The organism is Polyangium sorediatum (assembly GCF_029946465.1).
Classification (GTDB): domain Bacteria; phylum Myxococcota_A; class Polyangia; order Polyangiales; family Polyangiaceae; genus Polyangium; species Polyangium fumosum.
In genome coordinates, this window is sequence record NZ_JARZHI010000023.1 from 1 (window position 1) to 161,634 (window position 161,634).

Annotated in this window: 140 protein-coding genes and 2 pseudogenes; 69 read left to right on the top strand and 73 right to left on the bottom strand. The window is 68.8% G+C overall.

The annotated features are described in order from the left end of the window. The 3 genes and pseudogenes from QHF89_RS24580 to QHF89_RS24590 form a co-directional block, all read right to left on the bottom strand. A pseudogene (locus QHF89_RS24580) lies at nucleotides 1–219 on the bottom strand (flagellar biosynthetic protein FliO); the annotation flags it as partial. Between the two features lie 29 nt (nucleotides 220–248). Further along, nucleotides 249–1,694, bottom strand: coding sequence for a hypothetical protein (locus QHF89_RS24585; protein WP_284720904.1), 1,446 nt, complete (start codon nucleotides 1,692–1,694; stop codon nucleotides 249–251). Next, nucleotides 1,691–3,982, bottom strand: coding sequence for a bifunctional metallophosphatase/5'-nucleotidase (locus tag QHF89_RS24590; protein ID WP_136967784.1), 2,292 nt, complete (start codon nucleotides 3,980–3,982; stop codon nucleotides 1,691–1,693). Before QHF89_RS24590 ends, QHF89_RS24585 begins: the two co-directional genes overlap by 4 nt. Nucleotides 3,983–4,565: 583 nt before the next feature. Between QHF89_RS24590 and QHF89_RS24595 the strand changes: the two genes are divergently transcribed. Together QHF89_RS24595 and QHF89_RS24600 are read left to right on the top strand one after the other, a co-directional pair. Further along, nucleotides 4,566–5,372 (top strand): hypothetical protein, encoded by an 807-nt coding sequence (locus QHF89_RS24595; RefSeq protein ID WP_136967785.1) that lies wholly within the window; start codon nucleotides 4,566–4,568, stop codon nucleotides 5,370–5,372. A 66-nt stretch (nucleotides 5,373–5,438) separates the two neighbouring features. Continuing rightward, on the top strand, nucleotides 5,439–6,233 hold the full coding sequence (locus tag QHF89_RS24600) for a hypothetical protein (protein WP_136967786.1): 795 nt from the start codon (nucleotides 5,439–5,441) through the stop codon (nucleotides 6,231–6,233). A 57-nt stretch (nucleotides 6,234–6,290) separates the two neighbouring features. Here QHF89_RS24600 and QHF89_RS24605 read toward each other — a convergent pair whose 3' ends face one another. Further along, entirely contained in the window at nucleotides 6,291–6,809 is a 519-nt protein-coding gene (locus QHF89_RS24605; protein ID WP_136967787.1) for a hypothetical protein, read from the bottom strand. 653 nt (nucleotides 6,810–7,462) lie between these two features. Here QHF89_RS24605 and QHF89_RS24610 point away from each other — a divergent pair. Further along, nucleotides 7,463–8,596 (top strand): NHL repeat-containing protein, encoded by a 1,134-nt coding sequence (locus QHF89_RS24610; protein ID WP_284720905.1) that lies wholly within the window; start codon nucleotides 7,463–7,465, stop codon nucleotides 8,594–8,596. A 77-nt stretch (nucleotides 8,597–8,673) separates the two neighbouring features. Here the strand turns inward: QHF89_RS24610 and QHF89_RS24615 are convergent, their stop codons facing one another. Further along, nucleotides 8,674–9,156 carry a tellurite resistance TerB family protein gene (locus tag QHF89_RS24615; RefSeq protein WP_136967790.1) on the bottom strand — a complete coding sequence of 161 codons (483 nt, stop codon included), beginning with the start codon at nucleotides 9,154–9,156 and terminating at the stop codon, nucleotides 8,674–8,676. Nucleotides 9,157–9,348: 192 nt separating this feature from the next. Between QHF89_RS24615 and QHF89_RS24620 the strand changes: the two genes are divergently transcribed. After that, nucleotides 9,349–10,095, top strand: coding sequence for a hypothetical protein (locus QHF89_RS24620; RefSeq protein ID WP_136967791.1), 747 nt, complete (start codon nucleotides 9,349–9,351; stop codon nucleotides 10,093–10,095). A 30-nt stretch (nucleotides 10,096–10,125) separates the two neighbouring features. On the opposite strand, the gene QHF89_RS24625 is transcribed toward QHF89_RS24620, so the two are convergent. From QHF89_RS24625 to QHF89_RS24640, 4 genes are read right to left on the bottom strand one after another with little or no spacing between them, the layout of a single operon-like run. Next, complete coding sequence (locus tag QHF89_RS24625) at nucleotides 10,126–10,710, bottom strand: hypothetical protein (RefSeq protein WP_136967792.1); 585 nt, start codon at nucleotides 10,708–10,710, stop codon at nucleotides 10,126–10,128. A gap of 21 nt (nucleotides 10,711–10,731) precedes the next feature. Then, nucleotides 10,732–11,280 (bottom strand): hypothetical protein, encoded by a 549-nt coding sequence (locus tag QHF89_RS24630; protein ID WP_136967793.1) that lies wholly within the window; start codon nucleotides 11,278–11,280, stop codon nucleotides 10,732–10,734. Between the two features lie 17 nt (nucleotides 11,281–11,297). Further along, complete coding sequence (locus QHF89_RS24635) at nucleotides 11,298–11,939, bottom strand: hypothetical protein (RefSeq protein ID WP_136967794.1); 642 nt, start codon at nucleotides 11,937–11,939, stop codon at nucleotides 11,298–11,300. Nucleotides 11,940–11,965: 26 nt separating this feature from the next. Beyond that, the gene (locus QHF89_RS24640; RefSeq protein WP_136967795.1) at nucleotides 11,966–12,409 is read right to left on the bottom strand and encodes a hypothetical protein; all 444 of its coding nucleotides are present in this window, start codon (nucleotides 12,407–12,409) and stop codon (nucleotides 11,966–11,968) included. A 61-nt stretch (nucleotides 12,410–12,470) separates the two neighbouring features. Here QHF89_RS24640 and QHF89_RS24645 point away from each other — a divergent pair, with 61 nt between their 5' ends. Next, on the top strand, nucleotides 12,471–13,868 hold the full coding sequence (locus QHF89_RS24645; RefSeq protein ID WP_136967796.1) for an aminopeptidase P family protein: 1,398 nt from the start codon (nucleotides 12,471–12,473) through the stop codon (nucleotides 13,866–13,868). A 12-nt stretch (nucleotides 13,869–13,880) separates the two neighbouring features. Here QHF89_RS24645 and QHF89_RS24650 read toward each other — a convergent pair whose 3' ends face one another. From QHF89_RS24650 to QHF89_RS24660, 3 genes are all read right to left on the bottom strand, one after another. Further along, nucleotides 13,881–15,341, bottom strand: a complete 1,461-nt coding sequence (locus QHF89_RS24650; RefSeq protein WP_136967797.1) for a vWA domain-containing protein — start codon at nucleotides 15,339–15,341, stop codon at nucleotides 13,881–13,883. Nucleotides 15,342–15,449: 108 nt separating this feature from the next. Continuing rightward, entirely contained in the window at nucleotides 15,450–16,013 is a 564-nt protein-coding gene (locus QHF89_RS24655) for a hypothetical protein (protein WP_136932413.1), read from the bottom strand. Nucleotides 16,014–16,242: 229 nt separating this feature from the next. Further along, nucleotides 16,243–16,839, bottom strand: a complete 597-nt coding sequence (locus QHF89_RS24660; protein WP_136932412.1) for a hypothetical protein — start codon at nucleotides 16,837–16,839, stop codon at nucleotides 16,243–16,245. Between the two features lie 356 nt (nucleotides 16,840–17,195). Between QHF89_RS24660 and QHF89_RS24665 the strand changes: the two genes are divergently transcribed. Beyond that, nucleotides 17,196–18,209, top strand: a complete 1,014-nt coding sequence (locus QHF89_RS24665) for a zinc-dependent alcohol dehydrogenase family protein (protein ID WP_136967798.1) — start codon at nucleotides 17,196–17,198, stop codon at nucleotides 18,207–18,209. A 21-nt stretch (nucleotides 18,210–18,230) separates the two neighbouring features. On the opposite strand, the gene QHF89_RS24670 is transcribed toward QHF89_RS24665, so the two are convergent. Further along, nucleotides 18,231–19,013, bottom strand: a complete 783-nt coding sequence (locus QHF89_RS24670; RefSeq protein ID WP_136932410.1) for a GNAT family N-acetyltransferase — start codon at nucleotides 19,011–19,013, stop codon at nucleotides 18,231–18,233. A gap of 13 nt (nucleotides 19,014–19,026) precedes the next feature. Beyond that, a complete protein-coding gene (locus QHF89_RS24675) occupies nucleotides 19,027–20,169 on the bottom strand; it encodes a THUMP domain-containing class I SAM-dependent RNA methyltransferase (RefSeq protein ID WP_284720906.1) in 1,143 nt (380 codons plus the stop codon). A gap of 103 nt (nucleotides 20,170–20,272) precedes the next feature. Here QHF89_RS24675 and QHF89_RS24680 point away from each other — a divergent pair, with 103 nt between their 5' ends. From QHF89_RS24680 to QHF89_RS24690, 3 genes are read left to right on the top strand one after another with little or no spacing between them, the layout of a single operon-like run. Then, nucleotides 20,273–20,791 (top strand): peptidylprolyl isomerase, encoded by a 519-nt coding sequence (locus tag QHF89_RS24680; RefSeq protein WP_136967912.1) that lies wholly within the window; start codon nucleotides 20,273–20,275, stop codon nucleotides 20,789–20,791. Further along, nucleotides 20,791–21,720 (top strand): hypothetical protein, encoded by a 930-nt coding sequence (locus QHF89_RS24685; RefSeq protein WP_136967799.1) that lies wholly within the window; start codon nucleotides 20,791–20,793, stop codon nucleotides 21,718–21,720. The genes QHF89_RS24680 and QHF89_RS24685 overlap by 1 nt, the downstream gene beginning before the upstream one ends. 25 nt (nucleotides 21,721–21,745) lie before the next feature. Next, nucleotides 21,746–22,747, top strand: coding sequence for a dipeptidase (locus QHF89_RS24690; protein ID WP_136967800.1), 1,002 nt, complete (start codon nucleotides 21,746–21,748; stop codon nucleotides 22,745–22,747). 48 nt (nucleotides 22,748–22,795) lie between these two features. Here QHF89_RS24690 and QHF89_RS24695 read toward each other — a convergent pair whose 3' ends face one another. The 3 genes from QHF89_RS24695 to nudC form a co-directional block, all read right to left on the bottom strand. After that, complete coding sequence (locus tag QHF89_RS24695; RefSeq protein WP_284720908.1) at nucleotides 22,796–24,118, bottom strand: DUF1552 domain-containing protein; 1,323 nt, start codon at nucleotides 24,116–24,118, stop codon at nucleotides 22,796–22,798. Next, nucleotides 24,115–26,172, bottom strand: a complete 2,058-nt coding sequence (locus QHF89_RS24700; RefSeq protein WP_136967801.1) for a DUF1592 domain-containing protein — start codon at nucleotides 26,170–26,172, stop codon at nucleotides 24,115–24,117. The genes QHF89_RS24695 and QHF89_RS24700 overlap by 4 nt, the downstream gene beginning before the upstream one ends. A gap of 221 nt (nucleotides 26,173–26,393) precedes the next feature. Continuing rightward, on the bottom strand, nucleotides 26,394–27,239 hold the full coding sequence (gene nudC / locus QHF89_RS24705; protein ID WP_136967802.1) for an NAD(+) diphosphatase: 846 nt from the start codon (nucleotides 27,237–27,239) through the stop codon (nucleotides 26,394–26,396). Between the two features lie 125 nt (nucleotides 27,240–27,364). On the opposite strand from nudC, the gene QHF89_RS24710 reads away from it, so the two are divergent. The 3 genes from QHF89_RS24710 (at nucleotide 27,365) to QHF89_RS24720 (ending at nucleotide 34,417) form a co-directional block, all read left to right on the top strand. Then, nucleotides 27,365–31,312, top strand: a complete 3,948-nt coding sequence (locus QHF89_RS24710) for a serine/threonine-protein kinase (RefSeq protein ID WP_136967803.1) — start codon at nucleotides 27,365–27,367, stop codon at nucleotides 31,310–31,312. 167 nt (nucleotides 31,313–31,479) lie between these two features. Next, nucleotides 31,480–32,772 (top strand): PAS domain-containing protein, encoded by a 1,293-nt coding sequence (locus tag QHF89_RS24715; protein WP_136967804.1) that lies wholly within the window; start codon nucleotides 31,480–31,482, stop codon nucleotides 32,770–32,772. Nucleotides 32,773–32,935: 163 nt separating this feature from the next. Next, nucleotides 32,936–34,417, top strand: a complete 1,482-nt coding sequence (locus QHF89_RS24720; protein ID WP_136967805.1) for a sensor histidine kinase — start codon at nucleotides 32,936–32,938, stop codon at nucleotides 34,415–34,417. Between the two features lie 18 nt (nucleotides 34,418–34,435). Here the strand turns inward: QHF89_RS24720 and QHF89_RS24725 are convergent, their stop codons facing one another. The 4 genes from QHF89_RS24725 to QHF89_RS24740 are packed head-to-tail and all read right to left on the bottom strand — an operon-like array spanning nucleotide 34,436 to nucleotide 38,684. Beyond that, nucleotides 34,436–35,152 carry an SDR family oxidoreductase gene (locus QHF89_RS24725; protein WP_136967806.1) on the bottom strand — a complete coding sequence of 239 codons (717 nt, stop codon included), beginning with the start codon at nucleotides 35,150–35,152 and terminating at the stop codon, nucleotides 34,436–34,438. Next, nucleotides 35,149–36,456, bottom strand: a complete 1,308-nt coding sequence (locus tag QHF89_RS24730) for an aspartate aminotransferase family protein (RefSeq protein ID WP_136933829.1) — start codon at nucleotides 36,454–36,456, stop codon at nucleotides 35,149–35,151. The genes QHF89_RS24725 and QHF89_RS24730 overlap by 4 nt, the downstream gene beginning before the upstream one ends. A 1-nt stretch (nucleotide 36,457) precedes the next feature. Then, complete coding sequence (locus QHF89_RS24735) at nucleotides 36,458–37,201, bottom strand: SDR family NAD(P)-dependent oxidoreductase (protein ID WP_284720909.1); 744 nt, start codon at nucleotides 37,199–37,201, stop codon at nucleotides 36,458–36,460. Nucleotide 37,202: 1 nt separating this feature from the next. Continuing rightward, complete coding sequence (locus tag QHF89_RS24740; RefSeq protein WP_136967808.1) at nucleotides 37,203–38,684, bottom strand: radical SAM protein; 1,482 nt, start codon at nucleotides 38,682–38,684, stop codon at nucleotides 37,203–37,205. 54 nt (nucleotides 38,685–38,738) lie between these two features. Here QHF89_RS24740 and QHF89_RS24745 point away from each other — a divergent pair, with 54 nt between their 5' ends. Continuing rightward, nucleotides 38,739–39,509 carry an ABC transporter ATP-binding protein gene (locus QHF89_RS24745; protein WP_284720910.1) on the top strand — a complete coding sequence of 257 codons (771 nt, stop codon included), beginning with the start codon at nucleotides 38,739–38,741 and terminating at the stop codon, nucleotides 39,507–39,509. Next, on the top strand, nucleotides 39,506–40,534 hold the full coding sequence (locus QHF89_RS24750) for an ABC transporter permease (RefSeq protein WP_136967810.1): 1,029 nt from the start codon (nucleotides 39,506–39,508) through the stop codon (nucleotides 40,532–40,534). Before QHF89_RS24745 ends, QHF89_RS24750 begins: the two co-directional genes overlap by 4 nt. A 175-nt stretch (nucleotides 40,535–40,709) precedes the next feature. Here the strand turns inward: QHF89_RS24750 and QHF89_RS24755 are convergent, their stop codons facing one another. The 3 genes from QHF89_RS24755 to QHF89_RS24765 all read right to left on the bottom strand — a co-directional run bounded on the left by QHF89_RS24755 (nucleotide 40,710) and on the right by QHF89_RS24765 (nucleotide 46,794). Continuing rightward, the gene (locus tag QHF89_RS24755) at nucleotides 40,710–43,094 is read right to left on the bottom strand and encodes a Kelch repeat-containing protein (RefSeq protein ID WP_136967811.1); all 2,385 of its coding nucleotides are present in this window, start codon (nucleotides 43,092–43,094) and stop codon (nucleotides 40,710–40,712) included. 170 nt (nucleotides 43,095–43,264) lie between these two features. Then, entirely contained in the window at nucleotides 43,265–45,151 is a 1,887-nt protein-coding gene (locus QHF89_RS24760) for a PEGA domain-containing protein (RefSeq protein ID WP_136967812.1), read from the bottom strand. After that, nucleotides 45,148–46,794 carry a serine/threonine-protein kinase gene (locus tag QHF89_RS24765; RefSeq protein WP_136967813.1) on the bottom strand — a complete coding sequence of 549 codons (1,647 nt, stop codon included), beginning with the start codon at nucleotides 46,792–46,794 and terminating at the stop codon, nucleotides 45,148–45,150. Before QHF89_RS24765 ends, QHF89_RS24760 begins: the two co-directional genes overlap by 4 nt. Nucleotides 46,795–46,898: 104 nt before the next feature. On the opposite strand from QHF89_RS24765, the gene QHF89_RS24770 reads away from it, so the two are divergent. Then, nucleotides 46,899–47,525, top strand: coding sequence for a hypothetical protein (locus tag QHF89_RS24770; protein ID WP_136967814.1), 627 nt, complete (start codon nucleotides 46,899–46,901; stop codon nucleotides 47,523–47,525). A gap of 327 nt (nucleotides 47,526–47,852) precedes the next feature. Here the strand turns inward: QHF89_RS24770 and QHF89_RS24775 are convergent, their stop codons facing one another. Beyond that, a complete protein-coding gene (locus QHF89_RS24775; protein ID WP_136967815.1) occupies nucleotides 47,853–49,202 on the bottom strand; it encodes a cellulose binding domain-containing protein in 1,350 nt (449 codons plus the stop codon). Between the two features lie 227 nt (nucleotides 49,203–49,429). After that, nucleotides 49,430–51,067, bottom strand: a complete 1,638-nt coding sequence (locus QHF89_RS24780; protein WP_136967816.1) for a CocE/NonD family hydrolase — start codon at nucleotides 51,065–51,067, stop codon at nucleotides 49,430–49,432. A 320-nt stretch (nucleotides 51,068–51,387) separates the two neighbouring features. On the opposite strand from QHF89_RS24780, the gene QHF89_RS24785 reads away from it, so the two are divergent. Beyond that, nucleotides 51,388–51,684, top strand: a complete 297-nt coding sequence (locus QHF89_RS24785) for a hypothetical protein (RefSeq protein WP_136967817.1) — start codon at nucleotides 51,388–51,390, stop codon at nucleotides 51,682–51,684. Nucleotides 51,685–51,727: 43 nt separating this feature from the next. Here QHF89_RS24785 and QHF89_RS24790 read toward each other — a convergent pair whose 3' ends face one another. From QHF89_RS24790 to QHF89_RS24835, 10 genes are all read right to left on the bottom strand, one after another. Then, nucleotides 51,728–52,861 (bottom strand): alpha-hydroxy acid oxidase, encoded by a 1,134-nt coding sequence (locus QHF89_RS24790; RefSeq protein WP_136967818.1) that lies wholly within the window; start codon nucleotides 52,859–52,861, stop codon nucleotides 51,728–51,730. A 12-nt stretch (nucleotides 52,862–52,873) separates the two neighbouring features. Then, nucleotides 52,874–53,377, bottom strand: coding sequence for a hypothetical protein (locus QHF89_RS24795; protein WP_136967819.1), 504 nt, complete (start codon nucleotides 53,375–53,377; stop codon nucleotides 52,874–52,876). 64 nt (nucleotides 53,378–53,441) lie between these two features. Further along, entirely contained in the window at nucleotides 53,442–55,127 is a 1,686-nt protein-coding gene (locus QHF89_RS24800) for a hypothetical protein (protein ID WP_136967820.1), read from the bottom strand. Next, nucleotides 55,124–56,431: a hypothetical protein gene (locus QHF89_RS24805; RefSeq protein ID WP_136967821.1), complete on the bottom strand. Its 1,308-nt coding sequence runs from the start codon at nucleotides 56,429–56,431 to the stop codon at nucleotides 55,124–55,126. Before QHF89_RS24805 ends, QHF89_RS24800 begins: the two co-directional genes overlap by 4 nt. Further along, a complete protein-coding gene (gene cysC, locus QHF89_RS24810) occupies nucleotides 56,428–58,143 on the bottom strand; it encodes an adenylyl-sulfate kinase (protein WP_136967822.1) in 1,716 nt (571 codons plus the stop codon). Before cysC ends, QHF89_RS24805 begins: the two co-directional genes overlap by 4 nt. A 6-nt stretch (nucleotides 58,144–58,149) precedes the next feature. Next, a complete protein-coding gene (locus tag QHF89_RS24815; RefSeq protein ID WP_136967823.1) occupies nucleotides 58,150–58,698 on the bottom strand; it encodes a M67 family metallopeptidase in 549 nt (182 codons plus the stop codon). Further along, a complete protein-coding gene (locus tag QHF89_RS24820) occupies nucleotides 58,692–59,642 on the bottom strand; it encodes a PLP-dependent cysteine synthase family protein (RefSeq protein WP_136933813.1) in 951 nt (316 codons plus the stop codon). The genes QHF89_RS24815 and QHF89_RS24820 overlap by 7 nt, the downstream gene beginning before the upstream one ends. A gap of 1 nt (nucleotide 59,643) precedes the next feature. Then, on the bottom strand, nucleotides 59,644–59,922 hold the full coding sequence (locus tag QHF89_RS24825; protein ID WP_136967824.1) for a MoaD/ThiS family protein: 279 nt from the start codon (nucleotides 59,920–59,922) through the stop codon (nucleotides 59,644–59,646). Nucleotides 59,923–59,956: 34 nt separating this feature from the next. Further along, entirely contained in the window at nucleotides 59,957–60,922 is a 966-nt protein-coding gene (cysK, locus tag QHF89_RS24830) for a cysteine synthase A (RefSeq protein ID WP_136967825.1), read from the bottom strand. Between the two features lie 7 nt (nucleotides 60,923–60,929). After that, entirely contained in the window at nucleotides 60,930–61,388 is a 459-nt protein-coding gene (locus tag QHF89_RS24835) for an RrF2 family transcriptional regulator (protein WP_136933810.1), read from the bottom strand. Between the two features lie 538 nt (nucleotides 61,389–61,926). Between QHF89_RS24835 and QHF89_RS24840 the strand changes: the two genes are divergently transcribed. Together QHF89_RS24840 and QHF89_RS24845 are read left to right on the top strand one after the other, a co-directional pair. Further along, nucleotides 61,927–62,436, top strand: a complete 510-nt coding sequence (locus tag QHF89_RS24840; protein ID WP_136967826.1) for a hypothetical protein — start codon at nucleotides 61,927–61,929, stop codon at nucleotides 62,434–62,436. 118 nt (nucleotides 62,437–62,554) lie between these two features. Then, nucleotides 62,555–63,025 (top strand): NUDIX domain-containing protein, encoded by a 471-nt coding sequence (locus QHF89_RS24845; protein WP_136933806.1) that lies wholly within the window; start codon nucleotides 62,555–62,557, stop codon nucleotides 63,023–63,025. Between the two features lie 10 nt (nucleotides 63,026–63,035). On the opposite strand, the gene QHF89_RS24850 is transcribed toward QHF89_RS24845, so the two are convergent. Beyond that, entirely contained in the window at nucleotides 63,036–64,187 is a 1,152-nt protein-coding gene (locus tag QHF89_RS24850; RefSeq protein WP_136967827.1) for a hypothetical protein, read from the bottom strand. Between the two features lie 63 nt (nucleotides 64,188–64,250). Between QHF89_RS24850 and QHF89_RS24855 the strand changes: the two genes are divergently transcribed. The 3 genes from QHF89_RS24855 to QHF89_RS24865 all read left to right on the top strand — a co-directional run bounded on the left by QHF89_RS24855 (nucleotide 64,251) and on the right by QHF89_RS24865 (nucleotide 68,348). Continuing rightward, nucleotides 64,251–65,945: an acyl-CoA dehydrogenase family protein gene (locus QHF89_RS24855; protein ID WP_136967828.1), complete on the top strand. Its 1,695-nt coding sequence runs from the start codon at nucleotides 64,251–64,253 to the stop codon at nucleotides 65,943–65,945. Between the two features lie 15 nt (nucleotides 65,946–65,960). Beyond that, nucleotides 65,961–67,787, top strand: coding sequence for a feruloyl-CoA synthase (locus QHF89_RS24860; RefSeq protein WP_136967829.1), 1,827 nt, complete (start codon nucleotides 65,961–65,963; stop codon nucleotides 67,785–67,787). Nucleotides 67,788–68,021: 234 nt separating this feature from the next. Beyond that, nucleotides 68,022–68,348 (top strand): hypothetical protein, encoded by a 327-nt coding sequence (locus QHF89_RS24865; RefSeq protein ID WP_136967830.1) that lies wholly within the window; start codon nucleotides 68,022–68,024, stop codon nucleotides 68,346–68,348. 6 nt (nucleotides 68,349–68,354) lie between these two features. Here QHF89_RS24865 and QHF89_RS24870 read toward each other — a convergent pair whose 3' ends face one another. The 10 genes from QHF89_RS24870 to QHF89_RS24915 all read right to left on the bottom strand — a co-directional run bounded on the left by QHF89_RS24870 (nucleotide 68,355) and on the right by QHF89_RS24915 (nucleotide 81,941). After that, the gene (locus QHF89_RS24870) at nucleotides 68,355–69,248 is read right to left on the bottom strand and encodes an RpnC/YadD family protein (protein WP_136967831.1); all 894 of its coding nucleotides are present in this window, start codon (nucleotides 69,246–69,248) and stop codon (nucleotides 68,355–68,357) included. 99 nt (nucleotides 69,249–69,347) lie between these two features. After that, nucleotides 69,348–70,901 (bottom strand): ATP-binding protein, encoded by a 1,554-nt coding sequence (locus QHF89_RS24875; RefSeq protein ID WP_136967832.1) that lies wholly within the window; start codon nucleotides 70,899–70,901, stop codon nucleotides 69,348–69,350. A 62-nt stretch (nucleotides 70,902–70,963) separates the two neighbouring features. Continuing rightward, the gene (locus tag QHF89_RS24880; RefSeq protein ID WP_136967833.1) at nucleotides 70,964–72,376 is read right to left on the bottom strand and encodes an inorganic phosphate transporter; all 1,413 of its coding nucleotides are present in this window, start codon (nucleotides 72,374–72,376) and stop codon (nucleotides 70,964–70,966) included. A gap of 259 nt (nucleotides 72,377–72,635) precedes the next feature. Beyond that, nucleotides 72,636–73,619, bottom strand: coding sequence for a tetratricopeptide repeat protein (locus QHF89_RS24885; protein ID WP_136967834.1), 984 nt, complete (start codon nucleotides 73,617–73,619; stop codon nucleotides 72,636–72,638). Between the two features lie 16 nt (nucleotides 73,620–73,635). Further along, on the bottom strand, nucleotides 73,636–75,483 hold the full coding sequence (locus QHF89_RS24890; protein WP_284720911.1) for a DUF885 domain-containing protein: 1,848 nt from the start codon (nucleotides 75,481–75,483) through the stop codon (nucleotides 73,636–73,638). A gap of 43 nt (nucleotides 75,484–75,526) precedes the next feature. Beyond that, entirely contained in the window at nucleotides 75,527–76,513 is a 987-nt protein-coding gene (locus tag QHF89_RS24895; RefSeq protein WP_136967835.1) for a trypsin-like peptidase domain-containing protein, read from the bottom strand. Between the two features lie 6 nt (nucleotides 76,514–76,519). Next, on the bottom strand, nucleotides 76,520–77,758 hold the full coding sequence (locus QHF89_RS24900; RefSeq protein ID WP_136967836.1) for a hypothetical protein: 1,239 nt from the start codon (nucleotides 77,756–77,758) through the stop codon (nucleotides 76,520–76,522). Further along, nucleotides 77,755–79,056 (bottom strand): ATP-binding cassette domain-containing protein, encoded by a 1,302-nt coding sequence (locus QHF89_RS24905; protein ID WP_136967837.1) that lies wholly within the window; start codon nucleotides 79,054–79,056, stop codon nucleotides 77,755–77,757. Before QHF89_RS24905 ends, QHF89_RS24900 begins: the two co-directional genes overlap by 4 nt. A gap of 62 nt (nucleotides 79,057–79,118) precedes the next feature. Beyond that, nucleotides 79,119–80,324, bottom strand: a complete 1,206-nt coding sequence (locus tag QHF89_RS24910) for a hypothetical protein (protein ID WP_136967838.1) — start codon at nucleotides 80,322–80,324, stop codon at nucleotides 79,119–79,121. 165 nt (nucleotides 80,325–80,489) lie between these two features. After that, nucleotides 80,490–81,941: a sigma-54-dependent transcriptional regulator gene (locus QHF89_RS24915; RefSeq protein WP_136967839.1), complete on the bottom strand. Its 1,452-nt coding sequence runs from the start codon at nucleotides 81,939–81,941 to the stop codon at nucleotides 80,490–80,492. A 224-nt stretch (nucleotides 81,942–82,165) separates the two neighbouring features. Between QHF89_RS24915 and frr the strand changes: the two genes are divergently transcribed. The 3 genes from frr to QHF89_RS24930 are packed head-to-tail and all read left to right on the top strand — an operon-like array spanning nucleotide 82,166 to nucleotide 83,778. After that, complete coding sequence (gene frr / locus QHF89_RS24920) at nucleotides 82,166–82,723, top strand: ribosome recycling factor (protein WP_136967840.1); 558 nt, start codon at nucleotides 82,166–82,168, stop codon at nucleotides 82,721–82,723. Between the two features lie 33 nt (nucleotides 82,724–82,756). Next, the gene (locus QHF89_RS24925) at nucleotides 82,757–82,915 is read left to right on the top strand and encodes a hypothetical protein (protein WP_170229649.1); all 159 of its coding nucleotides are present in this window, start codon (nucleotides 82,757–82,759) and stop codon (nucleotides 82,913–82,915) included. A gap of 14 nt (nucleotides 82,916–82,929) precedes the next feature. After that, the gene (locus tag QHF89_RS24930; RefSeq protein ID WP_136933793.1) at nucleotides 82,930–83,778 is read left to right on the top strand and encodes a Stp1/IreP family PP2C-type Ser/Thr phosphatase; all 849 of its coding nucleotides are present in this window, start codon (nucleotides 82,930–82,932) and stop codon (nucleotides 83,776–83,778) included. Between the two features lie 62 nt (nucleotides 83,779–83,840). Here the strand turns inward: QHF89_RS24930 and QHF89_RS24935 are convergent, their stop codons facing one another. The 5 genes from QHF89_RS24935 to QHF89_RS24955 form a co-directional block, all read right to left on the bottom strand. After that, nucleotides 83,841–84,383: a hypothetical protein gene (locus tag QHF89_RS24935; protein ID WP_136967841.1), complete on the bottom strand. Its 543-nt coding sequence runs from the start codon at nucleotides 84,381–84,383 to the stop codon at nucleotides 83,841–83,843. A gap of 106 nt (nucleotides 84,384–84,489) precedes the next feature. After that, complete coding sequence (locus QHF89_RS24940) at nucleotides 84,490–85,656, bottom strand: cystathionine gamma-synthase (RefSeq protein ID WP_136967842.1); 1,167 nt, start codon at nucleotides 85,654–85,656, stop codon at nucleotides 84,490–84,492. A gap of 14 nt (nucleotides 85,657–85,670) precedes the next feature. Next, a complete protein-coding gene (locus tag QHF89_RS24945) occupies nucleotides 85,671–86,528 on the bottom strand; it encodes a protein kinase domain-containing protein (RefSeq protein WP_136967843.1) in 858 nt (285 codons plus the stop codon). 11 nt (nucleotides 86,529–86,539) lie between these two features. Then, nucleotides 86,540–87,724: a hypothetical protein gene (locus QHF89_RS24950; protein ID WP_136967844.1), complete on the bottom strand. Its 1,185-nt coding sequence runs from the start codon at nucleotides 87,722–87,724 to the stop codon at nucleotides 86,540–86,542. 8 nt (nucleotides 87,725–87,732) lie between these two features. Further along, complete coding sequence (locus QHF89_RS24955; protein ID WP_136967845.1) at nucleotides 87,733–89,991, bottom strand: DVUA0089 family protein; 2,259 nt, start codon at nucleotides 89,989–89,991, stop codon at nucleotides 87,733–87,735. 186 nt (nucleotides 89,992–90,177) lie between these two features. Between QHF89_RS24955 and QHF89_RS24960 the strand changes: the two genes are divergently transcribed. Both QHF89_RS24960 and QHF89_RS24965 read left to right on the top strand, forming a co-directional pair. Then, the gene (locus QHF89_RS24960; protein ID WP_136933788.1) at nucleotides 90,178–90,522 is read left to right on the top strand and encodes a sigma-70 domain-containing protein; all 345 of its coding nucleotides are present in this window, start codon (nucleotides 90,178–90,180) and stop codon (nucleotides 90,520–90,522) included. Between the two features lie 17 nt (nucleotides 90,523–90,539). Beyond that, nucleotides 90,540–91,028, top strand: a complete 489-nt coding sequence (locus tag QHF89_RS24965) for an LptA/OstA family protein (RefSeq protein ID WP_136933787.1) — start codon at nucleotides 90,540–90,542, stop codon at nucleotides 91,026–91,028. Between the two features lie 6 nt (nucleotides 91,029–91,034). Here the strand turns inward: QHF89_RS24965 and QHF89_RS24970 are convergent, their stop codons facing one another. Both QHF89_RS24970 and QHF89_RS24975 read right to left on the bottom strand, forming a co-directional pair. Continuing rightward, a complete protein-coding gene (locus QHF89_RS24970; protein WP_136967846.1) occupies nucleotides 91,035–91,739 on the bottom strand; it encodes a hypothetical protein in 705 nt (234 codons plus the stop codon). Nucleotides 91,740–92,319: 580 nt separating this feature from the next. Further along, on the bottom strand, nucleotides 92,320–93,585 hold the full coding sequence (locus tag QHF89_RS24975; protein ID WP_136967847.1) for a PucR family transcriptional regulator: 1,266 nt from the start codon (nucleotides 93,583–93,585) through the stop codon (nucleotides 92,320–92,322). Nucleotides 93,586–93,736: 151 nt separating this feature from the next. Between QHF89_RS24975 and QHF89_RS24980 the strand changes: the two genes are divergently transcribed. Continuing rightward, nucleotides 93,737–94,198 carry a hypothetical protein gene (locus QHF89_RS24980; RefSeq protein WP_136967848.1) on the top strand — a complete coding sequence of 154 codons (462 nt, stop codon included), beginning with the start codon at nucleotides 93,737–93,739 and terminating at the stop codon, nucleotides 94,196–94,198. On the opposite strand, the gene QHF89_RS24985 is transcribed toward QHF89_RS24980, so the two are convergent. Then, complete coding sequence (locus QHF89_RS24985; protein WP_136967849.1) at nucleotides 94,190–94,783, bottom strand: GNAT family N-acetyltransferase; 594 nt, start codon at nucleotides 94,781–94,783, stop codon at nucleotides 94,190–94,192. The two genes, QHF89_RS24980 and QHF89_RS24985, sit on opposite strands and share 9 nt — an antisense overlap. Before the next feature lie 92 nt (nucleotides 94,784–94,875). On the opposite strand from QHF89_RS24985, the gene QHF89_RS24990 reads away from it, so the two are divergent. The 4 genes from QHF89_RS24990 to QHF89_RS25005 all read left to right on the top strand — a co-directional run bounded on the left by QHF89_RS24990 (nucleotide 94,876) and on the right by QHF89_RS25005 (nucleotide 99,456). Then, on the top strand, nucleotides 94,876–95,727 hold the full coding sequence (locus QHF89_RS24990; protein ID WP_136967850.1) for a hypothetical protein: 852 nt from the start codon (nucleotides 94,876–94,878) through the stop codon (nucleotides 95,725–95,727). 19 nt (nucleotides 95,728–95,746) lie between these two features. Continuing rightward, nucleotides 95,747–97,672, top strand: a complete 1,926-nt coding sequence (locus tag QHF89_RS24995; protein WP_136967851.1) for a redoxin domain-containing protein — start codon at nucleotides 95,747–95,749, stop codon at nucleotides 97,670–97,672. A gap of 84 nt (nucleotides 97,673–97,756) precedes the next feature. Continuing rightward, nucleotides 97,757–98,587, top strand: a complete 831-nt coding sequence (locus QHF89_RS25000) for a hypothetical protein (protein ID WP_136967852.1) — start codon at nucleotides 97,757–97,759, stop codon at nucleotides 98,585–98,587. Next, nucleotides 98,584–99,456 carry a hypothetical protein gene (locus tag QHF89_RS25005; RefSeq protein WP_136967853.1) on the top strand — a complete coding sequence of 291 codons (873 nt, stop codon included), beginning with the start codon at nucleotides 98,584–98,586 and terminating at the stop codon, nucleotides 99,454–99,456. Before QHF89_RS25000 ends, QHF89_RS25005 begins: the two co-directional genes overlap by 4 nt. Nucleotides 99,457–99,478: 22 nt before the next feature. Here the strand turns inward: QHF89_RS25005 and QHF89_RS25010 are convergent, their stop codons facing one another. The 5 genes from QHF89_RS25010 to QHF89_RS25030 form a co-directional block, all read right to left on the bottom strand. Continuing rightward, entirely contained in the window at nucleotides 99,479–100,963 is a 1,485-nt protein-coding gene (locus QHF89_RS25010; protein WP_136967854.1) for a sensor histidine kinase, read from the bottom strand. A 4-nt stretch (nucleotides 100,964–100,967) separates the two neighbouring features. Beyond that, nucleotides 100,968–101,420, bottom strand: a complete 453-nt coding sequence (locus QHF89_RS25015) for a response regulator (protein ID WP_136967855.1) — start codon at nucleotides 101,418–101,420, stop codon at nucleotides 100,968–100,970. Continuing rightward, entirely contained in the window at nucleotides 101,417–103,759 is a 2,343-nt protein-coding gene (locus QHF89_RS25020; protein WP_136967856.1) for a PAS domain S-box protein, read from the bottom strand. Before QHF89_RS25020 ends, QHF89_RS25015 begins: the two co-directional genes overlap by 4 nt. Nucleotides 103,760–103,810: 51 nt before the next feature. Beyond that, entirely contained in the window at nucleotides 103,811–104,557 is a 747-nt protein-coding gene (locus QHF89_RS25025; RefSeq protein ID WP_136967857.1) for a hypothetical protein, read from the bottom strand. A gap of 437 nt (nucleotides 104,558–104,994) precedes the next feature. Continuing rightward, entirely contained in the window at nucleotides 104,995–105,447 is a 453-nt protein-coding gene (locus tag QHF89_RS25030) for a hypothetical protein (RefSeq protein WP_136967858.1), read from the bottom strand. Nucleotides 105,448–105,969: 522 nt separating this feature from the next. Between QHF89_RS25030 and QHF89_RS25035 the strand changes: the two genes are divergently transcribed. Then, complete coding sequence (locus tag QHF89_RS25035; RefSeq protein ID WP_136967859.1) at nucleotides 105,970–108,258, top strand: FG-GAP repeat domain-containing protein; 2,289 nt, start codon at nucleotides 105,970–105,972, stop codon at nucleotides 108,256–108,258. A 222-nt stretch (nucleotides 108,259–108,480) separates the two neighbouring features. Here QHF89_RS25035 and QHF89_RS25040 read toward each other — a convergent pair whose 3' ends face one another. Both QHF89_RS25040 and QHF89_RS25045 read right to left on the bottom strand, forming a co-directional pair. Beyond that, nucleotides 108,481–109,014: an RNA polymerase sigma factor gene (locus QHF89_RS25040; RefSeq protein ID WP_136967860.1), complete on the bottom strand. Its 534-nt coding sequence runs from the start codon at nucleotides 109,012–109,014 to the stop codon at nucleotides 108,481–108,483. A gap of 248 nt (nucleotides 109,015–109,262) precedes the next feature. Beyond that, a complete protein-coding gene (locus tag QHF89_RS25045; RefSeq protein ID WP_136967861.1) occupies nucleotides 109,263–109,592 on the bottom strand; it encodes a four helix bundle protein in 330 nt (109 codons plus the stop codon). A 705-nt stretch (nucleotides 109,593–110,297) separates the two neighbouring features. Here QHF89_RS25045 and QHF89_RS25050 point away from each other — a divergent pair. After that, nucleotides 110,298–111,806 carry a S28 family serine protease gene (locus tag QHF89_RS25050; RefSeq protein WP_284720912.1) on the top strand — a complete coding sequence of 503 codons (1,509 nt, stop codon included), beginning with the start codon at nucleotides 110,298–110,300 and terminating at the stop codon, nucleotides 111,804–111,806. 214 nt (nucleotides 111,807–112,020) lie between these two features. Here QHF89_RS25050 and QHF89_RS25055 read toward each other — a convergent pair whose 3' ends face one another. Continuing rightward, on the bottom strand, nucleotides 112,021–113,565 hold the full coding sequence (locus QHF89_RS25055; RefSeq protein ID WP_136967915.1) for a CocE/NonD family hydrolase: 1,545 nt from the start codon (nucleotides 113,563–113,565) through the stop codon (nucleotides 112,021–112,023). A 210-nt stretch (nucleotides 113,566–113,775) separates the two neighbouring features. Between QHF89_RS25055 and QHF89_RS25060 the strand changes: the two genes are divergently transcribed. After that, nucleotides 113,776–115,098, top strand: a complete 1,323-nt coding sequence (locus QHF89_RS25060) for an arginine deiminase family protein (protein WP_136967863.1) — start codon at nucleotides 113,776–113,778, stop codon at nucleotides 115,096–115,098. Nucleotides 115,099–115,184: 86 nt separating this feature from the next. Here QHF89_RS25060 and QHF89_RS25065 read toward each other — a convergent pair whose 3' ends face one another. Continuing rightward, nucleotides 115,185–116,717 (bottom strand): cyclic nucleotide-binding domain-containing protein, encoded by a 1,533-nt coding sequence (locus tag QHF89_RS25065; protein WP_136967864.1) that lies wholly within the window; start codon nucleotides 116,715–116,717, stop codon nucleotides 115,185–115,187. Between the two features lie 44 nt (nucleotides 116,718–116,761). Between QHF89_RS25065 and QHF89_RS25070 the strand changes: the two genes are divergently transcribed. From QHF89_RS25070 to QHF89_RS25120, 11 genes are all read left to right on the top strand, one after another. Next, a complete protein-coding gene (locus QHF89_RS25070) occupies nucleotides 116,762–117,469 on the top strand; it encodes an ATP-binding cassette domain-containing protein (RefSeq protein ID WP_136967865.1) in 708 nt (235 codons plus the stop codon). Between the two features lie 275 nt (nucleotides 117,470–117,744). Beyond that, a complete protein-coding gene (hpf, locus tag QHF89_RS25075) occupies nucleotides 117,745–118,104 on the top strand; it encodes a ribosome hibernation-promoting factor, HPF/YfiA family (protein WP_136967866.1) in 360 nt (119 codons plus the stop codon). Nucleotides 118,105–118,300: 196 nt separating this feature from the next. Further along, nucleotides 118,301–118,780: a PTS sugar transporter subunit IIA gene (locus QHF89_RS25080; protein ID WP_136935019.1), complete on the top strand. Its 480-nt coding sequence runs from the start codon at nucleotides 118,301–118,303 to the stop codon at nucleotides 118,778–118,780. Beyond that, nucleotides 118,777–119,796 carry an HPr(Ser) kinase/phosphatase gene (gene hprK, locus QHF89_RS25085; protein WP_284720914.1) on the top strand — a complete coding sequence of 340 codons (1,020 nt, stop codon included), beginning with the start codon at nucleotides 118,777–118,779 and terminating at the stop codon, nucleotides 119,794–119,796. The genes QHF89_RS25080 and hprK overlap by 4 nt, the downstream gene beginning before the upstream one ends. Next, a complete protein-coding gene (gene rapZ, locus QHF89_RS25090; protein ID WP_136967867.1) occupies nucleotides 119,793–120,794 on the top strand; it encodes an RNase adapter RapZ in 1,002 nt (333 codons plus the stop codon). Before hprK ends, rapZ begins: the two co-directional genes overlap by 4 nt. Continuing rightward, nucleotides 120,791–121,075 (top strand): HPr family phosphocarrier protein, encoded by a 285-nt coding sequence (locus QHF89_RS25095; RefSeq protein WP_136967868.1) that lies wholly within the window; start codon nucleotides 120,791–120,793, stop codon nucleotides 121,073–121,075. The genes rapZ and QHF89_RS25095 overlap by 4 nt, the downstream gene beginning before the upstream one ends. After that, nucleotides 121,072–122,847, top strand: coding sequence for a phosphoenolpyruvate--protein phosphotransferase (ptsP, locus tag QHF89_RS25100; RefSeq protein ID WP_136967869.1), 1,776 nt, complete (start codon nucleotides 121,072–121,074; stop codon nucleotides 122,845–122,847). Before QHF89_RS25095 ends, ptsP begins: the two co-directional genes overlap by 4 nt. A 39-nt stretch (nucleotides 122,848–122,886) precedes the next feature. Further along, nucleotides 122,887–123,936, top strand: a complete 1,050-nt coding sequence (locus QHF89_RS25105; protein ID WP_136967870.1) for an alpha/beta fold hydrolase — start codon at nucleotides 122,887–122,889, stop codon at nucleotides 123,934–123,936. Nucleotides 123,937–124,111: 175 nt separating this feature from the next. After that, nucleotides 124,112–124,561, top strand: coding sequence for a helix-turn-helix domain-containing protein (locus QHF89_RS25110; RefSeq protein ID WP_136935024.1), 450 nt, complete (start codon nucleotides 124,112–124,114; stop codon nucleotides 124,559–124,561). A 486-nt stretch (nucleotides 124,562–125,047) separates the two neighbouring features. Further along, entirely contained in the window at nucleotides 125,048–125,356 is a 309-nt protein-coding gene (locus QHF89_RS25115; RefSeq protein WP_269749938.1) for a helix-turn-helix domain-containing protein, read from the top strand. A gap of 180 nt (nucleotides 125,357–125,536) precedes the next feature. Continuing rightward, nucleotides 125,537–126,046, top strand: coding sequence for a helix-turn-helix domain-containing protein (locus tag QHF89_RS25120; protein WP_136967872.1), 510 nt, complete (start codon nucleotides 125,537–125,539; stop codon nucleotides 126,044–126,046). 124 nt (nucleotides 126,047–126,170) lie between these two features. Here the strand turns inward: QHF89_RS25120 and QHF89_RS25125 are convergent, their stop codons facing one another. Next, a complete protein-coding gene (locus tag QHF89_RS25125; RefSeq protein ID WP_136967873.1) occupies nucleotides 126,171–127,802 on the bottom strand; it encodes a Ppx/GppA phosphatase family protein in 1,632 nt (543 codons plus the stop codon). A 41-nt stretch (nucleotides 127,803–127,843) separates the two neighbouring features. Between QHF89_RS25125 and QHF89_RS25130 the strand changes: the two genes are divergently transcribed. From QHF89_RS25130 to QHF89_RS25160, 7 genes are all read left to right on the top strand, one after another. After that, on the top strand, nucleotides 127,844–128,362 hold the full coding sequence (locus QHF89_RS25130; RefSeq protein WP_136967874.1) for a hypothetical protein: 519 nt from the start codon (nucleotides 127,844–127,846) through the stop codon (nucleotides 128,360–128,362). Beyond that, nucleotides 128,359–128,625, top strand: a complete 267-nt coding sequence (locus tag QHF89_RS25135) for a hypothetical protein (RefSeq protein WP_136967875.1) — start codon at nucleotides 128,359–128,361, stop codon at nucleotides 128,623–128,625. The genes QHF89_RS25130 and QHF89_RS25135 overlap by 4 nt, the downstream gene beginning before the upstream one ends. Nucleotides 128,626–128,673: 48 nt before the next feature. Then, on the top strand, nucleotides 128,674–128,826 hold the full coding sequence (locus tag QHF89_RS25140) for a hypothetical protein (protein WP_170229829.1): 153 nt from the start codon (nucleotides 128,674–128,676) through the stop codon (nucleotides 128,824–128,826). Nucleotides 128,827–128,923: 97 nt separating this feature from the next. Continuing rightward, complete coding sequence (locus QHF89_RS25145) at nucleotides 128,924–130,162, top strand: S41 family peptidase (RefSeq protein ID WP_136967876.1); 1,239 nt, start codon at nucleotides 128,924–128,926, stop codon at nucleotides 130,160–130,162. Nucleotides 130,163–130,237: 75 nt separating this feature from the next. Further along, the gene (locus QHF89_RS25150) at nucleotides 130,238–131,038 is read left to right on the top strand and encodes a hypothetical protein (protein WP_136967877.1); all 801 of its coding nucleotides are present in this window, start codon (nucleotides 130,238–130,240) and stop codon (nucleotides 131,036–131,038) included. Continuing rightward, complete coding sequence (locus QHF89_RS25155; protein ID WP_136967878.1) at nucleotides 131,035–131,745, top strand: hypothetical protein; 711 nt, start codon at nucleotides 131,035–131,037, stop codon at nucleotides 131,743–131,745. The genes QHF89_RS25150 and QHF89_RS25155 overlap by 4 nt, the downstream gene beginning before the upstream one ends. 32 nt (nucleotides 131,746–131,777) lie before the next feature. Beyond that, nucleotides 131,778–132,560: a hypothetical protein gene (locus QHF89_RS25160; protein ID WP_136967879.1), complete on the top strand. Its 783-nt coding sequence runs from the start codon at nucleotides 131,778–131,780 to the stop codon at nucleotides 132,558–132,560. A 13-nt stretch (nucleotides 132,561–132,573) separates the two neighbouring features. Here QHF89_RS25160 and QHF89_RS25165 read toward each other — a convergent pair whose 3' ends face one another. Next, complete coding sequence (locus QHF89_RS25165; RefSeq protein ID WP_136967880.1) at nucleotides 132,574–134,190, bottom strand: glucose-6-phosphate isomerase; 1,617 nt, start codon at nucleotides 134,188–134,190, stop codon at nucleotides 132,574–132,576. Nucleotides 134,191–134,396: 206 nt separating this feature from the next. Between QHF89_RS25165 and QHF89_RS25170 the strand changes: the two genes are divergently transcribed. Continuing rightward, nucleotides 134,397–137,348, top strand: coding sequence for a 2-oxoglutarate dehydrogenase E1 component (locus tag QHF89_RS25170; RefSeq protein WP_136967881.1), 2,952 nt, complete (start codon nucleotides 134,397–134,399; stop codon nucleotides 137,346–137,348). A gap of 67 nt (nucleotides 137,349–137,415) precedes the next feature. After that, nucleotides 137,416–137,916, top strand: coding sequence for a hypothetical protein (locus QHF89_RS25175; protein WP_136967882.1), 501 nt, complete (start codon nucleotides 137,416–137,418; stop codon nucleotides 137,914–137,916). A gap of 1 nt (nucleotide 137,917) precedes the next feature. On the opposite strand, the gene QHF89_RS25180 is transcribed toward QHF89_RS25175, so the two are convergent. Together QHF89_RS25180 and QHF89_RS25185 are read right to left on the bottom strand one after the other, a co-directional pair. Continuing rightward, on the bottom strand, nucleotides 137,918–139,036 hold the full coding sequence (locus QHF89_RS25180) for a WD40/YVTN/BNR-like repeat-containing protein (RefSeq protein ID WP_136967883.1): 1,119 nt from the start codon (nucleotides 139,034–139,036) through the stop codon (nucleotides 137,918–137,920). A 7-nt stretch (nucleotides 139,037–139,043) separates the two neighbouring features. Beyond that, a complete protein-coding gene (locus tag QHF89_RS25185; RefSeq protein ID WP_136967884.1) occupies nucleotides 139,044–139,313 on the bottom strand; it encodes a MoaD/ThiS family protein in 270 nt (89 codons plus the stop codon). A gap of 204 nt (nucleotides 139,314–139,517) precedes the next feature. On the opposite strand from QHF89_RS25185, the gene QHF89_RS25190 reads away from it, so the two are divergent. Then, entirely contained in the window at nucleotides 139,518–142,019 is a 2,502-nt protein-coding gene (locus QHF89_RS25190) for a PAS domain-containing protein (protein WP_136967885.1), read from the top strand. Here the strand turns inward: QHF89_RS25190 and QHF89_RS25195 are convergent. Beyond that, complete coding sequence (locus QHF89_RS25195) at nucleotides 141,952–142,413, bottom strand: PaaI family thioesterase (protein ID WP_136967886.1); 462 nt, start codon at nucleotides 142,411–142,413, stop codon at nucleotides 141,952–141,954. The two genes, QHF89_RS25190 and QHF89_RS25195, sit on opposite strands and share 68 nt — an antisense overlap. Before the next feature lie 10 nt (nucleotides 142,414–142,423). Then, complete coding sequence (locus tag QHF89_RS25200) at nucleotides 142,424–143,191, bottom strand: glucose 1-dehydrogenase (RefSeq protein WP_136967887.1); 768 nt, start codon at nucleotides 143,189–143,191, stop codon at nucleotides 142,424–142,426. A gap of 236 nt (nucleotides 143,192–143,427) precedes the next feature. Between QHF89_RS25200 and QHF89_RS25205 the strand changes: the two genes are divergently transcribed. From QHF89_RS25205 to QHF89_RS25225, 6 genes and pseudogenes are all read left to right on the top strand, one after another. After that, nucleotides 143,428–144,138, top strand: coding sequence for a hypothetical protein (locus tag QHF89_RS25205; RefSeq protein ID WP_136967888.1), 711 nt, complete (start codon nucleotides 143,428–143,430; stop codon nucleotides 144,136–144,138). Between the two features lie 109 nt (nucleotides 144,139–144,247). Then, complete coding sequence (locus QHF89_RS25210) at nucleotides 144,248–144,613, top strand: S-adenosylmethionine decarboxylase family protein (protein ID WP_136967889.1); 366 nt, start codon at nucleotides 144,248–144,250, stop codon at nucleotides 144,611–144,613. A 48-nt stretch (nucleotides 144,614–144,661) separates the two neighbouring features. Next, nucleotides 144,662–146,218 carry a peptide MFS transporter gene (locus QHF89_RS25215; RefSeq protein ID WP_136967890.1) on the top strand — a complete coding sequence of 519 codons (1,557 nt, stop codon included), beginning with the start codon at nucleotides 144,662–144,664 and terminating at the stop codon, nucleotides 146,216–146,218. Between the two features lie 631 nt (nucleotides 146,219–146,849). Further along, on the top strand, nucleotides 146,850–147,365 hold the full coding sequence (locus QHF89_RS25220) for a hypothetical protein (protein ID WP_284720915.1): 516 nt from the start codon (nucleotides 146,850–146,852) through the stop codon (nucleotides 147,363–147,365). Between the two features lie 28 nt (nucleotides 147,366–147,393). Continuing rightward, a pseudogene (locus QHF89_RS50215) lies at nucleotides 147,394–147,630 on the top strand (HNH/ENDO VII family nuclease); the annotation flags it as partial. Next, a complete protein-coding gene (locus tag QHF89_RS25225) occupies nucleotides 147,605–148,024 on the top strand; it encodes a hypothetical protein (RefSeq protein WP_136967892.1) in 420 nt (139 codons plus the stop codon). The pseudogene QHF89_RS50215 and the gene QHF89_RS25225, both read left to right, overlap by 26 nt. On the opposite strand, the gene QHF89_RS49995 is transcribed toward QHF89_RS25225, so the two are convergent. Beyond that, nucleotides 148,014–148,514: a DUF4262 domain-containing protein gene (locus QHF89_RS49995; RefSeq protein WP_136967893.1), complete on the bottom strand. Its 501-nt coding sequence runs from the start codon at nucleotides 148,512–148,514 to the stop codon at nucleotides 148,014–148,016. The two genes, QHF89_RS25225 and QHF89_RS49995, sit on opposite strands and share 11 nt — an antisense overlap. A 50-nt stretch (nucleotides 148,515–148,564) precedes the next feature. Between QHF89_RS49995 and QHF89_RS25230 the strand changes: the two genes are divergently transcribed. From QHF89_RS25230 to QHF89_RS25265, 8 genes are all read left to right on the top strand, one after another. Further along, nucleotides 148,565–149,527, top strand: coding sequence for an RNA polymerase sigma factor (locus tag QHF89_RS25230; protein WP_136967894.1), 963 nt, complete (start codon nucleotides 148,565–148,567; stop codon nucleotides 149,525–149,527). Between the two features lie 7 nt (nucleotides 149,528–149,534). After that, nucleotides 149,535–150,203, top strand: a complete 669-nt coding sequence (locus QHF89_RS25235) for a tetratricopeptide repeat protein (RefSeq protein WP_136967895.1) — start codon at nucleotides 149,535–149,537, stop codon at nucleotides 150,201–150,203. Nucleotides 150,204–150,256: 53 nt separating this feature from the next. Beyond that, the gene (locus QHF89_RS25240) at nucleotides 150,257–151,498 is read left to right on the top strand and encodes a peptidase associated/transthyretin-like domain-containing protein (RefSeq protein WP_136967896.1); all 1,242 of its coding nucleotides are present in this window, start codon (nucleotides 150,257–150,259) and stop codon (nucleotides 151,496–151,498) included. A gap of 296 nt (nucleotides 151,499–151,794) precedes the next feature. Next, the gene (locus QHF89_RS25245) at nucleotides 151,795–152,682 is read left to right on the top strand and encodes a hypothetical protein (protein ID WP_136967897.1); all 888 of its coding nucleotides are present in this window, start codon (nucleotides 151,795–151,797) and stop codon (nucleotides 152,680–152,682) included. Nucleotides 152,683–153,564: 882 nt separating this feature from the next. Beyond that, nucleotides 153,565–153,798 carry a hypothetical protein gene (locus QHF89_RS25250; RefSeq protein ID WP_136967898.1) on the top strand — a complete coding sequence of 78 codons (234 nt, stop codon included), beginning with the start codon at nucleotides 153,565–153,567 and terminating at the stop codon, nucleotides 153,796–153,798. Between the two features lie 315 nt (nucleotides 153,799–154,113). Beyond that, nucleotides 154,114–154,476, top strand: coding sequence for a phage holin family protein (locus QHF89_RS25255; protein WP_284720916.1), 363 nt, complete (start codon nucleotides 154,114–154,116; stop codon nucleotides 154,474–154,476). A 161-nt stretch (nucleotides 154,477–154,637) separates the two neighbouring features. Next, nucleotides 154,638–155,810: a glutathione-independent formaldehyde dehydrogenase gene (locus QHF89_RS25260; protein WP_136967899.1), complete on the top strand. Its 1,173-nt coding sequence runs from the start codon at nucleotides 154,638–154,640 to the stop codon at nucleotides 155,808–155,810. Nucleotides 155,811–155,822: 12 nt separating this feature from the next. Beyond that, complete coding sequence (locus QHF89_RS25265) at nucleotides 155,823–157,526, top strand: sensor histidine kinase (RefSeq protein ID WP_136967900.1); 1,704 nt, start codon at nucleotides 155,823–155,825, stop codon at nucleotides 157,524–157,526. An 81-nt stretch (nucleotides 157,527–157,607) separates the two neighbouring features. On the opposite strand, the gene QHF89_RS25270 is transcribed toward QHF89_RS25265, so the two are convergent. Both QHF89_RS25270 and QHF89_RS25275 read right to left on the bottom strand, forming a co-directional pair. Continuing rightward, complete coding sequence (locus QHF89_RS25270) at nucleotides 157,608–158,897, bottom strand: DUF1501 domain-containing protein (RefSeq protein ID WP_136967901.1); 1,290 nt, start codon at nucleotides 158,895–158,897, stop codon at nucleotides 157,608–157,610. A gap of 12 nt (nucleotides 158,898–158,909) precedes the next feature. Beyond that, the gene (locus QHF89_RS25275) at nucleotides 158,910–161,240 is read right to left on the bottom strand and encodes a DUF1588 domain-containing protein (protein WP_284720917.1); all 2,331 of its coding nucleotides are present in this window, start codon (nucleotides 161,238–161,240) and stop codon (nucleotides 158,910–158,912) included. Nucleotides 161,241–161,634 lie beyond the last annotated feature (394 nt).

A 161,634-nucleotide genomic window follows, 5' to 3' on the forward strand; every position in this document is an offset into this window, starting at 1 on the left:
GGGCGGCGGTGCCGGCGGCGGCGGCGGCGGTGCTTCGGTCGTCGGCGGGGCGGGGGCCTCGGTCGTCGGCGCGCCGGTCTCCGCGGGCGGCGGGGTCGGCCCTCCAGGCGGCGCGGCCGGATCCGTCGGCGGCACCGGCTGCGCAGATGCGCCGGCGGCCGCGAGCAGGAGAGCAGGGATCAGGGCCAGGGGGGCGCCGGCGGCCTTGCGGAGTCGCATGCGGGAATGCATGGGCAATCGAGGGTCCTTCAGTTCGAGCCTTGATCGTTGTCGTCGATGGTCCGGAGGCGAACGCAGGCTTTCGTGGACGGCACGGTCGCCTTCACGCAGCCCTGCGACTGGCATACGAGATCGTCGGGGCACCGCGTCTCGATCGTCCAGTTCAACGAGCCTCCGGAGAAATTGCGCAGCGTGCCGGTGACGGCGTCGAGCGTCTCACCCTTGTGCCCCGTCGGGTCGAAGCTCGCCGCGGTCCCGGTCTGAATCTGAATCTGCGTGTTGCCTTTGAAGACCTTGTAATTGCCGCGCGCCGAGTACGACGTCCACTCCGTGCACTCGGGATCCGCGGAGCAGGCGTCCGAACACGCGCCTTCGGCCTGGCTCGCGAAATCGACCTGCCCGTCGCCATTGAGATCACAGTTCGAGTGATCCGCGTCCGGTACGTTGTCGACGACGGGCTTCGGGCCGAACTTCGTGGCCACGCGGAACCCCTCGATCCGCACGAGGCCGGATTCGAGTTTTTCCATCGCGTCCGCGTTCGGGATCATGCCGTCGTCGAGCACGGGCGGCTCGGGCACCTCGCACGTGTCCTCGCCCTCGACCGGAAAACTCACGACGTACGAGGGGAACGAGAGCTCCGTGAAGCCGAAGAACTCGACCACGGTGCCCGTCAGGAACGTCACGCGATCGCAGACGCGCATGCCCGGCGGCGTGGAGAAGTTGAACGCGAAGATGTGGTTGTACCCCGTCGCCTGCTCCGACAGGTCCGTCACGTAAAAGCCGTCGTTCGACACGCGCGTCACGACGAGCGGCTTCGGCCGATGCGTGTTGATCTCGATGGCCTCGTACGGGAAGGGCGTGGCCGAGCCGAAGCCCTGGACGTCGCTGATGCGCGGCAGCTCGTAATGGACCGGCGGCGAGATGCCGGCCGCGAACGTGCCCGTCTCCTCGTTGTCGTCGTCCGCGAACGCGCACCCCGGATCGGCGGGGAAATCGATGAGCACGTCGCCGTCGTCGTCCTTGCCGTTCGAGCAGGCCGGTTTTTCCGAGAGCGGCACCGGCGTATACCCGAGATCCTCGACCCAGAGGCGCGCCGGGCCATACACGGCCGTCACCGTGGCGAGCCCTTGCGCTTTGCCGTCCACCACCTGGATGTTCCGGCCCGCCGCGCCGTCCCCCGTGACGCTGAGGACGACGCCCGGCTCGATGCTGATCCGCACCATGCCGTTGAAATCGACGTGCTCCCCATAAGGCGAGAGCGTCTCCAGCTCGAACGCCCACGTGTCCTCGCGATCCCCACGGTTCGCGGGCAGCGGCGTGTCGTCCGGCGGGGCGTCCGCGCCGTTCACCTGCGTGATCCGCACGCGGAACGTCGAGGCGCCGCTCGGCGGCGCGACCTGATCGGTGCAGGCCGCGAGGGCGAGGAGCGACACGAGGCCCAGAGATGCCCTGTGCGGAGCGGTGGAAAGCTTCATTGCCCGACCATCCGGATGCGACCATCGGAGAAGTTTCCGATGTAACGATCCACGCAAGCGAGGTACTTGCAGGTCTCGCCCGCGGTCCTGCAGGGCGCGAGCTCTTGCTCGCACTCCCGCTCGATCGCGGCGGTCGGCGCGTTCTCGCAGACCGCCCGCTGGAACGCGGCGACGTCGTCGCGGCAGGCCCGGAGCACGCAGGTGCCGGCGGCGCAGGGCCGGGCCGCGTCGGAGGAGCAGACATCCCCCTCGATGACGGACTCGGGGCAGGCGCAGACGAAGTCCTTGTCGAGCTTCGTGCAATCGGCGTCGACCTTGCAGCCGATGGGCTCGTCGTGGTCACACACGCCGTCGTTCGTGCACGTCGCCGGCAGGCCGAGGAGCTTGCCGCACTCGTCGGATTGGCTCCCGTTGTTGTTCGCGTCGGCGGGGCAGGGGGGCCGGATGGTACACGGCTCGCCTGCGCGGATGTAATCGACGAGCGCGTCGCGCTGCTGGATCTGCGTATCGAACTGCGTCGTGTTGCGCTGCAGGACGCGGAAGCCGCTGCCGCCGGCCGCGAGGTAGTTCGAGGTGGCGAGCTCGTAGCTCGCGAGCGAATCGAAGGGCTGCCAGCAGACGCCGGCCTCGACGTCGCAGCTCCCGAGGCCCTTGTCGGGGCATTGCGCGTCGCTCGTGCAGGCGACCTTGGGGTTTCGTGCGCCGATGTAGATGTTCGTCGCGACGCCGGGCGGGCTGTCGGGTGTCTTCTGCTGCGTGCAATTGATCACGACGCGGGCGCCCGCGATCTGCACCTGCGAGACGCAGCCGCGGCCGGCGGACCTGCGCGCCACGAAATCGAAGAGGTCCTGCACCTCGACGCCCGAGAGCTGCATCTTCGAGATCGAGTTGTCGAACGGGAAGATGTTGTACATCTGCTCGACGGTCACCGGCCCGGGGACGAGGTCGGCGCGGATGCCCGTGGTGTTCGTCAACGAGAAATCGGTCTGCACGCCGAGGCGCAGCCACATCGCGGTGGAGATCATGTTGCCGAGCGGCGAATCGCCGCCGCTCGTGGAGAAGCGCCGCGACCCGTCCCGCGCATACCCGACGAGCAGGTCGAGGTTCGCCAGCGCGTCGAGGCTCTGCGCATACGGCTCGAGCGTCGCGAGCACGATCGGATCCTCCGGCACGTCCTCCGTCACCGGGAAGAGGCGATAATCCTTCGAGACGACCTCGAATCCGTTCACCGGATCGTACTCCGATTCCCCGCCCGACGCGCCGGGGAAATCGGCCGGGTCGTTCGAGAGGACGAGGTCGAGCCGGCCCACGTACTTCGCGAACGCGCCGGAGTGGGAGAGGACGACGTCGCGCGGCCGGCAGTACCTCCGGATCTTGCCGGTCTCCGCGTTCGGGTCGTTCAGCTCGATGTAGTAGCTGTTCACCTCGGCGTCGAAATTGGCCGAGCAATCGCGCACGCGCTTCGGCGGCTGGAGCACGATGTGGTTGTGCCCGCCGAGCACGACGTCGATACCCGTCGTATTCTGGAGCATGCGCTCGTCGACATCGAGGCCGAGGTGCGTGACGAAGACGACGACGTCGACGATGGGCCGGAGGAGATCGGTGTAGAACTGCGCGACCTCGACGGTGTTCAGCGGCGTGATCCCGAGGCGGTTCGGCGCGTCGAAGATCGAGGTCATGCTCGACAGGTTGCCCATGCCGATGAGGCCGACGCGCAGCCCGTCGAGGTGGAAGACCGTGTAGGGCTGGAGGACGGCGCCGAGGGGCGAGGCGCCGGGCTGCGAGGGGTCTTCGAGCAGGTAATTCGCCGCGAGGACGGGGAAACTCGCCCAGTTCTGGAGCTGGATGCCGAGGTTCAGGGCGCCGCGATCGAACTCGTGGTTCGCCACGAGCATCGCGTCGGTGCCCATCGCGCTGAGGGCGCGAATCTCGGCCTCGCCGGAGAAGAAGTTGAAGACGGGCGCGCCCTGGAAGCAGTCGCCGCCGTCGACGTGCAGGACGCGCGAGGCGCGGGCCCGTTCCCGTCCGACGATATGCGAGATACGCGCGGCGCCGCCCACGTTGGCGATGCTGAGCGCCTCCCCGAGCCCGAGGCCGGCGTCGACCTGGCCGAGCTGGAGGTTGTACGGATAGAGCCGTGAGTGGATGTCGGACGTGTGGATCAGGGTCAGGTGGGTCTGACCCTTGAGGCGTGGGGTGGGCGCGGACGTCTCACAGCCCGAGCCCAGGGCCAAAGTCGCGACCAGAGGCGCGGCCAAGAGAGGAGCTAAGAAGCGTCGGAAGCGCATCGAGCGGGCGTAACCTAGGCAGGATGCCCCGTGTGGCTCAAGGGAAAAACGTGGTGGGTGAACACACCACAAGAGCCCAGGATCAAAGGTTCGCCCGAACGCCCCCGAAAAACGGCGGGGTTCTTGGGGGCCGCCTGTGGCCGTGCCGCCGTGCGTCGTGACGAGGAGGGGGTGTCACGGAATCGTCACCAGGGAGCGCTTGACAAACGGGCGGGTTGGATCGGGCGAACGGGCGAGGAGGCGGGGAGGGGAGCGGCAAGCGGGGGCGGGGGCCGCAAGCGAAATCTGATCGTGTACGGCTCCTGCCGCCCCGGTCACCGTCATGGGACGCTCGGTTCCCGGGCGTTTCGCGAGCCCCCCCAGGCTCATTCTCCCTTGTCGCCCAGTCGCTCAACGTGCGATTCGATACTCCATGCAAGCAATGACGAGACACCGCTCGGCAATGCTGGGCGTGCTGGGGTTGGGCTTCGGTGGGGCATGGATGACGGGCGCGTGCGGAGGGCCTCTCGATCCGGGGCCTGCCGATTCGTGCTCGACTCCAGCCGACACCCCGACCGAGACGTCGACCGAATGCGCGGAGCCGATGCCCAAGCCGTGCATGCTTTACCGCATCCCGCTCGTGGGAAACCCGAAGGAGGACGTCGCGCTGCGGAGCAAGTACATCGCCGCGTTCGGCGGCGCTTGTTACATGTCCGAGGCCGGTACGTTCGACTGCTTCTACAGGACGTGGGAGGCGGCGTGTGCCGATGCCGTGAAGATCGGCGAGGTGTCGGGAAATGCGCCGTACGACAAAGGCTACACGTGCCAGCCCGTTGCCGGCACGGAGGACTACTCGCTCCAGGTCGGCTCGGATCCCGCGAACAAGATCCCGATCACCTATGAGGACGCGCCGCTCCAGTCGTCGCTCATCGAGATCAAGACCGTCCCGACGGAGGTGAACGGTCCGTACCGGAACTTGGTCGAGGTCACGCCCATCAAACCGGACAAAGGCTTCTACTGCTCCAGCGGCCAAGTCGGCGCCGACGGCATGACCCTCGACCAGAGGGAGTGGATCCTCCAGGTCAACCGCAAGGCGCACGGCGGCAAGATCCACTCCGATCTCGCGGGCTTCACGTGGCCTTGCAAGGATGAGAACTGCAAGCCAACGATGTGCACCGAGGAGCTCATCCTCAAAGATCCGGCTGCTCAAGACACGCCTGAAAATGACCCTGATGCCGCGCAGGTGCACCACGTGGTGCCCAGGAGGGACCTGCGCAGTTGCCCGTGGGGCACGAACGCGTACAAAAACGCGGCCGTCATCTCGCGGAGGCTCAACCGCTTTCTATATTACAAGGTCCCGCCGGAAAAAGAGGTGGTGCAGATCAACAAGGTTCCGCCCTACACGCCGTGACGCGGCCGGTCGACGCAGGTGGCGGGCCCGTTGACGCCGAGACGGACGGGGCCTAGGCGAAACACCATGATCGAACGGGCCACCCCTTGCTTTGGACGCCTCGTCTTCGACCGAGACGCCATCGTGCGCGCCGCGCTGCGCGCGTACGTGGAAAGCAGGCTCTACAGGGTCGGGCGCTTTAGCTTCCCGGCCGCCGCCGTCGCGTTTTGGGAGGGCGACCTCCAGCGAGGGGCCTTCCTCAACGACGACGTATGCGGAAACTACGAGGTCGTGGCGTGGACCGAGGCAGGCGTCGTTGGCCTCGCGTACGAGCTCGGGTGGGGTCCGATCGAGCAGCTCGGCCTTTCGGTCGACGCCGTGACCGGCGGCCCGGACGACGTGCGTGGAGCCGTGCCAGGGCTCCCCGCCGAGCTCGAGCCCACGTTTGTGCTCGCCGTCAGCAGGCTCAACGTGGGGCCGGAGCATCAGGAGAGGGATGCGGGCGTGGGCTTCTGGCTTCACGGCGATCGCGTGGGAGGCTTGCTCTTCGACAAGCCGACGGCCATCGGCGCCGTCCGGCTGGCCGCGTGGGGCTTGCTCCACAAGGGGCGGCTCTTGCCGCTGTCGTGTGAGTCGTATCGTCCACGCCCCGGGTGGATCGTGACGTACCACGACCGCCCGCAAGACGCCCCCGCCCACGCGGTCATGGACGCGGTGGTCGACCGCGCGCAGAAGGGCCCCACGGAGTTCACGCCCGCCGAGCTCGAGACGCTCCTTGTCCCCACGCCCGACCCGAAGCGCGTGCTCGGCGTCCAGCGCAGGCTTCAAATGGTGGGCATCACCTGGCCCGGCTCGCCCGAGATCCCCGAGGAGCCGTCCTAACGGCGGAGGCGGGAACGCAAGCGGAGGCGGCAAGGCGTCAGCAGGCGGGGGGAGCGCTCAGGTGTGGGGCGGGGCCTTGGCTTCCGTGGCGGGCGCGGGAGTGGTTTCGGTGCGCGCTTGCTTGTTCTTGCGGCGCTGGTCGGCGGCCTTCTTCGCGTACCGGGAGCGGTACTCCAGGGTCTTTTGGAAGGCCGCCTGCACGGACGGGTCGCCGTGCAGGATGGTGGCGTCGACGAATCCGCCGATACGGCTGATGTCGGCCTCGCGCGCGTCCTCGTAGTAGACCTCGCTCTCCTGGAGGACCTCGGCGAGCTTGAGGACATCCTTTTTGAGCGCTCGGATCTCGTCGAGCGTGGCGGTCTTGTCGACGACCCTCTCCCACATGCTGGGGTGAATGCCGAGGGTTTCGCCGTACTGCGGGATGGCCTTCGAGAGTTCGTCAAAGACCTCCGGAAAACCATCCTTCTCGCGCTGCGCGCCCGCGAACTTGCCATTGGCAAGGTCCACGAGCTTCGGGCGAACATTCGAAACGTCGATGCTGCTGGGGCCCATATAGGGAGCGATCGTGTCGTTCATGAAAACCTCCATGCTCGCACCTTCATGGCAAGGAGCGGGCGTTGTGGGGTGGCCGCAAGGTGAGCAGGGGTTGGATGCTGTCATCGGCGGAACCTTTGCTCCGTCGACGGCCGCGTGGAGGGCCAGGTCGTGGTGGGGGAACCGCGCGGACGCGGCTCCGGAGGTCCAGGAGGAGAGGGGCAATCGCGCGGACGCGGTTGGCAAGGGTGAGGACGCGGTTGCCAAGGGTGAGGACGCGGTTGTCGAGGGCGAAGACGCGAGGGTCGAGGGCGAGAGCATCCGATGGGGATCGCTCGGACACCGTTGCCAAGGGCGAAGACGCGGTTGCCGAGGGTGCGGAGGCGGTTGCCGAGGGTGCGGAGGCGGTTGCCGAGGGTGCGGAGGCGGTTGCCGAGGGTGCGGAGGCGGTTGCCGAGGGGGAGGACGCGATGGGAGGAGGCTCGGGCTCGGTCGCCGAGGGCTCGGGCACGGAGAGGGGAGGGCGCGGACGCGGGGAGCGGGTCGCGCCCGCACGCCCAGGACGACACCAAAAGCGCGAGCACGGCGGACCCTTCTCCGGCAAGCTGCGCATTCCAGAACCCCGGAGCCGCGTCATTGCTGCGCTCCGGGACAAACGTCTCGATTCTTCACTGCGGAACAGAGGTCATCGTTTCATGAACAACGTTCATCGAGGAGCGTCCGGCGGGATCTTGATCGCCGCGCTGGCGACGCTTGTGGCATGCGGCGGCGGCTCCGGCGAGATCACCGGTGGCACGGGCGCAAGCGGCGGCGCTGGCGGGATGGGTGGGATGGGTGGCAGCGCCGGCGCGGGCGGCAGCGGGGGCGATACGGGCGGGGGCACGCCCGGCGGCACGGTCGAAGTGCTCGCGGGCGCGGTGGGCGAGGCGGGAGACGTCGATGGCCCCAAGGGGACCTCGCGGCTCCGCGATGTCGGAGGGATGGTCTATCTCGCGCCGACGCTTTATGTCGCCGACCGTCGTGATGCCATCCACAAGATCGACGTGAATACCGGCGTCATGACCACCGCCCCCGACGACAACGGCGTGGATGCCAAATTCTTTCAGCCCATCGCGCTGGCGACCGGCGGCGGCAACTCGGTCTACGTGCTCCAAGGGCTCCAGACCATGAACGGCATCGTGGGGCAGGTCTCGCGGTACAACGTGGCGAGCGGCGTCATCGAGGCGGAGATCACGCCCGATTCGAATCAAGATGTGCCTTATGATCTGATCAATCCGGTGCCCCTCGCGGTCGAGCCGTCCGGGGACATCCTCGTCGGGGAGCGGGCGCGTGTCTCGCCGACGACCCTGATGAGCTCCGACATCGGGATCTGGCAGGCCTGGGGCACGAGCGCGACGCTGACCGCGTGGGTGCCGGCGGATGGGACGATGTACACGGTGCATCGCTTGCCGTCGTTCGTGCTGGAGAGCGACCTCGCCGCCAAGACCTGGAAGTTCGTCGCCGGGAGCGACGCGAACTCGGTCGACCCGGCCGTCGACGGCCCCAAGGAAACGGCGCGATTCTCCAACCGCGCGGGCGGAGCGGCCCACGACGGCAAGGGGCACCTCTACGTCGCCGACACCAACGCGAACGCCGTGCGCAAGGTGGATCTGGCGACCGGAGCGGTCAGCACCGTCATCGGCGAGCTCTCGCCCGTCGGATCCATCGTGACCGGCGACCTGAAGACCGCGCGGTTGCACCATCCGCAGTGGGTGACGTGGCTCGGCGACGGCAAGCTCGCGATCGGCTGCCCCGAGGACTTCGTCGTATTGATCGCCAGCGGCCTCTGAAGCCCGCGCGGCCGCGAAGGGAGAACCTCGTGGACGCGGCTTGCGTCCACGAGGAGAGGTCTTCCGCCGCCGTCCGCCTACAGGGGCGGCCCCTCCGGATAGACCAGCGTCAGCCGCTTCGCCCGCATTCGTGTTTCTTCGAGAAAGAGCGCTTCAATCTCTCGGACCAGGTCTTCCGTGAGCCCGAGCTTCGTTGCCATGCGGATCACCATGGCCCTCTCCCGATCGCCGAACTCGCCATCGGCGCTGCAAGCTCGAATCGCATCGTACACGAGAAAGCGCCGGCAAGCATTCGCCTCCGGCGTCCCCGAGATGACCTGCTCGATGTCTTCGTCCGCCTTGTAGGATTTCATCGCGTCCAACAAGGTTTCCGGTGCGCCAAAAGCAGCAAAGTGATCGATGACCCAGTCCCTCTCCTCGGGCGCCAACGTACCGTCACCATTGGCACAGATGAGGACCGCCTTCATATAGGATACAAAGGTGTCGTCCGATGGAATCGCGCCGAAGCCGGCTTTGTCCTTGAACAGCCACAAAAGCCCGCGCTCTCGATTGGTCTTCATGAATTCACACCTCGGTGCCTCGGCGGTCGCCGTCTCGTGCAGGCCGCCAGGCTGGTACCTTTTCCCGTGTGTCGCCGTGGATGTCAACACGCGTGCGCCACGCGCGCCGGATGGAACCAGCTCCCCGCGCGGCCGCTCGTGACCTATACGACCGGGAGGAATGATGGCAGAGTACCTCCAGGATATCGCTTGATGCGCCGCCAATACTTGCTCATCGCATGGGTGCTCGGCTTCGGCTGCGCGTCCCCACCGGCACCTTCGTCGCCGCCACCCGCCCCCGCAGCCGCGCCCGACGTCCCCCTCACGCCGACGCCGCCGCCGACGTCGACGCCGTCGCCGACGCTGACGTCGCCGTCGCCGCCCACCCCATCCGCGATGAAGATCCGGAGCACGCTCGGATGGCGCCGGGTGACCCCATCCGGGATCGACTTGTTTCAGAAGCTCCAGAACGGCGAGATCCGGCTCGGTATGACGCGCGAAGAGATCGTCCGCGCCTTGGAGCACGATCCGTTGAGCGCCGAGACCGATAGCGACGGGGACTGGCACTTCCATGCGACGGTCAACGGGCTTGCAGGTGATTGGAAATTCGACCTCACGAGCGGCCGTCTCTCGCGCCTGTCCTTCGAGGAGCACCGCGCCGCCGACGAGAACACGCTGGGCGGAGCGTCGCCGGACGCGCACGAGCAAGCGATGCGTGACGTCGCCGCCATGGCGCATGCGACGATGAAGGATTTGACGCTCCTCTTCGGCGCGCCGAAGAGCGTTCGCAAGGGCGGACGCGTGCAGGAAGATGGCAAGAGCGAGCTCGCCTCGCGTTATCTGCTCGACGCGCGATGGTCCACGCCCTCCCTGAGGGTCGAGCTCTCTTCGATCACCGATGGGTGGGAAGGCGCGTTCGCGATCGACACGCGGATCCTGATCGCGCCGGCGAGCCAGTGACGACGACGGACCCGCGCGGGCCGCGACCTTTTACTCCGACACGCAGCGCAGGTCGTACCGGACGGGCTCGATCTTCTTGCTGTTCCACGACGGGAAAAACGCGAACGTGAGGTGCTCGAGATCCTCGCTCAGGCGGATCTCCGCGAGGTCGCCCGTCTCGACGCTGCCCGACGTGCTCGCGAAGGAAATGCGGATCTTGCCGACACCCGTGCCGTCGTCGAGGACGCCGGCGATCTCGTAGGTCTGGTCGGGGACGGGCGAGGGCGTCCCGTAATAGAAGGCCACGCATTCGTCGAACAGGCACTTGGCCTCGTATCGGCCGAGCGCGTCGAACGCGATTTCGACGGGATACTCGTCGTACGGAACCCAGCCGGGCGGGGTCGTCGCCATGCCCCGCCACTTGGAGGCGAACCCATACCGGAGGCGCCCCACGGCGTCGTCGGGCGGGGGCGCGGTGAGCGGGTCACGCCCGCACGGAGGCGGCGTGAGATCGGGCGGCGGCTCCTCGGCCGACGGCTCAGGGTCGATGACGACCTTGGCGCCGCAGCCGAGGGAGACCAACGCGGTCGAGAGGGCGATGCAAGCGAAGCGGGCAGAGAAGGAAAGCAATGCCATGACGAATCGTATTCTCGGGCTTCAGCACCCCTGCATGCAGGTGTCGAACGTGCCGCCCGGCGTGGGGCTCGCGATCTCCGCGCACGTCGCATTCACGATGCACGCCGATTCACACGCGTATCGACCCGTGCATTTGTCCGGGTCCGGGTCCGAGCAGACGAAGTTGCATTCGTTGCAGAGCTTCCGGGCCGCCGCGCTGCACTGGTTGCCGCCGCCGCACTCCGCGAGCGCGTCCTCTTCGATGTCGCAGCCGTCGAAGGCGAACGTGTCCCCCTCCCGGCACTCGGCCTCGCTCTCGACGCAGACGAGCCACGCGTCGTATTGCGACGTGCAGCCCTTGCTCTCGGCCAGCGTCACCGTGCTCTCGATGTCGGCGATGCAATCGTCGCGCTCCGCCTCGGTGCAACCCTGGCACGCGCACTTGAGCTCGCAGATCTCCGAGGCCCCGGGGCTGCAACCGCCCGCCGATCCGGCGAACGACGCAAACCCCACGCCGAGGGCGAGCCACGCGCCGATCCTCGCGAGCGGGGAGGGACGACCGCGAACCCCCTGCCGATTCTTCGTTTCCATCGGTTTTCTCCTCCCCTTCACGGACTTCCGCCGCCGTCGCCCGAGCCGCCGATGCCCGCGCCGCCGACGCCCGAGCCGCCGACGCCCGCGCCCGAGCCGCCGACGCCTGAGCTCGATCCCGATTCCGAGCAGGCGATCACGCAATTGACGTAAGGTGAATTCGGCTGCGGGTTCGAGAGATCGTCGCAGCTCGCCGAGAGCCCGCAATACGCCGCGCACTCGTCCCCGCCCGTGCACGTCGAGGAGCCACCGCCGCTGAGCCCGCAGGACTCGCGCTTCGCGCGCTCTTCCTGGCAGGGCGTCTTGATGAACGTCGACGACCGCTGCGAACAAGCCCGGAGCGCGTCGGCCGCGGCCGCGCAGCTCGACGTGATGAAGGCGCCGTTCTCGCAGCTCCCTTCGTCGACGTAACACGTGAGGTACACCGAATACATGCTCGCGCAGCCATCGTGCTCCGCGAGGCGCTCGGCGTCCTCCACGTCGTCGGTGCAATCTTCGGTCTCGCGCTGGCTGCATCCCTGACAATCGCAGCGCGTCTCGCAATACGACGCCGTTTCGCTCTGGCAGCCCCCGCCAAGCGAGGCGAGCGTCACGCCGAGCCCGGCGAGCGCCGCCGAGAGAACCCTTCGGAAGGAACCGAGTCCCCGTGTTTCACGCATGATGACCCCTCCGCTTCTGCCTGGGTTCAGGGCGCCGTGGGCTTGTTCATGTCCTCGCAGGACATGGGCCAGTAGCCGGTCACCTTCGGCTCGACGCACGCCATGCACGCGTTCGAGAACGTGCGCGGCGTGGTGGAGGGGCAGGGCGCCTTGATGCAGCGGATGCCGTTGTCCATCTCGCCGCAGACGGGCCGCATCTCCTTGGTACACCCCGCTTGCTTGCGCGACTCCTCCGAGCACGCCTGGAACGCGAGCCGGCCCGCGGGCCTCTCCTCGGGCGGAGGCGCCTCCGTGCCCGTCGGTTTGTCCGTCGGCGCGGGCTCGGCCGTGGGCGCCGGCTCCGGGGGGACCGTGGCGGTGGGGACCGTGGTGGTGGGGGCCGCTCCGTCGGTCGGGGGCTGCGTCGAGGCGCAGCCGAGGGCGAGGGTCGGCGCGATAAGCGTCAGGGTCAGGGAAGCCAGGATTTTCATGGGACGGCGCGTGTCTAGCCGTTTTCCCTGGCCGCTTCAAGGCGAGGCTATACTCGGATCCATGCTCTCCCCGCGCACCCCGTCCTCCGTCTTCGTCGCCCGTCGCCGCGCCCTCGCCGAGCGCTCGCCGAACCCGGCGCTGCTCGCGGCCGGCCTGCCCCCCGCGCGCCAGTACCGCGCGAACACCTACCCGTTCCGCGCCAAGAGCCACTTCCTGTACCTCGTCGGCGAGCACATCGCGGGCGCGGCCCTGCTCGTCACGCGGGACCGGCAGATCCTGTTCGCGGAGCCCGAAGCCGAAGGCGACGCGCTCTGGCACGGGCCACGGCCGTCGTTCGAGGAGATGCGCAGGGCGCTCGCCGTCGACGAGGTCCGCGCGCTCGCCGACCTGGATGCGGCGCTGCGGGATCTCGGCGCGCCCGTGGCGACGTTGCCGACCGAGGACGCGCGCAGCGCCGCGTGGCTCTCGGCCCGGCTCGGTCGCGTGATCACGGCCTCGGGCGGGGACAAACTCGACGCGGGCAGCCCCGACGAAGCGCTGGCCGAGGCGATGATCGCGCTGCGCCTGCGCCACGACGAGGCCGCGATCACGCAGCTCCGCGCCGCGGGTCAAGCGAGCGCGCGGGCGCACCTCGCGGGCATGCGCGCGACGCGCCCGGGCGGCACGGAGGCGGAGGTCGCAGGCGTGATGATCGGCTCGTTGCGGCGCGAGGGCTTCGAGGACGCTTATGGTCCGATCGTCACGGTCCACGGGGAGGTGCTGCACAACGAGCACCACCACGGCGCGCTCGCCGCGGGCGACCTCTTGCTCGCCGACGTGGGCGGCGAGACGCCCGAGGGGTTCGCCGGCGACATCACGCGGACCTGGCCCGTCTCGGGCACGTTTTCCCCCACGCAGCGCGCGATCTACGACGTCGTGCTCGCGGCCCAGCGCGCCGCCGTGGCCAAGGTTCGGCCCGGCGTCCGGTACCGCGAGGTGCACGAGACGGCCAAGCGCGTCGTCGTCGAGGGCCTCTGCCACCTCGGGATCTTCCGCGGCGATCCGAGCGGCCTGCTCGAGCGCGGCGCGGCCGCGATCTTCTTCCCGCACGGCATCGGCCACCTGCTCGGGCTCGACGTGCACGACATGGAAGACCTCGGCGATCGCGCGGGTTACGCGCCGGGCCGCGTGCGCTCGAAGGCGTTCGGCGATTGCTACCTGCGGCTCGATCGGGACCTCGCGCCCGGCATGGCCGTGACGATCGAGCCCGGGTTTTACCAGGTCCCGGCGATCCTCGGCGACGCGCGGTACGTCGGCGCGGTCGGCGACGATCTGCGCCGCGATGTGCTCGCGCGGTACGCCGACGTGCGCGGCATCCGCATCGAGGACGATGTTCTGTGCACGAACGGGGATCCCGAGGTGCTCACCGCGCTCGTCCCGAAGGACGCGTCCGAGGTCGAAGCCGCGATGCGCGGCTGATCCCGAGCGCTTTCAGTCGCGGTAAGGGTTCGCCGCTTCCACGTACTTCCGCTGCGCGCGGGCCTTGTCGATCCCCTTCGGCTTCGCCGCGACGTCCTTCTTCGCGCCCGCGATCGTGCTCGTCTGCTCCTCCAGATCCTGGGCGAGCACCTCGCCTTTGGTCCCTCCCCCCGCGCGCCTCGCCCGCTCGGTCACCTCGCGCAGCGACTTCTCCTGCGCCGCGAGCTTGGCCTCGGCCTCCTCGGTGCGACCTTGCTCCAGGAGATCGTTCACGGCGTCGAGCGTGTCGGCCGTTCGGGTCCGCTCGATGCGCGTCGCGATGATCGGATCGAGCTCCGAGCCCGCCTCCCCGTCCGCGCCGATACGCACGTCGAGCTTGCCGCTGCACGAGCCTTCCCCGCCCGTCTTCCGATCGTCGAACCGGAGGCGCACGTCGGCCACGGGCGTGATCCCTTCCGCGTCGGCGGGGACGCGAAGTTCGAGCAGCAACGTCTTCGTGTCGCCCGCGGAGAAGTTGCCGAGCGGGACCGTGAGGCGCTGCCCATTGCGGCTGAACGAGCGATCGAAGACGCGCGCCAGCGTGACGCCTTCGGCGAGATCGACGGTCACGGCGGCCGAGACGGCGACGGTCTTGCGCAGCTTGTCGGCCTCGGCGAGGAAGACGCGCTCGAGCGAGGCGGCGTCCTCGATGAAATGGTGGCGCCCGCCCGAGTGCAGCGCGATCGCGCCCATGATCTTCTGGTTGTAGGACGTGCCCACGCCGATCGTGCTCACGCCGATCCCGGCGTCGCGGGCCGACCGGGCGATGGACTCGAAGCCCGGGACGTCACGCACGCCGGCCGTCGCGTCGCCGTCGCTGAGCACGATCATTCGATCCGCCGCGCTTTCGCTCCGGCGCAGCTCGTCGACGCCGGCCTGGATCCCGCACGAGATGCAGGTGTCGCCGCCGAGGGCGATGTTCTGGATCGCGGACCGGATGGCCTGGCGGGTCGAGGTGTTCACGGTGGTCATGGAGACGTCGGTCGTGGGGCGCGTGTCGAACGAGATCACGCTGACCCGATCGCCGTCTTCGAGGCGATCGACGGCCGCGTTCGCCGCCGCGAGCGCCCGCGGGAGCCTGTCGCCTTTCATCGAGCCCGAGCGATCGATCACGATCGCCAGGTGGTTCTCGGCGACGCGTTTCCCGTCCTCCGCCCCGTCGGCGTGGACCTCGACCATCACGTACGTCGTCCGCGCCCCGCCTTGTTCGAGCCGCCCGTGCCCGAGCCGGCCCTCCATCCGCAGCGTCGTGCCCGTGCTGAAGGTCGCGGCGACGTCCTGGGCCGCCGTCGCGGGCGCCACGTCGCCGAGCTGCGCCTCCGGGGCTGCGCCGAGCGTCGTGGCGCCCGAGGTGGCGGGGGCGAGGAGGTACACGGACGAACCCGACACCAGCATGCCGAGGGCGCTCAGGAGGGCGACGCTTTGGACCTTCATCGGGGGACCTCGACCCGGCGCTGGGAGAAGGGCGCGCGCGGGGCCTCTACAGACGTACCACGGCCCGCAAAGATCCACCGAACGGCAGGCCGGGCGGCCGGCCCCGCGTCAGCGGCCTTCGTTCGAGGCGCGCAGGATGCCGAAGCGCTCTTCCGGCGTGCTCACGGCGTGCAGCTTGCCGTGGCGGACGTCGAGCACGGCGAAGACGTGCCCGGGGCAAATGCGCCCGAGGCGGCCTGCGAGAAGGCTGAGCATCACGCTCGTGCGGCGGGGCGTGAGCGGCTCGCCGCGGAAGTACATCTTGATCACGTGGGGCGTCTCGTCGATCGCGAGCCCGAGCTCCGGGGCCACATCGACGTTGTGGGCGCCCATGCGATAGCTGGTCCGGGGCGGATCGAACCATTTCATGGTCCCCGTGGCGAGGAAGCGCCGGTAGCCCTCGATGACGCGCGCGAACACGCGGCGCTTCTTCTCGCTCGGCTCGCGCGTGATCGCCGCGTCGAGCGTCGCGGGCAGCAGATCCTCGCGGTGCATCTGCACGATCGCGTCGCGAAGCGGATGATAATAATCGGGGGCCGAATCTCCCTTGCGCTCCTTCAGCGGATCCCCGTCGCCGCCCGCGCCAGCTTCGAGCACGAAGTCCACGAATCCCGTCAGCGAGATTCTATTCATGATCCCTCCGCCACATCTTCAAGACCAAGCTGCCGTATGGGTTACCGGCACAGGCTTCCATACCACGGATCCCCCCGCGCCGACGGGCCATGGCAGATTTCCTCTGACGAAAAATGTCCGTGCGGACCCCAACAACGGAGCCGATTCGTCCAAGTCAACACGATCCAGCGTGGAAATCGACGCGCCCAGGAAAGTGGAGCGACCACCCCTTACGGGCCGCCCTTTCGCGTCACAGGGCTTCGTACATCGTCGAGAACGCGGCTGCTTCGCCGCGCAGGAGCACGTCGAGGCGTGGATTCGGCACGTCCTTCGCGGTGTGGAGCTTCGCGCGCGGCACGTCGAGCATCGTGATCACGTGATTCGGATAGAAGCGTGAGAGCCCGCTCGTGAGGAGCGCGAGGGCCACGGCGCTGCGCTTCGCGGCGAGCGGCTCCTGGCGGAAATAGAGCTTGACGAGGTGGGGCCTCTTGTCGATCACGAAGCCGACCTCGGGGTTCAGGTTGATCTCCAGGTCGCCGAGCTTCATTGCGCCGCGCGGGGGCTCGAACCATCGCTTGTCGCCCGAGGCCAAGAACTTCCGGTATCCGCCGATGACGTGGGGATAGATACGCCGTCGCTTCTCGTCGGTCTGCGCCGCGAGGACCGTGTCGAGGACGGATTCGCACTCGCCGCGCCGGTGCATGGCCACGATGCCTTCCCGGATCGGGCGATAAAAATCCGTGCTCAGCTCGTCCTTGCGTTCTTTGTATTCGCGGACGCCGGTCAGCTTGGGTGTCCCAGATCTCAACACGAAGTCGACGAAGTACGTCAGCGAGACCTTCTCCATGGGGATCCTCCCGTGCGGCTCCGCCTCGGAATGTCGACCCCCCGAGGCCGACATCACGATTCCACATTTATCACGAACGTGATTCGAATGCTGCCCCCCGATGGGGGTGGATGCGACGAAGAATGTCCCACGTGAACATGGGATGTCCGGGATCGGGTGTGCCGCTTCCGCATCCAAGACGGCCTCTGTGGATCGTGCGCGGACGCAATCTGTCCCATGTGCCGGAAGCGTTGCATCAATGATATGCCACGGAATGTCCGATCTGGCGTCCGACGGCCCTGCGATCGGTCGTTTTCGTTCCGAGGGGTTGACGCCGCCCGGAGGCCGTGGGACGAGCGCGGGTCGAGGAGGTTTTCGTGAAGGCAATCGTCATTCAGGGCTCGTTCGGGCTCGGCTCCCTCGCCGAGGTCACGCTGCCCGATCCCACCCCGGGGCACGGCCAGGTCGTGATTCGGATGCGCGCGGCATCGCTCAACTATCGCGACCTCATGATGATCAGGGGCCAATACAACCCCCGCCAGCCCCTCCCGCTCGTGCCGTTCTCGGACGGCGTGGGCGAGGTGATCGAGGTGGGCCCCTCCGTGACGCGCCTGAAAAAAGGCGACCGCGTCTGCCCCATCTTCACGCAAGCGTGGCAAGACGGCGAGCTCGACGCCGAGAAGCTCAAGACGACGCTCGGCGGGCCTCTGCCCGGCGTGCTCTCCGAGCTCTTCGTGACCGGCGAATCCGGCGTCGTGAAGGTGCCGGCCCACCTCTCCGACGAGGAAGCGGCGACCCTCCCCTGCGCAGCCGTGACGGCGTACAATGCGCTCTTTTGCGCCGGAAGGGTTTCTCCGGGCGATACGGTGCTCGTGCAGGGGACGGGCGGGGTGTCGATCTTCGCGCTGCAATTCGCCCGCCTCGCCGGCGCGCGCATGATCGTGACGTCGAGCAGCGACGCGAAGCTCGAGCGCGCGAAGTCGCTCGGCGCGTGGGCGACGATCAACTACAAAACCACGCCGGACTGGGACAAGAAGGCCCTCGAGCTGACGGGCGGCGTGGGCGTCGACCACTTGGTCGAGGTCGGCGGCGCGGGAACACTCGCGCGTTCGATGCGCGCCACGCGCATCGCGGGCACGGTGAGCGTGATCGGCGTTCTTTCAGGCGGAGCGCAGGAGATGAGCGTGCTGCCGATCCTGATGAAGCACCTCCGGCTCCAGGGCATCATGGTCGGCTCGCGGGCGATGTTCGAGGCGATGAACCGAGCGATCGAGGCGGGCGGGCTCCGGCCGGCGATCGACGACAAGACGTTCTCCTTCGGCGAGGCGCGCGAGGCGCTTACCTACATGGAGAGCGGCGGGCATTTCGGGAAGATCGTGCTGCGATTCTGAGGCGCCTCGGGGGCGCGCGCCTCACGCCCGTTCGAGGTGCACGCGCGTGCAAACGACCCGGAAGCCCACCCGCTGCACGTTGCGCTCGGTGGGCTCGCCGGGCATCGATCCGATCGTCGCCACCGTCGCCCCGCGCGCCCGCGCCTCCGCGAGGCGCGCGCGGATGAGCGCCTGCTGAATGCCGCGTTTCCGCCACGCCGGCAGGACACTCGTCCCGAACAACGCAGCGACCTCGCCCCGCACCTCCGCGCTCCCCGCACCTACGGCCTCGTCTCCGGCCCAGGCCATCACGCTGATCGAGCGCGGCTCCTTCACCATGGCCAGGCTCACTTGCCGATCGGCCTCCGACATGGGCTCGCCCTCGGGCCGAAACCCGCTGCTGGACACGTCGACGAACCGATCCTCCTCGCCCGGCGCGACCTTCCGCACCACGATCCCCTCGGGCAATGCCGCGCCGGCGAGCGAATCCTCGTCCGCGGAGAGATCCCGCGCGAGCAGGTTCTCGAAGCGCGTCAGCACGAACCGCCGCGCGGTGAGCATCGCGAGCAGCCCCGCATCCACGTACGGCGAAAGCTCCATCCGGATCGGCACGCCGCGGCCCGCGTAAAACGCCTCGATTCGATCGAGCTCCTCGGCCGAGACCGGCCCTGCGAGCCCGATTCCGACGACGACGTTGCACCAGGATCCGGGCCCCGCGAAGCAGGCGATCCCGCCGGCGACGCGGATGGATTCGGGCGCGATGGAGGCGAAGCCTTGCACCTGGCGGGCTTCTTCGAGGCGGGCGATTTCCTCGGCGGTTCGCATGCCCGCTTCTTTATCACCGTATCGAATACGAAAACAACCGGCATTCGATCGGCCCATTCCAGACCGTGATCTCCTTGTCCGGCCGGATCCGCATCGCCCGCGAAATCTCCGGCGTCCCCGCGAGCAGCACCACTGTATGCCCCGACAACCGCCGAAGCGCCTCCGCCATCCCCCGGTAAAGCTCCTCTCCCCCGGCCAAGCGCTCCCCGTACGGCGGGTTCGTGACCACGAACCCCGCCGGCTCCAAAGCCTCCACGTCCCGCACATCCGCGCGCGAGAAATGCAGCCGCACCCCCGCGGCTTTTGCGTTCTGCTTCGCCGTCTCGATCGCCTGCGGCGAGACGTCGCTCCCCGCGATGAACGGCCCTTCGCTCTTCACCCGCGCCCGCGCGGCCTCGCGCATCTCCGCGATGCGCCGCTTGCGCGTCTCGTCGTGGCTCGGCCACCGCTCGAAGCCGTGCCGCGGCCGCAAGAGCCCCGGCGCCACGTCGCGCGCCCAGAGCGACGCTTCGATCGGGAGCGTCCCCGAGCCGCACATCGGGTCCACGAGCGGGCTTTGCCGATCCCAGCCCGAGAGACGCAGGATCGCCGCTGCCAGCGTCTCCTTGAGCGGCGCCTCCTCGATGCGCTTGCGGTAGCCGCGCCGGTGCAGCGATTCGCCCGCGAGGTCCACGTACAGGCTCGCCCGGTCGCGCACGACGTGCACGAACACCCCGAGATCCGGGTCTTCGAGGTCCACGTTCGACCGCGCGCCGTACTGCCTGCGTTGCTCATCGACGATCGCGTCCTTCGTCTTCTGCGCGATGTACTGCGTGTGCGTGAGGCGGCTGTCCTTGCACGCGGCGCGCACCGCGAGCGTGCGCTTCGGCTCCAGGTAGTAGCTGAGATCCACGCCCTTCACGCCCTCGTAGAGCGCGTCCTCGTTCGGCGCCTCGAACTCGGCGAGCAGCGCGAGCACGCGCACCGCGATCCGCGACTCCAGGCACGCGCGCATGCCCTCGTCGATCGGGCCCTCGAAGTTCACGCCGCCGCGGTCCGCGCGCACCTCGCGGAACCGCGCCTCGCGCAGCTCGTCACGCAACGCGCCCTCCGTGCCCGCCGCTGCGGTCGCGAAGAAACGCATCACCTCGCCCCGGTTCTTTCGCTCGGTTCGCATCTCGTCGGTCCGGGGCGTACGCTCGTGCAGCCCTCCGCGCAAGGGGTTGTTTGTGTCCGAGCCCCTTGCCGACCTCGCCCCCGAGGGCCTACGCTCCGCGCTCATGGCAAACCCGACTGCACTCCTCGAGACCTCCCTCGGCAACATCAAGGTCGAGCTCTTCGTCGACAAGATGCCGATCACGGCCAATAACTTCCTCAAGCTCGCCAAGAGCGGCTTTTACGACGGCCTGCATTTCCATCGCGTCATCAACAAGTTCATGCTCCAGTTCGGCTGTCCGCACAGCCGCGACCCGAAGAGCCCGCGCGCGGGCACGGGCGACGGGCCGGACGGGACGATCAAGGACGAGCATCCGGCTGACGCGAAGATCTCGAACGAGCCCGGCACGCTCTCCATGGCGAACACCGGTGAGCGCAACAGCGGTTCGTGCCAGTTCTTCATCAACACCGTGCACAACCATTACCTCGACTGGTTCACGCCCGGCGAATCGAAGCACCCCGTCTTCGGCCGCGTCATCGAGGGCATGGACGTCGTGCACCAGATCGAGAAGACCCAGACCGATCGCAACGATCGGCCCCTCACGCCCGTCCGCATGAACCGCGTCGTCGTCGAAGGCGCCTGATGCACGTGTCGGCGCGCCCGTTTGCCCTCCTCGCGGCGTTGATCGCCCTGGCCTCCGGTTGTGGCGGACATCGCCCGGCCGTGGCGCCTGCCGTTGATCTCGCCGCGGGACCTCGCGCTGCGCCTCCCGAGACGGAGGCCGACGGGGACGTCCTCGTCTGGGGCAAGCAGGGCGACGGGCGCCCGACGACGTATCGCGTGGCGGGCGACGGGCGTGTGCTCGGCGAGGAGCCGGGCATCGTGATTGCGACGAGCCGCGGCGAGCTCGCCTGGCGCGAGCGCGAGGCGGAGGTGAAGCTCGGCGGCTGCGAGGACGGCGCGCCTCCGGCAAACCTCGAGCCGGGGACCGTGACGCATGTCTGGCTCGCGCCGCGCGACGATCAGCCGCGGCAGGTGGTCGTGGATCCCGGCGACGACGGCGAGGGCGTGGGCGAGCTCTCGCATCGCGTCGAGCTCCTCGGCAGCGTCGGGCCGTACCTCTTCGTGCACGAGGACGTGTACGTGAACGCGTGCGGCGCGCACGGGAACACCTCGGCGACGTTCAAGTTGTGGGACGCGGAGGCGGGCAAGGAGATCGATCTCCTGCGCAATCTCCCGAACCGAGAGGCGCTCGCGCGGCGCGCCGAGCCCCTGCTCGACGAGGGCGACATGGATCCGGAAGAGGCGCGACAGCACGAGGATTTGCCCGATCTCGTGCAGATCCTGCCCGTGTATGGCGAGCGCGGCGGGCTCCGCGTCGACGCGCAGTTCGCCCGCGCCGATTGTTATGCGTGCAGCGACGGCCTCTGGAGCGGGTACACGCGGAGCGTCATCGTGCCGAGCGAATGGACGCCCGAGCGATTCGCGCCCTGGTCGACCCCGCCCGTCGCCGTCGTGAAGTTCTTGCAGTCGCGCCCTGGATTCGCGCTCGGCGGTTGGTCTCGCCGGTAGGGTTTTCTGCTATCCTCTGCGCGCCATGCACGGCTCCCCCGAAGCGCGCGCGCTCCACGACCTCTACCCCGCGATCGATTTGCATGCCGACAGCTTGATGTGGTCGCGCTGGGTGGGCTACGACCTGCATGCTCGCCACGATCCGCCGCTCCCGCGCGCCGCGCTCGGCGGGCACGTCGACGTCCCGCGCATGAAAGAAGGCGGGATGGGGGCGCAGTTTTTTGGCCTCGTCTCCTTGCCGATCGGGCAGCGGCATGGGCTCGCGCGGGTCATCGACGAGCAGATCGACGCGCTCGAATCGCAGATTTCGCGCGCGCCGCACCGCCTCGCCAAGGTGCGCACGGCGAACGAGATCGAGGCGGCGCGGGCGCGCGGGCAGGTCGGCGCGCTGCTCGGCATCGAGGGCGGGCACGCGCTCGAAGGTTCGCTTGACAAACTCGCACATTTCGCGCGGCGCGGCGTGCGGTACCTCGGCCTTTGCCATTTCAGCCGGAACGAGCTTTGTTATCCAGCGTATGGCCGTGGGCGCAAGGACGACGCGGGGCTCACGCCGTTCGGCCGCGAGGTCGTCGCGGCGTGCGAGGCGCTCGGCGTCGTCGTGGACCTCGCGCACATCAATCGCATGGGGTTCCTCGAAGCCTGCGCGATGGCCACGCGCCCGCCGATCGTCAGCCATACCGGCGTCATTGGCGCGTTCGAGCATTGGCGCAACGTGGACGACGACCAGCTCCGCGCCGTCGCGGACAAGGGCGGCGTCGTGGGGGTCATCTTTTGCCCGCAGTTCCTCGGCGGGGACGGGCTCGCGCCCGTCGTGAAGCACATGAAGCACATCCTCGACGTCTGCGGCGAGGATACGCCCGCGCTCGGATCGGATTGGGACGGCTTCATCGTGCCGACGCGTGATCTCTGCGACGCAGCGCGATTGCCGCTGCTCACGGACGCGCTGCTCGAAGCGGGGATCCGGCCCGAGACGATCGGAAAGATCCTGCGGGGCAATGCCATGCGCGTGCTGGCGGAAGTGCCCTGAACGAGGGGACGCGCGGGCGACGACGGGATCGCCGCCCGCGGGATCGATTCAGAGGTCCGACAGCGGGCCGGTGCCGTTGTCGCCGAACGTGTTCGTCGGGACGCCCGCGCCTTGCAGCATCGAAATGAACAGGTTCGCGAGCGGCGTCTCGTCCGGATATACCACGTGCCTCCCGGGCTTGAAGATCCCGCCGAGGCCGCCGCCGACGAGGACCGGCAGGTTCGTGTGCCTGTGCGCGTTGCCGTCCTCGATCTCGCTGGAGAAGAACACGGCCGAGGTATCGAGCGCGCTCACGCCATTGCCCTCGTCGATCGCCTGGAGCTTGCCGAGCAGGTAGGCGAATTGCTCTACCTCCCACCGGGCGATGGTCGTGAGCTTCTCGTAGTTCGTATCGAGGTTCTGGTGGTGCGAGATCTCGTGATGGCCCTCGTTCACCAGCAGGAACGGATAACTCCGGCCGCTGCCCGCGTTGCCCAGCATGAAGCTCACGACCCGCGTCGCGTCGCATTGCACCGCGAGCGCGATGAGGTCGAGCATCATCAGGACGTGCTCGGGGTAGGGCAGGTCGCCGGGCGGGCGGTTCATCGGCGTGCATTGCGGGCCCTCGCCCGTCTTCTGGATCTTCTTTTCGAGCTCGTTGATGCCCGTCATGTACTCGTCGAGCTTGCGCCGATCCGTGGTGCCGAGCTTGCCGTTCAGCGAGTTCGCCTCTTCGAGCACGTAATCGAGGACGCTCGTGCGGTAGATCTTCTGCCGCGCCTGCTCCTCGGCCGTGGCCTTGGGATCGAAGCCGCCGAAGAGGATGTCCCATACGACCTGCGGGTTCACCGCCTTCGGCAAAGGCTGCGTCTCCGAGGCCCAGGAGATGTTCCGCGCGTAGGCGCAGCTATACCCCGAGTCGCAATCGCCCGCGCTCGATCCGCCGTCGATGCCGAGCTGGAGCGAGGGGATCCGCGTGAACTGGCCGAGGTGCGCCGCGGCGACCTGGTCCATGGAGATGCCGTTTTTGATGTTCGCGCCCTCGGTCTTCACGACGTGGCGGCACGTCAAAAAGCCCGCCGTGCCCGCGGCGTGATCGCCGGGCCCGTCGGGTCGCGCGGGCGTGTTCGCCAGGCCCGAGAGGACAAGCAGTTTGTCCCGGACCGGGGCGAGTGGCTCGAGGATCGTGGGGAGTGCGTATTGGTCCCCCTCGGTCGTCGGCGTCCAGGCCGGCATGTGGATGCCGTTCGGCACGTAAAACGCGAGGATACGCTTGAGGTCGTTCGGCTCGGCCTTCGCGTTTTTCGGGGAGAACATCTCGAGCGCCGGCAGGGCGAGGAGCGCGCCCGCTCCGCCGAGGAAAGCGCGTCGCGACAGCTTGAAACGTTTCACTTTGCACCTCCCGGCGTCTCTCCGCGCCGCATCCGGAACGGCTCGCTCGTCGCGACGAGCTTGATCAAATCGACGAACCTCTTGCCGCGGTCGTCGAGCGCCTTCGTCAGGTGTTTGAGGTCGTCCGCGTCGGCCGGCTCGTGGCCACGCCCGAGCGCGTACGTGAGCATCTTCTCGGAGATGCAATGCAAGAAGCGCGGGTCTTCCGCGAGGATGCCGCTGAGCTCCGTGAGGCCGTTGAACGTCTTGCCGCCGGGCAGGACGCCGCTCGAATCGACGGGGAAGCCGAGGTCCTCCGTGCGGAACGTGCCGATGCCGTCGAAGTTCTCGAAGCCGAAGCCGAGGTTGTCCATTTCCTCGTGGCAGCCGGCGCAGATCGGATTCGCGCGGTGGATTTCGAGCCGCTGCCGGATCGAGCCCGTGGGCACCTCCTCGGTGACGAGCCCCTCGACCCCCGGCGGCGGCGCGTCGGGCTCGCTGCAGAGCATTTGCGTCATCACCCATTTGCCACGCTTCACCGGCGACGTGCGCGTCGGGTAGGACGTGACCGTGAGGATGCTGCCCTGCGCGAGCAGGCCTTTTCGATTCGGGTCCTCGATCGTGACCTTGGTGAATCCGTCCGGCCCGGGGGACGGCATGCCGTAATGCGTCGCGAGGCGCTCGTCGATGTACGTGAAATCGGCCGTGAGCATTCCGGGGATCGGGAGATCGTTCTTCAGGAACTCCTGGAAGAAGAGGCGCGTCTCCTGCCGCATCGACTCGCGCAGCGTCGCGTCCCAGGTCGGGAAGGCGTAATAGTCGGGCTGGTGATCGTCGAGCGCCCGGGTGAAGAGCCATTGCCCGGCGAAGTTGTCGACGAGCGCCGCGGCCTTCGGATCGGCGAGCATACGCTCGACCTGCGCCTCGATCTCGGCTGGATCTTGCAATTTGCTCTCCCGCGCGGCCGTGAAGAGCTCCTCGTCGGGCATGCTGCTCCAGAGGAAATAGGAGAGCCGTGAGGCGAGCTCGAAGTCGTCGAGCGGGTGCGCCGGCACGGCGGCGTTCGGGTTCGGATCGAGCTCCGGGCGGAACAGGAAATGGGGCGACGTGAGGATGGCGCGGAGCGCGATTTCGAGGCCCACGTCGACGGTTTGTCCCTGCTGCTCGGCGAGCGCGACCACGCCCGCGAGCCTGTCCAGCTCGGCCTCCGTGACGGGCCGGCGGAACGCGCGTTCGGCGAATTTCTGGAGGATCTCCCGGACGCACGCGGCGCCGCCCGTCGGATCGCAGACCACGATGCGCTCGCGGATGGGGTTTTCCCCGACCACCCCGAGCGGGCCCTCGATCTCGATCCAGTCGACGTGGAGATTTCGGTCGGCGCCCGCGGCCTCGTCGTAATAATCGTTCGTGAATTCGACGGAGACGACCTGCGTGCCCGCGTTCGCGTCGGCCTCGGCCTCGACGACCACGGGATTCGCGCTCGTCTCGCTGACATCGAAGCTGCCGGCGATGGTGCCGCCGACGAGCAGGTTCAGCTTCACGGGATCCGGGCCCGCCTGATTGCCCCATACACGCGCGGCGATCCGATACTTTCCGGTCGAGGGGAATTCGTGCGTGACCGGCAGCTCGCCGCTGCTCCACAGGTTCCAGTCCTCCGCTCCGGCTTGGCCGACCTGCCCGGTGAGCGTCTCCGCTTCTACGCGGAGCGTCGTGGAGGACGACGGGAGGTTCATCGCCTCGCGCGCGAGATCCTCGGCCGCGCGGGCATAAAGCTCGGCCTGGAGCGGCGAGATGGATAGGACGTCGGAAATGTTGTCGAAGCCGTAGCCGCGATCGTCAGCGGGGAAATCGTCCGCGGGTGTTCGCGTGGTGCCGAGCAGATCGCGGACCGTATTGTTGTACTCGGCGCGGTTGAGCCGATGCATGGTGACGCGCCCGGGATCCGTCGCAGGGGCCGCGGCGTCGTCGGAGCACCCGATCGCGGCCGGAGCGAGCGCCGCGGCGAGCAAGAGCGGGGGAATGAACCCTCCACGCCGTCTCGGGCGCGGACGATGGGAAGTTATCGAACGAGGCATCGTTTTCCTCCTCCGTCGGCGAGAGTACACCGATGCCCCGGGCGGCACGTGGACGAAATGGGCGATGGAAGGGCGAAATGACCCTCGAATTCGTGAAATGTTTCGTCGAGGGTCGACGTGATGCCCTGCGGGTGGGCATCGTTGGGGATGGTGAGTACAGGCTACGCCACGTGCGTGATGGAAGCCGGATGGATACGCCGAAGCGCGTCGTTATGCGCGCGTCACGCCCGTTGCGCGAGCCATTCGTCGATGAGCTTGCGCGCGATGCTCAGCGGAGGCGGGAGCTTGGGCAGGGCGTTTCGGTCGAACCACGCGGCTTCTTCGAGCTCGTCGTGATCGACGACGAGCTCGCCGCCCGCGCGGCGCGCGAAAAAGCCGACCATGATCTGGTGGGGGAAAGGCCACGGCTGGCTGCCGAAATAACGGATGTCGTCGATTTCGATGCCCGTCTCCTCGCGCGTCTCGCGCTGGGCGCAGGCCTCGAACGTCTCGCCCGGCTCGACGAACCCCGCGACGAGGCCGTACATGCCCGGGGGAAAACGAGGCTGCCGGGTCATCAGGATGCGCGGGCCGTCCTCGACGAGGACGATGATCGCCGGCGTGACGTGCGGAAAATGCTGGTGCGCGCAGCGGGTGCAGCGCTTCGAACGACGCCCGATTTCGAGGTCGAGCGGCGCGCCGCATATCCCGCAGAACTGATGCGTCCGGTCCCAGTACTGCACCTGATACGCCGTGCCCGCGGCCGCTTCGACGTCCGGATCGATGCGGCCGTGCAGACGGCGCAGCGATACATACGCGAAACCGGGCGGGACGGGCGCGTCGGGAGGGAGCTCGGCCGATCGACAAGGCACAGCGTCGAGCCAGCCGAGCGGCTGGACGCGGACAGGCGTGAGGCCGAGCGCTTCGAGGCTTTCGAGGAGGGGGACGTCGTGCGGGAACGGCGGCGCAAGTGTGTCGCCCTCCACGAGGCGAACGAGGAGATCGTCGCCGCGATACGCGAACCAAAGGCCGAGCGCAGGCGCGCCTTGGAGCGCAGGATCGACGCGGAAACGAGGTATTTTGATCATGGGGCGAGAGACCTCGCGCGCCATCGTAGCAAGGCCACGCTTTACCGCAGATCGATCCTCCGGTATTTTTCGTCGGGGGAAGCAACACGCCGACGGGCGGCGGGCAGACGAGGGGACGCGATTGCATGGGGGCGCTCGAGCGCGTGATCGGCGGACGGTTCGAGATCCTCGAGCGCGTCGGCAAAGGCTCGTTTGGGGAAGTGCTCCGCGCCCGGGACCATGCGACCGGCGGCCTCGTGGCGATCAAGCGGCTCTTCGACGAGGACGCGAGCCCCGAGCTGCGCGAGCGTTTCCACCGCGAGGCGCGATATCTCGCGTGCACCACGAGCCCCCATGTCGTCCGCTTCGTGGCCGAGGGGATGGACAGGCAGGGCAAACCGTGCATTGCCCTCGAATGGCTGGAAGGCACGGACCTCGCGCGGCTGCTCGGGCGCGGGCCCCTGCCGGTCGAGGTCGCCGTGGAGATCACGCGGCGCGCGGCGCTCGGCCTCCACGCGCTGCACGAGCAGGGCATCGTGCACCGGGACGTGAAGCCCGCGAATTTCTTCGTCGTGGGTGACGCCGCGCGATTCACGGACGTCGGGTCCCCGCCGGTGAAGCTCATCGACCTCGGCATCGCGCGCGCCTCGGGGGAACGGGCCCTGACGGAGCGGGGCAGCCGGCTCGGGACGCCCGTCTACATGTCGCCCGAGCAGGCCCGCGGCGAGGAGGACGTGACCGCGGCCTCGGACCTGTTTTCCCTGGGGATCGTGCTGTACGAGCTCGTCTCCGGGAAACGCCCATTCCGCGGGGACCGCACGCTCATCGTGCTGGCGAAGATCGTGCTGCACGAGCCTCCATCGCTCGACGTGGCGCGCCCGGACGTGCCCGCCGAGCTCTCGGCCCTCGTGGCGCGCGCGCTGGCGAAGAGCCCCGCCGGGCGGTTCGGATCGGCGCTCGAAATGGCCCGCGCGCTCGAACGTGTGTCGATCGAGTTCGCCCGGCGCGCGCGTGGGTCGTCGCCGCCGCCGTCGTGGGCCGAGGTGCAGGCCGATCCGTCGATGCCCGCCTCGGGGCTCACGCCCGTGCTCCACGTGAAGGTCCCGCCGAGGCCCGCGAGCGAGCTGCTCTCGGGGCGCGGCGAGCAACGCGTGATCACCGCGGTCTTCGCCGATCTCTCGGCCGCCGCGGACAGGACGGCCGGGCGGCTCGCGCTGGAGCTTTCCGCGGGGGAACTCGGCGGCGTTTGTCATGGTACGCTCGGCCATCAGGTGATCGTCGTGTTCGGCAGCGCCGCGTCGGCCGGGGACGAGGCGCTGCGGGGTGCGCGGCTCGCGCTCTCGGTGCGGGCGCGGGTGCCGGGCGCGCGGATCGCCGTGGCGACGTCCCGCGCGCGCGTGGGCGAGACGGGGCTGTCGGCGGACGTGATCGAGCGCGGATCGGGGCTGCGTCCGTCTGGGGCCGGGGAGGCGATCGTGCTCGACGCGCCGACGGCGCGGCTCGTGGGCGCGCTCCTCGCGGTCGAGGAGATTCATGGAGGGTTCCTCCTGCGCGGCGAGATCGGCGCGGAGGTGCCCGCGTATCCGCGTTTGCTCGGGCGAGCGACGCCGACGGTCGGGCGGGATCCGGAGCTCGCGATGCTCGAAACGATGTACACGTCGTGCGTCGCGGAGCGGGCCGCGCGGCTCGTGCTCGTGACGGGGCCCGCGGGCGTGGGCAAATCGCGATTGCGCTGGGAGATCTCGACGCGGGTCGCGGGGCGCGCGGAGGCGCCGACGATCCTGCTCGGCCGGGGCGAGTCGCTGCGCGCGGGTTCGCCCTACGCGATGATCGCCGACCTCGTGCGCAGGGCGGCGGGGATCGTCGAGGGAGAGGCGCCCGAGGCGCAACGCCGCAAGATCGAGGCGCGTATCGGGCCGCTCGTGAGCCCGGTCGACGTGGGCCGCCTGGTCGATTTCCTGGGCGAGCTCGGGCAAGTGCAGGCCGTGCCGGGCGCTGCGAGCGCCGCGCTGCGGGCCGCGCGCTCGGATCCAGCGCTGATGGGCGACGCGACGCGGATGGCCTTCGAGGACTGGATTGCGGCCGAATGCGCGCGCGCGCCGGTGCTGATCTTGCTCGAAGATCTGCATTGGGGGGATCTGCCGACGGTCAAGCTCGTGACCTCCGTCGTCGCGGCCGCGCGCGACATGCCGCTCTACGTGCTCGCGCTCGCGCGGCCCGAGGTGCATGTGCTTTTCCCGTCGCTCGCGAAGGAAGAGCGCACGACGGTGATGCGGGTCGATGCATTGCGCCCGGAGGCCTGCGAGCGGCTCGCGCGCGCGGTGCTCGGCGCGGACGCGGATCCGGCCGTGGTGCGGCTCGTGGCCGAGCGCGCGGGCGGCAACGCGTTTTACCTGGAGGAGATGATCCGCGCCGCGGCTGAGGGCAAAGAGGGGCTGCCCGACTCGGTGCTGGGGCTCGTGCAGGCGCGCCTCGACGCGCTCGGGTGGGCGTCGAAGCGAGTCCTTCGAGCTGCAAGTATCTTCGGCGAGCGGTTCTCCCCGGCCGGCGTGCGCGCGCTTTGCGGGGGCGACGCGGCGCTCGTCTCGGACGCGCTCGACGAGCTCGTGGAGCGTGAGGTGCTGATTCGCTGCCCGGATCCGGCGCGCGCGTCGCGCGACGACCTCGCGTTCCGGCATGCGCTCGTGCGCGAGGCCGCGTATGCGATGCTGTCGCCGGAGGACCTCACGCGCGGGCACAAGCTCGCGGCCGAGTGGCTGGGCGCGTCGGGCGAGACGGACGCGGCGCTCGTCGCGACGCACTTCGAGCGAGGCGGCGAGCCGGATCTCGCGATCGGATGGTGGCTGCGGGCGGCGGAGCAGGCGCTCGTGGGCAACGATTTCGACGCGGCGATCGAGCGGGCGGAGCTCGGGGCGAGGCGCGCGGAGGGCGAGGTGCTCGGCAGCCTGCGGCTCGTGCAGGCCGAGGCGAGCCGGTGGCGCGGGGACGCGGAGCGGGGTTCGTCGTGGGCGAGGGAGGCGGTCGCGCTCTTGCCGCGCGGCTCGTCGGCGTATTTCCGCGCCATCGGGGAGATTGTGTCGTCGGCGGGGCGGCGCGCGGCGTGGGACGAGGTGGAGCGCTGGCTCGACGAGGCGCTCGCGCTCGAAGCCTCCCGCGAGGCGCGGAGCGCGCAGATCGCGTGCGTTTGTCCAGGCGCTACATTGCTTTTGCAGGCGGGTCGGACCGAGCGCGCGGCGCGGGTCTCGGAGCGTGCGCTTTCGCTCGCGAGCGGGGTCCGGGACCTCGAACCTTATGCGGTGGGGCGCATCGGGCAGCTCCGGGCGTTCCGCGCGCTGCACGAGGGGGATCTTTCGGGGGCGCGGCGGGGCTACGTGCGCTCGATGGCCTTGTTCGAGAGCGCCGGGCACGTGCGGCAAGCGTGCGTCGAGCGGATCAACTTGGGGCACGTCTGCGCCGAGCTCGGCGATCTCGATCGGGCCGAGGAGGTGTTATCGACGTGCCTCTCGGCGGCGCAACGGATGCGGCTCGGGACGGTGGAGGCCGCGTGCCATTTGAATCTGGCGCGCGTGCTCTCGGAGCGAGGGCGGCTCGCGGACGCTTCGATCGCGGCGGCGCGCGCGGAGGAGCAAGGCCGGGCGCACGGCGGGCACCGCATCGTGGGCGCGGCGGAGGTGCATCGATCGGGGATCGCTTATCGCAGGGGTGATTTCGTGGAGGCCGAGGCGCTTTCGCGCAAAGCGGAGGCGACGCTGTCGAACGTGCCGCCGCTCCGCGCGGGGGCGATGGCGTCGCGGGCGCGCGCGCTCGTGGCGCTCGGGCGCGTGGAGGAGGCGCTCGTGGAGGCCCGGCGCGCGAATGCGATCGTGGAGAGCGGGAAACACGAGACGCTCGACAAACTCGTGCGATTGGTCCACGCGGAGGTGCTGTGGGCGGCGGGCGCGAAGGAGGAGGCGCGGGCGGCGATTGAAAAGGCCCGGGCGGAGATCCTGCGGAGCGCGGATCGGATCGGGGAGCCCGAGCTGCGCCGGAGCTTTTTGGAGAATGTCGAGGTCCACGCGCGGACGATTGCGCTCGCGGCTGCGTGGGCGGTCTGAGGGCGAACGGTGCGTTGCAAGCTGGATCGGATTGGATTCCGTTTCGAGCACAGAATTCGCACGAAAAATCGTCATGTTCTTGGCGGTTGGTGAGGAAGGCCTCGTGCCCGCCATGCGTGGACCCGGCTCCCGCTTCCAACGGCGTCCGATCGTGATAGGGTCATCGAATGGCCCACGAAACGACAGACAGCCATGCAGACGAGATGAGCGCGCTGCGCGAGCGGATCGCGTCGCTCGAGGCAAAGGTCGCCGAGCTCGAGCAGGAGCAGCACGAGCTTCGCATGAGCGCCGCGCAATCCCACGCGCTGGTCGCGGCCGTGGCGAAGATTTCGTGGTCGACGAACGCGGACGGCTCGACCGGCCTCGCGTCTCCGCAATGGTGCGCGCTCACAGGGCAAACCGTCGAGGAGCTCCAGGGCATCGGCTGGGCCGATGCATTGCATCCCGAGGATCGCGCCCAGGCGGCCATGGCCTGGCAAAACGCCGTCGCCGCCCGCGGCGTATACGACGTCGAGTTTCGCCTGCGGCACCACGACGGCGTGTATCACCAATACTGGTCGATCGGCGTCCCGCACGTGCTCGAAGACGGTAGCATTCGAAAGTGGATCGGTTGCTGCGTCGACATCACCGAGCAACGACAAATGGAGCGCGCCTTGCGCATGAGCGAGGAGCGCTCCCGCTCGATCACGCTGCGCCTGCCCGTCGCGGTCTTCGAGACCGATGCCGAGGGGCGCACGAGGTTCGTCAACGACTCCTGGTCGGCCGTCACCGGCGTCCCTGCCCGTCAGGCCTTGGGCGATGGATGGCTCAGGGCGCTCCATTCCGACGATGTGAAAGAAACCGTCGAGAAATGGTCCAAGCTCGTGCGAGCGGGGGAGCAGAAGCAAACCATCGACTTCCGGTTCTGCTTGCCCGATGGGAGCCTGCGCTGGGTCAGCGCGAGGGCCGTGCCGCTACGGGACGCGGAGGGTGAAATCGAGGGTTTCATCGGCACGCTGACCGATATCAGCGACCGCCTGCAAGCCGAGCAGCTCTTGCGCGAGACCATGACGCAAAACGAGGTCATCGAGGCGCAACGCCAGAGGCTCGCGGATCTCTCGACGCCCCTCATCCCCATCACCGATCGGATCCTCACGATGCCGCTCGTCGGCGCGCTCGATCCCGAACGAGCCGAGCAAGTCCTCACGACGTTGCTCGAAGGCGTGAGCCGCACGGGCGCAGCCGTGGCCATCCTCGACATCACCGGCGTCGCTGTGGTGGATACCCAGGTCGCGAGCGCCTTGCTCCGCGCCGCCCAAGCCGCGCGGCTCCTCGGCGCCGAGGTCATTCTCAGCGGCATTCGCGCGGAGGTCGCGCAGACCCTCGTCGGCCTGGGCGCAGAGTTCGGGAACATCATGACGACGAGCAGCCTCAAGGTCGGCATCGATCGCGCGATGAAGGCCGCCTCGCGCCGCGGGTGATCGGGGGCAGGCGGCGGGATTGGCTCCTGCCAGCGGAATTGCGGAAAAAGGCGCCGAAGCGATCGACCAGGGGCAAGCAAGGGCCTGCCCGGCCAAACGTTTCTCGACCAGGCCGGACGCGGGGACGTTGGCGGCCCCGGCCATGTCGAATCATGCTTGGCGTATGGAACGCGAGCGAAATACACGTTGGTATTGGGGGCGCCCCTTGCGGCTGAGCCGGCTCCTCTCCCTGGCGATCGCCGCCCTTTCGTTCCTGGTCATTCTTTCGGCGGTTTCGCTCTTTCTCTCGACCGCGGTCCTGCATCGAAATACGGCGCGGCTCGACAACGCCATGACGGGCGCCGGCCTCGCGCGCGACGTGGAGCTCGAGCTGCTGCATTACGGGCGCCTCGCCGAGCACGCCGCCGAGCGCGACGGGATGGAGCCGGACAACCAGCGAAAGGCGGTCCATCGAGCCGTTCAGGAGCGGCTGGTCGAGGCCGAGGCGCACGTCGGGAGCGCGATGGAACAGCAGGTCCTCGCCGAGCTGGCCAGCCGGACGGAGACGTATTTCACGGCGCGGGACCGGATGGAGCGGGCCGGGCTGCCGCTCGACCAGGCATTGCAGCAGACGCAGATCGATTTCGACGACGCGCTGTCGAAGGCCGCCGAGCTCGTCACGATCAACCTAGCGGACGCGGAGGACGCGCGGAAGAGCGCGTCGTTCTGGGACGACGCGCTCGATACGGTGAGCATCATCGTCATCAGCGGTCTGCTCCTGCTCGTCCTCGCGCTCGTGCAGGGCGCGCGTACGCAGATTTACGTCCCGCTCTCCGCGCTCCGAGGCGCCATCGAGCGGCTCGCGCGCGGCGACGAGCACACACGCGTGCCCGACGTCGGGCCCGTCGAGATCCGGGAGCTCGGGGCGGTATTCAATGAAATGGCCGCGTCGATCGCGCGAAAAGGCGAGGAGCAGATCGCCGTGTTGGCGGCCGTCGCGCACGATATCCGCAACCCGCTCGCGGCGATCAAGATGTCCACCACCGTCCTCGCGCGGAGCGCGCCTTCCACGGAGCCGCGCGTGCTCCGGACGCTGACCATCGTGGATCGACAGATCGATCGCCTTGCCCGAATGACGGACGATCTCCTGCAAGCCACGCGCATCCAGGCCGGCCAGCTCGAGCTCTCGAGGAAGCCGTGTGATCTCTGCCGGCTCCTCAACGACTGCGTCGAGCTGTATGCCTCGACGTCGCCGAACCACCGCATTTCGCTCGTGATCCCTGAAGGATCCTTGGTGTGCGACGTCGACGAGGCGCGGGTCGAACAGGTCCTCGACAACCTGATCGGCAATGCGATCAAGTATTCCCCGACGGGCGGCGAGATCCGGATCGTGGCGGATCGCGATGGCGAGGAGGCGACCGTGGCCGTGTCGGATCAGGGCGTCGGGATCGAGCCGGAGGAGATCGAGCGGATCTTCGAGCCCTTTCATCGCGCGGCCTCGACGCGCAAGGTGGCGCACGGGGTCGGGCTCGGGCTCTCGGTCGCGCGGAAAATCGTCGAGGCCCACGGCGGCCGCGTCGACGTGGAGAGCCGGCGCGGGGAGGGCACGACGTTCCGCATTCGCCTGCCCTTGCGGCGCCACGAGCTGGCACGGCGCTCGGCGTGAAGATGAGACCCCTTCGAATCAGATCCCGCCGTTCGCGCTGAGGACCTTTCCGTTCGCGTAGGTGTTGTGCAGCGCGAACCACGTGATCGTTTTGGCCGCCTCCTCGGGCGTCCCGAGGCGCCGGAGCGCGCTGAAGTTGCGGTATTCGTCGGCGAGCTTCGGATCGAGCTGCTTGCCGATTCCGGCGTCGAGCAGGCCGAGGGCCACGACGTTCGCGCGCACGCCGCGCGGGCCGAGATCCTTGGCGGCCGCCATCACGAGCGCGGACGAGGCGCCTTGCGACGCGGCGAAGATCGCGGGCACGGGGAGGGATTGCGTACGATCGAGCGCGGAGACGAAGATGAGGTCGCCGCCGCGGCCTTCGAGCCGCCGGCCGAATTCGCGACACACCTGGAAGACCGAGCGGGCATTGAGGGCCATCGTGGCCTCCCAGTCGTCGTCCGTCGCCTCGAACACCCGCGCGGTGCGGACGATGGCGGCGCAATGAATCACGACGTCGGGCAACACGCCCTCGGCTTCGAGCGAGGCCGCGAGGCGGCCGAGGGAGGTGGGATCGGCGAGGTCGAGCCGGAGGGCGCGCGCGGCGAGCTCGTTTTCGAGCGCGCGGGCGCGGGCTTCGGCATGGTGGTACGTGAATGCGGAAGGGATGCCGGCGCGCGTGAGCTCGGCGAGGACGGCGCTCCCGACCGCGCCCGTGCCGCCGAGCACGAGCGCGCTGCGTTTTGATTCGTTCATCCGAGCCCCTCGATGTAGTCGAGCTCCTCGGCCACGGCCACGACGAACGCGTCGAGTTTTTCCTCGGGGATGTCGAAGCGCGGCTGGAGGCGAAAGAGGCTCCAGTCGTGGCCGCAGGTGAAGCAGAAATAGCCGCGGCGGTAGAGCCTGTGGCAGACGAGCGGGGAGATGATCGATTTCTGGCCGAGGTCCTCGAAGCCAAAATGCTCGAACGAGAGCCACGGGTGATCGGGGCTGTTCAGCGCGACGCCCTGCATGAAGCCCGCGCCGCGCGCCTCGCGGAAGAGCGGCGAACGAGCGAGCGTGTCCGACAAACCTTTCTGGAGCTTCGCGCCGAGCCGCCCGACGCGCTCGATCCGCTCGTCGGTGAGGAGGTCCAGCGCGGCGAGCGCGGCGACGGAGGAGAGGGCGTTGAACCCCATCGTCGTGTTGTGGCTCTCGCCCGATGCGAAATGATCGCCGTACGCGCGGAGGAAGGTCTCCCGTTTCGTGAGCATGGCCGAGATCGGCGTGATGCCACCGCCGAGGTGTTTGGCGAGGAGAACCACGTCGGGTCGACGTGGCCAGCGCGCGGTGGCGAGGAAACCCCGGCCCGTGCGGCCGAGCGCGGTCTGGACCTCGTCGGCGACGAGCAAGGTGCCATGTTTTTCGGTGAGCTCGCAGAGCGCCTCGACGAACGGCGCCGGCAATTCGCGCACGCCGCCTTCGCCCTGGATCGGCTCGACGACGATGGCAGCGACGTCCCCGGGCGCGAGGGCCCTGGCGAGCGCATCGACGTCACCAAAAGGCACGTGCTCGGCGCCCTCGACGAACGGCGCGAAGGGATCACGGAGGTAACCCTTCGACATGAGCGAGACGCTGCCGAAGGTGCAGCCGTGGTAAGCGCCTTCGAGGCCGAGGAGGCGCGGGCGTTTCGTGCGCGCGCGGGCGAGCTTCAGGGCGGCCTCGACCGCGTCGCTGCCGGTGCAGGCGAAGAAGGCGTTGTCGTAATGCCCGGCGCGCTCGCAGAGCCTCCGCGCGAGGCGACCGGCGAAGGGATTGACGCGGGCGGGGTACCAGGAGGGCGCGTCGGAGTCGAGGTACCTTCGGATCGCGTCGGCGATGTACGGATTGCGATGGCCGAAGGCCTGCGTACCGTGGAAATCCTCGACGGCGTGGCCGTCGTCGTCGTACAGGACGCCGCCTTCGGCGCGGACGAGCTTGATGGGCTCGCCGGCGAGCGCGGCGCGCTGCGCGATGAGGGGGTTCACGAATTCGCGATACTCGTCGAACCCGCGCCGCAGGATGTCGTCGTACGAATCCATTTTAGAGCCCTCCGTCGAGCACCACCTTGGCGCCCGTCATGAAGGAGTTCGAATCGGAGACAAGGAACGCGGCCATCTCGGCGACCTCGTCGGCCCGAGCGAGGCGGCCGAGCGGGCACTTGTCGAGGTACTCCGTTTGCCGGTGCTGCGGGAGGCCCTGCGCCATGCCGACCTCGGCGAGCCCCGGCGCGAGCAGGTTCACCCGGATCGCATACCGGCCGACCTCGCGCGCGAGCGCCTCCGTGAGCCCGCGCAGCGCCGATTTCGAGGCGGCGTAATGGACCGGCGACTCGATGATGCGCTCGGAGGCAAAGTTGCCGATGTTGAGGATGTTGCCCCGCTTCGCCCGGATCATGTGGCGCAGGACGGCGCGGCTGTAGAGGTAGACGCCCTTCACGTTGACGTCCATCAATTCGTCCCAGTCCGCTTCTTCGAGGAGCGAAATGGGGAGCACCTGCGTGACGCCCGCGTTGTTCACGAGCACGTCGACGCCGCCGAACGCCGCGACGACGGCCGCGACCGTGGATTTTACGTGCGCGCTGTCCGCGACCGATCCTTTGAAGACGAGCGGCTCGGACCCCGTTGCGGCGACGGCGCGTTTCGCGTCCTCCGCGCTCGCGTCGTCCTTGTGGTAGGTGAGCGCCACGCGGGCCCCGTGGCGCGCGAACGCGACGCTCATTGCGAGGCCGAGGCCCCGCGTGCCGCCCGTGACGATGCAACGTTTTCCTTCGAGGAGGCGCGTCATGTCACGTTCCCCCTTGCACGAGCGGGAGCGAGCGTTTCCCCGCGCGTTCGCCCCAGGCGCGCGGCGTTTCCATGAAGCGCGCCTCCTTGTCGCGGTAGAGGATGTTGTAATTGCAGACGGGGATCGTCGAGCCGTCCGCATAACAGTTCGAATCGCAGCATTGGTACGTGCGCTCCACGTCGAACGTCTCCTCGTCCATGTGCGAGTGCACGTAGACGGCCTTCGCGGCGCGCTCCGAGATACGCAGCGCCTCGGCCGGCGAGAGGCGTTTGTCCTTCGGGAAGAGCTTGCGGACGAGCTGGTCGAGGAGCTTGAGGCCTCGCTCGTCGTCCGCGTCGCCGCGCGCCCAGAGCATGTCGATCGCGTCCTGCAGCGCGCGTTCGAGGCGCGTGCCTGGCTCCAGGTAGAGGTGGTCGGCGAGGCAATCGTACATCGTGTCGGGATCGAGGAAACGCAGGAACGGGAGCGCCGGGCCGCCCTCGTCGTCGAGCAGGAGATAGGCGATCTGGTAGCAGAGCGGGTGCGCGCTCGGCGAGGGGACGAAATCGGAGGCGCGGAGCAGGCCGCCCGTCGTCTCCTCGATGGATTCGAGAACCTCCAGCATGGAAATGCGGCCCGAGCGATCGAAGGCGACGCCGCCTTGCCCCGTGTACGTGATCGTGTGGATTTCGAGGTGACGCACGCAGGAGAGCTCGAGGCCCATGCGGATGATCCGGCCGACCTCCTTGTCATTGTAGCCGCGCGTCATCACGGGGATGAGCGTCGTGTCGACCTGGTGTTTGTCGAGGAGCTCCAAGACACGGGCCTTGAGGTCGACGAGCGTGGCGCCTTGCAAGGCGCGATCGACGTGTTTGTCGAAGGTGTCGAAGGAGAGCGCGATGCGCGCGCCGTGATCGGCGAGGCGCTTGACGAAGTCCTCGTCGCGCGCGAGGCGCACGCCGTTCGAGCACACGCTGACGCGGTGGATGCCACGCGCGCGGGCCATCGACACGAATTCGAGCAGGTGCGGGTGCAGGAGCGGCTCGCCGCCCGTGAGGTTGACGATGTCGAGGTCGCCGCCGTGATCCTCGACGAGGTGATCGAGGACCCGGGCAAACTCCTCCCGGCTCATGTGGAACGCGTCGTCGTTCTTGTTGTGGACGTAGCAGATGGGACAGTCGAGGTCGCACGCGCTCGTGATGGTGACGACGGGCAAGCGGACCTTCTGCGTGTGGCTCTCGCACGGGCCACAATCGAAGGGGCAGCCATGCTCGATCGGGCGCCGGATCTTCGCGGGGCGCGCCTCTTTCGGGACGATGGCGCGCGTGCGCTCGTACCAGGCGGCGCTCGTCGAGAGGCGTACCTCCTGCGGGCCGTGTTTCGGGCAGCGCTTCTGCATCCAGGCTTCGCCGCTCGGGGTCGCCACGACGCGGGCCGGGAGGGCGTCCTTGCACACCTTGCAAAGGCTCGTGGTTTCGTGGAGAAGTCGCCCTTCGGCCTGCATGATGGTTCGAGGATACTCGAAGTGCGGGGCGAATCGGATAGGCTTCGGAGAGGCATGACAGAGGGGCAGCCGAGGGAGATCGTCGCAGCCGTGGGGCTCACGAAGCGCTTCGGCGACACCGTGGCGCTCGACGACGTGAGCTTCGTGGTCGAGGGGCCGGGGCTCTGCGCCGTGCTCGGGCCGAACGGCGCGGGCAAGACGACGTTGCTCGACCTCCTGGAGGGGCTCGCGGAGCCGACGCGCGGGGCGTATCGGCTCTTCGGCAAGGAGCCGCGGCCGTATCCGCGAAGGCGCGTGGGCGTGGTGATGCAGAAGGAGGCGCAGATCGAGCGGGTGACGGCGCGCGAGTACGCGGAGCTGTTCTCGGCGATCTACGGCGTGCGCGGGGGGCCTTTGCGGATCCTCGCGCGGGCGCGGCTCGAACATCGCGCGGAGACGGCCGTGACGCGGCTCTCGGGCGGCGAGGCGGCGCGGCTCTTCATCGCGACGGCCGTGGTGCACGATCCGACGCTCGTGTTCCTGGACGAACCCACGGCGCACCTCGATCCGGAGAACAAACGGATCGTGGGGGAGATGCTGCGCGAGCTCGCCGCGGAGCGGACGCTCTTCATGACGACGCACGATCTCCGCGAGGCGGACGCGCTCGCGGATCGGCTGCTCTTCCTCGTGGGCGGGCGCGTGCGCGCGAGCGGGACGAAGGCCGAGCTCGTGCAAGCGGTGCCCGAGGCGGAGCGGCGTGGGCTCGGGGTCGAGGATGCGTTCTTCCATTTCTGCGCGATCGAGATCCGCGAGGGCCAGGCGATCGGGCGCGGGGAGGCGACGTGAGCGCATTCTTGGTGCTCGTACGAATGCGGCTCCTCGACACGCTCCGGAACCGGAGCTCGGTCGGGTTCACGCTGGTCTTCCCGGTCGTGCTCCTCGCGGTGCTCGGGCTCGTGTTCATGAACGGGCACCCGTTCGAGCGGCGGTACGTGGCGGTGGTCTCCGCGGGAGGCGAGAGCGCGGCGATCGAGCGGTGCGTGGCGGAGCTCGGGGCCTTCGAGGAGGTGCGCGTGGGGCGCGAGCAGACCGAGGCCGAGGCGCTCGGGAAGCTTCGCGCGCGTATGGCGAGCGCGGTGCTCTCGGCCGCGCCGGACGGCGGGAGCGTGGTCCTGCGGGTGGGGATGCGTGATCGGATCTTCGGCGGGGGGCTCGCGGCGGCGCTGCCGGTCCCGGCGCGCCTCGACGTCGTGCAAGGCCCTGCGTGGGGGTACGTGCATTACCTGTTCCCGGGCATCCTCGCGTTTTCGGTGCTCGCGTCGGGCCTCTTCGGGATGGGGTATCCGATGGCCCTGTTCCGGCAGAATCTGTTCCTGAAGAAGCTCGCCACGACGCCCTTGCCGAAGGGCATATTCATCGCGGCGAACGTGGCGGCGCGGTCGTCGATCGTGCTCGTGCAGGTCGTCTTGCTGGTCGGGGCGGCGCGGCTGTTTTTCGATTTGCCGCTGAGCTTCGTTTCGTTCGGCTGGCTGCTCGTGATCTCGATGCTCGGCGTGATCACGTTCCTCGGCGCGGGCTTCGCGCTCGCGGCCGCGATCGACAACGCGGAGCTGCTCGTCGACGTGATCAGCGCGATCAACATGCCGATCGTGTTCCTGTCGGAGATGTTTTTCCCGCTGGAATCGCTGCCGCGGGTCCTGTCCACGGTGGGCGCGTGGTTGCCGACGACGGAGATGGTGCGGCTCTCGCGCGCGGTCTTGCTCTACGGGGTCACCGACGTGGCGAGCCTCGCCGGAGGCCTCGGGATGATGGCGCTCTGGGCGGTCGCGACGTTCACGATCAGCCTGATGACGTTCAAGTGGCACGCGTGACCGAGGGCGCGTCGTCGAGCGCCGCGCCGCGCCCGCGACGTGTGGAGGGAACACGATGCGGGCGCGGCGACAGGCGCGAGGGAGAGCATGGCAGATGGAGCGCGTCCGGGAAAGCGGGCGAACGGACCGAATTTGTCCGATGGCCGAGATATGTCCTCCCAGAGGCCGCCCTGCATCACGCGCGCGGGCGAGGCCGGCGCGCGGCGAGCAGGGATGCGGCGGCGAGGGCGAGGAGCCAGGCGGCGCGGGGAGGAGCGGGCGCGCCGGGGGACGCCGTGGTGCAGCTCCCGGAGAAGGCGCCGGATTGCGCGTCCTCGAAGGCCGTCCACTTCATGCAGTTCGAGGTCTTCTCGTCGCAGATGACGTCGTCGCCGGAGCAATCGTCCACGGACGCGCACGTCGCGAGGCAGGCGCCATTGCGGCACGCATACGGGGCGCAGCTCTGCTTGGTGCTGTCCGGGAGCTCGAGGATCTCGTCGTCGAGGCATTTCGTCGGCAAGCTGACGCAGGCCTTCATCTCCGTGTTGCACGTCGAGCCGAGCGCGCACGAGGTGTTGCTCGTGCAGTCCGTCTCGCACGAGAGATCGACGGCGTTGCAGTTGTACGGCGCGCAGTTGTTGCTGAACGACTCCACGCAATCGCCGGTGCCGTCGCAGGCGTACACCGTGAGCGTGGACGTGTTGCATTTCTTGTCGCAGCCATTCCCCGAGGGGTACGAGCATTGCTGCGCGTTCACGCCGTCACACGTGGCGCACGCCTCGCTCGTGCCGTTGCAGGCCGGGCGCGCCCCGTGGGGTTTGCCTTCGACCGGCGAGCAGATGCCGAGGCGAGGGCCGTCGCACGCCTCGCATTGCCCGTCGCAGGGCGCGTTGCAGCAGACGCCGTCGACGCAGAAGGAATCGTCACACGGGGTCTTCAGGTCACACGGCGCGCCGAGCGGCGTGTAGATCTCCGCGTCGACGAGGACCCCCGCCGCGCCCGTGCCGCCCGCGACGAGGACACGGCCATTGAGGAGCGTCGTGGCGGTGTGGAGCGATCGAGGCTTCTCCATCGACGCGGCCGCGCTCCAGCTCTGCGTGGCGTGGTCGAAGATCTCGGTGGTGTACGGGACGTCCTCGAATCCGCCGCCCGTGACGAGGATACGACCACCGGCCATCACGCTCGCCGTGTGGTCTTTGCGCGGGCGTGTCATGTTGAGGCCGGCCGTCCATTCCTCCGACCCGGGATCAAAGACTTCCACGGACTGGGCCGCGATCTGGCTGCCGCCGGCGACGGCCACGCGCCCCGAGGGGAGCCGCATGGCCGTGTGGCCCGAGCGCAGGCGGTTCATGGGGGTCGTTTGCTTCCAGGTTTTGGTGGACGGCTCCCAGATCTCCGCGGTCTGCGTCGGGCCGACGCTCTCACCGCCCGCGACGAGAATCCGATCCTCGTCGAGCAACGTCGCCGTGTGGTTGTACCGCGCTTGATGCAGGTCCCCGCCGGGCTCCCACGTATTCGTTTTGGGATCATAAATCTCGGTCGTGTTGACCAGCATGGAGGTTTTTCCACCGGTCACGAGGACACGCCCATCACTCAAGAGCGTCGCGGTGTGCAGCGCGCGCGGGAAGTTCATGGCTTTCGCGGGCGACCACGCCCCCGCCATGTTGGGACCGTTCTGCGGGGTGAAGATCTCGGCGGAGTTCGTCACATTGAGGACCCCTTGCAGGGTCGCCTTGCCGCCCAGCACGAGCACGCGGCCGTCCTTCAGCGTCGTGGCCGTGTGCCCGAGCCGGTTTTGGGTCATGGGAACCGTCGCGATCCACATCTTCAGGGCCGGGTCGAAGACCTCGGCATATTCCAGCGGGACTTCCCCGCCCTTGTCGCCGCCCGCGACGAGGACACGGCCATCGGGCAAGAGGTTCGCCGTATGCCGGTAGCGCTTCTGGGCCATGGCATCCGTCAGGGTCCACGCGGGATCGACGAGTAGCGGCGCGCGCACGGCCGTGCCCTCCCAGGAGAGGGTGACCTCGCATTGCCGCGCGCCCGGATCGACGACCGGGCGGTCCATCGGCCATCGTGGATCTGTGCTGATCTTGCAGCCCTCGACGGCGACGTTCAGCCACACGGTCTTGCCGTCGGTGTCCTTGGCCCAGGGCGGCGCCATGCGGAGGCGCGGCGCGCCGCCCGCGTCGAGCAGCTCCAGCGTTTTGCCCACGAGGCGAAGGCCGGCCACGTTCTCGCCGAGCGTGATCGTGTAGCGCAGCTCCGGGACGTCCGGGAGGGCGTTCCGGAAAAACACGTAATCCTCGGCGCCGCCCTCGGTCGGGTGGTGCACGATGTCGGCGACGCCGCGATAGCCCGCCGGATACACGACGATCCCCGCGCCCGCTTCCCCCGCGACCTCCCGCGCGCCCGCGAGCGCGACCTCGACCACGAGCCCGCTCGCCGGGTCCGCGACGCGAAATGCGCCGCTCGCGTGCAGGGGCAAACGTACGTCGGCCCGGGGCCCGGGCGAGGTCCTTGCACCGAGCGTATACGCGTCGTGAGCGAGGTGGAGGCGGATCGCTTCGGCGATCTCCACCGCGACACGCGCGTCTGAAGACGGAGCGGCCGCTTGCGCGGAGCGAGTGTCTCCCGCGCTCGGGGCGTCACCGCCCGCCGAGCACCCTCCACACAAACCCGCTGCGAGACCGAATGTCCACGCCGTGCGCCATTTCGTCCCCATGGTGACCTCTCTTGAAGGTAGGAAAGTCAGAATCGGTACGTCGCCACGAGACCGGGAGACACCACGAGGATCGAGGTCCCGGTCAACGTGTCGGAGTCATATTTGCCCTGACCATCCGTGCTCGCCTGCACATACCCTTGCTCGGGCACCCAGCTCGGAGGCTCGGGGATGAGAAGAACGAGGGCCGAGACCGAGAGGGCGACGTCGAGTTTGTCCGAGATGCGCATGCCGGCGCGGATTTCGGGCGCGATGTAAACGCCGAGCGCCGCCTGGGTCTCGGTGACCCGATCGACGGTATACGGCGTGCTCGCCTTGAGGCGCGTCCCGGTGGCGCTGGTCGGGTCGGGGACGTCCCGCGCGGTCGTGTTGTAAGTGCCGGAGCGGTCGTCCTGCACCGAGCCGAAAAAGCCGCCCGCGCCGAGGCGGAACGTGACGGGGAAGCGCTCGCCCACGGTGCGCGCGACGGAGGCGCCGACGTGCGCGCCCCCGAGGGAAATGACGTCGTTGGTGAGGCCCTTGTTGGCGGCGATGTTGCCGAAGACGTGCACGTCTTCGTCGGGCCGTTCCGTGAAGCTGCGGCGCACGAAGAGGCCGCCGACCTCGACGCCGAAAAGCCATTTGCGCCGGATTTCGAGGCCAAACCGGAGCATGCCGCCGCCCCCGAGCCCGAGCGACGCCGCGCAGGGGCCCGTGCAGCTCCCGTCGAGGCTGCCGCCGAACGTGGGGGCAAGCGCGAACGTGGCGCCGAGCTCGCCAAACAACCGCTTGTCGGCCCAGAATCCCGAGGGCGGAGGGATGGGCTCCAGGGCGACCGCGACGGCCTCGCGTTTGCCCGCTTCGAGGTCGACACGTCGCTCTTCGCGAACAAACCCATTCGCGGTGATCTCGATGCGATGGGAGCCGGCCCGGACAGGGCCTTCCCAGGCGCCGCGGCCGAGGCGGACGCCGTCGACGGAGATGTCCGCGTCCTTCGTCTTGGCCTCGACGCGCAGGACCGAGGGGAGCTCCTCGGCGATGAGCAGGATCGGGGTGATGAGGCTCGGGCGCACTTCGACCCGCGCGGGCTGGGTGCCGAGGCGTTTGTCACCGCGCAGGCTGACGAGGTGGTCGCCGGACGCGACGAGGCCACGCCAGGGCGTCTTGCCCACGGCCGCGCCGTCGAGGAGGACGTCCATCGAATACCCGGACGCCTCGTCGACCTGGAGCCAGCCGGCGAGCTCGAGCCGCGCGAGGACGGCGGGGAGCTTGGCCGTTTTGCCTCCAACGACCTGCAGCCGCGCTTCGAGCGTCTCGAAGCCAGCCTTGAAGATACGCACGGTGCGCTCGCCGACGGGGACGTGCATCGCGCCGGGGAGCGGCGTCGTGCCGCGGGGCTTGCCGTCGATCGAAATGGTCGCGCCGTCCGGGACCCCTTCGATGACGAGGTCGCCGACGAGGGGCCTCAGTTCGGCGATTTCGCGGAGCGCGACCTGCTTCTCCTCCTCGGTCACGCCCGGGAACGCGAGGAGCGCCTCGTTCATGTCGAACGCCTCGTCGAAGCGATTGAGGCGACGAAGGCAAAGCGCGGCGTTTTTCTTGGCGGCGCGGGTGGGGTAAATCGAGAGCGAGGTGAGGAACTCGGGGAGGGCCGCCTCCATGGAGCCGGCGTCGAAGAGCGCGAGGCCCTGCTCGAAATGCTTGCGCGCGTCGGCCTTGGCCTGGGCCTCGGCCTCGGCGGCGGGGTCGGGCGGCGGCGGAGGCGGCGGGGGCGGCGGCGGGAGCGGGCCGCCCTTTTTCATCCACGAGGGCTGCGGCTTGGGGTTGGTGGGTCCGCCCGGCGCATTTTGAGCGATCGCGGCCGTGACGAAGGTGGAGGTGAGCGCGACGGCGAGCGCTTTGCAAATCGGGGAGGGGAGGGCCGCAGAGCGTTTCATTCGAAGGTTCGCGCGGGCTGGGGATCTTTGGAGGGCGTCGTGGCCGTGGCCGTGGGCTTCGTGGTCGGATGGGCCGCCGTCGTGACCGGCGTGGTCGTGGGCGCGGGGCCTGCGGCAGGGGCGGCGGACGAAGGCGGAGACGTGGCCTTGGCTTTTGCGCTCGACAGCGCAAGCGACGCGACGTCGCCGTCGAGCGTGAGTTTGTGCGGCAATGCGCCATTCGCGGTGATCGCGACCTCGACGCGTGTCTCGTGGCCGTCCTTGTGGATCCGCAAGGCGTGGGTGCTGCCGAGCGCGCCGGAAATCGTGACGTATCCGTCCTGATCCACGGGGGCGCTGCGGCCATTGACCTCGACCTGGGCGTCGGGCGGGGTCACGAGGAGGCGCGCGGTGCGGAGCGCCTCGACGGGCGCGACGGCGGGCCCTGCTTGCAAGGAGGTCCCCGCGGGAGGCGCGGAGGCGCCTCGCGCCTCGGGGGAGGCGTCTGCGCCGGTGTTCGTACGGTCGCGCGTCAGAATGATCCCGGCGCCGATGGCCAGCGCGACGGCGGCGCCGAGCACGACGGGGACGAACCTGCGCGACGAGGACGCGCGCGCGCCGCTCTCCGCGGGTGAAAGCGTGCTCCGCGGGTCGGGCGTGGACGCGCGAGGCAACGAGGGGCGCTCGCCGCTGTCGGCCGTGATCGTCGGGGCGGCGAGGGTGACGTCGGTGCCGATCTTGTTCGTGCGCGCGTCGGCGGTCCTGCCGCTCGACGGGACGAACTCGCCGCTCGGGCGTGATCGCAAGGACGCGCGGATGCCGACGAGGAGGCCAAAGGCCTCGACGAGCTCGGCCATGCTCTGGAAACGCGCGGCCTTGTCGCGCGCGAGCGCACGCTCGAAGAAACGATCGACGGCCGGGTCGAGCGAAGGGACGATCGACGAGGGCGGCGGGGCGGTATCCGTGCAGATGGTGACGAGCAACTTGCCGATGTTCTCGGCCTCGTCGAAGGGGAGGCGGCCCGTGATCGCCTCGTAGAGGATGACGCCGATCGACCAGAGATCGCTGCGATGATCGACCTGCTTGGTCTCGCGGATCTGCTCGGGGCTCATGTACGAGGGCGAGCCGAGCATCATGCCGGAGCTCGTGGACGTCGCCGGGCCCGTGATCGTGACGTCCTTGGCGATGCCAAAATCGAGGACTTTGACGATCTCGTCGTCGCCGCTCCGCGCGAGGAAGACGTTTCCGGGTTTGAGGTCGCGGTGGACGATGCCGAGGTCGTGGGCGCGGCGGAGCGCTTTGCCGAGCGGCTCGAGGATGCGGTAGGCCTCGACGAGGTCGATGCGGCCGCTGCGCGCGAGGCGCGCGCCGAGATCCTCGCCTTCGAGCAGCTCCATCACGATGTACGGGGCGCCGTCCTCGACGCCGTAGTCGAGGACCTGCACGACGTGGGGGCTCTTGATGAGGGCCGCGGCCTTGGCCTCGCGCTCGAATCGCTGCCGGAGCGACTCGTTCGACGCGATGCTGCCATCCATGAACTTCACCGCGACATTGGTGTCGAGGAGCTGGTGGCGCGCGACCCATACGGCGCCCATGCCGCCTTTGGCGAGAGGTCGTTCGAGCCGAAGCTTGCCGCCGATGATGGCGCCTTCTGCGATGGACACGCCCCGACACTCCTCCCGCGAGCCCGACCGTGATCGGGCAAAATGAAGCCACCTGTGAGCATATCACGATCGTTCCAGCGGGCTCCATGGCAAGCTTCGGCGTGATGCGCGCGAAACGTCCCCATGCGGCCGGACTTCCCCGTCTTTTCGCGCTCGGGGCGCTCGTCGCCTGGGCTCTCGTGTCAGGTGGTTGTCGGTCGAAGGAGTGCGTGCCGGGTCAGCAGGTCGCGTGCGCCTGTCCGGCCGGCGTGCAGGGGACGCAGGTCTGCGACGACGAGGGGGCGCGGTTTCTGCCGTGTGTTTGTGATGCGCCCGCCGCCGCGCAGACGGCCGCGCAGGGCAGCGAGCCGCGGAGGCCGCGGCCGATGCTCGCGAAGAAGCAGATTCGTTGCGGGACAAATCTTTGCGAGACGGCGTGTTGCGCGACGTTCGAGCCTCCGTCGTGCACGCAGGATGGGAGGTCGTGCCCGCGGACGGCGAACGGGGAGGGCGTGATCTTCGAGTGCGACGGGCCCGAGGATTGCGGGGCCGAGGCGTGTTGCCTGATCCCGGGCGACCGGACGATCGCGGCCGTGTGCGTGCCCAAAGGCGAGTGCGCGGGGACGTTCACGCACCCGCGGCTCGGGACGACGGTCGCGCCGCGGGTGGTTTGCCACGCGAACCAGGACTGCGCGCTGTCCGAGATCTGCTCGACCGCGGGCGCCGTGGCGGGCATTTCGGTGTGCAAGTAGCGTCGAGCGAGCTCGCTCGCGGTTGTTGGCAACGGTCGGGGGGGTTGTCGACATGCTCGCCGGGCTCGTCGACAACGGTCGGGGGGGTTGTCGACATGCGCGCGGCGGTTGCCGGCAACGGTCAGGGGCTTGTCGACATGCGCGCGGCGGTTGCCAGCAACGCTCGGGGGGCTTGTCGACATGCTCGCCGTGGTTGCCGGCAACCGCCGAGGTCCTTGTCGACATGCTCGCCGGGCTCGTCGGCAACGGCCGGGGGCTTCGTCGACACAGATCGGGGAGGTCTTCGGCGCGCGGGTCGGGCAAGCGGGAGCGGCGGCGGACGCGGACTCAGAGATTCACGCAGTAGCCGAAATCGGCGCTCTGTCCGACGGAGAGGGTGCTGTTCCAGGAGACGCCGTTGAACACGAATTCGCTCCCTTCGACCTTGTGCACCACGTTCCACGAATTGTAGAGGGTGCCCTCCTTGGGGATGCGGAGGGTCCACGTGATGCTCTTCGTGTCCGTGTTCTTCAACGACACGTTCTTGCAATAACCCCCGTTCCAGCTCGAGTTCGGCGTGATCGTCACCGTCGCGTTCCCCCCGATCACCGTCACACCACCCGCGGGCGGCGGGGGCGGCGGGGGCGGCGGGGGCGGCGGGGGCGGCGGGGGCGGCGGGGGCGGCGGGGGCGGCGGGGGCGTGGTTCCGCCCTTCACCGTTGCAATGAACTGGTCATAACCGGAGACGTTCCCCGTTTGCGACAGAATGATGCTATCCACGCCCCAGCCGACGGCGGTGGCGATGTTCGACGCATTGAGCCAGGTCGAATCGACGTCGATCGGGCCGCCGCCGAACGTGTATGCGTCCACGATGATGAGCGGCAGGGCGAGCTGCTGCGTGATCTCCGCGTAGGTGAAGTTGTCGATCTTGCCCGCGGTGAACGGGAAGGGCTTGCCGGTGAGGCCCACGTAACCCGCGACGGTCTTGTCCCAGCCGGAGTAGAAGTCCGCGGCCGAGGTGGCCCATTTCGTCTTGCTCGGCGAGAACCACGGGCTGAAGTCGATGACGACCTTGCAGGTGGGGCAACCCTGCTTGATCGCGCCGAGGATGTTGTTCATGAAGCCGTTGGACTCGGCCTTCGTGAAGGCGTTTTGCTGGGCGTTCTCCGAGAACTGGAACCAATCCGGCTCGATGTGGATGAGCGCATTGCCGCCGCCGAGCGCCGCGTTGATCTTCTGGGCCGCGTCGAGGTAGGCGGGCACGATGTTGTTGGCGATGTTCGCCCGGATCCACGTCGCGCCCTGCTGGCAGAGGGGCGCCGACGCGTTCCCGTCGCAATCGTTGTTCGAATTGAGGCCCTTCTTCGTCTTCGCTGTCGCGATGTAGCCGAAGAGGTAGGGGGTCTTCCCCTTGGCGCGGATCTGTTGGATCTTCGATTGATGGGTGCTCGTGAAGCCGTTCTCGAGGAGCCAATCACCGACGACGACAAGGTCGACGTTGGCCGGACCCTCGGAGGGCGGATTCCAATTTTGATACCATTGCGGGGCGACGCCAAAGCGCATGCTCTGGGCCGAGAGGGCTTGCTCCTGCGCAAACGTTTCCGCGTCGTCGACCTCGAAATCCTCCCCGCCGCAACCAATCAAGGCGGCAGGGACGCAGAGGGAGACAGCGCTGAGCAGGGAAGCGAATTTCGTCATGAGGACTCTCCATGCCGCAACTCGCAGCGGCGCGGTCGGGTTCACGGGACGGGGGGGCCCGTCGATGTCAGGGCGTACTTGCAGGTTATGGGCCAGCCCTGGTCGCTCAGGAAGACCGCGGAAATCGCAGCGCTCGACAGGCTCGACCGATGCGCGGGTGATCGGATCGATCATGAGGGGATGAACGAATCGATCACCCCCACAGGCACGAAGCGGATCCCGCTCGCTCAGTCGAGCACCGAGAGGAGGATGGCCGAGGGGTGCTCTGGGTCGTGATGAATCGTTTGGTCCGCGCCGACGAGGCGCGTCGCCGTGGCGAGCGGCTCGCCGGTGCCGGGGTTGCGGGCGAAGCGCGGGTGCGCGCCGCTCGAGATCTGCACGCGAATGTGGTGGCCGCGGCGAAAGCGGTGCGCGGTGGGGGAGAGCTCGACGGTGATGGCCAACGTGCCGTCGGGCCGCGGCGCAGGTCGGCCCGGTTCGAGGCGCAGAATGCCATCGCACAGGTTCACGGAGCGGCCGGAAGGATCGACGTCGCAGAGGCGGACGAAGAAATCGGTATGCGGGACGCTCGATTGCACGAAGAGCTCGGCGGACACGGGGCCGATGACCTCGACAAAGCGCTCGAGCGGGGGGCTCGTGTACGTCACGACGTCGCGACGCGCTTCGAGGGCGCGGTTGTCCTTGGGCCCGCTGTCGTCGTTGAGCAGCGCGCCGCCCACGGACGGGGTGGGATGGGCAGGATCGTAGCGGTAATGGTCGGGCGGCGAAGCGGCGGGGGGCGCAGGGGCGAGGCCGCGGTTCGGCTGGAGATGATGGCGCTCGGTGCGGACGCCGGGAGGGGGCCAGCTCGGGTACTCGCGCCATTCGTCGGCGCCCATCACGTAGATACGCACGGGCGCCTCGCGCAGGAGGCTGCGATCGCCGAGGAGATGCGCGCGAAACCAGGCGAGTGATTCGCGCACGCTGGTCGAGAACACGGGCCTCGAGGTATGGGACCAGGGGCCGATCGTGAGGTACGGGGTCCGGCCCGCCGCGACGAGCGCGGCATAATCTCGAAGTTGCCAGGGCAGGAAGAGATCATAGAAGCCGCCGATGAACAGCACGGGCGCCGTCACGTCGGCCACGGCGCCGCTATGGTCCGCCGGCGCCCACCACGGGTCGCCCGGGGCATTGTGTTCGAGCCAGTCCTGGAAGAACCCGACGCGGTGACCGGTGGCGACGCGATCCGCCTCGTTGAGCGGGAGGTGCGCGAGGCCTTTTTCGAGCGAGCGGCGCAAGGTGAAGCGCCCGAGCAATTGCTCGTGGAGTGGTTTTTTCTGCTCTTGCATCATCTGCGTCCAGCGCAGCATGGTGTCGAGCGAGAAGCTCTCGCCGGGGTACTTGAATTTGCGGAAATCGGAGAGCGTGATCTGGGCGGACATGGCTTTGAGTGCGGGGCCGGCGTCGCGCGCGAGGGCCCATTGCACGTAGCCGAGATAGCTCGGGCCGAAGGTGGCGAGCTCGCCCGAGAACCAGGGTTGTTGCTCCAGCCAGGCGAGCGTGGCGCGGCCGTCGTCTTGCTCGTCGCGAAAGGGATTGAGCTCGCCGCCGGAGCCGAAGGTGCCGCGGCAGCTCTGGATGAGGACCGAGAAGCCGCGCTCCGTGAACGGGCGGGTGAGAAACGAGAAGAGGGGATTGCGGCGGCCATACGGGGAGCGGAGGAGAATGAGCGGGCGCTTGCGGGCGTCGCGCGCCGTATGGAGATCCGCGAGGAGGACCGCGCCGTCGGACATGGGCACGCGAAGATCACGCTGGACGACGATGTCGCGCGTCTCGGCGGGCGGGAGGTCGAGGAGCCATTCGAGGAGGTGGCTTGGGAGGGTCATGAAGTCGTTCACAGGCTTCAGGAAGACGCAGATCCGAGGAAGACGCAAGGCGGAGGCGGGAGCGTCTTCTCCATGGCAGCTGCGAGGATCTCCTCGGTCGCCCGCGAGCGATGCCCCTCCTGACGGCTGTAACAGAGGTGTATCTTTTCCGGTTACAGGTACACCTCTGCCCCTCCTTCAACCGATGACGTCGGCGTTCAGCTCCCATGGATTCGTCCAGGAAATCGCCCCCGCATCGCAGGTCCGAGCCGTCGAGTGCCCACTGGCACGTGCCGTGCTCCCAGACGACAGCCGTAACGATAAGGAAAGGTGGTATCGTCATGGGACAAGCATTTGGATGTATCAACGCCGACGGCTCGATCGACAGCGGCTCGGGCAATTTCCGGGTCGTCAAAAAGGCCCCCGGTCAGTACTTCTTCACGGTGGACGGCGAATCATCGTCCGATCCCGTCGTGGTGGTCACTCCGGGGAGCGCCTATATGACGGCCAATGCCATTATCACGGCGACGAACGGTGGCAACGCACCGAACTTCACCATCTCGACCGGCTACACCGATCAGGGCAGCACCAAGACCATGGATGTCGACTGGTTCTGCTTCGTCGCATTCTGGAGCTGAGCGCTTCCCGCCAAGCGCATGAGGCCAGCGGCAGCAGCCGCGACTACCGCGGCCGTCGTTCGACGAGCGCGCGGTCGATCGACGCAAGCGAGGGGCACCCGGCGAGCGCCATGGCCGTCGCGAGCTCGTCGCGCAGGATGTCGAGCACCCGCAGAACACCCGCCTCCCCTGCCGCTGCGAGCCCCCACAGCACAGGCCGGCCGAGCAGAACCGCGTTCGCCCCGAGCGCGAGCGCCTTGAGCACGTCCGTCCCCCAGCGCACGCCGCCGTCGACGAGCACCGGGACGCGGCCCGCCGCCGCCTCAACCACACGCGGCAGCACGTCGAGCGTGGCCGGCGCCGAGTCGAGCTGACGCGCGCCGTGGTTCGAGACGATGATCCCGGCGGCGCCCGCGTCGACCGCGAGCATTGTATCGTCCGGACGAACGATTCCTTTGAGGAGCAAAGGCAACCGGGTGATGCCGCGCAGCCACGCGACGTCGCGCCAGGAGAGCGAAGCGTCGTGCCGCGACGCGATGTACCGGTGGAGGGCCGATCCCGAAGCACCGGCGGCGACCTTGGCGTCCACCAGGTTCGCCATGACGAGGCCGTTCGGCAGGCCGAACCCGTTGCGCACGTCGCGCAGGCGGCGGCCGAGGACGGGGGTGTCGACCGTGAGCACGATGGCGCGATACCCGGCCGCCTCGGCGCGCTCGACGAGCGAGCGGGTGAGCTCGCGGTCCTTGTGCACGTAGAGCTGGAACCAGAGCGGGCCCTTCGAGGCGCGCGCGATGTCTTCGAGGGAGGTCGTCGCGAGGGTGGAGACGGTGAAGATCGTGCCGGCGCGGGCCGCGGCGCGCGCGGTCGCGAGCTCGCCCTCGGGATGCGCGAGCTTGTGATAGGCCGTCGGCGCGACGAGGATCGGCATCGAGACGGGCGCGCCGAGGATCTCGGTTTCGAGCGTGAGGCGCGAGACGTCGACGAGGACACGCGAATGGATCTGCCAGCGGCGATACGCGCGCAGGTTCTCCCGGAGCGTGCGCTCGGCGTCGGCGCCGGAACGGTAATAATCGTAGGCCATGGCCGAGAGCGCCGCGCGCGCGGCCCTCTCGAAGTCACGCACGGTGAGGAGGCCGGAGGAGGCGTCCTTCTGCGGCGCGTGGAGCGTGGTTTTTCCGGTGTCGTCGCTCGAATGCATGCCGCGCGGTCTTTACCACTGAACGGTGATGATCGACGAGAAGCCCGAGGAGGGGCGCGAGGACGGGCTCGATTGCGAGATCGTGTCGGGGACGTCGAGCGTGGAGAGGGCTTCGAGCACGCAATGGCGCATCTTGTCGTCGGCCGTGGAGCCTGGGTCGACGGCGAAGGACGCGGAGGTGTGATTGCCCGCGACCCGGATGCGGACCGTGCCGCCGCCGCCGTTCCCGCGGCACTCGTTCATCGGCGCCTTGGAGGCAGAGACGATGGCGTCGGCGAGCGCCTGCTGGCCGTCAGGCACGCCCTCGACGCCGACGCGTGGCGCGAGCGCTTCCTTCCGCACGCCTTCCGCAGGGGCCGCGGGCTTGGGCGGCGTGGCTTCCGCGACCGTGGCGGTGGTGTCGGGCGAGGCGCTCCCGCGGGGATGCAAGGGCGGAGGCGCGGCCTCGATCTCCGCACAGGCGGCGAGCCCGAGGAGGGAAAGCAGGAGGAGACCGGAGCGGAACGAGGGGGACATCGGCCTCCAGCATAACGCCAGGGGGCGGCCCCGGAGGAGGGGTCGGGCGTTTTCGGAAACGCGTTCAGGGCGGCAGCGGTCGCACGAGCACGAGGGCGTCGGCCTTGCCCGCGAGGAGGCGGAGCTCGGCGTTGCCTTTGGCCCCCGCGTCACCGGCGCAGAGGCGATCGCTCAGCACGAACCGGCCGCGGGTGACGGTGTTCTCGCCGGTGGAGGCGTCGGCGAGGCGCAGATCGAGGCCGCTGCCGCCTCGATCGAGCGCAGCCGTGACCTCGACGCAGCCGCGCGCGGGGACGTCGAAGGGCAGGGTGGTGCGCGCGCCGGCGTCGAGGGCGACGACCTGGGTCGACGAGGCCGCCGCGGCCGAGATGCGCGCGCCGCCGGCGTCGAGCACGGCGAGCAGGCGCGCGGCTGCGAGAGGGTGGGCGACGAGCGCGGCGGGCGCGGCGTCGTCCTTGCGTAGCTCGACGGCAAAGGGGCCCGGCCGCGCGAGGGCCTCGACGTCGATCCGCGCCGGGCTCGTCGGGCCACACGAAAAGAGCGTGACGCCCGCGCCGCCGCGGCCCTCGGCGAGCAGCGCGCCGCGATCGTTCCAGAGCGAGGCCGCGGCGTCGGCGAGCGGCTTGCCCGCGACGACGTCGATGCGCGCGCAGCCGGCCGGCAGTTCGAGCGCGGCGGCCGCGCGGCTGCCGAGCTTGGCCGAGCCGACGAGGACGGTCTTCGGAGCGCCGAAGCCCTTGCCGGTGAGGTCCTTCGCGAGCGCCGCGCGCGCCGCGTCGAGCTCGCGTGTCTCGGTCACGTGCTCCGCGCGGGCAGACACGTCGAGGGCCGCGCCCGCGCCGGGGGCGGAGCGGCTCGCGACGACGGCGACGATCCCGGTGGAGGCGCGCGGCCGCATCGCCACCGTGACCTCGTTCGCCGTCGCCGAGCAGAGGACGATCGCGCGGTCGCGCCCGCGCTCCTTGCCACGCGCGAGGATGCGGCCCGCGGCATCCTCGGCGACGACTTCGAGGGAGCCGACCTCGTCGCTCGGGGAGACGAACACGTCGAGGCAACGGCCTGCCTCGACCGCGACCGTGAGGCGCGTGGGGGCGCGCGGCGCGACGGGCACGGCCGCGCGCCGCACGTCTTCCCAGCGGCCGCCGAGCCAGGCGCGGTGCGCGAGGAGCTTGGCTTCGAGCCCCGGCCACGCTTCGAGCCGGCCCGTCTCGCCGCCCGATCGACCCCGCGCGCCGGCCGCTTGCTCCACCGCGGCCATCGCCGACGTCGGCACGCTCTGCACGCCGAGGCTCACGAGGCCCGAGCCCGACACGACACGCGCCGCGAGCCAGAGCCGCTTCGGGTGCGGCGGGCAGACGAGGATCGCCGGCCGCGCGTCGGTCGACTCGTCCACGGCGAAGCTCGCGCCGTCGTCCTCGTACGCGAAGAGATCCACGTCGACGACCGAGGGCGATCCGCGCGCCATGACGAGCGCGCACGCGTCGAGCGGGACCTCGACGAACGCGCCGGCCTTGTCGCCCTCGGAGAGGTACTCCGCGGCGACGACCTCGAGCGCGCCCGCGCCCGCATCCTGCACGCGCGCGGCGTCCATGGCGAGCAGCGCGCGTCCATCCGCCTTCCCCGGGAGCACGCGGGGAGGCGCAGGGCGCGCCGCCGCGGGCTTCGTGGGGGAGGCGGGCGCGGCGCCGCCGCAGCCTGCGGCGAGCGCGGCGAGCACGAGCGAGGCGATCCGCACGGGCAAGCGCGTCAAGGTTCGCCCCCTCCGAGCGCGAAGAGCGCGAACGTCCACCACACGCCCGAGCCACGCGCCTCGACGTCGATCCGCGCCGATTCCTCGCTCTCGGCGCAGAACGCGAGCACGGCGCCCTCGGGCCGATCGACCACCTCGTCGCGCATGTACCTGTCGCCGACGGTCGCCGCGAGCCGGAGCCCCCGCGACTCGCCCCGCGCCACCGCGAGGGCCGCGAGGTAACAACGCCCCGGCTCCAGCGTGACCGGCACCATCGTCGGGCCCGCGACGCCGAGCGACTCGAAGACGGGCGCCGCCGTGGGCTCGGGCGCGTTGCGCCGCCGCAACGCGAAGGCGAAGCCGGCGCGCGTGCGCGCGCCCCAGTAGTTCGGGATCACGCGCGGGATGGGCCAGACCGAATCGATCACCATCATCGGCACCATGCCCGCCGCGCCCGCGAACGGCACGGTCACGCGTGTCGCCTCGCCGAGGCAGAAGTCGAGCCGCGCGTCTGCGGCCTCGCTGCGATCCCGCGCGAGCATGCGGCCCGCATCGTCGCGCGCCTCCGCGTCGACGTCGGTCGCGCGGTGCGGGAACGTCGACGGCACGGCGGCCATGACCTGCAACCGGTGGCAGCCTTCGCCGAGGCGGAGCTGGTACTCGCCCGCGCCCTCGACCGAGGCGACCATCGGCACGCGCGTGAACCGGTCCGCGCCCTCGGAGCGCGCCCGCTCCTCGGCGCGGACCGTGCGCTCGGCGAGCGGCCCCGGCTCGATGGGCCTTCCCGGATTGCCGCGCGGCGCGACGAGGCCAAAGGCGCGCTCGGGCAACGCGTCGCGCAGATCCCCGAGCGGCGCGGGCGAGCGCGCCACGAGGATCTCGATCGCGCCGCGGGGCGAGCGCATCGAGACGACGAGCGACGCGAGGTCCTTGCGGCGCGGCCCGCATCGCACGAGCGACACCACGCCGAGCGAGCTCTTCGTGCCGCGGTCCTCCGGGTCGAGCGCGGGATGGCCGTGCGGCAGCAGGCCCGCCGGCAGCGGGGGCAGGTCCGCCTCGGAGGCCGTGAGCACGGCGAAGTCCGCGCTCGGCGCGCCGAGGAGGACGACCGTCGTGCATCCGGGAAGCTCCTCGTCGGCGCTGTCTTGCGGCACCACGAAGCGCTTGTTCCGGCCGTGGTCGAGGAAGAGCGGCGCGAGGCGTGACGTCTCGGCGCCGCGGTCTTTCCAGGTGCCCGCGAGGCGATCGGCGTCCTCGGCGAGGTCGGCGTGCGCGTTCGTGGAGACGAGCGTCGCTGCCACGAGCGCCGCGAGGGCGCCGATCAACCGCCCTTCGCGCGCTCGTACATGCTGCGGATCTCGCGCGTGATCTCGGGGCGCACGACCTCCGGCGGGGGCGCCTCGCCGCGCTGGATCCTGTCGAGGATCTCCGCCTCGGTCGCGGTGATCCGGGTGGACGTGTCCCCCGGCGCGCTCCTCTCGGTGGCCATCGCGTGCAAGGTGGTGGAGTAGAACGGTTCCTCGATGCAAAGCGGCGTGACCCCGAGCTCTCCCGGAGCATAGACGCGGAACGCCCGCTCTGCACCGCTCGCGCCGCCCTCCTCCGCGGAAAGCGTGACGACGGCGTGAGAGGCCCCGTGGTTCTGGCTGAGGATCGCGTCGAGCACCGCCCTGCGCGCGCCGGAGCGCCGCACCTCGATGCCGTCCGAGACGAGGACACGCCTGGGCGGAAAGGACGAGGCGAGCACCTCGTAGAGGGATCGTCTCCCGCGGGCCCCGGGGTCGACGCGGGAGGCGTCGCCGCCCTCGACGTTCGCCAGCACCTGGATCCAGAGGGCCCCCGTGAGGTCGAGGGCGAGCCGCGCGAGGTGCTCCTCGGCGCGCCGGGGGATCGATCGGACCCGCAGCGCCGTGACCTTCGTTTCGCCCTCGTGCTGGAAGAGCTGCCGCGTCCTCCGGGGCGGATCCGTGGCCCCGGTGGCGGGGAGACCCTCGCCGAGCACCTGCACCTCGCCGCCGACGAGGAAAGGCCCGCGGCGGAGCTGCCTCGTGATCTCGGGGTCGTCCTTGCCGAGCGGCCCGAGGAGCTTGCGGCCTCGCACGAGGTCCTCCGGCCGGTAGACGTCGCTGACCTCGAGGATCGCGACGACCTCCCCCGCGGCCGTGCAGAGCGCCGCTTCCCCGCGCGCCTGCGCCGCGCGTGCCGCCTCTTCGCTCGCGGCGAGCGTGACGAACGTCGGCCACGGCAGGCCCTGTTCGAGCCGCATCTCGTCCGCGACCCGCAGCCAATCCTTCGAGCCCAGGAAGCCCTTGAGCGGCGAGAGTGAACCGTCGGCGAGCCGCGCGAGATCGACCTCCGCCTCCCTGTCGAGCGTGATCGTCGGCAGCGAGCGGGCCCGCTCGGCGAGCGCCTCGCGTCGCTCCTGCGCCTGCACCACGCGGATCACGAGCTCACCCCCGTGCGGCGCGACGAGCGAGAGGCTCGTCCCGGGCCCGAGGATCGCCGCCGCTCGCCGCGGGACGAACCCGAGCTCCTCGAGCTTGCCGACGATCTTCGCGAGGCTCTCCTCCTTGCTCTCGCGGTCCGTGGACAGCGTGACCTCGGGCGCGACGGGCGGCTCGTACGGGTCATCGACCCCCGTGAACCCTTTGATCTCCCCCGCCAGCGCCTTGCGGTAGAGCCCCTTGGGATCCCGCGCGGCGAGCGCGTCGATCGACGCGCTGCAATACACCTCCACGAACCGCTCGATCTGCGCGCGTTGCTCGTCGCGGATCGCACGGAACGGGCTGATCGCGCCGGTGATCGCGCACGCGCCGCTCCGCGCGACGAGCTTCGCCACGAAGCCGATACGCCGCACGTTCGTGTCGCGATCCTCCCGGGAGAACCCGAGGCCCTTCGACAGATGCGTCCGCACCTCGTCGCCGTCGAGCACCTCGACGTGCACCCCGCGCGCGCGCAGCTCCGCCGCGAGCATCGCGCCGAGCGTGCTCTTGCCCGCGCCGGAGAGGCCCGTGAACCAGACGACGAAGCCGCCCACGAGGCGTTACTCCTCGACGACCGTGATCGCTTGGCCCACGAACGATCGCCTCTCCGCGTCCCACACGAAGAGCCGGTGCTCGTCGATCACGCCGTCGCGCACGCTCGTCACGAGGAACGCGAGCGGCCAGGCCGGCCCCGGGCCCATGGTGATGGCGCCGCCTTCCTCGGCGGGCGGCTCGCCCATGCTCATCACGGCCGCGTCCGTGGGGCTGAAGTACGCGCCCGCGTCGAGGTGCGAGTGGTAGAGGATCTTCACGGGCCGGCCTTCACGCGCCGCGGCGCGGACCGCGTCGTCGAACTTCTTCTCGTTGAACGAGAAGAACGTGCGCGCCGTCCGGAAGTACAGCTCCGGATCGATCGCGTGCAGCTTGTTCGCGACGTTCTGCATCACCACGGCCTCGTCGCAGCGGAGCGGGCTCTCTGCGGGCCCACGCAAGTACCCGCACGCCTCCTCGTCGGCTGCGTAGCCCCGAAGCGCGTCCTTCTCCACGACGGCGAGCGCGCTGCGCGTGATCGTCAAGTCGCCGCGCGTCCACGGAGCATCCGTCACCATAGATATCGCTTCTCCCATTTCATCGGCGCGAAGTACCGATCGCCGCGGTCACACACGATCGCCACCACGCACCCGCCGCCGACCGTCTCGTGCAGCTTCTTCGCGATCTCGACGGCCGCGAACACGTTCGCCCCGCTCGAATGCCCGACGAGCAACGCCTCCTCGCGCGCGAGCCGGTCGGCCATGTCCCAGCCGTCCTCCGTGGTCACGCGGAACGTCTCGTCGTAGGCGCTGCTGTCGTGGATCGCCGGCACGAGCGAGCTCGGCAGGTGCTTCAGCCCTTCGAGCCCGTGCATGGCCTCCGTGGGCTCGACCGCGACGCAGCGGACCTTTCGCGTGTGCTCCTTCAGCCGCCGCGACGTGCCCACGATCGTCCCACTCGTGCCGATCCCGGCGACGAAGTGCGTCAAGCGATCACCGAGCGCGTCGAGGATCTCCGCGCCCGTGCCGTGGTAGTGCGCGAGCGGGTTGTGCGGGTTCGAGTACTGGTCCGGGTAGAAGTACGTCTCCGGATCCTTCGCCACGATCTCCCGCACGTAGCGGATCGCGCCGTCGGATCCCTCCATCGGGTCGCTGTAGATGATCTCCGTGCCGAAGGCGCGCGCGATGTCCTTGCGCGCCTTCGTCACGTTCGAGGGCATGACGAGGCGCACGGGCACGCCGAGCGCGGCGCCGAAGATCGAGTACGCGACGCCCGTGTTGCCGCTCGTCGAGTCGATGAGGATCTTGCCCGTGCCGAGCTTCCCCTCCTCGATCGCCTTCGTCATCATCCGGAGCGCGGCCCGGTCCTTCACCGAGCCGCCGGGGTTCGCGAACTCGAGCTTCGCGTACACCTCGACGCTCGGCGCCTCCCGGGCCACCCGATCGAGGCGGACGAGCGGCGTGTTGCCGACGGCCTCGGTCACCGAGCCGAGGCGGCGCGACCGCACGAGCGTGGCGCGCATCCTAGGCGTCGCTGCCGCCCGCGATGGCGGGCACGATCGAGATCTGATCCGTCGGCTTCACCTCGGTCTTGAGGCCGTCGAGGAAGCGGATGTCCTCCTCGCCGACGAAGACGTTCACGAAGCGGCGCACGCCCTTCGCGTCGAGCAGCCGATCACGGATGCCCGGGTGGCGCTTCTCGAGGTCCTCGATGATCTCGCCGACGGTCGCGCCCGTCGCCTCGACCTCGTCTTTGCTTCCGGTCAGCGTGCGCATGGGGGTGGGGATACGAACGACAGGCATGGGGATCTCTCCGTGGGTGCTTGGGGTCTCGCTGCTACTTGAAGTACTCGTCGAGGCTGAAATACCGCTCCCCCGTGTCACAGAGCACCGTGACCACGTGGGCGCCGGGGCCGAGCTCGCGCGCGACGTCGAGCGCGACCCGAACGGCCGCGCCCGCGCTGATGCCCACGAGCAGCCCCTCCTTGCGGGCGAGCGCGACCTTCGTGTCGTACGCCGCCTGCTCGCTCACCGTGCGCACCTCGTCGACGTGCTCGGGGCGATAGTTCGCGGGGACGAACCCCGGCGCGAGGCCCTGGATCTTCGTGGGGCCGCGCTCGCCGCGCGAGATCGTGGCGCAGGCCTCGGGCTCGACGGCGATGATCCGGGGGGCCGGGCTCTTGCGCCGCAGCACCGCGCCGACGCCGCTCACGGTGCCGCCCGTGCCGACGCCCGCGACGAACGCGTGGATCGGCTCGTTCGCCATCGCCTGCAGGATCTCGCGGGCCGTGCTCTCGGCGTGGATGCGCGGGTTCTCGGGGTTCTCGAACTGCCCCGGCATGAACGCGCCTTTCGTCGTCCGGACGATCTCGTGCGCCTTCGAGATGGCGCCTTCCATCTGCGCTTCGGCCTCGGTCAGGATCACCTCGGCGCCGTATGCTTCGAGGAGCTGCCTGCGTTCGAGGCTCATGCTCGCGGGCATCGTGAGCACGCATCGATAGCCCTTCGCCGCGCACACGAGCGCGAGGCCGATCCCCGTGTTGCCGCTCGTCGGCTCGACGACGACGCCGCCCGGCCCGAGCGCGCCGCTCGCCTCGGCGGCCTCGATCATCGCGAGGCAGATGCGGTCCTTCACGGAGCCACCCGGGTTCTGCTGCTCGGCCTTCGCGAAGACACGGCCGCGCGGATGTTCCGTGTCGAGCCGCTGGATCTCGAAGAGCGGCGTGTCGCCGACGAGGTCGAGCACCGAGCCGACCACGCGCGGATGCGAGGGCAATGCAGGCTTTTGTCCGGGCTCGTGCATCACGCTCCTAGATGATGAAGTCGACGCGCTCGCTCTCGCCGCGGCGGAGCCCGAGGGCCTCGCCGCGCCGCACGACGTCGGCGATGGAGATGTCGTCGAAGGCTTTTTCGATGGCGACCGCGAGGTCCTTGAAGGCGGCCGCGGTCGCGTCCGGGCCACAAGGCTCGGCGCCGCGCGGGCCTTCGTCTTCGGCGGGGCAGACGACGATCGGGCCTTCGAGCGCGCGGAAGACGTCGCCGATCGTGATCTCGGCGGCGGGCCGCGCGAGGTGGTAGCCGCCGCGGGGCCCACGCTTCGCGCCGAGGATGCCGGCCTTCTTCAGGTCCTGGAAGATCTGCTCCAGGAAGCGCGCGGGGATCATCTCGCGCCCGGCGATCTCGCGGATCTGCGTGGGGCGGCCGTCGTTGTGGAAGGCGATGTCGAACAACGCGCGCACCCCGTAGCGGCCTTTGTTGGACAGCTTCACGGGGCATGATTTAGGTTGTCGCATCGGAAAAGTAAAGAACCCGGGTGCTTGAACCGACGTGATGTGTTCTTTGGCACAAGGTTCCACCGCCTCGACCCGATCGCCGACCGCCTCGACCCGGTCGATCGACCCCCTCGACCCGATCGTCGATGGCCTCGACCCGGTCGGTCGACCCCTTCGACCCGGTCGGTCGACCCCTTCGACCCGGTCGGTCGACCCCTTCGACTTGAACGTCGACCAGCTCGACCCGGTGGATCGATCCCCTCGATCCGGTCGTCGACGGCCTCGACCCGGTCGATCGACCCCCTCGACTTGAACGTCGACCCCTTCGACCCGGTCGGTCGACCTCCTCGACCCGAACGGTGAGGTAGCAAATTTCTGTCTCCATGGATCCACGCGCGTGCGTGTTCTACCTACGCGCATCGATTCCGTAGCTCCATGAACCCCCCAAGCGCCCCTTCGAGGATCGCAATGGCCCCCGCGCGCGATGCGTTTTTCGCGGGTGTCACGGTCCTGGAGAGGGATCCCGGAGAATGCCATGCCCATCTTGCCCGTTCCCGTCGGAACACTCGTGCTCGATTGTTCGAAGCACGGCTCGTTTCTCGTCGATCTCCCGCAAGGCCGTATGCGCGGCCTGCTCGTCGAGCGCCCCGGATTCCCCGAGGCGCTCGCGGAGGTCGTCGCCAATCAGGCCACGGTCGGGCCCAGGGCCGGCGTCACGCAAGACGACATCGACGCGATCCTGGTCGACAATGAGCGCGTCGCCGATATCGACGCGGTCCTGCCCGCCGCCCGCAAGCTCGTCGAGCTGCTCGAAGAGAGCCGCGCGCATTACGACGACGACCGGCAACGCAGGGTCCACGCCATCGCGAACCTGATCGAAGGCCGCGCGCGCACCACGGGGATCGACGAGGTGCTCGCGAAATACGACAAGACCCGCGCGTACCGCTCGGCCACCGGCTTGAAGGGCATGAAGACACGCAAGGCCAACAAGAAGAAGGCGGAGAGCACGCCCGCGACGCCCCCGACGCCGGGCGATCGGCAATAACGTTCGCAGCCTGTTAGCTGCCCCGCCTCTCTCCCGCTTCATCCGGTCTTTCGGGCCGGCCGTTTGGCCGGCCCATCGAAGCCTTCCCCTCCTGACGAGCGCCGAGTATCCTGCACGGGTGTCCCGCAGGCCGATCCCTACTTGGTTCTTCGCGATGGTCGTCGTGCGGCGCGGTGACGAGTACTTGCTCGTGCACGAGCGCGGGCACGGGCAGACGTGGTACCTGCCCGGCGGGCGCGTCGAGCCGGGGGAGCGGATCGTCGACGCCGCCGTCCGCGAGACGCTCGAAGAGGCCGGCGTGCGCGCGGCGATTCAGGGCGTCCTGCGCGTCGAGCACTCGCCACACCCGAGCGGGACGGCGCGCTGCCGCGTGTTTTTCCTGGCGAGGCCCGACGGCGATTCGACGCCGAAGAGCGAGCCGGACGAGCACTCGCTCGGCGCCCGGTGGGTGAAGCTGGAGGAGCTCGCGGGGTTGTCCCTGCGTGGGGAGGAGGCGCGCGAGATCCTGAATGCGGTCGCAGCGGGCGCCCCCTCGTACCCGCTCTCCGTGCTCACGTACGAGGGCGCCGCGTGGGCGCCCCGGCGTTAAAAGCGATTGCTCATTTGGGGGTGGTGAGCGCGGTCGCTTGACCGGCGATGGTCTTGTCCTTGTCGTTCTTGAACTTGGCGACGTAGGCCGGGCCATCCTTGGGATCACAGCCGATGGCGGCCTCCATCGCGTACGAGCGCGTGTTCGCGTGGACGGTGGTGGCGTCCGTGAGGCGGCGGGCGGCCTTGCTCCCCTTCTTGCGCTGGGCGTGCGTGAGGTCGCTCCGCTTGCAGACCTTTTGCAGCGCCATTCCCATCTCGAAGCTGACGTTTTTCTTCACGTCGACGGTGGCGAGGTCGTCGAGGAGCTTGTCCGTGAAGGACGCGCACTTGCTGATCGAGGCGATCCGCTCCGACGCGCGGCTCTTGACGAAATCGTCCTTGTCGGCGCGAAGGGTGTTGATGACCTTGCAGGCTTCGTCGGGGAAATACGGGGCGAGGTCGCTGAGCGCATTCAGCGCGTAGGCGCGCCGCGTGGAGGACGCGTCTTTGCTGGCCTCGCTCGCGTAGGCCACGACCTTGGGGTCACGATTCGTGGAGCCAAAGCCCACGATGCGCAGGAACGCGTCCGTGTAATCCGATGCCGGGTGCGCCTTGGCGATCGCAATCGCCCGATCGATTTTGCCCACCTTGACGAGGGGGAGGCCGCCGACGAGCTGCCCGAACAGCGCGACGAGGTTCTCGTCTCGCTCCTTCTCGGCCATGTTGAGCACGGCGTCCACCTGCGCGGCGTTGGCGGTCTCTTCGGTCAGCGTCCGGTCGAGCTTCTCGGCCGCAACGCGTCGCTCCTTGGGGTCCTGGCTCCCGAGCATCTTCAGGAGCTCCGGGGTCGCCTTGCCATTCTCGAACGCTTGCTCCGCGTCGCTCCATTGCTGGTAGGCTTCGCAGTCGTCGAGCGAGCTATCCTCCCCGACAGAGCAGGCCATCACGGCCTTGCGCAGCTCCGCGAAGCTCGGCTCCGGGGGCTTGGCCTCGCCGTCGCCTTCTTCCTCGGAGGGAGGCGCCTCGGCCGCCGCTTCGCCTTCGGGCGCGGGCGCAGAGGCCTCGGATTTCGCGGGCGCCTTCGTGGCGTCGGAGGCGGGCGGAGGCGTGGAAGCGCCACAACCCGCGGCGAGGGAGGCGATCGAGAGAACGAGTGCGAGGGAAAACCGGCCGACGTGCATGGGGGCGTCCGTAGTCGATTCTGCGTCACGCGGGAAGGCGATTTTGCGTATACTCCCCGTGCGATGGCGTTCTACCAAGCTCCCCCCTCGATCGGTAACCAGTACGACGACGACCGCGTCCTGCGCTCGCTCCTCCGGCGTGTGCTTCCGCCGGACGTCCTCCGCGAAGCCGAGCCCGGGCTCCGCGAGATGGGCGAGCTCGCCGGCGGCGAGCTCTACCGGCTCCAGCTCGAAGACCGCCTGAACGAGCCGAAGCTGACGCAGTGGGACGCGTGGGGGCACCGCATCGATCAGATCGAGGTGACGCCGCTCTGGAAGCGGGCGGCGCGGATCGCGAGTGAACAAGGCGTCGTCGCGACGGCCTACGAAAAGCGGGGCGGCGCGGTGTCGCGTGTGCACCAGTTTGCCCTGGTCTACCTTTTTGATGCCTCGACCGACGTGTATACCTGTCCGCTCGCGATGACGGACGGCGCGGCGAAGACGCTGCTCTCGCACCGCGACGTGCGCGACGAGAACGATTTCGCGGCGAGGGCCTTCGCGCGCCTGACGAGCCGGGATCCGGCGAAGGCCTGGACGAGCGGGCAATGGATGACGGAGCGGACCGGCGGGAGCGACGTGGGGCTCTCCGAGACGGAGGCGCGCAAGGACGCGGAGGGGAACTACCGGCTCTACGGGACGAAATGGTTCACGTCGGCGACGACGTCGCAGATGGCGCTGACGCTGGGCCGGCCGGAGGGCAACCCGCCCGGGGGCCGCGGGCTCGCGCTGTTTTACGTGGAGGTGTTCGGGCCGGACGGGCGGATGAACGGGATCCAGGTCAATCGGCTGAAGGACAAATTCGGGACGCGGAAGGTGCCGACGGCGGAGCTGACGCTCGCGGGGGCCTTGGCCGTGCCGGTGAAGGGGCTCGGGGACGGGATCCGGAACATCGCGCCGATGCTGAACGTGACGCGGACGTGGAATGCGGTCTGCGCGGCGGCGGGGATGCGGCGCGGGATTGCGCTCGCCCGGGATTATGCGCGTCGCCGGGTGCAGTTCGGCGCGCCGCTTTCGGACAAACCGTTGCACGTCGATACGCTCGCGGACCTCGCGGCGGAGGCGGAGGGGGCGTTCCACCTCGCGTTCCGCGCGGTCGAGCTGCTCGGGCGCGAGGAGGCGGGCGTGATCACGGAGTCGGAGGCGCGCCTGTTGCGGCTCGTGACGCCGCTCGCGAAGCTGACGACGGGCAAGCAGGCGGTCACGGTGCTGAGCGAGGTGCTCGAATGCTTCGGCGGCGCCGGGTACGTCGAGGATACGGGGATTCCGCGGCTGTATCGGGATGCGCAGGTGCTGCCGATCTGGGAGGGGACGACGAACGTGCTTTCGCTCGACACGCTGCGCGCCTTGCAAAAGGAGGGGCCGCTCGAGGATTTGCTCGCGGATATGCGATCACTCGTGGCGGCGGCGCCGGACGACGCGCTCCGGAAGGCGGGCGAGGCAGCGGTGGCCGCGGCGATGCACGCGGCGCGGTGGCTCGCTTCGACGTTCCAGAAGGATCCGCTCGGGGTGGAGGCGGGCGCGCGGCGGTTCGCGTTGACGCTCGGCCGCGCCTACGAGCTCGCGCTGCTCGTGGGGCACGCGTCGCACGCGCTCGTGCACGAGAACGACGGCCGGCCGCGGGCCGCGGCGCTGCGATTCCTCACGCGGGGCGTGGACCTCGTGCGGGACGAGGAGGATCGCACGCTCGCCGTCGCGCTCGCCAACGACATCGCGTTCTGAAGAGGGGGTTTGGTCATGGAGAAGGCCGCCCGTCTCGAATTCGCGCCGCCGGAGGTCGTCGTGACAGACCTTCCGGGCGGAGGGATGATCCTGCGCTCGCCGAGGCCGCTCCCGGAGTATCCGCGGCACCTCGGCGAGTTGCTCTACGCCTGGGCGGATCACGCGCCGGATCGGGTGTTTCTGGCGGAGCGGGAGGCGAGCGGGGGCGTGCGTCGGGTGACGTACGCCGAGGCGGCGGCGGTCGTGGCTTCGATCGGCGAGGCGCTCGCGCGGCGGGATCTCTCGGCCGCGCGGCCGGTCGTGATCCTGAGCGAGAATGGCATCGACCACGCGCTGCTCGCGCTCGGGGCGATGGTGGTGGGGGTGCCGGTATGCCCGGTGTCGCCGGCCTATGCGCTGCTCTCGCGTGACTTCGAAAAACTCCGGTACATCCTCGGCCTCGTGAAGCCGGGCCTCGTGTATGCGCGGGACGAGGGGCGGTTTGGCAGGGCGTTCGGGGCGCTCGACCTCGGAGGCGCGGAGGTCGTGGTGAGCGAGGGCCGCTCGTCGGCGACACGGTTCGAGGAGCTGTGCCGCGAGCTGCCGGGCGAGCGCGCGGGCCGCGCGATGGAGACGGTCGGGCCCGACACGGTGGCGAAGATCCTGTTCACCTCGGGATCCACGGGCGAGCCGAAGGGCGTGATCAATACGCACCGCATGCTCTGCTCGAACCAGCAGGCGATCGTGGAGGTCTGGCCCTTCCTGCGCAGGCGGCCGCCGGTCGTCGTGGATTGGCTGCCCTGGAGCCACACGTTCGGGGGCAACCACAACTTCAACATGGTGCTGTTCCACGGCGGGACGCTCTTCATCGACGAGGGGCGCCCGATGCCCGAGCACGTCGAGAAGACGGTGCGCAACCTGCGCGAGGTCGGGCCGACGCTGTATTTCAACGTGCCGCGCGGGTTCGACGCGATCCTGCCGTACCTCGAGAACGACGCGGGTCTGCGGGACCATTTCTTCCGGGAGCTCGATCTGCTCTTTTATGCGGCCGCCGCGTTGCCGCAGAGCACGTGGAAGCGGCTCGAAGAGGTGAGCCAGAGGGCGCGCGGGGAGCGCGTCACGATGGTGTCCGCGTGGGGCTCGACGGAGACGGCGCCGATGGTGACGACGGTACATTTTCCGATCGACCGCGCGGGCGTGATTGGCCTGCCCGCGCCCGGTTGCGAGCTCAAGATGGTGCCGAACGGGAGCAAGCTGGAGATGCGCGTGCGCGGGCCGAACGTGACGCCCGGGTATTTCGGTCGTGACGACCTGACGCGCGCGGCCTTCGACGAGGACGGGTTTTACAAGATCGGCGACGCCGGCAAGCTCGCAGATCCGGCCGATCCGGCGAAAGGGGTCGTGTTTGATGGGCGGGTGGCCGAGGATTTCAAGCTGACGAGCGCGACGTGGGTGCACGTGGGGCAGGTGCGGATCACGGCCATCGCCGCGGCGGCGCCCGTGATCCAGGACGCGGTGGTGGCGGGGCACGATCGGGACGAGATCGGCCTGCTCGTCTTTCCGAGCCTCGTCGGGTGTCGTTCGCTCTGCCCGGGGGCCGAAGGCGAGGCGCTCGAAGCCCTCGTGTTGCGTCCGGAGGTCCTCTCCCACCTCACGGCGGGGCTCCGGGCGTACAACGAGGCGCACCCCGGGAGCAGCACGCGAATCACGCGTGTGCTGTTTCTGATCGAGCCGCCGAGCATCGACGCCGGCGAGATCACCGACAAGGGGTACATCAACCAGCGCGCGGTCCTCACGCGACGCGCGGACCAGGTCGCGGCGCTCTACCGCGAGGGCGAGCCGGGCGTGATCGCGATTCCGTGACGATTCGTGACGTTATGGGAGGCGTCGACGCGTTTCGACGCCGGCGGTAACGCGGCGTGTCACCTCGGGACCGGACGTTTTTGGATCCCGGAGCCTGCCGCGGGGATTATGATGCCGGGCTCACGGGGGTGCGCGAGGCCGGAGGGGCCCCGCGGCCCAGGCCTTCCCGCGCGCCGCGCGCATGCGGTTTGCCTGCGGGGGGGCGGACGCTTGCGCGAGAAGGGAGCCCGGATCATGTACGTTGCGCGTTGGCAGTTCACGGCCCGGTTCGGTCGCAGGGACGAGTGTCTCAGGGTGCTGCGGAAGTGGTACGTCGACGTGGCACAACGCGTCGGCTGGCGATCGCTCCGTGTGCTCTCCGGCAGCATTGGCGGGCCCGAGTCGCAGATCGAGCTCGAAGTGCAGATCGATAACGTGGAGGACCTCGAAGCGGCGTGGCGCGATATGGCCGCCGTGCCGTACCACGCGGAGTACCAGAAGCAGCTCGCCGAGGTGATCGTGGACGGCACCGAGCGCTGGACGATCCACCGCTTGGCCGACCTGACGCCGTCCGAGTCCTGAGCGGAGCTACGCCACGACCTCGTCCGGCGTCTTCGCCGCGAGGACCCGCGCCGTCCACTGATCGAGGGCGGCGGAATCCGCAGCCTCGATACGAGCAACGACCGCCTGCGGCAACTCGCCAAAGCGAAGGCGCAGGAGCTGGAGCATGGTGCGACGTTGCCCTTCCAGGTGTCCTTCCTGTCGGCCTTCCTGTCGGCCTTCCTGTCGGCCTTCCTGTCGGCCTTCCTCCTTGGCCTGGCGCTCCCACATGTCCATGATTTCCTGCGTGTTCATCAGCAACTCCTCGTCCATGGGGGTGACAGGGGCCGTCCCGGCTTCGATACGGTAGCGTATCAGGATCGGCAGCGCGATGCATCGCTCGAAGTCGTCCGCCCCGAGTGTCTTGAGCTCCCCGATGGCTCGCCGAAGGGTTCGTCCGCGTCCCATGAGCCGGAGAAGCAAGGTCGAGCGGTCTTCGGGGAGCTCGCTCGCGACGACGACCGAGGTATGGAGGCCGGGGGCGAACGCATAAACACCACGCGGCCAGGCCCGCTTGCTGCGCGCCGCGAGCGCGCGCAGGCCCTTCGTGGGGCGACCGGAGGAGAGGACCCATAGATGAGGCAAGGGCGGGGGCGACGCGCGTCCCAGGAGCACGTGCCTCAAATTGAGCTGCTTGCGGACACACGAGACGATCTCGGTGTCGTCGGGGGTATCCGAGAAGACCTCGAAGGTGCACGCCGAGCGGCTCATGCGGCCGAGGAGGCTCGCGCCCACGGGAGAGGCGCGTGCTGGGTCGGGGACGAACCAGCCATCGACGCGCTGAGGGTCCGGGCTCACCTCGACCTCGGGCGTAAAGGCCCCGAGGGGCGCGAGCGCCGCGCGGAGGAGCTGCTTGATGGCCTGGTCGTAACGCGTGTGCACCCCGGCCACGCTTCCACGCGGGCGTGCATTCGTCAAATGGGTGTGTCGAGGCCAGCGTTCGTCTCGGTAAATTTGCGTTTGGCCGAGCGAAACTTCCTGTTACGCCCGGAGCACCCGCGCCGGCCGTCCCTTCGCCGTCGTCGTCTCCTTGAGCTTCACGCGTTCGCCCGCGGCCCGCTTGCTCCGGCGATCGAAGAGCACGACCGTGCCACGCGTGAGCTCCTCCGCGTCGAGCACGTCCTCCAGGAAGCCCAGCGCGCGCGCCTTCACGCCCGGTTCTCCTTTGCGCCGTGACGAAAGGACGAACGCCTCCTGTTGCTCGTCCCCGTTCGCGAGCGGCACGCGCAGCGTCACGTCGATCCGGCCATGCGAGCCGCCCCAGTGGACGGAGACCCAGCCGCGATGCTCGATCGTTCGATAAAGATATCCCAGGAAGACGAGCTCCGGCGCGACCGCCGGGTATGCGGCGTCCGTGACGAGGTGGCGGGCGTGTGTCGTGTAAAACACGGCGAATGCGTGGAGGAGGGTCTCGACGTCGAGGGCGCCGTCGGTCTTGTAAAACCGCGCGGGGTCGTCTGCGACGGCGCGGCCGATGCCCGAGGCGAGCAGGCGCGGGACGAGCGCGTGGTGAATGCCGCCCTCGATACGCGCAGGGTCGTCCTCGGCGAGGAGGCCGAGGTCGCGCGCGTGGCGGATGTCGTCGTCGTGGGCCCGCGCCACGAGCGCCGTGCCCGCGAGGAGAGGCTCGACGACACGGCGGACGCGTGGCTCGGCGAGGCGCGCCGCGAGGGCGTCGATCGGGGTCGCGCGGCGATCGATGAGGTGATGGATCGCCGCGCGGACGTGCGCTTTGTGAATGGGTTCGGAGCGCGGGACGGTCGTCACGAGTTCGCGGCCGAGCGCTTGCACGAGGAAGGGGTGGCCCGCCGTCGCTTCAAGAGCAGCCCGGATCGCAGCCTTGTCGAAGGCCTGGCCCGTTTCGTGGGTGTGCTGCGCATACAGCGCGCGAATCTCGTCCTCCGTGAAGCTTCGAAGGGATTCGGGGGAGAGCGCGATCTCGAAAGGGCCGGTGAGGCCCGGACGAACGGGCGCGTCGTCCGCGGCGAAAGGTTCGAGGCGCAGGTCGTGCTGGCCGGCGAGGACGACGGACCAGGGAAAGGACGCGGGGCGGCGCGGAAAGCCGATCTCGAGCTGACGCAGGACCGTCCGGAGCGCGGCGCCGTGCAGCGTGTCCGCGCCGTCGAGAAAGAGGACGAGGGGGCGTGGACAAACGCGCGCCCAGGCCGAGAGCGCGGCCCAGATGCGCGTCCCTTCCGCCGACGCGGGGAAGGGTGGCGGGCGCAGCTCGGGCGGCAAATCGTGCTCCGCGGAGAGGCGCAGCGAGGCGAGGAGCGCTTCCTCCACGCGGGCGAGGTCGGCCCCGAGGGGCTCGGCGACCTCAGTGGAGGCCACGAGCGCGGCATGCCGACCCGACGAAAGGAGCGCGGCGGCGAGGGCGCGCAAGGTGGTCGTCTTGCCCGTGCGCCGCGGCGCTCGCACCAGGAAATACGCGCCTTCGTCGACGAGGCGGAGGGCCTCCGCGAGCCGCGGCGCCGCGGGCAGGTGGTAGTGGCGCGCGGGATCGCAGGGCCCCTCGATGCTGAAGGTGCGCATGGGCGAGGCGCAGGATATCGAAGGCCACCCCGGCCGAGAAGCCTCGGGGCCCGCGCGAGGCGTCAGTTGAAGATCGCGCGGAAGAGCAGGAAAAACAGCGCGGAGAGCGTCATCGACGCGGGCAGGGTGAGCACCCAGGCGAGGCCGATGTTGCGCACCGTCGAGCCCTGCAGGCCGGAGCGTTGCGCCACCATCGTGCCGGCGATGCCCGAGGAGAGGACGTGTGTCGTGCTCACCGGCAGCCCGAGCCAGGCCGAGACGCCGATCGTGCTCGCCGCGACGATCTCCGCCGAGGCGCCCTGCGCGTACGTGAGGTGGCTCTTGCCGATCTTCTCGCCGACCGTCACGACGATGCGCTTCCAGCCGAACATCGTGCCGATGCCGAGCGAGAGCGCGATCGCCACGAGCACCCAGGACGGCGCGTACTCGGTGAGCCCACGCAGGGCCTTGCGCTCGTCCGCGAGCTTCGCCTCCTCGGCGGACGTGAGGCCGAGGTGGCCACCCTTCAGCATGTCGCCGATGGACTTGTCCGCGAGCAGGAGGTCCTGCCGGAACTTGAAGCGATCCATCGCCGGGATCTCGGCCGCCGTCTTGCGGCCTTCGAGGAACTGGTGGAGCTCGCCGAGGCGCACGAGCGTCTTGTCGGCTTCCGCCTTCGAGTGCTGATCGTGGTGGTCGCGGACGAGCGCCGCGACGTTGTCCGCGGCGCGCAGCGTGCGCTCGAGCTGCGTGGGGGTCGCGTCCATGTTGATCGCGAACCCGGCCGGGACGAGGCCGATCAGGATGAGCATGACGAGGCCCACGCCCTTCTGGCCGTCGTTCGAGCCGTGCGCGAAGCTCACGGCGGCGCAGGTCGAGACGAGCAGGGCGCGGGTGCCGCGCGGCGGCGGCTGATCCTTCGGCGGCGGCTCGAGCAGCGTCTTGTTCGTCGTGTAACGCTTGATCAGGACGACGAGCAGCGCCGCCAGGCTGAAGCCGAAGAGCGGCGAGACGAGCAGCGCGATGCCGATGTCGGCGGCCTTGCTCCAGCTCACGCCGTCGCCGAACTTGTGGCCGGGCAGGAGCGAGTTGGCGATGCCGACGCCCAGGATCGCGCCGATGAGGGTGTGCGAGCTCGACGCGGGGAGGCCGAGGTACCAGGTGCCTAGGTTCCAGGAGATCGCGGCCAGGAGGAGCGCGAGCACCATTGCGAGGCCCGCGCCCACGCCGCTCGAGACGAGCAGCTCGACGGGCAGGAGCTTCATGATGCCCATGGCGACCGCGATGCCGCCCATGAAGACGCCGACGAAGTTGCAGATGCCCGAGAGGACGACGGCGACGTGGGGCTTCAAGGTGTTCGTGTAGATGACCGTCGCGACCGCGTTGGCGGTGTCGTGAAAGCCGTTCACGAATTCGAAGCCGAGGGCAATCAAGAGGCAGAGGACGAGGAGCGCGCGCACCCCGTTGCCAAGCGACGGATCGAGAAGAGCCTCCATGGACACGAGAGCCTTTCGGCGCCCCGACCGCCCATCCGCGTCATGACCCGAGGGCCATCACGCGCCGGAGACGCGGGGCGCCGTCTCCTTAGTGGAACGAGCGCTCGCATGCTAGGGACAGCTCCGTCACAAGGGCGTGACAGACCGATGTCTGAAGGGTGGACAATCGGTTAACGATTGCAATCAGGTGACCTGGGCCGCGTTCGTCGAGGGGGTTCGGTTCGGGCGGGAAGAGCAGCGCGAGCACCAAAATCCGCGGTCAACGGGGAGGCGGGGGTCTCTTCTGGGCAGCCTCACGGAACGCGCGGATGCCGAGCGTGACGGCGTGATCCGGCCCGAGGTCACGCGCTGCCAAGGACAACGCGCGGTCGTAGAGAGCGAGCGCCTCGTCCACGCGGCCCTTGGCTTCGAGGAGGTTGCCGAGCCGGACGAGCGTCGGTCGGATCTCCGGGGGATCGCCGTTCGGAGCGCCCGCGTGGGCGGCGAGCGCGCGCCGGTAGAGGTCCTCGGCCTCGTCGGCGCGGCCGTCCGCCTCGACGAGCGTCGCGAGGTTGTGCTGCGCGAGCGCGAGGATCCCCCCGTCGGTCCGCGTGTCGCCCTCCGTGAGGATGCCGATCGCGCGTCGCAAGGATCGCGCGGCGTCGTCACGCCGGCCCGCCGCCGCGAGGACCGTGCCGAGGTTGTAGAGGGCCTCGGCCGCGGGACGCGAGCGCGCGCCGAAGACACGTTCGGTGAGGGTGAGGGCGCGGGCGAGGAGGAGCTCGGCCTCCGCGGCTTGTTTTTGCTTGCCGAGGAGCAGGCCGAGCCGGCCCGCGACGTCGGCGATCGCGGCCTCGTCGGGGCTGCGCATGCGCTCGTACCCCGCGAGGAGCCGGCGGTAGAGGCGGGTCGTTTCCTCCAGGCGGCCGGCTCGTTCGTGGATCGCGGCCGCGAGCTCGTAGAGCTTCGGCAGGCGGGGCTCGGTGGGCGTGCCGGCGAGCGCCTCGGCGATACGGAGGGCCCGCGTGCAGGCGGCGAGCGCGTCCTCCGTGCGGCCCGCGGAGAGACGCGCCGCGGCGAGCACGTAGAGCGGCGTCGTGAGCTCGGCGGCTTCGTCGCCGAAGACCTCCTCGCCGATCCCGAGCGCGTCCGCTGCCGCGGCTTCGGCCTCGGCCACCCGCGCGCCTTCGAGCAGCGTGGGCAAGGCCGCGAGCTTTCGCTCGAACGCTCGTCTTCGCAGGGCGCGGCGGAGGCGACGGAGCATGCGCTCGCGCTCCTTTCTACGGCCGGACGAGGTCGCGCAGGTGGCGCATCGACGGCGAGCCGAAGCTCAGCACCTTGTCGTGGAAGGCTCGCTCCGTGAAGCCCGGAGCCCCCTCGTTCGCCGCGCGGAGTTTCATCATCTCGGTGAAGCCGTAATAGTAGGTCGTGAGCTGGGCGCTCGTGAGCAGCGCGCGTTTCCACTTGCCCACGGCCTCGCCCTCCTCCTGGAACGCCTCGTTCGTCATGAGCGCGAGCCCCTCGGCTTCGGTCATCGTGCCGGCGTGCACGCCGTGGTCGAGCAGCGCGTTCACCGCGAGCCGGAGGACCATCTTCTCGCGCTGGATGCGCACCTTGGGGCCGCCGAAGCCGTGCTTGGCCATGACCCACTCGCTGTAGACGGCCCAGCCCTCGACGAAGGGGCCACTCGAGAACACAGCGCGGAGCTTCGAGGGGAAGCGGTTGTTGTGCATGAGCTGGAGGAAATGCCCGGGCATCGCCTCGTGCACGGTGAGGTCGGCGAGCATGCTGCGGTTGTACTCGCGGTAGAACGAGAGGCGGCGCTTGTCGTCCCAGTCGTTCGGCGTGGGCGCGATCGCGTAGAAGGTCTCGGCGCGCTCTTCCAGCGGGCCCGAGGCGTCGCAATACGCGATGGAGACGCCGCGCCGGTACTCGGGCATCTCGATGACCTGACACACCTCGTCGGGCACCCGCACGATGTCGCGCTCGCGAACGAACGCCGTCGCCTTCTGCACGAGATCCCGCGCCTCCGAGACGATCGTCTCGTTCGTCGGGTGATCGTCGCCGAGCGCGGCGAGGACCTCGCGCACGAGCGCCTTGCGATCGACCTGCGTCGTCGTCGTGGGGAGCTTGCGCTTCGGGAAGAGCGTCGGCCAGAGCTGCTTCGAGGTCTCGACCATCTCGGCCTGCGTGCGTTCGAGCAGCGCGCGGGCACCCTTGGCGATCCCGTCGACGTCGACGTCGTCGTCGAGGTAGAACCGGAGCTTCTTCTCGAAGCGCGCGCGGCCGAGGCGGATCTCGCCGTCGCTGCGGGGAAGGAGATCCTTTTCGAGGAAGCTCTGGAAGTCCTCGAGCGCCTTGGCCGCCCGCTCGCTCGCGGCGGCGAGCTGGGAGACGAGCGCCGCGTCGGGGAGTTTTCCGTAAGGGGCGAGGACGTCGCCGCGGCAGAGCGAGATGAGGCCGCGGTTCTGCACGATGGCCGTCTCGGTGTGCAGGCGCGGGGGACGGCCGAGCCGCTTCTTCGCGACCGCGACGATCGCGGGGATGCCTTCGAGCCGGCCGACGAGGCTCTTCGCGCGGGAGGACGGCGTGCCGAAGCTCCGCGTGACGAGCGGATCGAGGCCGTCGCCGACGAGGCGCGTGGAGTAGAGCGGGCTCGCGGACGCCTCGCGGAGCTCGTCGATCGCGAAGAGCGCGTACCGGAGCTGGTTGCCCAGCATCGCGTGATCGACGCGGCCCTGCATGTCGAGGGCCGAGGCGGGGATGCGGTCGAGCTCTTCGAGCAGGCCGACGTAGAAGCGGCGGGCCTCGGCCTCGCCCTCGTCGCTGCGATCGGGCCAGCGCGCGTCATGCGCGTGCTCACCCGCCTCGGTGGCCGCGACCGGCTCACGCGCGAGGTAGCCCGAGAGGAAGCGCTCGGCGAGCGACGCGAACGCGCGATCGGGTGTGTCGGGCGGGGCCGGCGGAGCGACGGGGCCGGGCGCGGACGAGCTCTCCGTCGAGGCGAGGGCGCCTTCGGCTTGCACGGGCGGCGCTCCCCCGGCGGGAGAGCAAGAGAGCGTGATGGTCGATGCGGTGATCAACATGGTGGCGAGGGCCGCGGAGCGACGCGTGGGCGCACGGAGCACGACCCTGCTCTAGCCTTGCGGGACGGGCGAAGGAACCAGGATCTCAGGTGATCGTCAGGTCGAGCGCTTCGATGACGTGCTTCATCAGCACACCTACGTTGGCATAGACCCGTGAGCCATCCTCGTTCTTCAAGCTCTTGGATTCCCCGATGTGGAGGGCGACGACGCGCCAATCGTCGTTGAAGACAGGGGAGCCGCTCGAACCGGGTAGGGTGTCGGTCGTGTACCAGAGCCGATCTCCGGACACGGCGCGCACCTCGTTCGCCGTCATTGCGATCTGCTTGGGTCCGCCCTGGGGGTGCTGGATGATCGTCACGTGCTCGCCCTTGCGTGGGATCCTCGCGACCTCGGGCTCGAGCTTGCCCCACGCCTCGACGTCCGCCCTGTCGACGCGCACCACCGCGCAGTCCAAGCTCTTCTCGCTTCGCCAGGATCCGGCCACGGTCCCGTAGCGCGTCCCTCCCTTGACGCAGCCCGTACCGTCTTCCTCATATTCGAAGATGACCCGGGCCGCGTCGGCGTCGGCCAGGGTCGGGAGCACATGGTGATTCGTGAGGATCAGACCGCGGCCGATGTGGAAGGCGGTGCCGACGGTGATGCTCCCGTTGCTCAGAGGACGGCTGACGCGGCACACCGCACGGGCGAGCTCGAGGCCGCGGCGAAGCCAGCCAACGCTACGAAGCTGGGAGATCCCGAAGATGGCCTCGTGCGTGGGGACGTCCGAGGGCGCGAACGCGGCGGGCAGCTCGACGGAGGGTGTCGCGACTGGCGACGTGGCGCGTTCGATGTCGTCGACCAGCGCGAGAAGGCGCTTGCGTAGACCGCTTCGGTCCGCCTTCCACTGGTCCCGCGTGATCTCGCCGTCGGTGTACTCACGGCGGAGATCCTTGACCTGCGCCGAGAAGTTGCGGACGCGATCGAGCTGGTCCGCCCGGAGGAGGCCGTCGGCGTGGAGGGAGAGGGCCTGCGAGCGCAGGAGCTCGATGGCCTGCTCAAGTTCGTTTTCCTCGATGAGGTCGCGAAAGGGCATGGCGATTCAGATGGCTTTGGGGAGCTTGCGATACCAGGAGAGGAGAAACCCCGTGAGCAGGGTCCACCCGAGGACAGTGAATTTGAACGTTGGTGTGCCTAAGGGGCTATCGGAGGGGACGCTCAAGAAGCTGAAAGGACGGTTTGTCGAAGCGACAAGGTAGAGAGGTGCTCCGTGGACGAGCAGGACACCGAAGTCCAGGAGCGTCGAGCGCGCGCGACGCAAGGCTATTGTGACGCCGACGATGGGCAGGATCACGCCGAGGAGGACCCAAGGGAAGACGTGATACCCCGCTCCGAATGTCGTTGGAACGCCAGCGCGCCGCAACATGTCGTCGGCGAGGTCGATTCGTCCGACGCCCAGAAAGAACATGACCGTCGCAGTGCCCCACACGAGCCCTCGGGAGAGGATCCCTGCCAGGCTGGCCATGCAGCCGAACAACCCTGCGAAGAGCAGGGTGGCGTTAAATCCGATTGTGGGGCCGGAGTGATACATCCGGTCAGGTGCAATGCTGTGAGCTTTGAGTAATACGTCCAGGTTGTTGCGGTAGTTCCAAATAAATGGGCGTACCAGAGATGTCCACTCTTCAATGCAGGCAGACCTCTCGGTATCATTTGTTATGTTCGAACACTTCGAGAAGCTCGGTGGTGATGCGTTGGTGCCACCTTTGACTGTTGTGGGAGCGTATCCGTACCGTAATTGGTGTTGGAGTATCGCTAGCGCCTCGGCTTTGCTCGGTTGTATATTCGCGACCGGGTTTGGTTGTGGGGCGATGATACGTCCGGCGATGGAGAATGCGGGTCTATCTCTTTTAAAGAGTTCCACGTCGCTTTGCAGGATCTCGACCGGAACCAGCGTGCGCAGGTGCGACCGAGCTGCCGCTTCGGCCATCCACTGTACACTCAAGATCGCCATGACACACGCCGTGCTGCTCAGTGTGGACCATACGAGCCCGAGTGGCGCAGAGCGGGGGAGCGCCGGCCGATCGCGCCACTGGACATAGACCCAGCCGAGCGCCACCGGCATCGACATTGAGAGGACAAAGGTCTTGTAGTCCTCGGGGGACGCAAGCGCGCTTCCCAGGCTTCCGACGTACCACGGCGCCAGGATCCAAGAGAGGAAGCTGCCGATGAGTACCCATACGAGCAGCCAGGGCAGCCGCAGCGTCGTGAGCCGTGGGTATCGGAGATCGGCCTGGCGCCACGAATCGAGCAGGCGCCGCAATGCCCCGTCAGCATTTTTCATTCCGCGCGCTCCCTCCTCGCCACCGACAGATCCGCATACTGTTGCGCGAGGGACGAACCCGTGATGTCACGGATTCCCGTGACGCCGACATCGTTGAACCTTTCGAGGAGCTCCGACGGTCGCCGCGTCTCTACGAACCGGACCACCACCGAGCTCGCCCCCGTGACCCAGCCGGTCACCTTGCCGTCCCGTTGCAGCGTCGCCAGTTGCTGCACGACACGATCGATGTTCGCCGTATCGGACACGCCGAGGTCGAAGAGATGTCCACGCGCGACGCTCGTAGGGTCGATGCGCCGTGTGACGGCCTTCTCCTCTGACAGGGTGACCATTACATCGGCGATGCTCTCGATCTCGGGCACGTGCTGCGACGAGATCACGATGGCCGTCCGGGCCGTGCTCGCCCGCGTCGCGAGCCCTCGCAGGAGCTGCTGCTGGGCGCGCGGATCGAGCGGCGCGAGCGGCTCATCGAGCACCAGCAGGAGAGGGTTCGCGAGGAGCGCAGCGGCGATCGATGCCCGCATCTGGTTGCCGCCCGAGAGCGCACCGAACGTCTTCTCCATCTGCGCCGCGAGCCCGAGCAACGCTTCCACGCGCTCGACCTGCCTCCGGTTCTTGTCGAGCGTGTGATGCCCGAAGAACGCGGCCTGCTTTCGGAGGTGCTCCCGCAGGGTTCCGTTCCACGGCTCCACGGATTGCGGGACGTACGTCACCGGATGATCAATCGCGCGCTCCCGATCGTCCTCGTCGCCCAGCCAGCGTGTGCCTTCCGTTCGCGCGAGGTCTCCGGCGATCATTCGCAAGAGCGTCGTCTTCCCCGCGCCGTTGAAGCCCACGACGCCGGCGATCTCTCCGTGGTGCAGCTCCAGCGTCACCTCCGGGAGGCGGAATCCCTTCCCAAAGCGCTTCGTCAGCCGCTTGCAGTCGAAGATCACGCCCGGCACAGGTTCATGGGGCGGGGCGTCGCGTCGCTCGTCCTCCGCGCCTTCGGTCCGTCGTGCACGAGCTTCGTTCGTGTTCGGGGGCGCGGCGCGCGCGCGGACGCTGAGCTCTGCGAAGACCGCATTGCGGAGCGCGTTCCTCGCCGCCTTGGCCGTAGCGCGATCGGCGATTCCGTCACGCTCTTGCTGCTCCATCTCCGTGAGCTCTGCGAGCTTGTTGCTCGCGAAGTCGCGCAAGCGGTCGTCTTCGTTGTGGAACCCCGCCTCCCGCACCGCCAGGAGCGCCTCTCGCACTTCGTTCTGCTCGAGGAGCATGCGCGCGCGCTCAGCTTGCTGCGTCGTCAGCGGGAAACTCGGCATCGACGAGGACGTGCATCATCGCCGAGAGGATTCATAGCGCCAAGTCGATCCCGCTCGGGCGCTCAGACGCCGGACGCGTCCCTGGCGAACGTCGCGGCGATGGCCATGTCCTCCTCGACCGACGTGACGAGCGGCGCGAGCGCGGCCGCGAGCTGCGTTGCGTCGCCATGGCCGACGGTATCGACGAGATGCTGGCAGAGCGCGGGGACGAAGCTCTCCGCGGGGATCGAGACGTAACGCGCCATCTCCAGGACCGTGCCGCGCTCGCCGCCGAAGGCCGAAGGCGCAGCCTCCTGCAGGATCGGCAAGCCGACGCTGGGCGGCACGCCGAGGCGGCCGAGGGCCATGTGCGCGAGGTAGATGGCCGCGACCTGGCTCTCGCGGCGCACGCGCTGGAAGACGGCCTCGCCAAAGGCATTTTGCCAGCGCGCGAGCTCGGACGTGCGGCTCGCCTCGTAGCCGCCGAGCGGCGCGTCGGAGACCGGGACGAGCGCGGCGAGCATCTCGGCCGAGCCTTCTTCGAGCGCGAGGCCGCGCAGCGCGAGCAGGTCGTAGCCGCGGAGGAAGCCGACGAGGATGCGGCCCGCGCAGTCCCGCACAAAGGGCGCGAGCGCCTGGCCGATCGCCTCCGGCGGCGCGCCGGGCGCGAGCATCATGCCCGGCATGATCGCGCGCATCCGGCCGAGCGTGCCCCGCCGCGTGGGCGGCGAGGAGGACCGAGGTCCGTGCGTCGAGATGGGACCACTCGCCGGCCCTGCGCTCGAGATCGGCGCGCGGAAGGTGCCCGACGTCGAAGCTGCGAGCTGCGACACGCGGAAGCTGGCCGAGGGAGCATCGCCGCTCGGGGGCATCGACGAGGGTGAGCGTCCGCGGATCGTGTTCGGCGCGGGCGTGGAGACGGGCCCGGCCACGGCGCGCATCGTGGTGGTCGACGCGCGCCGGAGCGCCGCCGACGTGCTCGGATCACCGACGACGTGCAGGGCCGCGAGGTCGAGCGAGCGGATCGAGGGGAAGCGCGGCGGCAGGCGGAGGCGCAGCGCGGCGGCGAGCTCGGCCTCGGCGCCGATGAGCTGCTCGTGATCGTCGGCCTCGCCGAAGAGCTCCTCGGCGAGCGTCGCACAGCGATCGCCGGCGTCGTCGGCGTTCCCCTGCGTTTGCGCCTCGGCGAAGTGCAAGGTCAGCTTGCCCCGCACGCGGCGATCGTTCTTCGTCTTCGCCGTGACGACGCGCGAAACGAGCTCCACATCGGCCGTGCTCCAGAAAGCCATCGCCTCTCGTCGTCCTCTTCGCGGCGCCCAGGCGGCGCTCCGGAAATACCGGGAAACCACGGGATCATCGCGCAGGCGAGGAGGATCCGTCAACTTTTCGCAGGCGCGCACGCGCGCATATTTCCCCGCGTTCGCCCGCGACGCGGAGGATCCGTTCCCCACGAACTACACGTCGATCCCGAGGCGCTTCAGCCGGTAGTAGAGCGTGGTCCGCTGGACGCCGAGCAGGCGAGCCATCTCGGCCTTGTTGCCGCCGCAGCGATCGAGCGCGGCGAGCATCTCGCGGCGCTCGATCTCTTCGAGCTGCGAGTCGAGGTTCTGCCTTCTTGCGCCGCTCTCGGGCTCGGCCGGCGTCACGGGCTGCGAGGGGGGCGACGTCGCCGCCTTCTCCCACGCGGCGACGGGCGGAACGAAGGCGAGGTGCTCGGGCTGGATGATGTCGCCGCGCGCGAGGATGGCGGCGCGCTCGACGACGTTCTCGAGCTCGCGCACGTTGCCCGGGAAGCCGTAGGCTTCGAGCTTCGCGAACGCGTCGTTCGAGAGGGCGCGCGCGGCGCGCGTGTTGCGGCGTGTGTACTTGCGGAGGAAGTGCTCGGCGAGCGGGCGGATGTCCTCGCGGCGCTCGCTGAGCGGCGGCAGGCGGATGGGGAAGACGGTGAGCCGCGAGGCGAGCTCGGGCAGCACGTCGCGGCCCCACGCCTCGTCGAGGTCGGGCGTGACGGAGACGACGAGGCGCACGTCGAGCCTTCGTGACTCGGCGTCGCCGACGCGCTCGGCCTCGCTGCCCGCGAGCAGCCGCGCGAGCCGCGCCTGCAAGGCCGCGGTCGGCGGGCCGGGGTCTTCGAGGTAGAGCGTGCCGCCGTGCGCGAGCTCGACGCGGCCCGCGCGATCGGCGGTCGCGCCCTCGAACGCGCCGCGCCGGTAGCCGAAGATCTCCCGTTCGAGCGCCTCGCCGCGGAACGCCGCGCACGTGACCTTCACGAAGGGCCGCTCCTCGCGCGGCGAGCCGACGTGGATCGCGCGCGCCACGATCTCCTTCTCTGCGCCGACCCGGCCCTCGACGAGCACGTGTGTCGAGGTCGGAGCGACCTCGCCGATGCGCGTCGAGACCTCCTTCATCGCGGCGGAGTTGCAGATGAGCTCGCCGAAGTCGATGGGGTCGCGCTGCTCGCGTTCGAGGTAGCCCGCGTAGTGCGCGAGCTGATCGCGGAGGCGCTTGTTCTCGCGCATCGTGGCGAACACGCTGATCCCTTGGCGCAGGATGGCGGCGAGCTCGCTGCCGTCCCAGGGCTTCTGCACGTAGCGGTAGACCGTGCCCGAGTTCAGCGCGTCGACCAGCACGGGCAGATCCGCATACGCCGTCAGCAAGATCCCGAGCGCGTCGGGCCGCATCTGCTTGGCGCGCCGCAAGAGCTCGAGCCCGCTCATCCCCGGCATGCGCTGGTCGGTCACGATGAGGGCCGCGTCGAGCCGCGCGAGCTCCTCCAGCGCTTGCGTGCCGCCGAGGGCGTAGTGGAGCGAAAACGTCTTGCGGAAGGCGAAGCGGAAGGCGTCGAGGTTGTCCTGTTCGTCGTCCACGACCAGGACGTCGAAGCTCTTCCAGTCGAGGTCACGCATTGTGCCTCCCTTACACCTACTACGGGCGACCGCCCTGGGGCAGCGGGCAGGGGCGGGCTGCCTCGCGAACTTCGGGCGCTGGCTTGCCTGGCCTTGGCCGTCGGGGACCGTCGGGGCCGCCCTGCTTCCGCGGTTCCGTGCGCGGGGCCCCTCCGCAACTGCCCCCTCCTGCACAAAAGAGAGCTAAGCTCGCCCCCGCCGCACGAGACCGAGGAGAGACCGGCATGCTGGAAGACGTGTTGAATGATTTGCGGACAGGCATCGAGAAATCCATCGAGGCGCTCCGCCGCGATCTCATGCGCGTGCGCACGGGCCGCGCCCACGCCGGGATGCTCGACGGCGTCCGTGTCGACTACTACGGCGTTCCCACGCCGCTCCACCAGATGGCCACGGTGAGCGTGCCCGAGCCTCGCCTCATCACGATCAAGCCCTGGGAGAAGAACCAGGTGAAGGCCGTGGACAAGGCCATCCGCGAGAGCGACCTGAACCTGAACCCTCAGGTCGACGGCGACCTCATCCGCATCCCGATCCCGGCGCTCACCGAGGACCGGCGCAAGGAGATGGTCAAGCTGACCAAGAAGAACGGCGAGGAGGCGCGCGTCGCGATCCGCAAGCATCGCAGGGACGCGAACGAGCTCGTCGACACGCTCGACAAGGACGGCGAGGTCAGCGGCGACGACGCCGATCGGGCGAAGAAGAAGATCGAGGACGTGGTGGCCGAGGGCATCAAGCAGGTCGACGCCGTCATCGCCCACAAGGAAAAGGACATCCTGGAGGTGTAGGGGTCTCCGGAGGAGGCAAGGGAGGGGGAACGCATGGCCCAAGGCAGCCGAGATCCAAGCTTCACGCGCGGCGGGGCAAAGAGAGCCGAAGGCCTCGCGCGGCGCGTCTTCCTTGCCCCGAGCGAGGAAGACGGCTTGACAGCGGAAACGCTGCGTGAAACCGTGAAAATCGTCGGTTTTGACCCGGTCTAAGGTTGCCGAGGTTTATGCGCGCATTTGCTTCCGGGATGACCGATGTCGGTCTCCAGCGCGATCACAACGAGGACAGCTACGCTGTCCTGCAGGAGTTCGATCTGTTCATCGTCGCCGATGGCATGGGGGGCCATCGCGCCGGCGATGTGGCGAGCCGCCTCGCGACCGACTCCATCACCGAGTTCTTCCGCTCGACGGCGAACGACGACGCGACCTGGCCGATCCACTTCGACGCGAACCTGACCGAGGATGAAAACCGCCTGCTCAGCGGCATCATGGTCGCGAACCGGCGGATCTTCGAGCGCAGCATCCGCTCCCGCGAGTGTGCCGGCATGGGCACGACCGTGGTCAGCGCCGTCTTCTCGCGCAGGCGCAACCGCATCTACGTGGGCCACGTCGGCGACAGCCGCGCCTACCGCGTCCGCAGCGGCGCGATCCAGCAGCTCACGCGTGATCACTCGCTGATCAACGACTACCTCATGGCGATGCCCGAGCTCACGGAAGAGCAACGGGCGGAGCTGCCGCGCAACGTGATCACCCGCGCGCTCGGCATGCAGGACAGCGTCGCCGTCGACCTGATGAGCGACGAGCCGCACCTCGGCGACGTCTACATCCTCTGCTCCGACGGCCTCTCCGGCATGCTCACCGACGAGCAGATCCGCGACATCGTCGCGACCTCGCAGGACACGACCGAGATGTGCAGGCGCCTCATCGCCAAGGCGAACGAGCTCGGCGGCGAGGACAACATCACCGTGCTGGCGATCCGCTTCCTCCAGGACGACGTGGAGTACGGCGACGAGCCCACGCTCCAGGTCCCGGCGCACCGCATCGCCGTGACCGTCGGCGACGACAGCGACTCCTGACCCTCGGCCTCACGCCCCCTGTTCACCCCTCTCCCCGTGGGGAGAGGGGCTGGGGGTGAACGTCACAGATCGCAGTTCTCGAGGATCAGGTGGCTCTCGGAGATGCCACACGTGTTCGTCGACTCGACGACCTCGGGGCACTTGAACGAGACCCAGATCTTGCCCCCCGCGATGCCCTCGCCCGTGCCTTCCTTGAAGTAGAAGTTGCACTTCGACGAGCTGAACGCGTCGCCCGCCGTCCGGTCCGAGAAGAACGCGAGAGAACCCACGGCCGGGCTCGCCTCCGTCGCGCCCACGTTGATCGCGGGGATCGACAGGTTGATCCCGTCGCTGCCGAGGCGGAGCTGCGCGCTCACGTTGAACGGCCCCGCGCCCGAGACCGAGCAGGTCACCGTCGCGCCTTCCACGCCGTCGATCACGACGGCCGTCTTGTCCGAGGCGCTGATCGTGCCGACCTCGGACCGGTGCGAGGCGATCGGGCAGCCGCTCGTCTTCGTGAACTGCACGTTGAACGCGCCTTGCGGCGTGGGGGGCACGGGGTCGCTGCAACCGCCGAGCATGGCGAATGCGACGAGCGGGAAAGCAAGACAGGCAGCACGCAGCATGGAAAGTCTCCCTGGTTTCCGCGGCGCGCCGATGCGCCGTCGCCCCAGGTTCTACCGCATTTCGGGCTCGGGGGCGTAGCTCCGGCTACGCCCCGAGCTTCGTCTCTCAGCCGAGCGCGTGTTCGAGATCTTTCCAGAGATCGTCGACCGCTTCGAGCCCCACCGAGAGCCGCACGAGGCCGTCGGAGATGCCGAGCACCTTGCGCGTCTCCTCGGGGACCGACGCGTGCGTCATGATCGCCGGATGCTCGGCGAGCGACTCCACGCCGCCGAGGCTCTCCGCGCACGAGAACACGTGCAGCCGCTCCAGCACGGTGCGCGCCGCCATGAGCCCTCCCGCGACCTCGATCGAGATCATGCCTCCGAACCCGCCGCGCATCTGCCGCGCCGCCACGGCGTGATCCGGATGCGACGCGAGGCCCGGGTAGTGCACACGCTCGACGCGCGGATGACGCGCGAGCCGCTCGGCGAGCGCGAGCGCCGCCATGCTCTGGTGACGCACGCGCACGGGCAGCGTCTTCAGCCCGCGCAGCACGAGGTAGCAGTCGAAGGGGCTCGGCACGCCGCCCATCGCGTTCTGCAGGAAGCCGATCCGCTCCGCGATCTTCGGGCTCGACGTCACGATCGCCCCACCGACGACGTCCGAGTGCCCGTTCAGGTACTTCGTCACCGAGTGGACGACCACGTCCGCGCCGAGATCGAGCGGGCGCTGGAGCATGGGCGTGGCGAACGTGTTGTCGACGACGAAGGTGATCTTCGCCTCGCGCGCCACCGCAGCGAGCGCCGCGATGTCGAAGACCTTGAGCATCGGGTTCGTCGGCGTCTCGATCCAGAGCAGGCGCGTCGAGGGCCGGATCGCCGCGCGCACCGCCGCGGGATCCCGCATGTCGACGAAGCTCGACGAGATCCCCATCGGGCCCATGACCTTGTCCATCAGGCGGAACGTGCCGCCGTAGACGTCGTCGCCGCAGAGGATGTGCGCGCCGGGCTCGAGCGTGTGCAGGAGCGTGGTCGTCGCCGCGAGCCCGCTCCCGAAGCTGTAGCCGTGCGTGCCGCCTTCGAGGGCCGCGAGGCACGCTTCGAGCGCGCGGCGCGTGGGGTTGCCGCTGCGCGAGTACTCGAAGCCCTTGTGCACCCCCGGGCTCTCTTGCGCGAACGTGCTGGCGAGCACGATCGGCATCATCACCGCTCCGCTGATCGGATCGGGCTCCTGACCGGCGTGAATGGCGAGGGTGTCGAGGGAAACCGGGAAAGGCGCGTCCTTGGTCTTCATTTGGCTGCGCGACTCTAGCGCAGGTCCGGCGCACGTGGCACCGGCGCGAGCGCGTCGCACAGTTCTCGCGCCGACGCGCGCCGCCGCGACGGATCCGGATCGAGCGCCTCGAACAGCGCCGCGCGCTCCTTCGCCTCGAACGCCTCTGCGTGAAGCACGAGCTCGCGCCGAAGCCCGCGCGTCGCCACCTCGGCGAGCATCGCGGCCTCCGTGTCGGCCTCGCAGAGCCGCTCGCCCGTCGCCAGATGCAGCAGCGTCGCGGCCATCGCGTACACGTCGGCCGCCTGCGACGGCTTCGCCTCGCCCGATGCGATCTCCGGCGCCGCGTACGGCAGCGTGCCGTGATCCTCCGTCTCGAGCTCGGCTTCGAGCCCTCGGAACCGCGCGGCGCCGAGGTCCACGAGCCGCACCTCGCCGAGCGGGCCGAGGAGCACGTGCGCGGGGCCGAGATCGCCGTGCACCACGTCGAGCGGCCCGGCCTCGTCGCCGAGCGCGTGGATCTCGGCGAGCGCTTCGAGCGCGTGGATCGCCACGTGCCGCACGAGCGTCCGCGGCACCCGCGCGCCTCGCTCTTGCCATCCGCGCACGAGCGCCGCCACCGACGTCCCCGCGGCGAACGTCTCCAGGAAGAAGGGCCCGCGCGCGTCGTTGCCCACGCGTACGAGCGAGGGCAGCGCGGGGTGCGCGATCGTCGACAGGAGCCGCGCCTCGCGCACCATCGCCACGCGCCCTTCCCGCGCGGCGAGCGCGCGCGGCACGAGCCGCTTGCACACGAGCTCGTGGTCTCCCTCGCGCACGAGGGCCACCTCGAACACGCTCCCGCCGCCGAGCAGGCGAACGAACTCCGTCCCTTTGGGCGCGAGGAACGTCACGTCGTCGAAGCCTAACGCGGCACGTCGAGCCGCACCCGATAGATGAGCGTGGGCCCGCCTTGTCCTTCGATCCAGCGGGGCTCCGCGTCGCCGTCGAGCGGGCTCGTGTAGTTGTAGACGTCGTACGCGCCTTCCCCCGCGGGCACGATCGAGGCGAAGCAGGTGTCCCCGCGCGAAGGAAGGTCGAGCTCGAACGACACCGTCAGCGACTCCGGATCGACACGCCAGAGCGCGCAACGCTTCGGCTGGAACGAGTACTCGACCGCGTACACGCCTGCCTGATCCGCGAGCGAAAGGTCGTCCCGATCGAGATCGAAGTTGCCCGTCTCGGTGAGGTTGCGCCGTCCGATGAGCCAGACGTCGTCGCCGCTGCGGAAGAGCAGCGGCGAGTCGTATTTCTTCTTGTCGGGCTTGCAGGTCCAGGCCCCGAGATCGGCGGCCTTCGCGCGGCAGATCTTCGAGCCGAAGCCGAGCGCGTCGCCGGCCTCGTTGCGCTGCACGGCGAGGAGATCGCCTTGGGCGAGGAAGACAAAGTCCGTCTCGGATCCGCCGCCCTCTTGCACCACCGGCCGTCCGGGCACGAGCGGCTCGAACGTGCGCCCGTCCTCGGTGCGGAGCAGGTGGATCCGGATCGGCTCGCCGTCGAAGTCGTAGATGTTCTCGCCGCCCACGTACCCGACGAGGTACGCGGCGCCGTCGAGGACCTTCGCCCGCCATGGGATGAAGCCCGGCTCGTAGAGCGGCGCAGGCTCGCTCCACGCGCCGCCCTCGTAGGTCATGGCCATCATGCCTTGCGGCTCGAAGTCGAGCGGGTCCGAGCCGAGCACGGCGAAGTAGAGGACGAGCTTCCCTTCGAGCGAGAGCAGCCGCATCTCGCGAAGATCGGTCCCCATCGCCACGTGCGTCTCGTAGCGCCACGTCTCCTGGTCCTCGCTCGACACCACGTAGAGGACCGTCTTCGCGCTCGCGAAGTGGCTCGGCGCCGTGCGGAACGCGAGGTAGACGCGCCCCTCGTGCCGCACGACGTCGAGGTTGTTGTTGGCGTTCTGCGTCTCGACCCCGGCGGGCGGCGCGACGAACGGGACGACCTGTTGGTAGCCCTCGAACCTCGCGCCCGTGGGGTTCACCACCTCCTCGGGGCTGCAGCCCGCGAGGAGCGCGGCCGTCACGACGAAGGACGAAGCGCGCAGCATCACGGGCCGCGTCACTCGAACGTGAGGCTGAGCTCGTATCCCGTGATCTTGGCGTCGTTGTTGTATTCCTGGATCCACACGTAATACGTGCCGGCCGGCAGGCTCGCGAGCGTCGCGTCGTTCGCCTTCGACAGCATCGAGCAGTTGCCCGGGCCGTCGTCGTCGTCCTCCACGATCTGCACGCCGTTCGCGTCGAGCAGGTGGATCACCGTGTCGAAGTCGCAGGTGGCCGCGTTGCCGATCGCGTGCGACGTGATCACCGGGCTCTGGCCCGCCGGCAGATCGAACTTGAAGTAGTCGACGTCGGCGATCGGATCGATCTTCCCGTACCAGCTCGTCGTCATGGGCCAGACCGGGCTCGCCGTGGCCGTGCTCGCGTTCGGCTCGATCTCCCACGGCGTCTCGGCCATGCACGTCGGGCTGCAGCCGTCGCCGGCGACCGTGTTCCCGTCGTCGCATTGCTCGCCCGGGCTCGTGAGGATGCTGTCGCCGCAGCCCGGCGCCGCCACCTTTACTTTGAGCACGTATGAGCTCTGCGCGTCGTCGTTCAGGTACTCCTCCACCATGACCACGTACGTGCCGACGGGCAGGTTCGTGGCGGTGCTCGGATCGAGCAAGGGGTTGATGAGGGAGCACGACTCCACGCCGTCCTCGTCGTCCGACACGAGGAGCTGGTTCGAGGGCGAGTAGAGGTAGATCTTCGAGTCGAAGCCGCTCGGGCAGCCGCCGTACCCGTCCGTCACCTCGATCGTCACGCTCGATCCCGGCTCCGTGACCTGGAAGCTGAAGTAGTCCTGATCCCCTGCGGGCAAGATCGACCCGACGACGCCGTCGTAGCCGTCGACCGCGTTCGCCTGGTTGTTCGGCTGGTTCGGCTCCGTCTCGGTCAGGTAGTTCCCTTCGAGCTGGCACGTCGGCGAGCAGCCGTCGCCGGCGGTCGTGTTCCCGTCGTCGCACTGCTCGCCGAGCTGCACGAACGTGTCGCCGCAGCCGGGCTCGGTGAGCTGGAGCTGGAGCACGTACGAAGCCTGCGCCTCGTCGTTGCTGTACTCCTCGACCATCACCGTGTACTTGCCGGCGGCGAGGTTCGCGACGACGGCGTCGAGCGTGGGATCGAGCAGCGAGCACGTGCTCAGCCCGTCGTCGTCGTCCACCGCGATCTCCGTGCCGGCCGCGTTGTAGAGATAGATCTTCGAGTCGAAGCCGCTCGGGCAGTTGCCTTGTCCGTCCGTGACCTCGATGCGCGCGCGGGTGCCGGACACGCCCACCTGGAACGTGAAGAAGTCCTGATCGCCGATGGGCTGGATCGCCGCGACCACGCCATCCGTGCCCGCGATCGAGTTCGCCATGTTGATCGGCTGGTTCGGCTCCATCTCGGTCGGGTAGTTGCCTTCGAGCTTGCAGTCGGCCGCGCAGCCATCGCCGCTCGTGTTGTTGCCGTCGTCGCACTGCTCGCTGCCCTGCACGAGCCCGTCGCCGCAGCCGGGCGCTGTGACGGCGATGTCGACGACGTAGAACGGCAGCGGTGAGAACGTCGCGCTCTCGACCTGCACGGAGTACTTGCCCACGGCGAGGTTGCCCATCGCGGGGTTGGTCGCGGGCATGATCTGCGAGCAGGAGGCGGGCCCGCTGTCGGTGTCCGAGCCGAGGAAGCCGCTCGGCCCGAAGACACGCACGAGCGTCGCCGCGCCGGCCGGGCAGCCGCCCATGCCGTCGCCTGTCGACACCTTGAGGACCGAGCCGGCCACGGTGACGTCGACCGAGAACACGTCGACATCCCCCGTCGGGTAGATGGCCGCCGTGAACCCCTTCGTCCCTTCGGCGAGCGGATCCGCGGTCGCGGGCAGGTTGTTCTGCTCCGTCTCCGCCGGGTAGTCCGCCGTGCCCACGGGCGGCATGAACCCACCCCCACCCCCCGAGCCGCTCGACGAGGACGACGAAGAGGACGAGGACGACGAGGACGACGACGACGAAGAGGACGACGACGACGCGCCGCCCATGCCGCCCATGCCGCCGACGCCGCCCATGCCGCCGTCGCCGCCGACGCCGCCCATGCCGCCGACGCCGCCCATGCCACCGACGCCGCCCATGCCGCCTTCACCGCCGACGTTTCCTGTGCCCCCCGAGCCTCCGGCGTTTCCATCATCGCCGCCCCCGCCGCGCGTGTTCGTGCTCGTGGCGCAGCCTTGGAGCGCGGCGGCGGCGAGGAGGAGGCCTGTCGTCATGGAAGCGAGCGAGCTCGGGAAGAAGATACGGCGGCGTTGATTCATCGATCGTTCCTCGTGGACTGCGGAGGAGAAAGGTCCCTGCGGCGCGGCCGTTCGGCGCGCCAAGCAGACGTCATGCTTACGGCTTACGGTAGCCGACGGGCCGACGCAACGTCCGCGCACGGCGCGCGCCTTCGTCCTCCGGGTGCAGAGGACACGTCGACGTGCCAAGACCGACGCGTGCGCCCCGTGATCCAGAGCATCATCGACGAGCTGTACGCACGTCATCACGCGTCGGGTCGAGTCGACCTCAACGACATCGCAGAGATCATCGGCCCTCGTAGCGTCTCCTACGAGGAGGTCGACCACATCGTCGAGCGTCTGGAGGCGCGGGGCCTCGTGGTCGGCGAGCCGATCGACGCGATCGAGGTCTCCGTCATGAAGCGCGTGCTCGGCGCCGCGCGATCCCTGCGCTCGTCGCTCGGGCGGAATCCGACCATCGCGGAGATCGCCGCGTCGTCGGGCGATCCTGCGCACGTCGTGCGTCGCGCGCTCGAGCGAGGCGTCTCGCCGCGCGTGGTCAGGAGCTACTAGCCTGATAAGGTGAGGCCGTGCCCTTCGGCCCGCGCCTCTCCTTGGCTCTCGCGTTGCTCGCGACGACGATCGCGCCTCGATCGCTCGCGGAGCCGCCCAAAGCCGCGCCGCCGCCGAAGGAGCCGGTGGAGCTCTCCGCCGATCAGCTCGACATCGACATCGCGGCGAAGCGCGCCGTGCTCGAAGGCCACGTGCGCCTGACGAAGGGCGCCCTCGTGGTGCGCGCGCCGCGGGTGGAAGTTCGGTACGACGAGGTGCCGAACGTGACGTGGGCGAAGGGCGCGGGCGGGGTCGTCGCGGAGGTGAAGGGCGTGCGCGCCGAGGCGCCCGAGGTGGAGATCGACCTCGCCAAACAGACGCTCGCGTTGCGAGGCGGCGTGCGCCTTCAGCGAGGCGCGGGGTGGATCAGCGCGGAGAAGGCGACGATTGATCTCGTGAGCCTGAAGGTGTCGCTCTCGGACGTGAAAGGCGCGCTGCCGGTGCCGGAGGGCGCGGAGAAGAAGTAGGGGGGGTCAGCGCGGGACGGGCGCGACGCGTGTCGGTTCGAGCTCGCTCTCGTCGGTCGACGCATTTTCCCTCCGCCGGCTCGCCTCGACGATCGGGAAGAGGACGTCCTGCAGGTCGCGATCCCGCGGGAAGGCGGCGCGGACGATCCCGATCACCTTGTCGACCGCGTCGTGATGCGCGTCGCGGAGCGCGAGCTCGACCTGGAAGGCCTCGTCGTGCGCGGCGAGTGCTGTGACGTGTGCGTCGACGGTGGCTTCGAGGGTCGCGAGCGCGGCGTCGAGCTTCGGCGTCCAGACGGCGCGGTAAGCGTCGATTCCGGCGACGTGTGCATTCTGCAGCCGTTCGACGAGCTCCTTCAGGGGTTTGACCTGGCGTTTCCCCATGGGGAGGACGACCGGCCGGAGCCCTTTCGGAAACAAGCAGGCGCAGATACGACCCCGCCGTCCGCCGTCCGCGATCTCTGCGGCGCGGAGGGACGTGCGAATGACGCGCTCGGCGCTGAGCTTCGCGAATCGGAGCGCGGCGCGGGTCTCGATGACGGGGACGTGCAGGGCGTGGCGCTTGTCTTCTTGGGCGCCGAGGGCGTCGTTGATGGCCCGGATCTCGTTCGCGGCGGCGGTGGTCTCCGGGAATTGCGAGAGGCCGGCGGCGAGCTCGATGCCATATTCGAGACGAACGGCCGACGAGACGTTGGAGCGATACTTGCGCATGATGTTTCCCTGGGCCCTTGGGGCCCGGTAGGTGGATGTTTGTCAAACCCGCGCGGGGGGCGCGCGAGCGGGTGCTCGTGGAACGGAAGGCGGAAGGTTTCCTTGGGGAGGAGCAGGAAGGCGACATCGGCGCGGTCAGCGGGGGTTGATGCGCGTCGGGAGTCGTTGAGCGCGTTGGACAGCGAAGGTTGATGCGCGTCCGAGGGGCGCTGATCACGATGATCAGCGTGGGTTGATGCGCGTCCGAGGGGCGCTGGTCACGATGGACAGCGTGGGTTGACGCGCGTCAGGCGCCTCGGATCAGGATGGACAGCGTGGGTCGACGCGCGTCCTGGGGGCGCTGGTCATGAGAGGCAGCGAAGGTTGACGCGCGTCGGGGGGCGCTGGTCACGATGAACAGCGAAGATTGATGCGCGTCGAGGGGGCCGGGTCGTCATTTCGACGACGGCGCGACGAGGCTCGGGTGAAGCGGCCATGGATGGACGTGCACCTTCCCGTCCGCGGCCGCGTAGGCGATGCCCTTGCCGTCCGCGCGCAGGAACTCTCGTGCCTCGTCAGTGGTGGAGGACCTGGTTCGTCTCTACGCGGCGCCGCTCGGGGAACTCTGCCAGCGGAGCACCTGGAGCGCGACGGCGACTTCCACGCGGTTGTGCTCGAGCGGGCGCGGGAGCAGCTCTTCGGCGCGGGCGAGCCGGCGGAGCAGCGTATTGCGATGCGTGTGGAGCCGGGCCGCGGCGCGGGAGGCATTGCAGCCTTCGGCGAGGAACGTGAGCAATGCGCTCCGGAGTTCGGGGCTCGCCGATTCGAGATCCCCGAGCGTGTGCTTGACGAATTGGTCCGCGCCCTCGGAATTCTGCGTGACCAGGGAGACGAGCCGGACCATGTCGAAGCTGACGACGCGCGGATCGGAGCCCAGGCGGGCGATCATGCGCTGCGTGGTGAGGGCGTCGAGGTGGCTCCGACGAAATCCCTCGATCTTGCGGCTCTTGGATCCGATCGCGACACGGACGCCTGGCAGCGGTCCTATCGCCGCGCGCAATCGCTCGACGTCTGGCTCGGCTTCTCCGGGCACCCATACCCACAGGGTCGCCGCGCTCGCCACGACGACGAGAGGGCGCTCCGCGCCGGCGGCGCGGGCGAGGGCGTCGGCCGCGCTTTCGAGGGCGCCGAGGTCGGACGCGGGTTCGTCGCTCCAGAGGACGGCGGCTTGGTGCGTCTGGTCGAGATCGTACCCGAGGCGACGGGAAGCGATTTGGGGGCTGATCGGCGCGCCATTCAGGAGGAGCGCGACGACCTCGCGGCGCTCGGCGTGGGTGCCGCGGGTCAGCTCGTCGCGCTCCGCGTTCATCTGGGCGGAGAGGACCGCCATCGTCGCGTCGAGAAAGAATGAAATGGACCGGGCCGAGATGTCGAGCAACTCGCGTAGCTCGTCCGGATCCGAGGTCAACTCGAAGCCGATCGACATCCACCGGAGCCAGGCCGCGTTTTGCCCGGTGCGATAGGCGTGCACGGCGGATTCGGTCACCCCACGACGCACGAGGTCCCGTGCCATGCCGAGCGACTCGGCGCCGAGGTGGGGCGCGACCGGCGCGCCCGGGTCCTTTAGGTTTGCCTCGGCCCAGTGGAAGAAGTACGCGCGGCTCGTCCTGCGCGTGGCCGCCGCGAGCACAGGGTCCTCGGCGATGACCTTCATCCTCTCGATGGAGAGCGTCGCCCGGTCGAGCTCCTCGAGCCACTCGTGTGGCGTGTCCAGGGCCCTCTCGGCGCCGCGCCGGATCAACTCGCGCACGCGCTTCGATGGGCGCGGCCACGGCCACGCGCCCAGGTTGTCATCCCGCTGGTGCATATTGCCCAAGTCCTAACGAATTTTGGTGCAGCGTGCACCTTGCCGTCCCCGGCCTCATTCTCCACGTTTCGCGTCACCGGCATGCGCGAACCGCGTGGCAAGCCGGGATGAGCATTCTATCACTCCCTATCGCCAAGGGACGGAGCGAACCATGGCCCACCGCCTGCGCCTCGATGGCCGCACCGCAGCCGCCACCGGCGCCGCGAGCCGCATCGGCCGCGCGATCGTGATCGCGTTCTTCGTTTTCGGCTGCGCCTCCGAGGAGCCTCTGGACGGGCAAGGCTGGCGCAGAGAGCCGCCCACGCTCGATGAATCGTGGGACAAGGACTGCTCGGGCGAGCATGATTGGAATGGTTGCGACGACTGCAACCCGTGCACGTGGGACGCATGGTGTGATCCGGACGAGTGGGATGCCTGGATCCCCGAATGGTGCCGGGAGGTGGCCACGCTCGGACATGCTGTCTGCGTGCACTTCGATCGGACGACGCCGGAGGAGCAGATCAACGACTGCTTTCCGATCACGCCCGTGACCGACGTTCGGGCGGGGAAATGTTGCGCCGGGAGATGCGTGGACAACGTGTCGGAATGTGAAACGGACCCGGTTTCACCTTGAGGCAGGCTTCGTCGGCTCGCTGTCGAGGCGCGCGGCCTCCCAATCCGAGCGCAGCAAACCGTAGATGTAGAAGTCATGCGGTTGCCCACGAGCGATACGATACCTCCTCAAGCAACCCTCACGCACGAATCCACTGCGCTGGAGCAAGCGCTCCGACCGCCTGTTGTCGACCCTGACGTAGGCGTGGACGCGATCGATCTGGTCCTGTTGGTACGTCCACTGAAGGACTGCATCCACGGCTTGGCGCATCCGTCCCGTGCCCCAGTGAGCCTGCGCCAGGTCGTACGCCAGCTCCGCCCAGCGGTGCACCTTGGACCACTCGTTGAAGCCGCAGGTGCCGACAAGCTGATCCTCGTGCTGGAGGGCGATCCCCCATTTGGACAGCTCGCCCTCCGCCCAACGGCGCAGATACCGCTCGATCATGGCTTCGACCATCGGTAGCGATACGACAGGATAGCTGGTCAATTCTGTAACGGCAGGATCCCGCAGGTAGGCGTAGAACGCGGCAGCGTCGGACATCCGAAGCGGGCGCAGGCGTGCTCCCTGGAGGTCGATCGTCGGCGGATGTCGTGTCTCGTCTGCCATGGGTCTCCTGGCTCCGACACAAGGATACAAATCTCACGGCCTTTGTCGCCTACAAACCAACGAACCCCCGGATTTGCATCTCCATTCGGCCCATGCGACCCTCCGAAGGCCGCGCGGCGACGACCGAGCGGAGCTTTGGTGAAGAGATGCGCCACATTGCCCCTTTTGCTTTCCTTGTCCTCCTCGCCGGCTGCGGAACCCCGCCTCCCGGCACGAATCCCACCGAAAAAGACGCCGGCACGGACGGCTCGGCCCCCATGGGACCCGGGATCGCGGGCGTCCTGAAGGACCACGCGGATCAGCCGATCGGCGGCGGCAAGGTCCTCGCCTGCATGGCGACGATTTGCCTCTTCGGCGACGCCGAGCCGGATGGCAGGTTCTTCTTTCCGATCGAGCCCACGGCCGAGGTCGCAGTAAAGACCCTCCCGGACCCGACGGCCACGCCCCGGAAGTCCGCCGCGCTTTGCCCCGTGCGAATCGTCGACGATTCCCTGATCGACGTGGGCTCCCTCCACGTCCCGAGCCTCCCGGAGGGCGCGCTCCTCGGGCCCGCCGCCGCGGATCCGCAGACGTTGATGGCCGGCGACGGCATTGCGTTGACCCTGCGCGTCGCCGACCTCACGCCTTACCTCGGGGACACCCTCGTCGACGTCGCCGCGCGGCGCATTCCGCCGTCCCAAGCGTGCCCGTGGGTCGTGCCCGCGGGGGAGGAGCTCGTCGCCGTGTATACGTTGCACCCCTTTGCCGCCGTGAGCGCTTCCCCCATTGCGGTCCGCGCTCCGTCGGACTTGCCCGCCGGGACGAAGGTCCGGTTTCGCTCGATCAGCGAGATCGACGGCGCCTTCTCGGAGCCAGTCCCGGGCGAGGCCGATGGCACGAGCGTTGCGACGGCGCCGCAGACGGGCTTGACCGAGCTGACTTGGCTCGTGATATCAAAAGAGTGACCTGGCACAGAAAGGCACGATGATGACACTTCCTTCCTTGGTACGAACGATCTCTCGCACCGGCGCCGCGCTCCTCGGCGCGTCCTCGCTCCTGCTCGTCGCCGGTTGCTCCGACGACCCGCCGTCCCAGGCCCCGGGCCTCTCGTGCGGCGAGGGCACGCAGGCGGTCGGACGCGAGTGCTTGCCGACGGCGCTCGAACCCGGCCGTTACTTGAGCCCGCTCGTCCAGCTCCAGAACCTGGCCGAGGTCGGTAGCCATACCGACGAGGTGCGCATCCGCGAGGACAACCTGCTCCTCAATTGCAGCTACACGTTCAACGTGATCGACGCGACGCACGCGAACGACATGGAGACCCTGACGGGCGAGGGCCTCAAGCACACGATCCCCGGCGATACACGCACGCCCGGCTGCAAGCACCTCGCGTGGGACGAGAAGCTCGTCTTCACCACCCACCTCGGCAACATCCGGAACCCGGCCTTCCTCAGCGGCTGGGACATCACGGACCCCGAGGCGCCCGTGCAGCTCCCGGTCCTCCAGGAGCCCGGCATCAGCTACGAGGGCGTCGACGTCGCGAATCACCACATCTTCGTCGGCCTCCACGAAAATGGCCTCGGCGTGTACGATTACGACGCGGCCAAGGGCTTCACGCGCGTCGGGAGCCTCGGCGGGTTCACGAATGCGTGGGGCATCGCCGCGCGCGACAAGCACGTGTTCGTCGCCGACGGCATCGGAGGGTTTGCCACGGTCGACGCCACGGATCCGGCGAAGCCCGTGGAGCTTGGCCGCGTCGCGATCGGCGGCCAGGCCCGCGGCGTCGTCGTCGACGGCAACTTCGCCTATGTCGCGGCCGGCTCCGCGGGCGTCGCCGTGGTCGACATCGCAGACCTCGCGAGCCCGAAGGTGGTCGGCCGGGCGGAGATGCCCGGCACGGCGCTCCGTGTCGCGTTCTCCGAGGGTCGCATTTTCGTGGCCGCATGGAACGACGTGCGCGTTTACGACGTGACCAAGCCACAGACCCCGACCTACGTCGCCTCCGTCCGTATTCCGCGGCCCTTCGATTACGAGGATGCCGACCGCGAGCTGCCGACGATGCGCACGTTCGGCGTCGCCGCGCGCGGACAGGACGTCTTCATCGGCGCCTGGGAAAACCCGTATTCGTACCGCCTGGAGCCGGACCGCCTCGCCCCGAACATTCGCCTCCCCGAGACCGCGGCCCGCCTCGATTTCGGCAAGGTCGCGGCCGGCGCCGCGAAGACGATCCAGATTCCGGTCACGAACCAGGGCACGGCGCCGCTCACGCTCGTGGACAACTGGATCAGCGGAAACGCCTTCAGCGTCGAGCCGAAGCAGGCCCGGATCGAGCCGGGGGAGACGCTCTCGCTCGAAGTGACGTATGTCGCGTCGGCGGCCGAGGAGGAGGTCGGGTATCTGCACATCGTCTCGGACGACCCCGCGGCCCCGGTTCGCAAGGCCTACCTCGTCGGCAATGCGCCCGGCGTGACCCTCGGCAGCCCGCTGCCCGCCACGACGGCCACCTTGCTCGACGGCACGACGTGGACGTCGGAGGCCGCGGCCGGGAAGGTGCTCCTGCTCAGCTACTTCGCCACGTTCTGCCCGGTCTGCGCCAATCACCTCCCGGACGTGGAGGAGCGATTCTGGCAGTCGTACCGGGACAAGGGCCTCGAAATCGTCGCCCTGAACCCGCGCGAGACGACCGACAAGATCGGCGACGTGCAGGCCTATTGCGAGAACCTCGTCGTCTCGTTCCCGCTCGGCATCGAGGAGCCCGCGAGCACCTACGCGGCCGTGACGACGAACTTCGTCGGGCCCAATCCCTTCCCGGTCGACGTGATCGTCGGCAAGGACGGGACCGTTCGGTATGCGAGCCACGAATACGATCCGGACGCGATGGCCGCGGTGATCGAAGAGCTCCTCGCCGAGTGAACCTGTCGCCCCCGCGCCCCGTCAGGGCGTGAAGCCCAGCCGCGCATCCCCATCGTCGCCCGAGGGCGTGTTAGACTCGTCCCGATGCTCATCCTGTCGCGCGTCCTTGCGGTAGGCGTCCTGCTCGGCGCGTCTACGCTCTTTCTCGTGTCGTGCGACCGCGCCCCCGATGTTTCGTCGACGCCCCCGGCCACCCCTACGGCGGCCTCGACCGCGCCTTTGCCTTCCGCCTCCGCGCTCCCGCCGCTCGGCGGGGATGGGCTCGTGCGCCTCCCGCTCGAAGGGTTCTTGGATGCCGTGATCGCCGCGCCCATCGGGGCGACGTCGCCGCGGCCGATTCTGATTGGCGTGCATGGGTTGCGTGATCGCCCGGAATCGGCCTGCGGCGCGTTTCTCGGCGTGACGAAGGGACATCCGTTCCTCCTTTGCCCCCACGGCGTCCCCGAGCACGGAAACCCGGTGTACGGGTTCACGACGGCCGAGGCCCTGAAGCTCGAAATCGACGCGGGCCTGAAAGCGCTCCGCGCGCGCTTCGGGCCTCAGGTGGCCGAAGGGCCGATGATTTATGCAGGGGTTTCCATCGGCGCGATCCATGGCGTGTCCATCGTCGCGGACGATCCCGCGCGGTTTCCCGTCGCCCTCTTCGACGAGGGCGGGGGAAGCTACTGGACGGACGACCGCGCCTCTCGGTTCGCGCGCGGCGGAGGCAAGCGTGTCCTCTTCGTTTGCTCCACGGCGAACTGCGAAAGGGAGACGCAGTCCGCGCTCGAGAACCTGAAACGGGCGGGCGTCGAGGCGAAGATGATCTCTGCCGGGCACATCGGGCCTATCGTGGATGATCGCGTCGTCACCCTGATCCGCGGCTCCTGGCCTTGGCTCGTGCAAGATCGAACGGGGGCGCTCGGGCCCTGGTGAGCGAGCGGCGCGCCCCGATGCTCGTCCGGTCGCGCGTCCTCGCGATAAGCGTCCTGCTCGGCGCGCCTACGCTCCTGCTCGTGTCGTGCGACCGAGCCCCCGATGCTTCGTCGACGCCCACGGCCCCGCCTCCGACGGCGCCGCCCCCGCCGGCCTCGACCGCGCCTTTGCCTTCCGCCTCCACGCTCCCGCCGCTCGGCGGGGATTGGCTCGTGCGCCTCCCGCTCGAAGGGTTCCTGGATGCCGTGATCGCCGCGCCCATCGGGACGACGTCGCCGCGGCCGGTCCTGATTGGCGTGCATGGGTCGCGTGATCGCCCGGAATGGGCCTGCGGCGAGTTTCTCGGCGTGACGAAGGGACATCCGTTCCTCCTCTGCCCCCACGGCGTTCTCCACCACGCCGGGCCAGAGCCGCTCTATGGGTTCACGAACGCCGAGGCCCTGAAGCGCGAAATCGACGCGGGCCTGAAAGCGCTCCGCGCGCGCTTCGGGCCTTACGTGGTCGAAGCGCCGATGATTTATGGAGGGTTTTCCCGCGGCGCGTACCTCGGCGTGTCCATCGTCGCGGACGATCCCGCGCGTTTTCCCGTCGCCGTCTTCGGCGAGGGGGGGCAAAGCTCGTGGACCGACGACCGCGCCTCCCGGTTCGCGCGCGGCGGAGGCAAGCGTGTCCTCTTCGTTTGCTCCACGGCGAACTGCGAAAGGGAGACGCCGCCCGCGCTCGGGATCCTCAAACGAGCAGGGGTCGAGGCGAAGATGATCACCGCCGGGCACATCGGACATATCGTCGATGATCGCGTCGTCACCCTGATCCGCGGCTCCTGGCCTTGGCTCGTGCAGGATCGAACGGGGGCGCTCGGGCCCTGGTGAGCGAGCGGCGCGCGCAGCCCCTTCAACGGGCCTCCACCTTCGACGCCGGCAGCCGGACCGTGAATGCGCTGCCTTGACCCGCCCCCTCGCTCTCCGCCGTCACGGCCCCGCCGTGCATCTCGACGAGCTGCTTGACGAGCGTCAATCCCACCCCGAGCCCCCCTTGCGCACGGTCGATGGACACGTCGCCCTGCGTGAACAGATCGAAGATACGCGGCAGGAGCGCCGCGTTGATTCCCATTCCCGTATCCGTGATCCGCACGACCACGTCCTCTCCGCTTTGCGTGGCGGTGATGCCGATCTGCCCTCCCTGCGGGGTGAACTTCGCCGCGTTGTTGAGCAGGTTCGCGAAGACCTGCGTCAGCCGCGTGAGGTCCGCGCGCACGCGCGCCGGCGCCGGAGGCAATTGCACGACGAGCTTCTGCCGCCGCGCCTCCACAAGTGGACGCACCATTTCCACGGCCTGCGTCACGGCCACGCCGAGGTCGATGAGCTCGGGGTGGAGCATGATCTTCCCCTGGCTCACCCGTGACACATCGAGCAGGTCGTCGACCAGCCGCGACAACGTCATCACCTGACGCTCGATGATCATGCAGGCGTCCCGCACCCTCGTGTCCGAAAGCGAGGCCGTCTTGTATCGTACGATGGTCGCCGCGTTGAGGATCGGCGCCAGCGGATTGCGCAGCTCGTGGGCGAGCATGGCGAGGAATTCGTCCTTGCGCTGGTCCGCTTCCTGGAGTTCCAGTGTCCGCGTCCGGAGGCCCTCTTCCAGCGCTCTGCGTTCGCTGATGTCCTCCACGAGCCCGTCCACCACCGTCCGGCCATCCTCGACCCTCACGCGTTCGCTCACCCGCGCCCATACCCGCGAGCCGTCCGCCCGGCGCACCTCCAGATCCCGCTTCGCGGTAGCGCGCCCGCGCTCGGTCTCCCGGACCTTGTCCGCCTGTTCGGGCAGCGAAAGGAGGCATTCGATGCTCTCCGCCCGGGCCTCCTCCAGCGTGCTCCGGCCGAGGATCCGCAAAAACGCCGGATTGCACGAGAGAAGTTCGCCCTCGGGGGTGGCGCGAAACACCCCGACGTCGAGCGCGTCCGTGAGCTGCTGGAGGTCGGCCTCGACCTGGGTGAGCCGTCGCTTGGCCGTGGCTCGCTCGATCGCGTGCCGGACGGCGAGCGGCAGCCGGACCATTCGGTGGGGGCTCTTGGCCACGTAATCGTCGGCCCCGGCCTTCATGGCCTCGACCGCCACCTCCTCGTTCCCGCTGCCCGTGAACAGAACGACCGGGCAATCGGGCCACTGGCTCTTGACGAGCTGGAGGACCTGAATGCCGTCCGTCCATTGCATCATGTAATCGGTCACGACGGCGTCGTACCCGCCGCGGGCGAGCGCCCGTTCGAACCCGGCCCGATCGAAGACCTCGTCCGTCTCGAGCTCCGGAAACTCGTGCGAGAGGAGCCGGATGGCCATGAGGCGGTCGTCCGGGTTGTCGTCCAGGACGAGGAAACGCATGAGCTCAGGCGACCTCCGTGTCCGGCCGCCGATTGAGGATGAGCCAGTAGACCCCGAGCGCCTTCACCGCGTCGAGCAGCCCCTCGAAGCTGACGGGCTTGACCAGGTACGAATTGCACCCGAGGTCGTACGCTTTGCGGACGTCGGTGCTCTCCATCGACGACGTCAGCACGACGACCGGGATCCGCCGGAGCCCCGGCAGGCTCCGCAGCCATTCCAGGACCTCCAGCCCGGAGCGCCGCGGCAGCTTCAGGTCGAGCAGGATGAGCGCCGGCAGCGGGTGCTCCCTGCGATCGTCGTACGGCGGCCTCCCGGAGAGGTAATCGACGGCCGTGTCGCCGTTGTCCACGAAATGGAGCGGGTTCAAGAGCTGCGCTTTCTTGAAGGCGCGGCGAATCATGAGGACGTCGGTCGAGTCGTCCTCGACCACGAGCACGCCGAGGTCTTCGATGTTCATGCGTTCTCCTGCTTCGGCAGCTCGACCCAGAACCGGCTCCCTCCGCCCGGATTGGCCTCGACCCCGCACGATCCGCCCATTCGTTCGGCGCCCTTTCGAACGATGGCAAGGCCGATGCCGGTGCCCGGGTAGGCCTCCTGCGCGTGGAGACGCTCGAAGACCCGGAAGATGCGCTCTCGGTGCTCGGGCTCGACGCCGATGCCACGGTCTTCGACCCAGAGCCGGACGCGATCGCCGCGGTCCTCGGAGCGCACGTCCGCCACGGGCGTCTTGCCCGCTTCCGCGAATTTGATGGCATTGCCGAGCAGGTTCGTCACGACCTGTCCGAGCGTCGTCCGATGGGCGATCACCCGGCCGAGCGGCCACGCCACGCGCACCTCGGCCCCTCGCTCGCGGATCTCTGGGCGCATTTGCCCGAGAACGTCGGTCAGCACGGCATCCAAGTCGAGCGGATCGAGGCGAATCGCCTCCCGCGCCAGCCGGGCGTACGCGAGCAAATCCTTGATGAGGTCGTCCATCCGGACCGCGGCCGAAACGATGCGCTGCGTGTAGTCCCGGGCGTCGGGGGAGAGCTCGTCCGCATGATCCTCGACCAGCGCGTCGGCGAGGGAATGCATGTTGCGCACGGGGGCCCGGAGGTCGTGGGCGATCGTGTAGGAGAACGCCTCGAGCTCGGCATTCGCGTCGGAGAGCTCGCGGGTGCGTTCGTCCACCCGCTGTTCGAGCTCGGCATTGAGCCGGCGCACCTCCTCTTCCGCATGCTTTCGGTCCGTGACGTCGCGCGAGACCCCGACCAGGCCGACCACGGCCTCGCTTTCGTTCCGGAGCGGCGTCTTGATCGTCGAATAGGTCCGGACCGCGCCCGGCGGCCCGAACTCCTCCTCTTCCCGGATCTCCTGGCCGGTCGTGAAGACGCGCCGATCGAGCGCGGCGATATGGCGGCCCTGCGCGGGTTGCGGGGCAAAATCGGTGTCGCGGTGCCCGATCGCTTCTTCCTCGGTCCGCCCGAGGACGCGCAGCGTGGCCGGGTTCGCCAGCGTGAGCCGACCGGCGAGGTCTTTGGCGTAAATGAGGTCGCTCGTGGCGTCGGTGACGGCCCGCAAGAGCGCCTTTCGCTGCCGCAGCGCCTCCTCGGCCTCGGCCCGCTCCGTCACGTCCTGGAAGACGAACAGGGCGCGCAGCGGCTCCCCCTGCGCGTTGCGAACGATGGTCGCGGTCACCCGCACCTGGATTTCCCGACCGTCCTTGCGGACGTACCGTGTATCGCTCTCGAACATGGGGCATTCCCCCCGGACGGCCGCCTGGAATCGCCTCCAATCCGCGGCCCGGTTGTCCGGGTGCGTGAGCTCGGAGAACGTCATGTGCGCGAGCTCGTCCGCCGTGCACCCCGTGATTTCACTGAGCATGTGGTTCACGCGCAGGAATCGCCCGGTCGACAGCTCCACCTGGGCCTCGCCGACCCCGGCGCGCTCGAAGGCCTCCCGGAACTCCTCCTCGCTCGCCGCGAGCCGCCGCGCGGCCTCGTGCTCGGCCGTCCCGTCCTGGAACACGAGCACGACCCCGCGGATCCGGCCCGTATCGTCCAGGATGGGGGCCCCCGAATTCGAAATGGGGTATTCTTTCTCGTCGCGCGCGAGGAGCACCGTATGATTGGCGAGGCCCACCACGGAGCCGTCCCGCAAGACCCGCGTGACCGGGTCTTCCAGGGATTCTCGATCGGCCTCACCCACGACGCGGAACACGTCGCGGAGCGGCCGGTCGATGGCGTCTCCGGCGTTCCACCCCGTGAGCTTCTCCGCGGACGGGTTCATGAATGCGACACGCCCCGACTCGTCCGTGGCGATGACCCCGTCGCCGATGCTCCGGAGCGTGACCCGCAGCCATTCCTCGCTCGACTGCGCCTTTTGTTCTGCGACCTCGGCGCGGATGCGCGCGCGGTGGAGCGAATCCGTCAAGTAACTCAGACCCACGCCGGTGCATAGAAAGAGCACCAATTGCACCTGTCCCATGACGCTCGGGAGAACGAATTCGAACTTCGGGTGCAGGACGAAAAACGTGGACGAGAGGGCGGCCAAGACCACGGCGAAGAGCGCCGCCCGCAGCCCGCCGTACCAGGCCGCGGCCATGACGGCCAGGGTGAAGAGCAGGAAGGGAGACTGCTCCCCGAGCACGGGATCGAGCGCGAGCCGAATCGCCGTCACCACGGCGACGGCCGCGACGGCTACGCCATACCGTGCAAAGAGGCGTTTCCCCGTCCGCTCCGGGGGCGGCTTGGGGCTCGCGCTCGTCGTCGCGGGGGGCGACCAGACCGGCGCGCTCGTTCGGGCGTCGTACCACATTTCATAGCTGTACGTAGCCCTGCGTGAAGCGCTCGGTAGAGCATCGCGACGTCATTCACCGTCGATTCGGCTCGGCCGCCGGGCGTCGGGCGTGCCCATGACGCGGCGCTCGACGAAGACGAGGCCGATGCCCCAGACGAAGTAGAGCGCGACCGCGGTAAAGAACTGCCAGGCCGCGACGTGGAAGTCGCGCTGCACCAGCGTCACGAAGCCGATGACGGGCGGGGCGACGAGGAGCGGCAGGAAGAGGCCATAGTAGAAGCCGTAGACGCGGCGGTTGCGCGGGCGGTCGACGGGGAGGCGCTCGACGGTCTGGAGCGGGGTGGTCTGCCAGGTGACGACGAAGGGCAGGCCGCGCTGCTTCTCGGGGCCGAGGAAGCGCAGGCGCTCGCGACGGACCGGCGCGACCGGCAGGAAGGCGATGGTCAGCCAAAGGGTCATCATCAGGACGCCGCCGTGGCCGTGGTGGTGCGGGTCGAGGTAGCGCAGGCCGAAGCCATTGAAGCTGAAGGCGCTCTCGAAGAGGCCGGGGTTGGCGAGGGCATAACGCTCGAGGAAGCCGCGGGTCTCGGTGGTCTCGCTGCGCTGCGGGCGGGTCCGGCGCCAGGCCTGGAAGAGGCGGAGCGCGCCGAAGGACGAGAGGGCGATGAACACGGCCAGGCCGATGCACGTCGGTAGTGCGGTATCGTCGACGACCAACCTGCCGGCCGCGTACTCGACGGCGAGGCCGATGGCGGCGAAGCAGAGCGGGAAGGTGACGAAGAGGGCGAGGACGAGGCTCGCGAAGAGGCGCCACATGGGCGCACCCTACTCCAAACTCGCGTCAACGCGTGAAGTCGCCGTGGCCGGGGAGCTTTCGGCTCGGCGCCCTCGCGAAGCGCCCCACGCTCGCCACGACGCACCCCGCTGCTCGGTCACGAGTGCGTCGTGTCCCTCGGCCTGCGGCGCGCCTCCCTCACGAACCGCCCGCGCCGACCTTCCTCCGCAACGTCCACCCCGACGCAAAGGCCCCCGCCTCCCCGAGCGAAGGAGCCCGCCGACCGATCGAAGGACCCCGCGCACCGACGCCCGGACCCCGCGCACCGGTTTCCGGACGTCCCTCCCGACGGCCCCGCAGCCTACTCGCCCGTCGGAAGCGCCGCGCCCTGGGCCGCAGGCGTGACGGGCGCGGGCGGCGAGGGCGCCGCCGCGTCATCCTCGTCGTCCTTCTGCGACGCACGCTCGACGCGCAATTTCTAAAAATCCTTGTCGTTTCGCCCCACGGCATGCGCGAGGCTCCGGCGGAACGTCTGAATCTCTTTATCGAGCACGGCGCCGGTGGCGCGGCTCTCCTTGAGGAGCTTCTGGTAGGTCGCGTCCGCGGCTTCCGCCTCCGACCATTCTTTGTTCGCCGATGCGAGGGAGGGATGCAGCGCTTCGAGCGCCACGAATTTGTAGGCGAGCGGCTTGCCTTCTTCCGTGGTCGCCTCCTCCAGCACCTCGGCGAGCCGGCTCCCGTCCTCGATCACGTCATCGGGCACATCGGGCTTGTCGCCGAAGGTCGAAGGGTCGAACCCCGGGATATCGCGCGTGAGCAGGGGCAGCCAGCTCTGAGTATGGTGGAGCAGGGCGGCGACCGCGCCTTTGCCTTCGCGCATTTCCCGCCGCCAGGTGTTTTCGTATTTCGCGGCTGCGTCATAGGAGGCCACGAAGGCATCGACCTTCGCAGGCAGGGTCGGTCCACCATGGCCTCGTGAGCGAGTGGGGAATGGTGGGCGGTTCGCCGAGGACCTGGCGCCACGCCGCTCGCATCTGCCCGCGTGCAGCGAGCGGCTGCATGCGCCCGACGATTGCCGTGGAATGGTCGGCGTCGGAGCGTTTGCCTCGGGACGGGGAGGCGTCCAGGAAAGCCGACACCTTCGAGGCGCGAAGCGCCCTTCTCTCTTTGCAGTTCCCTGTCGACCCCCTCCTTGGACTGCCGCCCGCAGTTACCACCCTGGACGATGCGGATTCCGTGCTCCCCTCTTGCTCTCTGGACATGAGCGGCTGTGCCCCATCCCGTCGCGACTTGTCGAGTCCTGAGGGCGCGCGCGATCTGGTTCGATGTGAATTTCCACTGGCGCAGAAACGTTGTTTGGCTTCATACTTCCGGTTGATCACAACGAAGTCCTGCGGTAGCAACCGGCCCTCTTTAGGAGCACGGCTGGTGTGACCGTGTCGAGGAGTTCGTGATGACCGGACGATACGTGGTGGCATCGCTTCTGGCGATGTTGTGCGGATGTGGTGATCTGGATCGAAGGGATGCGTCGCCTGAGCTGATGGTGGACGACGGTGTGCAGACGGGTGTGGCCCAGCAGGCATTGATGGTGGCGCCACTCGACAAGAGGACGATTCCGATTCGCGCTGTCCACCTGGTGGATACAAATTGTGTCAACCGTCCATCGCCACGCGCAGCTTGCGGAGCATCGCCCATGCCCGGTGTGGCGGATACGTCTTGTTCCAGCCGCACGCTGACGCCGCCGACTTCGCCGACTCCGCCGCCGCCGGACTGGGAATGCCCCGTTGGAACTGGAATGCCAGCCGTTTGCATTGGGAGTACGGCGTGGCCCGATGCCGAAGATGAGCTCGAGGAGCGACTCCAGACCGTGAATGAGATTTACGCTGCCGCGGGGGTGACGTTCAAGAAGCGCTCCTTCACCACGATAGAGGCGCCAACCTTTTGGTGCACGAAGACGCCGGGTTCCCTGACCTGGGGTCAGGCAAAGCTCGAGGTGACGAATGCGTTCTCCGGCGTGGATGGGTTCCCGCTGATACCCGCGAATGCCTGGGCGGATGCTGTCGTCAAGACTGGCGTATCCGGGGGCAGTGATTGGTGGAAGGCCGTCGCTGCGACGTTCGCGCCGAGTGACGAGGTCATCGTCATCATTAGCGCCGGCGGCACCTCAGGTGATTTTCCGTCGGAAGGCAAAGTCGTGAATTTGGCTCGGGCTGACCTCGACAATGGCACCAATGTTCTTGCCCATGAATTGGGGCACTACGTGGGGCTCGAGCATACGTTCCTGGTGGGCAGCGGTTTGGACCCTGACACGGGGTACACCATGAAGTTGAGCAAGCGTTACGATGAGGTGTGGTACAACGACTTGCTGACGCCCAAGTTTTTCACGAGCCCGAGCGAGGCGGACGACCACGAACCGAATCTCCAGTTGATCGCCAATTCGTGTTCGTACGCAACCGACGGCACCTGCAACATCAGCTGTACACTCGGCGGAAATACGTACTATCCCGGGGATTCGCGAATCGATGCCATTGTACGCACGTCCCTGCCGGGCCTCATCGTAAGCGTCAACGTCATGGACTATCCGCCTCGAGGTGTATCCTGTCCGCGGCACATCTCTGCATCGCAGGCCGATGTCCTATGGTCGTTCCTCAACAAGGAGCCGCCCGTGACGTCGAGTTTCACGAACCGCGTCAGCACGCTTCCGACCGTGTTTACGTCCAGCATCTTTCCGGGCCTGTTCGGGGGCGCTCTCATCGCTGGTCGCTCCCGCCTCGGCCTCGTCCGCTCCATCTGGTCCAGCACGGCGAACTACTGCAAGGCCAGCACGGAGCGTCTCTACGTAGGAGACTTCAACAACGACGGCCGCTCGGACCTGCTCTGCAATCAACTCGACGACGGGGACATGCTCATCAACCGAGCGGAGACCAATGGAACCTTCAATGGATCCGATTGGATCAAAACGGCTCGTAATTTCTGCATTCAGTCGTGGGAGCACCTGTACGTCGGCGACTTCAACGGAGATGGCAGCGACGATCTGCTGTGCAACCAAGACGACGGCGACATGCTGATCGACTACAGCGAAGGAGCTGGAGTGTTCGAGGGGAGCAACTGGATTTCCTCGGGCCGGAACTTCTGCGTGGGTTCGGGCAAGCGCCTCTACATCGGCGACTTCAATGGCGATTATCACGACGATCTGCTGTGCAACCAGGACGACGGCGACATGATCGTCGACTTTGCCGACGCCGACGGAGAGTTCAACGTCGACGGGAACGAGTGGACGCAAGTCGATCGGAACTTCTGCGTTTCATCGAGCGAGCGTCTCTACATCGGCAAGTTCAACGACGATGATAAGGACGACCTCCTCTGTAACCAGAACGACGGCGAGATGCTCATCGACTATGCGAACACCTCGACTGCGCTGTTCCAGGGGAGCAACTGGGTACAAGACCTCGACTTCTGCCTGGGTTCCAGCGCCTCCTTGCATGTCGCCGACATCAATCGTGACGGTCGTGACGATCTGATCTGCCGAAACCAATCGACGGGCAAGATGGAAGTCGATCTCGTCGACGCGAGCGGACACTTCGCGGCGATCGAGTGGCGCGGGGAGCTCGATGGGTGGTGCAGCGGCTCGTCGGTCAAGCACGTCTTTTTCGGCGATACCGACAACCAGTACGGGGCAGACATCATCTGCAACGAGACCGATGGCACGTTGAGCGTGGCGAGCTTGCGCATGGAGCCCTGAGCTTCATCCTGGCCAGGAAGGCGGGCCCCCAAGCGGGGGCCCGCGCCGCCCGAGCGGAGGCGGGAGCGGGGGCGGGAGCGGGGGCGGGAGCGGGGGCGGGAGCGGGGGCGGGAGCGGGGGCGGGAGCGGAAGCGCGAGCGCGAGCGGAAGCGCAAACGCAAACGCAAACGCAAGCGCAAGCGCAAGCGCAAGCGCAAGCGCAAACGCAAACGCAAGCGGGACTCACGCGAGCGTCTTCAGGTGCTTCCGGGCGAGGTGCAGGCGGCTGTAGACGGTTTTCGCGTTGATGCCGAGCGAGGCGGCGATCTCCGGAATCGATTGGCCTTCCAGGTACGGCAGCACCGCGGCGCGGAGGCGGGAGCCGAGCTTCGCCAGGAATCGCTTGAGTCGGAACATGCCGTACGTCGCCTGCAAGAGCGTGTCCGGCGACGTCCCGTCCTCCTGCTCGGGGAGATCCTCCGCGAAACCAACGAGGACCTCACGCTCGTAGCGGAGGCGCTTTCGGTAATTGCGGGCATGGTTGAGCCCGATCACCAAGAGCCACGGACGGGCCTGCTCCGGCGTGACCAGGCACGAGAGGCGACGCCAGACCGTGAAGAAAATATCTTGGAGGACATCCTCCACGTCGCGGGGAGGGACCGCCTGGCCAAGAAGAAGGCGGCGCAGGAAAGCGTGGTGTTCGAGGTAAAGACGGCCGAGCAAGGCGTGCGACGCCGAAAAGTTTGCCGGCGGAGAATGGACGGGTATCGTGACCATTAGCTCATGGCTCCGGGTACGACGGGGTTGTGGGTCAGACGCCGGCCGGTGTGGGTAGCTCCGGTCGGCGTCGCTTGTTTGTCCCACGAACCAGAAGAAAACTCAACGGCGAAAGTGGGGATTGGTTCGTCGCCGGAGATGCCACGATCCGCCGGGAATGGTGCGAGGGGTGTTGGAATGGGGGCCTTGATCCTGCCTCACCCCCAACCCCTCTCCCGTTCCGGGAGAGGGGCGAGGGAGGTTTCTTCTTACGAAGCGCGGCGGTAGACGAGGCGGGCGAGGGTGGCGATGATGTGGTTCATGCGGTCCAGCACGTCGGGATGGGGGCTTTCGATGTAGCGCATGGCCTGGGCGACTTGGACGCAGGCCATCACCTCTCGCGCCGATCCGAGGGCTGTGGAATAGCGCTGCCGTTTGTGCCCGGCGAGGCAACCCATGCCTTCGGCCACGTTCAGCGCCACGCTCTGCACGGCCCGCCTCATCTGCCGAGCCAGGTCTCTATCCTTCCGCTCAATCCGATCCGCAATCCCTGCCGCGTCCCCTGCCATCACCAAAACGACATCATAAATCTTGAGCATAACGAACCCTCCGTCCGACGACCCATTCGCCGGGACCCTCGTCCCGCACCGTCGCGCGGAGGCCTCTTCAAGGCTGCGCAGCACCGCGCGGAGTCGCCCGGAGCGCGAAGCGCGAGGACGATGAGCACGGCTTGGCCTTGAAGAGGCCGAGCACGACGGTAAGCTCGCCGTCCCCGAGCGGGATCCCCTGCATCCCGTCCCCCCTCGCACGTGCGCTTGCGCTTGCGCTTGCGTTTGCGTTTGCGTTTGCGTTTGCGTTTGCGTTTGCGTTTGCGTTTGCGTTTGCGTTTGCGTTTGCGTTTGCGTTTGCGCTTGCGCTTGCGTTTGCGTTTGCGTTCCCGCCCCCGCTCCCGCCTCCGCCCCCGCCCCCGCTCCCGCTCCCGCCTCCGCAACGCCCTCGACGCTCCGAAACACACGCGCGCCGCTCCGCTTGGAGTATGGGATCGAGCTCGTCGCGGGCCTCAGCGTGTCAGGCCAAAATGCAGGTGAAGCGCTGGATGAAGCGGTACGGGATCGAGCCGGAGACATTCAAGAAATAGGGGTGCGAGCAGGATGCAACGGGTGCAACGGGTGCAACAGGGGGTGCAACCGGTGCAACCACCACGCAGCAGCCGGAAGCACGCGCGTTGCAGAGAGCAAGGCCACGAATCCTCGCGCCACGGCGCCCATTTGGGGTTGGCACGCCCGCTGCCATGGCTCCCCGCCATGCGCACTCTGCTTCTTCCGCTGCTCACCATTACCCTGGCCTCCCTGTCGCTCGTCGCCTGCGGCGGCGACGACACCCACCCCGATTCCGGCACCGGCGGCACCGGCGGCACCGGCGGCACCGGCGGTGCGGGCGGCACCGGCGGCACCGGCGGCACCGGCGGTGCGGGCGGCACCGGCGGCTCCGGCGGCGCGATGTCGGCTGATATCTTCGAGAAGCTCCAGGACATCGAGGGCCTCACGGTCACGGAGGAGGAGACCGAGATCCCTGGCTACCGCTATTTCGTGCTCACGATTGACCAGCCCGCGGATCACGACGCTCCCTCCGGCGCGCGCTTCGAGCAGCGCCTCGTCCTGCATCACCGCGACCCGGCCGCGCCCGTGGTGCTCGCCACCCAGGGCTACAACCTCTATCCGGAGTACCAGTGGCTCGACGAGCCCGCCGAGCTGCTCGCCGCCAACCAGGTCCGTGTCGAGCACCGCTTCTTCACCCCCTCCCGCCCGGAGCCCGCGGACTGGTCGCAACTCACCATCAAGCAGGCCGCCGCGGACCTGCACCACATTGTCGAGGTGATCCGGCCGCTCTACGAGGGTAAGTGGATCTCCACCGGCGGAAGCAAGGGCGGGATGACGTCCGTCTATCACCGCCGCTTCTATCCCGACGACGTGAACGGCACCGTCGCTTACGTCGCCCCGCACAACTTCGGCGACGCCGACCCGCGCTACCTCGACTTCGTGGCCCAGCGAGGCGACGCGGCCTGCCAGCAGGCCCTCCTCGACTTCCAGCGCGAGGTGCTGCTGCGCCGGCCGGAGATGCTGGCGCGCATGCAGACCCAGGCCGCGGACGCCGGCCTCACCTATGAGCTGCTCGGCGAGGATCAGGCCCTGGAAACCGCGGTGATCGAGTTCATCTTCAGCTTCTGGCAGTACGGCGACGAAAGCCACTGCGCCGAGATCCCGCCCACCTCGGCGAGCGACGACGAGGTGTGGTCGTTCTTCGACCTGGTCTGCGGCCCCTCGTTATGGTCCGACGAGGCCACCCTCGCCTACGAGCCGTACTATTGGCAGGCGGCGGTGCAGCTCGGCTATCCGGGCTACGCCGAGGTGAACGTCGCTGATTTGCTCCTCTACCCTGGCTTTGACGTGGCCGCCTCGTACACGCTGCCCGGACCCGGCAAGAACCCGATCCTGGACCCCCAGGCGATGCAGGACGTCTCTGCGTGGCTCACCACCGAGGGCGAGCGGATGATGTTCATCTACGGCGAGAACGATCCGTACACCGCCGCCGCCTTCGATCTCGGGGGCGCGCAGGACTCGTACCGCTTCTTCGAGCCGGCGGGGAACCACAGCGCGTCCATCGGCGGGCTGCCGCAGGCCGACCTGGAGGCGGCGCTCGCCGCGCTGGAAGCCTGGACGGGCGTCACCCCGGTCCAGAATGCGCACGCGCTGGCGGCGTACCCGTCGACGCCCCGCTGGATGCCGTCCCAAAGCCGGCGCCGGATGCGCTGATCCCGCGCTTGCCAGCTCGTTCTGAAACTCCCGCCCCCGCTCCCGCCCCCGCTCATTCCTTCCCTGCGAATGCCGCACACGCCGCCGACGATCTCTCCTGTACGCGCGGGTGTGCCAGACGGCGCCTGACGCGGCGACCTGTACGCAATCCGCTCCGCCGCACCAGGCGGCGCGTGGTTCTGTACGGGTCACCTGCCCCCGTGAGCCGCCAACATCAGCCGAGCACCGAGAGTACGATCGCCGAGGGGCGCGCTGGATCGTGATGCACCGTCTGGTCCGCGGGGACGAGCTGCGTCGCGGTGGCGAGCGGCTCGTCGCTGCCGGGATTGCGGGCGAAGCGCGGGTGCGCGCCGCTCGAGACCTGCAGGCGAATGCGGTGGCCGCGGCGGAAGCGGTGCGCGGTGGGCCAGAGTTCGACGGTGATCGCCAGCGTCCCGTCGGGCCTCGGCGCGGGACGGCCGGGGATGAGGCGCAGGATGCCGTCGCAGAGATTCACGGATCGGCCGGAAGGATCGACGTCGCAAAGGCGGACGAAGAAATCGGTGTGCGCGAGGCTCGATTGCACGAAGAGCTCGGCTGATACGGGGCCGATCACCTCGATGTGGCGGTCGAGCGGGGGGGTCGTGTAGGTCAATACGTCGCGCCGCGCTTCGAGGGCGCGGTTGTCCTGGGGTCCGCTCTCTTCATTGAGCAGGGCGCCGCCCACGGACGGGGTGGGGTCGGCGGGATCGTAGCGGTAATGGTCGGGCGACGAGACCGCGGGGGGATTCGGGGCGAGGCCGCGGTTCGGCTGGAGATGATAACGCTCGGTGCGGACGCCGGGCGGGGGCCAGCTCGGGTATTCACGCCATTCGTCTGCGCCCATCACGTAAATGCGCACGGGCGCTTCGCGCAAGCGGCTGCGATCGCCGAGCATGTGCGCGCGGAACCAGGCGAGCGACTCGCGAATGCTCTCCTTGAAGAGGGGCCTCGACGTATGGGACCAGGGGCCGATGGTGAGGTACGGCGTCTGGCCCGCCGCGACGAGCGCGGCGTAATCCCGGAGCTGCCAGGGCAGGAAGACATCGTAGAAGCCGCCGATGAAAAGCGCGGGCGCGGTCACCTCGGCCACGGCGGCGCTATGGTTCGCCGGCGTCCACCACGGATCGCCCGGGGCGTTGTGCTCGAGCCAGTCCTGGAAAAAACCGACCCGATGACCGAGGACCACCCGATCCGCATCGGCGAGCGGCAGGTGCGCGAAGGCTCGTTTGAACGAGCGGCGCGCGGCGAACCGGGCAAGAAGATGCTCGTGGAGGGGTTTTTCCTGGATATGGACGAGGTGTGTCCAGCGGAGCATGGCATCCAGCGAGAAAGTCTCGCCGGGATATTTGAAGTCGCGGAAATTGGAGAGCGTGATCTGGGGCGACATGGCCTTGAGCATGGAGCCCGCGTCGCGGGCGATCGCCCATTGCACGAAGCCGAGGTAGCTCGGTCCGAAGGTGGCGATCTCGCCCGAGAACCAGGGCTGCTCTTTCAGCCAGGCGAGGGTGGCGAGGCCGTCGTCCTTTTCGGTGCGGAAGGGGTCGAGCACGCCGCCGGAGCCGAAGGTGCCGCGGCAGCTCTGGACCAGGACCGAGAAGCCGCGCTCGGCGAAGGGCCGGCCGAGCATCACGCCGAGAGGGCCCGTGCGCCCATAGGGGGAGCGGACGAGGATGAGCGGGCGTTTTTTATCGTCGCGCGGAGCATGCCGATCGGCGAGGAGGACCGTGCCGTCGGGCATGGGCACCCGGAGATCACGCTCCACGACGATGTCGCGCGTCTCGGCGGGCGGCAGGTCGAGGAGCCATTCGAGGAGGTGGCTCGGGAGTGTCTTGAGGTCGTTCACGTCTCTCATGGAGACGCAGGGACGGGGAGAACGCAAGGCCATGGCTAGATTCGTTCGACGAGCCTCACGGGTAGGCTCGGTACGGCGCGTGCAACCCACTCGGCCATGCGAACACATCGCGCACCGATACGCGATTTCTCCAGGCGATGGGCGTTCACCGTGGCCGCAGCCGCGTCTTTGCTGCTCGGCGGACATCTCTCGCGCGCGGAGCCCGCGGGCGCCTACGCGCACTGGCACGAGGCCACGCAGATCCTGGTGCATAGGCCCGGAGAGGAGGTGTTTCCAGGGCTCCTCCACCCCGCCGCGGCCCTGTTCGCGGATACCTTCAGCCTCGAGGGCGCGGCTCGGGAGCACCAGCAATTCGTGGCGACGCTGGAGACGCAAGGCGTGGACGAGGTGATCCACGTGGTCGACGTCCTGCTCGCCGGCACCGAGGATCCGGATGGGGAGGCTCGCCGGGCGCTCGCGAATCTTGCGAAACGAATGACGACCCTGGACGTCTCCAGCCTCGGCCCCGCGGATCGAGAAGCACAGCGGGCCTATTTCGAAGAGACCGTCGCGAAGATGGCCCCTGGGACGCTGGTACGAATGGTCCTCGAGCGCCCCACCGTGGTATTGGGGTACGGCCAATGCGGGGCCACCGAGCCGCGCACCTGCATCGTGGCCGAGTATCGCCAGAACCCCTTGATGAACCTCTACTTCGCGCGGGATCAGATGGTGACCACGGCCCGCGGCGTGGTGCTCGGCCGGATGGCAAACCCGCAGCGGGCCGCGGAGCGCGAGGTCATGAAATTCGTCCTCGCCAAGATGGGCATCGAGCCCATCTACGAGATCAGCCCGGACGCACGCATGGAGGGAGGGGATTTCTTCCCGGCCGGCGAGCGCGCGTTCATTGGCCAGGGGCTGCGGACCAACGCGGCGGCGATCCGAGAAATGCTGGATCACGATGTCTTCGGCACGCCCGAGGTGATCGTCGTGAAGGACGCGTGGCAAGACCCCCGTGAAATGCACCTGGACACCTATTTCAACCTCCTCGACGCCGATCTCGCCTTGCTCGTGGCCGATCGCGACGTGCCCGACTGCGACGTGCACCAGCACGTGAAATGCCTGAAGGCCGACGTGTGGACCCGCAACGCGCAGGGCACCTACGACCTTGCACGCGAGAATGCAGACTTCGTGGGATTCCTAGGGGAGAAAGGGTTCCGCGTGATTCCCGTGTCCGTGGCGGATCAGGAGGCGTACGGAATCAATGTCCTCACCATCGGCCCGCGGCGTATCGTCGGCGCTGACGGCGTCAGCGAGGCGTACAAGCGTGCCCTCGCCGCGTCCTCCGTGCAGGCAACCTGGGTGCGCTTCGACAACCTCAAGCGTGGTTATGGCTCCGCAGATTGCATCAGCCAGGTGCTCCGCCGGCGACCGCCGAAGTGATGGCGCGCCGTGACGCGCGGCGCTTGCCGGCGCGACCGTGTGCCCGAGCGCGGCGCGTGGGTGATCGCGTTGCCTACCCCCCGCCCCTACGGCGTGCCAAGCTCGAAGAAATTACGGATTCGATTGAAGATATCCCGCTCCGCCTTCACGACCGACGGCCCCGCCTCGTTCACCGTATCAATCCCCTGCCGCGCAGCCCGCAACTCCTCCGCCCGCTGCGCGAGCACCCCGGCGAGCTCCCGTGCGAGCTCGGGCCGCTTCTCGATCACCCGCTGAAACGGCCCCTTCTCAAGCCGGAAGCACTCCACATCCGTCTCCGCGACCACAGTCGCAAGCCGCGGCGACCCCGTCAGCAACGACATCTCCCCAAAAAAGCTCCCGGGCCCGAGCTTCTTCACCGGCAACTCCCGCCCATTCTCGGTGACACGCACGAGCGCCGTCCCGTCCTCGATCAGATGCACACAATGATGCTCGGCATCCCCCTGGTGCGCGATGATCTCCCCACGCGTGAACGGCGCATACTTGAGCTGCTCCGCAAGCTCGGTCCGCTCCGCATCCGAGAGCGCCTGGAACAACGGCACCATTTCGATCAAATGCTTCCGCCTCGAAAGACGCTTCGCCGTCTTCTGCGCCGCGCGGCTCGCCTCCTCGGTCACCAGAACCGACGCCGCCGGAATGGCGAGATGCATCCCCGCGCGCTCCAGCGCGAAAAAGATACGCGTCCGGACATCGGAATCCGTCAACGCATCCATGTCGAGGTCCGTCAACCAGTACCGCAACGCATACCGCCCGTACGAGTCGCCGAGGTCGACGAGCACGCAGCTCGGCGCGGGCTCCTCCGCGACATTCGGCACCTTGGCGTCTTTCACGGCGTCCCGCACCACGTCGATCACGTCCGAGGGCTGGTACCGGAAATCCACATTGAAATGGATCACGCGGCGCAAGTGCGCGGGTTTGCCCTGGCGGCGACCGAACACGGTCACCTGGGATCGCATGAGCACGTTGTTCGGCACGAGCACCGTCTCCCCGTTGCCTGTCTCGATCACCGTGCATCGCCACCGGATCTCTGCGACGCGCCCGCTCACGTCGTTCACCTTGATGCGGTCGCCGACCTCGATGGAGCTGTCGAGCTGGAGCGCGAGCCCGCCGGCGACGTTGCCGATGACGTCCTGCAACGAGAAGCCGAGGATCGCCGTGATCACGGCGCTCGTGGCGATGAGGCCCGAGAGGTTGATGCCCGCGCGGCTCGTGATGCTCACTGCTGTGACGACCGAAAAGATCGCCACCATCACGTCCTCGACGATGCGCGGCGCGCGCAGGCGCAGGCGCGGGAGAATGACGTGGAAGAGCAGCACGGCCGCCGCGCCCACGAACGCGACGCCGCCGAACACGGCCGCCGGGATCCGGATCTCGTCCACGAACGACGAGCCCGTCACCACGAGCGCCGCCGCTCCGAGGAGCGCGAGCACGTGCATCGACAAGAAGAAGCCGAGCGGCCGGAGCCGCGGCTCGCTCGACATGTCGAGCCGGCTCGCGATGAGCGCCATCACGAGCGCCGTGAGGAGCCAGAACGTGTGCGCGAGGAGCGCTTCCTTCCAGAGCGCGTAGAGGAAAGCCACGGGCGCACCCTACCAGCTCGCCGCTAAGCTCGCTGCTGCGCTCGATGTCGCTCCTCGCCTCCTCCCTCACCGTGCGCCTCTCGGGCCGCACGCTCCTGCACCGCGCTTCCCTCGAAGCGCGCGCCGGCGAGGTCGTCGCCGTCTTCGGTCCGAGCGGCGCCGGCAAGACCACGTTGTTCCGCGTGCTCGTCGGCGAGCTCGTCCCGCTCGAAGGAAAGGTCGTCCTCGCCGGCGAAGACGTCACGCGCTTGCCGCTGTACGAGCGCGCGCGCCGCGGCCTCGGCTACGTCCCGCAGACGCCGAGCGTCCTTCCCGATCTCTCGGTGCGCGACAACCTCGCCGTCTTCGAAAACCTCACCCGCCGCGCGCGCCCGTCCGATGCGCAGGGCGCGCTCGGGATCGCGCGCGAGCTCGGGCTCGACGGCCTGCTCGACATGCAGGCCGCGCGTCTCTCCGGCGGCGAGCGGCGGCGCCTCGAGATCACACGAGCGCTCACGGCCGCGCCCCGCGTCCTCGTTTGTGACGAGCCGTTCGCGGCCGTCGATCCGCTCGGCGCGACGCGGGTCGCCGAGCGCCTACGTGCCCTCGCCGACACGGGCGCCGCGGTCCTCGTCTCCGATCATCACGTCGACGCGGCGCTCTCCCTCTGCGACCGCGCCGTCCTCCTCCTCGACGGAGAGATCGCGCTCGAAGCTTCCCCCGAGGGGTTTCGTGCTCATCCGCTCGTGCAGTCTCGTTATGTCGCGACTTGACGACGGAAGCGTGCGTCAAGGGATTGTCCGGGCGGCATCGCGGGTTGCATCGAAGACATGCAGCGTCTCGGCAGCTCGATGAAAACGAGGCGTGGCCCGGCAAACGTAGCGGTCATGCAAGCTTCCACCGGATCGAGGTCCGGCATCGTTGCGACGCCCGAGGCGCATCTTATCGACGCGCGTTTGCTCGGCCTGCGGTGTTACCATGGCCGATGGCGGTTGTGACGAGCGCACCTCTGGTGCTTTGCCCCGGAAGGAAAGGAAGGAAGCCTTCGATGAACATCGCAATCACGTTCCGACACATGGTGGGCACGGACGCGGTGAAGCAGCACGCGCATGACAAGATCGCCAAGTTGCAAAGGTTCCTTCGTCAAGCCATGACCGCGCAGGTCACGTTGTCCGTCGAGGGCCTCGATCACATCGCCGATGTGCGGATCTCCTCGGGCAGCCAGCAATTCCACGCGACGGTCCGCAGCCAGGACATGTACGCCTCGATCGACAAGGTCATCGACAAGCTGGACCGCCAGATCGAAGCGGACAAGACGGCGAACATGGCGAGGAAGCGCGGCGGGACGAGCGCGGCCGAGTTCGCCGCCGAGGCCACCGAGGCCGCCGAAGGTCGCGCCCGCGACTGACGGCGAATTCCACGCTCTACGCCCTCGCCAGGCGAGCCTTTCCGTAGTAGGGCTCGGCCGTGCTTCTGCCGAGGCACGGGGGGGACAGGCAACGATCGATTCCACGGCGCAGCCGCGCCGCGCGGACGCCCCTCCGGCGGTCGCGCGGCGCAAAAGGCCGCGCACGCCCCGCTCTCCCAACCCCCCCGGCACGATCATGGGTGTTCTCGAGATCCTGAGCGCGGACCACGTCTCGGTGGCGAACGAGGCCGAGGGTGTCGTCCGCTCCAAGCCCGAGGCGCTGCGCCGCATCGCCGAGCTGCTCGCCCGCAACCTGATCCCCGCCACGCCGATCGCGGAGATCGAGCGCGTGCTCGTCGAGCGAGAGAAGCTCCAGTCGACCGGCGTGGGCGGCGGCGTGGCCATCCCCCACGGCGGGCTCGAAGGCCTCGATCGGCACGTGGGCGCGGTCCTGCTCTGCCCGCACCCGATCGACTTCGACGCGATCGACCGCGCGCCCGTGAGCATTCTCTTCGCCGTCGTCGGTCCGAAGCGCGCCGCAGGCGAGCACCTGAAGACCTTGGCGCGTGTCTCGCGCCTGCTCCGCGACGACGAGTTTCGCAAGCGCCTGCTGCTCGCGCCGAGCGGCGCCGACGCCTTCACGATCATCGCCGCCGAGGAGGGCCGGGGCCCGTGACCGACGAGGTCCCGCGAAGCGTGCCCGTCCCGCGCCCGTCGATGAGCGTGCGCGCGCTCCTCGCCGATCCCGGGCTCGGCGTGAAGCTCGAGCTCATCGCGGGCGAGGCGGGCCTCGATCGGATCATCGAGTCGACGCGCATCCAGAAGTCGGGCCTCGCGCTCGTGGGGCACTTCCACGGCATCACGTCGTCGCGCATCCAGATCTTCGGCCAGACCGAGCTCTCGTTCCTGCACACGCTCGATGTCGAGGACCGCGCGAAGAAGCTTCGTGATCTCTTCGCGCGCGACCTGTGCTGCGTCATCGTCACGCGGGACGCGCGCGCCGAAGGCGAGTCGTCCGCGGAGGCCGGCTTCCCCGCGGTGCCGGAGCTCGTGGCCGCGGCCGAGGCGTCCGGGACGCCGCTGCTCCGCTCGGCGGATCGATCGAGCGTGACCATCACGGCGCTTCACGCGCTGCTCGACGACAGGCTCGCGCCGCGCGTGCGCATGCACGGCGTGCTCGTCGACGTCTTCGGCGTGGGCGTGCTCCTCACGGGCCCGAGCGCGATCGGCAAGAGCGAGTGCGCGCTCGACCTCGTGATGCGGGGACATCGCCTCATCGCCGACGACGTCGTCGAGTGCGACTTCCGCCCGCCGGGCATGGTCTTCGGCATGGCCGCGCACCTGCTCCGCCACCACCTGGAGGTGCGCGGGCTCGGCATCCTCAACGTGAAGGATCTCTTCGGCGTGACGGCGATCCGCGAGCGCAAGCGCATCGACGTGCTGATCAAGCTCGTCGAGTGGTCGAAGGACGTCGAGTACGATCGGCTCGGCCTCGAAGACCGGTACCACAAGATCCTCGGCGTGAAGGTGCGCGAGCTCGTGATCCCGGTGCGGCCGGGGCGCGACATGTCGACGATCATCGAGGTCGCGGCGCGGAACGAGTTGCTCAAGAACGCAGGGCACCACGCCGCGCGCGAGTTCTTCGGCAACCTCGAAGGCGCGCTGCTGAGCGGAAAGGGGCGAGATCGATGAGCGACAAGAGCCGCGTCGTCGTGGTCACCGGGCTCTCGGGGGCCGGCAAGTCCACCGCGATCAACGCCCTGGAAGACCTCGGCTACTTCTGCGTCGACAACCTCCCGACGTCCCTCGTGCCCGCCACGATCGAGGTCTGCGAGGCCGGCGGCATCCGTCGCATCGGCCTCGGCATCGACGTGCGCGCCTTCGCCTTCCTCGACGGCGCCGCGCCCACGCTCTCGCGCATCGCCGAGGGGCGCGACATGGCCATCCTCTTCCTCGACGCGACCGACGAGGCGCTGCTCCGCCGCTTCAACGAGACCCGAAGGCCCCACCCGCTCTCGGCCGCCGCCTCGCGCGCGCCCGGCAGCTCCGGCGCCCTCGCCGTGCTCGACGGCGTGCACCTCGAGCGCGAGCGCCTCGCCCCGCTGCGCGCGCTCGCCACGATCGACCTCGATACGACGCGCCTCAGCGTGCACGAGCTGCGGCGCCAGATCATCGCGCACCTCGGGCCGGGCAAGGCCGAGGCGCCGCGCATGCGCACGAGGTTCGTCTCGTTCGGCTTCAAGTTCGGCGTCCCGGTCGACGCGGATCTGATCTTCGACGTGCGGTTCCTCGACAACCCGCATTTCGTCCCGGAGCTACGGCGGCTGCCCGGGAGCCACCCCGCGGTGCGCGATTTCGTCTTGCAGAGCCCCGAGGCGTCCGAGCTGCTCGAAAAGATCGGCTCGCTCCTCGAATTCTCGCTCCCCCGGTACGAGCGGGAAGGGAAGAGCTACCTGACCATCGGCATCGGCTGCACCGGTGGGCGCCATCGATCGGTGGCGCTCGCCGAGGTTTTGGCTGACAATCTACGAAGGAAGGTGGAGCTACCCATCTCGGTCGTGCATCGTGACGTCGGCAGAGCGGAGCACACCGCGCCGCTCGAGCCCGATCCACAATTGCTCGAGCGGAGCGCCACCGAAGGGGCGGAGGGGGCGCCGCGCTCCCCCGACGGCGGAGGGGGCAAGGCGTGAGCGACGCGAGCGCGACGGGGCGGTTCACGATCGTCAACGCGCGCGGCTTGCACGCGCGGGCGGCCACGAAGCTCGTGCAGCTCGCCGGCAAGTACCCGTGCGAGGTCACGATCGCGGGGCCCGACGGGCAGGAAGCGAACGCGAAGAGCGTGATGGGTGTGCTCCTGCTCTGCGGCGGCGTCGGTACCGTGATCGAGGTGAAGGCGCGCGGCGAGGGCTCGGCGCAGGCTGTGGCGGCGATCGGCACGCTCATCGCCGATCGCTTCGGAGAGCCTGAATGAGCGTGGAGCCTCCCTCGAAAGCGACCGAGGTGCTCCGCGGCATCGCGGGCTCGCCGGGCGTCGCGATCGGCAAGGTCGTCGTCTTCGGGCAGAGCCGCGCGCACTGCCCGCGACGCACGATCGGCCCGGGGGAGATCGACGCCGAGGTCGCGCGCTTCGAGGAGGCCGTCGCGCGCGCGCAGCGCGACCTGCGTGAGATGTCGCAGCGCCTCACCGAGCGCAGCGCCGAGGCCTCCATCCTCGAAGCGTACGTGCTCATGACCGGCGACCCCGTGCTCGCCGAGGCCGTGCGTCACCAGATCCAGAAGGAGAAGCGCGCCGCCGAGTGGGCCGTGGCCGAGGCGTCCGACGTGATCGCCAAGCGGCTCGCGGCGCTCGACGATCCGTACCTGAGCGAGCGCAGCCACGACGTGCTCTTCATCGGCGATCGCATCCTGCGCGCCTTCGGCACGAGCGTGCCCGAGCAGCAGAACCTCCGCCTCGATGGGCCCTCGATCGTCGTCGCGCACGACCTCTCGCCCGCGGACACGGCGGCGATGATCAACCAGCCCGTCGTCGGTTTCGTGACCGAGGTCGGCACGCGGACGAGCCACACCGCGATCATGGCGCGCGCGCTGGAGATCCCCGCCGTCGTTGGCGTGACCGACGCGCTCAAGCGGATCTCGGGGGGTGATCTCGTCGTCGTCGACGGCCTGCGCGGCAGCGTCCTCGTGGGGCCGCAGCCGCGCGAGCTCGACGAGGCGCGCGCCCGCGGCGAGCGGCACACCGCGCTCTCGCGGGAGCTCTCCGTCTCGCGGGATCGTGAAGCGACGACCCAGGACGGCGTGCGCGTCACGCTGCGCGCGAACGTCGAGCTCCCGGCCGAGGCCATCCTGGCGCGTGATCACGGCGCCGAGGGCATCGGCCTCTACCGCACCGAGTTTCTCTACATCGATCGATCGCTGCCGCCGACCGAGGATCAGCAGTTCGAGATCTTCCGCGCCGTCGTGGAGACGATGCGGCCGATGCCCGTCACGCTGCGCACCTTCGACATCGGCGGCGACAAGTTCATCTCGAGCCTCAAGCTCCCGCCCGAGATGAACCCGATGCTGGGCCTGCGCGCTGTGCGCCTCGCGCTCTCGCAGCCCGAGGTCTTCCTCGAACACCTGCGCGCGATGGTCCGCGCGAGCGCGTATGGCGAGGTGAAGATCATGATCCCCATGATCGCGAGCCTCTCCGAGCTCCGGCAGGTGCGCGTCCTCCTGGAGCAGGCGATCGAGCAGGTGAAGGCGCGGGGGTTGCCCTGCGCGGACGAGATCCCGCTCGGGATCATGGTCGAGGTGCCGGCGGCCGCGGTGCTCGTGGATCTCTTCGCCCAGGAGGCGAGCTTCATGAGCCTCGGGACGAACGACCTCGTGCAGTACACGCTCGCCGTCGATCGCACGAGCCGCTCGCTCGCCTACCTCGCGTCGTCCTTCGATCCGGCGATCCTGCGGCTCATCCGCAGCGTCGTACGCGCGGGCGAGGGCTGGTCGTGTCCCGTCTCGATCTGCGGCGCGATGGCGAGTGATCCGCTCGCCGCGGTCCTGCTCGTGGGCCTCGGCATGCGGGACTTCTCGATGGAGGCGGCCGCGATCCCCGAGATCAAGGAGGCGTTGCGGCGCGTGACGCTCGTCGAGGCCGAGGCCGTCGCGCGGGAGGCCTTACGCTTCGGCACCTCCGACGAGGTCGAGCACTGTGTGGCGGAGGCGTTTGCGCCTCGCCTCTATGATCTTCTCACCGGCGAGCGTTGAAGGCATCCTCTCCTCTGGTCCGAAAAACCCGAGGAGCTCATGACCGCCATCACCTCGATCAAGATCCAGACGTCTCGCCTTCGCACGCACGTGCTCGTCAGCGGGCCTCAAGACGGCGTGCCCGTCCTGTTCATCCACGGCAACTGCTCCTCCGCTCGTTTCTTCGAGCAGACGATGGCCGCGCTCCCTGCGGGCTTCCGCGCCCTCGCGGCGGATCTCCGCGGCTACGGCGACTCGGAGCCCGCGCCCATCGACGCGACCCGCGGCCTGCGTGATTTCTCGGACGACCTCGCGGCGCTGCTCCGGAGCGCCGAACTCGGCCTGAAGGGCCCGGTGCACGTCGTGGGCTGGTCGGTCGGCGGCGGCGTCGCGATGCAGCTCGCGATCGATCACCCCGATCTCGTCGGAAAGATCGTCCTCGAAGCGCCGATGGCGCCGTACGGATTCGGCGGGACGAAGGGCACGAGCGGCGAGCCGTGTTTCGCGGACTTCGCGGGCTCGGGCGGCGGCACGGCGAACCCCGACTTCGCGCGGCGGTTGAAGGAGCGCGACGCGTCCGAGGAGAGCGCGACCTCGCCGCGCAAGGTCATGAACGAGTTCTACTTCAAGCCGCCGTTCCGCGTGGAGAAGGAGCGCGAAGAGCTCTTCCTCGCGGAGGTCCTGAAGATGGTCGTGGACGACGCGCACTATCCCGGCGACACGACCACGTCCTCGAACTGGCCCGGCGTCGCGCCCGGCACGCGCGGCGTGAACAACGCGCTCGCGCCGAAGTACGTGAACCTCTCGGGGTTCGCGAAGATCTCGCCGAAGCACGATGTGCTGTGGATCCGCGGCGACGGGGATCAGATCGTCAGCGACACGTCGCTCTTCGACTTCGGGTTCCTCGGCAAGCTCGGCGCGATCCCGGGTTGGCCCGGCGACGACGTCTATCCGGCGCAGCCCATGGTCGCGCAGACGCGCGCCGTGCTCGACGCCTACAAGACGAACGGCGGCAGCTACCGGGAAGAGGTCCTGCCGAACGTCGGACATTCGCCGCACATCGAGGCGCACGACACGTTCGTCGCCGAGATCGTGCGCTTCTTCGGCTGACCGGCGGGCCCGAGGGGGGGAGGGCTCTTTCGGCGTCTCAGGATCGTCTGTTAAAAAATGAGGTTAGGGCCTGAAAAACCCGGCGACGGACCAACCTCGCGCAAACCGTGCTTGGGTTTTTCGATCGCACGTGCACGTGGCCCCGCAGAACGTGTTAGGTTTGTCGCGGGTCAGGATGAAGCGCACGTCGAGGGAAACGCAGGCGCAGGGATCGAAGACGCGGGCGGCGGCTCGCGAGCGCGCGGACAACACGAGCGGGCTGCCGGAGCCTTACGCGGGCAAGCTCGGCGCGCGGATGCGTGATCTCCGGCTCGAGCGAGGTCTGTCGCTCGCGAGCTTGCGCGAGGCGGGTGGCCTGACGCCGAGCCAGATGTCGAGCGCGGAGCGAGGGCGCGTGCGGGTCACGATGGGCACGGTCGTCGCGGTGGCGCGAGCGCTCGACGTGCCGCCGTTCGTGCTCTTGGCGTTTCCCGACGAGGATCCGCTCTCGGCCGTGCTGGAGGAGATCCGGCAGGCGTACGGCGGCGATATGCGGCGCGTGAGCGCGGTGATCGAGGAGCGCACGAGCGGCCTTCTCGGCAAGAAGCGCGGGCGCGGCGCGACGAAGCGCTCGCTCCACGAGTAGAGCGAAAAGTCAAGACAATCATGTCGGGGCCGTACCGAGGCCTCCCTGTCGGCGGTGGGGTGGTGTCGCGTGTGACCGGTCCGCGTGAGGGCGGCTTGCCCTGACAACCGTCCGGGTGCGCCAGGGGCGCGGGGGGCTCGGCGCGGGTTTGTCCAGGGATCCCGCGTGTTTCGGCGCGTCCGCCGGGGCGTCCGGGGTGCGCCCTCGTGTTTGCTGTGTCGAACTCGGATTTCGTCTCCTGAAATGAATGGCCCCCGCGTCGATTTTGGGGCGTTCGAAAATGCTTTCGAACATTGGGAACGGCCGCCCGGCATGGTAAGTGGTTTGGCCTGGATGAACCCATTGGTTCGCTACGGCGAACCTTCGAAGCCTGCAACGAGCGGTCGATGGTCGATCGCATGCTTGGCAGGAAAAACGGTTTCGAGGTGCAATCCCGTGCCTACACGTCGTGTCCCGGACCCGCTCGCCGCTCACATCGGTGCTCGAATGCGCGAGCTGCGGCGCGAGAAGGGAATGTCACTCTCTCAATTCGCGAAGGCGAGCGGTCTCTCCAAAGGCCACGCCTCGAACCTGGAGAATGGGCTCGCGCTCATGAGCGTCGGCACGGTGTTCGCCGTGGCCCGGGCGCTCGGCGTGCCGCCGTTCCTCTTGTGCATGCGGGAGGAGGACGAATCCTTCGCCGCGTGCCTCGATAAGATCCTCCGCGAGGAGGGCGGCGACGTGGGCCGCGCGGCCGTGCGGCTGCGCGAGCTCTTCTTCGGCAGGTCGGCCGGGCCGGGGAGGGGACAAGGGTAGGGCCGCGAATGCAGGCGCGGGTTGTCGGGACATGCGCGTTCTACGGGGACGTTGTACCGGGCGAGGACGACATGGTAGAGTTCGTCCCACACGAACACGGCCAAGACGAACCGCCGCGTTTCGTCCGGATCTTCTCCGCGTCTCCGGTACGCCGGGGCGCATGTTCGAGGTGGAAAAACCATGCCCCGTCGTCCGACTCCCGAGCCCGTCGCCGCCAAGGTAGGGGCCCGAATCCGTGATCTGCGCCAGGAGCGCGGCATGTCGCTCGCGGCCCTCGCCGACGAGAGTGGTCTGTCCAAGGGGCACATGTCGAGCGTGGAGCGCGGGCTCGTTCTGATCACGGTCGGGACCGTGGTCTCCGCCGCGAAGGCGCTCGGCGTCCCGCCCTTCGTGCTCCTCATGTTCCCCGAGGAAGAGCCGCTCGCCGCGGTGGTCGAGCACGTGCGCGCCAGCGAAGGCGGCGACACCGACAAGGCCGCCGCCGCGCTGCGCAAGCTCGTCTTCGGGCCAAACGGTCGCCCGCCGAAGACGGCCACGCCGGCGAAAAACGCCGCGGCGAAGGCGACGCCCGTCAAGGCGACGCCCGCAAAAGCTGCGGCCAAGGCCGCTCCCGCGAAGGCCGCCGCCGCTGCCACACCGGCTCCGGCCGCCACGCCGGCGCCCGCTGCAAAGGGTCGCCGCAAGCGCTGAACGCCCGGACAACCTCCGCGTCGCGCGTCAAACCCGCGCGGACGGGGGTTTGGGGGCGTCCCTCGGTTCGCCCGAGGTTACGCCCCCGCGTGCCCAAGGGTTCTTCCCGTAACACCCGTTTCGGTCAGCTTCGTGGCGTCGGAATCGGCGTCTTCCGCGAGGCGGGCGGCACCGTCGTCGGCGTCCGCGACGCGCCCGTGGCCGCGTCCACGATGCGCACGTCGAGCCCGAGCGCGTCCTTCAACATTCCGCACTTCGCCCCGACGGTCCACTCTTCGAGCGATCGGTCCTCCGTGCCCGAGAGCTCGAGCACCAGCGTGTCGCCCTCGATGCGCCCGCTGACGCCGGCGACCTTGGCCCGGTGCTCCCGATCGAGCGCGTCCGCGACCCGCAGGATCGCGGCCATCGCCTTGACCTTCGCCCGATCCTCGCGCGAGAGCGTGCGGAAGTTGTCGTGGTCGAGCTGCGGCGGGCTCTTTCGGTGGTAGCGCGCCACGTTGGCCACGATCTCGCGCTCCGGGGGCGAGAGGCCCATCAGGTCGGCGTGCACGATGAGGTAGTAGCTGTGCTTGTGGTGGCCCTCGTACCGCACGAAGTCGCCGACGTCGTGCAGGAGCGACGCTGCGTGGAGGAGGATGCGGTCGCGCGGGCTCATGCGGTGGCGCGCGGAGAGCTCGTCGAAGAGGCGCGTCGCGAAGCGCGCCACGAGCATGCCGTGCGCCTCGTCGAAGTGGTAGCGGCGCCCGAGCCGGAGGCACGCCTCGCTCACCGCAGCCGCCTCGCCGCCGAAATCACGCGGCACGAAGTGCTGGCGCGCGAGGTCGACGAGCACGCCTTCCTTGAGCCCCACGCCAGGCGCCGTGATCGATTCGCGCCCAAAGGCCTCGGCGACCCGGCAGAGCACGGTCGCCGCGGGGACGATCGTGTCGGCGCGATCGGGCCGGAGGCCGTACGCGAGCACGCGCTCGTCCACGCTCTTCGCCGAGAGCTCGTCGAGCAGCCGGCGCATCGCGCGGACCTCGATCGCGCGTCCCTCGGGGAAGGCGATCGGCATCGGGCAGAGGTCGGCGAGCGTCTCGATGTTGCCGCCCGTGCCGATGACGACATCGACGGGCCCGTCGGAGGCGTCCTCGATCTCGCGGAAGGCGTCGGCGCAGACGCGGTCGACGTACTCTTCGAGGAGCTTTCGGTGGGCCATGTCGATCGGCCCGCGTCCTTCGAGGAAGGCTTCGAGCAGGCGGACGGTCCCGACGGGCAAGGAGCGCGAGTAGACGGGGAGGCGGCCTTCGAGCAGCGTGAGCTCCGTCGAGCCGCCGCCGATGTCGACGAGGAGCGAGCGACGCTGGCTCATGGGGATGCGCTCGACGACGGCGAGCTGCACGAGGCGCGCTTCCTCGACGCCCTCGATGATCTCCACGTGCACGCGGCTCTCGCGCTCGGCGCGCTCGACGAAGAGGTCGCCGTTTTGCGCCTCCCGCGCGGCGCTCGTGGCGACGGCGCGATAGCGCTCGACCTTCGCCGCGTCCATGGCCGCGCGGAAGCGCTTCAGCGCCTCGCAGGCCGCGCCGATGACGCCGTTTTCGAGGCGGCCTTTCGTGAAGACGTCGTGCCCGAGCCGCACCGGGGCGCGATCGACGAGCACGTCGCGGAAGGGGTAAAACCGGGGTCCGTCGTCCGTGATCAGAGGCGGGTCCACGTCGACCACGCGAAGCCGGATGGCGTTGGACCCGATGTCGATCGCCGCGAGGCGAGCCATGGCGGGAGAAGTAGCGGAGCGGGGCCTGGTTGGCTACTCTCATGGCGCTCATGGCTACCGTCTTGCGAAAGCTCTTGCCGATTGTCGCGACCGCCGCCCTCGGCGCGGCCGCCCTCGGATGCGGACCCGAGCCGGTCCGCGCGCCGAACCCCACGAGGACCCTCGATGAGCGCCGTGCGCTCGAGGTCATCCGTCGCGCCGTCGCCCAGGAAGGTGTGCAGCCCGCGCCGGCCCGCGAGGTCGAGCTGCGCAGCGGCAAGCCGCTCCGCGTCGACGTGAGCATCGACGGCCACGAGTACGGGATCGCGTACATCTCCGACGACGACCTCGACAAGCTCGGCGACGCCATCAAGCCGCCGAACGGAGCCGACGAAAAGCTCCGGCTGGAGCGCGTCGGCCCCGAAGGCGAGGTCCGCATCGTGCTGCTCTACCAGGCGAACTACCGCTACGACGACCTCGCCGGCGAGTCCCACGAGCTCACGACGATCACCGCCGAGCGCACGCTGACGCGTGACGTGCGCGACTTCATCACGTACGCGAAGACCAAGAAGTTCAAGTGAGCCTCGGCGACAAGATCTCCACGCTGGTGCAGAACGAGTCCGAGCGCGCTGCGGGGCCGCGGCGCGCGCTGCTCGTGGCGAGCACCGCGCTTCTCGTCGGGCTCGGGCTCGTGGGGCTGCGCCCGAGTGACCCGAACGATACGAACCTCATCGACCTGGGCATGGTCCTGACGCTGCTGGCGCTCTTCCTCCTCATCGGCGCCATTCATACGTACGGGCGCCTCGGACCCGACGAAGGCGAAAAGGGCAGCCGGGGCGGCTGACGCTCGACGGACTTGCGAAGAAAGCGCGCTTGGACCAGCATCGCGCGCATGCATCGTCCCAGCCGCCAGCACCAGCACCTGCTCGAGAAGATCGCCCGCAAGGAGTCCCGCGCCAAGGTGAACAACCGCAAGCCCGGTACGCGCCTGAAGCAGTGGAAGAAGTGGGCCGAGGCCTACAAGGCCCTCACCGCGCAGGCGTAGTCTTCGCGAGAAATACGCTCCCTTCCCGCATTCATCCCCACCGCATCGTCGCGAGGCCGTTGCAGCGAGGTCACTCGTCGTTGCACCCTCGCGGCCGATGCGCGCCTTGCTTCACGGCGGCCTCCTCGCCCTCGGGCTGACCCTCGCCGGCTGCGCCGGATCCCGGGGATCACCCGAGCGAAATCCGCGCGCATCCACGGCCCTCACGCCGAGCTTCGCCGCGCTCGTCGCGAGCCCGAGCGACTTCGACGCCGAGCCGCGCGAGGTCACGGCCGCGCTCGCCGAGGCGGATCTCGACTTCGCGCTCGATGTCTTCGCCGACGCGTACGCCGCGCCCGAGGGCCACGCGCCCGTGCCGCCGCGCGCGCGCATCGACGAAGCGCGCCGCGTGATCCGGAGCCGCGCGATCTGGTCCCCGTTCGAGTTCGCGACGCTCTTGCGTGATCTGCTCCGCGCCGACGATGGCCACCTCGCCTTTGGTTACGGCGGCGAACGGCCGCTCCGCCTCGACGCCTTGCCGGCTCCGCCCGCGCCGCCGGTGATCGCAGCTCCGCCCGTGGAGCTCGTCGAAGGCGAGGTCCCCGTCCTCGTGGTGCGCACCTTCGAGACGGCCGCGGCCGCAGCGCTCGCGACGTTGCCGCGCCTCGCCGAGCGGCTCCGTGAGGCGCCTGCGTTCGTCGTGGATCTGCGCGGCAACCGCGGCGGGAACTACACCTTCGCCGAGCGCTTCCTGCGCGCGCTCGCGCACGGGCCGATCCTCGCGCTCGGCACGCGGGAAGTCCAGTCCGTGACGGCGGCGCTCGGACGCGTGAACGCCGCGAAGAGGCGCCTCGCGCGGGGCGACGTGCCGCCGGCTGCGCGCGGGATGTTCCTCGAACACATCACGCGGCTCGAAGGGCTCGCCGCGGACCACGCCGCACGCGGGGAAGGACGCGTCGAGATCGTCCGCAAAGGCGAGATCCTGCAAGGCATGGCGCCCGCGCCGCTCGTGGGGCGCGGCGTGGTGCTCGTCGATCGTGGCTGCGCCTCGGCGTGCGAGATGTTCGTCGCGCTGGCGCGGCAAATCCCGGGGTTGCTCGTCGCGGGGGAGCGCACGCGTGGCAGCATGGCGGTCGGCGAGGTCGCGTCGTTCGTGCTCCCGCGCTCGCGCCTCGTGGTCACGCTCGGCACGCGCGCCGTCGTGGATCCGCTCGGCGACTTCGACGAGACGCGTGGGTTCGTCCCCGACCTCGATCTCGCGGGGCCCGACACGCTCGTCGAGGCGCGACACGTGGCCGCGTTCGTGCCCGCCTCCGCGTGGGCGGCAGCAAAGGCGGGAACGAAAAAGCCGCGTTGACCTCCCGGATGCCTCACGTATTCTCCGTTTTTGCGCGTGCGGGCAGCACCACACGCGAGGGCGGGAGGCATCTGCATGCGCAAGGCGATGGCGAACGGAACGAAGGGGGCTTCACGTGCGCTCGCGGCGGCGCTCTTCGTCGCGGTAGGTGTCTCCTCGCAGAGCGCTGACGCGCAAGCGCCTGCGCCTCCGCCGCCGCCCACCCAGCCGGACACGTCGGCGCCGCCGCCGCCTCCGCCGCCGGGGTATGAGCCCGCCGCTCCGCAGGTCGCGCCGCTGCCGCCGCCGGGATACGCGCCGCCTGGGTATCCGCAGGGCTATCCGCAAGGGTATCCGCCGCCGGGATACGCGCCGCCGCCCGGGTACCCGCAAGGGTATCCGCCGCCGGGGTACGGGCAGCCGCCTCCGGGGTACGGGCCGAACAGCTATGGATACGGCCCGCCCGGATCCACGCTCCCCGCGGCGCTCCCGTACGAAGAAGGGGATCCGATCCCGCCCGGCTACCGCGTCGACAGCCGCATTCGCAAGGGCCTCGTCATCGGCGGCGCCGTGACGTTCGGCGTCCCCTGGTTCTTCTCCGCCATGATCGCGTCGATCGGCGACAGCCTCTCGCGGAGCTCGGACCTCTGGCCGCTCTACATCCCGGCCCTCGGGCCCTTCATCGCGATGGGCACGCTCGACACCGAGGGCCCGGGGACCTTCTGGCTCGCGGTCGACGGGCTCGCGCAATCGGGCGGCATCGCGATGCTCATCGCGGGCATCGTCGCCCAGGAAAAGCGGCTCGTCCGATCCACCGAGGTCGGCACCTCCATGACCGTGATGCCTCTCCGGTTCGGCCCGCACGGCGCGGGCCTGGGCCTCGTGGGGACGATGTGACGACGCGACGAACGATCCTCTCTCTCGGCACCACGCTGACGATCCTTGGTGCTGCAAGCATCTCCCTGGCGCAGGGCGCGCCCCCGCCTCCACCCCCGGGCGCTGCGGCGCCGCAGCAGCCGCCGCCGAACGCGCTGCCGCAGCAAGCGCAACCTCCGCCGCCGATGGGCGCGGCGCCGCCGGGGTATCCGCCGCCGATGGGCGCGGCGCCGCCGGGGTATCCGCCGCCGATGGGCGCGGCGCCGCCGGGGTATCCGCCGCGCGCCTCTTATCCGCCGCCGCCGATCTTCGGGCCCTCGCGTTTGCCGTACAAGGAAGGGGATCCGATCCCGCCCGGCTACGGCATCGAGACGCGGCCGCGGTACGGGATGGCGACCGCGGGCATCGCGACGTTCGCGCCGCTCTACGGCATGTCGGTCCTCTTCGCGGCCACCTTCGCCGGCAACGAGGGCGTGGCCGCCGGTTACTACACGCCGCTCTTCATCCCGGTCATCGGTCCTTTCGTCGCGATGGGCACGTCCGACGCCGAGAGCGTCGGCATCTTCATGCTCATGCTCGACGGCCTCGGACAGGCCACGGGCGCTGCGCTCTTCGTGGCGGGCATGCTCTCCGACGAGAAGTTCGTCTCGCGCACCCCGACCGCATTCGATCCGCGCCCCGAGGTCATGGTCGGCCCGCGGGCCGCGACGCTCCGGTGGCATTTCTGAGCCGTGGATCGACGATGAAAGGACCTCCGTCGATGAACAACCCCAAGCGCACGTCGATCCCGGGCCTCGCGCGCCGCCTCGCGCCGCTCGCCGCGCTCTCGCTGGGCCTTGCCTCCACGCTCCCCGCGAACGCGCAGCCGGCCCCCGCCGCGCCGCCTGCGCCGCCGCCGTCGACCACGACCACGACCGCCGCGCCCTTGCCTCCGCCTCCGTCTCCGCCGACGACGGGCGCGGCGTCGACCGACGAGGCACCGGCGCCCACGCCCAAGCGGAAGGCGCCGAGGCTCAGCAACGAGACCTGGGACAACAGCCCGCAGCAGCCTCCGATGTGGGCCCCGCTCGACGATCCGAGGCTGCCCGTCTTGCCGCGCCGCATCGACTACGAAGAGGGCGACATCCTTCTGCCGGGCTACGAGCTCAAGACGCGGGCGACGCGGAGCCTCGTCGTCGCCGGGCTCGTCACCTTCGCCGTGCCGTACGGCCTGTCCGCGCTCATCGGTGGTGCCTACGTCTTCGACGACGGCGATCGCGACGCCGAGACCTACGGCCCGCTGCTCGTCCCGGTCTTCGGCCCGTTCATCTCGCTCGGCATCGAGAACGCGCGTACTTCGGAGTTCCCGAACCCGCGCAGCACCTCGGACGATGTCTACACGTTCTTCATGCTCCTCAACGGCTTCACGCAGATGACCGGCGCCGCCATGCTCGCCGCCGGCCTCCTCGTGCCCGACAAGTACCTCGAGCGCGCGCAGTCGCTCCCGGGCAAGCCCGAGCTGTTCGTGGGCGGCAGCTCCGCCGCCGTGCGGTTCCACTTCTGAGCGCCGCGCCGCCTCACGGGGCGGCGGCGATCATCCACGACCAGTCGAGTGGTGACCCCACCTCGGCCTCGGCGCCTTGGCCCCGCACGCGCAGCACGCCGCGACGCGGGTTCGCCGACAGATGCCGCAGGATCCAGAACACCGTCTCCGGATCGTCGCTGCCCGCCGCGGCCGCGACCTCCGCGAGCGAGAGCGCCGTCCCCGCCTTCGCGCGGAGCCCGGCGAGCACGCGCTGCTCGAGATCGATCACCGCCTGCGCCGCCTTCTTCCCCGCCTCCACGCCTGGCTGGTGGTACGCGTTGATGTCCACGAGCTCCGCGTAGATCCCCACGGCCCGCTCGTAGAGCGCGATAAGCGCGCCGAGCGACGTCGCGTCGAGCGCCTCCAGCGTGATCGTGATCGACGCGCGCCCTCGCTCGTCGAGCGCGCGCCGCGTGCCTTGCAAGAACCCCGAGAGGTAATCCCCCGACGTCACGCCCGGCTCCACGGAGAGATCCCCTCGTTGCGGCGCGCGATCGAGCAGCACCTCGAGGAACGTCACGAAGAAGTTGTCGACCCCGTCGCGGAGCTGCTGCACGTACGCGTGCTGATCCGTCGAGCCCTTGTTGCCGTAGACGCTGATCCCCTGCCAGACCTCGCGCCCCTGCCGATCGAGCCGCTTGCCGAGCGACTCCATCACGAGCTGCTGCGCGTACCGGCTGAAGAGCTCCAGCCGATCCTTGTACGGCAGGAGCACCATGTCCTTCTTGCCCGCGCCGCCCGTCGCCGACAGCCACGCCGCTGCGAGCTGCGCCGCCGGGTTGCGCTTCGTCACGCGCGACCGCGTCACCTCGTCCATCGCGCGCGCGCCGCGCAGCATGTCCTCCACGTCGAGCCCTTGCAGCGCTGCCGGCAAGAGGCCCACGGCGCTGAGCTCGCTCGTCCGCCCGCCGACCCAGTCCCACATCGGGAACCGATCGAGGAACCCGCGCGCCACGGCGTGCTTGTCGAGCTCGCTGCCCTCGCCCGTCACGACCACCGCGTGCTTCGCGAAGTCGAGCCCGAGCCGCGCGTAGGCGGCCTCGGCTTCGAGCATCCCGTTGCGCGTCTCCTTCGTGCCGCCCGACTTCGAGATGACGACCGCGAGCGTCCCGGGGAGCGCGTCGCCGATCGCGTCGAGGGTGCGATCGAATCCGTCGGGATCGGTGTTGTCGAAGAACCAGACGCTCATGCGATCCGCGGGCGACGTGAGCGCGGCGGAGACGAGCTGAGGTCCGAGCGCCGAGCCGCCGATGCCGATGAGCAAGACGTCGCGGAAGCGGCTCGCGCGCTCGGGGCGGATGCGCGCGGCGTGCACGTCCTCCGCGAACGTGAGCACGCGGCCGAGCGTCGTGGTGATCGCGTCGCGGATCGCCGGATCCGGCGCGAGTTCGGGCGCTCGGAGCCAGTAGTGCCCCACCATGCGCCCCTCGTCGGCGTTCGCGATCGCGCCGCGTTCGAGCGCTGCCATCGCCTCGTAGGCCGCCTGCAGCCGCGGCTCGAGCCCGTCGAGGAAGTCCGCCGTCCACCGGACCCGGCTCGTGTCCAGCCAGACGCCGAGGCGCTCGTCGTGAAAGAGGTGCGCGCGAAACCGGTCGAGCCCGTCGTTCATCGTCGTACATTCCCCGTCGGTGGCGCCGGGCCGGGCTCGTCCCCGGCCGTCCCCACTTCGTCGTGGGTACGTATGTAGCGCACCCTGGGGCTCGGGCGCCCGCTCCACCGGTGGTCTCTCTGGTTTCCAGCCATACGGCCTCCGAAAAAACTGCGCTGGCGGCGACACCGATCCCGCGTTATTTCCCTGCCGCCCCAATGCCACCCATGCAGCTTGATTTCGGCATCAACGCAGGGTTCGTCGAAGAGCTCTACGCCCAATACCTGGAGAATCCCGAGAAGGTCGACCCGAACTGGAGGACCTTCTTCGAGGGACGACGAGGTCTGTCCCAGACAGCCGCCCCGGTGGTTCGAGCGCCCGTGCAGGTCGCTCCGCCGGCGGCGTCGCCCGTGACGTCACCCGCCCCGCTCGCGGAGCCGCCGCGCTACACGAACGGTGGAGCGGCGCCCGCGCAGGCGAGCCTGTTCACGCAGGAGCCGGCGTCGCGCCGGCAGCGCGGCTCGTCGCCGCCCCCGCCGCCGCGCGTGCCGGGCTTCGATTTCATCTCCTCCGAGCAGGAGATGATGTCGACCGCGGCGACCCGCGCGCGTGTCTACCAGCTCGTCAACGCGTACCGCGTGCGAGGCCACCTCTTCGCGCACATCGATCCGCTCGGCTTGCCGCCGCCCGCGCCGCCTGAGCTGAACCTCGACAACTTCGACCTCAGCGAAGCGGACCTCGACCAGCCCTTCCCCACGGTCGACCTCGCCGGGCTGCCCGCGATCTCCACGCTCCGTGAGATCATGAACCGCCTGGAGGAGACGTACTGCCGCTCGATCGGCGTCGAGTTCACGCACATCGAGGATCCGGACCAGCGCATCTGGCTCCAGCGTCGCATGGAGGCGACGAAGAACCGCCTCGAGCTCAGCCGCGACAAGCAGCTCCGCATCCTGACGAAGCTCTCCGACGCCGAGATCTTCGAGCAGTTCATCCACCGGAGCTACGAGGCCGGCACGAAGCGCTTCTCGCTCGAAGGCGGCGAGGCGCTGATCCCGCTGCTCGACCTCCTCATCGAGCGCGCCGGCGCCGAGGGCGTCGACGAGATCGTCTTCGGCATGGCGCACCGCGGCCGCCTCAACGTGCTCTCGAACATCCTCGAGAAGAGCCCGCGCGAGATCTTCGCGCACTTCGAGGACAAAGATCCCGAGCGGTACGTCGGCGGGGGCGACGTGAAGTACCACCTCGGCTACTCGAACGACCGCATCACGGAGTCGGGCCACAAGGTCCACCTCACGCTCACGTTCAACCCGAGCCACCTCGAGTTCGTGAACCCCGTGGTCGAGGGCCGCGTCCGCGCCAAGCAGGACCGCCTCGGCGCCGGCACCCCTGACGCCGCGCGCAAGGTCATGCCCTTGCTCATCCACGGCGACGCCGCGTTCATCGGCCAGGGCATCGTCCCCGAGACGCTCAACATGAGCAACCTCGAGGGCTACCGGACCGGCGGCACGATCCACGTGATCGTGAACAACCAGGTCGGGTTCACGACGAACCCGAGCGAGTCGCGCTCCACGCGGTACGCGTCCGACATCACGCGCATGCTGAAGGTCCCCGTCTTCCATGTGAACGGCGAGGATCCGGAGGCCGTCGCGCAGGTCGCGCTGCTCGCGAGCGAGTGGCGCCAGCGCTTCGGCCTGGATGTCGTGATCGACATGTACTGCTACCGCCGCTACGGCCACAACGAGGGCGACGAGCCGCGCTACACGCAGCCGCGGATGTACGCCGTCATCGACAAGAAGCCGACCGTCCGGCAGATGTACGTCAAGCGCCTGGTCGCGATGGGCCAGGTCAGCGAGGAGAAGGCCGAGGAGATCCTCGTCCGCCGCCGCGAGGCGCTCAACGTCGCGCTGCAAGAGGTCAAGCAGAAGGGCTTCGCCCCGGTCACGTACGCAATGGCCGGCGTGTGGTCGAGCTACCGCGGCGGCCGCGACGCCGCCACGCCCGAGGTGCCGACGGGCGTGCCCGCCGACAAGCTCATCGACATCTCGCGCCGCCTCCTCGAGCTGCCGGGTGACTTCAAGGTGCACCCGAAGGTCATGCCCATCCTGAAGGCGCGCCACGACCGCCTCGTGAAGGGCGAGCCCTTCGACTGGGGCACGGGCGAGATGCTCGCGTACGCCACGCTCCTCGCCGAGAAGACGCCCGTGCGCATCTCGGGCCAGGACGTGCGCCGCGGGACGTTCAGCCATCGCCACGCGGTCGTCGTCGACATCGAGACGGGCGAGAGCTTCGCCCCGCTCTCGCGTGTCGCGGAGGGCCCCGCGCGCCTCGACATCCACAACAGCCCCCTCAGCGAGGCGGGCGTGCTCGGCTTCGAGTTCGGCTACGCGCTCGACTACCCCGACGCGCTCGTCATCTGGGAGGCGCAGTTCGGCGACTTCCTCAACGGCGCGCAGGTCATCGTCGACCAGTTCATCACGTCGAGCGAGGACAAGTGGCACAGGCTCTCGGGCCTCGTCCTCTTCCTCCCGCACGGCTATGAGGGCCAGGGCCCGGAGCACTCGAGCGCGCGTATGGAGCGCTTCCTCCAGAACAGCGCCGAGGACAACATCCAGGTCTGCAACCTGACGACGCCGGCCCAGCTCTTCCACGTGCTGCGCCGCCAGGTCCTTCGCCCGTGGCGCAAGCCGCTCGTCATCGCCACGCCGAAGAGCCTGCTCCGTGTCGCCACCACGGCCAAGGGCCCGCGCCCCGTCTCCACGATCGACGACCTCGCGAACGGCCGATTCCAGCGCGCGATCGGCGACGACGGGGTCGATCCTTCGGAGGTGAAGAAGATCCTGCTCTGCTCGGGCAAGATCTACTACGACCTCGCCGTGACGCGGGAGCAACGCGACCTCAAGGACGTGGCCATCGTGCGGCTCGAGCAGCTCTTCCCGCTGAACCGCGAGCTCACCGACGCGCTCGCGAACTACAAGGAAGGCACGAAGCTCGTGTGGGTCCAGGAGGAGCCGATCAACTACGGCGCCTGGTACTACATCAACGCGGTGCTTCCCCAGTTCCTCGGCGGACGCTTCCCGCTCTCCGTCGTGGGTCGCCAGCCGAGCGCGAGCCCCGCGACCGGGTCGAAGGCGAGCCACAACCTGGAGCAGAAGCGGCTGATGGACGAAGCGTTCGCCTGACCGCTCGGCCGATCAGGCCATGGTAACCTCCGTGGGCACGCAACCACGTGCGCACGGAGGTTTTTTCATGCTTCGCGTCCTCACCGGATTGTCCACGCTCCTGCTCGTCTCCCTCCTCGGCTGCGCGTCCGACGTCAGCGGCGGAGGCTCTCCGTCCGGCGGCGACGCCGGCGCGGGCGGCACCACCGGCAACGGCACCGGCGGCGCCGGCAGCTCCGGCGGGAGCGACGGCGGTGGCAGCTCCGGCACGACTGGCGGCGGCGGCAGCGGCGGCAGCGCGTCCGACCTCACCTGCGCCGAGATCGAGGTGGAGCTCCCGAAGGAGCAGGCGGCGATCATGAGCTGCACGGCCGACGCCCAGTGTGGCCAGGAGCTCAAGGGCACGAGCTGCGGCTGCACGCGCAACCTCGTCGCGCGCCTCGACGCGGACACCACGCGCTTCTACGAGCTGCTCACGACGAGCCAGGAGCTCCAATGCGACGACGGCGTGGGCTCCACCTGCGACTGCCCGAACGCGGAGGGCTTCGTCTGCAAGAACGGCTTCTGCGCCTGGAACTACGTCCCGTAGCTCAAGCGTCCGCCGCGCCCTCGGCGAACCGCACCGCGTACACCGGCGGCAGGTGATTCGAGATCGTCTGCCACGAATCCCCGCCGTCCTCGCTGAGCCACAACGACCCCGTCGTCGTCCCGAACGCCAGCACGTTCCCCGAGCCGTCCACGTCGAGCCCGTGGCGGTACGTCAGATCAAACGCGTTCCCCTGGGGCAACCCTCGTTCGAGCACCGTGAAGCTCGCCCCGCCGTCGCGCGTCCGCGCCACCACCACCTTCCCGTCGACCGGGACCCGCTGCTCGTCCTTCTTCGCGGGCACCACCCACGCCGTCTCGGGATCCCGCGGGTGCACCGCCATCGTGAAGCCGAACTTGCTCGGCTTCACCGACGTCACCTCGCGCCAGGTTTTGCCTCCGTCCGTCGAGCGGAACAGCCCGTTGTGGTGCTGCACCCAGAGCGCATCGGGCTGCGCGGCGCAGGCCACGACGCGGTGCGGGTCCTGGATGCCCGGATCGTCCCGACGCTCCGGCGGCATGTATTCGGCGTACATCCCCTCGGTCCGTGTCTCCCACGTCGCTCCGTCGTCCATCGAGCGCCACACGCCCCCGCAGGAGATCCCCACCGTCACCCCGCTGCGATCCACGCAGATCGAGTGGATCCCCGGCCAATCGTAGCCACCGCCGAACCAGCCCTTGCGGGTCGGGTGATCCCATAACGACCGCACGAGATCCCACGACTGCCCGTGGTCCTTCGAGTGGAACAGGCCCCCCGGGATCGTCCCGCACCAGAGATGCCCCGGCTCATGATCACGGCCGGCTTCCAGGCTCCACAGAAGCTCCACCCGCTGCGGCCATTCTCGCCCGTCCGGCGTCTTGTCCGGCTCGGCTCCTTCCGGCAGCGGCGGATAGGCCGGCGCCGTGATCTCCTCCCACGTCGCGCCCACGTCCCGCGAACGCCGGAGCTTCACGCCGAAATGCCCCAGCGCGAGCGCGGCATAAAGTGTCCCGTCGCGCGGATCCGGCAACACCATCGAAACGTTGTCACCGAGGAACGAGACCTCGCGGATCGACCACCCCGAGGGCTTTCGATCGAGACGGAAAAGCCCTTTGCGCGTCGCTACGAACAACCTGCTCGACATGGCCCCTCTACCCCCCGGAAAGCGCTTGCATCACGTAAATCACCGAGCCCTCGCCCACCCTGTCCCCGAGGCTCGTTCGATCCGTCGTCTGCTGGCCGTCGATGAAGATGACCACGTGCTTGCGGACGACGCCTTGCTCGTCGAGGACGTACCCTCGCACGGCCGGCTCGGCTGCGAAATACGCGTCGAGGGCCTCGCGGACGGTGCGCCCGTCGACGTCGCGCGCCGGGCAGGGGACGTGCCTCGCGATATGTGGGGTGAACGTGACGCGTGGCATGCGGCGAGGAGCCTCGCGGACGAGGACCGGGTTTGTCAAGGCCAGGTTTCCCTTTTGAGGAGGAATTTCCCGTTCCCTCCCCAGGGATTCCCTGACCTGCCTGTAGAGGTGGCCGCCTCCGTGGTCCCCGGAATCAAATCCGTCCCGTGAGGTACTACTTACGTGTGATTGCTTTTTGACGCTGAGCCGTTGGAACATCGCAGCATGGGAAATCCCCCGCACGACCACGCCGGAGATCGTGAGAAACGAGAGCCAGGCAAACACGAGTCTGGATTGTTCCTGGCCGAACGGGGGGGCCGCGGGCGGGAAGAAGGCGAAGGCGGCGAGGGGGTGGACGCCCTGCGCGAGAGCGAGGAGCGCTTTCGCCTGGCGACCGAGGCCATCCGCGGCACGGCCTACGACTGGGATTTCTTGACGAACCACGTCTGGCGCTCCGGGGGCCTGGTCGAGATGCTCGGCTACCGGCCCGAGGAGGTCCCGGCCACCGACGCGTGGTGGCGCGGCCGCATCCACCCCGAAGACCTCACCTGTTTCTCCGGCCGAACCACGATTCGCAACCGAAACCAGCCCGTCGTCGACGCCGAGTACCGCATCCGTCACCGGGACGAGCGCTGGGTCTGGGTATGGGACCACGCCCGGCTGGTCCACGACGAGAGCGGCACGCCCGTCCGCCTCGTCGGCTGCATCATCAGCATCGACGCCCGCAAGCGCGCGGAGCAGGCCCTCTGCGAGAGCGAGGCGCGCTTCCGCGCCATGGCCGACACCGTGCCCGAGATCCTCTTCACGGCGCTGCCCGACGGCCGCGGCGAGTACATGAACCAGCGCATGCACGAGTACACGGGCATGCGCCCCGGCTCGGACGACGACGTCGCCTGGATGCAATGGATCCACCCGGATGACCTCCCCGCCGTCCACGGCCACCTTTCCGAGAGCGCTTCGGCCGAGCCCGTCGCCGTGGAGCTCCGCATGCGGGGCAAGGACGGCGCGTACCGCTGGTTCTGCGCGAGCGCGCGGCCGATCCTCGACGCCCAGGGCGCCATCACGAAATGGTTCTGCGCCGCGGCCGACGTGCACGACCTCAAAGCCGCGCAACAAGCCCTGCGCGAGAGCGAGGAGCACCTCCGGCTCGCGACCGAGGCCGGCGGCGTCGGGACCTTCTCCTTCGATCTGTTGGAGCGCCAAGCATTTTGCTCGGCGACCACCCGCAAGCTGCTCGGCCTGCCGGCCGACGTGGTCTTCCAGCGGAGGCTCCTCTTGTCGTGCGTGCACCCGGATGATCGACAGGAGGTCAACCGCGCCACGCGCTGCGCCTTCGAGGCCGAGGCGCCCTGCCGCTCGCAGTTCCGCATCCTGCGCGGCGGCCAGGACGTGCGCTGGATCGAGCTCATGGCGCACGTGCGCCGGGACGGCGAGGGCAAACCCGCGGCGCTCTACGGCGCGCTGATCGACGTGACCGAGCGCAAGCGGCTCGAAGAGGAGCGCGCCGCGCTGCTCGACAGCGAGCGGGCCGCGCGGCGTGACGCCGAGCGTGCGAACCGGCTCAAGGACGATTTCCTGGCCATCGTCTCGCACGAGCTTCGCGCGCCGCTCCACGCCATCGTCGGCTGGGCCGAGCTGCTTCGCCGGGGCGCGCTCCCGGAGGAGGGCCTGGGCAAGGCGATCGACGTGATCGAGCGCAACGCGGCCCTGCTCGGCCGGTTGATGGGCGACATGCTCGACATGGAGCGCATCCGCGCTGGCAAGCTCAAGCTCGACAGGAGCCTCTGCGACCTCTCCCGCGCGGTCGACGTCGCCCTCGAGACCATGCGCCCGATGGCGAACGAGCGGCAGATCAAGCTCGCGCGCGTGGACGACCCGAGGGCCGTCCACGTGCTCGGCGACCCGGCGCGCCTCCAGCAGATCGTGTGCAACCTCCTCAGCAACGCCATCAAGTTCAGCGCCCCCGGCGGCACCACGGAGGTCTCGCTCGCGTGCATGGGCCCCCGCGTCACGCTCACCGTGCGCGACGACGGCCTCGGCATCCGGCCCGACCTGCTGCCGCACGTCTTCGACCGGTTCCGGCAGGCGGACGCCTCGTCGGCGCGGCGGGAAGGCGGGCTCGGCCTCGGGCTTTCGATCGTGAAGGACCTCGTGGGCCTGCACGGCGGCTCGGTGCGGGCCGAGAGCGAGGGCATCGGCCGCGGCGCGACGCTGCGCGTGGAGCTGCCGCTCGTGGCGGAGGACGGCAAGGCGCCGCCCGCGCGGCGCGACGACGGCCGCTCCTTCGAGGGGCTCCACGTCCTCGTGGTCGACGACGAGCCCGGCGCGCGGGACGTCCTCGCGCGGCTGCTCCTGGAGGAGGGCGCCGAGACGCAGACGGCGTCGAGCGCGGCGGAGGCGCTCTGCGTGATCGCGTCCGGCTGGCCCTCCGTGGTGCTGAGCGAGCTTGCTTTGCCTGGCGAAGACGGGTTTCACCTCGTCCGCGCCGTGCGCAGCGGGACACACGCCCCATCGATCCCGGTCGTGGCCGTCACGGCCTTCACCCGCGACGCCGACCGTGACCGCGCGTTTCGCGCGGGCTTCGACGGCCACGTGTGCAAGCCCGTCGAGCCGCAGCGGCTCTTCGAGGAGCTCTCCCGGATCCTCGGGCTCGTCGCGCCTACCAGCGGTGGTACGCCGGATGCCCCTCTTTCACCGCGACGAACATCCCGCGACACGTCGCCGTGATCTTCCCGCCGGCCTCGAGCGTCGCCTCGATCACGCACCGATCCTCGGCCACGTCGGCGACCCGCGCCCGCAGCGTCACGCGTTCGAGCGGCGTCGGCCGCTTCAGCTTCACGTGGAAATCGGCCGTCACCGTGCAGGGCGGTTTGTCGAGGCCGCCCCGCTCCATCAGGTGATGCGCCGCCGTCCAGTTTGAATGGCAATCGAGCAGCGCGCCGATGATCCCGCCATTGAGCATGCCCGGGAACGCCTGGTGGTACGGCTCGGGCGCCCACGTCGCGACCACCTCGTCGCCTTCCACGTGGCTCTTGATCCGCAGCCCCTTCTCGTTCGCCGGCCCGCAGCCGAAACACAAGCTCTCCGGTGCGTAGCGGTCCTGCAAGCTTTGCTGATTCATCTGCCTTCCCTCACGCGATCGTCATGCCGCCATCCACCACGATCGTCTGCCCCGTCAGGAACGACGCCGCGTCGGAGGCGAGGTAGAGCGCCGCGCCGGCGATCTCGTCCGGCTGCCCGTACCGGCCGAGCGGCGTCCGCCCCACGACCCGCTCGACGATCTCCTTGTTCTGCACGAGCGTCGCGGCGAACCGCGTGTCCACGAGGCCCGGCGCGATCGCGTTGACGCGGATCCCGCTCGCGCCGAGCTCCACCGCCATCGTCTTCGTCATCGACATGACCGCGGCCTTCGTCGTCCCGTACATGCCCTGGAGCGGCGCCCCCATCAGGCCCGCCACGCTCGCCACGTTCACGATCGCCCCCGGCGCGTTGCGATCGACGAGGTGCCGGACGAGCTCACGCGACGTGTAGAAATAACCCTTCAGGTTGACCTCGAACGTCTTGTCGAGCGCCGCGTCCTCGACGGTCATGAACGGGCCGAAATGAAGGTTCGTCGCGGCGTTGTTGACGAGCACGTCCACCTTCCCGAACGCCTCGATCACCTGCTGGAAGAGCCGCTGCACATCGTCGGCCTTGCCCGTGTGGCACGTGAAGGCCTCTACCGTCACGCCCTCCTTGCGCAGCCGCTCGACCGCCCCGTCGAGCCCTTCCTTTTTCCTCGACGCGATCGCCACCTTCGCCCCGCTCTGCCCGAGCGCCTTGGCGATCGACTCGCCGATCCCTCGGCTGCCACCGGTCACGATCGCGACCTTGCCCTCGACGTTGATCCAGCTCTTCATCTTGCGGCGGCATCCTCGCGAATTCGCGTCGCCTTGCCAAGCCGGGTTTTTGCAACGCAGCGCCCAAGCGATCTCTTCGCGTGTGCACTCGGCGCCTGCTCGTTCGTGATCCAAGGCGGGCCCTGCTCGTTTCAGACGGGAACATGCTGCTCGTCCACCGCCTGGCACGTACGCTGCTCCACCCCTCGCGCGGGCGGCGCTCGATTCCAGCGCCCGAAGCCAGGGGGAATGAAACCATGACACGAACGATGGGAATCGCGGTCGCGACGTTCGCGCTCGCCGCGGCGAGCGCCAGCACGGCCTCGGCACAAACGGTGATGCGCGAAGGCACAATGGAGCGGCGGGGCCAGATCGGCGCTCCGCTCAACGCTTTCGAGATCCAGGTCGATTCGGGGTACAACCAGGCCTTCGGGCCGTCCGTGCCCGCGACCGAGGGCACGCAAGCGACGAGCCTCGGCGGCGCGGGCCTCGGCGCGGGCCTCGGCCTCCACTACCGCGCGAATCCGTACTCCTCGGTCGGTATCAACGGCAGTTACAACATGCAAAACCTCGCCCGCGGCGCGGAGCTCCGCGGCGCGACGGCAGGCATCGACGGCGTCTTCCACGCGAGCCCTTACTCGCGCCTCGACCCGTGGGTCTCGGTCGGCGCCGGGTATCGCATGTTGTGGGATCAGCCCTCGGGCCCGAACAACGACATGTTCGTCCACGGCTTCCAGCTCGCGAAGGCCAAGATCGGCGTCGACATCCGCGTGAGCGAGAGCGTCGCGCTCTCGCCGACGGTCGGCGGCGATCTCAGCATGTTCCTCTGGCGCAACCCCGAGGGCCGCGTCTCGACGCAGACGGTCGACACGCCGCGCCTCAACGCCTTCGTCTTCGCGGGCATCGCAGGCCGCTTCGACGCAGGTGGGCAGCGCGCTCGCCCGGTGACGATCGTGGGTCGCCGGTAAAACCTGCACGCGTCACCACGCGTGTGAGGGGGCGGGCCAGGCGCCTGCCCCCTCGTTTCATTCGCGCCTGGCCAGACGACCCGGACGGCGGTATGTGCCGGAGCAGCCGATGAAGCTCTTCGTGCTGCTCGCGATCCTCACGGAGTGCCGCCGCGACACCCTGAACAGCCCCGACGCGCTCCGCGCCGCGCTCGACGCGGCCGTCGCAGCGGGCCCTTTCACAGGGCTCGGGACGCTCGTCGTCCCATTCTCGCCGCAGGGCGTCACGGCTTGCGCCGTCGTCGGCGAGAGCCACATCGCGCTGCACACGTGGCCCGAGGAGGGCAGGATCTTCATCGACGTCGCCTCGTGCAGCACGAAGCAGAGCGTCGAGCGCGCGCTCGATGCGATCCGCGCCGTGTTCCCCGAGGGAAAACTCGCCGTGCTCGAGGAGCGTGTGCTCGATGGTGGCGTGATCTCCAGCGTTGCCCGGTGACACGCGGGCCTTGCGGTCGCCATACAGGCCGCGTAAAACCGCGTCCCGATGGCGACCAACGTCGAAGAGCAGCGCGCGGAACAGCCCTGGTCGGGACCCAAGTCGAAGAAGCAGATCCTCGGCCATCCAGCCGGGCTCTTCGTGCTCTTCACGACCGAGATGTGGGAGCGCTTCTCCTACTACGGCATGCGCGGCCTGCTGAAGCTGTACCTGGTGAACTACCTGTTCGTCACGTATCGCCAGCGCTTCCAGGGCCAGGCGTACGACGCCACGGGCAACCCGGGGGACGTGTTCGGCTGGAGCGTCATCCGCGGCCTCTTGCCTGACGTCGATCCCACGACGCTCACGCAGTGCGTGAACGAGAAGGTCGGGCTGCTCCTCCAGGGGGATCCGACGAAAAACATCGCGCCGATGGCCGCGGACATGGCGCAATCCGTGGCGCAGCAGACCTGCGCGATGCAGCCCGTCGCGTCGGCCATTTACGGCTGGTACACCGGCCTCGTGTACCTGACGCCGCTCTTCGGCGGCTTCATGGCCGATCGTTACCTCGGCCAAAAGCGCTCCGTGTTCCTCGGCGGCGCGCTCATGGCGCTCGGCCAGTTCGTGCTCTTCAGCGCCGAGAACCTGTTTTTCCTCGGCCTGCTCCTTCTCATCATCGGCAACGGCTTCTTCAAGCCGAACATCTCGACCCAGGTCGGCAACCTCTACCCCCCGGGCGACAAGCGCCGCGACGGCGCGTACACGATCTTCTACATGGGCATCAACCTGGGTGCGTTCCTGACGAACCTCGTCTGCGGCACCCTCGCCCAGAACAACGGCTGGCGGTACGGCTTCCTCGCAGCGGGCATCGGTATGGTGCTCGGCCTGCTCATCCAGTTCTTCTTCGGCCCGAGCACACTCGCGCCCGACACGCTCAAGAAGAGCGAAGGCGAGAAGGGCGAAGCCCCGGCCGTGGTGAAGGAAGAGAACGAGGGGCAACGCATGGGCGCCCTCGTCATCCTCTGCGCGCTGAACATCATCTTCTGGGCCGTCTACGAGCAGCAGGGCAACACGATGCAGACCTGGGCCGACGAGAAGACCGTCTGGCCCGTGATCTTCGGCTTCCAGATCCCCTCGACCTGGTTCCAGTCGTTCAACCCCTTCTTCATCTTCCTCTTCGCGCCGATCCTCGACCGCATCTGGACCGCGCAAGCGAAGGCCGGCAAGGAGATGTCGAGCGTCACGAAGATGGCCGTCGGCTGCATCATCCTCGGCCTCTCGTTCATCGTGATGGTCGGAGGCGCGCAGGTGATCGGCGGCGGCAAAGGCAGCGTGCTCTGGCCGGTCGTCTGCACAGCCCTGCTCACGATCGGCGAGCTTTACCTGTCGCCAATCGGCCTCTCGCTCGTGACGAAGGTCTCGCCGGTGCGGTTCGTGTCGATGATGATGGGCATGTGGTTCATGTCGAGCTTCTTCGGCAACATCCTGAGCGGCTACATCGGCATCCTCTACACGAAGTGGTCCCCCACGAACTTCTTCCTCCTGCTCATGGGCCTCGGCGTCGCCGCCGGTCTCGCGATTGCGGCATTCAACAAGCCGCTCCGCAAGGCAATGGGCAATCACTGAGCGTGCGTCGGGGAGCGTAAGCGCCCCCGGGGCGCCGCCCCGGACCCCGCGGGGGGCTGTCCGCCCCCTCGACCCCGGACCAGCCAGGGGCTGGACCCAGGGTTGAAAAACTGCGCTCCGCGCAGTTTTTCAAACAGGCCGACGAAGAAGCCGGGTCGCCAGCAGAACCAACAGCGCGGCTGTTTCGGTGGGCAGGGTCGTTGCTGGTCCCAGCTCCGCGCCTGACGAAGCCGCGCGTGCATGCACGGGTCGGCCTTGTGCCTTCGTGACGGCAACGTCTGCCGCAGCGAGGCGAGTGTGTGCATTTACACGTCGGCGCGCTGCATTCCTGCGGTCGGCGCGTGCCTTCATGGGGTCGACGTGTGCCGCCACACGTCGAGGGCCTGCCTTGAGGGGGAGGGAGTGTGCCTTCGCGGGGAGAGGGGGTGCCCTCTGAGGTGGACGGCGTGCCTTGGCGGGGGTTGGGGATGCATCCGCGGGGGAGGGGGTTGCCGCGCGGGGGCGGGGGCGTGCAATCTCTTGTCCCCGCGTCGAGGCTTGTTGCAGAACGGATCGCCAGGAAGAACGCGGGCCCGCGCACGGCGTCACGGGGTTGGCCGGGTGAGGCCTTGCGCAAACGGAAGGCGCTTCCATGGCCTGGTTGTCGAACCGTTTTGTTCGGCTTTGGCTCCTCGTGCTCCTCGCTTTGGGCGCCTCGGCATGGCTCCTCGGGTGCGCCGCGACAGGCGCGCCCACGCAGGCGTGGGCGCAGACGACGCCGAACGGAATAGGGTTGTTCCGCATATGCCGGCGCCATCCCCACGTCGGCCCGAATGCACGTTATTGGTACGACGTGGGGGACGGGACGCCTCGAACGACGTTCCTGTCGCTCGACGAGCTCTTGGAGAGCCGCGAGGCCAAGGCTGTTTATATTCATGACCCCAACGCGCCGTCCGAGAGCCGGAAGCTTTTGGGGATTGCGTTCCAGCACCTCCCCTGCGACAAGCCGCCGCCGCCCCCGCCGGAGAAGGTCGCGGCGAAGGAGAAGGGCGCAGAGAAGAAGGACGAGACCAAAGAGGCCGAGCGGCCGAAGCCGCAGCCGAAACCGCTGCCGCGACCGATCGCGAGACCGCCGGAGCCGGAGCGGTGGGAAGCTTCCTACCGATGAGCTCAAAGCGCCGCCGGCAAAACGTGGAAAGGCACCAACAGGAAGCGATGGGCATCCCGTTGAGTTGCATCACCGCGGACAGAAACCGGATAGCCCTCTGGACGAAATGACTCGCACCGAGCACCGTGGCAAAGGGAACTTCTCGGAAAATCACTCGAATACCGGGCAAGAGCCCAGCCAAATTGATAGAAAGGCCTGGAAGGAGCAACAGCGGCGGTACTGGACGAAGGAGCACGACCGTGGACGATTCGACAAAAAGCAATGAGGTTCTTTTGCGCTTCGATCATCCGGACGGAAGCCTTGCGGTCGTCTTGGATGATGACAATCGAGTGGCGTACGCATACCTCCTTGAAGACGAGGAGGTCGTGGGCGATGTATGGCTTTATAATGTCATGGAGGCACCCGACACAGTGAATTGGGAGGATTCAAGTCCGATGCCCTTCCTCAATCCGAGGGACTACTGCAAATCCGAGAAGGTGCGTCGGTTGACCCCGCAGTCTGCTGTCCAGTGTGCATGGTTCGACGCGGGGGTTGAAGTAAGTATCGATGGCATACGATGGGCTCGGATCGAGCGCGGCTCGAAGCCGGGTTGGTCGCGTCTCGCGGCGCAACCTGGGCCGCTCGCCATCCCGTTGGAAGCGCGTATGCCTAGCCGATGAGCCTCCAGCGTATCGTCGGGCCGAGCGTCGCGGCGGTCGCCACCCCTGCGTCAAACGCACGGGTGGCGACCGCCACCGGGGAGCCAGAGTCGTCAGAAGGTCGAAACCCAGGCCGAGAACGCGGCGGGCCATGGCGACATGCTGGATCCCACGGAAAGCGGCCCGCGCCATCCGGCCACACGACCTGAAGCACCGGGAACTCTACCCCGTGGTAGAACCAGAACGCATAACCCAGGTGCGCGCGGTACTCGTCCGTTTTCATCGTCACGAATCGAACGTCACGATTCTCGAGTACATCGGAATCAATCATCCCGGTACCTGCCAGGCGCAGCAACAGGAACCATTCGTGGACGATTGAGCCCCGGCGCATCGACGGCTGAGCGGCGCTGCCGGGAGCATGGGGCCGCGCCGATAAGGTGCAGCGCGTGTTCCTACGCTTGACATCCGGGTTTGTCCGCAGTAGGAGACGCCGCGAAACCTGACGCGGCATCAGAAATCGACCGCCTTGGAGACTTCCCGCGTTACGTTTCCGTCGCTCGGGTGAACACGAAGGTGATGGCGCCAGTCGAGAAAGCCCCCACCGAGGATCTTTGGACGGAGCTCGCGAAGCTTCGGCCTGTCGTCGCCCGTTTCCTCGAGAGCACGTGCGGAAAGCAAGCCGCCAGCACGGACGCTGTCGACGACGAGACGCAGGACGTGATGGTCGAGGGGTATGAGAACCTCTCGGCGTACCGGCCCGAAAGCGGCACGCTGGTGAACTGGCTGCTCGGCATCGCAGCCAACATCCGCAAACGATGGCGGAGAGCGTGCGGCATGCAGGAGAAGCGATTCGCTCCCACCGATGACAACGATGAAACCCCCGCGTCGCAGCCGTCGCCGGAGCGCGCGGCGATTCTCGCGGAGGCTTGCGACCGCGTCGGAGAGGCCCTCAAGACGATGCCCACGGAACAGCGAGCTGTATTCAGCCTGGTCGTGTTTCAGGGGCTCTCGCACGCGGAGGTGGCCAAAGAGCTCGGTATCTCCGAGGAAGCCTCCCGCATGAAATTCATGCGGGCGCGCGCGTACATTCGAGAGCGCGTCGACGAGGTGCACGGCACCGCGCTGCTCATCCTGTGCGGCCGAGACCGGCGCTCGAGGGTCCGGGCGAGATGGGAGTGGCGGTTGGAGCTCAGCTACCGAGCCGGCCACGCGTGGAGCGCGCTCATGGCTGCGGCGCTCCTCGGGTCCGCCAACGCGGCCGCGCCTCGAGACGTCGTCGCGTCGGCGCATACAGCATTCACTCGTCAGGCCTCGATGGGTCGCGCCGCGGAGCCGGTCGCCGAACCTTCAGAGATAGGCGGAGAGGACCCGGCGGCCCTCGATACGCGGGCGTCTGCCGCGGAACCGACGCAGGCCGCGCCAACAGAGCAGGTGCACGAGCATCGAGCTCCATCTCGCGAGGCGCTCCCGAAAGTCGAGGTGCACCCGAGTCGCCTCACATTGAAGTGGCGGAAGAGCCGCTGAGTCGACCATGGGGTACTGGCTTTATTACCTCGGCTTCATGGCCCTGACGTTCGCCTTGCAGCGACCTTGGGTGATGGTCGGCGTGCTCGTCTTCGTCGCCCTCCGTCCCTTCATTCCGGACCCCATCGTGCTCGCGCGGACGTGGGGGAAAATCCGCGCGCTCGACGCGCAGATCGCGGCGAACCCCGCGAACATCACCGCGCGCCGTGATCTCGCGATCATCTGGCTCGAACGGCTGCGACCCCGTCGCGCGCTCGAGCTCCTCGACGAGGCCCGGCGTCGTGCGCCGGACGACGCGGAGCTGCTCTACCTGACGGGGCTCGCGCGTATGCGCTGCGGGGATCCAGAGGGGGCGCTCGCGCCGCTGGTGCGCGCCGTCGAGCTCGAGCCGCGGCTGCGTTATGGCGATCCGTACCTGGCGGCTGCCGAGGCGCTCTTGATGCTCGGGCGGCTGGAGGAAGCGGAGGACGCGCTCGAACGGTTCACGCGGACGAACAGCTCCTCCATACAGGGACACGTGCTTCTCTCGGATGTGCGGCGAAAGCTCGGCGACGCCGAGGGCGCGAATGCTGCGATCCGGGAGGCGCTCGACACGTGGAAAACCTTGCCGAGGTATCGCCGACGCAGCGAAGTTCCGTGGTGGGTGCGGGCTTGGGTGAAGCACATCCTTGGATGAGCTGACGGGCTGCGCTTGCCGAGTTTGTCCTGTTCACGTATCCTCGCCATCGCATGATGAATCGGCGATTATGGCTCGTCTTGCTCGTTGCGCTCAGCGCACCCATGCGAGCGTATGCAGACGAGGACACGAAGCCCGCCCCACCCCCCTCGAACCCTGCGCTGCTTCAGCAGGCCACGCACAAGGCGCGTTTCACGGCGCTCGTCGCGAAGGCCGAACGCGAACGGAGGGCCGGTCGGCTCGCCGAGGCAGCGACCGCGTATGCCGAGGCGTTCGAGATCGAGCAGGATCCGCTCGTCGCAGGTCGGCTCGGCGTGTTGCTCGTCGAGTTCGGCAACCCTACGGAAGCAGCGGATTTGCTGCTCGACGCCATCGAGCGCGCGACGGACGCGCCGGCCGCGGAGCGGAAGACGTTCCTGAAGGCGTACGACACCGCCCGCGCGCGGGTCTGTCGCGTCGAGGTGACGGTCTCCGAGGCACACACGCAGATCTCGCTCGATGGGGTCGTGAAGCAGTCCGATGGAATCACGGGCTTCACGATGTTCATCCCGCCGGGGGAGCATGAGCTCCGCGCGAAGCTCAAGGGGTTCGAGGACGGCGTCACGTCCTTCACGGCGTCGAAGGGTGGAACCCTGCGCGTGGAGCTGACGCTGCTGCCGGTGCGCGCGTTCGTGCCCATCGAGCCGCCGCTGCGCCTGAAGCGGCTTCGACCCGAGCTGGCCGTGAACCTCGAAGAGCCGCCGAACGACGAGCCAGCGCGCGAGCCGATCGTCGGCGGCGTGGCGGGCGAGGAGCAAAAGAAGAGCGCGCGCGGCTCGGTCAGCGCGGGGCCAGTGATCGTGTTCGGTGTGGCGTCGTGGCAGCCGGCGATCGGTGCGGTCGTGGCAGGTAGCTTGAGACCAAATGAGTTCGTGTCCCTCGGGCTCGAAGCGCGCGCGGCTTGGCTCACGTCGGGTGTGCGAGGGCGGAAGATCAGCGCGATGACAGCCGGGGGGCTCGTGAGTGCCTGTGGTCACTGGCGATGGCTCTTTGGCTGCGCTCTCGGTCACTTGGGCGTCCTCAACATCGAGGGGGCCGAGGGGAGCTACGTGCGAGAGTCGTACGCCAACCTTCTGCCTGGTTTAGGCGCGCGGGTAGGGGCGACGTGGAGGTTGACGCGTTCCTTCACGATGCAGGCGGGGGCAGACATCGTGGGCCTTACGCGCGGACTCAAGATTGTTGCCGGAAAAACGGTTCTCGTTGAGCAACCTCCGGTATTGGCAGGCGCTCATTTTGTCGGTGGATGGGAGTTTTAATTATGCGATTCCTGGTCGGCTCTGTCGGGGTCTTTGCGGGGGCTGTCGTGGCAATGGCTGCATGCACGGCCCCACCCTACGTCAACATATTCGAATGCGATCCGGATCCGCTTTTCCCTGATCCCGAGTGTATCGATGCGGGCACAGATGCCGCCGCTGACGCTGACGCCGGCGACGACGCCGAGGCCGAGGAGGACCCCGACGCAGGCCCACCATGCCCTGGTTTCTGCGCTCCGGAACCGAGTGGCGATCCCGGTGGGCCAGCAACTCCGGCGGGAGCATGGCCACGCACGCCGATGCTCCTCTGGGTTGGGCCCGCGAGCGATATGCCAGCCTTCTGCCCGAAGGAGGTGCCCTATGAGAAGTATCGTCGCTACAGCGGCCTCGTCGCGCCGCCCGCGACGTGCGAGTCCTGTAGCTGCGAGAAGCCCGAGGGCACGTGTTCGGGGTTGCCCGCGTCAATCGAGATCCGCACGAACGCATGCGAGCAGAGCGGCGGCATGTCGGTGCCTTTCGACGGCCCGGCCGGCTGGGATGGGTCCTGCACGTCCGAAGCCGCGCTCCCGGCTGGCGCCCAATGCGGTGGGCAGCCGTGCGCGCAGTACGTCGGTGCGTCCGCCTTGCCGGGTCCAATCGAAGAAGGCTGCGCAGTCACGGCCGAGACGCCAGCGTTCACGAAGGAGAGGTCCTGGCTTCTCGGGGGTCTCGCGTGCGAGGTCGAGGAGCTCGACGGCGCGTGCCCCGAGAGCCGCCGATGCATGCAGGATCTCTCGCTCCCTTGGCTCCAGTGCGTTGCTCTGACGGGCGAGCACACGTGCCCCGGAAACTACTCGTACGCGCGGTTCGTGATGTTCGACAAGGAGCCGGTCGACGATCGGGGATGCAACGCGTGCACGTGCGGAGCGCCCGAGGATGGGCTTTGCGTTGCGTCGTTGCATGTCTACGAGGACCCGGCGTGTGCATTGCAGTCGACGGAGGTCCAGGTCCCGCTGGCCTCGACGGACACCGGTTGCGGCAAAATACTGCCCGCTGGCCGCGCGGTCGGCAGCAAGGCGATCACGGATCTCACGTACGTGCCCGGCACGTGCAGCGCGAGCGGGGGCGAGCCGATCGGCGAGGCGCGTGAGGACATGAACACGGCGGTCACGTTCTGCTGCACCTACCCGTTCGCTCTCCCAAAGTAAGGCCCCAGAAAAAAATCGACGGCCCTGCGTTACGACGGGGGGCCTTGGAGCGAATACCTGGGTGTGACGGGACGACGAGTCCATCGCCGCTCGCAGAGAGGTTTGCGTGCAGGCCGCCCCTCTCCCATGGGCTGCCCATAGCATGCGATCTCCCTGCGGAGGGCGAAGGACTCCTCCCCCGAGGGTTGCTCGTCGCTCGTAGACGGGGCGCCTTTCACGGCGCGCCCCGACTGCGTCATGTTCCGGATGACCAGGTTTCGGAAAGGGAGCGGTGCGCCCGAAAGGCGCCCCGTCTTCGGGCGACGACCCTTTTTCAACAACGACCTCCAGGAGGGGACGATGGGGAGTGGTTCTCTGGGCGAGTCTTCCTCCTTATCGTCCCCCCCTGGGGGTCGTTTTCTATCGATTGGAGGCGCATGAATACCTTGCGGGAACTCGACGACGACGCAGCCACGACGGTCATGGCGCGTCCAGCGCTTCCGCCGCGCTCGCCGTCGGAGGAGCCGTCTTCGCCTCCAGGGGGGAAGCGTGGACGTGGGTGAAGCCGGGGCCTGGCATTGGATCCCTCCTTGGGCGGGGACCGTACGTGAGAGGGGAGGGGGCAAGAGGAAGCCGAGCAGGCAGGAGGAGGGGCCCCGCGGCTGTGCGATGCGGCCCGCATCTTGATTCCAATGGCGCGCGCTCGATGAGCCCGTCCGCTCGCGCGGCGCCGCAGGATCGAGCAGATCGAGCGCATACCTGGGCAAACGCTTCGCCTGCGCAGATCTCCTCGGGAATTGTGCCCCCCACCGTGCGGCCGTGACAATCCTGCTGCGAGCAGCAGTATCTCGACTGCGAGCAAGATTGACCCCGGAATGCAAAGAACGTTAATGTGTCCTTACCATGCGAAACCGACACGGTACGCGCACGAAGTGGGCAGAGCTGTGCCGCTCGAATGAGTTCAGCGGGAGGTGGGTGGCGCTGGAGAATGTCGAGTACAAGGTCGGCGCCATCGAGCCGCATGAAGGCGACGTGGTCGACAGGGATACGGATATCGGCGCGCTGTGCAGCCGGATGCGAGCGTCCGACCGCAAGGAATGCGTGATTGTACACTGCGCCGACAACGGCGAGCCCTGACCGAGGCCGCCCGTCCCACGTAGGGATACGGGTTTGGCGCGGTCGTTCGTCCACGCGAGGCACGAGGCGCATCGAATGCACGTCCCGCCTCAGGCGGACGTGGAAGCGGCCTCCTGCCGCCAGGTCACCTCGCTGAGCCCCCGAGGGAGTTCCGTGGGTGGGTGAGGTCCGAACGTCGACGGGATGCCTGGAAACACCCTCGGAGCAAAGTCCCGCGGCCATCGTGGGGTTGTGCAAGGCGCGCATCTGCGCCAGGAAGAGGGTCGGGACGGCTCGACCGATGTGGGGGGGACCGGCACCCAGGAGGAGGTGTTCATGTTGAAGACGTTCGTCAGTCAAGCCATCGCGGCGGGGCTCGCGGTCCTCATCGCCAGCGCAGTCATGCCCGGCGTCCGGATCCGCAAGGGCAACACGGCGATCGGCATCGCGTTCGCGTTCGCGCTGCTCAACCTTTTCTTCGGGTGGCTCGTCAAGGTCGTGCTCGCCATCGTGCTCCTGCCCGCCGCCCTGCTCACGTTCGGCTTGCCCTACCTCGTGTTCGGCCTGCTCGTGAACGCGATCTTGCTCTACGTCACCGACAAGCTCATCGACGATTTCGAGATCAAAGGCTTCTGGCCGCTCGTCGGCACGGCCGGGCTGATCTCCGTCGCCGCGTGGCTCCTCCCGCGCATCTTCTGAGGGAGGGCGCGCCCGCGGCCGCTCCCACGCCCGCCTGCGACTCGCTCGCAATCGCTTGATACGATGGATTCCCTGCGGATGCATGCATACGCATGCGCCGATCGCGCCTCGACTTGACGCGAGACCCGGCGACGCGACATTGCCACCGGGGTGCATTTGTTGTGAAGGCGGTCGTCTACAAAGGTCGGGCCGAGGTCGCGGTCGAGGAGGTGGCCGATGCGCGCATCGAGGAGCCGACCGACGTGCTCGTGAAGATCACCTCGGCCGCCATCTGCGGCAGCGACCTGCACATGTACGAAGGCCGCACCGCCGCGCTGCCAGGGACCGTGCTCGGCCACGAGCCGCTCGGCGTCGTGGAGGAGGTCGGCTCCGCGGTCGAGCGGGTGAAGACGGGCGACCGCGTCGTGATGCCCTTCAACATCTCCTGCGGGACGTGCTTCAACTGCATTCGCGGCTACACGGCGGCCTGCCTCAACGTCAACCCGAGCGCGCACGGCGGCGCGTACGGATACGTGGGAATGGGCCCCTTCCGCGGAGGGCAGGCCGAGCACCTCCGCGTGCCCTTCGCCGATACCAACTGCCTGAAGCTCCCCGGCGAGCCCAGGGACATGTTCGAGAATGATTTCGTCCTCCTCGCCGACGTGTTCCCGACGGGCTGCTTCGCCGCGGATCTGGCCGCGGTGGAGGCGGGGATGAGCGTGGCCGTCTTCGGCGCGGGGCCCGTCGGGCTCCTCTCGGCGTACGCGTCGGCGCTGCGCGGCGCGGACGAGATCTACGTCGTCGACTACGTGCCGGACCGGCTCGCCCGCGCCGAGGCCATGGGCGCGACGCCCATCGACCTCTCGCGCGGCGACCCGGTGGAGCAGATCATCGCGCTCCGCAGAGCCCGGGGGACCGCCACGGCGAAGATGGATGGCGTGATGTCCGGCATCGAGGCCGTCGGCTTCCAGGCCATCGACTGGGCGGACCCCTCCCACGAGGAGCCCAACCGTGTCCTCGAGGATCTGATCCGGCTGGTCAACCCCACGGGCCACATCGGCATCGTCGGCCTCTACGTCCCGGAGGACCCGGGCGGGAAAAACCCACACGCGAAGAAGGGAGAGATCCAGATCTCGTTCGGCAAGCTCTGGGAAAAAGGAATCTCCTTCGGGACGGGCCAGACGCCGGTGATGCGCTACTCCGCGCGCCTGCGTGATCTCGTCACCTCCGGCCGGGCCCGCCCGAGCCAGGTGGTGACCCACAGGCTGCCGCTCGACGCCGCGCCCGAGGCCTACGCCAAGCTCAGCCGCCGCGAGGACGGATACGCGAAGGTGCTCCTCGATCCACACATGTGAGGGAGATGCGGCGTGACGACCGCACAGGATCTCATCGCGCGATCCGGCGCGGCGGGGGCCCTCGTCGCGGGGCTCGCGTGGTCCGAGACGCCGCTCGGACCCCTCGCGAGCTGGCCGCCGCGGGTGAAGGTGGTCCTCGAGACGGTGCTCGCGAGCGGCTTCCCGCTTTGCGTGCTCCTCGGGGACGAGCCGGCCCACGCGAGGGTCGTCTACAACGACGCGTTCGCCCCGCTCCTCGGCCACAAGCACCCTGCCGCGATGGGGCGGCCCGCGCGTGAGGTGTGGCCGGAGAGCTGGGACTTCTTCGAATGGGCGCTCCGCCAGGTCTGGCACGCGGGGCAGCCGGTGACGGGCAAGGATCTCATGCTCCGCCTCGATCGAGGAAACGACCTCGAGGAGGTGTACGTGTCGATCTCGTTCAGCCCCATCCGCGACGACCAGGGCGCCGTGTGCGGCGCGTTGATGTGCGGCATGGAGACGACGGGCGTGGTGCTCGCCGCGCGGCGCGAGCGCGCGTTGCGCCTGCTCGTCGATGCGCTCCGCCCGGCGAAGAGGGAAGACGACTTCTACCGGATCATGCCGAAGGCGCTCTCCTACACGCTGAAGGACGTCTTTTTCGCGTTCCTCTACGAGCTCGATCCGGCCGGCAAGAAGGCCACGCTGCGCGTCACCGCAGGGCTCGCGGCCGAGGCGCCCGAGGCGCTCCGCGCGTTCACGCTCGCGCCCGGGTGTCCCTGGGAGATGGCGTTCGTGGTGCGCGAGAACGAGATGCGGCTCGTTCCGTCGGCGGGCCTCGGGCTCTGCGTGATGAGCGCGCTGGCGGGCCCGCCGACGCGCGCGGCGGTCCTGCCGGTGACGGGCGGCTCGCCGCCGGGCCCCGCCGCCGTGCTGGTCGTGGGCCTCCGCCCGGCGCGCCCCCTCGACGACGAATATGGCGCCTTCGTCCAGCGCATCGCGCGCGAGATCTCCGTCGCGCTCACCGACATCCGGAGCCTGCGCGCGGCGGAGCGCCACGCGGAGGCCGTGGCCGAGTCGAGGCTCAAGGACATGTTCCTCGGGATCGCCTCCCACGAGCTGCGCACGCCGCTCACCTGCCTGAAGCTCAACGTGCAGCTCGTCCACCGCGAGCTCACGGCGCTCGAACCACGCCTCGCCGCGCGGCTCGACGGGCTCTCCCGCTCGATCGATCGCATGACGCGGCTCGTGAACGAAATGCTGAGCGTATCGGCGATCGCCGCCGGCAAGCTCACGCTCCAGGAGACCTATTGCGATCTCCGCTCCATCTGCACGAGCGCCGGGGCCGAGCAATCGCAGGCGGCGCGGCGCCCGGTCTCGCTCCACCTGCCGGAGGAGCCCGTCTGTGTCTTCGCGGACGAGGACAGGACGGGGCAGGTGATCGCCAATCTGCTCGCCAATGCATTCAAATACTCGGCGGCGGAGGAGCCCGTGGAGCTCTCGCTCGAGCGGTCCGGCACGGAGGCGATCGTGACGGTGCGGGACCGGGGGCCGGGCATCCCGAAAGAATCGTTTCCCCGCGTCTTTGATCGATTCTATCGCGTCCCCGGCGTGAGCGTACGGACGGGCTCCTACGTCGGGCTGGGGCTCGGCCTCTACCTGTCGAAGGCGATCATCGAGCAGCACCACGGCCGCATCTGGGTGGAGAGCGAGGTGGGCCGGGGGAGCGCGTTTTCCTTCTCGATGCCGCTCGCGGCGTGATCGGACACGACCCAAACGAAAAAGCCCCCTCGGACGAACCGAGGAGGCTTTCTCCTTTCGAGCGACGAATCGCGCTCTCGATCAGCCGAACAGCGGCAGATCTTCCTTTTCCTTGATCGGGGAGCGCGCCGCGACCTCGCTCTGATCGATCCCCGCGAGCCTGCGCAACGCGCGGTGCACGTGGCCGGGCTTCAGGCGGAGGCCGCCGCCCTCGACGGGCTCGAGCGTGTTCGGGTCGATGTTCATCGGGTTGTGACGCTCGGTCGTCTTGCCGATGACCTGGTTGCCCGGGATGCCCGCGCCCATGAGCAGCATGCTCGTGATCGACCAGTGGTCCTTGCCGTTGCCGGAGTTGTACCCCGGCGTGCGGGCGAAATCGGACCCGACGACGATCACCATGTTGCCCCAGACGCCCGTCGCCTTCGCCTCTTCGACGAGGTAGTCGATGCCGTCCCAGAGCTCGGCCAGGCGGCCAAACTGCTGGTCGTCATTGTTGCCGTGCGTGTCGAACCCGCCGATGCCGAGGTTCGCGCTGACGCAGATGCCGGCGCGGTAGGCGGCGAGCGCGATCTGCGCCTGGCGACGGAGGTTCGAGTTCTCGAGCTGCGCCGGCAGATACTCGGTCAGCTTCTTGAGCTCGTTTTGCCCCGAGCGCGCCGTGTAGAGCATGCCCATCGACTGCTTGATGCGCGGCAGGTTCTGCTTCTCGGCGTACGCCATGTGCCGCGCGGAGCGAGTCTCGGCGATGCGCGCCTCGGTCTCGTCCGTGTAGTACGGCGTCTTGTTCGGGTCGTTCATCGGGTCGATGACGTTCGGGTAGGCAATGCGACGGATCGCGTCGACGTTGCCCACGCGGGTCACCGCCACGGTGCCGGCGGTCGTGTCGTAGCCGCCGTACGAGATGTACGCCATCGGCAGCGAGCCGCCCGCGACCGCGGCCGTGAGCGCCGCGAACGAGGCCTTGTTCTCGGCCAAGGTGCCCGCCCACGTCACGCGCGTGCCGACGTCGTGGCTGTTCGTCGACGTATCGACGCCGTTCAGGACCATGAGGTCGTTCACGTACTTGTCGAAGAACGCCTTGTTTGCCCCGCCCGGGTCCGGGGCGTACCGCATCGGGAGCTTGCTCTTGCTCCCGACCGCCGTCCCGATCGTCGTCTCGAGGTAATGGTTCATCGGGTCGGGATCACTCTCGCCCTTCGCGCCCTTCGGGTCGCAGTGGCTCGTGACGTCCCAGCCGCCGCCGGCGTGGATCATGACCCAGAATTTGCCGGTATACGGCGCTGCTCCGGCTTCACTGGCAAACGGGATGGTGCTGGCGGCGACGCCGAGCCCTGCCGTCGATGCAATCTTGAGGAAATCTCTTCGGTCCATGGGGCTCGCCTCTCACTCGTAAAGGAAGTGGTAGTCCGACAGCATGTACGTCACGACCGTCATCCAGGACCGGATGACGTAGGTCGGATCCTCGCGCAGGCGATCCTCTTCGGGCAGCGGCGTACGCGTCCAGTAGTCGTTCTCCACGCGGCACGGGCCGGCCAGCCACGTCGAGTACTTGCCCTCGGGCTGCGACATGTCGCTCATGCCCTTCACGCCTTCGCGGTACGTCTCGAGGAAGAGCTTGTAGGTGCGCTCGATCTCGGGATGCCCGTCGGGCAGCGTCTCGCCGAGGATGTGCTTGTGGAGGAACTGGATGTTCTTCTTGATGGCCACGACGGCGGGCTCGACCGGGAAGCCGTTCTTGTCTTCCGGCTCGAAGCTCGTCTCGACGTACGGGAAGAGCGTGCGCTCCTCCGTCGGCTTCCACATGTCGCGCGGGACCGCGATGCAGGACATCTCGTTCGCCATGCGCTCGCCGATGTTCGCCATGATGCCGTTCGGGCTGATCACGCGCTTGATCACGTCGGCCGAATCGATGCCGCCGTAGAGCATGCGGTAGGCGTCGCTGCGGAGCAGGTAATCGTAGGTCCCGCCGTTGTCCTCGTAGGAGCGAGGGCGCCACGGATACCCGAGGACTGCCTGGATCTTGCGGTGGAGCTGCTCGGGCGTGACGAGGCGGCCCATGCCGACCTCGCCGAGCCGCGCCTTGCCGCCCGCGTCGAGCGAGCCGCTGTTCTTCGCGCGGAAATACGGCGAGTGGACGATCTGCTTCACGACGACCTTGAGGTCGTAGTTCGAAGCCTCGAACTCGCGCGCGATCTTGCTGAACTCCGTGTACTCGGCGAGGTACGCCTGGAACTCGGTCGAGAAGTCGGTCGCCTTGCGGTCCTGCGGCGCGACGAGCGGCTTTTGCCCCGTGAGGCCTTCGAAGATGATGTACACGGCCGAGAGGGCGAAGCGCGGGTCGGCGGCGACGCGCGGGGCGAGCCACTGCAGGCCTTGCGGCAGCGTCTCGTACGGCGTCTTTTCGCCCTTGAAGCCCGGCGGACGCATGTCGTCGAGCGGAGGCGTCATCGGGTCGTAGGCGGCGCGGCCGTTCCAGTGACGGAACGCGCCGGCGACCGGATCGATCTCGACGTGGCATTGCTGGCAGGCGGCCGCGTTGAGGGTCGGGTTGACCTCGGTGATGAGCGTCTGATCGAGCGGCTGCTGGCCGGTCTTCAGGATGTCGGTGCCGAGGAAGAACTGGTAGACCATGCGCGCGCGCGCCCGGTTCCGGTTCGTCTCGGTCGTCGGGAAGCGGTTCAGGAACATCGGCGACGTGAGCACGCCGGCGTGGGGCAGGGTCGGGATCTGCGCCTCGATGAACTCGTTCGGGTCGGCGTCGTTCTTGAACGCAAGGTCGCCCAGCATGAACGCCTTCGCGGAGAAGGGGTTCACCATGATGTAGTTCGCCGTCAGGATCTCGCTGAACGGCCGGTTCTCGCGCACCACGTGGGCCACGAGCTCGAGCGGCTCGCGCGCCACGCCGCGGTTCGTCCAGGAACGCAGCTTGTTGTAGAGGTCGTCGGCGTTCCAGGCGCCGTACTTGTCGATGCCGTCTTCCATCGACTTCGGATCGGCGTTCGCGGCATCGAAGAACTGGTCGTACCAGTAGGGGTTGTAATAATCGATGTCGTTGAGGAGCTGCACCGCGTCCTCGTTCCCCAGGTAGCGATCCGTGAGGAACTGGTCGTTGTAGACCTCCTTCAGGCGCGTGTAGAACGCCTCCTCGGTCATCATCTGATCGAGGATCGGATCGAGCGCGCGGATGCCGCCGGCCTCGATGGCGTCTTCTTCTTCCACGGTGGGCAGCCGGCCGACAAGGGAGAGCGCCGCCTTGCGCAGCGTCTCGGCGGGCGTCGCGAGCTGCACGCCCGTGAACGTGGCCGAGAGGTTCGTCTCGCAGGACGAGGGCTCGTTGAAGCGGTTCACGAGCCCCTCGAGCGCCTTGAACTCCTCGCTGCCCGGCTGAATGACCACGCCGCCCGGATGCTTGCGGGAAGCGGTGCCGCCGGTGGGCATGGCGAGGAGCTGCGACATGCCGTCCTGCTGGAGGGCAGCCGCGTTCTTCATGATGTCGTAGTTCGTGTCGAGGAAGCCTGCTTCGCTGCTGCCTCGAAGCACGAGGCTCGAGTCCTTCGCGGCCCCGTTCGAGGTATGGCAGGCGATGCAGTTGTTCGAAAGGATCGGAGCCCAGACCTGCTCGGCGAAGAACATCTGGTCCGAAACGCACGGACCATCGTCCTCCCCTGCAATACAACCGGTGAACCCGACCGCGCCGAGCGCGGCCAGAGACACCAGACCAATGGAGCCAAGATGCTTTCCGAGTCGTCTTCGCGTTCGCGGCATGAGCGGCCTCGTGGGTGGTTCCAGCCTCGCCGAGGGACGAGCCTGGAAAGTCATACGTAACGGAAGCTCTCTTCTACACGAGGAGCGGCGCCGCTGAAATGGTGGGAATTGGGCCCTACTTCCCTACCTCGTGGCTTTTTTCGGAAAAGGAATGGACTTTTCCCCTCGCAGCATAACGCGCCGTCGGCTCCGCGAGGCCTGATACGTCACGCAAGGTTGCGTGCGTATTCTCGATTTTGGCAAATCAGGTGCCGCCGGCTCCGCCCGCGCCACCCGCGCCCCCCGCGCCGCCGGCTCCGCCCGCGCCGCCGGCGCCACCCGCTCCGCCCGCGCCACCCGCGCC

Excerpts from the sequence above, each read along its gene's own strand:
- QHF89_RS24585 (WP_284720904.1), bottom strand. The coding sequence starts at position 1,694 with ATGAAGCTTTCCACCGCTCCGCACAGGGCATCTCTGGGCCTCGTGTCG.
- QHF89_RS24590 (WP_136967784.1), bottom strand. The coding sequence starts at position 3,982 with ATGCGCTTCCGACGCTTCTTAGCTCCTCTCTTGGCCGCGCCTCTGGTC.
- QHF89_RS24595 (WP_136967785.1), top strand. The coding sequence starts at position 4,566 with ATGCCCAAGCCGTGCATGCTTTACCGCATCCCGCTCGTGGGAAACCCG.
- QHF89_RS24600 (WP_136967786.1), top strand. The coding sequence starts at position 5,439 with ATGATCGAACGGGCCACCCCTTGCTTTGGACGCCTCGTCTTCGACCGA.
- QHF89_RS24605 (WP_136967787.1), bottom strand. The coding sequence starts at position 6,809 with ATGAACGACACGATCGCTCCCTATATGGGCCCCAGCAGCATCGACGTT.
- QHF89_RS24610 (WP_284720905.1), top strand. The coding sequence starts at position 7,463 with ATGAACAACGTTCATCGAGGAGCGTCCGGCGGGATCTTGATCGCCGCG.
- QHF89_RS24615 (WP_136967790.1), bottom strand. The coding sequence starts at position 9,156 with ATGAAGACCAATCGAGAGCGCGGGCTTTTGTGGCTGTTCAAGGACAAA.
- QHF89_RS24620 (WP_136967791.1), top strand. The coding sequence starts at position 9,349 with ATGCGCCGCCAATACTTGCTCATCGCATGGGTGCTCGGCTTCGGCTGC.
- QHF89_RS24625 (WP_136967792.1), bottom strand. The coding sequence starts at position 10,710 with ATGGCATTGCTTTCCTTCTCTGCCCGCTTCGCTTGCATCGCCCTCTCG.
- QHF89_RS24630 (WP_136967793.1), bottom strand. The coding sequence starts at position 11,280 with ATGGAAACGAAGAATCGGCAGGGGGTTCGCGGTCGTCCCTCCCCGCTC.
- QHF89_RS24635 (WP_136967794.1), bottom strand. The coding sequence starts at position 11,939 with ATGCGTGAAACACGGGGACTCGGTTCCTTCCGAAGGGTTCTCTCGGCG.
- QHF89_RS24640 (WP_136967795.1), bottom strand. The coding sequence starts at position 12,409 with ATGAAAATCCTGGCTTCCCTGACCCTGACGCTTATCGCGCCGACCCTC.
- QHF89_RS24645 (WP_136967796.1), top strand. The coding sequence starts at position 12,471 with ATGCTCTCCCCGCGCACCCCGTCCTCCGTCTTCGTCGCCCGTCGCCGC.
- QHF89_RS24650 (WP_136967797.1), bottom strand. The coding sequence starts at position 15,341 with ATGAAGGTCCAAAGCGTCGCCCTCCTGAGCGCCCTCGGCATGCTGGTG.
- QHF89_RS24655 (WP_136932413.1), bottom strand. The coding sequence starts at position 16,013 with ATGAATAGAATCTCGCTGACGGGATTCGTGGACTTCGTGCTCGAAGCT.
- QHF89_RS24660 (WP_136932412.1), bottom strand. The coding sequence starts at position 16,839 with ATGGAGAAGGTCTCGCTGACGTACTTCGTCGACTTCGTGTTGAGATCT.
- QHF89_RS24670 (WP_136932410.1), bottom strand. The coding sequence starts at position 19,013 with ATGCGAACCGCCGAGGAAATCGCCCGCCTCGAAGAAGCCCGCCAGGTG.
- QHF89_RS24675 (WP_284720906.1), bottom strand. The coding sequence starts at position 20,169 with ATGCGAACCGAGCGAAAGAACCGGGGCGAGGTGATGCGTTTCTTCGCG.
- QHF89_RS24680 (WP_136967912.1), top strand. The coding sequence starts at position 20,273 with ATGGCAAACCCGACTGCACTCCTCGAGACCTCCCTCGGCAACATCAAG.
- QHF89_RS24685 (WP_136967799.1), top strand. The coding sequence starts at position 20,791 with ATGCACGTGTCGGCGCGCCCGTTTGCCCTCCTCGCGGCGTTGATCGCC.
- QHF89_RS24690 (WP_136967800.1), top strand. The coding sequence starts at position 21,746 with ATGCACGGCTCCCCCGAAGCGCGCGCGCTCCACGACCTCTACCCCGCG.
- QHF89_RS24700 (WP_136967801.1), bottom strand. The coding sequence starts at position 26,172 with ATGCCTCGTTCGATAACTTCCCATCGTCCGCGCCCGAGACGGCGTGGA.
- nudC (WP_136967802.1), bottom strand. The coding sequence starts at position 27,239 with ATGATCAAAATACCTCGTTTCCGCGTCGATCCTGCGCTCCAAGGCGCG.
- QHF89_RS24710 (WP_136967803.1), top strand. The coding sequence starts at position 27,365 with ATGGGGGCGCTCGAGCGCGTGATCGGCGGACGGTTCGAGATCCTCGAG.
- QHF89_RS24715 (WP_136967804.1), top strand. The coding sequence starts at position 31,480 with ATGGCCCACGAAACGACAGACAGCCATGCAGACGAGATGAGCGCGCTG.
- QHF89_RS24720 (WP_136967805.1), top strand. The coding sequence starts at position 32,936 with ATGGAACGCGAGCGAAATACACGTTGGTATTGGGGGCGCCCCTTGCGG.
- QHF89_RS24725 (WP_136967806.1), bottom strand. The coding sequence starts at position 35,152 with ATGAACGAATCAAAACGCAGCGCGCTCGTGCTCGGCGGCACGGGCGCG.
- QHF89_RS24730 (WP_136933829.1), bottom strand. The coding sequence starts at position 36,456 with ATGGATTCGTACGACGACATCCTGCGGCGCGGGTTCGACGAGTATCGC.
- QHF89_RS24735 (WP_284720909.1), bottom strand. The coding sequence starts at position 37,201 with ATGACGCGCCTCCTCGAAGGAAAACGTTGCATCGTCACGGGCGGCACG.
- QHF89_RS24740 (WP_136967808.1), bottom strand. The coding sequence starts at position 38,684 with ATGCAGGCCGAAGGGCGACTTCTCCACGAAACCACGAGCCTTTGCAAG.
- QHF89_RS24745 (WP_284720910.1), top strand. The coding sequence starts at position 38,739 with ATGACAGAGGGGCAGCCGAGGGAGATCGTCGCAGCCGTGGGGCTCACG.
- QHF89_RS24760 (WP_136967812.1), bottom strand. The coding sequence starts at position 45,151 with ATGAAACGCTCTGCGGCCCTCCCCTCCCCGATTTGCAAAGCGCTCGCC.
- QHF89_RS24770 (WP_136967814.1), top strand. The coding sequence starts at position 46,899 with ATGCGCGCGAAACGTCCCCATGCGGCCGGACTTCCCCGTCTTTTCGCG.
- QHF89_RS24775 (WP_136967815.1), bottom strand. The coding sequence starts at position 49,202 with ATGACGAAATTCGCTTCCCTGCTCAGCGCTGTCTCCCTCTGCGTCCCT.
- QHF89_RS24780 (WP_136967816.1), bottom strand. The coding sequence starts at position 51,067 with ATGACCCTCCCAAGCCACCTCCTCGAATGGCTCCTCGACCTCCCGCCC.
- QHF89_RS24785 (WP_136967817.1), top strand. The coding sequence starts at position 51,388 with ATGGGACAAGCATTTGGATGTATCAACGCCGACGGCTCGATCGACAGC.
- QHF89_RS24790 (WP_136967818.1), bottom strand. The coding sequence starts at position 52,861 with ATGCATTCGAGCGACGACACCGGAAAAACCACGCTCCACGCGCCGCAG.
- QHF89_RS24795 (WP_136967819.1), bottom strand. The coding sequence starts at position 53,377 with ATGTCCCCCTCGTTCCGCTCCGGTCTCCTCCTGCTTTCCCTCCTCGGG.
- QHF89_RS24815 (WP_136967823.1), bottom strand. The coding sequence starts at position 58,698 with ATGGTGACGGATGCTCCGTGGACGCGCGGCGACTTGACGATCACGCGC.
- QHF89_RS24820 (WP_136933813.1), bottom strand. The coding sequence starts at position 59,642 with ATGCGCGCCACGCTCGTGCGGTCGCGCCGCCTCGGCTCGGTGACCGAG.
- QHF89_RS24825 (WP_136967824.1), bottom strand. The coding sequence starts at position 59,922 with ATGCCTGTCGTTCGTATCCCCACCCCCATGCGCACGCTGACCGGAAGC.
- cysK (WP_136967825.1), bottom strand. The coding sequence starts at position 60,922 with ATGCACGAGCCCGGACAAAAGCCTGCATTGCCCTCGCATCCGCGCGTG.
- QHF89_RS24840 (WP_136967826.1), top strand. The coding sequence starts at position 61,927 with ATGCCCATCTTGCCCGTTCCCGTCGGAACACTCGTGCTCGATTGTTCG.
- QHF89_RS24850 (WP_136967827.1), bottom strand. The coding sequence starts at position 64,187 with ATGCACGTCGGCCGGTTTTCCCTCGCACTCGTTCTCTCGATCGCCTCC.
- QHF89_RS24855 (WP_136967828.1), top strand. The coding sequence starts at position 64,251 with ATGGCGTTCTACCAAGCTCCCCCCTCGATCGGTAACCAGTACGACGAC.
- QHF89_RS24860 (WP_136967829.1), top strand. The coding sequence starts at position 65,961 with ATGGAGAAGGCCGCCCGTCTCGAATTCGCGCCGCCGGAGGTCGTCGTG.
- QHF89_RS24865 (WP_136967830.1), top strand. The coding sequence starts at position 68,022 with ATGTACGTTGCGCGTTGGCAGTTCACGGCCCGGTTCGGTCGCAGGGAC.
- QHF89_RS24875 (WP_136967832.1), bottom strand. The coding sequence starts at position 70,901 with ATGCGCACCTTCAGCATCGAGGGGCCCTGCGATCCCGCGCGCCACTAC.
- QHF89_RS24880 (WP_136967833.1), bottom strand. The coding sequence starts at position 72,376 with ATGGAGGCTCTTCTCGATCCGTCGCTTGGCAACGGGGTGCGCGCGCTC.
- QHF89_RS24885 (WP_136967834.1), bottom strand. The coding sequence starts at position 73,619 with ATGCTCCGTCGCCTCCGCCGCGCCCTGCGAAGACGAGCGTTCGAGCGA.
- QHF89_RS24895 (WP_136967835.1), bottom strand. The coding sequence starts at position 76,513 with ATGCCCTTTCGCGACCTCATCGAGGAAAACGAACTTGAGCAGGCCATC.
- QHF89_RS24900 (WP_136967836.1), bottom strand. The coding sequence starts at position 77,758 with ATGAAAAATGCTGACGGGGCATTGCGGCGCCTGCTCGATTCGTGGCGC.
- QHF89_RS24905 (WP_136967837.1), bottom strand. The coding sequence starts at position 79,056 with ATGCCGAGTTTCCCGCTGACGACGCAGCAAGCTGAGCGCGCGCGCATG.
- QHF89_RS24910 (WP_136967838.1), bottom strand. The coding sequence starts at position 80,324 with ATGGCTTTCTGGAGCACGGCCGATGTGGAGCTCGTTTCGCGCGTCGTC.
- QHF89_RS24915 (WP_136967839.1), bottom strand. The coding sequence starts at position 81,941 with ATGCGTGACCTCGACTGGAAGAGCTTCGACGTCCTGGTCGTGGACGAC.
- frr (WP_136967840.1), top strand. The coding sequence starts at position 82,166 with ATGCTGGAAGACGTGTTGAATGATTTGCGGACAGGCATCGAGAAATCC.
- QHF89_RS24925 (WP_170229649.1), top strand. The coding sequence starts at position 82,757 with ATGGCCCAAGGCAGCCGAGATCCAAGCTTCACGCGCGGCGGGGCAAAG.
- QHF89_RS24930 (WP_136933793.1), top strand. The coding sequence starts at position 82,930 with ATGCGCGCATTTGCTTCCGGGATGACCGATGTCGGTCTCCAGCGCGAT.
- QHF89_RS24935 (WP_136967841.1), bottom strand. The coding sequence starts at position 84,383 with ATGCTGCGTGCTGCCTGTCTTGCTTTCCCGCTCGTCGCATTCGCCATG.
- QHF89_RS24940 (WP_136967842.1), bottom strand. The coding sequence starts at position 85,656 with ATGAAGACCAAGGACGCGCCTTTCCCGGTTTCCCTCGACACCCTCGCC.
- QHF89_RS24955 (WP_136967845.1), bottom strand. The coding sequence starts at position 89,991 with ATGAATCAACGCCGCCGTATCTTCTTCCCGAGCTCGCTCGCTTCCATG.
- QHF89_RS24970 (WP_136967846.1), bottom strand. The coding sequence starts at position 91,739 with ATGCGCAAGTATCGCTCCAACGTCTCGTCGGCCGTTCGTCTCGAATAT.
- QHF89_RS24975 (WP_136967847.1), bottom strand. The coding sequence starts at position 93,585 with ATGCACCAGCGGGATGACAACCTGGGCGCGTGGCCGTGGCCGCGCCCA.
- QHF89_RS24980 (WP_136967848.1), top strand. The coding sequence starts at position 93,737 with ATGGCCCACCGCCTGCGCCTCGATGGCCGCACCGCAGCCGCCACCGGC.
- QHF89_RS24985 (WP_136967849.1), bottom strand. The coding sequence starts at position 94,783 with ATGGCAGACGAGACACGACATCCGCCGACGATCGACCTCCAGGGAGCA.
- QHF89_RS24990 (WP_136967850.1), top strand. The coding sequence starts at position 94,876 with ATGCGACCCTCCGAAGGCCGCGCGGCGACGACCGAGCGGAGCTTTGGT.
- QHF89_RS24995 (WP_136967851.1), top strand. The coding sequence starts at position 95,747 with ATGATGACACTTCCTTCCTTGGTACGAACGATCTCTCGCACCGGCGCC.
- QHF89_RS25000 (WP_136967852.1), top strand. The coding sequence starts at position 97,757 with ATGCTCATCCTGTCGCGCGTCCTTGCGGTAGGCGTCCTGCTCGGCGCG.
- QHF89_RS25010 (WP_136967854.1), bottom strand. The coding sequence starts at position 100,963 with ATGCGTTTCCTCGTCCTGGACGACAACCCGGACGACCGCCTCATGGCC.
- QHF89_RS25015 (WP_136967855.1), bottom strand. The coding sequence starts at position 101,420 with ATGAACATCGAAGACCTCGGCGTGCTCGTGGTCGAGGACGACTCGACC.
- QHF89_RS25020 (WP_136967856.1), bottom strand. The coding sequence starts at position 103,759 with ATGTGGTACGACGCCCGAACGAGCGCGCCGGTCTGGTCGCCCCCCGCG.
- QHF89_RS25025 (WP_136967857.1), bottom strand. The coding sequence starts at position 104,557 with ATGTGGCGCCTCTTCGCGAGCCTCGTCCTCGCCCTCTTCGTCACCTTC.
- QHF89_RS25035 (WP_136967859.1), top strand. The coding sequence starts at position 105,970 with ATGACCGGACGATACGTGGTGGCATCGCTTCTGGCGATGTTGTGCGGA.
- QHF89_RS25040 (WP_136967860.1), bottom strand. The coding sequence starts at position 109,014 with ATGGTCACGATACCCGTCCATTCTCCGCCGGCAAACTTTTCGGCGTCG.
- QHF89_RS25045 (WP_136967861.1), bottom strand. The coding sequence starts at position 109,592 with ATGCTCAAGATTTATGATGTCGTTTTGGTGATGGCAGGGGACGCGGCA.
- QHF89_RS25050 (WP_284720912.1), top strand. The coding sequence starts at position 110,298 with ATGCGCACTCTGCTTCTTCCGCTGCTCACCATTACCCTGGCCTCCCTG.
- QHF89_RS25055 (WP_136967915.1), bottom strand. The coding sequence starts at position 113,565 with ATGCCCGACGGCACGGTCCTCCTCGCCGATCGGCATGCTCCGCGCGAC.
- QHF89_RS25060 (WP_136967863.1), top strand. The coding sequence starts at position 113,776 with ATGCGAACACATCGCGCACCGATACGCGATTTCTCCAGGCGATGGGCG.
- QHF89_RS25070 (WP_136967865.1), top strand. The coding sequence starts at position 116,762 with ATGTCGCTCCTCGCCTCCTCCCTCACCGTGCGCCTCTCGGGCCGCACG.
- hpf (WP_136967866.1), top strand. The coding sequence starts at position 117,745 with ATGAACATCGCAATCACGTTCCGACACATGGTGGGCACGGACGCGGTG.
- QHF89_RS25080 (WP_136935019.1), top strand. The coding sequence starts at position 118,301 with ATGGGTGTTCTCGAGATCCTGAGCGCGGACCACGTCTCGGTGGCGAAC.
- rapZ (WP_136967867.1), top strand. The coding sequence starts at position 119,793 with ATGAGCGACAAGAGCCGCGTCGTCGTGGTCACCGGGCTCTCGGGGGCC.
- ptsP (WP_136967869.1), top strand. The coding sequence starts at position 121,072 with ATGAGCGTGGAGCCTCCCTCGAAAGCGACCGAGGTGCTCCGCGGCATC.
- QHF89_RS25105 (WP_136967870.1), top strand. The coding sequence starts at position 122,887 with ATGACCGCCATCACCTCGATCAAGATCCAGACGTCTCGCCTTCGCACG.
- QHF89_RS25110 (WP_136935024.1), top strand. The coding sequence starts at position 124,112 with ATGAAGCGCACGTCGAGGGAAACGCAGGCGCAGGGATCGAAGACGCGG.
- QHF89_RS25115 (WP_269749938.1), top strand. The coding sequence starts at position 125,048 with ATGCGCGAGCTGCGGCGCGAGAAGGGAATGTCACTCTCTCAATTCGCG.
- QHF89_RS25120 (WP_136967872.1), top strand. The coding sequence starts at position 125,537 with ATGCCCCGTCGTCCGACTCCCGAGCCCGTCGCCGCCAAGGTAGGGGCC.
- QHF89_RS25125 (WP_136967873.1), bottom strand. The coding sequence starts at position 127,802 with ATGGCTCGCCTCGCGGCGATCGACATCGGGTCCAACGCCATCCGGCTT.
- QHF89_RS25130 (WP_136967874.1), top strand. The coding sequence starts at position 127,844 with ATGGCGCTCATGGCTACCGTCTTGCGAAAGCTCTTGCCGATTGTCGCG.
- QHF89_RS25140 (WP_170229829.1), top strand. The coding sequence starts at position 128,674 with ATGCATCGTCCCAGCCGCCAGCACCAGCACCTGCTCGAGAAGATCGCC.
- QHF89_RS25145 (WP_136967876.1), top strand. The coding sequence starts at position 128,924 with ATGCGCGCCTTGCTTCACGGCGGCCTCCTCGCCCTCGGGCTGACCCTC.
- QHF89_RS25150 (WP_136967877.1), top strand. The coding sequence starts at position 130,238 with ATGCGCAAGGCGATGGCGAACGGAACGAAGGGGGCTTCACGTGCGCTC.
- QHF89_RS25160 (WP_136967879.1), top strand. The coding sequence starts at position 131,778 with ATGAACAACCCCAAGCGCACGTCGATCCCGGGCCTCGCGCGCCGCCTC.
- QHF89_RS25165 (WP_136967880.1), bottom strand. The coding sequence starts at position 134,190 with ATGAACGACGGGCTCGACCGGTTTCGCGCGCACCTCTTTCACGACGAG.
- QHF89_RS25170 (WP_136967881.1), top strand. The coding sequence starts at position 134,397 with ATGCAGCTTGATTTCGGCATCAACGCAGGGTTCGTCGAAGAGCTCTAC.
- QHF89_RS25175 (WP_136967882.1), top strand. The coding sequence starts at position 137,416 with ATGCTTCGCGTCCTCACCGGATTGTCCACGCTCCTGCTCGTCTCCCTC.
- QHF89_RS25180 (WP_136967883.1), bottom strand. The coding sequence starts at position 139,036 with ATGTCGAGCAGGTTGTTCGTAGCGACGCGCAAAGGGCTTTTCCGTCTC.
- QHF89_RS25185 (WP_136967884.1), bottom strand. The coding sequence starts at position 139,313 with ATGCCACGCGTCACGTTCACCCCACATATCGCGAGGCACGTCCCCTGC.
- QHF89_RS25190 (WP_136967885.1), top strand. The coding sequence starts at position 139,518 with ATGGGAAATCCCCCGCACGACCACGCCGGAGATCGTGAGAAACGAGAG.
- QHF89_RS25195 (WP_136967886.1), bottom strand. The coding sequence starts at position 142,413 with ATGAATCAGCAAAGCTTGCAGGACCGCTACGCACCGGAGAGCTTGTGT.
- QHF89_RS25200 (WP_136967887.1), bottom strand. The coding sequence starts at position 143,191 with ATGAAGAGCTGGATCAACGTCGAGGGCAAGGTCGCGATCGTGACCGGT.
- QHF89_RS25205 (WP_136967888.1), top strand. The coding sequence starts at position 143,428 with ATGACACGAACGATGGGAATCGCGGTCGCGACGTTCGCGCTCGCCGCG.
- QHF89_RS25210 (WP_136967889.1), top strand. The coding sequence starts at position 144,248 with ATGAAGCTCTTCGTGCTGCTCGCGATCCTCACGGAGTGCCGCCGCGAC.
- QHF89_RS25215 (WP_136967890.1), top strand. The coding sequence starts at position 144,662 with ATGGCGACCAACGTCGAAGAGCAGCGCGCGGAACAGCCCTGGTCGGGA.
- QHF89_RS25220 (WP_284720915.1), top strand. The coding sequence starts at position 146,850 with ATGGCCTGGTTGTCGAACCGTTTTGTTCGGCTTTGGCTCCTCGTGCTC.
- QHF89_RS49995 (WP_136967893.1), bottom strand. The coding sequence starts at position 148,514 with ATGCCGCGTCAGGTTTCGCGGCGTCTCCTACTGCGGACAAACCCGGAT.
- QHF89_RS25235 (WP_136967895.1), top strand. The coding sequence starts at position 149,535 with ATGGGGTACTGGCTTTATTACCTCGGCTTCATGGCCCTGACGTTCGCC.
- QHF89_RS25240 (WP_136967896.1), top strand. The coding sequence starts at position 150,257 with ATGATGAATCGGCGATTATGGCTCGTCTTGCTCGTTGCGCTCAGCGCA.
- QHF89_RS25245 (WP_136967897.1), top strand. The coding sequence starts at position 151,795 with ATGCTCCTCTGGGTTGGGCCCGCGAGCGATATGCCAGCCTTCTGCCCG.
- QHF89_RS25250 (WP_136967898.1), top strand. The coding sequence starts at position 153,565 with ATGCGAAACCGACACGGTACGCGCACGAAGTGGGCAGAGCTGTGCCGC.
- QHF89_RS25255 (WP_284720916.1), top strand. The coding sequence starts at position 154,114 with ATGTTGAAGACGTTCGTCAGTCAAGCCATCGCGGCGGGGCTCGCGGTC.
- QHF89_RS25270 (WP_136967901.1), bottom strand. The coding sequence starts at position 158,897 with ATGGACCGAAGAGATTTCCTCAAGATTGCATCGACGGCAGGGCTCGGC.